Consider the following 230686-nt stretch of genomic DNA (forward strand, 5'->3'; position numbering starts at 1 on the left):
GCTTTTAGGTCTTCTTTAGAGGCTTCTACCATGGCATTCACTTGATCTTGTTCAATACGTGTCATTAAGGGTTTAAACTCATTAAGTTGATGATTAGCTAAAGGCGTTTGATAATCAGCCCATATTAAAGGCTCAATATTTAAATAAGCTTCTGCTTTATTAGCTAATTCAGGTAATACAGGTTTTAAAGTAAGCACTAATAAACGGAATAGATTAATACCTAATGCACAAATCTCCTGTACTTCTTGTTGTTTACCTTCTTGTTTATTTAAAGCCCAAGGTGCTTTGTCAGCAATCCACGCGTTAGCTTGGTCTGCTAACGCCATAATTTCACGCATTGCTTTGTTAAAGTCACGTGCTTCATAAGCTTCTGCAATTGTTGGAATAGTATCTTGGAAGGCTTGCCATAATTGTGGAGCAGGATTGGCTTCTACTAATATGCCATTATTACCACGGGCAATAAAACCAGCACAACGACTCGCAATATTAACTACTTTGCCCACTAAATCTGAGTTTACCTTTTGAATAAAATCTTCAAGGCTTAAATCCAGATCATCCACAGTACGCGTAAGCTTACTTGCGTAGTAATAGCGTAAGTATTCTGGTTGTAAGTGGTCTAAGTAGGTGCGAGCTTTAATAAATGTCCCTCTTGACTTGGACATTTTTGAGCCATTAACGGTTAGGTAGCCATGGACATTAATCGCAGTAGGTTTGCGATAACCTGCACCTTCTAGCATTGCAGGCCAAAATAGGGCGTGGAAGTTAACAATATCTTTACCAATAAAATGGTAAACCTCTGCCTCAGAATCTTTTTTCCAAAAACTATCAAAATCTAGTTGTGGATGTTGTTTGCATAAGTTTAATAAGCTAGCCATATAGCCAATAGGTGCATCTAGCCATACATAGAAAAACTTATTTGGTTCACCAGGAATTTCAAAACCAAAATAAGGAGCATCACGAGAAATATCCCACTCTTGTAAACCAGCATCTAACCATTCAGCTAATTTATTAGCAACAGATTCTTGCAGAGTACCACTGCGTGTCCAAGTTTTAAGCATTTCTGTGAAATCTGGTAATTTAAAGAAGAAATGCATTGATTCTTTAAGTACTGGGATAGCGCCAGAGATAGTGGATCTTGGATTTTTTAATTCCGTTGCATCATAAGTTGCACTGCATTTTTCACAGTTGTCACCGTATTGATCTTCTGCGCCACAACGAGGACATGTGCCTTTAATAAAACGATCGGCTAAGAACATTTTCTTTTCAGGGTCAAAATACTGGGTTACTGGGCGAGCAGCTATATGATTATTTTCTTTTAGCTGTAAATAAATCTTTTCTGATAGTTCTTTATTCTCAGGGCTATGGGTTGAGTAAAAATTATCAAATGCTACAAAGAAATCAGCAAAGTCTTTGCTGTGTTCTGCACGAACGTTATCAATTAATTGTTCTGGAGTAATCCCTTCCTTTTCAGCACGTAACATAATGGCTGACCCATGAGCGTCATCAGCACACACATAAATAGCTTGATGACCACGCATTTTTTGAAAACGAACCCAAATATCAGTTTGAATATATTCAACTAAGTGACCTAAATGTATTGAACCATTGGCATAGGGTAAGGCACTGGTAACAAGTATTTTACGGGTTGTCATGGTGTTTGCCGTTATTTCCATCAAGTTAAAAGGGTTATTGTACTAAATTTATTACACTTTGCCGTGTAAAATAAGTTAAATTAACCATCAATTATAGATAACAGTAGGCTTATTATTCCAGATGAAAAATAATCTTTTTAGTAAATTATGGATTAGAAGCTGTTTATTACTTTGCTGCTTATTGGTGTTGCAAGGTTGTGTTTCTCAAACTATAAAAAGTATTGATTATAAAAATGATATTGTTAATGGTGCTGAGCAAGGAAATGCTGAAAAACAATTTTTATTAGGTTGGCATTATCAATATGGTTGGATTGTACCTAGAGATAATGGTCAGGCAGTTTATTGGTATGAGAGAAGTGCATGGCAAGGTAATGCTAAAGCTGAGTTTCACTTGGCGAATATGTTTGAAAAAGGCATAGGTACTGCTCAAAATAAAGCTCGTGCAATCTATTGGTATCGTAAAGCAGCCGCACAAAATTATATTGAAGCTCAGATTAATTTAGGTTGGCTTTATTTATTGGGTGAAGACATTGATAAAAATAACGAAGAAGCACTTTACTGGTTTAAACGTGCTGCTGATCTAAATGATGGTGGTGCAATGGTTATTTTAGGTAGTTTATACCGTTATGGACAAGGCGTTGCAAAGGATAGTCAGCAGGCTATATATTGGTATGAGTTGGCCACTAAACAGAATAGGGTAGTAGCAATGTTTTTGTTGGGTGATATGTATCAAAAAGGAGATGGAATAAATAAAAATATGTCATTAGCTAAAGCGTGGTTTCAAAAAGCAGCTAGCCAAGGTTATCAGCCAGCTAATGATAGGTTAATGAATTTATTAAATAATTAGCATATTAGTTATATTTTTGCAATAAGACTTAAAACTGAGTATATTTGATACAAATTTTTCTATGATTAATTATAATAGAAAAAACCTTATAATGTTGTTAATGGAATAATATTATGTTTGCCAAATGTTCTAAAGGGAAGTTGCTGTTAAGTGTTTCCCTTATTTTCACAATAAAACCTATCTTTGCTTTAGATCCTGCCTACCAAGCTCCAACGGGTACAAATTTAGTGGTGGATAATAAAACTATAACCACTATTGCTGATACATCTGTTTCAGGAGGAGGGGTTATAGTAGGTGATCCAAGACTTGGTAATAATCTTGGTAATGTAACCTTAACGCTAACAAATAGTATTGTTGATTTAAATCAGAATAGTGTTTCACATGCAGTTAGAACGGGTTCTTATAGTACTGGCGCTATATTAACAACTAGTATTAGTAATTCAACTATTAAATTAGTGTCTACAGGTAGTAATCCTGCAAACACGATAGGTGTCATATCAGAATCGCATAGTAGTGGACAATCCCATCTGCTAAATTTAGAAGATGTAAATATAGATGTTACAGGGACAGGAACTAATTTTTCAACAGGAATATTAGCGTATTCTACAAATGGTGCCGCAACAATTGATATTCAACTTTTCGGGGTCAATAGCATCAAGGCAACGGGTAGTTCTAATTATGTTGCAGCTATTGATGCAGGCTTTAATGGTGGAAGTGATAATATTACCATACAAGAACATGATGCAGGTGGGCAAATTATAGCTGTGTCAAATGGTAATGCAACAAGCTATGCTATAAATGCTAATACAGGAGGTGGTGGTTCTATTATAATTAATACACAATCAGAGATTATTGCTACTTCAACCGCTGGTAGTGCTTATGGTATATCAGCAATTGGAGATGTGGTAGAAGTTGAAAACTTAGGTTCCATTACTGCTGAAGGTGTAAATAGCTATGGTATTTTTTCTACCGCTACAAGTACTGCCACGTTAAATATTAAATCTAATATCATGGCACAAGGTAGTAATACTTCATATGCTATTTATAGCCAAGCAGGGTTAGGTGATAATAACATTAATATTGCAGAAGGTATTTATGTTCATGGGGGAGACAGGGTAGGTGCAGCAGTTTATATGACAAGCGCATTGGGAAATCAGGTACTAAATAATAATGGTATTATTAGCGCAACCAATGATCAAGCTATTTTTGGTAGAAGCACCTCTGGCAGTACTACAATAAATAATAATAATTTGATCACAGGTTATGTTGAGCTGTCAGGTAATACTGTTACTTTCAATAATAATGGCTTGTTTGATTTACAGGATTTTAGTAGTGGAACCAAAGGAAGCAGTGTTAGTAGTTTTGGAACAAATGGTACATTTAATAATGCAGGTGTATTGGCACTGTCAGAGAAGAATAATACAGGCACTACCAGTCATGCCACTTTAACGGGTCTTGTTAATTTTAATCATAACGGAATAATTGATTTAAGAACAGGCCAAAATAATTTGGCAGGTAATACATTAACAATTGGTGATGGTCTAGGAAACGGTAATTTTGTCTCTAATGGTGGTTCTTTATATATAAATACCAATATCGTGGCTACAGCAGGGGTAAGTGATAAGCTTATTCTAGATAATGTGGTAACAGGAGCCAACGGTGCAACTAGAGTGTTTATTACACCTACTGCAGGTAGTTCCTATGGTTTTTTAGCAGGGGATGGTATAGAAGTAGTACAGGTTAATGGTAACTCTTCTAGTAATGCTTTTGCTTTGGGACGTCCTCTGGTCAATGGTATTTATCAGTATGGCCTTTATCAAGGTGGAGCTGCTAATGCTTATAGTTGGTACTTAAGGAATATGCCAAATGCTTTTAATCCTATTGTGGGAGCTTATTTGGCTAATCAAGTGGCTGCAACCGAGATGTTTAACCAACAACTACGCGATCGTTTATTAGCTTCATCGTCAGATGTGGCAGCGGATACTTCACAATTAAATAGCTTGTGGTTACGCACTAAAATGACTCATGGCAGCCGACATAGTATACACGATAGTATTAGTAATAGAGACCGTATGTATATTATGCAATTGGGTGGTGATCTAGGTGTTTGGCGTTTAAATGAGGGCAATTTGCATGTGGGGGTTATGGCTGGTTATGGTGATTATAAAAATACCAGTACATCACGCGCTACACGTATCAAAGCGGATTCCACTGTTAAGGGCTACAATGTGGGCGCTTATGCTAGTTGGTTCCAAAATGACGATTCCGCATTAGGTTTATATGTGGATACTTGGACACAATATGGTTGGTTCCGCAATGAGACTAAAGGAAAAGAGGTTTCAGGCAATAAAAAATACAACAGCAATGTATGGAGTAACTCACTAGAAGTTGGATATGGTGTGGTATTAGGCCAACAACATACAACACAGTGGATTGCAACACCACAAGCACAGTTAACCTACCATTATTATGATACTGATAATTTATATGATAGACACAATGAGTTATGGGTTACAGATAATAAAGGAAGTGGTTTAATGTCGAGGGTGGGCGTGCGTTTGCATGGACGGGATGTTGAGCGTAAGCAAGCCATTGAACCCTTTGTGGAAGTTAATTGGATTAATAATACAACTAAAAATCAGTTAGAATTTAATGGTACAGAGTTACGTGATGGAATGCCTAAAAATCGTTTTGAAGCTAAATTGGGGCTACAAGGTAATATAACTAATCGCTTTAATGTTTCAGCTCAAGTGGGTGGGCAATGGGGGCGTAATAAATTTGATCAGTATCAGGGACAATTAAATGTTAATTACCGATTCTAAAGCGTGATTATTAGTCTATAAATAAAAAAGGTAATCAAATGATTACCTTTTTTTATGGCTAATATAATTAAACGAGTAATTGAGCTTGTTGTAATGTTTGTATTGCTTCTAACCAAGCTGGTTGGGCTTTATAATCCGTACTAGGCGTTACCTTAGTTTTCATCATGGCTAGTTTTTGGCTAGGGGTTATATTTAGTTGTTGAGTTATAACTAAAGCCTCTTCTGCCATTGCTCGATCATTGCAGACTAAAGCCATATCACAACCTGCACCAAAAGCAGCGGTTACACGATTATCAATATTACCCACTGCATGAGCTCCTGCCATGGATAGATCATCGCTAAAAATAATGCCTTTAAACTGTAGTTCTTGGCGTAAGATAGTTTGTATCCAATATTCAGAAAAACCTGCAGGTTTATTATCTACTTGGCTGTAGATGATATGTGCAGGCATGATGCCCACTAATTGTTGCGATAACTTTGTGAAAGGGATTAAATCAGTTTTTCTGATTTCATCTAAAGAACGCTCATCTTCTGGAATAACAAAATGAGAGTCACCTGTTACCCAGCCATGTCCAGGGAAGTGTTTACCCGTGGCTTGCATACCTGCTTTTTGCATACCTGCAATAAAAGCGCTGGCTAATTCTGTTACTTTCTCTGGATTATTAGCAAATGCGCGTTTACCAATGACTTGATTTCTATTGTAGTTAATATCTAATACAGGGGCAAAGCTAATATCAAGGCCTATAGCTAGTACTTCTGTAGCCATCAGCCAACCACAGTAGTTAGCAAGCTCCAGTGCATTAGGATGATCAATAAAGCTGCCCATAGCGGGTAATGCTAGCATATTTTGACGTAGTCGTTGCACGCGCCCACCTTCTTGATCAATCGCTAAAATTAGATCAGGGCGAATAGCATGTATGGAAGCACACAGTTCTCTTACTTGTTTAGGGTCTTCGGTATTGCGTGTAAATAATATTAAGCCACCGATTTCAGGGTGTTTTAAAAATTGACGATCTTCAGCCGTTAACCAAAGACCTTCAATATCAACCATTAATGAGCCTTGCATAGGATGCCTTATTCTGTGTAGGGTTGTTCACTGATCTCTACAGGACAGTGAATAGGAACTAACTCAAAGAGTTTAATTATATCAGTATTACGTAATCTAATGCAGCCGTGAGAGAGTGGGATACCCATAGGTTCAGTATCTGGTGCGCCATGCAAATAGATATAACGGCGGAAGGTGTCAACATTACTTAATCGATTGAAACCTAATTGACAACCACTAAGCCATAGGATACGGGTTAATATCCAATCTCTATGAGGGTGCTGTTGCGCAAGTTCTGGTGACCAAATTTCGCCTGTCCAGCGTCGTCCAAGTAGCACAGCGTTAATCGGTAATTCAGCACCAATTTTGGCTCTAATATAGTGTTTACCAAGTGGTGTACAATTACTATTTTGTAACTGTCCAGTACCTTTTAATGCAGTAGATACTGGCATGGTTAAAGCTAACTTTCCTTGTTTAAAACCATACAGTTTTTGATCAGCAACGGAAATAAAAAGTTGGTCTAACATTAGTTCTCTGTTAGCTTAGAAATATCATATTTTGCATTGACTAATGTTTCATCTTTTAATACAGGTGCAGCCAATAATCCAGCCGTAATATAAGGTGCCATTAACTGAATAACTTGTGATATTTTGATGGAAGTTTTAAATTCTTTTTTCATTAATGTTTTAAAATATTCCATACTAGCGATATTAAGTAAAATAGTCCCTAAACTAAAATGTAGCCGCCAAAACCATTCTACTTCAGAAATATTATCATTATGGGCTGCCTTTCTTAACATAAGCCCAAAACGATAGAATACAATGCCAAAGTCATTGGTCATATATTCATGTAAAAATAGTTGCTTTTGCAATAACGCATTGCTAAATAGCCGCATAAAGGTTACTACGCCTTTAGAGCTATGTGTTTTTATAGATACAATTAACTCCATAAAGATACTTAACAGTTCTTCAGTGGAAGGAGTAGCATTTTGTTTTGACTCATAATAATCTAATTTCTTTTCAAGTTCAGAGCAAAACTGGGTTAAATATCTTGAAAAAATGGCTTTAATAAGACCTTCTTTTGAACCAAAGTGATAATTTACCGCTGCTAAATTAACTTCTGCTTCAGCAGTAATAGAGCGTAATGATGTTTCAGTGAAACCTCTTTCTGCGAATAATTGTTCAGCAGCATTATAAATACGTTCTATGGTTTTATCAGATGCTTTCATTGTGTCTTTCCAATAGATTAAGGCAATTCTATGATTATAGTATGTAATTCTTGTTAAATGTTATCATAATAGTTAAAAAATTATAATAAAGTCATGTAAAGAGCGGTTATTTTACATAATAAGCTATTAAATAAAGTACCTAACTGGGGTCAATTAACTAGTACAAATACCCCTTTCACGTTAAACTACCTTATCTCATATAGTTATAATATTTTATACAATATCTTTATATGTCTATCATTAGTAGGCTAATTTTCACCCACAGCAGAAGATAAAGAGGACCCCCATGAAGGTACTTGTAGCAGTTAAACGAGTGGTTGACTACAACGTAAAAGTCCGTGTTAAAGCAGACAATACCGGAGTTGACCTAGCCAATGTCAAAATGTCAATGAACCCCTTTTGCGAAATTGCCGTAGAAGAAGCAATACGTTTAAAAGAAAAAGGCATAGCCAGCGAAGTAATAGCCGTATCCGTAGGTCCAGCAGCGGCACAAGAACAACTTCGTACCGCCCTAGCGCTAGGTGTTGATCGTGCCATCCTAGTAGAAGCTGAAGACAACCTAAGCTCCCTAAACGTAGCCAAAATACTCAAAGCTATCGTTGACAAAGAACAACCACAACTCATCATCCTCGGCAAACAAGCCATCGATACCGACAACAACCAAACTGGTCAAATGCTAGCTGCCCTTGGTGGTTACTCACAAGGTACCTTTGCCTCCAAACTAGAAATAGTAGGCGACAAAATCAACCTTACCCGTGAAATCGATGGTGGTTTACAAACCGTAGCACTCACCCTACCCGCCGTAGTCACTACCGACCTACGACTAAACGAACCACGCTACGCCTCCTTGCCCAACATCATGAAAGCCAAGAAAAAGCCATTAGAAACTACCAGCCCTGCTGACCTAGGTATCACTGTCAACAACACAGTCACCACCTTAAAAGTAGAAGCACCTGCGGCACGTAAAGCAGGCATCAAAGTAAGCTCAGTAGCAGAACTTGTAGACAAACTAAAGAACGAAGCGAAGGTGATCTAATGACAATCCTTGTTATAGCAGAACACAACAACACAACACTCAACCCAGCCACCCTAAACACCGTAGCAGCAGCCCAAGCTATTGGTGGCGACATCCACCTACTCGTAGCAGGCCAAAATGCCCAACCCGTAGCTGACGCAGCAGCCAAAGTACAAGGTGTAAGCAAAGTCCTGTTAGCAGACAACGCAGCCTATGGTCATATGCTACCTGAAAATGTAGCCAAACTTATTGTAGGCCTAGCCAACAACTACAGCCATATCCTAGCACCAGCCACTACCGATGGTAAAAACTACCTACCACGCGTAGCAGCTCTACTAGACGTAGACCAAATCTCAGAAATCATCGCTGTAGAAAGTCCAGATACCTTCAAGCGTCCTATCTATGCAGGAAACGCCATTGCTACCGTACAAACCACAGCCAACATCAAAGTGATTACTGTACGCTCTACAGGTTTTGATGCGGTATCTGCTGAAGGTGGTAGTGCAGCCATAGAAACCATCAGCGAAGCAACTGATGCAGGCGTATCCAGCTTTATCAACGAAGAACTGGCCAAATCAGACCGTCCAGAACTAACTGCAGCCAAAGTCATCATATCAGGTGGTCGTGGCCTACAAAATGGCGACAACTTCCAACTTCTCTATGCGTTAGCAGACAAACTAAATGCAGCGGTAGGTGCTTCACGTGCGGCAGTAGACGCTGGCTATGTACCTAACGACCTGCAAGTAGGTCAGACAGGTAAAATTGTAGCCCCAGAACTCTACATTGCTGTTGGTATTTCAGGCGCTATTCAACATTTGGCGGGTATGAAAGACTCCAAAGTAATTGTTGCTATCAACAAAGACGAAGAAGCACCTATTTTCCAAGTAGCTGATTATGGCTTGGTGGGGGATTTGTTTGAGTTAGTACCTGAGTTGACTAACGCGTTATAGGCAAATTTAAAGATTAGTGTTATAAATAACCCCATTCATAGTGTGTGAATGGGGTTTTTTGTTTAGATAGTTGATAATATTTTTTATGGAATGTCGTTTGGGTTGCGGGGCTTGTTGTATAGCTCCTTCTATTTCTTCTCCTATTCCAGGAATGCCTGATGGTAAACCTGCAGGTGTTCGCTGTGTACAGCTTAATGAGCAAAATCTTTGTCAATTATTTGGTAGTTCAGAGCGCCCTCTAGTGTGTTCGGCTTTTCAAGCAGAGCCTATTATTTGTGGTGATAATACTGAACAGGCAATGCAAATAATTACCGAGTGGGAATTGATAACTAAAGTATCTTAAACAGGTAAGGTTAATGTCACAGAAACATTTATCAACACGTTTGTATAACTATTTGAGTGGCAATAAACAAGATCAACAACAAAACAGTCATAGCAAAAATCAAGAGATCTTACAGCGTAATTTCTTTAGCCATTTATGGATTTCTTTAGGCAATAAATTAGCTGACTCTTTAATTAGCCCCCGACTTATTTTGCCTTGGCTATTAAGTGCTATGCATGCCCCCTTATGGGTGGTGAGTTTATTAGTACCTATTCGTGAAGCAGGTGCCTTATTACCACAATTAATTGTGGCCAGTGTTTTAAGGGTTAAAAAAATTCGTAAATGGGTATGGTTTAATGCTTGTATAGTATTAACGCTATGTGGTGTGGCATTAATAATATTGGCCATTACAGGAGAGGGTTTCTGGGGGGCTGTATTAGTACTTGTAGTATTAACTATTCTTTCTTTGGCTAGAGGTGTTACCTCAATTACCAGTAAAGATGTAATGGCTAAAACAATTGATAAAGAAAGTCGTGGTCATTTAATGGGGTGGAGTACTAGCATTGCAGGAGGGATTACGCTTGTTGCAGGTGTGATATTAGTGTTACTGACTAATCAACCTGGTAGACCCATAGTGGCAGGATTATTATTACTAGCTACTTTAGGATGGGCTGTAGATATTATTTTTTGTGCTCGTTTAGTTGAACCTGAAAGTGAAATAGAACAAGAACTAAAAGAAAAGAGTAGTTTAGTGAGAGTATGGGAGTTATTAAAAACAGATAAACAGTTTTTACATTTTAATATTAGTCGTTCATTACTTCTTTCTAGTGCACTAGCCTTACCCTATATAGCTATTTTAGGTAGAAATCACAGTGGTGCTAATCTAGGTAGTTTAGGTATTTTAGTGTTAATCTCTGGTATAGCAACGATGCTAGCTAGCCCTTTTTGGGGTAAATATGCTGACCATTCTAGTCGTAATGTTATGCGTGACAGTGGTTTAATAGTAGCTGTTATTTGTTTTATGATTACTTTATTTGGTTATTTACCAGAGTCCCTGAGCAGTACAGTGTGGCCTTATGCGTTCGCTTATGGTTTTGTGGTGATTGGTGAAACAGGCATTGGTATAGGCCGTAAAACCTATATTATAAATATGGGAGATGGAGAAAGTAGGGCACTTTATATTGCGTTATCTAATACTATTACGGGAATTCTAGTATTGATATTAGGCTCAATACTCGCTGCATTAAGCTCATGGACAAGCCTTGATGTGGTATTAATGACCTTAGCAGTAGGCTGTATTATTGGCGCATGGTCTGCCCAAAAATTACAAAATATTTAAAACTTAATAGATTTATCATTAATGATATAAATAAAAATAACTATCTCTCATTTAGCAATAATAGAATACTGTATAAAATGAGTAGATAGTTATTAGAGTAAATATCAATCAGCTAATAATTTCTCAAGTTTTTCTTGGTCTCTGGCAAAAGCACGAATACCTTCTGCGAGCTTTTCTGTAGCCATTGCATCTTCATTCATATTCCAGCGATATTGGCTTTCTGAGAGACTTTGCTGATTTTCCTGAGTTCCTTGTTCTGGCGATAATATACGAGGAAGCTTATTATTATCTTGTGCTAACTTCTCTAACAAGTCTGGACTAATAGTTAAACGATCACAACCTGCTAGTTGTTCAATCTGGCCTATATTACGGAAACTAGCACCCATCACAATGGTGGCGTATTGGTACTGTTTATAGTAGTGATAAATACGACTAACAGATTGTACGCCAGGATCTTCTACTGCTGTAAAGTCACGGTTTTCAGCTTTTTTATACCAGTCATAAATTCTACCAACAAAAGGTGAAATTAAGAAAACACCAGCCTCTGCACATGCAACTGCTTGAGCAAATGAAAATAATAGGGTTAAGTTGGTTTGAATACCTTCTTTTTCAAGTTGTTTGGCTGCTTGAATACCTTCCCATGTGGCGGCAATTTTAATTAACACACGTTCTTTATTAATACCTTGCTGATGGTAAATATCAATAAGTTTTTTGGCTCTATCAATAGTTGCTTGGCTATCAAAAGACAGTCTAGCATCTACTTCGGTGGAAATTTTACCTGGAATAACGTTTAGTATTTCTTTGCCCACTAGTACTGCAAATGTATCGCAAGCAACAGCAAGATCTTGTTTGGCTTTTTGTTTTACTTGATTTAGTTGTTGCTGATACTGTGGTAAAGCAGCTGCTTTTAATAATAATGATGGGTTGGTGGTAGCATCTACAGGTTTTAAACGGGCAATTGCTTCCATATCCCCTGTATCTGCAACAACAGTAGTAATTTGGCGAAGTTGTTCTAATTTATTTGACATAACGTACTCAATATAGAAAATCAGTCCATAGAAATTGCATAACACTACCTGAGTTAATTAAATTACTCAATGATATTGATTAAATAGATTGCAAAATAGTTAATAAAGAATAAAAATGCTACAAGTAATACAGTACAATAACTAAAACTTTTTCTAGGATCTTATATTCACTGGGAAGGCCTATTATGCATTGTCCATTTTGTGGTACTCATGATACAAAAGTGATTGATTCACGTTTAGTGGCTGAGGGAGATCAAGTTAGACGCAGACGTGAATGTATTGAATGTGGTGAACGCTTTACAACGTTTGAAACAGCAGAATTAGTTATGCCGCGGATAATTAAACAAGATGGAACGCGTCAACCTTTTAATGAGGATAAATTACGCGCGGGTATGCTCAGGGCATTAGAAAAACGACCTGTAAGCATGGAGTTATTAGAAGAAGCATTAGCAAGAATTAAACATAAGCTTAGGGCATCAGGTGAGCGTGAAATTAGTTCATTGAAAGTTGGAGAGCTGGTCATGGAGGAATTAAAGGGGCTAGATGAAGTTGCTTATATTCGCTTTGCTTCTGTATACCGTAGCTTCCAAGATATCAAAGCTTTCCGTGATGAGGTAGAGCGTCTTTCACAAAATACTGATAAGCATAATGAATAATCATCAGTTATGGATGAGCAAAGCATTACAGTTAGCTCGTCAAGGTATTTATTCCACTCATCCTAATCCGCGTGTTGGTTGTGTTATTGTTGCTGATAATCAACTGGTTGGGCAAGGTTGGCACCAAAAGACAGGGGGGCCACATGCTGAGGTGTTTGCTTTACGAGAAGCAGCGGAAAAAGCTAAAGGTGCAACAGCTTATGTTACATTAGAGCCTTGTAGTTATTTTGGTAGAACACCACCTTGTGCAGATGCTTTGATAAATGCAGATATTGGCAAAGTTGTAATTGCTATGCAAGACCCGAATCCACAAGTGGCTGGAAAAGGCATTGCAAAATTACATGCAGCAGGTATCGAAGTCATTTGTGGTGTATTAGAGCAAGAAGCAGAAACCTTAAATAAAGGTTTTATTAAACGTATGCGTTTCGGTCTACCCTATGTTACGGTTAAGTTAGCGATGAGTTTAGATGGCCGTACCGCGATGTATAGTGGTGAAAGTCAATGGATTACTGGAGCGGCTGCTCGTAGCGAGGTGCAGCGTTTAAGGGCGCAAAGTAGCGCGATTATTACTGGAGCTGATACAGTAATATTTGATAATGCAAAGCTAACAGTGCGAGCAGAAGAATTAGGGTTAAACAACACATTAACAGATTTAGCTTTAAAGAGAGTTCCCTTAAGAGTGCTTATTGATAGTAAGGGGCGAGTATCTTTTGATAAGGCTTTTTATCAATACCCTTATTCGTTAACAGTATCTAGTTTGCCTAAACCAGAACTATTAAAAGATGAGCAATATTGGATGCAGTTACCTTGCAATCAGCAAGGATATATTGATTTACAAGAGTTATTAAAAAAACTGGCTAAAGATTATGCAGTAAATGAATTATTAGTTGAGGCAGGTGCAACTTTAGCAGGCGCTTTTACTCAAGCAAAACTGGTGGATGAATATCAAATTTTTATGGCCAGTAAGCTACTAGGTTCTTCGGCAAGACCATTGTTAGACTTACCTTTGCAATCAATGTCAGAGGCTATATCGCTTGATATTAAGGATATAATAGCGGTAGGCGATGATTGGCTAATAAAAGCTTACCCACAGCAATAAGCTTTTAGTAATTAGATTTCCAAACCTGACAAGAAATGCGGTCCTATAAAGCGTTTGGGTATATCAAATTCTTCTGGGTATTCAACATTAACTAGATACAATCCGTAAGGTGGGGCAGTGACACCTGCCTTAGTTCTATCTTTGGCTTCTAAGGCTTCTTTTGCCCAACTAATATCGCGTTCACCTGCACCAATGGTCATTAGCAGTCCTGCAAAATTGCGCACCATATGATGTAAAAACGCATCTGCACAAACATCTAAAATAATCAATTTGCCAAATTTTATTACTTTAAAATGATAAATTGTTTTAATAGGTGATTTAGCTTGGCATTGCACTGCGCGAAAGGAGGTGAAGTCATGGGTACCGGTAAAGTAATTGGCTGCTTGCTGCATTTTATCAATATCTAAAGGACGAAAATTCCATGTAACTTCCTCAGACAGATGAGCAGGGCGTATAGGGTCATTATAGATAACATAACGATAACGCCTAGCAAATGCTTTATAGCGAGCATGAAAATGCTCTGGTACTACTTTTGCCCATGTTACGCTAATATCTTTCGGAAGATTAGCAATGGTACCCATAACCCATGCATTCATAGGTCTGCTTACATGTGTATCAAAATGTACTACTTGGCCACTGGCATGTACACAAGCATCTGTACGACCAGCAACAGAAACAGTAATAGGACTGTTAGCAACTGTGCTTAACGCTAGTTCTAAGGTTTCTTGGATACTGGGTATACCCTCTAATTGGCGTTGAAAACCACGATAGCGTGAACCATTATATTCAATACCAAGTGCTATTCTGGAAACGTTTGCGGCAGCCATTTCGGCTGCCGCATTCGAGTTACTACTCTTTTCTGTCATGGTTTATTTAAGTGAAGCTAATAACTGTTCTGCTTGTTGTATTTGTTCAGCAGTCCCTTCTTTTAGCACTTCTTCTAAAATATCTTTAGCACCGCTACTATCACCCATTTCAATATAAGCATTTGCTAATTCTAGTTTAGTAGATACTTCATCTTCTGGTGGAAGCTCAAAGCCAAGGTCTAACTCAGCAAGTGAAGTTTTTGTATCAACAGCAGAATCAACTAAGGAGATAGAAGGTTCTTCATCTTTCACAACTTCATTTTCTTGAATAGCAGGAGATTCTATAGGTGCTGTTGAATCATCGGTTGTTGAAGATTGATTGTCACCGCCAATAGAGGCTAATAATGATCTAGCTTCAGCTTGTTGACTATCATTACCTTCACGCATGATTTCTTCTAATAAATCATGGGCACCTTCAGTATCACCCATATCTATATAAGCGTTAACTAATTCTAATTTAGTAGTAACCTGATCCTTTTCAATAATTTCTTCCATCTCATCAACATTTTCTTCAACTGTTGTTTGAGGTGTATCAGTTATTTCTAAAGGTGGTTCAGAGTCACTGTTAAAACCTAAATCAAATTTAAAATCCTCTTCTTTAGGTTCTTCTTGTGGTGCTTCTTCTTTTTCAAAGTCAAAAATAGGTGAGTCTGAACTAAAGGTTTCCTCATCTAAATGTGCATCAAATATTGGTTTTTCTTGCTCTGTAGAGTCTGGAGTTATCTTTTCTAACTCAAAGTTTTCATCTACTTCGCGTGTTGGATCTGGTTCATAAATAACTTCTTGTTCTACTTCAGGCTCAGCGATATCTTGTGTAATATCAGGTGCTTCTTCTGTAGTAGGGGTAGATAGAGTATCAAAATCAAAACTAATATCTGTTACTTCAGGTTCTTTATTATCTGATAGTTCCTCTGCGGTAGAAACATCAAAAACAGTTTCTACAGGCGGTTCAATATCAGTGACTGGGGACTCTTCCAAAGTAGTTGGAGAAGAGAAGTTAAACTGTGAACCCGCTAGTGTTGGATATTTTTCTTTTAAAGTATCTATCTTATGTTGAGCAAGCGGATCTAATAAGATTAGTTCTTGTTCTTCTGTTTCAAAATTAGCTACATCACCTTGTTCTGCATAAACTTCCATTAATTTTAGACGATATTCAGTATTAGTAGGATCTTCTTGTAATGCATTAACTAATAATTCTTTTGCTTCGTCATAATGGTTGTAAGCTAGATAGATATCAGCTTTATCAACAGTACCCATTCCCTCACCAAGTTGAGAAAGTGGACTATTTAATGGTTGAGTCTCAGTGCTAGAAATAGCAGGTGTATCAACTTGTTCTGAATCGTTTAAGTCATCATCATCTAATGTTACATTACTTAAATCAACTACAGTAGCATCATCATTGGCAGCTTTTTTACGACGTAATAATAAGGCAACTATACAGATAAGTAGTAGACCTCCACCGCCAGCCATTAATAGCAGTTGGTTGCCAAGCAGTGATGAAATAAAAGATGGTTCTGGTGTTGTATCTTGTGTAACTGGCGTAGGAGCTTTAGGTTGCTGAGCAGGCTGTTGTGCTGCAGCTTGCTCGGCAGCTTTTCTAGCAGCAGCTTCTTGGGCGGCTTTTTGTGCGGCGGCTTGCTTAGCAGCAGCTTCTTGAGCAGCTTTTTGTGCTGCAGCTTCCTCAGCGGCTTTTTTAGCAGCGGCTTCCTCCGCAGCCTTTTTAGCTGCATCTTCGTCAACCTTTGTTTCATCAACAACAACTGGTTTAGTAGAAGATTGATCTAACTTTGTTTTAACTTCTTCTATTTGAGAATCTTTTTGTTTGGAAAGTTCCTCTAAACGACTAATCTCTGCTTGAAGTTGCTCTAACTGAGTACTTAGATCATCATTCTCTTGGCGTGCATTATCAAGTGCTTGCTTAGAACTTTCTAATTGGGTTTGTAATTGCTCAGCCTGCTTATTATCTACGGTAACTGGTTGTGTAGGGGTGACATCTGTTTTTGTAGCAGTCACAGCTGTAGGCGATTTAGTTGATTGAAGGAAAGCAGTTGCCTCAGCTACAGAAATTGCATTGATTTCTTTGCTAGTAGGTGCTTTTAATGTATAACCTGCTAATAAATGGTTAGCATTACCATTAATAAATGCTTTAGGGTTTTTCTTATAAATGGCTGTAGCGGTTTTGGCTGCTGAACTATTACCTCTTAACTTGTCAGCAACAGACCAAAGGGTATCACCACGTGCTGTTAAATAAGTGTCACCCTTAATAGTTGGTTGGGAAACTGGTTTTGGTGTAGTTACTGGGCTACTAGTAACAGGTTTTGCAACAGTAGTGTTAGCATTACCTGAGATAGGCAGATCCATTAATATAGTATATTCTCTGGATATTTTATTGCCTTGCCAATTTACATCAAGTAAAAAGTTTAGATAAGGTTCTTTTATTGGTTTAGTAGAGTTAATTTGAATATAGCCTTTACCATTCTCACCAAGAACTGTTTTAAACGTTAGGTTTGAAAGTTCAGAGGTACGATCAAGACCAGATTTAGCAAAATCATCTGGGCTTGCTAAACTAGGTCTAATATCAGCTGCTCTTAAACCAGCCGCATCAGATAGTTCGATTCTGGCATTTAATGGTTGACCATAGGATGATTTCCAAGAAATCTCACCCATATTTAGAGCGTATGCACTTGTTGTAGATAAAGTAATGGTAGTAGCAATAGCAGCAACCAACTTATGAACTTTTACCATAGTATAATCCCTTGAAACCAAACTTTTACGAGTTCTTAAAAAAAATTTTTCTAATAATACTATATAAATAGTGTTAATACGTAGTATTTCCTCTCATTTTAGTTATTTTAATCACTAAAATTCACTATATAGCACCTAGAAAATGGATTTTTGTTAATTAATATTCATCTAAAGTAATAGTATATCAATACATGTAACATAATTTATTCATTTTTGAACATGTAAAGTTAAAACTAATGAAATAAATAATAATCAAACAGTGTTTAATAAATCTCTTATAATAACCCATATTATATTGATTTTCTTGATATGTCTTAAGGTTAAGTTAAACATTTGCCCACTATTACCTGTAAAGTTTACTGGATTGTTTGTTAATAAAATGTTTGAAATTTAGAAGAAAAGTACTTCATGGCTATAAAAAAATTAATGTCAGCCACTCATTTATCAGTAGTGCAATGGTTATTTTTTATTGTAATGGCAGGTCTTTCTGGTTGGTTACTAGAAAAAATTGCTGTTCCTGCTGCATTACTGCTTGGTCCTATGCTATGTGCCATATTAATGGGGGTAAGTGGTACAAAAATTAGAATGCCTAAAGTATATTTTAAGTTTAGTCAGGGAATCATCGGTTGTTTAATTGGTCATGCTATGACCATGGGAATCTTAATAGAAATATTGCAAATATGGCATGTAATGCTAGTAGCTACTATTGTTACGTTAATCCTAAGTATATTAGTAGGTATCTTAAGTGTGCGCTATGGTGGCTTGCCTGGCTCTACAGCTGCTTGGGGCACTTCACCTGGTGGTGCGGCTACCATGGTAGCTATGGCAGAGGAGTATGGTGCTGATGCGCGTGTAGTGGCAACCATGCAATATATTCGAGTTATTTGTGTAGTGCTAATGGCAGCATTAGTTGGGCATATATTTGGTGCTACGGTGGGTGGTTATGAAACTATTCAGCCAGTTGTTATACAATGGGATCAGAGTATAGTAATTAATTTTTTAATTACTATGGTTGTATTAGTAGTAGGTGTCAACTTAGGACGTTATATTCCTGCTGGCTTTTTATTAGTTCCTATGTTGTTGGGGACTGTATTACAATTAGTAGGTATAGTGGATTTATTGATACCCCACTGGATGATTGCCATTGCTTATGGTGTTATGGGTGCATATATAGGCTTAGGATTTGATCGTGATACCTTGCGTTATGTTATGTATGCTATGCCTATTATGATTATAGCGTCGTTATTATTAGTTATTCTTTGTGGTATTTCTGCCTTAGGGGTCAGTTGGTGGTTAGGGGTAGATTATTTATCTGCTTATCTGGCAACGAGTCCAGGTGGATTGGATTCTTTGTCAGTAGTCGCTATAGATGTTCATGCCGATGTTGGGTTAGTGATGGCCATGCAAACATTACGGTTATTTGCTGTTATTTTAACAGGGCCAATGCTTGCTAAATATATAGCTCGTTTTGCATTAGTAAAAACTTAATAAGCAATTTATGATTAGTATTCAACAGTTATTAAAAGGTAGTCGATTACCAAACTCTCCAACAGAGCGTTTAGATGTGGAGTTATTATTAGCGGCTGCTTTAAATAAACCAACCAGTTATTTGCATACATGGCCTGAAAAGTTAGTAGATCAACAAACACTTACTTTATTTAATGATTATTTGCAAAAAAGGCTACAAGGTGAACCTATTGCCTATATTTTAGGTGAACAAGGGTTTTGGTCTTTAGATTTACAAGTAGGTAAACAGACGCTTATTCCTCGGCCAGATACCGAGCTATTGGTAGAAACCTGTTTAAATCATACGCCTAAAGATAAAGTACTGCATATCCTAGACTTAGGCACGGGAACAGGCGCTATTGCCTTAGCTATAGCAAGCGAGCGGCCACTAACTCAGGTTGTGGGTGTAGATTTTATTGAAGCGGCCATCCAGTTAGCAGAAAAAAATCTTGCAAGATTAAAGCTTACTAATGTTGAGTTTATACAAAGTAATTGGTTTAGCCACTTAATAGGTCAACAGTTTAATATTATTGTGAGCAACCCTCCCTATATTGCTAGTGATGACCCTCATTTAGTTGAAGGGGATGTACGATTTGAACCAAAGACAGCATTGATTTCGGGCAAAGATGGTTTAGACGATATACGAAAAATTATTCAACAAGCTCCAGACTATTTATTAGAAAATGGCTGGTTATTTTTTGAACATGGTTATCAGCAAGCTAAAACAGTACAAGAGTTATTGGCAGAGCGTGGCTTTACAAATATCAGTACTTATTATGATTTAGGTGGTAATGAGCGAGTAACTGGAGGGCAGTGGTTATGATGCTGACAGATGAAGAGTTACTACGCTACAGTCGACAAGTTTTATTAGCTGAAGTAGATGTGGCAGGCCAATTAAAATTAAAACAAAGCCGTGTGTTAATCATTGGTATGGGCGGTTTGGGGGCGCCTGTTGCTTTATATCTGGCAGCAGCAGGTGTAGGTCAGCTAATTTTGGCCGATTTTGACCAAGTAGATCTCACTAATTTACAACGCCAAGTAATTTACAGTACAGATCAGCTTAAGCAACAAAAAGTAATTGCTGCTAAACAGCGACTAATGGCATTAAATCCAGCCATTGCTATAGAAACAGTGGTGGAAGCTATTAATGAAGATAATATTAGTGGTTTATTTGAGCAAGCAGATATTGTTTTAGATTGTACAGATAATTTTTTAATACGGGATTTAATTAATCGTACTAGTGTATTAAAGAAAAAAGCAGTTATTAGTGGTGCTGCAATTCGTTTGCAAGGGCAAATAACAGCTTTTGATCCCAACCAGAAAACAAGCCCTTGTTACCATTGTCTCTATGGTGAAGGAGGGGATGAGCAACTTACCTGTAGTGAAGCAGGTGTGTTAGGTCCTATGGTAGGTGTGATTGGTAGCATGCAAGCGTTAGAAACAATAAAGCTATTACTCAGTTTTGGTCGTTCATTAGTAGGACGATTAATTATATTTAATGGTTTAAATAGTGAGTTTCGAGAATTAAAAGTGTTGAAAGATCCTGCTTGTAAAGTATGTGGTGAGCAATATGGCAAATAATCAAGCCATTGGAGTTTTTGATTCTGGGGTAGGTGGTCTATCTGTATTAACGGCTATTCATCAGCATTTACCTAATGAGAGCTTACTCTATTTAGCTGATACCCAATATGTACCTTATGGAGAAAAAGAGGCAGCATTTATTGTAGAGCGTTGTGTAAAAATTACTGATTATTTTATTGCTCAGTCAGTAAAAGCAATGGTTATTGCGTGCAATACTGCAACAGCAGCAGCTGCAACTGTATTACGAGAAAAGTATCCTGATTTACCATTGATTGCTATGGAACCTGCTGTTAAACCGGCTAGCCAAGCAACTCGCTCTGGAAAAGTGGGTGTATTGGCAACCAGTGGTACTTTAAAAAGTGCCAAGTTTGCCGCCTTGTTGGATCGTTTTGCTAGTGATGTAACGGTATTTGCTCAGCCTTGTCCTGGCTTAGTGGAACGTATCGAGTTAGGTGATTTAGCGGGAAATGAAACGCGTCAGCTATTAAACCAATATTTGCAACCGATGCTAGATAATGGTTGTGATACTATTATTTTAGGCTGTACTCATTATCCTTTTTTACGACCTTTGTTACTGGAGCTACTTCCTGCTGATATTCAGCTTATTGATACAGGGGAGGCAGTAACACGTCATTTACAAAAGACACTTACCCAATTAGATAAATTAGCAGATATTTCTAATCAGCCAACGGTTGATTTTAGAACAACAGGTGATCTTGCAGTATTTAATAAAACTTTATCTTGTTTATGGAAAAGCGATGTAACTACATCACAACATTTAGAACTATAACTAGTAAAGTAATAAAAAAGCCACTACTTACAGTGGCTTTTTTATTTGCTTATTATTTAATTAATGATTCAAAAATCTTTTTAGCTGCGCTTGTGGCAACCTCTGTAGGATTATTGCGCAGATGGCTTTCTTGTTCACCAATCACTTTAAACAAACCATCTAATGCTTTATTGGTGACGTAATTTTCGATTTTTAAATCATCGTCTGCTACACCAAAAGCAGCTGCTTTTTGCAATACATTATCGTATTGTGAGGATAATGAAGACTGCGCAGTAATCGTTTTTACTTTAGGTAGAAACTTATTGAATAATTGAGTGCGATTCGTTTTTTCAAGATACGCGGTTGCTGATTGATCACCGCCTGTTACAATAGCCTTTGCATCAGCAAAAGTCATTTGTTGAATACTATTTAAAAGCATTTGTTGTGCTTCTGGAATAGCTGCCTCAGCCGCAGCATTCATACCATCTTCTAATTGGCTAAGTTGATCTCCCAAACCGAACATTTTAAGCATTTTAGCAGTTGAACCTAACTTTCCAGGTAGTTCAATTTTAACATCAGGGTTATTGCTAAAGCCGCCTTGGGTGCCTAGTTCATTAATTGCCGTTTTTGCCGCCTGATTTAACATGCTTTTTAAACCAGTACTTGCTTCGGTTTGGCTAAAAGTAGCTGCATTTGCATTTAATACAATAGAAATAACAAAAAAGATAAAAGCATAGAAGATGTATTTTTTTACGATAGTCATAGCAAAACTCAAAAAGGATAATTACTCATTATTAATATAGATAGATAATAACAATAAAAGTTTTATTATGATCTATAAAAATGCCAGATATAAAAATATATCTGGCATTTTAACAAGTTGTGTTCCGTTTGTAATAGCTAAACTTTAGTCGTCACCACCGCCTAGTTCTGAAAGCAAACTAGGGGAAGGAATAAAGAATAAAGTGCCTGTAATAGGTGTGCTAAAATCGAGTAAACGATCATAATTACCCACTGGCTCACCAATAAACATATTGCGTAACATACGTTCTGTAGTGGTAAAAGTACTTGCATAGCCAATAAAGTAAGTACCATATTCACCTTTAGAAGGATTGGCAAAAGGCATATTGGCACGCATTACCTTTAGTTCATTACCTTCATCATCTGCAATATTGGTAACAGCGTTATGTGCATTAGCAGGTTTTTCTTCGTCTGACAGTTCAATGTCATTAAGTTTTCTACGGCCAATAACTTTTTCCTGTTCTTCAATGGAAATACCGTTCCACTCTTTCATATTATGTAAATATTTCTGAACAAAGGCATAACTACCGCCACTAAAGTATTTGTCTTCATCGCCTATTGTAGAAAAGGTATAGGCATTTTCACCTTCAGGATTTTCAGTACCATCAACAAAACCAATAATAGTACGCCCATCAAAATAACGGAAGCCGTGGGTTTCATCAACAGACACAACTGCACCATCTAATAAAGTACAAATTTCAGAGGCTAGTTCAAAACAAATATCCATACGTCTTGCGCGAATATGAAAATAGATGTCGCCGGGTGTTGAGGGTGCAGTATGCTTATCGCCCTTAATGGCTTGGAAAGGCTTTAACTCTTTAGGATAAGGTTGTTCTGGAAATAATTTACCCCAAGCTTCAGCGCCAAATCCCATAACACAACTACCTTGTCCATCAGGCTCACGCTTTCTCAAGCTTCTTACTAATGCTGCAAGGCTGCCGCATACGTCCTTTACTTGGTCAACAGTGGTTTCAGTATTAACTAAGTTAAACACCATAAAAATGGCGGATTCTCCTGGTGGAAGTATGACATCAGGTGGAGTTATTTTTGAGGTAGACATCGTTATTCTCCAAACAATTAATCAGGCTAAATGCTCGCTAATTTTTAATAAACAATGTTATAACTATTTTAAAAACATTGTATTTATTTAATGACTTAATTAGATGTAACTTTAAAATTGTTAAAGTATACATCTTTTTGCTTGCCAAGGTCATTGTTATGTTATTTTGAGCGTTTTCGTGATTCACTCAACAGCTTTAGTAAGAGTTCCTAGCTCGCTATGCTTAATGTAATATTTTGCTTCCACTGGGTTTATTTTATACACAGCGTTTCTACCAAATAAAAAACCAAAACTTGCATCTTGAATAATATAGATTGTTTCACCCGCTTTAATTGTAAAAGAAACTTCTCCCCAGTTTTCAGCTTTTGAGGCTACTGTATGTTCACCTGGTTCTACATAAAAATAGATATATTGATTGCCACGGTTATAGCCTACTTGGCTGTTTGCTTCTTTACCATCTAAGAATACGTTATATTTGAATAGAGTATAAAGAGAACCAGGTCTGACAACGTAGATCATTCCTTGATCAGCTTTAATTAAATGTGGAAGTTGATAATTTTCTGTATCTTCTAACATTTGCTGTACGGTAACAGGTGTATAACAACCCGTTAACAATAATGATAATAGTAAAATAGGTATTAATCTCATTATATTCTCACTTGTAATTCAATTAATGATCCACTAAATAGATCATGTTAATTTTCTATGGTTAAATTTACTAGTTAATTTAAACAAAAGTATTTGATACACATATTATGCTAAAGAGTGATTGTTTTTTCTGTGTTTAACTGCCACTGTAATAACAAAAGATTTTTATAAAGAGGTGTAATAATGAAATTATTTAAATCAGTAGCTGTAACTTTAGGCGTTTTATGTTGTTTTACAGTTTATGCTTCAGAAACTACTATTTATCAGTGTGAAGATGGTGAGCGCTTTGAAGCAGCTTATCCAGATAAGGATACCGCTATTCTTAATTACGGTGGAGAATTAAAATTACTTAAAGCAGTGGTTTCTGCTGATGGTGCACGTTATGCGGGCGAAGATTGGCAGTGGTGGACAAAAGGCGATCAAGGTAATTTAGCACCTTTGAAAAAAGGTGAAGATTATGCAGAGTCTGTAGGTAAAACGTGTTATATGTTAAAGCCTGCAAAAGTAATGACTAATCAGCAAACAGCTAAATAATTAATTGCATGGATTAGGGAGTAAGAATATATGCTCCCTTTATGATTATAAAATCATAACACTATTTGTTAAGCTATTTGTTATAGAGAACTTACAATTAAATATGTAAAGTTTTTTGGCTAATCATTACAGCCAAACTAAAACATGCGATAATCATTTCTTTTATAAATAACTTTCAATATTTCTCTTTGTAAGGGATGCCTAATGCTTAATTACCTGTGGCTAGGTTTTTTTGTTATTGCGGCTATTGCAGCAGTAATTCGCCTTTTAGGTGGCGATGTTGATGTATTTGCTGATATGGTGGCAAGCCTTTTTGAAATGGCTAAAACCTCTGTTGATATTATGATTGTGCTATTTGGCACATTAACTCTATGGATGGGGTTGTTAAAAATAGCAGAAAAAGCAGGGCTTATTGAAATATTAGCTAAATTACTAGGCCCTTTATTTCAACGTTTAATGCCAGAAGTTCCTAAGGGACATCCAGCTATTGGTTTAATCACCTTAAATTTTACAGCCAATGCATTAGGACTAGATAATGCTGCTACCCCTATTGGGCTTAAGGCAATGAAGTCCTTACAGGAATTAAATCCTGTTAAAACAGTGGCTACTAATGCGCAAATTTTATTTTTGGTATTAAATGCTTCATCGTTAACTTTATTACCAATAACTATTTTTATTTTTAGAGCGAAATACGATGCGCCTGATCCAACCATGGTGTTTTTACCGATCTTATTAGCTACCAGTGCTTCTACCTTAGCAGGTTTATTAAGTGTAGCCTTTATGCAGCGGTTAAGGTTACTTGATCCTATTGTTTTGTTATGGTTTGCAGGAATAGGCTTCTTTATAGGGGTATTTGTTTGTATTTCAGTTGGTTTAACGACTACCAGTTATTATTTAATCAATCAATTAATTCACTTTTTATGGCTAGAGAATACATCATTAGCTACTTTTTCTTCCCTAGTGGGTAATATTACGCTGTTTGGTATTATTCTGTTGTTTTTATCTGTAGGTGCTTATCGTAAAGTACCTGTTTATGATGCTTTTATTGAAGGAGCCAAAGAAGCCTTTGAAGTAGCTAAAAATTTATTACCTTATTTAGTGGCAATGCTTTGTGCTATAGGGGTATTAAGGGCTTCTGGCGCATTGGATTATTTTTTAGAGTTAATTCGTCAATTATTTCATTTTTTTGGTACAGATACACGTTTTGTAGATGCTTTACCTACAGCACTAGTAAAACCCTTTTCTGGCAGTGGTGCTAGGGGTATGATGATAGAGACTATGCAACATTATGGTGTTGATAGTTTTCCCGCGTTAGTGGCGGCTACTATGCAAGGAAGCACGGAAACAACTTTCTATGTATTAGCAGTTTATTTTGGTTCAGTAGGTATTCAGCGCGTACGTCATGCAGTCGGATGCGCTTTATTCTGTGACTTAGTAGGTGTGGTTGCATCTATCTTAATTTGTTATTGGTTTTTTGGTTAAGTTTTCATAATGGTTTAAGGTCGTTATACTAATGCCTTTTTTGCCGTTATGGATTGTTATTGTTGAGAGTTTATGAATAGTATAAATAATCGTATTGCTGAAGAATTATCTTTATTGCCTTCTGGCAAGGTATCTCCTAATCAAGTAGCTGCTGCTGTAGCTTTATTAGATGAGGGAGCAACAGTTCCTTTTATTGCTCGTTATCGTAAGGAAGTAACAGGTAGTTTAGATGATACGCAATTACGGTTATTAGAAGAAAGATTGCGTTACTTAAGAGAGCTAGATGAGCGTCGAGCTACTATTCTAGCTAGTATTGAAGAACAGGGTAAGCTTACCCCAGAATTAAAAGCAGAAATTGAACAAGCAGATACTAAAACTCGTTTAGAAGATTTATATCTACCTTACAAACCAAAACGTCGTACTAAAGGTCAAATTGCAATTGAAGCGGGTTTAGAGCCGCTAGCTGATTTATTATTTAATGAACCAACTAAAGACCCAGAAACAGAAGCAGCCAATTTTATTAATGATGATAAAGGTGTAGCTGATGTTAAAGCTGCCCTAGATGGCGCTAAATATATCTTAATGGAGCGTTTTTCTGAGGATGCTAATCTCTTAGAGAAATTACGTCATTTTATGAAGCAAGAGTCCATTTTAGCTGCGCGTGTTATTGAAGGTAAAGAGCAAGAAGGTGCTAAGTTTAGTGATTATTTTGAACATAACGAACCTATAAAAACGACACCTTCGCATCGTGCCTTAGCTATTTTCCGTGGTCGTAATGAAGGTATTTTATCTGCTTCATTGGTTGTAGGAGATGAAGAAACTAAGAGTCATCCATGTGAAGCAATGATAGCGGATTGGTTTAATATTAAAGAGCAAGGCCGAGCAGCGGATAAATGGTTGTCTGAAGTAGTACGTTGGACATGGAAAGTTAAGCTTTATAACCATGTAGAAACCGATTTATTAGGCGAGTTAAGGGAGAAGGCAGAAGATGAAGCGATAAGTGTATTTGCTCGTAATCTGCATGATTTATTACTTGCCGCACCAGCAGGGCCAAGAGCTACCTTAGGTTTAGACCCTGGTTTAAGAACAGGCGTTAAAGTAGCGGTGGTAGATGCCACGGGTAAATTATTAGAGACAGGTACTATATATCCCCATGCACCTAGAAATGATTGGGATGGCAGTATTAATGCATTAGCAAAACTATGTGCTAAACATAATGTAGATTTAATCGCTATTGGTAATGGTACAGCAAGCCGTGAGACAGATAAGTTGGCAGCAGAGCTTATTAAAAAATACGCTAACTTAAAAATGACTAAGATTATGGTAAGTGAGGCTGGCGCTTCTGTTTATTCTGCTTCTGAATTAGCGGCTAAAGAGTTTCCTGAGTTAGATGTATCATTAAGAGGAGCTGTTTCTATTGCCCGTCGCTTACAAGATCCATTAGCAGAACTGGTAAAAATTGATCCTAAGTCTATTGGTGTTGGTCAGTATCAACATGATGTATCACAACTTAAACTAGCACGTTCTTTGGATGCAGTGGTTGAGGACTGTGTAAACGCAGTGGGCGTAGATGTAAATACAGCTTCTTCTGCTTTATTAGCACGTATTTCTGGTTTAAATACGACTATTGCGCAGAATATTGTGAGCTATCGCGATAGTAATGGTGCTTTTAAAACACGTAACGAGTTAAAAAAGGTGAGCCGTTTAGGTGAAAAAACCTTTGAACAAGCAGCAGGTTTCTTGCGTGTAATGAATGCTGCTAATCCACTTGATTCATCTGCGGTGCATCCAGAGGCTTATCCTGTGGTAGAGCGTATTGCGAAAGAAACCAGTAAAGATATTCGATCTTTAATTGGTGATTCTAGTTTCTTAAAACAATTAGACCCTAGTAAATTTACTGATGAAACCTTTGGTTTGCCTACTGTAACAGATATTTTAAAAGAATTAGATAAACCTGGCCGTGATCCTCGTCCAGAGTTTAAAACAGCTGAATTTCAAGAAGGCGTAGAAACATTAAAAGACCTTAAATTAGGGATGATTTTAGAAGGTGTGGTTACCAATGTAACTAACTTTGGCGCATTTGTGGATATTGGGGTTCATCAAGATGGCTTAGTACATATCAGCGCCTTGTCAGAAAATTTTGTCAAAGACCCTTATCAAGTAGTAAAAGCGGGTGATGTTGTTAAAGTTAAAGTAATGGAAGTGGATATTCCGCGTAATCGTGTAGGCTTATCTATGCGTTTAGGTGATACACCAGGAGAGAAAATAGAAGGTGGTGCTGGCAGTAATAGACAAGCTCATCGAGGAGGTAATAATAAACCCCATCAACCACAAACACCTAAGACAAATACGCCACCAGTAAATAATGCAATGGCTGCTTTATTTGCAAATGCTAAGCAATTGAAGAAAAAATAGACTATTTGAAAAGCTTATTTGGCAATAAGCTTTTCATAGAGATTAAAGGGATTAGTTACATGGAAAAAGGTCTAGCATTATTATTTCTTACGCTATTTGCAATAATTCTAATTGGAGTAATCATCTCATTGAAAATTGTTGTTTTTTCATTGGTGATGTTAAAAAACTCATTAGTACAGAAAAAAACCTTATACAAAAGTGATGATTTAATTGTTATTTGTTATATTTTCTTTGCCTATACGTTGATTTTATTTTTTAAGAATGGCGAGTTTATAAAATCTTTATTAGCAATAGTTTATTTTATTGGAGCATTAATCTTACTTAGCAAGAAAAGTTTTAATACAAATGCAATAATTGTATTCTTACTCACAATAGCTTGACTCACAATAGCTTGTGTTTTTTTTATAAGTAATTTAATCATTCCAGACTATCATATAAAGACGGATACAGCTGAGGGTGAAGTTTTTCAAAGATTACTGTTAGCAGAAGTGATGATGACAATACTGGTAGCTATTTGTACAGTATTTTTATTTAATATTGAAACTAAAATTAGATTTATTATTTATAGTATTGTTTATACTGCAATAGCGTATGTAGTATGTGTATTACTTTTAATCTTTGCATATCACTATTATAAATAATATAAGATGTTGTAATAATATTTAGCTGATTTAACTAGTTATTCAAACCTTGAAAGAGTATTTTAATTAAATAGTTAGCATTTTGCTTTATTAAACGAAGGTTAAGTAATGAAAAAATTATTCTTATTAAGTGGCTTAATGGTTATTTTAGCTAATTTTTCCACTTATACACTAGCAGCGGGAATAGACAAGGAACGTTGTACTTTTAATGATATTCCCCTTTATGGCAAAGTTAAGATTGTGGACAGTGATGCTGATATTACAGTACAACGAGTTGAGACTGCTGCTGATATAGATATAAAATTAAATGATTCGCCTGCCCATTGTGGAGAGTGGCATTTTGTTGAGCAACAAGCAGATTTTACCATTGAGTATGTACCTGATGGGGCGGATATCAAAATTAGAGAAGTGGATATTGACCCTGGTATTAAGCAACTCAATTAAGGTAATTAGCTTTGCTAGTTAATAAAGTAGGCTAATCAGTAATAATAAACGCTTAATAATAAAATGCTAAATGGCTTTTTGAATCCTATAAAAATGATTATAAACTCATGATTGTTCACTAAAAGTCTTATTACAACCGCGCCAAACGTATAATTCGCCTAACTTCACATATTGTTAAACTGCTTCTGTTTAGATTTAAAAGGCTTGAATTAATTTAACTCTCTGTAAGTAATTCTGTTTCACTTTCAATCTAACAGTAATTATTTTCAATTAGTTCAGTAAGTATTTTCTAAAGTTTAATAAATAAGTTAAGGGTGAAAACATGATAGCGTATGAAGCGGAAGCAAAAAGAGTTTCTTGGGGTAGTATCATTGCTGGTTTGGTAACAGTACTTGCAGTATCTATATTGTTTTCTACATTAGGTACTAGTCTTGGATTTGCCGTTTTGTCTCCTAAGTCAGATCAACCATTTGAGGGTGTTGGTATAACAATGCTCATTTGGACAGTGCTAACGGTAGTAGTAAGTTTAGCAGCTGGTGGTTTCGTAGCAGGTAGATTAGCAGGTATTGAAGGCAAAATTCACGGCTTTTTAGTTTGGGCTACTACATTAATAGTTTCAGTTATTCTTACTTCCATGATGCTATCAAGTGCAGTTCAAATGGCTGGCAGCACTATTGGCGCAGTAGGTTCTGCCACTGGTTCAGTAGTTTCAGGTGTTGGTTCTGTTGTAGGCAGCAGTGTAACAACAGCAGCAAAAGGTATTGAAAAGATTTTTGAAAGTATCAATATCGATACCGATGTTTCTGGCCAAGAACTTCAACAAAACATCAAGCAAGCATTACAAAATAGTGGTGTTGATGCGTTACAACCTAATTACTTACAAAACCAACTTAAAAAATCAGCAAAAGATGTACAATCAGCTGTTAAGCAAATAGCGCTTAATCCTGATGATGCTGATAAAGTGATTGATAATTTATCAAAAACTTTAAAAGAAAGAGCTGATACAGTAACAAGTAAAATTGATCGTGAAGATGTGGTTAGAGCAATTAGAAATAATTCTAATCTTTCTGATGATGAAATTAATCAAATTGTTGATAACTATATTGAAGCACGTACCGAACTTCAACAAACTATTGAAGAACGTCTGCAAGATACAGAAGAATTAATTGCTGAAGCTAAAGCAACTTATCAAGATATGAAAGTAAAAGCAATTGAAGCAGCAGATCAAGCAGCTAGTGCAGTTGCTAAAATAGCTTGTTGGTCATTTATTGCTTTACTATTAGGCGCTATCGTTAGTACCTTAACTGGTTGCCTAGGTGTACGTTATTATGCACGTGTTTATAGAAGAGAAGTTGTTTAATAACTTCCTCTTTATTTAGTAAAAAAGCCTGTTTATTAACAGGCTTTTTTATTTTTAAAAATATAATAAGATGTTAGGTGCTTTATAAGCCATTCTTTCAATTAATTAATGGAATAGTTACCCCTAATAACCTACAATTGTAGTCAACTATTTTTGTGTAAATAGCTATTGTCTTATTTTTATAAATACCAGTAATAGAGGCAGCAATGGAAGGATTATTTTGCTATAAAAAAATGCCAGTTTGGACAAATACCACTATACCTAAAGAATTTAAAGAAAAGCATAATACTCAACAAGGAACATGGGCAAAATTAGCTATATTGCGAGGTTCATTAGAGTTTGCAATATTAACGGAACAAGGTGATATGATCGAGCAGTTTAGTTTTTCTGCTGATAATCAACCACCTTTTATAGAACCTCAACAATGGCATAAGATAATTAGTTGTTCAAATGATTTAGAATGCCAATTAGGATTTTATTGTAAAGCAGAAGATTATAGTCATAAAAAATATGATTTAACTAAAACCCATTCTGAAGTTTTAGAAGCTGCAAAAATTGTTAAACCCTGTAAAGCATTAGATTTAGGTTGTGGCGGTGGTAGAAACTCTTTGTTTCTTCATTTATTAGGGTTCGATGTTACTGCTGTTGATCAAAATATTGATCGTTTACAAGAAGTGGTTACTAAAGAAAATCTACAAGGTATTAAGGTAGCGCCTTATAATATTAATGAAGCTACTATTACGGATAATTATGGTTTTATTTTTTCTACTGTAGTGCTTATGTTTTTAGAAAGAGTGCGTATACCTACTATTATTCAGAATATGCAGCAACATACAGATCAAGGTGGTTATAATTTAATTGTTTCTGCAATGTCTACAGAGGATTTTCCCTGTCCTGTTTCGTTTTCTTTTACCTTTAAAGAAAATGAATTAAAAGAATATTATCAAGGTTGGGAAATTATTAAATATAATGAGAATATTGGCGAGTTACATAGAAAAGATGAAAATGGTCAACGAATAAAATTACGTTTTGCTACATTATTGGCTAAGAAAATAAATTAAAGCATAAGTATTAGGATAAGATGATTAGAGCAATTATATTTATTAGTAGCTTGTTATTGAGCACTGTATGCTATGCAGAAGGTTTTATAACAAGATTGTTAAATAAACCTGTGCAAGGTGGTGTTGCAGTAATAGCTTTAGATAAAGAAACGGCTAAGCCTAATGTTTATTATAAAAATAAACCAGTGTTGGTTCTCCATGAAGATAATAAACAATGGATAGCTGTAGTAGGGATTCCTTTAACTACCAAAGCAGGCACTGAAAGTATTACTGTTAAAGGACAACAAGGTAGTTATACAGTAACTTTTACAGTGGCTCATAAAGATTATCGGGAACAACATATTAAGCTAAAAAATAAGCAACAAGTGAACCCTAATGAGCAGAACCAACAACGCATAGCTAAAGAATTAAAATTACAGTTAGCAGCTTATCAGCAGTTTTCTAATCGAATTCCTAGCAATGTGATGTTCGATCTACCTGTTACAGGTAGGTTATCTAGTCCCTTTGGTTTACGGCGTTTCTTTAATGGTGAAGAGCGTAACCCCCATTCTGGTTTAGACTTAGCTGTGTCTCAAGGTACTCCCATTAAAGCACCTGCTGATGGCGAAATTATTTTAATAGGTGATTATTTCTTTAATGGTAAGACAATCTTTATCGATCATGGGCAAGGTTTAATTAGTATGTTTTGCCATTTATCCGCTATAGATGTAAAACTTGGGCAACAGGTTAAAAGAGGTGAGGTAGTAGCTAAAGTAGGTGCTACTGGAAGGGCAACAGGGCCACATTTGCATTGGAATGTGAGTCTAAATGATGCTCGTGTTGATCCTGCTATTTTTATTGGTAAGTTTCAGCCTTAGTATTATTTATCTGTTAGCTCAGAAACTGCCTTATGCAGTGCTTGGATATTGCTATAATAGGCTTTTTCGTATTGGCTCTGAATACTAGGTTGCTGATTTTGTTTTTCATTACCTAACAATGTAGAGTCTTCTGGATTAATCCATATAAAGTTATAAATTTGATTACGAATATATTTAATCACTGTATCGTCATTGTTAAGCATCTCATTTAAAATTATATTATGACGATACAAGTTTTCTGCATAATTAGCGACTTTTGCTAGGTAATCTTGTTTATTTTCAATCCCTAGCAAATGAGAGCTTTTAAATGGTTTCAAGGTATGAAAAGGTAATCGATAAATTGAGCACAGCCTATCAATCAACCGATGTAGAAAAAAATGCTGTTTTAAACAGTTTGGATCTTTTGCAAACTCCCATACTAGTTCGATAGTACAAACACGGTCTATTTCATAATCAAATAAATCACCACTCTGGTCATTTTCAATGAATTGATCAACAGCTTTATCTAAATCAGTACTATAAGCCCATTTTCTGATCACATTTTCATCAAAATGCATATATATTCCTAATAATACGCATTTTCTCTATTGCTATGATCAGTTACATCTCTAACAGCAGTAAGTTCTGGAATACGTTCAAGTAGGGTTTTTTCAACGCCTTCTTTCAGTGTAGTATCAACCATACCACAACCTTGACAGCCACCACCAAATTGTAAAATAGCAATATTACCCTCTACAATATCAATAAGGCTAATATGCCCACCATGGCTGGCAAGACCTGGGTTAATTTCGGTTTGTAAATAGTATTCAACACGTTGATTAAGAGGACTGCTTTCATCAATCATAGGTACTTTAGAATTAGGTGCTTTAATCGTTAATTGTCCACCCATGCGATCTTCAGCAAAATCTACTACTGCATCTTCTAAAAAGGGTTCACTAACTGCATCAATCCAAGCAGTAAATTTAGCTAAACCAAGTACTCTATCAGAAGGGTCTTCTTCACCAGGACGACAATAAGAAATGCATGTTTCTGCTTGTGGCGTACCTGGTTGAGTGATAAATACTCTGATACCCACATCTTTATGGTCTTGTTTAGCAAGTAAGCTGGCTAAATAATCCTGTGCCGCTTCTGTAATATTAATACTAGACATAATGACTCCTAAGTTATTGTGTTTAGTTTACGCTACTATACGGTTTTTATAAAGTCCTAGTGTTTTAGTAGGAATAATTTGTTACTTTATTAATAATAATAGGCCGCATATCATTAAAAAGCAGCCATATAAGATTTTTAATAATTTTGGGGGTAATGCATAAGCTAACCTAACCCCAAGGCCAACGCTAGTTAAACCACCTAATGCAAGGGGTATACCGACAGCCCAATTAACTTGCCCATGTAGTACATACATAAATAATGAGGCCAGTAAGCTAGGCAGTGCTAATGATAAAGCAAGGCTTTGTGCAACTAATTGTGCTAGGCCAAAGACTAAAGTAAGTACGGGGGTTGCGATAGCACCTGCGCCTACTGCAAAAATACCACCTAAAAAGCCACAAGTTCCGCCTAATACAATAAACCAGATAAATCCGTAAGGTGATTCTTTACTTCCTAAAACGGCCTTTTTGCGGAATAAGGCATGTGATATTGAATAGATAGCTAAACAAAACATAAAGATAGCAAATATGTTTTGTAATTTATTGGCTTGTAAAGTAAGTGCTACATAAGCACCTAGAAAAGATAGAAAGAAACTAGGAATACTTAGCGAAAGCGCATAACGTATATTAATTTTATCGCGTTTATGATAGTTGCGCAGCGATAATATGACATTAGGTACTACCATAATTAGCGCAGTACCTTGCGCCATTTGTTGATCGAAACCAAAGAAAATAACTAATATTGGAATAACAAGCAGTCCACCACCGATTCCAAATAAAGCACCCAAAAAACCGACACAAGCCCCTAATAAAAAGTCTAGTAAGAAGGCCATTAGTGTCATTACATTATTCCTAGCAAATTTTAGTATTGTATTATTTCTTAATAACAATCAATTATCTTTAAATTAATCACCCGTTGCAATAGGGCGTTGGGGATCATTAATCCATTCACTCCAAGAGCCTGCGTAAAGAGGAACTAATGGATAGCCAGCAAGGCATAAAGCAAATAAGTTATGGCATGCTGATACACCAGAACCACAATAAGCAAACACTTTAGCAAGAGGTTTATCCTTAATTAATGTTTGAAAACGTTGTTGCAATTTAGGGATAGTTAAAAATAGACCATCATTATCCAAATTTTCCATAAAGTTAGCACAAGTTGCACCAGGTATATGACCAGCAATAGGGTCCATTGGTTCCACTTCACCGCGAAAGCGAGGTAATGCTCGAGCATCTAATAGAGTTAATTGATCATCACCTAACTTTTTCTCTAAGTCATTGGCATTAATTAACAAAGTATCATCAGGTTGGCCTATAAAGTTACCAATATGGACTGGCGATTTATCACTCGTAATAGGTAAACCTGCTGCTTGCCATGCTTTAAAACCGCCATCTAATAGGAACACATTATCTCTTTTCCCTAACCAAACTAATGACCACCACATTTTACTAGCAAACGGGCTAGGGCCATTATCATAAATAACCACTTTACTATCATTATTTAAACCACATTGGGCTAGTTTTTCTATTAGTAGATTGGGATCAGGTAAAGGATGACGACTGGTTTTGCCTTTTATAACGGGGCTAGAAAGGTCTTTATCTAAATCAATAAAAACGGCATTAGGAATATGGCCTGCTTGATAGGACTGCTCACCATAACTTGTATCCTCAAGTGAAAATCGGCAATCAAAAATTATTAGATTTTTATCATTTAAATGTTTAGCTAGTTTTTCACAATTAATCAGTTGAGCAAGAGCCATTGTTTTTCTCCTCTAATTTTCTTTGTCAGTAATATACCTATTCACAATAAATAGATCACTGTAAATTTTAAGTTTACATAATGACGCACCAAAATAACTAGTTTTGATTCTTTATATTGCACCAAGAAGATGCAAAATTTATCAGCAGACATAAAAAATATATTAATAATCAATGTCTTGTATATTGTGTAGGAAATATTATTTATTGGCAAGCTTTCTGCAATAGACCAATTAACAAGTAACTTTTACTTAGTTTTTAATTTTTTAAGTACTAAACAAGTGCATATATAGGATAAACTGTACAGCGGGGTTTCTCTCCTGTACGGTTTATCTAGCCAGAGGAGAGTTTGAATGAAATTAGTAACTGCGATTATTAAGCCATTCAAGTTAGATGATGTAAGAGAATCACTATCTGAGATTGGTGTCCAAGGTATTACTGTTACTGAGGTAAAGGGCTTTGGTCGTCAAAAAGGCCATACTGAACTTTACCGTGGTGCAGAATATGTGGTTGATTTTTTACCGAAGGTAAAAATTGAAATAGGTGTTGCCGATGACCAGCTTGATGCTGTGATTGAAGCAATTAGTAAAGCTGCCAACACAGGCAAAATTGGTGATGGTAAGATTTTTGTAACAGCTTTAGAGCAAGCCATTCGCATCAGAACTGGTGAAACAGATAATGATGCTATCTAAGTAATTGTCAGTGCAGGAGAAACCCCCATGTTATCTTTCCGTAAATTATTCGGAATGGCTTGCCTATTGGCGTTAGCCACTCCCATTGCCATGGCACAAGAAACCACAAAGCTCGATAGTGGCGATACTGCCTGGATGCTTATCTCAACAGCACTTGTTCTTTTTATGACTATTCCTGGCCTTGCTTTATTTTATGGCGGTATGGTTCGCGCTAAAAATATTCTATCAGTGATGATGCAATCATTTGCTGTAACAGCATTGGTGACCATTCTATGGTTTATTTATGGCTATAGTATTGCTTTTAGTACAGCAGGAATGGAGGCAGGTGTCACTAACTTCAATTCATTTGTGGGCAGTTTAGATAATTTATTCTTAAAGCAATTAGGCCATGATAGCTTAAATGGTACTTATCCAGAAAGTGTGTGGATTACCTTTCAATTAACCTTTGCCATATTAACCCCAGTACTTATTGTCGGTGCTTTTGCTGAGCGGATGAAGTTTTCTGCTATGTTAGTGTTTATGGGTTGCTGGTTTACTTTAGTGTATGCGCCTATTGCTCATATGGTATGGGGTGGCGATGGTGGCCTTATGCATGAATGGGGAGTAATTGATTTCGCTGGTGGTACAGTGGTGCATATTAATGCAGGTGTTGCTGGTTTGGTAGCTTGTTTAATGCTTGGTAAGCGTAAAGGTTATCCATCATCAGCTATGGCGCCCCATAATTTACCCTTTACTTTAGTAGGCGCAGCAATGTTATGGGTTGGCTGGTTTGGTTTCAACGCTGGCTCAGCAGGTGCCGCAGACACCTCTGCTGGTATGGCGATGTTAGTTACGCAAATTGCTACTGCCGCAGCAGCGTTAGCATGGATGGCTTGTGAATGGATTATTCATGGCAAACCAAGTGCCTTAGGTATTGCTTCTGGGGTAGTGGCTGGCTTAGTAGCTATTACACCTGCGGCTGGTACAGCAGGTCCTGCGGGTGCATTGGTAATTGGCTTAGCCTCTGGTGTTATTTGTTTCTTCTGTGCTACTACGCTAAAACGTAAATTAGGCTATGATGATTCTCTGGATGCCTTTGGTGTGCATGGTATCGGCGGTATCGTAGGTGCTATATTAACAGGCGTTTTTGCAGCACCTATGCTGGGTGGTTTTGATGCAGGTGTTACTAATATAGCTCACCAAGTCTGGATACAAACACTAAGTGTCATCGTCACCATTACTTATACAGCTATTGTTACCTTTGTTATTTTATTTATTATTGATAAATTAATGGGATTGCGTGTAACAGAGGAAGAAGAGGTAATTGGTTTAGATCTTTCATCGCATAATGAACGTGGTTATAACCTATAATAATTAACGCGTGATATGTGAAAACGCCCAGTGTTTGCTGGGCGTTTCTATTTCAGAAAATTATTTTATATAAAATTGAACTATTTTATTGAAGAAATGACTCAAATTATTTTATATTATTAGAAAATTCACGTGATTAATGGGGTGCTTATGATTGATGATGATTTAGAACAAGAAAGTGACGATGATATTGAAGAACAAGAAGATGAGGCTGTAGACGCTTATAATGGTCCTGATAGTGATGAGGCAGAAGACATTAATGAGCAAGATGAGATACCTACAAGCAATAAAAAGGTAGGTAAACCAGCCGCTGAAGAGGAAGAGTTGCCTAGTATAGAGGCAAAGCAAAAAGAACGTGATGCGTTAGAGCGTGCTATGCAGGAGTTTCTTGCTAAAGGTGGTAAGATACAAACTTTGGATTCTGACAATAAATAGAAAATCACATTGCTTGCTATGGGACTGCATAGCAAGCAATAATAACAGTATTAGGCTGTAAGCAATTGAACACCTTTATCTTGTGTTCCTAAGAATAATAAATCAGCAGGTCTTTTAACAAATAGTCCATTACAAACAACACCTGTAATATCATTAAGTTTCATTTCTAAATCTTTGGCTTTGTTGATAGTTAGGTTGTGTACATCAAGTATCACATTACCATTATCGGTAATAAAGCCTTCGCGGTAAATTGGGTCGCCACCTAATTTAACGATTTCTCTGGCCACGTAACTACGGGCCATGGGGATGACTTCAATAGGAAGAGGGAACGCACCTAGTGTATCAACAAACTTACTTTCATCAGCGATACAGATAAAATTTTTGGCAACAGCAGCGATAATTTTTTCTCGAGTTAATGCTCCGCCACCCCCTTTAATTAATTCGAGATAGCGATTAACTTCATCTGCACCATCAATATAAAACTCTAATTCAGCGACACTGTTTAAATCATAAACTGGGATACCATGTTTTTTTAACCGTTCTGCAGATTGTTCTGAACTGGCAACAGCACCTTCAAAATCCATTTTATGATTAGCTAGTAAATCGATGAAATAGTTAGTTGTAGAACCTGTTCCAATGCCAATAATGCTGTTTCTTTCTAATTTAGGCATCAGGTAGGACATGGCAGTTTGAGCAGCAGCTTGTTTTAATTGATTTTGTTGCATAGTAGTACCCTTCTGTCAGTGAGGTTTTTTAAATATTATAGCAGATAACCTTGATTATATAGGTAGTAGATACCGTAATAACTCATAAATGTTTGATGGTTGTTTGGGTATTTAGCTTAATTTGTTAAATTAATTCGTAATCCACACTAATTTCGGCTTTTAATAATCTGCTTACAGGGCATGTTTTAGCAGCAGTTATTGCCATTTCTGCAAATTGGTCTTTACTTATGTTAGGTATTCGAGCTTTTACAGTTAGATGAGAGTGAGTCATGGTCGATGAATCAAAATCTATGGTCACTTCTGCGCTAGTTTCAATATAGTCTGCAACTAAGTCAGTTTTTTCAAGTAATTCAGTTAGCATTAACGTAAAACAATCAGCATGAGCGGCTGCTATCAATTCGGCAGGATTAGTAGCTTGTTTATGGCCATCATCAAAATGAGATACAAATGAATAAGGCGTATTGTAGATTTGTTTGCTTTGTGTAGTTGTTACACCTTTTCCTTCAGCTCTTGATCCTTCCCATATAGCAATGGCAGACTGTTTCATGCTGTAGTTTCCTAAGTTTTTAGAAGTATCTTTGCTGTATTATTAAACATTTTTAGATTATTAAACAATGATAAATTTGGCTTAAAACGAATATAAAGTGGTTTATCAGGTATACTTATGTATCACTTTGTTAATGGATATAAGATGTTATGTTGCCTTTATCAATTATAGTAGCATTAGCAGATAATCATATCATTGGTATTAATAACCAATTACCTTGGCATTTACCTGCTGATTTAAAGCATTTTAAAGCGGTTACTACAGGAAAACCCATTATTATGGGGCGTAAAACATGGGAGTCTTTAGGGCGACCTTTGCCTAATCGATTAAATATCGTAATAAGTCGACAAACAGATTTTATAGCAGATGGAGCAGAGGTTTATCCAACTTTAGAAAAAGCTATACAACGTGCAAATGAATGGGCTACTACACAACAGGTTTCTGAAATGATGCTGATAGGTGGCGCACAGCTTTATACGATGGCTTTAGCTACGAATGTTGTGGATAAATTATATTTAACCCGTGTTCATCTTAAGCCAGAGGGAGATGCTTGGTTTCCTAACTTTGATGAGAGTAGGTGGCATAAAGTGGAAACACAAAGCTTTGCGGCAGAGGATGATAAACCTGCGTACACTATAGAGGTTTGGCATAAGTAAATTTAAAAAGAAGCTATTTTCTAGTATGGGTAACTAGAAAATAGCGAATAGTATCAGCGTCTTCTAAATAATGGTAAAGGCTGATCTGTTGCACCTTGGTAAGTTTCTGTAAAGTCATTTAAACTTAATAAAGCGTTTTCAATGTCTTTATCCGCTTTTACAGCAAAGGCATTAAAACCACAACGTTGCATAGCAAATAATTGGTCTTTTAATACATCACCAATGGCACGTACTTCCCCTTTATATTGATAGCGATCACGTAAAATACGTGCGCTAGAGTAGTGGCGCCCATCCGTAAATGCAGGAAACTCTAGGGCTATAAGGGGTAGTGTTGCTAAATCATCGGCTAGTACTTCAATTTCCTGTGATGAGTCTAGCCACACAGCAGTTTGGCCATCACGTTTTTGTAGCAATTGTTTATGTTCTTGCCATAAATTAAGAGGCACAATAACATCATCACAGTTAGCAATATCTTCAAGGCTAATATCATTAGCTAACAAATGCCAATTATCATTGACTATTTGAGCATCTTTAATTATTTTTTGCATAAACATGCTCCTTGAAAGGTTCCATACCTAGACGTTGATAAGTATCTATAAAACGTTCATCAGGGTGTCGTTGTGCAAGATAGAGTTGAATAATCTTTTCTATCACATCAGGTATTTCTTCTTGTGCAAAAGAAGGGCCTAATACACTGCCTAAAGCCGTGTTATAACCTGTATTACCACCTAAAGATATTTGATAAAACTCTTGGCCTTTTTTATCGACGCCTAAAATACCAATATGCCCAATATGGTGGTGGGAACAAGCATTCATACATCCAGAGATATTAAGATCTAATTCGCCTATATCAAATAAATAATCGAGGTTATCAAAACGGCGTTGTATAGCTTCTGCCACAGGAATAGACTTAGCATTAGCTAGTGAGCAAAAGTCTCCACCAGGGCAAGAAATAATATTAGTAAGCATACCAATATTTGGTGTAGCAAAACCTAACTCTCGCATTTGTTGCCAAAGCTCAAACAGTTTATTTTGTTCAACATCGGCAAGTACTATATTTTGCTGGTGAGTTGTTCTTGCTTCTCCAAAGCTATATTGGTCTGCAAGATCAGCAGCAGCATCCAGTTGTTTATCGCTAATATCGCCAGGAGGCGTGGCGGTAGCTTTTAATGATAACGTAACGGCAATATAACCTGTTTGTTTATGGGGACGGGTATTTTGCTGTCTCCAACGGGCAAAACCAGGGTGTTGTTGGTCTAATTCTTTGAAATCAATATCTGTTAGTTGCTTATAAGCAGGGGCTACAAAGTGACCGCTAATGCGATTTACTTCTGCTTCAGTTAAAGTCACTGGACCATCTTTAGAGTGCGCCCATTCAGCGGCCACTTTTTCTGCAAATACTTCAGGTGTTAAGGCTTTGACTAAAATTTTAATACGTGCTTTATATTTGTTATCACGACGTCCATAACGATTATAAACGCGCACAATAGCATCAAGATAAGTGAGTAAATGCGGCCAAGGTAAAAATTCATTAATCAATGAACCAATAATTGGAGTACGTCCTAGACCACCACCCACATAAACTTTAAAGCCAAGTTCACCTTCTGAATTACGGATGGCTTCAAGACCAATATCATGCACTTCAATTACTGCTCGATCTTGTTTAGCACCATTTACAGCAATTTTGAATTTACGTGGCAAATGATGGAATTCAGGATGAAAGGTTGACCATTGACGTATGATTTCACACCAAGCGCGTGGGTCGATTACTTCATCTTTAGCAACCCCAGCGAATTGGTCAGTGGTGGTATTACGAATACAGTTACCACTGGTTTGTATAGCATGCATTTGTACGCTAGCAAGTTCAGCGAGAATATCTGGTATATCCTCTAATTCAGGCCAGTTAAATTGAAAATTTTGACGAGTAGAAACATGTGCATAACCTTTATCATAGTTACGCGCAATGCTGGCTAATTTGCGTAATTGTTTAGAAGATAATAAGCCATAAGGCACAGCTATTCGCAACATAGGTGCATAACGTTGAATATAGACACCATTTTGTAAGCGTAGCGGGCGATATTCGTCTTCTGTTAAATCACCTGCTAAATAGCGGTTTGTTTGATCACGAAATTGTTTAACGCGTTCGTCTACAATTTTCTGATCATATTCATCATAAATATACATTTAAATTCCAACAACAGGCTGCATAGCTATCAAGTAGATATTTTTCCTACACAATTGGATAGTGTGTAGGTTTAGTTTAAGGTGTCACAAGATAACAGTTTCTGCTTATGCTTAAAAGTGCTATTTATTCATATATAAATAACATAATGGAATAATTAGTTGTTGTAAAAATATGATTATTTATTGATTTTAAATAAGTTATTGGAAGATTAGCTATTTACTTAAATAGCTAATACCTGCTTCTAATCCTTCTAAGGTTAAAGGGTACATATGGTTATTAACCAATCCTTTAACCATATCAATTGAGCGAGTGTATTGCCAAGCATGTTGAGGGTAAGGGTTAAGCCAGATAACTTTACGATAATGTTCAATAAACCGTTGCATCCAAGCACTACCAGGTTCTTCATTATAGTGTTCAACACTGCCACCAATATAGTTTATTTCATAGGGCCCCATTGCAGCATCGCCCACAAAGATTACTTTATAGTCTGGACCGTATTTATGCAGAATATCCCATGTGGGGATACGATTATTATGACGTCGATGGTTATCTTGCCAAACATTTTCATAAATAAAATTGTGGAAATAGAAATACTCAAGGTATTTAAATTCTAAACGACACGCTGAGAATAACTCTTGGCACATTTCAACATGCATATCCATTGAACCACCAATATCAAATAACAATAGCAGTTTGACAGCATTGTGACGTTCTGGCTTCATGCGGATATTGAGTAGTCCACCATCTTTGGCGGTGGCTTCAATGGTATTATCAATGTCAAGTTCTTCACTAGCACCTGTACGGGCAAATTTGCGTAAGCGACGTAGGGCAAGTTTAATGGTACGGCTACCAATTTCTACTTGGTCATCAAGATTCTGGTATTCTCTTTTTTCCCATACTTTTACCGCACGCCCTTGTCGTTCACCTGCATCACCAATGCGAATGCCTTCAGGGTTATAACCGCCTGATCCAAATGGGCTAGTGCCACCTGTACCAATCCATTTATTACCCCCTTGATGACGTTCTTTTTGTTCTTCTAGGCGTTTTTTTAAGGTTTCAATAAGTTTATCTAAGCCACCTAATGCTTCAATTTGTGCTTTATCAGCCTCGCTTAGGTTTCGTTCTAACTCTTTACGTAGCCATTCATCAGGAATAGCGGCAGTTAATGTTTCAACATCGACTTGGTTTATACCTTTAAAGTAAGCGGCAAAGGCACGATCAAACTTATCAAAATAGCGTTCATCTTTAACTAAAATACTACGTGCTAGATAATAAAACTCCTCCATATCTGCAAAAGTAATATGGTGTTTTAGGGCATTAATTAAGTCTAATAGCTCTCGTAATGAAACAGGAACCTTAGCTACACGTAGTTCATTAAAGAGGTTAAGTAACATAGCTTAATCCCTATGACGGCGGCTCATAAAACTTAAACGTTCAAGCAAGTGGATATCTTGCTCATTTTTCAGTAATGCGCCTGCCATTGGTGGTAAAGATTTTGCAGGATCACGTTCACGTAGGGTTGTAATATCAATTTGTTCAGCCATCAATAGTTTTAACCAGTCAATTAACTCTGATGTAGAAGGTTTTTTCTTAAGGTTTGGAATGGCACGAATATCAAAAAATACTTCTAAAGCTTCGCTTACTAACTCTTGGGTGATATTTGGATAATGGACATCAATGATTTTTTGTAAGGTATTACGATCAGGGAAAGCAATATAGTGGAAGAAACAACGTCTTAAAAAAGCATCAGGTAATTCTTTTTCATTATTAGAAGTGATAATGATAATAGGGCGCTGCTTAGCTTTAATGGTTTTATCTAGTTCATAAACATAGAACTCCATCTTATCCAGTTCTTGTAAGAGATCATTAGGGAATTCAATATCCGCTTTATCAATTTCATCAATAAGCAGAATAACCTTTTCTTCGCTTTCAAAGGCTTCCCATAACTTTCCTTTTTTTATGTAATTAGCTATGTCGTAGACTTTTTCAACACCTAATTGAGAGTCTCTAAGACGGCTCACTGCATCATACTCATAAAGACCTTGGTGAGCTTTGGTAGTGGATTTTATATTCCAACTAATCAGTTGCGCATTAAAAGCTTCAGCTAATTGTTCGGCTAATACAGTTTTACCTGTACCAGGTTCGCCCTTAATTAGTAAAGGCCGTTCGAGGGTAGTAGCCGCATTGACAGCAAGCTGTAAGTCTGCTGTAGCAATGTATTGAGATGATCCAGTAAATTTCATATGATTCCTGATAAGTGCACTGTTAAGTAATAGTAATTAGTTAAAAATAGTTAATAAAATATGCTTATAAGACTATTGGCTAATAAGAAATACTTAGATAAATAGGTTAATTGTTATTATATTATGTTAGGCATAAATTAAAATAAGTAATATGCCGTAATAAATTAATTTATTAATTGCTTAAAAGGTGCTCATCCAGTTATATTCATATTCAAAATAATTATTTACAAAATATTTCTTATAATAATAGGATATATGTTCGTGAAGTTGTATTAAAAATTATGTTATCCATGCAAAGCCTATAGTAGGACATTTTTATTATGAAAAAGCTACTCATATTGACCACAGCTTGTACCACAACATTTTATTTCCCTTTGAATGCTATGGCAGAAGAGCATGGTTTCTTAGAGGACAGTACATTAACAATTACGGCTAAAAATTATTATTATGATAATAACAATCGTGATAATTATGCTGGCCAATCACGTGAATGGGGGCAAGGATTTATCCTTGATTACAAATCGGGTTTTACACAGGGCACAGTAGGTGTAGGTATTGATGCCTTAGCTATGTTTGGTTTTCGTTTAGACAGTGGTGGGCGTGCAGGTAAAGCTAATATTGATCGTACCCCTGGCACTATGTTTCCATTAAAACGCAATGGAAAAGCGGAAAATAGTTTTGGCAGTTTTGGGGTAGCACCTAAAATTCGTATCTCTAAAACAGAAGCAAAATACGGAACATTCATACCTAATATGCCTGTTGCAGTGGGTAATAATGGCCGTTTATTACCACAAACCTTTGATGGCGGTATGATTACCTCCAATGAGTTGAAAGATTTTACCTTTGTGGGTGGTAAGTTAGAACATGTTAAAGGTCGTGCCTCTACTGATAATCAACCAATGTCTGTAGATGGTGCTAGTACGGGTATAGCGAGTAATAAGTTTTATTTTGGTGGTGTAGATTACCGAGTAACCAAAGATTTAAAACTACAATATTACTATGGCAATTTAAAAGAGTTTTATAAACAACACTTCTTAGGGCTAAACTATGGTTTAGCGCTACCTGTTGGTAGTTTAACCACAGATGTACGTTATTTCTACAGTGACTCTGATGGTAAAAATGCGAGTACTTCAGGTAGAGGCCAAGGCTATCGTATCAAAGGTTATAATAATAATGGTGAGGTAGATAACCAAACATGGAGCGTGGCATTAACTTATGCTGTTAAAGGACATGCGCTTACTGGCGGTTATCAAAGTCTTTCTGGGGACAGTAACTTTCCATTCTTAAATCAGGGTACTGCTTGGTCTGGGGCGGGTGGTTCTACAGCCTACTTATGGACTGATAGCCAAATTGGTAAATTCCTAAGTGCAGGGCAACGTACTTGGTTTGGCCAATACAGCTTTAACTTTGCTGATATAGGTGTACCAGGTTTAACTGCTTCTATTAAATACTTAAAAGGTAGCCATGTTTACGATACTCGTGCTGGTGCTAATTATGGTAAAAAGGAAAGGGAGTGGGAGCGTGATTTTAAAGTTGCCTACAAAATCCAATCAGGCCCTTTAAAAGATCTTGAGTTAGCATGGATGAATGCAACTTTCCGCTCTGGTGCATCCAATGATTTAGATGAAAATCGTGTGATTGCGACTTATACCTTTGTGTTTGATAAGTTTTAATAGCGTTTTTAAATTTATAAAAAAGGCCACTTAGTGTGGCCTTTTTAATGATGAATATTTATTGAGGTTTTTCGGGAACCTCTATCCCAAGTGCTGCTTTTTCTTGCCATTCTTCACTGATTTCATTTTTTACAGTAACCCCTAATTCGACAAAATTATTAACCAAGCTTACTAGATTACCTCTACCATCCATCAGTTGCTTTTTAGCCTCTTGATAACTGTCTTGCGCATTTATTAAGCTTTTTTCTATTTTATCCATATTGGTTAAGAAATTACGCAGTTTGTCATAGACCCTACTGGCTGTATTAGCAAGCTCAAGCGTATTACGACTTTGATTCTCTAGTCGCCATAATTGTCTAACAATAGTTAGGCAAGCAAGCAAAGTAGTAGGCGTAGCTACTAATATATTTTGATCAATGGCCTTTTGTAGTAACGTTTCATCACTCTTAAAGGCTGTAATAAAAGCAGGTTCAATAGGGATAAACATAATTACTAATTCAGGTGAATTAATATCGGCTGATTTATAGTAAAAACGTTCTGATAATTCTTTAATACGTTGACTGATAGCTTTAATATGTTCCTTTAGAGCTGATTGTTGCAGCTCGTCTGATGTAGCATTGATTGTTTTAATATAAGCATTAAGTGAAACTTTAGCATCAATGACTAGATGTTTTTGTTGAGGAAGATTAATGATTACATCAGGAACTTGTGCTTCACCTTCTTCAGAATAAATTCGCTTTTGTAAGCTAAAGTCTTTATTGGGCTGTAGTCCTGCTTGTTCCAATATATTTTCTAAAATCAGTTCACCCCAATTCCCCTGCATTTTTTTATCACCTTTTAAGGCAACAGTTAACTCATGGGTTTCTTGGGTAATTTGTAGATTGAGTTCTTTTAAGTGTTTTAACTCTTGGGTTAATTCTGTTTTTTGAATGGTTTCTGCATGATGAATTTCTTCAACCTTATGCCGAAAACCTGCTATTTGCTCACGAAAGGGTGTTAATAATGATTGCAGTGATTGTTGGCTTTGTTCAGTAAAGCTTTTGCCTTTAGCATCAAAAATTTGAGAGGCTAATTGTTCAAATTCCAATTTTAATTGTTGCCGATTTTCATTAAATAATTTTATTTGTTCAACAAAGTGTTCCTCTTTTTGCTTTAGCGTGGTGTTTATTTGAGTATATTGATTAGAAAGTTGACTATGACGTGTCTGCAAATGTTCAAATTTAGTTTGTAGTTCTTGATTGTTAGCTTTTAGCTCTAAATTATGTTCTCTCAACTGAGTATTTTGAGTTTTAAAGTTTTCAGCTTGAATGTGATAATCTTGCTGCTGTTGTTGTAAGGTTTGTAGCTGCGAATTAGCATCAGTAAGCTGTTTATATAATGCCCAAATAATGCTACTAAGGACAAAAAATAATAAACCAGTAGCAATAATAACTAACCATAATAGAGTAAGAGTATCCATCATTTATAAACATTCATTAGAGAAATTACTTATATTGTAATAGAGAATAGCTAAGAAAAGGTTATTTTAAAAATATAGTAGCACAATATGTTGTAGTATGAAGGGGTAGGCTATTGTTTATTATTACTAAAGTCTGCAAAAATAATAAGTATAAAACCAACAATATTTGATAGAGTGTTGTAGCTAATTTAGATGACTGAAGACCTACTGATTAATTGATATATATCTTAAATTTGTAATGATTATTGTAAAAAATCTGTATTTTTTAATAAGCAAGGTTAAATTATAATGCTATAATATCTTGTAAAGCGGTATTTGATTTCGCATCATGAAACTCGTTATATTTAATTAATTTAAGAATATAAGTTATATTAGTAAAATTTATTGATAGAATAAGACATATTAGTAAAGGGTTTAGTAAATTTTAGTCAAAATAACATTGTTTGTTGATAAACGGCCTAATTACTAAACGGTAAATAAGAAAAGCTGTGAGGAGAATATTGTGGAACGTGAATTCATGGAATTTGATGTTGTAATTGTTGGGGCAGGTCCTGCAGGACTTTCTGCTGCATGCCGTTTAAAACAAAAAGCAATAGAAGCAAACCAAGAAATTAGCGTTTGTGTGGTGGAGAAAGGGGTAGAGGTAGGTGCCCACATCTTATCAGGTGCGGTATTTGAACCTCATGCTTTGCAAGAATTATTTCCAGATTGGAAAGAAAAAGGTGCACCTTTAAAGACCCATGTTAAACGTGATGATATTTATTTCTTTACCAGTGATAAAGATTCTAAAAAAATTCCAGATGCATTTGTGCCTAAAACAATGCGCAATCATGGCAACTATATTATTTCTTTAGGTAATCTTTGCCGTTGGTTAGCTGAACAAGCGGAAGCATTAGGCGTGGAAGTATACCCTGGCTTTGCTGCACAAGAATTATTAATAGATGATCAAAATAAAGTATGCGGTATCTTAACAGGTGATATGGGGGTTGATAAAGAAGGTAACCCTAAAGATGGTTTATATACACCTGGTATGGAGTTACGTGGTAAATATACTTTATTTGCAGAAGGCTGCCGTGGTCATCTTGGTAAAGAACTAATTAAGCATTACAAGTTAGATGCTGATTCTGATCCACAACATTATGGTATTGGTATTAAAGAGCTATGGGAAATTGATCCTGCTAAACATGAAGAAGGTTTAGTGGTACATACCACTGGTTGGCCATTAACCAAGGCAAGCCCAGGTGGCTCGTTCTTATACCATATTGAAAATAATCAAGTAGTGGTTGGATTAATTATTGATTTATCGTATGAAAATCCTTACTTATCTCCCTTTGAAGAATTCCAAAGGCATAAATTGCACCCCGTTATTCGCCAATATTTAGAAGGTGGTAAACGTATTTGTTATGGTGCACGTGCTGTTGTAAAAGGTGGCTTAAACTCTCTACCTAAGATGATTTTCCCAGGTGGTGCTTTAATTGGCTGTGATTTAGGGACTTTAAATTTCTCTAAAATTAAAGGCAGCCACACTGCAATGAAATCTGGAATGTTAGCAGCAGAGGCCACTTTTGAGGCTTTAGTAGCTGGTCGTGCAGGAGATGAATTAACTGCTTATCCTGAATTATTTAAAAATAGTTGGGTATATGATGAGTTATATCGCTCACGTAACTTTGGCCCTGCTATGCATAAATTCGGTACATTCTGGGGTGGTGCATTTAGTTTTATCGACCAAAATATTTTTGCTGGTAAGTTACCTTTTACTTTGCATGATACACGTCAGGATTTTAATACCCTTAACAAAGCAAGTGAATCACAAAAAATTGATTATCCTAAGCCAGATGGGGTAATTACCTTTGATCGTTTATCTTCAGTATTTTTATCAAATACTACCCATGAAGAAAATCAACCTTGTCACTTAAAATTGGCAGATGCTGAGATACCCATTAAGAAAAACTTACCTGAATATGCAGAGCCTGCACAGCGTTATTGCCCTGCTGGAGTATATGAAGTGGTTGAAAATGATGATGGTTCTAAGCGTTTCCAAATTAACGCTGCTAACTGTGTGCATTGTAAAACCTGTGATATTAAAGATCCTGCACAGAATATCACGTGGACACCACCTGAGGGTGGCGGTGGTCCAGTTTATCCTAATATGTAATTATTAATTTTCATAGTGTCTCTATGGTGGAGAGGTTTAGGCTTCTCCATTTTTTTTGCCTAAATTATTTTATGATATTGGTGATCTGAAAAATTTATTGTTGTTACCAAAGTAGCTATATAAATATAAAAATGCTAGCTGATATTAGAAAATAAGCTAAAGCAGTGTTAACGTATAAATAAATCTGTAGTTAATATTTAGTTTGTTTCTATTGGCGTTGCTGTTTTTTGTAACCAATGGCGTCTAGAAATAAGGCAAAATATAGCGAAAGCCATAAACACAAAAATAGCTCCAGCATAGCCAACATAAGAAGTGCTGGTTTGTGCTAATACAATACTTCCAACCAATGCCCCACCGCCAATACCAATATTAAAAATACCTGAGAACATAGAAATAGCAACATCCGAAGCATCAGGCGCAATATCCAGTACTTTGGTTTGTAGTGAAAGGGCAATTATAGTCATTACACTGCCCCAAATGATACATAGTATCGCAGTAGTATAATGGCTATAGGTGCTAGCAGTTAATAGTAATAGACTGATAAGTAAAATAGTTATTGAGCCCAAAATTAACCCAATAGGATAGTGGGGTGATTTTTTAGTAAAAATAATACTGCCAAGAATACCTGCCCCCCCAATACATAATAATAAAAATACCACAAAGTTTTTACTAAAACCGCCTACTTCTGTCATAAAGGGAGTAATATAGGTATAAGCAGTAAAATGTCCAGTTACTATAATGGCTGTTAAAACATAAACATTGATAAGAGCAGGGCGTTTCATTAATGAAGGTAGGCTTTTTAATGAGCCAGCATTATTACTAGGTAATTTAGGCAATAGCCAAATTAATATTATCATTACTATAAAAGCAATAATGGCAATACATAGAAAAGTAACACGCCAACCTGTATGTTGACCAATAATAGTTCCAATAGGAACACCTAATACCGTTGCTAATGATGAGCCAGTCACAATAAAACTTAAGGCTTTAGCTCTTTTATGAAAAGGGGCAATACGGGCCGCTAATGGTACTGTAATGGCCCAAAATACAGCATGGGCACAGGCGATACCAATACGGGCAACCATTAATGAAGCAAAGCTCCAAGCAAGCCAAGCGAGTATATGGCTAGTTATAAATAGAATAAATAAAATAATTAATAGTAAGCGTCTTTCAATTCTGGCAGTAAGGATGGTGAGGGGTAGCGACATTAGGGTAACTACCCAAGCATATCCCGTAATCAGTAGCCCAGTGTGTGATACATCCATATTAAAACTTTCGGCAATGCTAGGTAATAAGCCGACGGGTACAAACTCTGTGGTATTAAAAATAAAGGCAGCAAAAGATAAAGCAATCACAGGTAACCATGCTTGCCAGAACTTGGAGTTTGCAGAGGAGGTAGTATTATCAGGCATAAAGAATATAGAGAGTAGTGTATTAATAAATATAAAAAGGGGGTAATTTTAGCATTTTTTTAACACTGTCTTATATAACGATTTAGTTGTAACCTATCAGATATTGTATTATTAAGTATCAAAAGAGGGTTTACTACCTTAAGGTTAAATCATGAATAATAAAGTTTTTTTATTAGTATTGTTAATATCATGTATAGCGATATTAGTTTGGTCTGGTATAAATCCTAAAGAAAGGCTTACTTGGTGGTTGGAAACATTACCTGTATTTATTGCAATTATTTTATGCTGTGCAACCTATAAGAAATTTGAGCTTACCCCTCTTTTATATCTATTAATATGGATTGAATGCGTTATTTTAATGGTGGGTGGTCATTATACCTATGCAGAAGTACCTTTATTTGATTGGATCAAGGAAGTATTTAATCAGTCCCGAAATAATTACGATAAGCTAGGCCATTTAGCTCAAGGTTTTATCCCTGCTATATTAGTTAGGGAATTATTACTTAGAACATCACCATTAAAGTCAGGTAAATGGTTATTTACAATTATAGTTTTTGGAATATTAGGCATTAGTGCTAGCTATGAGTTAATTGAGTGGGCTGCTGCTGAGATTATAGGCGAAGATGCAGACTCATTTTTAGGTAGCCAAGGCGATATTTGGGATACACAGAAAGATATGTTTTGTGCCTTTATTGGCGCTATCTTGGCTTTACTAACATTATCTAAACTACATGATAAGCAGTTAGTGAGATTTATTAACAAGGATTAGTTTAGACTAGCAACTATTTTCGATTTATTAGTTTTGAAATAGCGTCCATATAAAAGCCACGATAAAGCAAAAAACGCCCTTGTTTAGCTTTTTCTTTAGCATCTTTGGGTGGTGAGCCGAATTTACGCTGCCACAGTTCTTCAAGTTGTTCTTGCCAATCGTAACCAGCCTCTTGTAAGGCTTGACTAATATCAGCTTTGTTAAGTCCACGTTCCATTAGTTCTTGCTGGATACGTAATGGTCCATATCCATTGTTGGCGTGGCTTCGAATATAGGATTCTAAGTAGCGGTGTTCAGAGAGGAGTTTATCTTCGGTAAGTTGATCGAGTACTGCATCGATCAGTTCAGGGAGGGCGCCTTTACGTAACAGTTTACGCTTTAATTCAATACGACCATGCTCACGCATCGCTAAGATATCCATAGCTACCTTGCGGATAGCTATGGGCGTATCTAAAACAGCCATTGATTACTCGTCAGCGGCAGTATCATCACTTTCAGTAATAGGTACTGGTTGGCTTAATAATTTTTCACGAATAGTTGTTTCTAGTGTTTTGGTGATCTCTGGATTTTCTTCTAAGAATTTAGAAGCATTGGCTTTACCTTGACCAATTTTCTTTCCATCATAACTATACCAAGCGCCTGCTTTTTCAATAAGTCCAAGTTGAACACCAAGATCAATAATTTCACCTGTACGATAAATGCCTTTACCATAAAGGATTTGGAATTCAGCTTGGCGGAAAGGAGGAGCCACTTTATTTTTAACCACTTTAACCCGTGTTTCACTACCCGTAACTTCATCACCTTCTTTTACTGAACCTGTACGACGAATATCTAAACGTACCGATGCATAGAATTTCAGCGCGTTACCACCTGTAGTTGTTTCAGGGTTACCAAACATAACCCCAATCTTCATACGAATTTGGTTAATAAAGATAACTAAACAGTTAGCGGTTTTAATATTACCCGTAATTTTACGTAGTGCTTGTGACATTAAACGCGCTTGTAAGCCCATATGTGAGTCACCCATTTCACCTTCAATCTCAGCTTTAGGTACAAGGGCGGCTACTGAGTCAACAATAATCACATCAACAGCGTTTGAACGTACAAGCATATCGGTAATTTCTAATGCTTGCTCACCTGTATCTGGCTGAGCAACATAAAGGTCGTCAACATTAACCCCTAATTTACCTGCATATTCTGGGTCTAATGCATGTTCAGCGTCTACGAAAGCACATACACAACCTTGCTTCTGTGCTTCAGCAATGACTGATAAGGTTAAGGTAGTTTTACCCGAAGATTCAGGGCCATAAATCTCAACAATACGGCCTTTAGGTAAACCACCAATACCAAGTGCAATATCTAACCCTAATGAACCAGTAGAAATGGCAGGAATAGCTTGGCGCTCTTGGTCACCCATGCGCATTACAGCACCTTTACCGAATTGCCGTTCAATCTGTGTTAAAGCAGCCGCTAGTGCACGCTTTTTATTCTCTTCCATCATCAATCCTCATTCATATAAGAAAGCTCATTATTAGTGTCTGTTTAACACTAAAATTTGGCGACTATTATTTCATAGTGCTAGGGTATAACTAAAGCACTTTTTAACTTTCAACAGGTGTTTTTTGTTGAGTTAATCGTATCAAACCATGTAGCGCTAACTGTATGGTTTGCTCACGAATATTCTCTCTATTACCTTTAAATTGAGCGCAATGGGTGTAGCATTGATTATTACCATGCCAAGCAAACCATACCATACCAACAGGATGATGTTCAGTACCGCCTGTAGGGCCTGCTATACCGCTAACAGCGACGCCATATTGAGCATTACTTTTAGCGATAGCACCTGCTACCATAGCTGTAACTACTTCTTCACTGACAGCGCCTACGCTATCAAACAGTTGATGGGGTACATTTAACATCAATGTTTTTTGTTTGTTGGAATAGGTGATATAACCTGCTTCAAACCAATTCGAACTACCAGAAATACGCGTAATCGCTTCAGCAATACCACCACCCGTACAAGACTCAGCAGTAGTTACTTGGGCTTGCTGTTTTTTTAGCTGTTTGCCTAGATGTTGGGCTAAGTGTGTAATAGTATCTTTCATATAGTTCCTTATTATTGACGTAGTCCTTTACCTGTTTTAAGTAAATAAAGGCTTAAGCTATAGAGCACCAAAGTAGCCACTAATAAAAAGCCAATAGCAATAAATATATTAATATCTGATACCCCTAAGATGCCATAACGAAAAGCGTTAACCATATGTAAAATAGGATTAATTAAGGATACAGATTGCCAGAACTCAGGCAGTAAATTAATAGAGTAAAAAACGCCACCTAGGTAGGTTAGGGGGGTTAGTACAAAGGTAGGAACGATAGAAATATCATCAAAATTTCTTGCATAAACAGCATTAATAAAGCCCGCTAAAGAAAATACTGTAGCCGTGAGCACTACTACTAATATCGTAATACCCAGATGATTAATATGTAGTTTAGTAAAAAACAACGATAAAATGGATACAATAAAACCAACAGCCAAGCCTCTTAAAATACCCCCTGTAATATAACCCACTAAAATAGTATGGGGTGAAACAGGTGAGACAAGTAGCTCTTCAATAGAACGGTGGAATTTAGCACCAAAGAAGCTAGATACCACATTACTGTAAGAGTTAGTAATTACTGACATCATAATCAGGCCAGGTACTATATATTGGATATAGTCAAATCCACCCATATCACCAATACGACTGCCAATAAGTTTACCAAAGATAATAAAGTATAAAGCCATGGTAATGGCTGGTGGTAATAGTGTTTGTGCCCATATCCGCATAAAACGGTGTATTTCGCGGCTTACGATAGTGCGTAAGGCTATTAAATTGGTTGCAAGTTGGATATTCATGATACTTTTACTTTCTCGTTATTTTCCACTAAGGCTATAAATAATTCTTCTAATCGATTGTTCTTGTTTCTCATGCTAGACACTAGAATGCCTTGCATACTCAATTGATTAAATAATTCATTAATGCCTTGGTTGTGCTTAACTACTACTTCAAGTGTTTGGTTATCAGCTAATCTGCAATCATAACCTTGTAACGTAGGTCGCGTTGTTAAAGGTTTGGCTAGGTCTAAAATAACCGTCTCTTCACTTAGGGTACTGAGTAGTGAACGCATACTGGTATTTTTTACAATTTCACCATGGTTAATAATGGCGATGTTGCGGCATAGTTGTTCAGCTTCTTCAAGATAGTGAGTGGTGAGGATGATAGTCATGCCCCGTTTTTGGTTGAGTTTGGTTAAAAATCCCCACATGGAACGACGTAGCTCAATATCTACCCCTGCAGTAGGCTCATCCAGAATAAGTAGTTTTGGTTCATGAATCAGTGCGCGAACAATCATTAAACGACGCTTCATACCACCAGATAACATACGCACAGTAACATCTTTTTTATCCCATAGCCCCAATTCAGTAAAGTAGAATTCAGCGCGCTCTTTAGCTACTTTAGCAGGAACACCATAATAACCTGCTTGGGTGATAATAACGTCAAAGCATTTTTCAAACTGGTTAAAATTAAATTCTTGTGGTACAACGCCAAGATGGCGTTTTAAATTAAACAGATCAGTGTCATAGTCATGACCAAACACTTTAATGGAACCACTGGTTTTATTAACTAAAGAAGATAAAATACCAATGGTGGTGGATTTTCCAGCACCATTAGGGCCAAGAAGCGCAAAAAAGTCGCCTTGGGCAACATCTAAATCAATCCCTTTAAGGGCTTGAAAGCCATTGTTATAGACTTTGGTTAACTGTCTGATGTTTAGGGCAGAAGTCATAATACACTCGTTTAGGATAAATTATTTCAGATAGCTTAATGTAAGGTTAGGATATAAGGTATAATCTATATTATATATGGACTATAGGCGTGAATATCAAATAGCCTTATAATAACCGATCCAAATTTATTATAAATGTTAATTTTTTTTATTCCTTTAATAAATTAAACCAATAGAGAGTAGTAGAGAGCAATATGGGACAGTTTAATACCATTCGTCCTTACCATGATGATGAAGTACCTGCTGTAATTGAGAGGCTATCAAAGGATAATGAGTTTATTAATACCGTATTAAAGTTCCGTTTCCCCCACTTAAGCAGTTCATTTGGATGGTTATTACGTCCTTTTATTGCTCGCAAATTAAAGAATTATCTCTCAAAAATTCATAGTGTACGCGATTTACAGTTAAAAATAGCTGACTATGTAGAGCATTCTATTTCTTCCAGTATTGAGCGCTTTACCTATTCTGGTGGAGAAAATGTAGATACTCAATGTAAGTATCTATTTATGGCGAATCACCGTGATATCGTAATGGATCCTACGCTGACTAACTATGCCTTACATTTAATTGGTATGGGTACGCCACGTATCGCTATTGGTGATAACTTACTACAAAAGCAATATGTAGCTGATTTGATGCGTTTAAATAAAAGCTTTGTGGTACAGCGTTCGGTAACAGGACGTAAAGAAAAGTTAGCCGCTTATCAGCAGTTATCGGCCTATATTAATCATTCTATCTTACATGACCATGAATCTATTTGGATTGCACAGGCGGAAGGGCGGGCTAAAGATGGTAATGATGAAACAGATTCAGCCTTATTGAAAATGTTGCATATAAGCCGTAAGGAAGAGAATTTTGTTGAGGTAATAGCTAGCTTAAATCTATTACCTATTTCTATTAGTTATGAATATGACCCTTGCGATTTAATGAAAGCACGTGAGCTTTATATTAAGGCGACAGAAGGTAAGTATACCAAAGCTGTTGGTGAAGATGACCGTAGTATTGCATTAGGCATTACGGGTTATAAAGGGGATGTACATGTTCATTTTGGTAAGCGTATAAACAATGGTTTTGAAGATGCTAAGGAGTTAGCAGATTTAATAGATCAACAGATTTTAGGTAATTATCATCTATTTCCTGTACATTATTTGGCTTATGCAATGTGGGATAAGGCAGATCAAACAATAAACATTCCTGCTATTGAGAGCTTGTTCCCAGTAGAAAAGATCGAAAAAGCTAAGCATGAATGGCAAAAACGTTTAGATGCTTGCCCAGAAGAACACAAGCCTTATTTGATTATGCAATATGCTTATCCTGTTTATAATAAGTATCGATTGAATAACGGAAAACTGGCGTAATGCCAGTTTCCATAGTGTTTAGCTATTTTGTAGATTGAATACGCCCTGCATAATCTTTAGCAAATTGTGCTGCAATACGACCAGAACGAGAGCCACGATAGGTAGCCCAGCGAATAGCTTCTTTTTCAATATCTTGATTGCCAGTCATATCGATGTTATAGCGTTTTAACCACTGCGTCACAGCAGTCAGATATTGTTCTTGATTAAAGCCATAGATAGAGATCCATAAGCCAAAGCGTTCAGAAAGTGAGACTTTTTCCTCAATCACTTCCCCAGGATGAATTTCACCATTATTATCAGTACGATAACTTAGGTTATCATCAATACGCTCAGGCATAAGGTGTTTACGATTAGAGGTGGCATATATTAGGGTATTATCAGATTTACCTGCGATTGAACCATCTAATACAGTTTTTAAGCCTTTATAGCCTGTTTCGCCTTCTTCAAAAGAAATATCATCACAAAAAATAATAAAACGCTCTGGACGGCCACGGGTCATAGAGATGATTTGTGGTAGATCCATTAAGTGTTCTTTATCTACTTCAATAAGTCGTAAACCTTGCTGATGGAAAGCATTAAGACAGGCTTTTATCAGTGAACTTTTGCCTGTTCCTCTTGCGCCTGTCAGCAATACATTATTAGCAGGTAAACCTTCTACAAATTGGCGGGTGTTTTGTTCAATTAAACCTTTTTGGCGATCGATATTTTGTAAATCTTCAAAAGCGATAAGGTTAGGTTCTTCTACTGGAATAAGAGTAGGTTGCTCAATACCATTGTAAAAGCGATGTTCCCATAAATAGGCGATTACATCATCACGAATAGTGTAAACAGGAGGTGGTGGAAAGGCATTGGCTAAACTATTGGCAATACGTTCCAGTTGTTCAATTATTTGTTGTAAAGGTAAATCACTCATAAAATTAATCTAACATCAATAAGGGGTAATTAGTAAATATTGGCTAAGTTAATAACTCATTGTTGAAAAAGCTACTATAAAATAGCGGCTAAGTCTTTGTGGTCTTTTTCACCCAATTTCCAATAACCTGTGGTTTGTATATTGCCTAAGTGAAAACCCCGTTCTTTGAGTAATTGAATACGGATATTGCGAATCACTGAGGCTTCAGCTGCAATCCAAGCATGCCCTTGAGTAGTTGGCAAATCATTAGATTTTAAAATAGTTTTTAGATCTTCCTTTTGAGAGTCTTTAAATACCCAATGAATAGTCGCATCAGCTTTTGTTGTTAGCTGTTGTTGCTCTTGCTTATTGGTTGCTTCTATATAAGCATAGACCTTTAAATGCGCAGGAAGTTGCTCAAGAATAACAGAAATAGAGGGAATACCTGTTTCATCAGCTAATAATAATAACCAAGAATCTATTTCTAAATCGCGGAACCCGCCTCTTGGACCTGCTATATAAATTTCATCACCTATTTTAGCTTTTTTTGCCCAAGAGGAAATTAAACCATGATGGTTAATAGCAATATCTAATGTTAATTGTTGTTTAGCTTTATCAAAAGAACGAATGGTATAGGCTCTGCCAGTCATCTTACTATTAGGTAAAAAGACTTTTACCCATTGAGCTGGATACTCTACGGTAAAATTCTCTAAATCTTCGCCTGTTAAAACAACACGACGAAAAGTGGGCGTTAGTTGTTCGGTTCTTACTACTTTAGTTAGTAGGTGGGGAAAATGATGACTAGCTTGCTTGGTAGATTTAGCCACTAACTCTTTAAAAGATTTTAGAACGGCTCTTGGTTTGATATTTACTTTTGCTAATCGCAATTCTTCACCACAAATATCGAGTAGTGTTTGAACATCTGTAGGTAATAAAGGGGTAATCGCTACAGATTTACTTTTTATACTTCTTGCCGCATGGCCTAATGCTGATAACAGTTCTATTTCGTCTTTTGATACAAAAGGAGAGTCTGGCCCAAGCAGGTTAAAATTTGGGTTAGTCGTTAATATCGCTTGAACTAAGCGAGCAAAAGGAAACGCATGAACAGAAAAAATTCCTATTTCTTCTAGTAAAAAACCAGCTTGGGTAGGCCAATTACCTTGCCAATTTATTGCCCGCAATGCTTTAAGCAGTTTTTGCTCGTCATGGCTACATTTATTGATGGAGAAGAAGTTTCTTTGCATAGACTAATTGTTTTACCTCTCAATATTTTGAGTGCACAACATTATCCATTAATGGGAGATTAACTCACTTATTCTGACTATATGATTAAATAGATAATGATAATAAGCATTATAGTACCATTGTTTTTATTTTCTATTAGATCAAATTCTATTTTTTTATTTCACTGTTAGCTAACAAGAAAAATAAAAAAGTTCACAAATTATTCCTTCAAAATAGCGTATTTTTGTTCTCTTTAGACTAAAGAGCTAGGAGCAGTAACGCTTTTTTCACTAAAAATTTCTTATAACAGATCAAAAAAATGGGGTTTATGACCTTAATCAACTAACTAAAACTTACATTTTTTTTTGCTTAATAGACTAAATAATTAGATTTTTCTGCTAATAATTGTCTGTTATTTGATGTATCTCATATTTTGAACCATTTAGGCTGGGTGATATTGCAAATTCAATGCATTGAATAATAAGATTATTTTGATACCAGAATAATAATAAGTAAAAAGGATTTACCTGTGTGTTGAGTGCAAAAACTCAGCTATCTATTACAGTCAGTTTAACTGATTGTTCTAAAAAATTAGTTTTACTCTTGGTGGGTTAAAGATATTTAACTGAGTTTTTGTATTTTTAATTTATTAAGCATATTTATAAGGATTAATAGTTTGAGAGTCATTAATCCGCGCGTTAATTTTTTTTGTAAAGATACACGAGGATAGATTCTTATGAGAATTTTAAATAGTAGGAAATTTGTATTTTCAACATTGGCTATTAATATTATTTTAGTTAATAGCTTTTGTTATGCCGCTAACTACGTGGCTAATGATGGGGCACAACATACCCTTAATGGCCAAACTTATTCTTCAACTGGCCAAAATACTGGTAATTCTGCTCTTGTTGCCAATGGTTCAGAAATTATTGGTTCGGATTTAAATTTATCCTCTACCCATAGCTATGCTGCTGGCGCTTTTGCAGAAAATGGTGGGAAAATATCTATAACAGACAGTGACATCAATATTAATGCGCCAACTACGACATCAGGAGTTAATGGGGCTACTCATTCATATGCTATACATGCTAAAGGGGACAGTGCTAGTGGAGTTTCAACAGTTACTGTAGAAGGAACAAATATTACTATAGACTCTACAGGTACTGGCGCAGCATTTGCTCAAGATGGTGGGCGGGTTGAATTAAAAGATGTCAATATTACCAATAATTCTACAAACTCTTTTGTTCTTTATTCTATAAACTCAGGTGCTAATACTGGCGAAGTGTCTAAAATCATAGCCGATAATGTAATAATTAATACATCAGGGGGGTCTGGAAGAGGTGCATATATTGATGATGGTTCGTACTTGGAAATGAATAATTCACAGATTATTACTACAGGTACATCAAGTTTTGGAATACTAGGAGATGGTGCAACTATCAAACTTACTAATACTTCAATTACTACCTCTGGTAACAATGGTATAGGTATGAGGGTATTTGGTGGTTCAGATATTTATTTAGATAATGTTAATCTACAAACTTCTGGTGCTAGTTCCTATGGAATTTTAATGCAAAGGAGTACTGCGACCATAAACAATTCAACCCTTCGTACTACAGGAGATAATGCATATGTGTTTGAATTAGAAAATGGTTCTAATATCCTAAATATTACAGATAGTACTCTTATAGCAGAGGACAGTGCTGTACGTACTACAGGGGTAGGGAATGTTATCAATCTTTATAACTCAACGCTAACAAGTTCTACTGATGCAGCTCTAGTTACTTTGCAAGCTTCTACGGCTTATCTTAATTTATATAATGGTTCTGTAGTCACTGGTATTATTAGATCGCAGATATTAGATAATGATAAAATTTATATATCAATCAACGAAAATTCAATTTATAACGGTAACACAAGGTATGTTCAAGAAATTAATTTAACTAGTGGTGGCCGTTGGATATTTGATGAAGATAACAGTATAGGTTCAATGGATAATACCAATGGCTTTGTACAATTCAACGCTAGTTCAGCAACTACCCCTATAACATTAACTACTAATAATTTATCAGGTGCAGGTAATTTTATTATGCAAGCTGATGTGGGTAGTTTAACGGGTGATTTATTGGTGGTAAATGACAGCAGTTCAGGTTCTCATACACTTTCTATTGCTAATAATGGTGCTAGCCTTACGGATGGTACAGAGGTACATACAGTAGTTCAAACCCCTGATGGTGCCAGCAATTTCTCATTAACAAATTTAGTTGAGGCAGGAGGTTATCGCTATCAGCTATTTAAAGATGGAAATAATTGGGTACTGCGTAGTATAGGAGATCTCGGTAGGGCGCTTACCACTTCAGCTAGTGCAGGTGTCGGTTTCTTTAATACAGGTTATCTCTCTAACTATATCGAAAACCAAACCCTGTTACAACGCCTAGGTGATCTACGTAATCAACCAGAAAAGACTAATACAGGCTTCTGGATAAGAGGTTATGGTGGCAAATTAAATTCATTTAGTGGACAAGGGGCACGTGGTTTTGATATGGCCTATGCAGGTACCCAAGGTGGTATCGATACAAAAGTGGAGTTAACCAATGCTGACTTAATACTAGGGGGGGTAGTAGGTTTTACCCAAGGTAATCCTAACTACGATGGTGGTTCAGGAACACTAAAAAACTACCATGCGGGTATCTATGCAACTTATTATCATGACAATGGTATCTATGTGGATGGCTTGGCGAAATACAACAATACTCGAAATCACTTCAGTGTTAATGATACAGCCAATATGCGAGTAAAAGGTACTGGTAAAACACAAGGCTATGCAGTTTCCTTAGAAGTAGGCAAACGCTTTATGCTCAACCAAACTAAACAAGGAGTTTATTTAGAACCACAGGCGCAAGTTACCTATGGTTATCAAGATAGTGATAAAATCAGTGCTAGCAATGGTCTGACAGTAAAATTAAAGGACTACAACACTACTCAAGGACGCGTTGGTCTTAACTTAGGTTACCAAACAGGTGGAGAAGTCCCTGTTAATGTTTATTTAAAAGGTAACTTTACCAGAGAAATGGATGGCAGTACTTCCTATAAGCTTAATGCAAATAAACATAATTATAGTTTTAAAGGGAATTGGCGTAGTGGTGGTATAGGGGGCAGTATCAACCTAAACAAAAACCACAATATCTATATGGATGCAGAATATGCTAAAGGTGGTAGATTTAATCAGAAGCAACTTAACTTAGGTTATAGTTATAGAATATAACAAATAAGTAAGTGTTTATTTTAAATAATTATAGAGGATTCTAGATTGTATAGAATCCTCTAATTATTATGTTTAGCCAGTGTTTATAAAAAGAATAAGTTAACTATTTATCTATCTTTTTTTAGATTGAAATCAATGGGAATAGCGATTGCTTTAGAATTACTACCATTCATTACCTCTGCAGGTGGTTTGGGTAGTGGTTGCGCTCTTTCTAAAAGATCTAATACTTCTTGATCTAACGCGGGATAACCAGAACTTTTAGTAATATGTTTAGCTAACACTTTACCTTGTGTATCGATTGTAAAGTTGACGGTAACTGTACCTTCTTGGTGTCTACTTCTAGCTTCACGAGGGTAGCGTTTGTAACGGCCAATGCGACTAAATAATTGAGACTGCCATGTAATTTGTGCTTTTGAAGGGCGTGTGGAGGTGGTGGTAACAGGAGCTGCTACTCGATCAGATACACGGTCGCTAACCGTTGAGGAGTTAGTGGTTACTTCAGCTTTGGGTCTTATATCTTCAGTAATTTCTTTGGGTTTCTCAATAGGTTTTTCGACTGGTTTTTCAACAGGCTTTTTAATTGGTTTCGGTTCTGGTTTCTTTTGAATAACCATTTTCGGCTTAGGAGCTTCTACAGGCTCTGGAACAGGTATTGGATCAGGTTCTTGGATAGGTTCTGGTTCAACTGGTGTTGGATCAGATGCCACTTGTTCAACAGGCGCTGGATTTTCCTGAGGCGTATTATTAGGTGCTTCAGGTAATGGCGCAAGCTCTAACATAACAGCTGCAGGTATAGGTGGTTGTGCTGGTGGTGAAGGATTCCAACCTAACATTAAGGCAGTAGCAAGACCAATATGCAGTGCTACAACGATAATAAAAGCAATTAACCAACGTGAAGTATTTGCTATAGAGTTACTACTCATTATTCCCCATAGCCTCTAAACCTACTAATCCAATTTTTAAATAGCCTGTTTTTCTAAGGTCATTCATCACATTAATAAGATCTTCATAGTTAACTGTTTTATCAGCTTGGAAAAAAATAGTAGTTTCTTTATTACCTTTGGTTTGCTTCTCAAGTTCTCTGGCTAAAAGGTCTGGATTAACAATCAACTCATTACCTAAATACAGTTGTCGATCTGCTTTTAAGGTTAATACAATGGGTTGTTCTGGTCGAGGTTGTGGTATTGCTGTTGACGCTGGTAAATCCACTTTAATATCCACAGTAGCAAGCGGAGCTGCTACCATAAAGATAATTAACAGTACTAGCATGACGTCAATAAAAGGAGTGACATTAATTTCACTCATTTCGGTATTTTCGTCGCTACCTTCTTTTAAATTGATTGCCATGTTTATTAGCCTATCTTTGTTACATTGGAGCGTGTGGTAGCAGTAGAAGCAGTATGGCTTTTACGGTCTAAGTCACGGCTTAACAGTAATAAAGCATGGGCTGAAATATCGCTGACCATTACTTTGTAATGGCTAATAGAGCGTGTAAATACATTGTAAATAATTACCGCAGGAATAGCTGCTACTAACCCCATCGCTGTTGCTAATAAAGCTTCTGCAATACCAGGAGCAACTACAGCGAGATTAGTCGTTTGCGATTTAGCGATACCAATAAAGCTATTCATGATTCCCCATACAGTACCAAATAAACCGATAAAGGGAGATACAGCACCAATAGTAGCGAGGATACTTGTGCCTGCATTCATTTTGCGACCACTAGCTGCGACTAAGCGATCTTGGCGGAAAGCCGCACGTTCTTTAATGCCTTCATGGCTGGTAGAGTCAGCAGATAGTTCGAGTTCTTCTTGCAGATCGTCAATCAATGAAGTGGCAAGGCTATTTTTAGAAAATGTATTGGCTACTTCATTGGCTTGTTTTAAGTTTTTGGTATTTCTTAAGGCAGCCATTTCTTGCCGTAAACGTTTTTTAGCAGTAAGTAATTCAAAAAGCTTAGCGATAAAGATAGTCCATGTGGCAAGTGAGGCCAATAATAGGCCTATCATCACTGCTTTAACAACTATATCTGCATTTTGATACATGCCCCAAGGAGAAAGGTCATGATCTAAAGAAGGTGTTGCTTGTTGCGAGTTTTCTGAAATAACTGTTGGAGTTAATGCTGTTTGAGTATCTTCATTGTCAGCTGTATTAGTGGTTGCTTGTTCTGTTGTTGGAACAGTGGTGCTTTGTTCTACTTGATGTTCATGCTGTGTTGTGGGAGATGCTTGTTGCGCGAAACTCAAAGAAGTAAAACACAGCGTGGTAATTAGAATCAATTGTTTAACAAGTGAAAAGCGACGACTAGATACGTTTAACATATTCATCCAATTTAATTTAGAAAAGAATAATAAGAATTATTCTCATTATCTCAGATAATTATCATTAACAAAAGTTTTTTTAATACTTTTTACAAAAAACAATGCATTTAACTATTAGATATTTTATTTTTTAAAAGGTTCTTAATTTTCTTTAAATACGTTAATCTAAAACGAACATCATAGCTATAAAGCAAGGGAAAATAATTAATGCAGGTCAGTATTATTGAAGGTGATTTATTACAACAGCCTGTTGAGGTGATTGTGAATGCCTGGAATAGAAATATTATCCCATGGTGGCTTTTATTACCGCAGGGTGTATCAGGTGCTATTAAGAAACAGGCAGGTTATGGTCCCTTTTTTGAGTTGGGAAAAATGGGTCCAATAAAGTTAGGTCATGCTGTAATCACTGGATCAGGAAAGTTGCCTTATAAAGCAATTATTCATGTGGCAGGTATTAATATGTTTTGGCGTGCTACTCGTTATTCAATTCAGCAATCAGTTTTTTCTGCAATGCAAATAGTCAATGATCGGCAAATTAACTCAGTAGCATTTCCAATTATTGGTGCAGGCTCAGGTGGTTTTGGTGAGCAAGGTGCTTTAACGCTAATGATTGATGCCTTTGAACAGATAGAATCAAAGGCTTCAGTAAGTATCATTAAATTTGTTAAAGGTAAGTCGTAAACCTTGTTATTTAGTAGGTTTAATACCAGCCTTAGTCATACATTGGTTATAAAGATTATTTAATTCTTGTTGCGAAGGCATGGATGCCGCTTGCAGTTTTTCCAGCTTAGGAACAATACATTGACAATAGGTATTTGCCTGTTTGTCAGTGATTTTGTTAGGTGTGCCTGCCTGTTCTTGTCGCTGTTTTAACATATCTGTGCATAGCTTAACAGCATTGCCATTGGCCAATGCGATATTTGAAAATAAAAAAGTGCTGATTAATAGTAGTAAGTACTTCATAGACCATTACCGTTTTAGTTATTTAATCAATGTGTTTTATATAAAAATAGTGTTAATAAAAACTAACATAATCATTGTACAATGATTGACCCCATATAAAGTTTGATAGTTCAATTATTTTATTTGTTACTTCATCATTTGTTCAGTTCTGTGAAAAGAAAATTACCCTTATTTAAACGACTACAACATAATCCAATTATTTGCATAGTTATTTTATTAATAGCTGTAGGTTTTTATTATTACCAGATTTCTGAGAATAGTTTTACAGCAGAAGTTATTCATGTGATTGATGGTGATACCATAGATGTATTGGTCGTAAATCAGTCCATTCGTATTCGTTTAGCAGGAATTGATGCACCAGAAACAGGTCAAGCTTTTGGCGCAAAAGCTAAGAAAGTATTAGCAGATATGATTAAAAATAAAGTAGTAACTGTTATTCAGGTAGATAAAGATCAATATCAGCGTATGGTTGCTATTATTAAATTAGATGAACTAAATATTAATCAAGAAATGGTTAGGTTAGGGATGGCTTGGGTATATACCAACTATAATCAGGATTATAATTTACCTCTATTAGAGGCTAAGGCTAAAGCAAATAAAACAGGTTTATGGTCTCAATCAAATCCTATTCCACCTTGGGTATATCGCAAGCAATTAGTTAAACTTAAATAAGGCTAAATTTAAAACAGTAATTTATCTTAACAAGGGAACTGATTATATATTTAAAGCAACCAATCGTTTTAAAAATAAAGGATCATGCACGAATAAAGAGTAGATTAACTATTAATACAATAACTTTATCCATAAGCATTTATTACTTATGGATAATAAATTTAGGGAAGTTTTACATCTGCATTTTGGCCACGATTTCTAAGATAATGATCCATCAATACAATAGCCATCATGGCTTCTGCAATAGGGGTGGCACGGATCCCGACACAAGGGTCGTGGCGACCTTTGGTGATAACCTCAATTTCATTACCATGAGTATCCATAGAATGGCCAGGGGTAGTGATGCTAGGTGTAGGCTTTAACGCCAGATTAGCTACGATGGGTTGGCCTGAAGAAATACCACCGAGAATACCACCTGCATTATTGGATAGAAAACCCTCTTTGCTTAGTTCATCTCTATGCTCAGTACCACGTTGTGTAACACTTTTAAAACCTGCACCTATTTCTACGCCTTTGACGGCGTTAATACCCATTAGCGCATAAGCAAGTTCTGCATCTAAGCGATCAAAAATAGGTTCACCTAATGCTACAGGAACACCTTCTGCAACTACTGTAATTTTAGCACCTACGGAGTCTTGGTCACGGCGTAATTGCTCCATATAGCTTTCTAACTCTGGCAATTTATCAAGATCAGCCGCAAAAAAATGATTACCTTCAGCATTAACTGCATCCCAGCTTTTAAAAGGAATTTCAATAGGGCCTAGTTGACTCATATAGCCACGAATGGTAATACCTTTAGTAGCCAGATATTTCTTAGCAATTGCGCCTGCTGCAACACGCATTGCTGTTTCACGAGCAGAGGAACGGCCACCACCACGGTAATCACGAATACCGTATTTATGGTAGTAAGTGTAATCAGCGTGGGCAGGGCGAAATATATCTTTAATAGCAGTATAGTCTTTTGATTTTTGATCAGTATTACGAATTAATAAACCAATAGGGCAGCCTGTGGTAATCCCTTCAAAAACACCTGATAAAATTTCTACTTGGTCAGCTTCTTGGCGTTGGGTAGTAAATTTACTACTACCAGGACGACGACGGTCTAAATCTTTTTGTAAGTCCGCTTCTGCAAGGGGCAATCCAGGAGGGCAACCATCAACAATAGCCATTAATGCAGGGCCATGACTTTCGCCTGCGGTAGTGACTGTAAATAATTTGCCAATGGTATTGCCAGACATAATGGCTTACTCCTGTTTTTAACAAAAGAAAAAAGTAACAGGTAATGGCAACATTACCTGTGTGATATTATTGTAATTTAACACCTTGTAAACCAGCCGCAGTGCCTATTTCCTTAGCAGCACTAGCACCAAGTTTTTTAGCAAAGCGATCAAATGGGCTATCTTGTACAGTAAAGTTTTTAAGGTTCTCTTCACCCACAATCTCACGAGCCACATAACTGGTACTGCCAAAGCCATCGATTAAACCAAGTTCTTTAGCTTGTTCGCCAGACCAAATAAGGCCAGAGAATAACTCAGGGTGTTCTTTATCTTTTAAGCGATCACCACGACCTGCTTTTACTTGGTTGATAAATTGTAGGTGTACTGTGTTCAGGGTATTTTTCCAAAACTCTGTTTCTTCTTTATTCATCGGTTGGAATGGATCTAAGAACGCCTTATGCTCACCAGAAGTATAAGCACGACGCTCAATACCTAATTTATGCATGGCATCAACAAAACCAAAACCAGCGGCAGTTACACCAATGGAGCCAACTAAACTCGCTTTATCTGCATAAATTTCATCGGCAGCACTGGCAATATAGTATGCACCTGAAGCGCCTAAATCGGTAATCACCGCATACACTTTAATTTGTGGATAGAGCGCGCGTAAACGTTTAATCTCATCGTATACATAACCTGCTTGAACAGGAGTGCCACCTGGGCTATTAATACGTATAATGACTGCCTTAGTGTTAGAGTCTTTGAAAGCGGCTCTTAATCCAGTTACTAGATTATCAGCACTAGCATCTGTTTGATCGGCGATCATACCGCGTAAATCAATAACAGCAGTGTGTGATGTTGATGTACTGATATCACCTTTAAAAGCACCCATAGCAATAGCTATTAATATAAAGAGATAAAAGAACGTTAATAGTTTAAAAAATATCCCCCAACGTCTTGAACGGCGTTGTTCAATAAGACTCGCTTGTAGGGTTTTTTCCAATAATTTCCAGCTTTTTTCATCATTAGCGGAAATTTGTGTTTGCAGTTCTTCAGACATGGTAGGATCCTGAATTATAAAATCTTGTGATAAAGCACTATAAGCATGAATTAAAGGGTAAATCATAGCATAATCTGACTTTTTGCTATAGATTTATTATAGTTATACTAGTATAGAAAGGTTGCTACAGGCTAAGGAGAGGAATTTGCCATTTTCAGATATTGAGAAATCTGCATTATTAACAGTGAAAGGCGTAGGTAACACTGTTATTCAACGGTTAGAACAAATGGGGATAGATTCATTATCTATCTTATCTACTGCCAATGCTGAAGATATTACTAAGCAAGCAGCAGCAATGCTAAATGCAACGTGTTGGAAAAATAGCCCACAGGCTAAAGCAGCTATAAACAACGCAATTCAGTTTGCTAAAGCGTATTGCCAAAGTAATAATCTTAAATAACTTAAACTAAGGTTATATGATAGCATTCATGGTCGAGTAGCCATTGTTTACGTTCTATTCCGCCTGCATAACCTGTTAGTTTATTATTTTTACCAATAACACGGTGGCAAGGTACTACAATGGCGATGGGGTTACAGTGGTTGGCCATCCCAACTGCGCGACTTGCTAACGGTTTACCAATTTGTTTCGCTAATTCACCATAGCTAATAGTACTGCCTGCAGGAATAGTGCGCAAAACTTGCCATACCTGTTTTTGAAAATCTGTACCAAAATTCGCCACTGCTAATGAATCAATACCTTTAATATCGCCTTTAAAGTAGTTTTCAATGGTTTGAATCACTGTATTAGGACGTGATGACGGCTGTAAGGTAATTTGTTTAACTTGGTAATAGCGTGCGAGTTGTTGGAGCGTTTCCTCTTTAAACTCACCCCAACCAATAAATTGCAGGATATTTTGCTTATCCAACCAGATAATAAGTTTACCCACAGGGGTATCAAGTAAATATTCATCAAATACTAATTGATTAATAGTTTCAGACATTTTCAATTTCTCTTACAGTATCTAAAATAATAGTCTTTTGGGTTGGCTAAATTCTGAAAGTCATTAGTGGACATGTTAAACTTAATTCCTCCCTTATAGATACTGTGTATATAAGTTCTTTTTTAGCAATAAGGCAAATATTTTTTAATGGTAACTGATTTAAAACAAACTGTTATTCGTGTTGAAGCTATGTCTGCTGATTGGCAACAGCAGGCAATAGCATTGGCTTCAGAGCTTTCTTTAGCAGCGGAAGGAGAGGCAGATTTTGCCCTTCAATTAGGTGAGTACGGGTTGCAGTTACAGTGTTTAACTGAAAAAAATATAAGTGCGTTAAAAGTTGATTTTGTAGAAGGCGCTGTAGCCCATCGTCGTAAATTTGGCGGTGGAAAAGGGCAAATGATTGCTAAAGCAGTTGGCATACAGGGTAATATTACGCCTAGTGTGTTAGATGCTACAGCAGGTTTAGGGAAAGATGCTTTTGTTTTAGCTAGTTTAGGTTGTGAAATAACTTTAATTGAGCGACAACCTATTATTGCAGCATTATTAGAAGATGGCTTGCGACGAGCTTTACAGGACAGTGAAATTTGTTCTATTGCACAACAAATGACATTAATAAAAGGTAATGCAATTGATCTAATGAAAAATTGGCAAAGGCCTATTCCACAAGTGGTATATGTCGATCCTATGTTTCCTCACCGTGATAAATCAGCATTAGTTAAAAAAGAAATGCGTTTATTCCGTCCATTAGTGGGGGATGACTTGGATGCAGCACAATTATTAGCAACTGCATTAGCATTAGCTAGTCATCGGGTAGTGGTTAAACGTCCACGTAAAGCCCCTATTATAGAAGGTATTAGCCCAAGTTATCAGTTACAAGGAAAAAGCAGTCGTTATGATATTTATACAAAACGCTCTTTAAAAGTGGATAGTTAGAAATTCTTAAATAAAAGGGCAGTTAAACTGCCCTTTATAATTAGTTGGTACTTTCTTTGATTTCTTTTGGTATTTCTTCAAGTGCATCTTTATAACGTTTTTCTAGGTCTTCGTTTGCACGTGTTTGTCCAGGTGGTAGCGGATCATTGTTACTACCTACCCAACGAGCGATTGTACGGGTAAACCAGTCACGATCTTGTAGTTCTTTTACTACAGGTTTGAAGCTGCCACTGGCAATAGTAGGGTGTCTGGGATAATTTAATTTTAATGTTTCTAAGCTTGCGTTAGCAAGATCATTCATTCCCATTCTTTGGTAAGCTTCAACCATAATAGCTAAACCATCGCCTGTTGATGGTGTGCCATTAAAGTTTTCAACAATATAGGCGCCACGTCTAGCTGCACCAATATAAGCTTGTCTATCTAAATTATAATAAGCTACATGTACTTCATAAGCTGCTAATAGGTTGCGTAAATATACCATTCTGGCTTTAGCATCAGGCGCATAACGACTGTTAGGGAAGTATCTGGTGAGTTGTGCAAATTCATTATAAGAGTCCCTAGCTGCACCAGGGTCACGAGTGGTCATATCTAATGGTAAGAAACGGGCTAAAAAGCTTTGATCTTGTTCGAAAGAGGCTAGCCCTTTCATATAATAAGCGTAGTCAACATTAGGATGATCTGGATGTAAACGAATAAAGCGGTTTGCTGAGTCGCGTGTTGCTTCTGCATCAGATATTCTATAATAGCCATAAATAAGCTCAAGCTGAGCTTGTTCCGCATAACGACCAAATGGATAACGAGATTCTAGTGCTTTTAGTTTAGCAATAGCTGCACTAAAATTTTTATCACTAAGATCTTTTTGCGCTTGTTGGTATAATTGTATCTCAGTAAGACTTTCATCTACTTTGTTAGAGCTTGAACAAGCACTAATTAGGATAAATAGTGAAATAACTAGTAAATGTTTCACACGCATGGTGATAGTGTTCTCTTAAAAATACTGTTGCTATTAATATAGTCTTGCTATGATGACTATTATAACGGTTAGGATAAATTTTTCCTATTTAACCATAAGCTGAGCTTTAAACCAAAGACTATAATTATTTTTTTTATGAATTCAACCAAAATAGAACTAACTGCACAAGTCCCTGCTGAATTAGGTGGGCAACGCCTTGACCAAATAGCTGCGCAATTATTTAGTGATTATTCTCGTTCTCGATTAGCTACTTGGATTAAGGAAGGTAAGTTAACCGTGAATGGTGCAGTATTGAAACCAAAAGATACAGTTTTTAGTGGTGCGCTATTATCATTAAATGCTGAGCAGGAAGCTCAGGGAGACTGGGTAGCACAAAATATTAAGCTAAACGTCGTATATGAAGATGAAGCTTTATTGGTTATAAATAAGCCCGCTGGTTTAGTTGTTCATCCAGCCGCAGGTCATTATGAGGGTACATTATTAAATGCTTTACTTTATCATGCGCCTGAATTACAAAATGTACCTCGAGCAGGTATTGTTCACCGTTTAGATAAAGATACTACAGGTTTAATGGTTGTAGCCAAGACAATAGAAGCACAGACAAAGCTCGTAGACCAGTTACAAGCACGTAGTGTTAGCCGTATTTATGAAGCAATTGTAGCTGGGGTCGTGACTTCTGGTGGAACAGTGGATGCACCGATTAATAGACATGGGGTGCAACGTCAAAAAATGGCAGTAGTGGCTGATGGTAAGAAAGCAGTTACCCATTATCGTGTGTTAGAGCGTTTCAGGGCTTATACCCATATTCGAGTTCAGTTAGAAACGGGACGTACTCATCAAATTAGAGTACATATGGCACATATTAATTTTCCTTTGTTAGGTGATCCTGTTTATGGTGGACGCTTCCGCATTCCCCCCGCTTCTAATCCAACATTAATACAAAGTTTAAAAGAATTTCCTCGACAAGCTTTGCATGCCCGTTTCTTAGAGTTAGATCATCCTACTACGGGTAAACGTATCCGTTGGGAATCTGAATTACCTGAGGATATGGTATGGATGTTAAGTTTATTGCGGCAAGATAGCCAATCATTTGAGGAGAAGTAATGCCAGCAATTGATGAATTATGGATTAAACCTGATTGGCCAGTACCTGCACATGTTAAAAGTTGTGTAACAACACGTGTAGGAGGTGTGAGTACAGGTAATTATAGTTCATTAAATTTGGGGTTACATGTCGGTGATGAACCTGCTTCTGTTGTTGAAAATAGAAGAAGGGTACAACAAACTTTAGGTTATAAAAAAGCCGCTTGGTTAGAGCAGACCCATAGTATTTTAGCTGTTAAGGCCGATGCCTCAAAGGTCCTAAATGCTGATGCAAGTTGGACTGATGAAAAAGATATGGCCTGTGTAGTAATGACAGCGGATTGTTTGCCAGTGTTGTTTTGTGATAAAAAAGGCGATTATGTGGCCGCTGCACATGCAGGTTGGCGAGGTTTATTAAATGGTATATTGGAAGCAACCATAGATTCATTACCCGTTGCTGCTGACCAATTATTAGTTTGGTTAGGCCCTGCTATTGGCCCTAATAACTTTGAAGTAGGTTCAGAAGTGAGAGAGGCTTTTATAGCTTGTAGTACTTTAGCTGAGCAGGCATTTGTAGTTAGTGGTAATCAAGATCGTTATTTAGCTGATATATATCAGCTAGCACGTTTACGTTTAGAAGCTAAAGGCGTTACTGCTGTTTTTGGAGGTGATTTTTGTACGGTAAGTGGTGAGCAGTTTTATTCTTATCGACGCCAAAATATAACAGGACGAATGGCTTCATTGGTTTGGTTAGTATCAGATAAGTAAATAGAGAGAGTTATGCGTAAAAGAAGTTATTCTAGAAAATCTTTACCTCCAAGAGAGTCTGCAACAGAGGCGTTAGCTCAAATTGTTGAGGGCTTTAAGCGTTTTAGAAAAGAAGCATTCCCAGAGCAGCGAGAATTATTTAAAAAGCTTGCTGGTGCTCAGTCGCCACGCGCAATGTTTATCACTTGTGCGGACTCTAGGGTGGTTCCTGAATTAATTACTCAAAGTTCCCCTGGTGATTTATTTATTACCCGTAATGTGGGAAATGTAGTGCCACCCTATGGTCAAAATAATGGTGGTGTTTCTACAGCGATTGAATACGCAGTAATGGCTTTAAATGTACAGCATATTATTGTCTGTGGGCATTCTGATTGTGGGGCTATGCGCGCAGTTATTAACGAAGGTGTATTAGAATCAATGCCTACAGTTCGTGCTTGGTTACGTTATGCAGAAACTGCGCGTACTGTGGTGCGAGAAAATTGCGGTTGTTTAAATGAAGATACTTTAGATGTATTAACTGAAGAAAATGTGGTTTTGCAATTGGAGCATTTACGTACTCATCCTTCTGTGGCTTCTCGTTTGGCTGGTGGAAACCTGTTTATTCATGGTTGGGTTTATGATATTGAAACAGGTGAGATTAAAGCTTTTGATGATAGCTTAGGGGAGTTTTTACCATTAGATGGCGATATTATCCCTATGGCAACGCCGCGTTCAAGATTTATTGATAGGGATTAAAATAAGAAAGCTCTTCAAATGAAGAGCTTTTTTTCGTGGTATATGAGTAATGTGCTATTACTTATACTTCGAAAATAGTTCGGTATAATGTACCTATTGAAAGCATAAGTAAAGGGAAAGTCCAAATTAAACCAATACCAAATGGAATAGCTGAAATCCCTACAATAATCCCTAAAACAATCATTAATCCAAAAACTTTAAACCAACGTTGTGTAATAATTTTACGAGATGCTTCCATTGCTTGCCATGCTGAAACACCAGGGTTATCAACAATAATCCAACTTGTAAGGCAATATGCAACAGCCAAATAGATACCAGGAATAAGCAATAATAACATTCCTATTGATGTTAGTAATGTCGTTAATAAGCATGCAAGAATTATAACGCTAAAAATAGGAAGAATAGAGAAGAAATCTTCTTTAAGATTTATTTGTTGACCTCTCAGACGTTTTAATGCTAACACAATAAACCCTGCTGAAAGAGCATTAATAGCAATATTAACAAAGAAGTTTAGCGGCCCTCCTATTTTAGGAGGTAAAAAGCCTAAAATTAAACCAATAACAAAACTGATAGCAAATATAATTAGAAATGCTAAAAAGAAAGTTAATTTTACGCCATTAACTTGTTGCCAAGCTTTAGAAATAATATCCCCAATACTAAAATCATAGCCACTGGCTAATGCTTGTTCAATAGTGCGTTTTGTACCTAATTCAACGGATTCAGTATTGATACTGTTAGTAGAAGGTGGTTGATAAGGATTTTGCCCTTGGTCCTGCATGATGTTACTCCATGATAATAATACAAATAATTAGTATTGCTAATTGTATCTAGATATTACAATAAGTAAAGACAACAAAGTCATATATTAAGGTTCAGTTAATATATCTAATCAATATAATTAAAATTTAAAGGTTATAAGTTGACTTTTTAATAAAATTAATTAGTTATAATCCGCATATGTAACAAAGGATATGGATTTCCTTGTCCATCTAAAGGTGAACGACCAACAACTTCAAAACCTTGTTTTTGATAAAATGCTATGGCTTGTGGATTTTGTTCATTAACCTCAAGCTGTTTAACTTGAAAATGCTCAATTGCATGTTTTAATAGGGCTTTACCCAATCCTAGTCCTCTATAAGAGGGATCTATAAATAGCATTTCTAATTTATTATCATGTATTCCAGCAAAACCTGTGATTTTTTGGTTATCAGTACGACTACAGAATAGTGTCACCATTGGCAGATAATCATTTAAAACCTGTGGTTTCAGTTCTTGTATTGCTTGTTCTGTTAGAAAGTGGTGAGTAGCTCGTACTGAAGCTTCCCATATTTCTAAAAGAGTAATAAGTTCATTGGGTTGAACAGAAGTAATTAACATAATTATTTCGCAATTTTAATCAGTTTAGCGTAGTAAAAACCATCATGACCATCAATTTGTGGGAATAGTTGACGGCCACAGGGTTGTTTAAACCCTATATTTCCTATATCCAGTTCTCTGGCATTTGAATGATCAGCAAGGAATTTTTGGATGTTCTCAGTATTTTCTTCAGGTATAACTGAGCAAGTAGCGTATACCAGTATTCCGCCAACAGCTAGTGTTGGCCAAATAGCCGTTAATAATTCTCGCTGTAATGTTGCTAAGGGCGTTATATCCTGCTCTTTACGGGTTAGTTTAATATCAGGGTGACGACGTATAACTCCTGTGGCAGAGCATGGCGCGTCTAGTAAAATACGATCAAAGGGTTTGCTATCCCACCAATTTGCTGTATCACGACCATCAGCTACTTTTAGGGTTGCTTGCAAATTTAGACGTTGTAGGTTCTCAGTAACGCGTTCTAAACGACTACTTTCAGCATCAATAGCCACTACTTCTATTAGTTGAGGTTGTAATTCTAAAATATGGCAAGTTTTACCACCAGGGGCACAACAGGCGTCTAATACACGCTGTTGAGGTTTTAATTCAAGTAGATGGGCTGCCAATTGGGCAGCTTCATCTTGTACGCTAAGCCAGCCTTCTACAAAATAAGGTAGTTGGTTGACAGGGCAGGGTGTAAGCAGTTGTATTCCCTCTGTACTATATGAGCAGGGAGTAGCTTGAAGATTGGCTTCGTTTAATAGGTTTAAGTAGTTTTCTCTTGTGGTATGTCTTGTATTCACCCTAAGTGTCATTGGGGGGTGGATATTGTTAGCTTCACAGATAGCTTGCCAATTATCAGGCCAATCTTGCTTAAGACGTTTTTGTAGCCAGCGTGGGTGGGCTGTAAACTCTACTGGATCCTTAGCTAAGCTAGTAAAAATATCGGCGCTTTCTCTTTGGCAATTCCTGAGGACTGCGTTGACTAAACCTTTTGCCCATAGCTTTTTTAGTGTTGTAACACAGCTAACGGTTTCATTAATAGCAGCATGAGCAGGTGTTCGCATATAAAGAAGTTGGTAGAGGCCAATATAAAGTAGGGCTTCTATATCTTTATCTGAGTTTTTAAGAGGTTTTTCCAGTAGTTTATTAAGTAATAATTCTAAGCGGGGTTGCCAGCGTGCTGTACCTAGCGTTAACTCTTGAACAAGTGCTTTATTTGTTTCCTCTACTAAGGCTAACTGTATAGGTAGGGTGCTTGCAAGAGAGGCTTTATTCTGTAGTACAGGTGTTAATGCTTTACAGGCAGCCAGTCGAGGGTTCATTTTCCCAATTCCTGAGTATTATCAAACAGGTCTTTGTGACCATTGTAGACATCCCAAAAAGGCAGTGGTTTACTATTAGCTAGTTGTAGCTTAGTTAGGCATAATGCTTGTAGACCACAGGCTACAATTAATCCTTGTTTAGAGATTTCAAGTATTTTGCCTGCTGTACCTTGTAAATCAACTACTTTTGCTTCTAATATTTTTACAGATTGCCCTTGAATTAAAGTATGACAGATAGGCCAAGGATTAAATGCTCTTACTGTATTTGCCAGTTCAACCGCTGATTTTGTCCAATCAATTTGTGCTTCTTCTTTGTTAAGTTTATGAGCATAAGTGGCTAGGGTATCATCTTGTTGCTCACCTTTCAGTGTATGATTAGCTAAACCATCAATAGCTTCAATAATAGCGCTAGAACCTAATTTAGCTAGTTGATCGTGTAAACTACCGCCTGTATCTTGTTGAGTGATAGGGGTGGTTGCTTTAAGTAACATAGGTCCAGTATCTAAACCTGCTTCCATTTGCATCACTGTTACACCACTTTCTTTATCGCCTGCTTGGATAGCCCTTTGAATAGGTGCAGCTCCTCGCCAACGAGGTAATAAAGAAGCATGGCTATTAATACAACCTAACTTGGGTATATCAAGCACTGCTTGCGGCAAAATAAGCCCATAGGCTACTACTACCATTAAATCAGGTTGTAATTCAGCCAGTTGCTGCTGTGCCTCAATGGTTTTTAAGGTGGCAGGTTGGAAGACAGCAATGCCATGTTGTTCTGCTAATATTTTTACAGGGCTAGCCATTAATTTTTTGCCACGTCCAGCAGGACGATCTGGCTGAGTATAAACAGCAACTAATTGATATTTATTTTGCTTAATAATATTGTCTAAATGAATTGCAGCAAATTCTGGAGTGCCAGCAAAAATAATTTTAAGAGGGGTAGTCATTACTCAGAACGCCCTCTTTTTTCAAGTTTGTGCTGTTTTTCTAGCTTGTTAGCAATACGATTGCGCTTTAATGATGAAATATAATCTACAAAAAGTTTGCCATCAAGATGATCACATTCATGCTGAATACAAACAGCTAATAAATCTTCACAGATCATTTCAAAGGGTTTTCCATCACGATCTAAGGCATTTACTTTAACTCGTTCAGGTCTTTCAACTTCTTCATAAAATCCTGGTACAGAAAGGCAACCTTCTTTGTAAGTATGTGGATCTTCTGACAAAATTTCAATTTTTGGGTTAATAAATACTAAAGGATGTGTACGATCCTCAGTAATATCGATTACAATAAGACGTTTATGGAAGTTTACTTGTGTTGCAGCTAAACCTATACCTGGTGCTTCGTACATGGTTTCAAACATGTCATCAATAAATTTTTGAAGGTTAGCATCAACCGTATCAATAGGCTCTGCAACAGTACGTAAACGTGGATCAGGAAATTCAAGTATGGTTAAAATTGACATAGTACAATAGATTTCATTATAGAAAGTTTAAGAAATAGCTTTATAATACCAGAACAGTTTACACTATAGACTAAATGTTTTCTGTTGTAATTTTACAAATTTAGTGATGATAAAGGAATGCATGGCATGAGGAAATTATTACTCGCCCTTGGTTTACTAGCTTCTAGTGTGTTAGTACAGGCTCAACAAGTTGAACTGAAAGAGAACCATCCTACAACTTACACGGTTGTAAAAGGGGATACTTTGTGGGATATTTCAGGTCGTTTCTTAGCAAAGCCATGGCTTTGGAAAGAAATTTGGCATGTTAATCCTTCTATTAAAAATCCTAATTTGATTTATCCAGGTGATACATTAACGTTAACTTATGTAAATGGTAAACCTAGATTAACAGTAAATCGTGGCGCATCAAGAGGTACAGTGAAGTTATCTCCTACAGTGCGGGTAGAGGCAGGGATGGATGCCATTCCTACTATTCCACTACAATCAATTAACTCGTTTTTATTGAAAAATCGAGTAATGCCCAGCGCAAAAGCATTTGAAACTATGCCTTATGTGGTAGGTGGAGAAAATGGTAGTGTAGTGAGTGGAGCGGGTAGTAAAGTCTATGTAAGAGGTAAATTACCTGCTGGTGAAACAGGCTTTGGTATTTATCGTCAAGCAAAAGAGTTTAAAGACCCTAAAACGAATGAATTATTAGGTGTTAATGCAGACGAAGTAGCTACAGCTACCTTAATTGCTCAGCAAGGTGAAGTAGCGACATTACGCTTAATCAGAACCACACAAGAAGTGCGTAATGGTGATCGTATATTTGCAACAGAAGCACGTAATATTGACGCTAATTTCCAACCAAGCCCACCAAAAACATTGATCAGTGGTGAAATTGTTGATGTTCCTCGCGGCGTAACACAAGTTGGTCAAACAGATATTGTTATTATAAACAAAGGTAGTAGGGACGGTATTGAAATTGGTAATGTATTATCTGTATATCGTTTAGGCGAAACAGTGAAAGACCAAGTTGCTGGTGGAGACGTTAAGTTACCAGATGAAGAAGCGGGTTTATTAATGGTATTCCGTGTTTATGATAAGTTAAGTTATGGTATTGTATTGTCAGCTAATCTTCCATTAAGTGTTGGGGATAAGCTAAGAAATCCGCAATAATTTATCAGGCTTAAAAAAAGAGAGATTTAATCTCTCTTTTTTGTTTTTGTATTATTAATTTTGGAGAGAAAGATGAAATTACTATCTTATATATTCTGTGTAGCGGTTTTATTGCCTCTTTCCGCTCAAGCTCAGTCATCATTAGATATAGGTAAAGATGGCGCAATTGAGATACAAACACCAGATGGATCAGTCACTAGTGGTACAGATGGTTCTAATACCCCCTCTAATAAACAAGGAAAATTATCAACAAAAGGTGATGGTTCAATACCTGTGATTGGTAAAAAAGGTAGTTCTAATATAGATAATGCAGGTAATAAAGCGCTAGATATTAGCTATATTAATGCTTCTTTAGTGGGCAAAGATTTCTCAGGTAAGAAGTTAGCAGGTATTAATTTTACTAATGCCGACTTATCAAGCGCAAATCTAAGAAATACTGATTTAAGTGATGCTCAGTTAACTAATGTTAATTTTAAAAATGCTGATTTAACAAAAGCGAATTTAATGGGCGCAGAGATAACCAATGCTGATTTTACTAATGCAAAATTGGCAGGGGCTACTTGGATCAATGGTAAAGTTTGTGGAGAAAATTCTGTAGGTACTTGTGATTAAGCTGCTTTAACTTTGGATAGATAACTAGTTTTTTCAATTAGTTATCTATTTATCATAAAAAACCAATAAGTAGTAGGATAACATGTATGGAAGTTAGTTTATCCTTTGAAGAATTAGAAGCTCGTCTTATATTACACAGTTTGCCTAAAATAGGCAGTAAACGTTTTTTACAACTGATTGATTATTTCGGTTCAGTTACAGAGGCATTAGCCTCTCAAAGTGCTTGGGTAAGAGCCAATTTACCAAGTAGTTGTCAGTCTATCAATATTAATTTAGGTAAAGAAAGTATTTATAAATCTTTAGACTGGCTAGAGCAGGATAATCACTATGTATTATTTTGGGATTCCGCGGAATATCCTGCCTTATTAAAAGAAATTGCTGATTTTCCTCCTGTACTTTTTATAAAGGGTAATCCTAATATTTTAGAGACTCCACAGTTGGCCATAGTGGGAAGTCGCCATGCAAGTAAACCTGGTTTAGATACCACATTTCAGTTTGCTAAAAGCTTAGCTAGTGGCGGTTTTACTATTACTAGTGGCTTAGCATTAGGGATAGATGGCGCTGCTCATGCAGGCGCTTTGGCAGCGCAAGGTTTAACGATAGGTGTATTGGGCTGTGGACTGCATCATATGTATCCAGCGAGTCATAAAAAATTAGCAAATGATATGGTAATAAATGGAGGGGCATTGATTTCAGAGTTTCCATTAAATGCAGCCCCTCAAGCAGCCAATTTTCCAAGACGTAATCGAATTATTAGTGGTTTGTCGTTAGGTACATTAGTGGTGGAAGCTACATTATCAAGTGGTTCGTTAATTACTGCAAAATTAGCGGCTGAACAGGGACGAGAGGTTTTTGCTATACCTGGTTCAATTCATTATCCTGCTGTAAAAGGTTGTCATCAACTTATTAGAGAGGGAGCAACCCTTGTTGAAACAGTAGATCATATATTAGAAGCATTACAGGGATGGAAAAATATTGCTGTTGCAGAGCCTGAAGAGATAGTAGAAGAAACAACGGTTGTTGATAACCCTTTATTAACCAGTTTACGAGCTGCTCCCCAAACCAGTGAAGCATTAGCAGCAAGTTTGAATTTACCTTTTGAAGATGTGTTGATTGAGCTTACTGATTTAGAGCTTACAGGTAAAGTGGTTTGTGAAGCTGGTATTTGGTATAGCTATTAAGTTTATCTTAGAAAAATAACAATATATTATTTATAGGGCGCAAGAAACTAACCTATAGCTAGTTTCTTATAATAGTATTATTCAGCTAATGCTTTAGCAAGTTTTTGGTGAATACCACCAAAACCACCATTACTCATAATAACAATATGTGCTCCTGATTTTGCTTGTTGCTTAACAGTATCAATAATAGCTTCTAATGAATCACAAACAGTGGTTGGTATAGCTGATTGTTTAACACTGGCAGCTAAATCCCAACCTAAATTAGAGGGTGCATACCAAATAGCTTGATCTGCTTGTGCAACACTTTCTGCTAATCCTGTACGGTGCGCCCCTAGTTTCATGGAGTTGGAGCGTGGTTCAATAATAGCAATAAGCTGTGCATGACCAATATGTTTACGTAAACCATCTAGTGTTGTAGCAATAGCGGTTGGATGGTGTGCGAAATCATCATAGAGCGTAATGCCATTAATTTCTGCTATTTTTTCCATACGGCGTTTAGCATTTTTAAATTGTGCTAAAGCCTGTATAGCTTGTTTGGGTTCAACACCTACATGATTGGCGGCAGCAATACAAGCTAACGCATTATTAACATTGTGTTGACCTGTCATTGACCAAGATACAGTGCCACATAATTGTTTATCGAAATAAACTTCAAAATTTGCACCATCGTCTGTTAATAGTTTTGCTTGCCAGTTACCTTTTTCAGTTGTTTGAATGGGTGTCCAACAGCCCATGTCTATTACTCTTTGTAAAGCTTGTTCAGTGGTAGGGTAAATAATCAGCCCTTCACTAGGAATTGTTCTTACAAGGTGGTGAAATTGTTTTTCAATAGCAGCTAAATCAGCAAAAATATCAGCATGATCATATTCTAAATTATTTAAAATGGCTGTTCTTGGGTGGTAATGAACAAATTTTGAGCGTTTATCAAAAAAAGCACAATCGTACTCATCTGCCTCAATAACAAAATACTTAGAATCACCCAATCGAGCAGAAACTGCAAAATTTTGGGGGACGCCGCCAATTAAAAAACCAGGTTTTAACCCTGCTGCTTCCAATACCCAAGCTAGCATACTACTGGTACTAGTTTTACCATGTGTACCTGCTACAGCGAGTACATGACGAGTTTGTAAGACATGTTCAGCTAGCCATTGTGGACCAGAAGTATAAGTTAGATTTTGATTAAGCATATATTCGATGGCAGGATTTCCACGCTTCATCGTATTTCCAACTATTACTAAGTCAGGAGCAGGCTGTAGGTGCTCAGGCAAATAGCCTTGTAATAATTCAATACCTTGTGACTCTAATTGTGTACTCATAGGAGGATAAACATTGGCATCACTGCCTGTTACTTTATAACCAAGTTCTTTGGCTAAGACTGCTAGAGAACCCATAAAAGTGCCACAAATACCAAGAATATGAATATGCATAATAAAATTTAATAGCTCTATTTTTAAAAAAATAATTATTAAGCAAAAAAAGATAAATAGCTAGTCCCCTCATAATTTGTTACTGAGTGTTTTACAGTAGACATTAGCAGATTATCTAAAAGTATTGGTTATTCAGCATTTTATTTATTGTTATAAATAAATAAATTCTTATAAATCAAAAGGTAGTATTTGTTTTATAAGTTTATGTAATTTATATATCACATTTTGTCCTCTGTGAATTAAGTGAGTCTATTTACACCTTAAGTCGTAAAGAAGTTATTTATTGTGCATGTTAATTTGTCATTATCAGTTTAGAAATTGGAACAATATTTGTGGGTCGGATATTTCCAGTTAAATGTGCTGATAAGATTGCTAAATCAATATTACATAGATATAGGTAGCTAATATGAGTATTCGTGAATTAATTGATCCAAAAAACTCTACATTAATTTTTATTGATCATCAGCCTCAAATGGCTTTTGGAGTGGCTAACATTGATCGTCAACAGCTTAAAAATAATGTAGTGGCTCTGGCTAAAGCAGGCAGAATTTTTAATGTACCTACTATCTATACTTCCGTTGAGACAGAGAGCTTCAGTGGTTATATTTGGCCAGAATTATTAGCTGTTCATCCAAATGTAAAACCTATTGAGCGTACCTCAATGAACTCTTGGGAAGACAAAAAATTTGTTGAAGCAGTAAAAGCAACTGGTCGCCAAAAATTAATTATTTCTGCATTGTGGACTGAGGTTTGTTTAACATTCCCAGCATTGATGGCATTAGACGCTGGTTATGAAGTGTATGTGGTAACTGATACTTCTGGTGGTACTAGTGTAGATGCCCATGAGCGTTCTATTGACAGAATGGTACAGGCAGGAGCGGTGCCTGTAACGTGGCAACAAGTATTGCTTGAATACCAACGTGATTGGGCTCGTAAAGAAACTTATGATGAGGTTATGAGTTTAGTGCGTGAACATAGTGGTGCTTATGGTATGGGTGTCGATTATGCATACACTTTGGTTCATAAAGCACCACAACGTATTGTTGAGTCATAAGGTTTTTTTATAAGTGTTTTATTTAACTATAACTTTTTCCTTTCATTATGCTATTGAATAGGATAACTATCTGTCATCTTTATAAACATTCAGGATGACAGTTTAGGAGGCTATATGATTTATCTCCGTGAAGCTGAAGCAAGGGGTTACGCTAATCACGGTTGGCTTGAAAGCTATCATACATTCTCTTTTGCTGACTATTATGATCCTAATTTTATGGGATTTGCTACGATAAGGGTTATTAATGAGGACCGTGTGCAGCCAGATAAGGGGTTTGGTAAGCATCCTCATAAAAATATGGAAATTCTTTCTTATGTTCTACAAGGAGCAATTGAGCATCAAGATAGTATGGGACACAAAGAACAAGTTAAAGCAGGTGAGTTCCAAATTATGAGCGCTGGAACAGGTTTGCATCATTCAGAATATAACCCTTCCGCTGATGAATTATTACATTTTTATCAAATTTGGATAATTCCTGATAAAGAAAGATTACAACCACGCTATGAAACTCGTAATTTTGCTTCAAAAGTAGGTAAACAACTAATTTTATCACCTGATGCACGTGATGATTCGTTAAAAGTTTTCCAAGATATGCAATTGTGGCGCTGGAAGTTAGAACAAGATGAACGGCATGAATATATTATTCCTGAAAAGCACGATAAAGTTTGGATACAAGTAATTTCTGGTGAAATTATAGTTAATAGTACCCACGCCCATACAAGTGATGGAATTGCCATTGCTGATGAGCAAAAGGTAACTATTGAAGCGGTTAAGCCTAGTGAGATATTAGTATTCGAATTGTCATAAATAAATAATGCAGCTTAATAATTAACTGATCATTGATAAATGTTTTTTATTAAGTTGTTATTTTGGAGAATTTGTAATGGCTACAGAAAGTAATCCAGAGATCATCCTTCATAATGGTCAATTTACCACATTAGATCCTACTAAACCTGTAGCTAAAGCAGTAGCTATTAAAGAGGGTCGGTTTCTAGCTGTTGGCCTAGATGAGGAAATCATTCCATTAGCCAGTTCTAATACTCAGCTTATTGATCTACAAGGGCGCTCTGTACTGCCTGGCTTAATTGATAATCATCTACATATTATCCGTGGTGGCTTGAATTTTAATATGGAGTTGCGTTGGGATGGTGTTCCTAGCCTCGCAGATGCAATGGCAATGTTAAAACAACAAGTGGCTATTACGCCACCTCCGCAATGGGTAAGGGTCGTAGGTGGTTTTACAGAACATCAATTTGCTGAAAAACGCTTACCTACTATTGAAGAGTTGAATGCAGTTGCGCCTGATACGCCAGTATTTATTTTACATCTTTATGATCGAGCATTGTTAAATGCAGCAGCATTGCGTGTTGTAGGTTATACCAAAAATACACCTAATCCTCCTGGGGGAGAGATAGTGCGTGATGCTAAAGGTAATCCAACAGGCTTATTATTAGCTAAACCTAATGCGGGTATTCTTTATGCAACATTGGCTAAAGGCCCTAAATTACCAATGGATTATCAAATAAACTCCACTAGGCACTTTATGCGTGAGTTAAACCGTTTAGGAGTTACTGGCGCGATTGATGCAGGTGGTGGTTTCCAAAACTATCCAGATGATTATGCAGTGATTGAGAGATTAGCAAAAGAAGATCTATTAACGGTTCGCATTGCTTATAATCTGTTTACGCAAAAGCCCCAAGAGGAAAAAGAAGATTTCCTTAATTGGACCCAAACTGCAAAATACAAACAAGGTGATGATTATTTCCGCCTAAATGGTGGCGGTGAAATGCTTGTGTTTTCTGCAGCTGATTTTGAAGATTTCCGTCAACCTCGACCAGATATGCCAGCAGAAATGGAAGGTGAATTAGAAGATGTAGTTCGAGTGCTAGCGCAAAACCGTTGGCCTTGGCGCATGCATGCTACCTACGATGAAACCATTGAGCGTGCCTTGAATGTTTTTGAGAAAGTAAATGAAGAGACACCCTTTAAAGGCTTAAATTGGTTCTTTGATCATGCTGAAACAATCTCTGATAAATCAATTGATCGTATTGCTGCTTTAGGTGGTGGTATTGCAGTACAGCATCGTATGGCCTATCAAGGTGAATACTTTGTCGAACGCTATGGGCAGAAAGCAGCAGAGGCTACTCCGCCCATTACAAAAATAATGGATAAAGGGGTAGCTATTTCAGCAGGCACTGATGCTACTCGAGTTGCCTCTTACAATCCATGGGTATCTTTAGCATGGATGGTAACAGGTAAAACTGTGGGTGGTTTACGTATTTATCCACAGGCTAATTGTTTAGATCGTGAAACTGCATTACGGATGTGGACTGAAAATGTTACGTGGTTCTCTAATGAGGAAGGTAATAAGGGTCGTATTGAAAAAGGCCAGTTGGCTGATTTAATTGTGCCTGATAGAGATTATTTTAAATGCAGTGAAGATGAGATCAGCCATATTGTATCTGATTTAACCATAGTAGGCGGTAAAGTAGTTTATGCAGCAGGTGATTTTGCTTCCTTAGATACACCACCGCCTCCAGCTATGCCAGATTGGTCACCCGTTAATACCTATAAAGGTTATGCAGCATGGGGTTATCAACAACAAGCACAACGTTATCAATTACAGAATATGGCTTGTGGTTGTAGTAATAACTGTGGTGTACACGGTCATAGCCATATTAAATCATGGGGTACTAATTCGCCTACCGATGATTTAAAAAGCTTCTGGGGAGTCTTTGGTTGCTCCTGTTGGATGGTTTAAATGATCTAAACCAATAACACTTATAGAGGGCAATTGTATGATGATGCAATTGCCTTTTTTATTATTTATGCAAAATCAAAAAAGGAATTTACTATGTTGGATAAAATACCCACAGAGCCAGAAATACAACTGTTATTAGGCAGCGTTTGTTATCAAACATGGCTCAATATAATTGACTTTATTAATCAGCATTACCTGATGGGTACTCTATGGAATAAGGGAGGTAAAGCTGCAAAGTATGAATTAAAGTTTCGTCGTAGTAGTAAAACATTATGTGCTTTATATCCACGAGAAAATAATTTTGGTTTTATGGTTATTTTTGGTAAAGCCGAACGGGAAAAATTTGAACAAATCCGTAGTGAGTTTAGCTTGAGTATTCAGCAACAATATGATGAGGCTACTACTTACCATGATGGTAAATGGCTAATGATAGAAATTACTGATATGAGCTACTTTGAGGATATTCAAAAATTATTAATGATTAAGAGAAAGCCTAACAACAAAAAGTAAAGTATAGCGCATGTTTTTATTATGACTTTTAACTTGGTTATTTGGTTGGTTTATCGTACAATATGCGTTTAGTGTATCAACTAAAAAACCAGCGTATATTTTAAAGAATTCATAACGGGATGACGGTTTGCACGGGCATCCCGTTTCTTTACACGCGCCTAAATTCTATATTGGAGGTTCCTTTGTCTACGCCAGCCATACTAGCTCTTGCCGATGGCAGTGTTTTTTACGGTGAGTCTATAGGTGCTGATGGGCAAACCATTGGCGAGGTTGTTTTTAATACAGCCATGACAGGTTATCAGGAGATTTTAACTGACCCTTCATATGCTCAACAAATTGTTACTTTGACCTATCCGCATATTGGTAATACAGGCACAACGGCTGAGGATGCTGAGGCTGGTCAAGTTTGGGCTGCTGGGTTAGTAATTCGTGATTTACCTTTATTGGCAAGTAATTGGCGTAATAAGCAAAGTTTACCTGATTATTTAAAAGAAAATAATGTAGTCGCTATTGCGGAAATAGATACCCGTCGTTTAACACGGATTTTGCGTGAGAAGGGTTCACAGAATGGTTGTATTTTAACAGGTGCAGATGCAACACCAGAAAGAGCTTTAGATTTGGCGCGTAGTTTCCCTGGTATGCAGGGAATGGATTTGGCCAAAGTAGTAAGCGTCAAAGAAGCTTATGAGTGGCGTACCAGTGTATGGAACTTAGAAACAGATAGTTGTCCAGAAATTCCTGCTAGTGATTTGCCTTACCATGTTGTAGCGTACGATTATGGCGTTAAATTTAATATTTTAAGAATGCTCACTGCACGTGGTTGTCGTATTACGGTAGTACCTGCTCAAACCACTGCACAAGAAGTATTGGCATTAAATCCTGATGGAATATTTTTAGCCAACGGCCCTGGTGATCCTGCTGCTTGTGATTATGCTATTAAAGCAATTCGTGAGTTATTGGAAGAACATAATATTCCTATTTTTGGTATTTGTTTAGGTCATCAACTACTGGCTTTAGCCTCTGGGGCTAAAACAGTAAAAATGCCTCATGGTCATCATGGTGCTAATCATCCTGTACAAGATTTAAAAACGGGTGTAGTAATGATAACCAGTCAGAACCATGGTTTTGCTGTAGATGAAGGTACATTACCCAAAAATATTAGGGCTACCCATAAATCATTATTTGATGGCACGTTACAAGGTATTGAGCGCATAGATAAGCAAGCGTTTAGTTTCCAAGGCCATCCAGAAGCTAGTCCAGGACCACATGATGTAGCTCCTTTGTTTGATCGTTTCGTAGCGAATATGGCGGTTAATCGTTAAGGCATAACAATGTTTGAAAGTTTAGGTGTTATTAATTATTGGACATTTTTAGTGGCAACTATAGGTGTTATTTTATTGCCTGGCCCTAATTCTTTGTTCGTATTGGCAACTGCTGCACAAAGTGGTGTATCTAAGGGATATCAGGCTGCTTGTGCGGTATTCTTAGGTGATGCCATATTAATGACAGCCTCAGCATTAGGAATGGCTTCATTACTTAAAACATGGCCTGTGTTATTTTTAATCATTAAGGGATTAGGTGCGCTTTATCTATGCTATCTAGGCTTTATGATGTTAAAAGGTGCTTGGCATAAATTTCATAAGTCTGCTAATGCAGAGATTGAAGATGATGTGACGGTTAAGACCAGTGTTACAAGCCCTTTTAAGAAAGCATTATTATTAAGCTTATCTAATCCGAAAGCTATTTTATTTTGTATCGCCTTTTTTATACAGTTTGTAGACCCTAATTATGCCCATACAGGTTTATCATTTTTAATCTTAGGCTTAACTTTACAAGCCTGTAGTTTTATTTATTTATCATTTTTAATTTTTGCTGGTGTATCTTTAGCGATGTGGTTTCATAAGAGAAAACGTTTAGCCGCTACTGCTACTGCCAGTGTTGGGTTTTTATTTGTTGGCTTTGGCGTTAGACTTGCCACTGCCTAAGTTAGATTAATTGAGAAGCACGAGAGAACCATGCCAAAACGTACAGATATAAAGAGTATCCTTATCCTTGGTGCAGGCCCTATTGTTATCGGTCAGGCTTGCGAGTTTGATTACTCTGGCGCACAAGCATGTAAGGCTCTAAAAGAAGAGGGGTATCGAGTTATCTTAGTGAACTCTAACCCTGCTACGATTATGACTGACCCAGCGATGGCTGATGCTACTTATATTGAGCCCATTAAATGGCAAACTGTCGCTAAAATTATTGAAAAAGAACAACCTGATGCCTTATTACCGACTATGGGTGGCCAGACAGCACTTAATTGTGCCCTAGATTTAGAACGTCATGGCGTGCTAACTAAGTTTGGTGTAGAAATGATTGGGGCTAATGCGGATACCATTGATAAGGCAGAAGATCGTTCACGTTTTGACCAAGCGATGAAAGCGATTGGTTTAGAATGCCCACGTTCTGGTATTGCTCATACTCTTGATGAAGCCTATGGTGTATTAGAACAAGTTGGTTTTCCTTGTATTATTCGTCCATCGTTTACTATGGGTGGTACAGGTGGTGGTATTGCCTATAACCGCGAAGAATTTGAAGAAATTTGTACAAGAGGTTTGGATTTATCGCCAACCAATGAATTATTGATTGATGAGTCATTAATTGGTTGGAAAGAATATGAAATGGAAGTGGTGCGGGATAAAAAAGATAACTGCATCATTGTTTGTTCTATTGAGAACTTTGACCCTATGGGTGTCCATACAGGTGACTCGATTACCGTTGCCCCTGCACAAACCTTAACTGATAAAGAATACCAAATTATGCGTAATGCTTCATTAGCAGTATTGCGTGAAATTGGTGTTGAAACAGGTGGCTCTAACGTACAGTTTGGTATTTGTCCAAATACAGGCCGTATGGTGGTTATTGAGATGAATCCACGGGTATCGCGTTCTTCTGCTTTGGCTTCTAAGGCAACAGGCTTCCCAATTGCGAAAGTAGCGGCGAAGTTAGCAGTGGGTTATACCTTAGATGAATTACAAAATGATATTACAGGTGGCAGAACGCCTGCTTCCTTTGAGCCTGCTATTGATTATGTGGTAACTAAAGTACCTCGTTTTGCTTTTGAAAAATTTCCAAAAGCAGATGCACGCTTAACTACACAAATGAAATCGGTAGGGGAAGTGATGGCTATTGGCCGTACTTTCCAAGAATCTGTGCAGAAGGCATTACGCGGTTTAGAGGTGGGTGCTAATGGTTTTGACCCTAAAGTAGATTTATCTGCCCCAGAAGTTGAAAGTATCTTAAATCGTGAATTAACAGTACCTGGTGCTGACCGTATTTGGTATATAGCGGATGCTATGCGTGCAGGTTATTCGATTGAAAGAATTTTTGATTTAACCAAGATTGATCTTTGGTTTTTAGTACAAATCGAAGAAATTATTAAATTAGAAGAACAGGTTAAAACTCTTGGCTTGGCAACACTTGATAAGCCAATGATGCGTAAATTAAAACGCAAAGGTTTTTCAGATGCTCGTTTAGCTAAGTTATTAGGAGTTAGTGAGAAAGCATTGCGTGCTCATCGTCATAAGTTACAAGTATTACCTGTTTATAAGCGTGTAGATACTTGTGCTGCTGAGTTTGCAACTGATACAGCTTATATGTACTCTACTTATGAAGAAGAGTGTGAGGCTAATCCGTCTAGCCGTGACAAGATAATGGTATTAGGTGGTGGTCCTAACCGTATTGGGCAAGGCATTGAGTTTGACTACTGTTGTGTCCATGCAGCATTAGCTATGCGTGAAGATGGTTACGAAACTATTATGGTTAACTGTAACCCTGAGACGGTGTCTACTGACTATGATACTTCTGATCGTTTATATTTTGAGCCTGTTACCCTTGAAGATGTATTAGAAATTGTACGTGTAGAAAAGCCTAAAGGGGTGATTGTGCAATATGGTGGTCAAACACCATTAAAAATTTGCCGAGCTTTGGAGGAAGCAGGTGTGCCTATTATTGGTACAAGCCCTGATTCGATTGACCGTGCTGAAGACCGTGAGCGTTTCCAACAGATGGTAGAGCGTTTAAATCTTTTACAACCGCCAAATACAACTGCACGTAGTGAGCAAGAAGCGATTGATGGTGCCGAAAAAATAGGCTATCCATTGGTAGTCCGCCCATCCTATGTACTAGGTGGGCGTGCAATGGAAATTGTTTATGATACAGATGAATTAAAACGCTATATGCGCGAGGCTGTACAAGTCTCTAATGACAGCCCTGTATTATTAGATCATTTCTTAAATTGTGCGATTGAAATTGATGTGGATGCTATTTGTGATGGTGAAGATGTAGTGATTGGTGCCATTATGCAGCATATTGAGCAAGCAGGTGTCCATTCTGGTGACTCTGCCTGTTCCTTACCACCTTATTCACTGTCTAAAGAAGTACAAGATGAAATTCGTAAGCAAGTAAAAGCAATGGCTTTAGAGTTAGGGGTGATTGGTTTAATGAATGTCCAATTAGCCTTACAAGCTGATAAGATTTATGTATTAGAAGTAAATCCTCGTGCTTCTCGTACCGTACCTTTTGTATCTAAGTGTATTGGTACATCGCTGGCTAAAATAGCGGCGAGAGTGATGGCAGGTAAGAAATTAAAAGAAATAGGTTTTACTGAGGAAATTATTCCTAAGTATTTTAGTGTTAAAGAAGCCGTATTCCCATTTGCTAAGTTTCCTGGTGTGGATCCTATTTTAGGACCAGAAATGAAATCTACAGGTGAAGTAATGGGGGTCGGTGATAGTTTTGCTGAGGCTTTTGCAAAAGCCCAAGCAGGCGCGAGTGAAATACTACCCAGTGAGGGAGGCCGAGCATTTTTGAGTGTTCGTGAAGAAGACAAACTCATTGTAACCAGTGTTGCGCGCGACTTAGTCGAATTAGGCTTTGAAATCGTGTCAACATCTGGTACTGCTAAAGTAATAGAGAGCGCAGGATTACCTGTTAAACGTATTAATAAGGTAACTGAGGGGCGTCCACATATTGTAGATATGATTAAAAATGGTGAAATTGATTTAATCATTAATACAACAGAAGGTCGTCAATCCATTGCAGACTCTTACTCAATTAGACGTAATGCATTACAACATAAAGTTTGTATTACTACTACTATTGCAGGCGGACAAGCGGTTTGTGAAGCACTAAAATTTGGTGTTGAGAAGAATGTGCGTCGCTTGCAAGACCTACATGCAGGAATAGTTTAACACATGACCAAGTTTCCAATGACTGTGCAAGGTGCAAAAGCCCTTGAAGAAGAATTAAAGTATTTAAAGACTGAACGTCGTCCAGAGCTTAGTAAAGCCATTGGTGAAGCCCGTGAGTTGGGGGATTTAAAAGAGAATGCTGAATACCATGCTGCACGAGAGCAGCAGGGTATGGTAGAAGCTCGTATTAGGGATATTGAAGCGAAATTATCCAATGCTCATATCATTGATATTTCACTTATTCCTCATTCAGGTAAAGTAATTTTTGGTTCCACAGTAGAGATTATCAATATGGATACCAATGAATCTACGGTATACCAAATTGTGGGTGATGATGAGGCAGATATTAAAGAGGGTAAAATATCAGTAAGCTCACCTATTGCTAGAGCCATTATCGGTAAAGAAGAAGGTGAAGTAGTATTAATTCGTATTCCCAGTGGTGAAGTGGAGTATGAAATAATTGAAGTGAAGCATGTCTAATAAGAGATTAAATAGTGTCGAGCGATTTGCTTGGGCATTTTTACAATCTCTGTGGGTGGGAGGAATATGGATAACCTTACTGGTTATTTTCCCTACCATCAACCAATCCGTATTGGCTCCTATTCTTGCTTATAATGTCATAGCAGAATTGGAGCCAAGAATTGTATTGATAATTTTAGTTTGTGTAGTTTTACAACTTTATTTGTTTATTAAAACCTCAGGTTTTAATTCCTTATTCAAGAGCTCAATCGGGCTTACTATATTAGCAGTGTTATTGTCTGCTATTGTGTTTCTAGGTGTTAATAATATAGGGTTATTAGGCTATAAGTTGCGGGGTTTTTTATATTTCGCTATCGCATTACTTGGCCTTTTTTTAATGTTTCATCTACCACCTTGGTTACAGAAACAAAGAGAATTATAATTATCATTTTCTGTTATTAATTAAACATTTATCTTTGCTCTTGTACAATAGTGATCAGGTTTTTGATATATTGCCAATGAGATTCTATAGTTTGCTGTTGCTTAAATATATTATTACTTATAATAAGTCCTTCTAAAATGGTAGTAATATGTGCAGCTAAGTTAACAGCTTGATCAATTTTACCTTCAATTAATATATCTTCAATTAGTTTTTGTAAGTATTGTTTATGTTTTTGTACAAGCTGTTGAATAGAGGGGTGTTCTGGAAACTCTTCATTAGCTTTGATGAATAAACAACCATAAAAATTCTTTTGTTGAAACCATTGCTGATGCCAATCGAATAGCGCCTTTAATTTTTCAATATAACTATTTTTATCATTAATAGTTTGTTGCCATTGTTGACGAAAATCTTTATCTCTACTCATTAGAACATTTTCTATTAAGATTTCTTTGCTAGGAAAGTATTTATACATAGTCATTTTGGAAACTTTTGCTTCATCTCTAATCCTATCAACGCCAATACTATGATAACCATATTTTGAAAACAGGGATAAGGCAGTATTAATAATAGTTTGTTGTTTATTCATAGTTTCTTTTCTTATGGAAGGTTTATTTCAATAGTAAATATCAATTGTAAATGAATTATAAAAATAATACTATACAGATCTGTATAGTGTACAGATCTGTATATTCATGATAAAGGTATTTAATATGATAAAAAGTATTGTAAGTAAGGTAAGAGGAGGTGGAAATCTTCCTGACAAATCTAATTATTATCAAATGATAGTTGGCTTTATAGGAGGTTTATTAGGAATAGGGTGTATTGGTATTTTAGGTACATGGCAAGATGCTCCATTATTGATGGCTCCTTTTGGGGCTAGTTGTGTACTATTATTTGCAGCACCAGATAGCCCATTAGCTCAACCAAGAAATGTAATAGGTGGCCATTTACTATCTAGCTTAGTTGGAATCGTTTTTTTAAAATATATAGGCGTGAGCCCTATTGAGTTAGGTGTTGCTGTTGGTGTGGCGATTGTGCTAATGCAATTGACTCGTACATTACATGCTCCTGCGGGCGCAGACCCTATTTTAATCATTATGATGGGAAATGTTGGTTGGAGTTTTCTTATTATTCCTGTATTAATGGGTAGTATTGTATTGGTATTAATAGCTGTATTAGTCAATAATGTAGGCAAAAGAAAATGGCCAAAATATTGGTAGAAAATAATTAATTAATAACTTTGCATAGTGTTAAAGGTCATTAAAAAACAATTTTGGGTTCTACAAATAATAGATATGATGCACTTTTACTATTTAAACAGATAAAGGAAAAAATAATGTTAAAAAATAAAGTAGCGTTAGTAACAGGTTCAACCAGTGGAATTGGTAAAGCTATTGCGGAGGACTTAGCAGCACAAGGTGCTAATATTGTGTTAAATGGTTTTGGTAAGGAGGAAGATATAAATAAACTGGTACAACAGATTCAACAAGACTATGGCGTAAAAGTAGCCTATATGGGTGCTGACTTAACAAAGCCAGATGAAATTCAAATAATGATTGAGCAAACCTATAAGTTATTTGGTAGCTTAGATATTTTAGTAAATAATGCGGGCGTTCAGCATGTAGCGCCTATTGATGAATTCCCTGCGGAAAAGTGGGATACTATTATTGCGCTTAACTTAACCGCTAGTTTTCATACGATCAAACATGCATTACCCATTATGAAGAAAAATAAATGGGGACGGATTATAAATATTGCTTCTGCCCATGCTTTAATTGCTTCACCCTTTAAATCGGCTTATGTAGCAGCCAAACATGGTCTTGCAGGACTGACTAAGACAGTTGCTTTAGAAGCTGCTGAATATGGTGTTTCGGTCAATGCTATTTGTCCAGGTTATGTATTAACACCATTAGTTGAGTCACAAATTCCAGATCAAATGAAAACCCATAATATGACTAAGGAACAGGTAATTAAAGAGGTTTTATTGGGTGAGCAACCTAATAAGCAGTTTGTTAAAGTTGAAGAGGTAGCAGGTATTGCTAGTTTTTTATGCAGTAATACAGCTAACTCTATTACAGGTTCAATGATTTCTGTGGATGGTGGTTGGACAGCCCATTAAACTTAATAGTTACTGTTCTACTTCCTATTAAGTAGAACAGTGTATTATCCAGTAACTTATTAATGATTTGACTGTTGTTATTGGGTATTTAATGCTACTCTAAAATGCTAGGATTAATTAGTAAGGAATGATACATGATTGATACTTTTGAAAAGAATCCAGTATTGGAAGAATATATCAAAAGTAGTATGCAAGCAGTAGAAGTAGCAACTCAGTTCCATATTGATACTTGGAGTATTGAACGTTGTAACTATTGGAATATTGATCAACAACAAGAAAAAATCTATTTTTATTTCAATAGTGATACAGTAGGTATAGAAATTAGTGCGCCTGTACAAGTAGTAGGAATTTATACATTAGATAATAGTACTTTTACTTGGGCATGGGATAATCCGCAGGTAGAACCTAATCTTCAACAAGCAGCAAAAGCAGTACAAAATTTTGCAAAACAGCACGCTTATACAGAGTTATTAAAACAATCCCTTATTTGTTCTGATATAAGAGCTTGGCAATACACTTCTATAGCCATGCGTTTATTTAATTACACAGGCGCGTATAGTGCTAAATATTCAGATGATAGCTTGATGTTTATGATATTTAATAATATTACTGTAAGGCAATTCGAGCTAACAGATATATAAATGTATAGAAATAAATTGATTAAAAAACTCGATTAACTCTTTTAAAAAAAAGGGTACACTATCTATCTAATACTTTTGGCTACTAAGGATGCATTAGGCATGAAAATAAGCGGTTCTTGTTCACGATATCTCACTACAGGTATTCTTTGTTTAGGTTTGGTCACTGTAGGAACTTCACAAATTTCCTATGTAATGGCACAAGCAGTATCTGAAACTCAAGTAGTGGATAATAAAGAGCAAGCAAAAGCACTTTATGATCAAGCTATTCAATATATGAATGATTCTAAAAGTGCTAAAGCCAATCAACAAAAGATAGCTGATTTACTGACCCAATCGGCTAATCTTGGGTATGCACCAGCACAAGTAGATTTAGGTAAAGTCTATTATTTTGGCTTATCTGGTAAAAAGAATGATGCAGTAGCTCTAGATTGGTTTAGAAAAGCTGCTGAACAAGGTGATGCCAAAGGCCAATATCATTTAGGACAAATGTATACAGAAGGTAAAGCAGGTCTTAAGGAAAGTGAGAAAGAGGCTTCTGTATGGTATGAAAAATCTGCAAAACAAGGTTATGCACCTGCTCAATACTACTTAGCTATACTGTATATGGCTGGTGTTGATGGTATTGAAAAGAACCCAGAAAAAGCTATCGAGTTATTAAAGAAAGCAGCAGAGCAGGGTGATCAAGAAGCTATTAATATATTAAATAAGTTACAACCTGCACAGCCAACAGTTCAATCTGAAACACAGTAAAGCCATTAATTAATAAAAAAGCCAAGCTATTGCTTGGCTTTTTCTTTTTGATAATTAGTTTACCCAAACACGAGCATTTTGGAATATTCTGATCCAGCCTGCATCTTCTTTAGATTTATCAGGATACCAAGAGTTTTGAACTGTTCTAAAGACACGCTCTGGATGAGGCATCATAATAGTTACTCGACCATCTGTATTACATAACCCTGTAATACCTAGTGGTGAACTATTAGGATTGGCTGGGTATTGCTCTGTAGCTTTACCATAATTATCAATATAACGTAATGCTACTAACCCAGACTGATCAGCTTTAGATAGTGCTTGTTGATTGGCAAACTCTGCATAACCCTCACCATGAGCAATAGCAATAGGCATTTTAGTACCTGCCATTCCTTGCAAGAAGATAGAAGGAGAGTCTTGTACCTCTACCATCGCTACACGGGCTTCAAACTGTTCTGATTTATTGCGTACAAAGTGTGGCCATAATTCAGTGCCAGGGATTAATTCATGTAGATTAGAAAGCATTTGGCAACCATTACATACACCTAATGTAAAGGTATCATAACGATTAAAGAAAGTTGTAAATGCTTCTCTAGCCTGACTATTAAATAAAATTGATTTAGCCCAACCTTCACCAGCTCCTAATACATCACCATAAGAGAAACCACCACATGCTACAATACCTTTAAAATCATTAAGGTTTACACGACCTGCTAGGATATCACTCATATGTACATCAACAGCAGCAAAGCCAGCACGATCAAAAGCTGCTGCCATTTCTACCTGACCATTAACCCCTTGTTCACGTAAAATAGCTATTTGGGGACGAGTACCTTTATTAATATAAGGGGCAGCAATATTTTGTTGTAGATCATAAGTAAGGTTTACTTGTAAACCAGGATTATTATCATCTGCAATGATTGCAAATTCTTGGTCAGCACATTCTACATTATTTCTTAAACGCTGAATTTGATAACTGGTTGCTGACCATTGCTGTTGTAAATTAGCACGGCTTTCATTAAACAGTGAGTTACCTTCCAAGCTAAAATGAATATTTTGTTGTTTAGTTGGTTGTCCAATTACTGATACAGCATCTTCTAAACCTGCACCACTAAAGTGAGCAAGTATCTCCTCTGTATCTTCTTGGCGAACTTGGATAACAGCACCTAGTTCTTCATTGAAAAGTGCTGCTAATACATCATCTGTACTTTCAACGAGTGGATCTAATTGAATATTTAAACCACAGTGACCAGCAAAGGCCATTTCTAAGACAGTAGCTAATAATCCACCGTCCGAACGATCATGATAAGCCAATAATTTATTGTCAGCATTTAAACCTTGAATAATGGCAAAGAAGGCTTTTAAGTCTTCTGCATCATCTAAGTCAGGTACTTCTTGACCTAGTTGGCTATATACTTGGGTAAGAATAGAAGCACCTAGGCGGTTTTGACCACGACTTAAGTCGATTAAGATAAGATCTGTATCGCCTTGATCTAAACGCAGTTCAGGGGTTAATGTTTGACGAATATCTTGAACAGGTGCGAAGGCAGAAATTACTAAGGAAAGTGGCGAAGTTACGCTTTTTTCTTGTCCATTATCCGACCAGCGAGTTTTCATCGACATGGAGTCTTTACCCACTGGAATAGTAATACCTAATTCAGGGCATAATTCCATGCCCACAGCTTTTACCGTGTCATAAAGACGAGCATCTTCACCTGCATGACCTGCCGCTGCCATCCAGTTAGCAGATAGTTTAATATCTGCTAGTTTTTCAATACGTGCAGCAGCAATATTAGTAATACTTTCAGCCACAGCCATACGACCAGAGGCAGGCGCATCTAATAAGGCTAAAGGCGTTCTTTCCCCCATTGCCATTGCTTCACCAGTATATACATCGAAGCTAGTAGCTGTAACCGCACAATCTGCTACAGGTACTTGCCAAGGGCCAATAAATTGGTCACGGGCTACTAAACCTGTAATAGTACGGTCGCCAATAGCAATAAGGAAGCTTTTACTGGCTACAGTAGGGTGGTGTAATACTCGGCTAATAGCTTCCTTTAATTCAATACCCTGCGTTGTAAAGTTATCACCTGCTATCTTCTCACGTTGGGCTGTGCGATGCATACGTGGTGGTTTGCCAAGCAATACTTGTAATGGCATATCTACGGGGTTATTATTAAAGTGGTTGTCGTGTACTGTAAGTTGGTGATCTTCAATCGCTTCACCTACTACTGCAAAGGGGCAACGTTCCCTTTCACAAATTTCTTTGAAACGTTCGAAATCAACAGCATCCACTGACATTACATAGCGTTCTTGTGATTCATTACACCAAATTTCTAAAGGTGTCATATTAGGTTCGGCATTAGGCACATTGCGTAATTCAAATTTACCGCCACGACCGCCATCGTTGATTAATTCAGGTAAGGCATTAGAAAGACCACCTGCCCCTACATCATGGATAAATTTAATAGGATTGTTTTCACCTAATTGCCAGCAACGGTCTATTACTTCTTGGCAACGACGTTCCATTTCTGGGTTATCACGTTGTACTGAAGCAAAATCTAAATCGGCTGAACTTGCACCCGTAGCCATAGAGGAAGCAGCGCCACCACCTAAGCCAATAAGCATAGCTGGGCCACCGAGTACAATAAGTTTTGCACCAATACTGATTTCAGCTTTTTGTACGTGTTCTGCACGGATATTACCTAAGCCACCTGCTAGCATAATAGGTTTATGATAACCACGTACTTCCTCACCATTAGGGGTGTTTACAGTTTGTTCAAAAGTACGAAAATAGCCATTTAGTGCAGGGCGACCAAATTCATTATTAAAAGCTGCGCCACCCAAGGGGCCTTCGATCATAATATCTAAAGCGCTCACAATACGCTCTGGTTTACCGTATGGTTTTTCCCAAGGTTGAATAAAGTTAGGAATATTTAGATTAGAAACTGTAAAGCCTGTTAAACCTGCTTTAGGTTTTGCGCCACGACCTGTAGCGCCTTCATCACGAATTTCACCGCCTGAACCTGTGGAAGCACCAGGGAAGGGGGCAATCGCAGTAGGGTGGTTATGGGTTTCGACCTTCATTAAAATATGTACAGGCTCTTGCTTGACTGCATATATTTTTGATTCTGGATTAGGGAAAAAACGGCCAGCAGTAAAGCCTTCAATCACTGATGCATTGTCTTTATAAGCGGATAATACACCTTCATGTCCCATATCATAGGTATTTTTAATCATGCCAAACAGGCTTTTCTGTTGGGCTTCACCATCAATATCCCAACTAGCATTGAAGATTTTATGGCGACAATGTTCTGAGTTTGCTTGAGCAAACATCATTAGCTCAACATCATTAGGATTACGTTTTAACTCTGTAAAGGCATTTAACAAGTAATCGATTTCATCTTCTGCTAGAGCTAAGCCTAATTGTTGGTTAGCTTCTACTAGTGCAACTCGACCTTTATCTAGTATATCTACTGAGGTAAGAGGGCGAGGCTCTGCATGGTTAAATAGTTTATCTGCATCATTGATGTTAGTTAGTACTTGTTGAGTCATTCGATCATGCAGAATACGGTTAATTGTTTGTTGTTCAGCTGCTGATAACTTACCTTCAATATAGTAAGCAATACCACGTTCTATACGGATAATATTATCTAAACCACAATTATGAGCAATATCAGTCGCTTTACTTGACCAAGGTGAAATAGTACCAAAACGGGGTATTACAAGATAAAGTTGCCCCTTTGGTTCTTCAACTTTTGCAGCAGGACCATATTTTAATAGGCGTTCTAGAACTTGTTTATGGTCTGCTGATAATTCTGTTGTGGTATCAGCAAAATGCATAAATTCAGCATAAACTGCTGTTACATGAGGGGCAGCAGCTTGTAATTGGTTTACTAATTTTCCATGACGGAATGAAGAAAGAGCAGGTGTACCACGCAGAATCAGCATTGTCAGATAATCTCAATAAAAGGGATAAGACGAAAGATGTATATTTTACCTTAAATTAAGGTTTTTGACAGCATAAGAGTTTACTTACTAACCATTCCTTTTTCTATTTCAATACCGCTAATACGTCTTAGAGCAGAAGCTACAATAAATTGAATATCTAAGGCCAAATTTACTATTTCTAATCTGCTCATATTGCTATCATCGTAACGAGTTTCTATATAGTCAGGTAAACGGTTTATTATTGCTAATAATTTTTTATCATCACTATGTGGTTTCTTCTTAATCATTGCTTTAGCTAGTTTTTTGTGAGAATGACCATATTTATGTTTTAATTCATCTTTAGATAGTCCTAAATATGATAATGTACCTTTCATTGCCAATTCAGCGGCCATGCAAATAGGCTGTAAAATGGAGTTTGTTCTATAGGTATTTACTAATGAATCAGCGATAACTTCTAGATTAGATGTAGCTTGCTCCCAAAAGGTATGAGCTTCATTTTGTTTGTCGCTCAGAGCATTTACACCATAAGCAAAGTCATAAATATTTATAAATGATTGTTTACTATTTTCAGCAGTTTCTTTATTAAATCGACACCATATCCACCATGTATGTTCATCAGTAAAGCCTATGCCTTTATAAATTGATATGTTCACTTGCCCAAAAACTATAGGGAGTATGAATTTTCTAACTTGATCCATTGATGCAATAATACCAACACCATATCCAGACCAATTTGTTGATACTTCAGGAATTAGTTTTTTATAAGCTTCTTTTATAAGTTTAGCTTCATCAGTCTCTGGTGTAATAGCTCTTACCCCCAAAATGTCTTGTACTGCACAATATGGCCTTCTATAAAAAGGTATATCTTCTTTCGCATATTTTTTATCCAAATTCCAGACTGTTTCTGCTTTAATTTCATATTTTTTCATAGTTAGTAGTTTTATTCACATAATGATATGATTATTTATGTATTATATAAGTTTAAAATTGATAATAATTAACTCATAAATATAATTTATTTTCATTGAAGAATAGCATATTAACTGTTATATTCAGCGAACCTATAAAAGGTGTGTGTGATTTTTATTAGCTTAAAAGAAGTTTTATAAGGAATAACTAAAATATGGCATTAAAATAGTGCCATTTAATCCGCCCATTGAATTATTAATGGGAACTATTTTAAGCATTACAAAGTTTATTTATAATTATATAGCTTGTTGCAGAATTATTTGTTTACAGAGAAACAAATATACAGATATTGAGACCTTATTTTATTTCATTGTGGTTATAAAATGTCTGCAAAGTAGAGCATTAGCTAATAATTGTTTAGTAATATGTGAAAAATTATATGTTGGTTCAGACTACCAATCAGTAAAAAAATTGATCTGATAAAAGTTCTGGAAATATGGCTAAAACCATTATGAAAAATAATGATGGTTTTAATAAAGTAATAACCCGCGGGCGAAAATACTGAACGCGGCACCCGATTTATCATGGAACATGTTGGGTGGAGATGCACTATAAAGTAAGAGTGTAGTTTATAGAAATAGATGCCATAGCATCCGCCTTACTAAATAGATTCCTCCTCCTGCTACTATATGTTTTTGTAACGACAAAAACAGGAGACGCGGTCGCGGATTAACTATAATTTGTTAGTCACGCTAGACACGAAGGTGGTATACCACTTTAGCGCGCCCCAAACAATGGCCTTGAGCGTTGTGTGCCCAAGTGTTTCTGTTCGCATGGAAACAGATGGTACAATATGAAAAGAATGCTGATTAACGCAACTCAGCCTGAAGAGTTACGTGTAGCGCTTGTGGACGGTCAACGTCTATTTGATTTAGATATCGAGTCTGGTGCTCGTGAACAAAAGAAAGCTAATATTTATAAAGGCCGTATAGCGGCTATTCAACCAAGTCTAGAAGCGGCTTTTGTTGATTTTGGTTCTGGTCGTCAAGGTTTTTTACCCCTTAAAGAAATTTCTCGCGAATATTTCATAAATACGCCTGATAATAATGGTGGTCGCCCCAGTATCAAAGATTTACTGCAGGAAGGGCAAGAAGTTATTGTACAAGTTGAAAAAGAAGAGCGTGGCAATAAAGGTGCTGCGTTAACTACTTTTATTAGCTTGGCTGGTCGTTATCTTGTATTAATGCCAAATAACCCAAGCGCTGGTGGTATTTCACGTCGTATTGAAGGCGATGAAAGATCAGAGCTTAAAGAAATCCTCAATGCTTTACAAACACCACCTGATATGGGACTGATTGTTCGTACAGCAGGTTTAGGTCGTAGTATTGAAGAGTTACAGTGGGATTTAGATTATTTATTACAATTATGGGCTGCGATTAAAGAAGCAGCTGATAGTAGTCCCGCACCATTTTTAATTTATCAAGAAAGTAACGTTATTATTCGTACTATTCGTGATTATTTACGTCAAGATATTGGTGAAGTATTAATTGATACAGTGGATGCTTATGAAGAAGCATTAAACTTTATTAGTCAGGTAATTCCTCAATACAAAAATAAAGTGAAGCTTTATCAAGATCCCGTTCCTTTATTTAACCGTTATCAAATTGAAAGCCAAATTGAAACAGCTTTTCAGCGTGAAGTGCGCTTACCTTCTGGTGGTTCTATTGTTATTGACCCAACAGAAGCATTGGTTTCTATTGATATTAACTCTGCACGTGCAACGCGCGGTAGTGATATTGAAGAAACAGCTTTACAAACCAACTTAGAAGCAGCTGATGAAATTGCTCGTCAATTTAGATTAAGGGATATTGGTGGATTGATTGTCATCGATTTTATCGATATGACACCTTCAAAGAACCGTCGTGCGGTTGAAGAACGTATGACAGAAGCTCTAAAAGCAGACCGTGCACGTGTTCAAGTAGGTTCTATTTCTAAGTTTGGTCTTTTAGAAATGTCACGCCAAAGGTTACGTCCATCATTACGTGAAACAAGTGGCGTAACCTGTCCACGCTGTAATGGTCAAGGTACTATTCGTGATATTGAATCTATTGCATTAGCTATTTTACGTTTGATTGAAGAAGAAACTTTAAAAGAGTCTACTGCTGAAGTAAGAGCACAAGTACCTATTCCTGTTGCAGCATTTTTATTAAACGAAAAACGTAATGCGATTACTAAGATTGAGTTACGTAGCCAAGTTAGAATCGTGATTGTTCCTAATGATCATTTAGAAACCCCTAACTTTGAGGTTCAACGATTAAGAACAGATAGCCCTGATGCACAATTTAATGAATTAAGTTATGAAATTCATCATGCCGAGGCTGAAGATGACCATAATCATGCGAGCTCTTCTAAAGCATTAATTCGCCAAGAAGCAATGGTAAAAACAATTGCGCCAAAACAACCAGCGCCAGAGGCTGAGAAAAAGGTTGGTGGTTTAAGAAGTTTAGTAAAATCATTGGTCAGTTTATTTTCAGTTAAAGAAGAACCTGTTGAAGAAATAACTCAAAAGGCTGAAAAGACTACTAATAGTGATCGTAATGGTCGTCGTCAGCAAAATGACAACCGTAACCAACAGCGTCGTAATAACCGTCGTGACACGCAGCAGAATAACTCTAGAGAAGATAGAAATACTTCTACTAAAGATAAAGATAAAGATGAAGAGCGTAAACCTAAACAGGAACGTCCTAACCGTCGTAATCAAAATAATGATCGAGTTAAAGAGACTATTGAGCCTGAGACTATAGATAAGTCAGAAGAAATAGTAGTAAAAAATGATGAGAATACTGTAGAGAATGACGAACGTCCTCGTCGTAGAGCGAGAGGCCAACGCCGTCGTAATCCGAGAAATGATCGTCAACGTGAACAACGTAATGAAGCAGTAGAAACGGAAAGTCCACAAGTTGAGATAGAGAAACAATCTACTAATACACAAGATAATACAGCTAATATTGTTGAAAAAGCTCAGCAGTCAATTGAGTTTAAGCAGCAACAAGAGAAGCTAGAATTACCTGTATCAAGAGAAATTGCTGTTGTTACTGAAACTACTAAGGAAGTTCAGAAGTTTGAGCAACCATCTAGTATAGTTAAAGATGAAGTGGTAGAACGAGTACAATCTGCTAAAGATCCTGTAATTAATAATGAAGTAGAAGCTGTTAAACCACAATCGCCTATTGAGCAGGCTGCTCCATTAGCCAGTGTTGATTCTCTTAAGCCAGCTGCAACAATTGAGTTAGAAAAGGTAGTGGAGCAGGTTGCACCTGCACGTACTGTAGGACGAGCTCCAAATGATCCTCGTGAAATTAAGCGCCGTCAGCAAGAGCTTGAGAAAGTAAATGGTAGTAATGTTGTAAAGGAAGAGTTTTCTGACTTTTCTAGTATAGAATCTATCGCTAAAGATTCTAAGGAAGTAATAGATCCTGAGCGCCAAGGTTAAGTTCTTCAGAAGTGAAATAAAGGGATGATATTTCATCCCTTTTCTATAGCTGAATACCTGAAACAATAAAGTCTATATATTGGATTATCAATGAAAATAGCTTTTGATCACCAGATTTTTTCAATGCAGCGTTATGGCGGTATATCAAGGTATATTGCTAATCTAGCAAAAAATATTCATCTGTTTGGTCATGATGTGAAAGTTTTTGCTAACTTTCATTATAATGTTTTTGGAGCTGATCTTTCTAATGATATTCAGGAGGGAAGGTATATAGTCAAATTTCCTAAAAAAACAACTCGTTTTTTTATGGCATATAATCGTTTTATTACAAGAAAAAAAATCAAAATTTGGCAGCCGAAAATTATTCACGAAACTTACTACTCTAAGAAAAGTTCAAATCCTACTAATTGTCCTACAGTGGTTACTGTACATGATATGATTCATGAGCTATTTAAAGATTCTTTTCATAGCCGAGATAATACTAGTATATTAAAAAAATATGCTGTTGATAGATCCCAGCATATTATTTGTGTGTCTAATAATACTAAACAAGACTTAATAAACATATTGGGTATACCTGAATCTAAAATTTCTGTAGTTCATCTGGGTATGGAGCAAGTAAAAAGAAATGTCACTATGATAAGTAATCACCAAAAGCCTTATTTATTGTATGTAGGACACAGAGGTGGATATAAAAATTTTAATGGCTTATTAAAAGCGTTTGCTTGCTCAGAGCGTTTAAAAAAAGATTTTACTATTGTTGCATTTGGAAGTAATAGTTTCTCAACGAGTGAAAAAAATTTAATGGCTTCTTTAGGGTTAAATGAGAATCAGGTGAAGCATATTATAGGGGATGATGATTTATTGGCGGCATTATATCAGGGAGCTACAGCTTTTGTTTATCCATCTTTATATGAGGGCTTTGGCATTCCTCCATTGGAGGCAATGATTAATGATTGTCCAGTGATAAGTAGTAATATTAGTTCAATGCCAGAAGTAATTGGCGATGCAGCTAGTTTTTTTGATCCTCATAGTACTGAACAAATGAGTTCTGCTATAGAAAATGTGGTTTATAATGATAGCTATAGACGGGAGTTAGTTCAAAGAGGACAGCAACGAGTTAGTCTGTTTACATGGGAACAGTGCGCTAGAGAAACTATGCAGGTTTATCAGTCAATTGTTTAAGGTAAAATATATAATTAAGTTTTTAGTTAATAGGTATGAGAAAGCCTTGTTGTATAAAAAATTAAAGTTAAAATATACAATTTGATTATTAAGGAAGATCATTCATTTGGTTAATACTAAAAAAATCAAGAAAGCTACTATTTGGTCTTCTATAGAAACTTTATTATCAACAGTTTTAAGTATATTTTCAATTTTATTTCTTGCTAGGGTTCTTGCCCCAAATGATTATGGACAAATAGCAACAGCGCAATTTATTGTAGGATTATTGCAAATTATTTTGAGTCTTGGTTTAAATGAGGCAATTATTCAGCGTAAACTATTAGTTAAAAAGGATATTCAGACTATTTGGACTGGAAGCATTTTTTTATCAATTTTATGTTGTTTAATGTGTATTATAATTGGCGTTTATTTTTCTTTTATAAATAATAAAATTTTATCTTATATCCTATATTTCGAAGCTGTTAATTCTTTCTTATTTATGCTTTCAATAGTCCCAACTGCTTTACTTATAAGGGATTTAGAAATGAAAGTTTTCGCGCATAGAGCCATTATTTCGCGTATAGTTTTTTTTATAGTAGCAATTCCTTTAGCTTTTTCAAATTTTGGGCTTTGGAGTATAGTTTACGCAAATTTGGTGCAAACTTGCATAGCTACCTTATTAATTTTGTATGCCTCTAAGCATCTAATACCTAGAAAATTTTTTTTTAACAAAAAAAGATTTATAGCGATTACAAAATTTGGTTTCTTTGTAATGGTTGAGAATGTTCTATGGAGTGTTGTTTCTAAAGTGTTTGGGCTATTAATTGCAGTTTTTCATGGAAGTGCGGCACTTGGTTTCTATAATATGGGTACAAAGTTAACAGATATTATTTTGAATATTTTAAATACAAGTATTATTAGGATAGCATTACCCATTTTCTCATCCATCCAACATGATAAAAGTAAATTGTTATATGCTTTTCAAGCATCAACGTATTACTTTAATCTGATTTCTTTGCCTGCTTTTTTTGGCATGGCATTAACAAGTAATTATTGGGTACCTGTTATTCTAGGTGAAAAATGGATAGCAATAACACCTATTGTTCAGATTATTGCAGTAATGTATGGTATTATGTATAGTAGGATCTTTGTGGGGGTGGCTATTAAAGCTTTAGGAAGATCAAAAGATTTTCTATTTCTTTCTCTTACTTCAGCAATTATTACTGTATGTGCTGTTTTTTTTACAAGGAATTCAGAGCTTTATATAACATTATTAGCTTTAGCTATTCCACGTATCCTTATTACATATCCTCTAGGGATGTATCTTATAAAAAAAATCTGTGGCTTTAGTTTTTTAAGCCAGATAAAACCTATTATTTTTCCGTTCATTGTAAATATGTTCTGTCTCTTATACACCTCCCAACCCACCCACCTCTCCTGACCTCTCCTCGTCTTCCTGCGTCTCCTGGCCATTCCAACTCTTCACCATTCTGATATATCTTCATTAATAATATTATGCAATATCAAATTTCTTTTAATAGTTGATTTTTTTTGCATATATCATATAGGCATGTGATAGCATTTAAATATTTTTATAAACCCTATTAAAAGATAAGAAATAGATATTTTAAGAAAGTATTTATTTTAGTTATTTATAACTTAATAATTATCATAAGTAATTATAGAGTTTAAATAAGAGTAGTAAATATGGACTAATTTTTAATTTTCTTTATTTTCATATTTCCTGCTGAAGAATCCTGTTTGAATTTACCATTTATTTTTGTAAGATACTCATCAACTGCTTTCTTACATCCGCTCCAGTCAAAGTAATCATCGATAATGATACTTCCACCAATAGATAGTTTAGGAAATATTCGTTCAAGACATGTTTTTACAGGGTCATACCAGTCTACATCTATGTGTGCGAACGCAATCGGTTGGTCTAGTTGCATTGTGTCTTGTAATAACCCTTTAATTAAATGAATGTTATTTTGAGTACATTCACAATTATATTTAGATAAATTATTTCTAACTAAATCCTGTAGATTATCAATATATCCATAATATTTGTCTCCATCTATTCCTGTTGATTTTCCTGATTTAATAATTTCATACCTTTCATGGATTTCTTCAGGATCTTTTTCACTTGGTGGTGGGATGGTGTCAAAAACATCATATAAATAAAGTGGTGTTTCTTTTTTCTTTAATGAAGCAATCAATATAGCGCTTCCTCCTAATGCACAACCTGCTTCTAAAAATATACCTTCTACTTTTTCCTTTTCGATTTCTTCACAAGTATTAGCTATAGCAATTAATTTATTTTTAGATAAATAAGTTAATTTTCCATTTATTATTTCTTCAATAATCTTAATGTTACGCTTTTTATTACTATTGAATAGCCAACTTCCTAATTTCATATTAAATAACCTTTAGTTTATTGAGTTTAATTATAATGTTTTTTGTCATTAACGAATAGTTAGCAAATTTAAGTTTATTTATAATAGTTCAAGTGGAAAAGTAAGTTAATATAGATAAAGTATTTTTATAATAGATTATCTGTGAAAATTTGTATAAATAATTATTTGTTAATTTTTATATAGTTAGTTTTTAAATTATTGAACATCTGGCAATAATCCAACAGTTTATTTTTTAACTAATGTTATAAATTATATAGTAAAAATGATTGTAGATTATTCGTTTTTCAGTAATGATACTGTTCAAACTAACGTGTTTAGGCTAATTTCTAATATGATCAATGAGAAGATGATAGGTTTAAAGAATAGTTTGCGTATAATACTCGATTTTATTGAAGATAAAGCTGATGTAGTATATATAGATTATCCATTACATCATAATGTTGGGGATCTTTTAATATTTGTGGGAACTATAGAGTTTTTTAAAAAATACAAAGTTAAAGTCAGAAAAAACTTAAATGCTCATAACTTAGATATTTTGAAATTAAACAAACTTATAACGTCTAAAACTACTATCCTATGTCATGGTGGTGGAAATTTTGGAGATATATATGGATTGCATCATAATCTCAGAGAAAAAATCATAGAATCATTTCCAAATAACAGAATTATAATTTTGCCTCAAACAGCTTTCTTTGCAGAACAGGTTAATTTAGAAAAATCAAGGCAAATCTTCTTAAAACATAATAATGTTGTGTTATTAGCGCGAGATGACCCAACTTACGAATTATTTAAAAGTTTCTCACCGCATACATACTTAATTCCAGATATGGCACATCAACTGTATGAAACATTACCTATTGATAAGAAAGCAGGCATTGGTACATTTTATTTTTTTAGAAAAGATATAGAGCTGAATCCTCTTCAGGAAGAGCTTAGAAATAAAATTAAAACAGCTAATATTTATGATTGGGAAGATCTATTAACAAAAAAAGATCATAAATTATTAATTATTATGTATAAGTTTATGCGAGCAAATAAAAGGCTGAAGCTAGATTTTATAGATGATGCGGTATTTAATATATGGCATAAACATTCCAAAAAATTAGCTTATAAATATGCAAAATTATTTTCGAGTTACGATGAAGTCATTACATCAAGATTACATGCACATATTTTATCTTGTTTAGTTGGTACATCTTCTACAGTAATTGATAATAACTATGGTAAAAATAAAGCATATTATGATAGATGGACGAATGACATGGATTTTACACATTTTCTAGATGAGTGAGATGTGGTTATATGTTACCTATTTATGTTGTTTCTCTGAAACATGATGTAGAAAAGCGAAAAATTATTGAAAATAAATTGAATAGTTTACAAGTTACTTTTGAATTTGTTGATGCTGTTTATGGCAAAGATTTGCCTAAAGAATTTATTTCACAATTAAATTTAGCAGGTGAAGCTCTTGAAAGAGGTTATAAGCCCGCACCTGGTGAAGTTGGATGTACTTTTAGTCACTTGAAAGTATATCAATTGATGTTAGAAAGGAAACAAAATTGGGCTTGTATTTTAGAGGATGATGTCATTCTAGATCATCGGATGCAGGATTTTTATATTAATTTTGATAATTGTCGGTTTGAATCTGTTAATGATAATTTGTATTTAATGGGTGGGCAAAATGGTATATCAGCTAATATACTAGTGGCTAAAAGTATTTTTAGCTTTTTTTATATAGGCAAGCAAAAATTCTCTAAAATTATTAATAGTGAGCAGTATGTTTGTCGAACTTGTTGTTATTTTATAAGTGCCAAATTAGCTAAAAAACTCATTGATTTATCTAGTGCTGTGTTTTTATTGGCAGATGATTGGGAATATTTGGTAAAAAATACAATTATTGCTAATATCTACTTAGCTAATTTTGTAGATCATCCTAAAGATTTATCGTCAAGTGTACTTGAAAGAGAGAGAAAAGCGGCACAAAAAGAAGCGCAAATGACTATTAAAAGAAAGAGTTTTCCCATTAAAGTAGTGAGATTTTTGGCTTATAAAACTATCTTTTATTTGAAGGCTATAATAGCTCAAGTCAACAGATTCAAACGATAATTACCTAAAAGAAATTATTAGCCAGTTTTAATTTATATCGACTCAAGGGTAAGAGGTATTGTATAATATTTACCACCTAAGGTTTCCCTTTGGGGTCGATTAGGATTCGACGCTGGTGATGAAACTTGAGGGGCATGTCGAGCTGGTAGCAAACCTCGTAAATTAGTTGCTACAAATTTATAGTTGCCAACGACGACAACTACGCTCTAGCTGCTTAATCAGCTAGCAGATGCTAGGGGATGCCTGTAAACCCAAACCATCTGTCAGATAGAACAGGATCGTCACAAAGTTTGCTATAGGCGGCGTGACTAAAATTTATATAGCTAGCCCAGCGCACCCTGCCTATCGGGCGGCAATGGGTCAATTCAGTAGATAAGGCTAAGCATGTAGAACCGATAGCGGAGTGCTGGCGGACGGGGGTTCAAATCCCCCCGGCTCCACCAAATAAAAAACCTTAATAGATTTCTATTAAGGTTTTTTTGTTTCTTGTATATGACATCCTTTCTAATCTAACTATGAGTTGATAATTAATAATATTAAAGTTTGAGAGTAATATTATTAAATAATGAATATTACTTTGATCAGTTTGAATAATTAATTCTATTGAATAACAGAATTTAAGAAATCTAATCATATTTTATTATATCTGATGGTTGATAAAATCTTCTGCTGTGCGTCTTTTATATGTTATTTTTATCGACTAATGATTTAAAAAATAAAAAGAATTAACTTGACTTATGCACACTTACTGGAAACTCAGTGCATTTTTATTGATAAAAATTTTGAGTAAGTTTGTTTTGTATAAGTTATTGATTTTAATAAATTTATTTTTTAATTGAAAAGTGAGCAATTTGTAGCAAAAGCAGTGTTCAGTAGGGATAGCCATATATTTTCAAATAATATTAACAGAGTTATCCACAGTTTTTGTGGATAGTTATTTTTAAGAAAAAGATTTAATTTAATTCGAAAGTTATCTATTGGGCTTTGATAGTATTAAATATAATTTTTAATAGGTTTTAACCCCTTTAGGGGTGTATAAAATAAATTGAATTTATAAAATGAAGTATTAGTTGTTTTAGGGTTTTTGATTTCATTAGGCTAACTTATTGGTAATAATTGCCATTATATTTATCACAACTGAATAAATTAATGGAAAATAAAAAGTTATTATTCTAGTTCTTCTATCCAAGCACTTTGGATAGCTTCTAATACTTTTTCACCACAGCGATTAGGATCATCATTAAATTCGGGTAAATCCATTACTTTTTGACGTAATTCAACAAAGTTTATAGTGAGTGGATTTACAGAAGGATAGGTGTCAGTGAGTTGTATAGCTATTTCTTGTACATCTGTCCATTTAAGAATCATTTTTAGGCTACCTTGTTAGTGGTTTTCTGAAACTTGATTAATGGTATAGCGAGGAATTTCTACAATCAAATCTTCATCGCCTACCACAGCTTGGCAAGAGAGACGAGAATCAGGTTCGAGTCCCCATGCTTTATCAAGCATATCGTCTTCTAATTCATCAGAAGGTTCTAAACTATCAAAACCATCACGTACAATGACATGGCAGGTAGTACAAGCACAGGACATTTCGCAGGCATGTTCAATTTCTATACCATTACGTAGAGCAGCCTCAATAATGGTTTCCCCAGTTTCTGCTTCAATTACTGCACCTTCTGGGCAATGTTCTTCATTAGGTAAAAAAGTAAGGGTAGGCATAAAATTATCCTATGGTTATTCACTGTCTATTTCATTAAGGCTACGACCAGTTAATGCTTGTTTAACAGTAGCATTCATTCGTTTTGCTGCAAAAGAGTCAGTAGCTGTTGAGAGTTTTTGAGTATATTTATCAATTGTTAGTAGATCATTAGTATCAACGACTTTCTTTAACTCTGCTACATGTTTAGTTATTTCTTGATATTCTGTAGGGTTAAGAAGTTCTTTACCATCAGCTAGTAATGCAGCTTCAGTAATTTCTACTAATTGGTTTGCTTCTACTTGGGCTTCGCGTAGGCTACGTTGTTTTTTATCGTTCTCCGCGTACTCAAAGGAGTCTTGCAGCATACGTGCGATTTCACCATCTGTTAAACCATAGGATGGTTTAACTTGGATTGCTGCATGGGCACCACTGGTAAGTTCTTGTGCTGATACGGCTAATAAGCCATCAGCATCTACTTGAAAAGTAACACGTATTTTAGCGGCACCAGCAACCATTGGGGGGAAACCACGAAGTTCAAAACGTGCTAAAGAGCGGCAGTCAGCAACTAGTTCTCGTTCACCTTGAAGTACGTGAATCATCATTGCCGTTTGACCATCTTTATAGGTGGTAAAGTCTTGTGCTCTAGCAACGGGGATAGTGGTGTTTCTAGGTATAACTTTTTCCATTAGTCCTCCCATTGTTTCAAGTCCCAATGAGAGGGGGATAACATCGAGAAGTAACAGTTGGTCATCATCATTACGATTACCAACAAGCGCATCTGCTTGTACAGCAGCACCTAATGCAACAACTTGGTCAGGATCAATATCTGTGAGAGGTTGTGTACCAAATAGTTCACCTACTTGTTCTCGAACAAGAGGAACTCTGGTGGAGCCACCCACCATAACGACATTACTAATGTCATCAAGGCTAATATCTGCATCACGTACAGCACGTCGACAGGCTTTGAGGGTTCGTTCAACTAATGGTGCAATTAAATTATTAAATTGTTCGCGAGTAAAACTACTTTGCCAGTTTTTATAGCTAACAGTGGTTTGCTGGTTTTCAGTTAGTGATTCTTTTGCTGTGCAAGCAATCTTTAACAATACTTTTTGTTCAGCAGGGGATAGATCATTGGAAAGGTTGGCTTCGGTAATAATCCAATCAGCAATGAGGTGATCGAAATCATCACCACCTAGCGAGCTGTCACCACCTGTTGATAAAACTTCAAATACACCTTTGGCAAGGCGTAAAATAGAAATATCAAATGTGCCACCACCTAGGTCATAGATAGCGATAATGCCTTCAGCTTGCTTATCTAAACCATAGGCAACAGCCGCTGCAGTAGGTTCATTTAGTAGACGCAGAACTGTAAGTCCAGCTAAACGAGCAGCATCTTTAGTTGCTTGTCGCTGTCCATCATCAAAATAGGCAGGTACTGTAATAACTGCACCTACTAGTGAACCTCCTAAACTTTGTTCAGCACGATGTTTTAGTGCTTTTAAAATTTCAGCAGAAATTTCTACAGGGCTTTTGGAGCCTTGTACCGTTTCAATAAACGGCATATTAGATTCACCTTGTGTAAAACGATAGGGGAGTTGATCTCCTAATTGTTTTACATCGTTGATGCCTCGCCCCATAAGACGTTTAACTGAAGCAATGGTGTTTAGAGGGTCTTTGGTTGCTGCGGCTTGAGCTGTTTTACCTACTTCTATTTGATTTGGTAGGTAATGAACTACAGAAGGTAAAATAACATTATTTTCTAGATCTTTTAATGCTGTAGGAATACCACTTAATACACTGGCAACTAATGAGTTGGTAGTACCTAAATCGATACCAACAGCTAATTTTTTCTGATGCGGCTTAGGGCTTTGACCTGGTTCTGCTATTTGCAATAAGGACATGTATACTTCTTAATGGTTTAGGTTAATCGTCTAAGTGTTCTTCTAGCTGTTTTACAGACAAGGCTAATTTGTCCATAAACTGCATGCGTCTAACAAGCTGTTCAGCATGTAAATAATATTGGTGATCTTGCCAATATTTATTAAACTCTGCTTCTAAGTCCGCTTGTGTTTGTTTAATACGTGTTTTGAAGTTATTTAATTGCTTAAAATCAGCTTGTTCTCTCAGTTCATCTAGCTCTTCATGCCATTGCATTTGCTGCATAAGGAATTCAGGGTCTTGTACGGTTGTTTCTAACGGTATATTACTACCTTTTAAACTGAGTAAATAACGAGCACGTTGTGAAGGCGTTTTTAGAATTTGATAGGCTTCATTTAGATTAGCAGAATGTTCTAATGCTAAACGTTTTTCTCTCTCACTAGCTGCCACAAAACGATCAGGATGTGCTGACGCAGCCTTTTTACGATAGCGCTCAGCAAGATCATTTAGATTGATATCAAAATGTGGCTTTAAATCTAATAGTGCGAAGTAGCAGGGTTTATCACCACTACATTCTTCAGACGTTGAAGCTTTCTCCACATCCGCATTCGCCGCGCACGTTAGGGTTGTTGAATTTAAATCCTTCATTTAGGCCTTCTCGAACGAAATCAAGTTCTGTTCCGTCAATGTAAATTAAACTTTTAGGGTCGACAACCACTTTAACACCAAAATTATCAAAAACAATATCATTTTGGTCGGTTTCATCAACAAACTCAAGTACATAAGCCATACCTGAACAGCCTGTTGTACGCACCCCTAAACGAATACCAATACCTTTACCGCGATTAGCTAAAGCGTTTTCTATATGCTTAGCGGCTGCAGGGGTCATAGTGATTGCCATAAAATCTCCTTACCAAATAAGATGGATTAAACCATACCTTTTTTGGTTTTATAATCAGTTATAGCTGCTTTAATAGCATCTTCTGCTAGAACTGAGCAGTGAATTTTTACTGGCGGTAATGCCAATTCTTCAGCTAACTGAGTGTTTTTAATGCTACCTGCTTCGTCTAGGGTTTTGCCTTTCATCCATTCAGTTGCTAATGAACTAGAGGCGATAGCACTACCACAACCATAGGTTTTGAATTTAGCATCTTCAATAATCCCTTGGTCATTGACTTTGATTTGCAAACGCATTACGTCACCACAGGCAGGGGCGCCTACCATGCCAGTCCCTACATTAGGATCTTCAGCATCCATTTTACCTACATTACGTGGGTTTTCATAATGGTCGATTACTTTATCGCTATAGGCCATTGTTTTATTCCTCAAATCGGTTAATACGGTAATAAGTCTTTATAATTAGTGAGCTTGCCATTCTATTTTGGAGATATCTACGCCATCTTTGTACATATCCCAAAGTGGTGATAGTTCTCGGAGTTTAGTAACTGCTTCACATACTTTTTGAGCGGCTAAGTCAACTTCTTGTTCAGTAGTAAAACGGCCAAAACCAAATCGAATAGAGCTATGGGCAAGCTCATCATTACGACCTAATGCACGAAGTACATAGGAAGGCTCTAGTGAGGCTGATGTACAAGCTGAGCCTGATGATACGGCCAAGTCTTTTAAAGACATCATAAGTGATTCACCTTCAACGTAGTTAAAACTTAGATTAAGAAGGTTTGGAACACTATTTTCTAAAGAACCATTTACATAAACTTCTTCTAATTGATTTACTTGGCTGTAGAACCTATCACGTAGTTGTTTAGCGTGTTCATTATCTTTTTGCATTTCTAACTTAGCAAGGTGTAGTGCTTCTCCCATACCGACGATTTGGTGTGTTGGGAGGGTACCTGAGCGCATACCACGTTCGTGTCCACCACCATGAATTTGCGCTTCAATTCTTACTCTTGGTTTACGTTGTACATAGAGTGCGCCGATGCCTTTTGGGCCATAGATTTTATGGGCGCAGATTGACATTAAATCAACTTTTAGATTTTCTAAATCAATGGCTAGTTTGCCTACTGATTGAGCGGCGTCTACATGAAATAACACGCCTTTGGAGCGAGTTAGTTCACCAATGGCAGCAATATCATTGATGGTACCAATTTCGTTATTCACATGCATGATTGATACAAGGATGGTGTCTTCTCGTAATGCTTCTTTTACCATGTCTACAGTAATTTCACCTTGCTCTGTAGGGGTTAAGTAAGTAACTTCAAAGCCTTCACGTTCTAATTGACGCATAGTATCTAGTACAGCTTTGTGTTCAATCTTTGAAGTAATAAGATGTTTACCTTTACTTGCATAAAAATGGGCAGCACCCTTAATAGCTAAGTTATCTGCTTCAGTTGCACCTGAAGTCCAAACAATCTCGCGGGGATCTGCGCCTATTACATCTGCTACTTGACGACGTGCATTTTCAACGGCTTCTTCTGCTTTCCAACCAAAAATATGAGAACGAGAAGCAGGATTACCAAAATTCCCTTCCATTGTTAAGCAGTCGATCATTTTTTTTGCAACACGTGGATCAACAGGGGTAGTGGCAGAATAATCTAAATAAATTGGCGAGCTCATCAGTTTTTCCTCACGGAAGAAATCATCTTATTCTAAAAAAGATGTTTCTATTTTATTACTATTAAGTGTATAGGCTGTTTGTTGTCGTTCATTTTGTCTACGTGCAACGTCGCGAATTTCACGTTTATTTACAAGATCAGCTAATGTAATACCACTTAAAAAATCATGTATTTGTTGGCTTAGACCTTGCCATAAATGATGGGTTAGGCAAATATCTCCAGAGTTACAACCAGCATGGCCTTGGCAGCGTGTAGCATCTACTGTTTCATTAACTGCATCAATGACTTCTGCAATATCAATACTATTCATATTGCGGGCTAACTGATATCCACCACCAGGGCCTCTTACACTAGTTACAAGTTCATAGCGGCGTAGTTTAGCAAATAATTGTTCAAGATAGGATAACGATATATCTTGTCTTTCAGAAATATCTGCTAGTGAGACTGGATTATGTTCAGCATTGATAGCAAGGTCGAGCATTGCAGTAACTGCATAACGGCCTTTAGTTGTTAAGCGCATTAATTTGCCTCAATATCAATAAATATAAAGCTATTATGCTATTTCCTACTATTTTAGTCAACTATTATGTAATGAAGAGAATATTACTAAATTTGATAAGTATATTAAGAAGTGGGTAATTATTTTAGTGTGTTTTGTGATAAATAGCTATTTTTACTTAAAATTTAGTTGAATTAGCTAGGTTAGATTATTAATTCAATTGCTATACTGTATTATAATCAGAATATTTTTTGGATAATGAAAAGGTTATGGTTACAGTGAGGCAGTATATAAAGTATTTTTTATCACTAAAACTGTTATTGTTAATAAGTATAGTGAATGTCGGATTTGCTCAAGATAGTGAACAACAGACATCAATAATAACAAATGATGTTGCTCCTGAACAGGAGTATCTAACACCAAGTCAGATTTTTGTCGCTTCTTTAAAGGAGGGAATGATAGTCGGTTATTTTAACCAGTATTGGGTAGCTGTCGATAAAATTGATATAAATGGCTATTACAGAAAGATAGTAAAAATAGAGGATAATAATAGTTTTGTGGTTCAAGATTTCTTTACAGATACTAATAAAAAGCAATCTGACCCTGTATTAATCCATAATATTTATGAGTTGAAGCAAGTAGGCTTTCTAAGAAGTATTGAGGGGCCTTATGTTACTTGGTATAAAAATGGACAAAAACAATATCAATCTTTTTATAATGAAAAAGGTGTATTAGATGGTGTCATACAGGCTTGGTATGACAGTGGTATATTAAAATTAAAAGGCCAATATGATAACGGTAAAAAGGCTGGTCAGTGGACAGAGTGGCATGCCAATGGTCGAGTAAAATCACAAGTTGATTATATAAATAATGTGTTAAGTGGGTCTTATAAGAAATGGTATGAGAATGGTCAACAGCACACATTAGGAAGTTATAAAAATGGTTTGTTAAATGGCTTGTGGATAGCATGGGGTAGTAAAGGGGAAAAAGTTTCTGAAGGAGAATATTCTGCTAATCATCGTATTGGATTATGGACTTATTATGCAGAAGGAAAAAAGTGGGCTGAAGGTAATTATATTAACGATTTACAGGATGGTATTTGGACTTATTGGAAAGAAGATGGTAGTAAAGATAAAGAAATTGTCTATCAAAAAGGGGTTAAGATAAAGGAAAGTCATTTTAACAAAAAAAGTGATAGCAATGGTTAAAAATAAAGATAAGGATATTATGAAAACAAAGCTTTATTGGGTATTAAGTAGATAGCACTTAATAAGCAACAAGTGATTGATTAACAAGTGGCTAATCAAGTAGTTAATCCTTGAGAGCGATAAGTCTACAAAGTAATAATTGACTATAAATATTAATTAGTGATTGGTTAGATGCTACTAAATATAAGTATGGTCATAATGAGCGAGATAGTGTAAAGCCCGTTGTTTATATAGCATTCTAATAAAATTAAAAAGGAGTAATTGACGATTACTCCTTTTATATATTTTATTTATTCCAAGGCATTTGACCTAGAATCTTCATTAGTGGACAACAGCCCACAAAACCTGCTGCAATCAGAACAATACCAATAACTGGAATTAAATAGAGTAGGAAACCAAGAAATCCTGTTAAGAATGGAATTAGGAAAATTAACAGTAAAACAATACCCAGAGTAATTTGCATTTGCCTCACTAATGACATTTTAGAGGCATTTGTATTAGTAGCTAATAGGGTAGGTAATCCTGCTTCTTTCCAAGCAATAAGGCCACCTTCCATATTATATACTCTATCACCTAAATCTTTTGCCAAATCACTGGCTTGTTGAGATTTTATGCCCCTCATACATTGAAAGATAATTTTCTTAGGTTGTGTTGCTAATGCTTGTAGTTGTGGTTGATTAAGTTGTTCGACAGGTACTGAACTTGCATAAACAATATGTTCCGCCTGAAACATATCGTTATCGCGCACGTCAACTAAAATGGCATCACCTGCTTTTAACATTTCTTCTGCCTGTTTTGGGGAAATATTAGTAGTCATAGTGTTACTCCTTACAAAATGTTTGATAAAGTACATCCATAATCTTAGTTACGGCTTCATTGCATATAGAATAATACAGCACTCTATGATCGCGTCTAAAAGTAACTATTTTTTCTTGCTTTAGTTTTGCTAAGTGCTGCGAAATAGAGGTTTGAGGTATTCCTGTAGTCTCTACTAAGCTTGTTACATTTTTTTCGCCTTCTGCTAATAAACAAAGAATTAATAACCGATGAGGGTTAGCAATTCCTTTTAAAAAATTAGCAGCAGTATTAGCTTTGTCTTGTATAGTATTCATATCACACTTTTCTAACTTGACGTTTTTATAATATCATAAAAATATAATATGAAAATATTTTTTATTTACTGATCATAATACTGACGAATTTTAGTAAATAGCTGTCCTGCTAACCAACCACCTAAGCTAGCTATTGGAAAAACCAATAAGATAAGTATTTTTAATTTCCAATAAGCAAAAGGAATCAGGAATACTAAAGATGCCCAAGGCAGAAAAATTTGACAGATTTTATCTGCTCGGACTAAAGGGTTAGCAATCGCTAAGGTAATAAAGCCGCTCATAATAGGAATAATTAAGCAGGTTATGACATTTAGCCAACTAAAATAAAGTAATACAGTAAATATAATGAGTGCACTTGCTGTACCTACAAGTATTGGAGGCCAAAAATAGATTCTTTTTTTTATAGTATGGATTTGTGGGTATTGGTCAGACATTTAATTAGATTCCTTTTATATTAATGCTGTCTTTTTGCCACTGTATAACACCCGCCTTATAATAGATTTGTTTTTCTATATTTCCATCCAGATCCCAATATTGCCAAAGCCCTTCAGGTCTGCCTAGTTTATAGTTGCCTTCAATTTCTATATTACCGTTAGTACCGTCATAACTTTTAAATAAACCTTCTGCATTGCCATTACTGACTGTAATCTCTAGTGCTTTATGACCATTGATAGACCATAAAGTGAGAGGGCCATCAAAAATAAGGTTTTGTAAATTGTAGTAGTTCAATGGTTGGAAATAATTAAGATTTTTCGTTTCTTTGATAACAAAAATATCAGATTGTTTACTATCAATTTGTTTATAGAAATTTTGAACCTTATAGTATCCTTCTGCTGTAATTTCTATAATTTTTCGATATAGAAAATCATTATTAGCAACAGTATCGCCTACTTTTATTGCATGAGTTTGAGTATTAGAGGTAAGTCGCTCTGAAGGTGTAGTGGTTGCTAAAAGAGGTAAACTAGTAGTAATCAATACTAGGCAGTAGTAAATAAATTTATACATTGCGGGTTTAGTCATTAACTAACTTTATTCAATAAGATTTATTTAGTATAAGTGATGAAAAATATAAATCCTAGTTAAACCAAATTTTTTATCGAACTCTTTGGTAGTAAAGCACTCTATACCATGATATAAAGTTGTTTAAATATAGACAAATGGATAAAGCTGTTGCATTATTGTATGCTTTACTGATTTTTATTAACTAATTTGTTTTTTATCATTCTGCTGTGCAAATTTTACAAAGGTAGTAACTGATGACTAAAGCCTCTGATCTTGTTGTGCAATGCCTTGAAAGTGAAGGCGTTAAATATATTTTTGGTATTCCTGGTGAGGAAAATCTAGATTTATTAGATTCCTTATCTCGCTCAGAGCAAATTCAACTTATTTTAACGCGTCATGAGCAATCAGCAGGGTTTATGGCGGCGACCTATGGTCGTTTAACAGGTAAAGTGGGGGTCTGTTTATCAACTTTAGGTCCAGGTGCAACCAATTTAGTTACGGCGGGTGCGTATGCTTATTTAGGTGGTATGCCTTTGTTGATGATTACTGGACAGAAACCTATTAGACGTTCTAAACAAGGTCGTTTCCAGATTTTGGATGTGGTGGGCATGATGTCACCATTGACTAAATTTACCCATCAATTAGCTTCCGCTGATAATATTCCATCACGGATACGTGAGGCTGTTCGCTTAGCTGAAGAAGAAAAACCTGGTGCTGTTCACTTAGAATTACCAGAAGATGTAGCAGCAGATGAAACGGATAATACTCCTATTCCTGCCAGTTTGACGCGTCGTCCATTAGCGGAAGAAAAAGCTATTCGTGCTGCTGTTTCTAAAATGGAAACTGCTAAAAGTCCAGTGTTAGTAATCGGTGCTGGCGCTAATCGTAAAATGACAGCGCGTGTTTTATACCAATTAATTGAAAAGACAGGTATTCCTTTTGTAACAACGCAAATGGGTAAAGGTGTGGTAGATGAAAGTCATCCTCGCTTCCTAGGTAATGCGGCATTGTCTTCAGGTGACTTTGTTCATAGAGCGTTAGAGTCTGCTGACCTTATTATTAATGTTGGACATGATGTTATTGAAAAACCACCTTTCTTTATGGTACGTGGTGGCACAGAGGTTATCCATATTAACTTCCGTTCCGCGGAAGTAGATCCTGTTTACTTCCCACAAATTGAAGTGGTAGGTGATATTGCTAATGCTATTTGGCAAATTAAACAAGAAATAATTGTCCAACCTACATGGGATTTCTCTCGTTTATTGGCTATTCGTGAGGCGAATGAAGCGCATTTAAAAGTAGGCGCTGATGATGATCGTTTCCCCATTTATCCACAGCGTTTAGTTGCTGATTTACGCAAAATTATGCCAGCAGATGGTATTGTGACGTTAGATAATGGCGTTTATAAACTCTGGTTTGCCCGTAATTATAAAGCCCATATGCCCAATACAGTATTACTAGATAATGCTTTAGCTACTATGGGGGCAGGGTTACCTTCTGCTATGGCAGCACGTCTTGTTCATCCAGATAAACCTATTGTTTCCGTATGTGGTGATGGTGGTTTTATGATGAATAGTCAAGAGTTAGAAACAGCTGTACGGTTAGGTTTACATATTGTGGTGATTATTTTACGTGATGATGCTTATGGTATGATCCGTTGGAAGCAATCCAATATGGCGTTTAATGATTTTGGTTTAACCTATGGTAATCCAGATTTTGTAAAATATGCAGAAAGTTATGGCGCTATGGGACATAGAGTAAATAGTGCAGCAGAGTTTGCCCCTTTAGTGCAAAAATGCTTACATGAACCTGGTGTGCATTTAATTGATTGTCCTGTGGATTATTCAGAGAATGATCATATATTAAATCATGAGATTAAAGAGTTAAGTGCTAAGATTTAATGGTTTAGTTGTGTTTAAAACCGCCTTATAAAGGCGGTTTTTTGTTAATTATGTGCTTAGTCTTATATAATAGAAATTTAAATTAGCTAACAAATTTATAGCGTGGAATTAAACATGGGAAAAAGAAAAGGTATTATTTTAGCAGGTGGCTCTGGAACAAGACTACATCCGATTACTTTAGGTGTTTCTAAGCAACTGTTACCCATTTATGATAAACCAATGATTTACTATCCAATGGCTACCTTAATGTTAGCTGATATTCAGGATATTTTAATCATCTCTACGCCTACAGATTTACCAGGTTTTGAAAGAATTTTTGGTGATGGCAGTGAGTGGGGGTTAAATATTCAATATGCAGCACAACCTTCTCCAGATGGCTTAGCACAAGCCTTTATTATTGGTGAGTCGTTTTTAGGTAATGATCCTAGTTGTTTAATTCTAGGTGATAATATCTTTCATGGTGCTAATTTTTCTGTTGGTTTAAAACAAGCTAATCAAAAGCAAACAGGGGCCACTGTATTTGGTTATCATGTATCTGATCCAGAGCGTTTTGGTGTAGTAGAGTTTGACAAAGATGGTAAGGTATTAAGTATTGAAGAGAAGCCTAAAAAGCCAAAGTCTCATTATGCAGTAACAGGGCTTTATTTTTATGATAATCAAGTCATAGATATTGCTAAAAATATTAAACCCTCAGTAAGAGGGGAATTAGAGATAACCGATGTTAATTGTGTATATCTTGAACAGCAGTCCTTAGATGTACAGTTGTTAGGGCGTGGTTTTGCTTGGTTAGACAGCGGTACACACGATTCATTATTAGAAGCCAGTCAATATGTATATACTTTAGAAAAACGCCAAGATGCTAAAATTGCGTGTTTAGAAGAAATAGCTTATCAAAAAGATTGGATAACGACTGAGCAACTTGAGAAAAGAGCTGAACAGTTGTGTAAAACGAGTTATGGTGATTATCTAAAGAAAATTTTAATGGATTAATAATAAAAAGGGAGTAGTTTATATTCCCTTTTTTATTGGCTATTCTTTAGCTAAACCATAACCGTAGTAGTCCTCGAAAAGTCTTTTTATTCCAGTATTTCCAAGGTATTTGCTTAAGTATCCGTTTAGCCAATTGTTTATCTCTTGAAGCACTTTTTAAGAACATTGAATTACACATTTTCATTAGTACATCTTGGTAATGTGGGCTGTCTTTAAAACGTGCATAGGTTTTACAACTGTAATCAAACATAAAGGGTAAGTTTTTGTAGGTATTTGTTGGATGCTTACGATAGAGAGAAAGCACTTGCGGAAGCACATCCATAAAATAGCCCGCTTTAGTAATCGCAAGCATAATATATAAGTCTTCCAATCTAATTTCTGGATCAAAGCCACCTATTTTGATTAGTGCTTCTTTACGTAGCATTAGTGTTGCAGCCATGGCACCTGGTTTTCTATCGAGAAAAACATCATCAAAATCTAGGCGACGAAAAGGAATGTGGCGATGTTTTTGTTCTTTTTCTGGAAAAAGATTTCCATCACTATCAATAATATCCATATTGGAAGCACAAATGCCTACTTCTGGTTTATCCCAAATGTAGTTAACTTGGGTAGCGATACGATCAGCTAGCATAATATCGTCTGAGCCAAAAGGTACAATTAGCTCACCTTTCGCTCTAGCAATTGCTTCATTTAAAGTTTTTGATAGTCCTTTGTTTTCTTGAATGAGTAAATCAAAACCATGTTGTTTTTGAAGTTTTGTTAATAACTCAACACTATTGTCTGATGAGCCATCATCAATAACCAGTAGCTCGATATTAGGGTAGGTTTGATTAATGACACTATTAATAGTTTCTTCAATATAGTGCGCGTGATTATAGGAGGAGATAATAACGGTAACAATAGGGGTGTTTTGAGTGTCCATTAATAAACCGATTAATAAATAAAAAATTAAATTAATTATAACGTATCTATCAGTAGTGAGGTATGGTAGTAGCTATATTTACTTTGCTTGATTCTTTAGTCGAGTAAGAATACGATCGAGACTATTGGCAAATTGTTGTTTGTCTTTGTCACTGTAACTTGCTTGTTGGGAATTAATTTGACCTTGATCTCTTAGTTCTGTAAATAAATTACGCATTGCTAGTTTGTTGGACATGTTATTAGGGGTAAATTCTTTGCCTTTTGGGTCAAGTACAGCGACTTGCTTTTTTATTAATCTATCTGCCAAAGGGATATCGCTACATATCACGAGATCGTTGGGTTGAGAGTTGTCTACTAAATAGTCATCAGCAGCATCCATGCCTGTTGGTACAATAACAAGACTTACCCAATTAAAAATGGGTTTATTTTGTGCTTGTCCTGCTACTAAAGTGACTTGCAAGTTACGTTTATGAGCAAATTTATAAACTAATTCTTTGGCAACTTTGGGGCAAGCATCTGCATCAATCCAAATCTGCATGTAATAATTACTCTTGATTAATAAATAAAATTAATTATAACATTACCGCTATAGGTTATACTTGTGTTTAATAGCGATTAATTATTAAATTTAAAATGCTCCACAGCCAATAGATATTTTGCAATGAATAAGATAATAACATTGTTTATAGTAGTCTTTTTTTCAGTTTCTATTGTTCAAGCAGAACAAAAAGAAGGAGCAAGTTCTATTTTTCCATGGCAAGAAGGACAAATTGTTGCAGAAACTGATAGTAGCCATGATACTGCATTATTTAATTACAGGGTTTATCGTCTTTTTTTAAAAAAAGTAGCTGATGGATTTCTTGTGCAAGAGTTATATAAAGACTCTAATAATAAAGCGACAGATCCATTTGTGATTGAAAAGATGGAGGATGTAACACGCATTCCTTATGTTTATTACACTATGCCTGAGTCTGAGTTAAGCATTACAGGTACTTATACGATGTGGTATGAGAATGGTATTAAAATGCAAGATGGAAATTATATCAGTGGTAAAAAAGATGGTCTGTGGACACGTTGGTTTGATACAGGACAAAAAAATGCCGAAGGCATGTATAAGTTAGGCAAGTTAGAGGGTTTGTGGCGTATGTGGAATATAGATGGTTCTAATATGAATGAAACCTTCTATAAAAATGGACGTTTAGAGGCTGTTTTATCTGATATAAAAGAAGATCAAAAAAGTAAATTAAGTAGTTTGAATGGCAATAAGATGGATAGGAATATTTGGTTAGTTTGGGATGAAAATGGCCATTTGAAGTCGCAAGTTATGTTGGTGAATGGTAAAAAGGAGGGGACTTGGGTTTCTTGGGATGATAGGGGAAAAAGAGAAATGCTGGGTTACTATAAAAATGATAAAAGAGAAGGTGTATGGAAAACATTTTGGTTAGATGATGCCGAAACTAAGCGTTCGGAAGGAAACTATAAGAATGGTAAAAAAGAAGGGATATGGATTTTTTGGGATAAATATGGCAATAAAATAAAAGAAGAACATTATAATCAAGGCAAGTTAACAAATAGAATTAACTTACAGTAATACAAAAAGGCTTATTGATTGATTTAAATAAGCCCTTTTCCACGTGTTAGAATAGTTCCATTGGTGCTACATCATCGCTAGACATAGGAAGTCCAGAAGAATTATCCCCTTTAATAGCATCTTCTTTCTTAAATATTTCTGTATAAGTATGTTGTGAGTAATCAGAAGCTAGACGGCCAGTATCAGCATCAATTTTAAGTTGTACAATACCAGCAGGTTTAGGCATTGTCTTATTAGGTTTATCTTTTAATGCTACTTGCATAAAGTCAATCCAAATTGGAAGCGCCAAGGTACCACCATACTCACGACGACCTAAGGTATCAGGTTTATCGAAACCCACCCAAACGACTGTAGTATAATCACCATTGTAACCCGTAAACCAAGTATCTTTAGTGTCATTAGTGGTTCCTGTTTTGCCCGCTAAATCAATACGTTTTAACACTAAAGCTCTAGTACCTGTACCTCGTCTAATTACATCTTGTAAGATACTATTCATAATATAAGCTGTGCGTTTATCAATAACCGACTCTGCTATATTAGGTATAGTCTTTAACTGATCATCTTTCTCCATAGGTATAAGTTCAGCTTTATACTCACTTACTTCAGCTATGGTTTGGTTTGTTTCTGGAATAGCTGGAGGTGCAGCTGTAAAAATAATGTTATTGTTACGGTCTTTGATTTCATCAATAACATAAGGGTAGAGTTTGTAGCCGCCACTAGCAAATACAGTCCATGCGCGTGCAATTTGCATGGGTGATACATCAGCAGAGCCTAAAGCGAGCGAAAGAGAAGGAGGCAAACTTTCTTTAGCAAAACCAAATTTCTCAATATAGTCTAATGTATTATCTATACCTACACTTTGTAATAAACGAATCGTCACTAAGTTTCTAGAGCGGTATAAACCTTCTCTTAAACTAATAGGCCCTAAAAATTTATTACCATCATTTTTTGGTTTCCATTTCTTCTTGTCAGAGCCATCTTCTACAACAATAGGTGCATCATTAATCTTACTTGCAGCAGTGAATCCTGCATCTAATGCAGCACTATAAATAAAAGGTTTAAAACTAGAGCCAGGTTGACGCTTAGCTTGGGTTACACGATTATAGTTACTTTGATCAAATGAAAAGCCACCCACTAACGCTTCAACAGCACCTGTTTGTGAATTTAAAGAAACTAAAGCAGATTCAGCTTTGGGTATTTGACTAAAATATAAAGTTCCTTGTTGGTCTCTTTGTACACGGATTAAATCCCCAACATTGACGATATCTTTAGGAGCCTTAGGCGGGGGACCCATACTATTGTTGGATAGATAAGGTCTTGCCCACTTCATTGTCTCCCACGCAACAGTCTCTTGTTGGTTTTGTTGAGTAAATACAATAATATTTTGATCATCAATAGCTGTTACTATCGCAGGTTCTAAGTATCCAATAGATTTTTGCTCTTTGATTGTATTTAACCAGTTTTCTGGTGGTAATGCCGATTGTTCTGCACCACGGTAGCCATGGCGTTTATCATATTCTAATAAACCTTTACGTAAAGCTTGATTGGCAGCTTCTTGTAAAGGTGAAGAGATAGTAGCAGTTACTTGATAACCATCTGTATAGGCTGCATCACCATATTTTTCAACCATTTCTAGACGTATTATTTCAGCTATATAAGGTGCGGCCAGTTCAGGAATAGCATCATGACGCTTTGCTGTTTCTGGTTCAGCTTTAGCTTTTTCATAGTCTGTTTTACTAATCATGCCTAAATGATGCATTCTTGCAAGAATCCAGTTTCTTCTTTCTAGACTACGTTTTGGATTAATTATAGGATTATTAGCAGATGGTGCTTTGGGAAGACCCGCTATGGTAGCCATTTGCGCTAATGATAACTCTTTAACAGATTTTCCATAATAAACTTGAGAGGCGGCTTCAATTCCATAAGAGCGGTAGCCTAAAAATATTTTATTAAGGTATAACTCTAAAATTTCTTCTTTAGTCAATTCTTGTTCTAATTTTAAAGCCAATAGAATTTCTCTGGCTTTACGTATATAGGTCTGTTCGCTTGATAAAAAATAGTTTCTTGCAACCTGCATAGTAATGGTGCTACCACCTGATTGTTTATGACCAGTGGTCGCTAGTTCCAGTATGGCGCGTAATAAACTTTTAAGATCAATACCATAGTGATTTTTAAAGTTATCATCTTCTGCTGCTAATAAAGCGTTGATAAAATTAGGCGGAATATCTTTGTAAGCAATAGGTGAGCGTCGCATTTCACCAAATTCAGCAATTAATTTATTATCTGCACTGTAAACGCGTAATGGTATTTGTAACTCTATGTGACGTATCGACTCAATAGATGGTAAATTGTGGCTTAAATAAAGAGCTGCGCCACTGATTACGAGTGGAACTGTACAAATTAATGTTATAAAAGACCACCAAATAAATTTATATAAACGAATCAAAATTAAGAAATTCCTAGCAAATAATAATAATATTTTGTTAAAATTATTGAGTTAGAACAACACTTGCGACATATTATAGCTTTTTTATGTAAAGATAACTATGAATTGAGTAGTAAAATTTGATATTTATATATAGTATATAGTATGTACAGAGTAATTTTCCGTAAGTTGCGGATGTAGATAGGGAAAAACATCGTGCTATTTAAAAAGAAAGTAAAAAAGTTATTGGGGATTGATATAGGTGCTAGCTCAGTTAGAGTGGTGGACTTAGATCAGTCAGGAGCTTCTTATATATTAAATGGGTATGCTGTCGAAGAACTGCCATTAGGCGTTGTTTCTGATAGAAATATCCATGATATTGAAGCAGTTGGTAAAGTCTTAGAGAAAGCAGTTAAAGCTGCTAAGGTTAAGGCAACGTCTGCGGTAGTAGCCGTGGGCGGCTCATCTGTGATTACTCGTGTTGTTGAGGTTACAAAAGGAATGAGTGATGCTGATGTAGAGGTACAACTGCAGTTAGAAGCTGATCAATATATCCCTTATCCTTTAGATGAAGTAGCTATTGATTTTGCTCGTTTAGGAACATCATCACCTAATGATGATTCTAAAGAAGAGGTTTTATTAGCTGCTTGTCGTAAAGAAAGTATTGAAACAAGAGAAGCAGTATTGGCCTTCACAGGATTATCTGCAGGTGTTGTTGATCTTGAGTCTTATGCTATGGAACGAGCGGCAGCACTTATCCCTATGGTGAAAAAAGCTGGATCTGTTTCACCCGTTGCTGTTGTTGATATTGGGTCATCAATGCTCAGCTTTAATATTATCCATAATGGTCATATTATTTATAATCGTGAGCAAATGTTTGGTGGTCGGCAGCTTACTGAAGAAATTCAAAGGCATTACGGGCTAACTTTCCTTGATGCCGAGCGGGCGAAGAAAAGAGGAGAGTTGCCAGAAGATTATGAGCAAGCAGTATTGCAAGGGTTTATGGATCAAATATCTGATCAAATAGCGCGTTCGTTACAGTTTTTCTTTGCTACAGGACAATATAATACTATTGACGGTATAGTTCTAGCAGGTGGTGGTGCAAGAATTCAGCAATTACCAAGTTATATTCAAGATAAATTAAACATCCCAACAGAGATGGCTAATCCTTTTGCAGAAATGAAAACATCATCAAAAATTAATGCATCTGTATTAGCACAGGATGCACCATCCTTGATGATTGCTTGTGGCTTAGCAATGAGGAGTTTTGACTAATGGTACGTATTAATTTATTACCATGGCGTGAGCAGCTACGGGAAGAGCGCAAACGTCAGTTTTTTATAGCTGTGGCTATTGCAATAGTGGTGGGTGTTATTTTGGTTTACATTGCAAATAAGTATTTTGAATTGCAGGTTGAAAATCAAAATTTACGTAACCGTTATTTACAAGAGCAAATTACAGTGATGAATAATAATCTTAAAATAATTGAGGATTTAAAGTCTAAAAAATCTGAATTATTATCACGGATGAAGATTATTCAAGATTTACAATCAAATCGTCAAATTTTAGCAAGATTATTAGATCAATTTGTTCGTACATTACCAGAGGGTGTTTTTTATACTTCAGTATCCAAAAAGAATAAACAAATAACTATTCAAGGTATGACAGTTTCTAATAATCGTGTTTCGCAATTAATGCGTAATTTTGAAAACTCACCATGGTTGGCTAATCCTAATTTGACAGTAATTAGTCAAATTAATCAAAAAGATCCAAACGACAAAACAGCAAGTTTTACTTTGTTAGTTGATCAAAGTGAACCAAAGGATGGGGGAGTTTCACAATGAGTTTTAATTTAAAAAGTTTAGATTTAAATAACTTAGATCTAAAAAGTCCTGGAACATGGCCTCTACCTATAATGGTTCTTGCCTGTTTTTTAGTACTAATCATAGTCTGTATTTTAGGCTATCAATTTGTATTAAGTGATATACGTGCTTCTTTGGATAAAGCAAGGAACGAAGAGCCAAAATTAAAAGCAGATTTTGAAACAAAAGCTGCTCAGTCAGCTAGTTTAAATGCTTATAAGGCTCAAATGGATGCTATTGAGGAATCATTTAGTGGTTTACTTAAGCAACTACCTGCTGAAACTGAAGTTCCAGGTTTGATTGAGGATGTCACTAAAGCTGGCTTAACTAGTGGTTTAGAGTTTAAACAGATTAGATTGCAAAAAGAGGTAAGACAGCCTTTTTATGTGGAGTTGCCTGTACAAATTACTGTAACAGGTAATTATCATGCATTTGCTAATTTTGCTACAAAGGTTGCTGCATTGCCTAGAATTGTTACATTAAATGATTTCACAATAAAACCAGATGCAGTGGGGGATTCTTCTAAATTAACAATTGATGTTTTAGCAAAAACATACCGTTACCGTGAGGATGTGAAATGATAATATTTAAGCGCATTCTATTTCTTGGTGTTTTAACAAGCGTATTGGTAGGTTGTGGAAACTCAGGTGTTGTTGATTTAGAAGAATATGTTGACCGTGTTAAAGCTAGACCTGCGAGGGCAATTGAGCCATTGCCTGAACCAAAGCCTTATTTACCTTTTTCATATACAGCTACTTTTATGAGAGATCCTTTTCAAAGTCAAGATGCTATTATTCAACCAGATCCAATCCGTGAAGATCTTAGTAAGTGTCTTATGCCTGATTTAACAAGACCGAAACAGTATTTAGAAGGTTTTGATATAGGATCATTTATTATGGTAGGTACAATTGAAAATGACAAAGAGCATTATGCCTTATTGCGTGGTGCTGGAGGTATTCATCGCATAAGAGTAGGAGATTACATTGGTGTAAATCATGGTCAAGTAGTCTCTATTAATGATTTTGGACTTGAAGTTCTTGAGAAAATTTCTGATGGTAACGAAGGTTGCCGAGAAAAAACTTATATCTTAGAGCTTAAAAATTAATCTTAAGGATGTTACAGATGAAAAAGAATACCCCAATTGAACAACGGAAAAAAGTAATGAATGTTTCTTTAATGCGTTTGAGTATAGCTTTATTAAGTATGGCTATTCCATCAATGTTATATGCTGCTAATTTAAAAGATATGGATGTTGTGTCTTTACCTGGTGAACGGGTAGAACTTAAATTAGTGTTTGATGAACCAGTGACGGCTCCAAAGGGTTATACAATTGATCAGCCGGCACGTATTGCGCTTGATTTGCCAGGTGTTTCGAGCCTACTAGGTGAAAAAAGGAGAACTGTTGGAATCGGCAATGTTAGAAATCTAACAGTTGTTGAAGCTAAAAATGTAACACGATTGGTAGTAGGTTTAAATACATTAGTGCCTTACACAACTCGTGCAGAGGGTAATAATATTTTTATTGTATTGGGCGATAGTGTTTCAACTTCACCAATAGTTCCAACAAATACAGTATCTACATTGCCTACTAAATCGACAAATACTGTTACACCAGTTACTACAAAATCTGTTGCATCTATTGGAAATGCTATTGAGAATATTGATTTCAGACGTGGTGATAATGGTGAAGGTAATATTGTTGTTAAGCTTTCAAACAGTACAATTAGTCCTGATGTACAAGAAAGGGGAGGTAAAATAGTTCTTAATTTCCCTAAAACACAATTACCTGAGTCATTGCGTGTACGTTTAGATGTTAAGGATTTCGCTACACCAGTACAATTTATTAACTCAACAGCTAAATCAGATGGTTCTAGTATTACTATTGAACCTAAAGGTAACTATGACTATTTAGTTTTCCAAGCTAATGATGAATTGACGGTTAGTGTCAAGCATGTATCTGTTGAAGAAAAACAGCGTCGTTTAGAGGATCAGGGTATTTTCAAAGGTGATACGCTATCTTTAAATTTCCAAGATATTGAAGTAAGAAGTGTATTACAAATTTTAGCAGACTTTACTAAATTAAATTTAGTGGCTACTGATTCTGTTAGAGGTAATATTACTTTACGTTTACAAAATGTACCATGGGATCAGGCTTTAGATATTATCATGCGTACAAGAGGTCTTGCTAAGCGTCAAGAAGGAAATATTCTTATTATTGCACCTGCTGATGAGTTAGCTGAATCTGCCCGTAGAATGTTTGATGCTGAACAAACACTTAAAGCAACACAACCTTTACGTCGTGAGATTATCCCAGTTAATTATGCTGATGCAACAAGTATTATTGCATTATTCCAAGCTACTATGTCACAGACTAATAGTATTCAAGCTGGTCAAAATGCATCTGGTATGGGTAATTATAGTGCGAATATGACCACCAATGATCGAGGCTCTTTAACTGTTGATAAGCGTACTAACACTATTATTGCTTATCAAACAGAAGAGCGCTTAGAAGAGTTAAGGCGTATTATTGCTCAGTTAGATCGTCCTGTGCGTCAAGTACAAATTGAAGCCCGTATTGTTGAGGCCAATGTTGATTTTGCAAAAAATTTAGGTGTTCGATGGGGAGCAGATTTTGGCTCAAAATCAGGTAATTGGCAAAGTTATGGTGGTGCTGATGGTCGTAAAAATTCGACAGGTTCTAGTACAGAGTTTGGTAATCTTGGTACAATGTTTACTAATGATGGTGATGGTTATATTCGTACACTTGCAGCGCCAGTAGTTGATTTAGGTGCAGCAGATGCTACTTCTGGTTTTGGTATTGGCTTTTTGAGTTCTAATGTGATGATTGACTTAAAGCTGAATGCTATGCAGAGATCAGGACAAGGTGAAGTAATTTCTCAACCTAAAGTAACTACTTCAGATAAAGAGACAGCACGCATTATGAAAGGTCAGGAAGTGCCTTATCAAGAGGCATCTTCAAGTGGTGCTACTTCTACTTCATTTAAAGAGGCATTGCTTTCTTTAGAAGTTACACCACAAATTACTCCAGATAATCAAATTATGATGGCAGTTGTTGTAACTAAAGACTCTGTTAACGAGTCACAGAGATACCAAGGTGTTCCACCTATTAATAAAAATGAAGTTAATGCTAAAGTATTGGTCTCTGATGGTGAAACTATTGTATTAGGTGGTGTATTCCAAAATGACCAAAGTAAAATCACTGAAAAAGTTCCTTTCTTAGGTGATTTACCTGTGATGGGACGTTTATTCCGTCGAGATAGCGTATCAAATACTAAACAAGAGTTATTAATTTTTATAACTCCTCGTATTATTGATAATAAGGCATTTGCTTCGAGATAATACGTTGTCAGAATGTCTAACTTTAGTAGGCCCAATGGGAGCTGGTAAAAGCACCATTGGGCGCCTACTTTCTAGAGAGCTTAATTTACCTTTTATTGATTCAGATCGTGAGATAGAAGCACGCTCAGGTGCTAGTATTTCATGGATTTTCGATGTAGAAGGTGAAAAGGGATTTAGAGATAGAGAACAAAATATTATTACAGAAATTTGTAATGAAGATAATGAAGGTTTTGTTTTAGCTACAGGCGGTGGTGCAATTCTTCGTGAACAAACACGACAAGTACTAGCGGAGAAAACAACCGTTATTTATTTACACGCATCAGTTGAACAACAAATATCGCGAACAGCAAAAGATAAACAGAGACCACTACTACAAGTGGCAGATCCTAAAAAAGTTTTACAAGAACTTATGACTATAAGGGATCCACTATATCGTCAAGTAGCTCATATTATTATAACAACTGATGAGCGTCATCCACGTTTTTTAATCCAACATATTTTAGAAACCTTAGGTTTGTAGTAAAGTTCTACACAATTACTTCTATTATTTATCTGGAATTTAATATGCATAGGTTACAAGTAGAGTTAGGTGATCGTAGCTATCCTATTTTTATTGGTGAAAACTTATTTCAAAAAACATTATTGGAACCTTATATTAAGGGTAGCCAAGTGGTAGTGGTTACTAATGAAACAGTAGCACCTCTATATCTAGGCAACTTATTATCTCGACTAGTAGATTATCAATATGAAACTGTAGTATTACCAGATGGCGAAAAATATAAAAATTGGCAGACGTTGCAACTAATTTTTGATGGTCTGCTTAAAGCTGAGTGTACCCGTAAAGTTACTTTAATTGCTTTGGGTGGTGGTGTTATTGGTGATATGACAGGTTTTGCAGCTGCTTGTTATCAACGCGGAGTTAATTTTATTCAAGTACCTACCACATTATTATCTCAAGTTGACTCTTCAGTAGGTGGAAAAACTGGTATTAATCATGATTTAGGCAAGAATATGATAGGAGCATTTTATCAGCCTAAGTCAGTTATTATTGATATAAATACCCTGCATACATTATCTGCAAGAGAACTGTCCGCAGGTTTGGCAGAAGTTATTAAATATGGTTTGATAGCAGATAAAGATTTTTTTGACTGGTTAGAATTAAATATTGAACAACTAAAAAATTTGGAAACCGAAAGCTTAATCAAAGCGATTGAATGGTCTTGTAAGATTAAAGCGCGCGTAGTCGCTATGGATGAGACAGAGTCAGGTATTCGAGCTACTCTAAATTTAGGTCATACTTTTGGTCATGCTATTGAGACTCATCAGGGATATGGTAATTGGTTGCATGGCGAGGCGGTTGCAGCAGGTACGGTAATGGCTTTAGAAATGTCGATGCAACTAGGTTGGTTATCAATACAAGATCGTGATAGAGGAATTAAATTATTAGCTAAAGCGGGTTTACCTGTTGTTCCACCTGCTAATATGAAAGTGAATGATTTTCTAAAATACATGCGAATAGATAAAAAAACCTTAGATGGACAAATACGTCTTGTTTTATTACAAAAAATAGGTGAGGCAGTAGTAACAAGTGAATTTGCTAGTGATATACTGAATGCTATACTATCTACGAATTATCAACAATTGCTTGACTCTATATTGACGGACTAAATCAATGAATACGTTACGGGCAGATGAACCTTTTTTAAGTTATTATCAGTTAGATCATGATCCTTTTGCTGCTAGGGTTCCTAACTTTAAATTTTTCCCTGCTCAGCGTAAAACTATTTTAGGGCAGTTGCATCATTTAGCACGCCATAGCCAGTTGATGTTATTGATAACAGGCCCAAAAGGTAGCGGCAAAACATTGCTCAGACAAGCATTGATAGCAAGTGTTAATAAAGATACTATAAAAATTATTAATGTGTCAGCAGCAGATTGTGAAAAAGTTTCAGATGTTTTAGCTTTGTTAGCAGAAGAGTTACAAGCAACAGATAATACAGTAGCAGCTGTTATAGAGCAAATAAGTAAGTTATCAGAGCAAAGTATCAGCCTATATTTTATGATAGATGATGCAGACCAATTATCAGAAAATGTCATCCAACTATTATTGAATTTAGCGAATGAACATTTAGTAAGCTTACATTTATTTTTATTCGCCAGACCAAATTTATTAGACCAATTAGAACATTCTTCATTGGTTAAAGAGGTTACCTTTAATTTACCATTAACGCCTTACACATTGGAAGAAACTAAAGAGTATCTTTTATTACGTTTAGAGGGTGCAGGCCAAGAGTTAAGTATATTTACTGATGAGCAATTATTGGAGATTTATACAAAATCAGGAGGCTGGCCTGGTGTTATTAATCAGGTGGCGAGAGATGTATTGATTGAAAATATGCAACATCATGATGGACCTGATTTATTCAATAATATTGATGAAGGCGAGGATGATGTTGCCTTTTATGCAGCAGATACAACAAGAGAAGTAAAAACAACAAAACCTAAGTTAATATTACCAAAAAAACATTTAGCAATAGTAGGAGTAATTGCAATTGCTCTAGTGGCTATTTTATTATTTTCAAAATCACCCTCTACCGAGCAAGAACCTACTATTGTCGCCAGCCATTATGCAGATTTACCTAGTGAAACGGGTTCTGGACAAGTAACACAAGATATTCCATTATCAACAGAGGTTGCGCCATCTAACGATCAATCGTCAAATAATGATACACCAGTTGTTGACAATGCCATGTTATCTCCTCCTACAGTAACTGAGCCTACAACCACTGTAGCCAGTCCAAGTCAAACTACTTCTAGTCCAGTTGTTAATAAGCCACAACAACAAACCAAACCACAGCAAACAGCAACGACTGTTGCGCAGGGTAATGAATGGTATCGTGGCAAAACAGCAACCAACTATACAATTCAAGTTAGTGTGGCTAGTAATGAAAAGGCAGCACAAGATTTTATTCGTAAACAATCAGGTAGTTACCAATATTTTAAACGCTTAAGAGCAGATAAAATTGATTATGTAATTACTCAAGGTGAATTTACGAGTCGTTCTGCTGCGCAAGAGGCAATTAAAAAGTTACCTGCAGCTATTCAAGAAAGTAAACCTTGGGTACGTACCTTTGCAAGTATTAAACAAGAATTAGCTAATTAATTATGAGTTATCATCTAGCTGAAGAATCACCTCTAGGCAAAGCGAATCAATATATTGATCAATATCAGCCAGATTTGCTATTTCCAATAGCACGTAGAGTTAAATGGCAAGAATTAGGTTTAACAGCTGATACTTTGCCTTATTGGGGTGTTGATATTTGGAATAGTTACGAACTATCATGGTTAACGCCTTCGGGTAAACCAAAAGTTATGATAGCTGAGTTTATTATACCTGCCAACTCACCTGCTATTATCGAGTCCAAATCCTTTAAGCTGTATTTGAACAGTTTTAATCAAACTGAATTTGTATCAGAGAATGCTGTAAAGCAGGTATTAATTAGAGATCTTTCAGCAGCAGCAGGAACCGCTGTTGCTGTTAATTTATATACACTAGAAGCGTTTACTAAATTTGGCCTTAGTAATCTACAAGGCAATTGTATAGATGATCTTGATATCAAGATCGGTCAATATAACCACCCTACAGCAACTTTATTAAAAACCCATGATAAAGAAGTAGAGGAAAGTCTATATACTCATTTATTAAAGTCGAATTGTCCTGTGACAGGGCAACCTGATTGGGCATCTTTATCAATAACTTATAAAGCTGCTAAACAATTAGATCATAGTAGTTTGTTACAGTATATTATTAGTTTTCGACAACATGCTGATTTTCACGAACAATGTATAGAGCGTATTTTCTTAGACTTGAATAATTTATTGAACCCAGAACAACTGATAGTAATAGGACGTTATGTAAGGCGTGGAGGCTTAGATATTAATCCTTGCCGTAGTCTGAAGCAGATTGACTATGTTAATAGTCGATTAGTAAGGCAGTAATAAAACTGCCTTATTATTAAATTGGAATAGTTAAATACCAATATTTTGTAATGTAATCATAATATTTCTTAAGGCTGCTGATAGAGTAGGGTATTCTGCTTCAAATTCTCCTACAGCTAATCCCAACTCTTCTACTAAATTAATATCAGGCTGTTGACCAAGTTTTTCAAGTTCAAGTTGATGGTTAATTTCTTCAGCTAAACGTTCTATTTCTTCTTTGTCAGCACTATTATTTGTTTTAGCATGGTTTAATTTATACTGTAAATCAATTAAATTTTCATGAACAGTTTTAGACATAAAATATTTACCTAAGGTATAGTGAGTAAAGGTTACAGTTAGTTTACATGATTATAATAATTTAAAGTAATAAAAAATCTTATCAAATTGCTGTGAAATAGTATTTAATAAAAATTAAACGGTGTTTTTACTTGACGCATGTGTTATTTTTCTATATCATTGCCCCACTTTGACGCGGGGTGGAGCAGCTTGGTAGCTCGTCGGGCTCATAACCCGAAGGTCGTTGGTTCAAATCCAGCCCCCGCAACCAGTTTTTAAGAAGCCCCAATTATGGGGTTTTTTGTTATTACAGTGTTGAAATTAATTATAAGAATGGGCTATACGCCCATTTTTTATTGGAGGCGAAAGTGTCTACTAGATTAGAACAATTACAGACGCTGCTAGCTCCAGTCATTGAGTCTTTAGGTTATCAGTGTTGGGGAGTTGAATTTATTTCACAAGGTAAGCACTCCTTGCTTAGAGTGTTTATTGATCATGCTAACGGAATTGGTGTGGAAGATTGTGAAAAAGTCAGTAAGCAGGTCAGTGCAATATTAGATGTAGAGGATCCTATTCCTTATGAGTATACCTTGGAGGTTTCTTCACCTGGAATGGATCGACCATTGTTTACCTTAGAGCAATATGCGCAATATATAGGTGAACAGCTAAAAGTTAAGTTACGCAGTGCTTTTGAAGGTAGACGTAATTTTAATGGAAGTTTACAAGGTATTGAGGACCAACAAATAGTATTACGTGTTGATAATCAAGAGTATCTATTACCAATAGAACTAATAGAAAAGGCTAATATTGAGCCAAATTTTGATTAGCAATAGTTAACAGTTATTAAGGATGGGATGAGGCAGAGAAATGAGTAAAGAAGTATTATTGGTTGTTGAGTCAGTATCAAATGAAAAAGGTGTGCCACCAAGTGTTATTTTTGAGGCATTAGAAATCGCATTAGCTACTGTGACTAAAAAGTCTTATGAGGATGATATTGAGGTGCGTGTGGAAATTGATCCACGTACTGGTAATTATGAGACTTATCGTCAATGGCATATTGTTGATGAAATAGATCAGGTTAATCCTGCTGCTGAATTAACAGTAGAAGAAGCAAAAGAAAAAGGTTTTGATACAGAAATTGATGATGTTATTGAAGAAAAAATTGATTCTGTAGAATTTGGCCGCATTGCTGCACAAACGGCAAAACAAGTTATAGTGCAAAAGGTAAGAGAAGCTGAACGTGCGCAGATGGTTGATGCTTATCGTGAACACTTAGGTTCAATAATCTCTGGCACTGTTAAAAAAGTAACCAGAGAAAGTATTATTTTAGATTTAGGGAATAATGCAGAAGCTATTTTACCTCGTGACCAAGTAATACCTCGTGAAATTTTCAGAGTTGGCATGAGAGTTCGTGCGTTATTAAAAGAGATTCGCACTGAGCATCGTGGACCACAGCTTATTTTATCCCGTACAGCACCTGAAATGATTGTAGAGTTATTCCGTATTGAAGTACCTGAAATTTCAGAAGGCTTAATCGAAGTAATGGGTGCTTCTCGTGATCCAGGTTCGCGCGCTAAATTAGCGGTACGTTCTAAAGATAAACGTATTGATCCACAAGGTGCGTGTATTGGTATGCGTGGTTCACGTGTACAGGCTGTATCTGGTGAGTTAGGGGGTGAGCGTGTTGATATCGTGTTATGGAATGAAAATCCAGCACAATATGTAATTAATGCAATGGCTCCTGCTGAGGTAGTAACCATTATTGTTGATGAAGATACTCATACAATGGATATTGCGGTTGCTGAAGAAAATCTAGCACAAGCAATTGGTCGTGGCGGTCAAAATGTACGTTTAGCAAGCCAACTAACCAGTTGGACTTTAAATGTAATGACTGAAGAAGAGATTCAGGACAAACAACAAGCAGAAACAGGGGATATTCTGCAAGCGTTTATTGACGAGTTAGATGTTGATGAAGAGCTAGCTCAATTATTAGTGGAGGAAGGATTCACTACCTTAGAAGAAGTTGCTTATGTACCCATGGAAGAGATGCTAAGTATCGATGGTTTTGATGAAGAAATTGTAAGTGAATTAAGAAATCGTGCTAAAGATCGCTTATTAACTAGAGCTATTGCTACTGAGGAAAAATTAGCCTCTGCAAAGCCAGCAGAAGATCTTTTAGCATTAGAAGGTATGGATGAGGAATTGGCTAGACAGCTAGCTATAAATGGCATTATTACTCGTGAAGACTTGGCTGAACAAAGTGTTGACGACTTAGTCGAAATTACAGGGATGAATGAAGAGCGTGCAGGAGAGTTAATCATGATTGCTCGTGCTCATTGGTTTGAGTAGCGCAGTGAATGGTTAATAGGCTTGAGGAGAGAGAAATGACACAGGTTACAGTAAAAGAATTGGCAGCAAGTGTTAAAGCTCCTGTAGATCGTTTGCTACAACAAATGAAAGAAGCAGGATTACCACATACAAGTGCTGATCAGAAAGTATCAGATAAAGAAAAGCAACAACTATTAACTTATTTAAGTGGTGATAAAGCAAAAACTGATGCACCTAAAAAAATAACGTTAAAACGTAAAACCACTGAGCAGATTAAAGCAGGTTCTAAAACGGTTAAGGTAGAACATCGTAAGAAGAAAACCTTTGTTAAACGTGATGTATCTGAACAACCTGTAGAGGAACCTGTAGTAGCTGAGAAGGCTGCACAAAAACAGCCAAAAGCAGCTGTTGCCAAGGAAACTAAACAGGTTGTAGAAAATTCGGTAGAACCAAAAGCTAAGGAAACTAAAGCTAAAGAAGCTTCTAAAAACTCAAAAGAAGAAGCTAAACAAGCTAAGCAGCCTGCTACAACCAAAGAAACTGTTTCGCCTAAGGCTAAAGAAGAAAAACCTGTGGTTCAGCCAGCAGAGAAAGTGAAAGAGCCTGTTGTTGAAGCAACTAAGAAAAAAGAAGTGCCAGAAAAGGTTAAAGTAGATCCAGTTAGAATACCTAGCTCTAACACTGTTACAGTTGAAGTGCGTCGTAAAACAGATACTAATGAGGCAGATAAAGCAGCACCTGTTCCTGTTGAAAATAAACCTCAACCTACAGCAACAGCGCAAGAAGCAGAATCTGCTAAGACTAAAAATAAGGTTAAAAAAGAGAAAGTAGTATTACGCGAAGAACCTCGTCGAGCTTCTAGAGGCCGTGATGAGGAAGAAGAACGTCGTGATCGTAAAGCAGCGGCTGCAAAACCTGCTAAAATAAGTGCACCACGTAATCTTCATGCCATTAGTGATGAGGATGAAGAAGGTGGATATGCTCGCCGTGGTGGTAGCCGTGGTAAAAATAAACAAAAGAAACGTGCTGCAGAGAATCAGCATGGTTTCCAAGCACCAACAGGACCTATAGTGCGCGAAGTATGTATTGGTGAAACTATCACTGTAGCAGAATTAGCTCAACAAATGGCTGTAAAAGGCGCAGAAGTTGTTAAACTCATGTTTAAGATGGGTTCGCCTGTCACCATTAATCAAGTGTTAGACCGTGATACTGCACAATTAGTTGGTGAGGAAATGGGGCATACTGTTAAGTTAATTAACAATAATGCTTTAGAAGATCAATTAGCAGAGTCATTAAAATTTGAAGGTGAAGCTATTCATCGTGCTCCTGTTGTGACGGTAATGGGACACGTTGACCATGGTAAAACCTCGTTACTTGACTATATCCGTCGTACTAAAGTGGCTACGGGTGAAGCAGGTGGCATTACGCAGCATATTGGTGCCTACCATGTAGAAACAGATCGTGGCATGATTACTTTCTTGGATACCCCAGGCCATGCTGCATTTACTGCAATGCGTGCTCGTGGTGCACAAGCAACTGATATTGTTATTCTTGTGGTTGCAGCTGATGATGGCGTGATGCCTCAAACTGAAGAAGCGATTCAGCATGCTAAAGCAGCAGGTGTGCCTATTGTTGTAGCGATTAACAAAATTGATAAACCAGAAGCTGATTTAGATCGTATTAAAAATGAATTAGCGGGTCGTGATGTTATCCCAGAAGATTGGGGTGGTGATACTCAATTTATTCCTGTATCAGCTAAGCAAGGTACTAATATTGATACTTTATTAGAATCAGTATTATTACAAGCTGAACTATTGGAATTAACAGCTGTACCAAGTGCGCCTGCACAGGGTATTGTTATTGAGTCACGTCTTGATAAGGGTCGTGGCCCTGTTGCTACTATTTTAGTACAAAATGGTACCTTACACCAAGGCGATATGATCCTCGTAGGTGTTAACTATGGTCGTGTACGTGCTATGTTAGACGAAAATGGTAAACCTATTAAAGAAGCAGGTCCTTCCATTCCCGTAGAAGTATTAGGACTGGATGGAACACCAGATGCAGGTGATGAAGTGAATGTAGTACCTGATGAGAAGAAAGCACGTGAAGTGGCTTTATTCCGTCAAGGTAAATTCCGTGAAGTTAAATTAGCTCGTCAGCATTCAGCGAAGTTAGAGAATATCTTTGACAATATGGGACAAGATGAGAAGAAGAGCCTTAATATTGTGTTGAAAGCGGATGTACGCGGTTCTTTAGAAGCATTACAGTCATCTTTAACTGATTTAGGCAATGATGAAGTACAAGTACGTGTAGTTGGTACTGGGGTAGGTGGTATTACAGAAAGTGATGCTAACTTAGCCTTAGCCTCTAATGCGGTAATTTTTGGCTTTAATGTTCGTGCTGATGCGGGCGCACGTAAAATTGTTGAGTCAGAAGGCTTAGACTTACGTTACTACAATGTTATTTATGACATTATTGAAGATGTTAAGAAAGCATTATCAGGTATGTTGGGCAGTGATGTTCGTGAAAATATTCTTGGTATTGCTGAGGTACGTGATGTATTCCGCTCGCCTAAATTTGGTGCAATTGCTGGTTGTATGGTTACTGAAGGTTTGGTACATCGTAATCGTCCAATCCGTGTATTACGTGATGACGTGGTTATTTTTGAAGGTGAGTTAGAGTCATTACGTCGCTTTAAAGATGATGTGGCTGAAGTACGTGCTGGTATGGAGTGTGGTATCGGCGTTAAGAGCTATAATGATGTTAAAGTGGGTGATAAAATTGAAGTATTTGAAAAAGTTCAAGTTGCTCGTTCACTTTAATAAATAGCATTACCAACTAAGTTCTCCATAGTGATTTCATTATGGGGAACTTATTTATTTAGATTGCTTGAATTATTTTTATAGTAAATAGTTCGTAAAGCTAGGATTAAGTTAAAAATTATGGCAAAAGAATATAGCCGAACTCAGCGTGTAGGTGATCAAATGCAGCGTGAATTAGCCTTGTTAATTCAACGTGAAATTAAAGATCCACGTTTAGGAATTGTTACTATTACGGCTGTTAATGTGGCACGTGATTTAGGGCATGCAAAAGTATATATCACCGTGATGGGTAAAAATGCAGAAGATGATATTGCATTAAGTTTAGAGATATTAAGTAATGCCAGTGGTTATTTACGTAGCTTGTTAGGTAAAGCAATGAAATTACGTACTATTCCTCAATTACATTTCGTTTATGACGAAAGTATTGTTCGAGGCAGTACTATGTCAGCATTAATAGATAAAGCACTTGCTGAGGATCGTAAACATCGTCAAGGAGATGATGAGGAGTGAGTCAAGTAAAGCGTAAGCGTAGATCTGTAGATGGTGTATTAATCTTAAATAAACCTTTAACGTTTAGTTCCAATGCGGCTTTGCAGAAGGTACGTTGGTTATTTAATGCCAATAAGGCAGGTCACACAGGTAGTTTAGATCCATTGGCAACAGGTGTGTTACCTATTTGTTTTGGTGAAGCCACTAAGTTTTCTCAATACTTATTGAATGCTGATAAGCGCTATGAAGTAGTTATGCAGCTTGGGATTACTACGGCGACAGGGGATGCTGAAGGGCAAATATTGGAACAAAAGCCAGTAAACTGTACAGAGCAAGATTTATTAGCTGTATTACCGCGTTTTAGAGGGGAAATTACCCAGATTCCCCCTATGTATTCTGCTATTAAAAAAGATGGGCAACCTCTTTATAAATTAGCTAGGGCAGGGGAGATAATTGATAGAGAGCCTCGTCAAATTACTATTGATGAGTTAGAGCTATTATCTTTTGAAGGTGATAAAGCTCGCTTAGTGGTTTCTTGCAGTAAAGGTACCTATATTCGCACGCTCGTAGAAGATATTGGTCAGGCATTAGGCTGTGGTGCACATGTAGCCGTACTTTGCCGTACTGAGGCAGGCCCTTTTCATCTAGAACAAGCTATTGATTTAACAACATTGATTGAATTGCAAGATAAATCAGGCAGTGAAGCCCTTGATCAATTTTTGTTACCAGTTGATGCAGGGCTATTGCACTGGCCTAGCTTAGAGTTAACAGAACATACTAGCTATTACTGGTTACATGGACAGCCAGTTCGTGTGCCAGAAGCCCCTTTAAATACTTATATACGCGTACGTGATCATCAAGGTCGCTTTATTGGTATTGGTGAAGTGGCTAATGATGGTCGTCTAGCGCCAAAACGTTTGATACAAAATAGCTAATAGCTGTTATAATAACGGGCTGAATTAAAGTTTTTTGCGAATAAGGTATTAGTGGATTAATACCTTTAGAGGATGGCTGTTAGCAGACACGGTTAATCCTCTTATCAATAACACAGGGTATTTCCCTGGTCTGCTTTCAAAAGGTAATAAAATATGGCACTTACAGTAGAAGAAAAAGCTCAAATCGTTAAGCAATATGCGCGTGGCGCGAGTGATACTGGCTCTCCAGAAGTTCAAATTGCTTTATTAACAGCAAATATTAACAAGTTGAGCGATCACTTTAAAGCTAATGCAAAGGATCATCACTCACGTCGTGGTCTTATTCGCATGGTTAACCAACGTCGTAAACTTCAAGAATACTTAAAATCTAAGGATACTGAACGTTACGCAGCGTTAATTGCTAGTTTGGGACTTCGCCGCTAAGGTGCAAGAAAGCTGGAAACCAGATTATGCTGCTTCCAGCTTTCTGTTTTAAGAGTAGATTTTTTATTTGATAAGTTAGGGTCCAACTCCCAGTTTATCAACAAATTTCATATTATGTAAGTTAAATAAAGAAGGAATATACCGTGCTAAATCCGGTTAAAAAACAATTTCAATTTGGTCAATCAACGGTAACTTTAGAAACAGGTCGTATTGCACGTCAGGCAAATGGTGCAGTGTTAGTTACTATTGATAATGATTTAAGTGTATTAGTAACTGTAGTTGCTGCTAAAAATGCAACAGAAGGGCAAGATTTCTTCCCATTATCTGTTCATTATCAAGAAAAAACTTATGCCGCTGGACGTATACCTGGCGGTTTTTTGAAGCGTGAAAGCCGCCCTTCAGAAAAAGAAACATTAACTTCTCGTTTAATTGATCGTCCTATTCGTCCATTATTTCCAGAAGGTTTTGTTAACGAAGTACAAGTAATTTGTACAGTGCTTTCTACTAATAAAAAGTCTGATCCAGATATCGCTGCTATGATAGGTACTTCAGCTGCTTTAGCCATTTCAGGAATTCCTTTTGAAGGCCCTATAGGTGCAGCACGTGTAGGTTTTCATATTGATTCTGGTTATTTATTAAATCCTACTTATGAACAATTACAAGCTTCACATTTAGACATGGTAGTTGCTGGTACAGAAACTGCTGTATTAATGGTTGAATCTGAAGCTAAGGAATTAACAGAAGATCAAATGCTTGGTGGCGTGTTATTTGCTCATCAAGAATTGCAAGCAGTAATTAAGGCGATTAAGGAGTTTGCAGCTGCGGTGAATAAGCCAGTAATTGAATGGCAAGCACCTGTAGAAAATACTGCTTTAATTAATGCGCTGAAAGCAGAGTTAGGTGAAGCTATTTCTAAAGCTTATACCATTACTGCAAAACAAGAACGTTATGCTGCACTAGATACTTTACGTGAGCAAGCGGTTGCTAAATTTGCTGGTAGTGAAGAAGGCCAGCCTTCTGAGCAAGAAGTTAAAAATATTTTTGGTCTATTAGAATACCGAATTGTTCGTGAGAATATTGTTGATGGTCAGCCACGTATCGATGGCCGTGATACACGTACAGTACGTCCATTAAATATCCAAACAGGCGTGTTAAGTAAAACTCATGGTTCTGCTTTATTTACCCGTGGTGAAACACAAGCTTTGGTGGTAACAACATTAGGTACTGCGCGCGATTCACAACTACTAGATTCTTTAGAAGGTGAGCAACGTGATGCATTTATGTTGCATTATAACTTCCCTCCTTACTCTGTAGGCGAGTGTGGTCGTATGGGTGGTGTAGGGCGTCGTGAAATCGGTCATGGCCGTTTAGCACGTCGTGGTGTACAAGCAGTATTACCTAATGAAGCTGATTTCCCTTATACAATACGTGTAGTTTCTGAGATTACTGAGTCTAATGGTTCTAGTTCTATGGCTTCGGTTTGTGGTGCCTCTTTATCATTAATGGATGCTGGTGTTCCATTACGCGCCCCTGTTGCTGGTATTGCTATGGGCTTAGTAAAAGAAGGTGATAAATTTGCAGTATTAACTGATATTTTAGGTGATGAAGACCATTTAGGTGATATGGACTTTAAAGTAGCGGGTACTGCTCAAGGTGTTACAGCGCTACAAATGGATATCAAGATTAATGGTATCACTGAAGAAATTATGGAAATTGCCTTAAACCAAGCGTTAGAAGCTCGTTTACATATTCTTAAGCAAATGAATGAAGTAATTAGTGAGTCCCGTGAGTTGTCTTCTAATGCGCCTACTATGCTTACCTTCAAGATTGATCCTGATAAGATTCGTGATGTGATTGGTAAAGGTGGTGCAGTTATACGTGGTATTTGTGAAGAAACAAAGGCTTCTATTGATATTGATGATAACGGTGTAATCAAAATCTTTGGTGAAACAAAAGAAGCAGCTGAAATGGCTCAACAACGTGTATTAGGTATTACTGCAGAGGCTGAGGTAGGTAAGATCTATGATGGTAAAGTAGAACGTATTGTTGATTTTGGTGCTTTTGTCAATATTTTACCTGGTAAAGATGGTCTAGTACATATTTCACAAATTAGTGACCAACGTATTGAGAAAGTGACAGATGTATTAAAAGAAGGCCAAATAGTTAAAGTTATGGTTATTGATGTCGACAATCGTGGACGTATCAAGTTATCTATTAAGGATGCAATTGCTGCTGAAAATTCAGCTCCTACTGTATCTGATATTCCAGTACAAGAATAATTGCTTATAAGTTATTAAAAAACCCTGCTTTAGCAGGGTTTTTTAATGCACTAATGTAACTTTTTAGACATTATTTCTGCTAATTCTTCTTCTGAAATAAACTCATCACTGATTAATTCTTGCCCTGCAATGCTATGTTCTTCTGCTGCCCATGCACCTAAATCTATGAGCTTACAACGTTTAGAACAAAAAGGACGATAGGGATTATTGCTACTATAAGTAAGTGATTTCTGGCATGTTGGACAGTTAACAATGGGATGTTTTTTCATAAACTTAATTCTTACAGAGTGTTAGATAAAATTGATGTAATTGCTCTACTTGTTGTTCTAAATGAGATATATCTTGATCATTAACTATTATATCATCAGCATAATGAAGACGTTCATTTCTACTAAGTTGAGTTTGCATAATAGCTTTAATTTGTTGTTCGGAGTTATTATCTCGCTGCATGCTACGACTAATTTGTATTGATTCACTGGTATCAATAACCAAAACTCGATTAACGAGTTCATATTGTTTCGATTCTATAAGGAGAGGTGAAACTAAAATATTATAAGGTGAGCTAGAGTTTTCTAAAAATTGGCAAATCTCTTGGCGAATAATAGGGTGTAATAGATTTTCAAGCCATTTACGCTGTTGTGGATTTTGAAAAATTTGTTGGCGCAATAGTGCACGATTTAAATTACCATCCGCTAATAAAATCTCTGAACCAAAATGTTGTTCTATTTTTGTTAGGGCAGGTTTTCCTTTGCTCACTACCCAACGGGCAGCTTGATCAGCGTCGATAGCCTCAATTCCTTTATCAACAAATAATTGAGTTACAGCAGTTTTACCACTGCCTATACCACCTGTAATACCCAGTGTCCAACTTTTCACTGTTGTTGATCTCTTGTTAATAAATAATAAAAGATATAGTAAAGGACACTAATATAAATTAATATCCCTAATAAATAAGAGAGAAGGTTAATTAAGACCTGAAAATTTTAAATAGGCAGCCACAATATCCTGCCCCCAAATTAAGGCAATCCAACCTGCTATAGCTAAATAGGGGCCATAGGGCATCTTATTCTTACCTGCGAATAATAATACACCAATGATACCTATTACTGCACCAGCTGCAGCGGATAGTAGTATAACTACAGGTAAAATTTGATAGCCACCCCAAGCACCAAAGAGCGCAAGTAGTTTAAAGTCACCATGACCCATGCCATCATAGCCACGTAGTAGCTTAAAGAGGGCATTTACAGACCATAGGGACATATAGCCAATGACAGCACCTAAAATAGCACTGTTTATACTGATATCAGGAAATACACCATAGGTGTTAGCAAGAATACCTATCCATAATAAGGGTAATACTAACGAATCAGGTAATAGTTGATGATCGATATCGATCATGCTCATTGCTATTAGCCCCCATGTTAAAAAGATTAGTAATAAGGCTTCCACAGAGAAACCAAAATACCAAGCAATCCAACCAGACAGAATACCTGAACATAATTCAATAAGCGGATAGCGTTTGCTAATAGATGCTTTACAACCTCTACAACGACCTCTTAATATTAGGTAACTGATGATAGGTATATTTTCTATAGCAGTTATTTTATGACCACAATAAGGGCAAGTGGAGCAGGGCAAAAAAAGATTAAACTTGGTGTGTGGCTCAGTAGGTTGAGGTAGCTGAAGAATTTCACGGGCTTCCTGTTGCCAAGCATTGATCATCATCTTAGGCAGACGATAAATAACCACATTAAGAAAACTCCCTACTAATAAACCTATTAGTAGGGAGGCAAAAATAAATAATAAAGGAAATTCGGTAAAAACAGTCATTAATATTATACAACTTGACCCATTTGGAAAATTGGTAAGTACATAGCAATAATTAATGTACCAATAATAACCCCTAACACAGCCATAATCATTGGTTCCATCAGTGCAGATAAACTATCAACAATATTATCTACAGCTTCCTCATAAAAATTGGCTGCTTTACCAAGCATACTATCTAATGAACCTGACTCTTCACCAATGGCAGTTAACTGTATAGCTAATGGAGGGAATACATTACTACCACGCATAGCAAAATTAAGTTGTCTACCAGTAGAAACTTCTTGTTTAATTTTAAGTACTGCTTTTTTATAGACAATATTACCTGTAGCGCCTGCTACTGAATCTAAGGCTTCTACAAGAGGTACACCAGCAGCAAAAGTAGTAGATAATGTACGAGTGAAACGGGCAACAGCAGAATTATAGATAATAGATCCCACTATAGGGATACGTAATAGACCTCTATCAATAAGGTCACGGAAAGCAGGAGAGCGTTTATAGCCTTCTTTGATTACGAAACCAATAACGAATATTGCGATAAGTACTTTCCAACCATCAGACTGTAAGTATTCTGATAAGTCAACAACTTGTTGAGTTAACCAAGGTAAATCAGCTCCAAAACTTTGGAAAATAGCAGCAAACTGAGGCACTACTTTGACTAACAGGATGGCAGATACAACAACAGCTACAATTAGAATAGCTGCTGGATATATCATAGCTTTTTTAACTTTTTTCTTTAATGATTCACTTTTTTCTTTATAGCTAGCAACTCGATCTAATAAGGTTTCTAATGTACCAGATTTTTCACCTGCTTCAATAAGACTACAAAAAAGCTCATCAAAATATAAAGGACGTTTTCTTAAAGATGAAGTAAAACTATTACCTGATGCTACCTCTTGTTTAATATTATCTAGTAGGTCACGTATTTTAGGTTTTTCAGCGCCCTCAGCAATAATCTCAAGTGCTTGTATCATAGGAACACCAGCTTTCATCATGGTGGCCATTTGGCGAGTAAAAATAGCAATATCAATAGGCTTGATTTTACCGCCTATATTAAGCTCTAATTTTCGATTAATCTGTTTAGCAGTAATACCCTGTTTACGGAGAATGGCTTTGATAACGGTAGGGTCTGTTGCATTTAATTCCCCTTTAAGTTTGTTACCAGATTTATCTACACCTTTCCATAAATAAGTACGTGTTTTTGCTACTTGCGCCATGAGCACCTCTTTTTACAAGTATTTTGACTTTTTAAAAGTCAAATCCTTTATAATCAATCCATTATTACAACTATAAATTACTGTATTAATTCTACCATAACTTACAAGCTATAGAAGTTGAATATTTATTCGATAGTCAAAATATGATGAATATCAAAAATTTAATTGTTACCTATCAGATTATTAATCCGATGTAACACGATTTACCTCTTCTAAACTAGTTAAACCATCCATTACTTTTTTGAGGCCAGAAGCTCTTAAATCAGGAAAACCTTCTTTTCTTGCCTCATCAGCAATTTCAATAGCATTACCTTCAGACATAATAATACGTTGTAACGCAGGGGTTATTTTTACTACTTCATAAATACCCACACGACCTTTGTAACCATTGTTACAACGATCACAACCTAAAGGGCCATAAACAGTGAAGTTGCCGATTTTATCTTGAGGAAATCCTGCTTTTATTAAAGCTTCATGAGGAATTTCCATTTCCTGTTTACAATGTGGGCATAAACGCCTAGCCAATCGTTGCGCAATAATTAAGTTAACAGAGGTTGCAATATTAAATGAAGCGACACCCATATTCATCAAACGAGTTAATGTTTCAGGAGCACTATTGGTATGCAGTGTAGACATTACCATATGACCTGTTTGTGCTGCTTTAATCGCAATTTCAGCAGTTTCAAGGTCACGGATCTCACCCACCATGATAACATCAGGATCCTGACGTAAGAATGCCCGTAATGCTGCGGCGAAATCCATTCCCTGTTTGGGATTAACGTTTACTTGATTTATCCCTTCTAAGTTAATTTCAACAGGATCTTCTGCTGTGGAGATATTAATATCGGGAGTATTAAGGATATTTAAGCCCGTATAGAGAGATACAGTTTTACCAGAACCTGTTGGTCCTGTAACTAAAATCATACCTTGAGGGTGACTTAAGGCTTCTAAATAGAGTGCTTTTTGGTCAGGTTCATAACCAAGTGAATCAATACCCATTTGGGCGCTAGAGGAATCTAGTATACGTAATACTATTTTTTCACCCCAGAGTGTAGGGCAAGTATTAACCCGGAAGTCAATAGATTTTCTTTCTGATACTTTTAATTTAATCCGTCCATCTTGAGGCTTTCTACGTTCAGAAATATCCATATCAGACATTACTTTTAAACGTGCTGCAATACGAGGTGCTAATTCAATAGGAGGGCGAGATTTTATTTGTAGGATACCGTCACTGCGGAAACGTACTCTATAACTTTTTTCATAAGGTTCAAAATGTAAGTCAGATGCACCGCTACGTATAGCATTCAATAGCATTTGATTAACAAAATTAACCACAGCTTCGTCTTCTTTTTCATCATCCCCTACGCCAGGTTTTTGCAAAGGCCCAGCAGAGACTTGTTCTGCTTCAGTATCAAAGAAACGATCAAGTAAAGAGTTTAATTTATCTTCTTCAACAAGAATCGCATCAACAGGTAAACCAGTATTAAATTGGATATCTCTCAAGCCTTGCTGATTAGATGGGTCAGAAATACCTAAGAAGAGACTGTTGCCACGTTTCCATAAGGGGATTGCGCGATGTTGCCGAGCCAGTTTTTCAGTAACTACAGATTTTAATGCATCATCTATTTGTAGACTGCCTAAATCAAAAAGAGGCAATCCAAGTTGTTCTGAGATAAGTATAGCAATGCTTTTCGCGCTAGCCATTTTATTCTGTACTAAATAAGTAACAAGCGGTAATTGTTCTACCTTAGATTGTTGCATGGCTTGGCGCACATCATTTTCTGATAAGATATCATTATCTACAAACAGCCTTGGAAGTCCAGTTAAAGGAGGATTTTGTGCGCTCATAATAGTTAATATGATCCTTAGAACAATATAGAGACTATAGATTATAAAATTAATAAATATGTATAGTAATACTATATTTGATTATTTATTAGGGAAGTATACTAATTGTATCGTTACTAATAAAGCATTTTGATAGATTTTATGTTGTAGATCATATCTTTTAGATCAATTTTGATCTGCAAATTTAACTTTGATTTCTAATATAGCAGGCATATTATCTATAAATAATGATAATAGATCAGGATCAAAATGCTTTTCCTTCTGTTCTAACATATATTCTATTGCCTGTTCTACAGACCAAGCTGCCTTATAAGGTCTGTTATTAGTAAGCGCATCAAATACATCAGCAATTGCAACAATTCTCGCTTCTATAGGAATTTGTTGTTGTTTTAAACCATGAGGATATCCTGAACCATCCCATTTCTCATGATGATATTGAGCAACCGTTCTAGCTATCCTAAAAAGTTCAGCAGGATCATCACCAATAATTTCTACCCCAATAGCTACATGAGTACGCATAATATCCCATTCTTCTGGCGTTAAAGCAGCTTGTTTCATCAAGATAGAATCAGGAATACCTATTTTTCCTATATCATGCATAGGCACAGCATTCATTAATAAGTCCGCTTGCTCTTCTGAAAAACCTGCTGCTTTTGCTAACACTTTTGCATAACGACTCATTCGAGATACATGCTGTCCTGTATCATCATCTTTATATTCAGCCGCTCGACCAAGACATTCCACTATTTGTAATTGTGTTCTACGTAATTCAGCAATATCTACTAAGGTAAGATGTGTTTTAATTCTAGCTTTTACAGTAATAGGTTTTATAGGTTTGCTAATATAATCTACACCACCTACCTCAAAACCTTTGGATTCATCGATTGCATCATTAAGAGAGGTAACAAAAATAACAGGAATATGCTTAGTTTTTTGATTGTTTTTTAACTGACGACAGGTTTCAAAACCATCCAATAAAGGCATAAGGACATCTAATAAAATTAGATCAGGTTGGTTTTGCTCAGCAAGCTCTAAGGATGTTTTACCATCTTTCGCAAAGAATAGTTCATAATCATCTTTTAATGTTTGTCGTAATAGTTGTAGGTTAGATGGTTCATCATCAACTAATAAAATTTTAGCAGGCATAAGATTACTTAATTAAGTTTTTTAATAAAAAACTAGCATTTGTAAGTTCAAATTTATCAAGTAACTCCTTAAGTTGGGATAAAACTTGATATTGGTGATGTGCAGTCAATATATCAAATACGCTTTGTATTTGGCTATCATCCATTTTGCCTAGTGTTAAGTTTGTACTTATTTCTGATATTAATGTTTTATCATCTATAGATGTGATATTCACAGGTGATTTTGTAGGTTGTTCAGTCGTTGGTAACAAAGGAATAACTTCTCTTAAAGTTTCTTCTGTAATTTCTAAAAAGCTTTTTAATAAAGTATTGAGCTGATGTATATCCAATGGATTTTTATGTTGTTCAATTTTTAATATACATTTATAAAGTTTTGACAAACAAAGGTTTCCTGAAGCACCTTTAGCTTTATGCATAATATTGAAAAATAAATCAGTGTTTTGTGTAGTCAGTTCAAAAGTGCTTAATTCTTGTTGGATAGCTATTAAAAAATTATAAATTATTTTAATTAAGTGATCTTTATCGTTCCAAAGGCTTATGGCTCTAGTCCAATCAATTAGTAATAAAGAAGTTTCTATTGAAATATGATGATCATTAGTAAAATATTCATTTAAGGAACCATTAAAATATACAGTAGCAATAGCGTTTTTTATATCATGTGCATCAAATGGTTTTTTTACAAAACCATTCATTCCTACTGCACGAGCATTTTGTCGCTCACGTGCTAATACATTGGCTGTGAATGCTAGAATAGGAGTTGGTTTTAAATTCTGCGTGTGTTCATATTCACGTATTATTCTAGTTGTTTCAATACCATCCAGATCAGGCATTTGTATATCCATAAATACTAAGTCAAAATGGTTTGTTTTAAAGGCCTCTATGGCATCAAAACCATTAGTTTTAGATATTACCGTATGGCCTTCTTTTTTTAGAATTATTTCTAGAAGCTCTAGATTATAAGAAATATCGTCAACAGCCAATATAGTTAATGAAGGCAATTCTTGTTGAATTTCTTTATCCTTTGGAGCTGTATAAATTCCTTCTTGTAAGGGTAGGATTATATGAAAAGTTGTTCCAACATTAAGTTTGCTTTCTACAGTAATTTCACCTTGCATAAGTTCTGTTAACTGTTTGGCAATAGTCGTTCCTAAGCCAGTACCACCAAAGTGGCGAGACATTGATGCATCTTCTTGAGTGAAAGGCATAAATATTTTTTCTAAATTACTTGGACTAATACCAATACCTGTGTCCTTAATCGCTATATGAACTTTATTTTGATCCATAAAAGCATTAATACTGACTTCTCCTTGTTTGGTAAATTTAATTGCATTAGCGACAATATTAGTAATGATTTGACGTATTCTTAAAGGATCACCTTTGAAAAAGGTTTTCAAAGTGGGAGAGTAATTTAAGGTAAGTTTTAGATTTTTTGTTTGAGCAGATAGTCGAAAAAGGGTTACACAATCTTCTAATAGGGCTTTTAAAGAAAAGTCAATATTTTCTAGCTCCATTGCTGAACGATCTAGCTTCATTACATCGAGTACATTATTGATTAAGGAAAATAGAGAATTCGCAGCGCTCGTTACCGACTCCATATAATGTTTTTGAATAGAATTTAGAGGCGTTTCAGCTAATAAATGAGTAAAACCAAATACTGCATTCAGAGGTGTTCTTATTTCATGACTTATATTAGCTAAAAACTCCAAAGTATTTGCTGCGTTTTTTTCAGCCATATCTCTAGAATTACGTATTTGATCTTCAATTAAATGACGATCAGTAATATCAAAAATAACTCCATCTATCCATTGTTGATCTCCATTAGATACGTATACGCAACTTTCCCAAACCCAAATGTCCCGACCATCGAGGTGTGTTATTTGATATTCTATAGTATAGGGTTTTTTAGTCTCTATGACTTTTAATAAAGTTTCATCTAGTAGAGGCATAAACTCAGGTTTAATAACTTCAAGATAAGATCTTTTACCAGATGTTATATCTTCCATCTTTAAACCTGTGAGTTTTGTAATACCCTCACTAATAAATACTGCTTTTCTTTCTAAATTGGCAGTGATTCGAAATGCAATACCAGGGATATTAGTAACCAGCGAGCGAAATTGCTGTTCACTTTCACGTAAAGCATTTTCCATGATTTTACGTTGGGTCATGTCTATAACAATGCTCACGTAAATTGAGTGATCAGATAGTTTTGCTTCGCCTAATGTCAATCGAATAGGAAAGCTTGTTCCATCTTTTTTTACAGCGATTAGTTCTCGTCCAGAACCAATTATTTTAGCGGTTTTTGTTTTCTGATAATGTTGTAAATATTGATCATGGTTTTGTTGATCATGATTATTCATTAGAATATTAACATTGCGACCTATAACTTCCTCTGCGCTCCAGCCAAAAATACGCTCTGCAGATTTGTTAAAGCTCTGTATTAATCCATTTTCATTAATTGTAATAATTCCATCAACAGCTGTATTTACAATAGCTTCTAATCTTGATTGGTCTTCTCGGGCTCTTTTAAGAATATTACGATAATAAAGAAGCACTGTGATAAAGAGAATAATAGAAACAATAGAAAATAAAGTATAAAAGATAGAGTGATACACTAATGGTTTTCCTCAATACAGATGTAAAAAGGCTTCTATTAAGAAGCCTTTTCAGTTTTACTTGGTTTCCTTGAGTTTTTCAATTATCTTTTCGTGCCATATCTGAGGGCCAGTGTTATGAACAGATACCCCAGAACTATCTACTGCAACAGTAACTGGCATATCTTCTACATCAAACTCATAGATCGCTTCCATTCCTAATTCAGGGAAAGCAAGTACATTAGCTTTTTTAATAGCTTGTGCTACTAAATAAGCTGCACCGCCTACGGCCATTAAATATACAGCTTTGTTATCTTTAATTGCATCAATAGCAGCTGGACCACGCTCTGATTTACCAATCATACCTAATAAACCAGTTTGCTCAAGAATTTGACGAGTAAACTTATCCATCCGTGTTGCTGTGGTAGGGCCAGCAGGACCAACTACTTCATCACGTACAGGATCAACAGGGCCAACGTAGTAGATAAAACGACCTTTTAAATCAACAGGTAATTGCTCACCATTATTTAACATATCCACCATACGTTTATGGGCAGCATCACGGCCAGTTAACATCTTACCACTTAATAAAATAGTTTCGCCTGATTTCCACTGTAAAACATCTTCAGGTTTTAATGTATCTAAATTGACGCGTCTTGCTGCGCCTGAGTCTCCCCAAGCTACTTCTGGATAGGCAGATAGAGATGGCGCTTTTAATTCAGCTGCACCAGTACCATCTAATACAAAGTGAGCGTGTCGTGTAGCGGCGCAGTTAGGTATCATGCATACAGGTAAAGAAGCCGCATGGGTAGGGTAGTCCATGATTTTTACATCAAGTACTGTTGTCAAACCGCCTAAACCTTGAGCACCAATACCTAGCTCATTGACTTTTTCGAATAACTCTAATCGTAATTGTTCAACACGATTTTGAGCGCCTCGCGCTTTTAATTCATGGATATCAATATGATCCATTAATACTTGTTTAGCCATTACTGCTGCTTTCTCAGCTGTACCACCAATACCAATGCCTAACATGCCAGGCGGACACCAGCCAGCCCCCATAGTAGGTACAGTTTTTAACACCCAGTCTACAATAGAGTCTGAAGGGTTTAACATGGCCATTTTACTTTTATTTTCTGAACCACCGCCTTTCGCGGCTACATCCACTTCAACCTTATCACCAGCCACTATGGAGTAATGAATAACTGCTGGGGTATTATCTTTGGTGTTTTTACGAGCACCTGCTGGGTCAGCTAGAATAGAGGCACGCAAAACATTATCTGGGCAAGTATAAGCACGACGTACGCCTTCATTGATCATCTCATCAACGCTCATGGTAGCACCATCCCATTGCACATCCATACCAACTTTAACAAATACAGTGACAATACCTGTATCTTGACAGATTGGTCGGTGGCCAGTAGCACACATTCTTGAGTTTACTAAGATTTGAGCAATAGCATCTTTAGCCGCGGGAGATTCTTCACGGTCATAAGCTTCTTTCATTGCTTCAATAAAATCAAGCGGATGATAATAAGAAATATATTGTAGCGCATCGGCTACACTTTGAATAAGATCATCTTGTTTAATCACAGTCATGGTTGTTTCTCTATTATTATGAGGTGGAAACTATAAAAAACGTAAAGAAAATTATACCTTATCTTTAGTCTTAAGAGGGGAAGAAATCTAATAACTAGTCTATTAAATAAATTAATTAGCTAATAAAGTTATTGAGAGCGGTGTAAGTAGCAATTAATAACAAATAAAACTCTGGTTGGAACAAAAGGAATAGCTATATGAACATCATTAAAATTATATCTCCTAAAACTTACAGGAGAGAAAAATGGCAGGATATAAAGCAAGTATCGATTTTGAAAAACTTATTTTTGTTGGTTATAGTTCTAATGGTTATGATTTAGATGGTATAAAATATCGTATCTCACAAGTAGTGGATAATGCAGGTCGTGCAAACAAAGATCATAAACAAATGGGTAAACCACTCTATGAGGTAGCATTTGAGCTGTTAAACTTACAAGTATTGGGGGGTAATGAATTTAGGGATTTATTGAACAGCTTGCCAGATCTTACCCAAAGTGATGGAGACCATGTTTATGAAGGTATCAGCTATACCATAAAAATTGATATATATAAGTTTAGAGATTTTAACCAATCATATCGTGAAATTGCTGATATTGTTTTACGCAAAGGTGGTAAGATTGAGGTTTATGCCTATAAACGTACTACAAGTAGCGAAGCTGGTGATTTCTTAGATGTAGATTTTCCAGTTGATTATTCATCAATGTCATAAATTATTTAGTATTAAGGTTTAGGGAATATTTTTCCTAAACCTTAATAGATAAGCCATCTGATAATGATTGACGATAAGCGCGCCAAGCAGGAATAAGTCCCATTAGTATGGCGGCTAGTAAAATACAAGCCAATAATCCCCATTCATAGGCACTAGGTAAATTAAAACTAATATACAAACCATAGTTTGTCTGTATCCAATGTTGACTGGCTAAAATACCAACATATAACAGAGCTAACCCCAGAACTATACCAATAAAAGCCAGAATAAAAGATTCCGTTATAAGCAAACTAGCAATATGCCAAGGTTTAGCGCCTACTGATCGTAAAATAGCCATTTCTCGACGACGTTCATTAAGGCTAGTTAAAATAGCGGTTAACATACCAATTAATCCCGTTAGTACTACAAAAAGCGATACAATTAATAACGCCTGTTCAGCCGTGCTCATTAAACCCCATAACTCTTGTAAAGCAACACCAGGTAAAATAGCTATTAATGGTTCAGCTTTATAGTTACTAATTTGCCGTTGTAAAGCGAAAGTGGCTACCTTATTTTTTACCCCTAGCAAAAAAGCGGTAATTTGTTTAGGCTGTAAATCTAATTCTTGAACTTGCTCAGCTGAAACTTTTTGATTGCTAAGAGCTGGCATACCATTATGCCAATTAATATGAATCGCTTCTATGCCTTGTAGACTTATATGTACTGTTCTATCAACTGGCGTTCCTGTTTGTTTAAGAATACCTACTATTCTAAAGGGCTTATCATTATGTTTTACTAAACTAATCGTACTCACCCCATGAGCCAATACAATATTCTCATCCAGCTTGTAATTTAATGTTTTAGCTACTTCAGCGCCTAATACCACATCAAATATACCTTCAAAAGCTCTGCCTTCAACAAATTGAAGTGATTGTTTATTACCAAATTGATAGTGTTTAAAGTAGTTTAAGTCAGTGCCTAACACACGATATCCTCGGTGAGAGTCACCCAGTGAAAGGGGAATTGTCCATGCTACACGAGGATCATGGCTAATAGCTTGATAGCTAGACCAATGAATATTATTAGTTGCATTACCAATTCTAAATACAGAATATAGCAACAAGTTTACTGAACCTGAGCGAGCCCCCACAATTAAATCGGTACCTGCTATAGTACTAGCAAAACTCATTTTAGCCTCTGTTCTTATACGTTCTACCGCTAATAATAAACAAACAGATAAAGCAATTGCCATAATAGTAAGAAGTGCTGTAAACAATCGATTACGCAAGCTAGCAAAAGCAAGGCGGAATAAATACATATTAAACAGTATCCTTACTTTGACTGGTTTGGTTAATATCATAGAGAGAAAGACAACGGTCAAATAAGGGTGTTAACGTTTGATCGTGACTTACAAATAACAAACTACTACCTGTTTTATTACATTCACTAAACAACAGCTTAATAAAGCTTTCTCTAGTCTCAGTGTCTAGGGCAGAGGTGGGTTCATCAGCAATAATTAATTCAGGTGATCCAATTAAAGCCCTTGCAGCGGCTACCCTTTGTTGTTGTCCTATTGATAACTGATCGGCACGTTGTAAGAAAAGTGTTTTATCCAAACCTAAATCAGTTAATAAAGACTTAGCCGCTTGTTGAATACTACCAAATCTTTCATTGGCATATTGAGTTCTACGTTTAGAAAAATAACAGGGGAGTAGTACATTCTCTTCAACAGATAAAAAAGGTAATAGATTAAACTGCTGAAAAATATAACCAATATGCTCAACACGGAATTGATCTCTAGCTCCAGAAGAAAGCAGGGATAAGTCTTGACCTAATAATTGAATGACTCCTTTATTCGGTTTCAAAACACCACTTAATAAACCTAATAAAGTAGTTTTGCCACTGCCAGAAGGTCCTTTTAAAAACATTTTTTCATTATAACCTAATGTAAAATCAGCAATATCTAATAAATTAGCCTGTTTTGGCCAAGCAAATTGTAAATTTTTAAGTTCAATTACATTAGCCATTATTTAAGTTTAAACACAGGTTTTGCAGGGGTTAATTCAATTCCTTTTTGTCCATTATCACCAATATATTGAATGGTTATCTTATTTGTATTGGGAAAATGTTTAAAGAAATAACTTAAATCTAATTGGTTTAGTGCTGAAATATTATTGCAAGTAAAACTATAATTTGCATCTATATCTAAATGTGCATGCTGTTGGTCAATATTATTGGTGGTTTGAATATTAAAAATAGGGCTAGTAATTTCTTTATCCATAAGGCTACATTTTGCAGCAGCAGGAATAGCAAAAAGTGTCGATGGGTTATTAAGTAGTAGCTGTACTTGGGAAGCTAATATTTTCTCATGTTCTGTTGTAGGAATATGTTCAAATCCTACTAAATTAATAGCAGCAGTATCTAATCCTATTTCTAATCTATTATCACTAATAGCTATATTTAACTGTACTCGACCATGTTCATGGGCAGTTAAAATACCTTCATATTTTTCATCAGAAGATTTAGTAGCCATAGCAGTTGATATTACTAAGGAATAGCAAACACAACCTAATAATAAAATATAGCGCATATTATTGCCTAGAATAGATAAGAATTGTTATGTTATATTATAACTATATATACACATAAATATAAAATAATATTATAAGAAAAAGCTATTAATAAATAATTTATTATTCCAAATAAAAGGAACAATATACAAATTTCTTATTGATCTTAAATAAATTAAATAATAAAGTTCGCATCCTGAACGCTCATGCTGGCAACGATCCATCCGGCTCAAGTACTGACGACGAGAGATAGCAGTTTTAATACTATATATTTCGGCGACATGCCTTGGGAAGTAGGCGATCCAAAGTGGGGATACTGATTAGGCGTTCATTCAGTAAAAAATGCTTAATAATAAATTTGGAGTAACCCACAATGACCATGACTACTATTAAAGTAGAAGACTACTATGCGCCAGAGACTTTTAAACGCATTAAAGAATGTGCTGAACAACATGACACCCCGTTTGTTGTGATTGATACCAAGACTATTGCAACTGCTTATGATCAGCTAGTGAATAACTTTCCTTTTGCTAAAATCTACTATGCAGTAAAAGCTAACCCAGCCGTAGAAATTACTCGTTTACTCAATGATAAAGGCTCACATTTTGATATTGCCTCTATCTATGAACTAGATAAAGTACTAGCACAAGGTGTATCACCTGAAAAAGTAAGCTATGGCAATACCATTAAAAAGAGCAAAGATATTCGTTATTTCTATGAAAAAGGGGTGCGTTTATTTGCTACCGATTCAGAATCAGATCTACGTAATATTGCCAAAGCAGCACCAGGTTCAAAAATTTATGTACGTATTCTTACGGAAGGTTCTAGCTCTGCCGACTGGCCACTTTCCCGTAAATTTGGTTGCCAAAGTGATATGGCAATGGACTTACTAATTTTAGCTAAACAACTAGGATTAATACCTTATGGCATATCTTTCCACGTTGGTTCGCAACAACGTGAAATTGACGTATGGGATGGCGCTATTGCTAAAGTAAAAGTAATCTTTGAGCGCCTTAAGCAAGAAGATGGCATTGAATTAAAAATGATTAATATGGGTGGTGGCTTTCCTGCCAACTACTTACAAAAAACCAATGAACTAGAAATCTATGCCAAAGAAATCTTACGTTTTTTACAAGAAGATTTTGGTGAAGAATTACCAGAAATTATCCTAGAACCAGGGCGTTCGCTAGTAGCCAATGCAGGGGTATTAGTCAGTGAAGTAGTAATGGTTTCACGCAAATCAAGAACCGCTGTAGAACGTTGGGTATTTACCGATGTAGGTAAATTCTCAGGCCTAATCGAAACCATGGATGAAGCCATTAAATACCCAGTCTATACCGAAAAGAAAGGCGAGCTAGAGGAAGTAATTATCGCAGGCCCCACCTGTGATAGCGCCGATATTATGTACGAAAACTACAAATACGGCCTACCTTTAAATCTTTCAGCAGGTGACAGACTCTACTGGCTATCAACAGGTGCTTATACCACTAGCTATAGCGCCATCGAGTTTAATGGTTTTCCACCGCTTAAGAGTTATTTTGTTTAGTAGTTTATTCTTAATAAGACCTTAGTAAGTAAGGTCTTATTGAATAGATTTTTAGTAAATAAACTCTTCCCATTCTATCAATTTTGAACTATTAGTGCGACCATGAAGTTCTTTTTTTACATCAGTTATCTTTTTGTTCTTTTTATATTTTCCTAAAATTATTTCTTCTGTAAGGGCAGGTTTAGTAATACCTGTTATAATGTTCTCGAAAAAACTTCCCTCATCATCAACAACACCAAAAGAATCGAATACAAATTCAGTGGTATAATTATTTATATCTATAAGCGATACAACAACACTAATCATAGTACTATTTAAGACATCTTTTTCTTGAGTAAATGGAAACCAAATTCTTATAAAGCGAAAGTTGTCATTTTCCAAATAAGTTTCATTTTTGATATTTTGATTAGGTATAGTTGTGGGTAAAGTAGATATTTCTCTTCCATTGTAGATTTCAATTTCTTCTCTAAGTAAAGGATCTTTATTATTGTCAAGTGACACAAAATCAAAGTATAAACTTGCTTTAATAGTATTGCTTTGTAGTGCAAGGGGAGGTAAGTAAATTCCCAGCCAAAAACCCTTATATAAAAATTGATTATCTGAAGATTTACGAATTTTTCTCATTAATACAGTTGGACGGCATACTATTTTATATAATGTTTGTAATTCCTTCATTTTATTTCCATATTTATTAGGGAGATCTTTATTCTTTTTTAATTCTTCTTTTTTATTAATATTATTATGATCATTTCCCCATACACAATATTTTAGCCAGAGCTGTAAATCTGAACGATGATATATAGTAGATATATATATAGCTGTAATACTAATAATAGCAGCAGTTATTCCTATGATAGCTCCAGTAGGACCTAAAGGAAGTGTTACTCTAAGTATAGTTAGTATTTCTAAAATACCTAAAACTACTTCGAATGATGCTGCTGTTGCAGCAACAGCAAGCCATACTTGCTCTGTTGTATCTGTAGCATTTTGAGCATCTTCTATAGAGGATATGGCATTAAAAACTGAGCCTATGCCACCAGAAATAGGGCCTAGTTTTGATATGAAATTTCTTTTATTAATATTTTGAGTTATGCCTGCTAATTTCCCAGATAGATTAAATAATGATACATTTTTTAGTTCAAAAAATGCTATATAGCAATAAGCAGAAGAGCTCACAGTATTTATAATATCTGTCGTTACTTTAAAATCTTTAATTTCCTTGTTATTGAGATCGTTTATTAGATTCCAGATATTTAATGCAAAACCAATAGCACATAGTGCACCATTTGCCATTATTCCAATATCATTAATTGTATGGGAAGTACTCGATGATGTTGAGATAATATCTTTAGATCGCTGCTCTACATATATTGAAATATTTATTTCTCCCTTTATATAGATTAACCTGTCTGGCTTTCTATCTATTTTGATCTTTGATATTTGCTTTTCTAAATCTTCTATGGTTTTTTTCCATGAAGTTACTTGCAAAGTTGAATAACGGCGGCTTTTTATGTTTTGTTCAAGGGATTTGATAGTATTTTTTAAGTTTGTTTTTTTAGCCCAACTTATCATATCTTTTTTATAATTGGGGTTTTCTTTAATGTACCCTGAATTTTTTTCTATAGAAACCATAATAAAGATATAGCTTAACTGTTGTGTTTGGTTTATAAATTTAGAAGTACTAGTTACTGAAATAGCAGTAGCTATGCTTATAAAAGCATCTTTAATTTTTTGATTCTTATACATTTTTAGAAATGCTAATTTAGCGAAATCAGACATGTCTTTGTAAGATTTACTTTTAAGAAAATCTGAAATTAAAAGTGATATTTTTTGGATGTTTAATCCAGTCTCTAAAAAATTAGTTACTGCTTTCTTCACTTCTTGGTTATAACCAAATAAAGTTAATCCTATAAATTGTGGATTACTATGCTCTTTATTGAGATATTTTTGTCCATTTTCAGTTCTTATTAAGTATTTATAAGTATTTAAAGAAATATCTGAGAGTAACTCTAGTTGCTTATCATCTGTCACATCCAAGCCAAGATTGATAATATAGTCAAACTCTTTCCCTAGACTTGTTTCTTTTAATTGTATATTTAAATTATTAGCTTCTTTTTTTCGTAGTTTAATATATTTTCTTCTTGTTTTCCCTGATCTGCGAGTTCCCGTGATAACAACACTTGTACCATTTGCTAAAATATTAAGCCAATTTATTAAATCGTTTTCTCTGTTATATCTTGGTTTTTGTATTTTTTCCCCCATATCTATTAAAAATTGTAATACTTTATTAAAATCAAGGTCTCGTCGATTTTTGTCTGCTGATTCTTCCCATTCTTTTTCTATAGTATTCCATTCTGTTTTATAAAATATATGATTATAAATAGTAGGCCATTCTTCCTTTATTTTTGAAGTATCTGTTTTTTTGTCTAAAATATTAACAATATGTTGAATATATGAGTAATACTCATAAAAAGGAACGTCTTTAGGAATATAAGGTATAAAAGAAGAGCAAACAATATTTACGCATTGTTTTGCTATAGTTATTCTATAGTCATTATTTTCTAAATAGTCACACTCATTGTCTGAGTATGAGGATAAATTTATTATGAGATCTTCAATTATTGCCAGAGGATCTTCAATGGCTACAAGATAACTAGATGTTGTAGATGGTATTTTTGAAAGTATGTCGTCTTCAGAGATTACTTCTTTATAAATTGTACTTCCATATGGAACAGTTGGGGTATTGGTATCTTTAAAATCAAAGGAGCTTAATTTGGTATTACTCTCATTTTGTTTAAGAGTTGGTTTGTCTGTTCCAATTATATCCGCAACATACTGGTTAATCTTATCTAATGGTTGAATATAAGTAAGTTTGTGATTATATGGTATAGGAACACTTGATTCATCGAATATAAATTCGAAATACTTATTAATGTCAGTCATTATGTCATTTGATGAATAGTTTGCTGTTAAGCTAGTTTGGGAGAAATACTCTTTGAAGTTTATAATTGTTTTAAATGAACTACCATATACTTTATTTAATAATAAATAGTTACGGATTTTATACGTCCATTTTACAGGCGAATAAGATATATGCAATATGCTTGAACTACTATACAGTAAATAAGGATATTGCCCATTTGGCTGATCATTTTGATCACCTTTCCAACGTTTGATGAATTTAAATTCATATCCTTTAATTTCATATTCATCAAATAATTGGCAAGTTTCATCCCATACATAGAGGTAACCATCTCTTAGTTGACGAAGAGTATAGCTCCGACTGGTTATTGTATAACTTATATCATTTTCTTCTATTACCGATTTTTTAAACCTATCATCTACATTATAATTTTGATCATACCTTAGTTTATTTGGGCCATGAGGTTCATTATCATTTGGATTTGCTTGGTCTATTGCATACCGTACTGGAAAAATTGCAATTTTTTCTGTATTAGGACAAGTTCCTATGTCATTATAAGCAGTTTGAGAAAATGTGGTTTTCAAAGAATGACTCTGATTATTGGCGTTCATTATTATATTCCTTTTCCTGTATTCTTATATTAAAGCTATATGATCATAAAAATGCTGGATAGTAACTTCTGTAGGTAACCCTTTTTCTTTAGGATTTTGTATAAACCATTCCTTATAAGGATTATCTTCATTACGAGTAGCGAAGTCATAACCGTAATCAGCAGATAATTCAAACCACATAGCAAAGCTACGCTCACTAATTAAGTTAAAAGCCTCTGCTTCTTCATAGCAGTAATCCATCCAATAACTAATTTGATCTTCTGTTTTATTTTCAAAAGCGTGAGCTTTATGTTTTTTTAGCCAATCATATAAGCGGTTTTTAAAACGAAAATCATTGGCTCTGCTAAGTGCTTCCGTTTGTGGAGGGAGCAAATAATTAATGGGTGTTGTTAGCTTTATAGAATTTTCTGCTTTGGTAAATGTTTGCCATTGTGGTGTTTTATTGCTCTGCCAATGGGGAATTGGTTTTACCACTTGCCATTGTGTAATTGGTCCCATAATTTCAGCATGAACCTGTTCTCCATAACTATTAAGCCAGTGCCAAGTAATTAAGGGATCAGCAAAACGAAATAGTGCATGACTACCTGCCTCATCATCTACTACAATAAACTTTTGTAAATGTTCAGCAATAGTATTTATATCTTGTTTGCTTTCTATAATAGAAGCAGTAATTGCCCAGTCATATTGATCTATTTCGCTACGTAAGTTTGACTGATCAAGATTACCTACTAAGATAGGGCCTATATCATAATTATCATAATAAGATGTGCCTATATACAGTGGCATTATTTTTAGCCCTTGGTAATTTGCATAGAGTTCTTTAATAGCTGTTTCCCTTAAAGCTCCATCAATTAAGAAATATTGATTCATTATCATAAATAATATCCTTATTAGGGATTCATATTGTCAGGCATCATAAGTACTAGTGGTTCACAATTATTATCTGTACAACCAAAATATAGAACGGTATTGGTGTTTTGCCATTTTCCTGTAGCACCTGCATCAATAGTAAATTGCCAAGTTTGATCTTCTAACTGTAATTCTCCAGTGATACTACAGGGAAGCTGATAAAAAAGATTATAAGGTGATTCCTTGTAGTGTTTGCTAAGCATAAAAAATTCTCTTACTTGCTCAGCAGTTAAGTTCCATTCTTGGCATGCCTGATACATAGCTTCATCAGAAGGTTGAGGGTGCTTTTTATAAGTAATAGTTACAGGATTTACTTGAGTAACTTCTATCTCATACTTGGAATACTCTGCCTGACAATTGGTTATTATTACTAGCCCCATTATAGAGACCAGCACCTTCACCTTCTGTTTTATAAGAAATTTTGTCATGTTCATAGATATCTTCATCCGTTAAATTAGTATATTGTTGCTGTAATATTTGAACGATCTTGGCAATTGATGTAAGTTGTGGAGATGTTGCTGCGTCCCATGTTTTTGTTGCTGAATGGTACATAGCAACGACTTCTATGCCTACTGAGTCCTCATTATAAGGATAGCGTATAGGATATTGTTTAGTTATTTCGTAGTCATGTAATAGCTTAACTCGATCAGAATATTTCAATAATTTTTTTGTTACAGGATTTGTAGCAAAAAGCTTACTTTCTATAATTTTCTTTTCTTCAGCTGTATAAGTTTTATTTTCATAGGCTTTTGATTTTATCTTACCAACATGATAAGTATGCTTATTTAAACTAGCTAATTGGTAAATAGTTCCATCTTTATCAACTATAAAATGTGCGCCTATACCAGAAGACTTTGCAGAATTGAGTGGACTAGATAGGTTAGATGATTCTGTTCTGTGCAAAACAATCGCATTTGGACCTGTTAAATTTCCTTTTTCAAGTTGAGTTATAGTATTTTTTACAAAATTTGCATTTTGTATATAACCATTGTTATCAATATAAATATCTTCTGTTGTAGCATTTGTTGTGTTGCTGTTTTCATCTGGATTGTAACTAGCAAGTATCATACTAGGAGTAGCGTTATTAGCCATACTTTGAGCCGCCATTTGTTCACAAATTTCACAACGGGGTTTTAGTTGTAACAGGGCATGGCGTTGTGCAAAAGGTGCTAGTGTAGGAGCTACACCTTTTTCAATATTAAGTGGTAATAATGGATTAGCAGCGGTACCTGTCATAGGTGAACCACCCGTAACAGGAGGTACAGAGGTAAAGATACCAGCAGGATTTAATACTATATGTTGGCCACCTGCTTTTAACGTTAGCGATAAGCCTCCATCAATTACTAAGTTCATGCCTGCTTTGATATGTATCTCTTGGCCTGCTTCTATAGTTGAAATAGTGCCAATAGTTGTATGTTGGCTTTGTGCAACAGTCAGGTGGTCATTAGTTAGAATTTGTGTTTTACGGTCTAGCTGTGTGAGGTGGTGTTCTTCAGCTTCATTTTTGGTATAGCGGTTTTTAACAATAGTTTCACTGTGTTCATTATTAACTTGTAGATGACTATTGTTATTAACCTGTAAGGTATGGTTATTTTTAGTGAGTTGTTCGAAGTCTTTTTGCGCTTGGATAAAGATTTGTTCACTACCTGCTTTATCTTCTATTCTAAGCTCATTAGAACCAACACCACCTTTAGAGGAGCTGGTTTTAAAAACACTTTTGGTTTTATGGGCTGGTAATTCATAAGGAACTTTGTTAACACCGTTATGTAAGCAGCCTGTAATAATAGGTTGATCAGGATCACCTTCTAAATAATCGATCATTACTTCCATACCTACACGGGGTATGGTTACTGCTCCATAACCATCATGTGCCCAGCTAGAAGTAACGCGAATCCAGCAGCTTGAATGTTCATCGTAATTACCTTGACGATCCCAATGAAACTGTACTTTAACCCGACCATATTCATCACAATAAATTTCTTCACCTGCAGGGCCTGTTACAACAGCGGTTTGGTTACCAAGTACTTTAGGTTTAGGATGAAAACGTGCAGGGCGCCATATTACTTCTCTAGGAGTAGCTACAAATGTATTACGATAACCTTGATTAAAGTTAGTAGATGTAAATTGTAGTTGATTGCTATCTAATTCAGGTGAGTTAATAATGGCTTCAATTTTAGAGGGCACAGCACTAGCTGCTGAACTTTCTCCACCAAAAGCTTCTAATACTTGAGGTTGCTTGCCTTGGTGGCGAATAGTATTAAGTAGCCAAGGATCTTCTGCATCGGTACTAGGATGTTTATCAATAGTTAGGTAATAACCACTATGTAGGCACGTAACATCACTTTGTCCTTCAGCAATTAGATGATTAGTTCTTAAGCGTTCAATTTCGATATTGGCTAATTGTTCGCCTCGTTTATTAACTACAAAGTGACCAGGGTAATCATAATGCTCTAATGCAGGTTCAATCGCTTCATTAGCTTTTTTACTTTGCTTGCCTTCTGCACTACCAGCAGGAATTTTAGCACGCTTAAAGTTGTAATCACGCCATGAGGCATTTTTGGTATGACTGGCTAAACTTACATCAAATTGTTTAATAACTTGTTTATCTGCCACAAAACCTGTATTAGAAACATAGCTAATGGCATCAGCTAGAGAAGGGAAGATAGGTTGAGAATCACCAAATACCATTAAGTGCTTGCTAGAAGTATGTTCAAAATGAAAATGAATTCCTTCCTCTTCGCAGAGACGATGGATAAAGTGAGCGGTTGATTCATCATATTGCACACAATATTCACGCTCAGGATAAGGCGTAGGGCCTAGCCTAAATTCATGATGACTACCTTCTAATATGCCAAATTCAGCTAAAACTTGACTAATAATCTGCGGTACGGTTTTATTTTGGAAGATACGTTGATCAACATTTCTTTCTAACTGTTTAAAACGTGGTACTAATATAATTTGAAAGGTGGCATAGTGGTTACTAATGGAGCCACGTTTAACGGAATCAATAATACCATGTACGCCATTTTGACCATTTGGGTTGAATGCTAAAAAGGCAGGCTTATTGAGTAGTTGAGTAATATCATAGCGAATATGGTCATTAACTAAATTTATTTCAAACGCATAAGAATAGTTTAATGATTCAATACCCTCAAAGCTTAATACTTGTAAGCGAGTATTCTCAAGCCCTTCAATAGTGATAGAGAAATGTGTTGTATTAGCAGGGTCAAACATAATCCATAGTCCTTGTAATAACCACTTATTGTTATTAGATTTTTACTTTTTTTAGGCAATAAAATATCCTTTTCATTATTTATAATAACAATGAAATTTAAGTAAAAATTTATTCAAAGTTTTAGTACAAAGAAATCTTAAAAAACATCTTGAATATTTTTTAAAAAATCTTAGAAGAGAAAAACAATTGACAAAAACCTAATTGCTGACGCATCCCTTTATAAGCATCTCAATTTTTATTAAGATTACTGTTTATCAGCAATTAGTATGCCAATCAAATTAAAACGTAGATTTTTCAAGTAGTTATTATCAATAAACACAAGAAAATGTGATAAACCTCAAAGTCTGTACTAAAAATAAGGCGTTTTAAAAATGACAATTAAATCGTTTGTATGACAAAAAACGTCACTAAATAACATATTTTTCAATTCTTACATGTAATTTATACTTTCATTATTTGTAATACACTATATTGTTACATTTTGGTCCCTTTACTGTAGCATTTATACTATCCTAATTATTGTTAAGGTCTTATTTACAAGCGGTTTTATCAATATGAATAGTAAGAAATGGAGGTTCATTTGTTTGTCTATAAAATAGAAATTGATAAGTGATATCTTCGTTAAGCATTACTTGGGTATCTTCAAGCTTGCAAAACTCAGCAATATTTCTATTATATTCTTGTTCGATCATTTGTTTAGTAATGCTTGTTTTGGTGATTTGAATATGATTTTTAAATATGCGTTGTTTAAGGTCATAGTCAATATCAAATACTTGGTAGCCTTCTGCTATATCATAGGGCAGAGTATTATTTTTATCTGCAATTAGTTGTAAAAAACTATCATCCCATTGATCAGCCATGCTATATAGAGGGAACAATATAATAACGAGTAACGTAATTAGTTTATTTTTCATAGGAAATCTTCTAAATAGTTATTTCTGACAAATAAAAGTATGGAGTTTTTCGGTAAAAATATCACATGTTGGCCATTGAGTATGAGTTAGCTTGTTAATACGAGTCATGCCAACTTCCTGAAATAGTTGTTGGTATTCTAGATCACTATAGGCCTTCATGGAGCTAGCATATTCTATGGTTTGGTTATTTATAGCATCAATTATATAGTAGCGAGTAGTAGCTGTTGTTTGTTGTTCGTTCCAGAAATGTTCTTCTAAACAAATATGGGGAGAATCTAAAAATAATCCTGTCTTATACGATTGCCAAGTAGCTGCTTGTTGGCCATAAGTTAATATAGCATTAAAAGTATGTGCTTCAATTAGTAGATAACCCTTTGGCGTAAGGTATTGAGTAATATTGTTAAGTAAAAGTTTTATATCAGATTCTTTAAAGACATTAAACTCACCAAATGTCATCATAATAAGATCATATTGTTCTGTAGGCTGATAGTGGCGAATATCAGCTAATATATAATTTATCTTAAGATTATCTTGTATAGCTTGTTGCTTGCCATGTTCAATTGAAGCAGGTGAGAAATCAACCCCAGTACATTGGTAACCCATTTCAGCTAAACGGTGAGTATAAAAACCTGGACCGCAACCGAGATCAAGTATTTTAGATTGCTTATTTGGTAATTGTTGACTAATCCAAGCAATATGTTGGTCTATGATTTCGAAGCGACGACTCGCCCAATCATGTTCTTGTGAAAGATGATTGGCTAGCATCCGTTGACTAAATGCTGGTTCATTCCACGGTATTTTTTCGCCTGATTGCCAAGGAGTAGGAGGAATTTCTCTATTAATAATAGTCGTTATATTCATGAGTATATTGCGCTTAGGGTCGTTGATAGAGGAATAAGGTTACTGATATTGTACTAAAGTTGTATAATAAACGCTGTTTATAGGTAATGGTAAGTTATTAGTAAGCATAATTAGTTTTTGTATTTTTGTCTAAGTATTCTGATTCTTTATTAGTAGCTAAAAAAGGTAAAATAAAATTATGTCAGACTTTCAAACAGCCTTTGTGCGTGGTTTACGCTATGAGGCTAAAAATATTATTAGTATCGAGTTAGCACCTACACAAGGTACACAGTTTCAATCATTTCAAGCTGGATCTCATATTGATTTACATTTACCTAATGGTTTGGTTAGAAGCTATTCATTATTGAACTCACCAGATGACGAAGATTGTTATGTATTAGGTGTTTTATTAGATGGTAATAGTAAAGGTGGTTCTGCTTATATTCATAAGGAACTTAGAATAGGGCAAGAGCTACAGATTTCTAAACCGCGTAATAATTTTAACTTAGATGAGGCTGCTAATCACAGTGTATTAGTGGCTGGTGGTATTGGTATTACACCTATTTATTGTATGTTGGTGCGTTTATTAACATTAGGTAATTCAGTAGAGTTAATTTACTGTGCACGTAGTCGACAAGAAGCCGCTTATCTAAATGAGTTAGAAAAATTAAATGTAAAAATTACATGGCATTTTGATGACGAAAAAGCTGGCATACCAAACCTTGAACAGTATTTAGCAGGGCATGATAAAGAAGTACATTTCTACTGTTGCGGCCCTGTGGCGATGTTAGAAGCTTTTGAAGCAGCCTGCCAAAAATTAGGTTATGATAATAGTCATGTAGAGTATTTTGCGGCGAAAGAAATAATAGAGCCAGAGCAGGGCCATGCTTATGTCGTAGAGTTAGCTAAGTCTGGGATGATTTTAGATGTGCCAGCAGATGGTTCACTTTTAGAAGTTTTAGAAACGGCTGGCGTGTTATTAAATACTGCATGTCGTCAGGGTATTTGCGGTGCCTGTGAAACTAAAGTGTTAGAAGGTGTGCCTGAGCATCGTGATAATGTACTAAGCCCCCGTCAGAAGGCAGCTAATGATGTAATGATGGTCTGTGTTTCTGGTTGTAAGGGTGATAAGTTAATACTCGATTTATAAGTACTACTTCAAATAAAAAAGCGACCTTAGAGTCGCTTTTTTATGGGTTTACATAAACTATTATTCTGCTGTTTCTTCTGCTTCATCATTGGTGGAAGGAACTTCAGTTATATTTAAGTTACTGGCATCAATTACCACATTATTAGGATCGATATTGTCACCATAGAAAGGTTTAACGGTTTTATCGTAAGCTTTGTGGAAGAACTCTTCATTTTGCAACTTACCAATTTCTTCATTGATCCAGTTTAATAACTCTACATTATCTTTTTTAACTGCTGGTGCAATCACATCATCTTCACCTACCTTATGTAAGGCAACTTCAAAATCAGGATTATTTTTAGTCCATGCATAGAGTAATGTATTATCGTGAGCTAGACCGACACCACGACCATCCTTAAGTGCAGCAAAAGCTTCTGAGTTATGGTCATATTTTTGCAATTTAATATTAGGGTAATGTTTAGCAAAATAAGTTTCTGCGGTAGTGCCTTTATTCACAATCAGCACTTTACCTTCTAATTGCTCAACATCTGTAATAGCGCCAGTTTTAGGAGAAACAACACCTATCGCTGTTTTCATATAAGGTTTAGCAAAATCTACTTGCTTAGCACGCTCAGGTGTAACCGTAAAATTAGCTAGGGTAACATCTACTTTATTAGAGGTAAGTACATTAATGCGGTTTTGTGCTTCAGTAAGCACAAATTTCACTTTATTTTCGTCACCTAATAAATCTTTGGCAAGGCGTTTAGCTAGCTCAATATCATAACCTTGGCTATTACCTTGTTTATCAACATAACCAAAAGGTGGTTTATCGCTAAATACTGCTACACGTAACTCGCCACGATCTTTAATAGCTTGTAAACTTGAGGCAGAAGGAGGTTGTACTTTATCAGTTTCAACAGTAGGTTTATCATTATCACCACAAGCAGTCAAAGCAAAACAAAAAATACTGCTGAGGAGTAAGCCTGTTGTTTTTTTAGTTAATAGTTTCATTAGTGCTCCTTAAAAATCAAATACAGTCAAAAATTGTTTAGCACGTTCTGTTTGAGGATCTATAAAGAAGGCTTCAGGTTCTGCCATTTCTACAATTTTACCTTGATCCATAAAAACAATTCTATTAGCCACACGTCTAGCAAAGCCTAGCTCATGAGTAACTAGAATCATGGTCATCCCTTGTTTGGCTAAATCTTGAATAACTTCTAATACCTCTCTAACCATTTCTGGATCAAGAGAGGCAGTTACTTCATCAAAAAGCATAATTTCAGGGTTCATGCAAAGCGCACGAACGATAGCAATACGTTGTTTTTGGCCTCCAGATAATTGTCTAGGATACGCTGTTTTACGATCAATTAAACCTACCCGAGTCAGTAAATCATCAGCTTGTTGAATTGCTTCTGCTTTGGCACGTTTTTGTACTTTTAATGGTCCTAATAAAATATTATCAATCACATTCATATTAGGAAATAAATCATAGCTTTGAAAAACCATGCCTACTTTTTGCCTTACTTGAATCCATGAGGTAGTAGGGGTGTTCAGTTCAATATCATCTAATTTAATAGAACCTTGTTGAATGTTCTCTAAGCCATTTAAACAACGTAATAGAGTGGACTTACCACAGCCTGAAGGGCCTAGTATGGCTACTACTTCACCTTTCTGTACAGAGAGGTCAATACCTTTAAGCACTTCACGTTCACCAAAACGTTTATGGAGATCGGTTATTGCTAATAGTGTTTCAATGTTGTCAATCATATAATAAGTCTGACCTTATCAACCTTTTCTTTTGGTTAAACGTTGTGAAAGTTTAGATAATGGATAGCAGATAGCAAAGAATACTAATAAGATAAACCCATAAATCCAAAAGGGTGCCATATCGTTACCTATCATTGTGGCATATTCGATAATCTCTTTGCCCACTTTAGTAATGTCTTGCACGCTGATTAAAACCAGTAAAGAGGTAGTCATAATAATTCTAGCTGCTAAATTAATAGCTGGCGGTACGGCAAGTTTTAAAGCTTGGGGCAATAGTACATAGCAGAATAATTGAGTTTTATTTAAACCAATTGCTAAAGCCGATTCTGTTTGATGTTTAGGTAAAGAAATAATAGCACTACGAATAATATCACTCATCTCAGCTGCACCCCAAAAGGTGAAAGCAAGTATACCAACTAAACGACCGTCAATATTTAAATTAAATATACTAGGTAAGGTATAGTAAAGAATATAAAGTAATACTAGTGTAGGTAAAACTCTTACGACTTCTAAATAAACTCGGAAGATAATACGCACTACCAGTTTGTTAGAAGTACGAATAATTCCAAACAGTGTACCTAATAAAGTGCTAAGTATAATAGCGGCAAAAGAAACTTCTAAAGTGAAATAAAGCCCTTCTAAAAGGCGTTTAATAGTAATCCAATCAAAGAGGATATTAATTCCCAAATTCTGCATGGCGCATCCTCTTTTCAATATAAGACAGTAACAAAATAAAAGGTAATATTACAATTAGATAAGCAACCACTAGTAGCAGTAAGTTTTCATTACTATGGCCGTCATTACTGATAAAATTAATAGCGATGGTGGTAATATCAGTGCCTGCGATCGCAGTAAATACAGAGGTTTCTTTAAATAAAAAAATACAGTTAGCACCTAATGCAGGTACACAATAGGAAATAGCTTGCGGTAATACGATATAACGAATCATTTGTAAGCGATTTAAGCCAATTGCTTGCCCTGACTCAAATTGTGATTTAGCCACAGCCTCAATACCACTACGAAAGGCTTCTGCCATATAGGCGCCGCCTAACAGTGATAAACCAATAAGTGCGGTTACCTCAAAACTTAGTGTAATCTTAAAGGCTCTTGGTAAACCAAAATAGATAAAAAATAAATGGAGCAGTAGTGGTGTGTTTCTGAAAAAAGCTACATAGCCTTTAGCAATAGCAGAGACAACGGTTATTCTATAAAAAATAACAATGCTACACACAGCACCTATAATAATCGCAGCCAAAATCCCTACTGCTGATATCTTAACTGTGAGCCACAGAGCATGTTCAAAGGTAGGTAAAACTTGATGAATATATGACCAGTTAAACACACTATCCTCTTGGATTAATTTAAATTCACAAACATAAATTAAAGCGTTGTTAGCTTAAACAGTCAAACAACTTTTACGAATATTGATATAACTTTATGGAGTAATTGAATAATTCAATACAGTTATTTTCATTGCTCTTCTGCAAACGGTGCAATAATTTATTGTATCATTTCCCACGTTAATCCAAATTTTTGTAGATATTTACGTAAACGATCTGAGTCATTGATGGTGGCTCTTTGCTGGCGTGACTGATAAAATAGTTTACGACCCGCCTCTGACATATTACGGCTTTTTCTACATATTTCTATAACACTTGGTAGTTGTAATTGATCGAATAAATCTAGTGTATCCCAAGTTTCTTGGCCTAGTAGTTGGATACAAAACTGTTGTTGTATTTGAGATTGTTGTTCAACAGGCGTAGTTTTTTTCCACATCCATTCAAGACGTTGAATCTCAGCCTCTACTATATCACTAGTAATTCTTCCACTAGAGGCAAGGGTAGCCATGCGTGTTACAGCAGCTGTTAAATCTCTAAAATTGCCACACCATAATGCTTGAGGGGATTGAGCGAACTCTAAAAATTTTGCTTTGGCTTCTCGATTAAAGTGTACTGCTTCGCCTTGCTCATAAGCGACAAGTTCAAGTAAATAATCAATATTGGGTTCAATATCTTCATTACGCTCACATAAACTTGGTAACTCATAAGTCCAGAGGTTAATTCGTGCAAATAAATCTTCTCTAAAATTACCTGCAATTACCTCATCTCTTAAGTCACGGTTGGTGCCTGCAATTAATTGAAAGTCACTACTGACTTCACTATCACTTCCTAAGGGGAGAAAATGCTTTTCTTCAATTGCTTTAAGTAACATGGCTTGTTCATCTGCACCTAGCTCACCAATCTCATCTAAAAAAAGCACACCATTGTTAGCCGCTCGTAATAGCCCCATACGATCAGCAACTGCACCTGTAAATGATCCTTTTTTATGACCAAACAATGTAGAGGTTGCTCCATCTCCACGGAGAGTAGCGCAGTTAACTTCAACAAAAGCACCTTTAATTTGATGGCGTGCTTTTTTCAGTTCATAAATACGTTTAGCTAAAAATGATTTACCTGCACCTGTTGGACCTACTAATAGTACAGGAGCTTTAGAGCGAATAGCGATATGTTCAATTTCTGCAATGACTTTATTAAATTTTGCATTACGAGTGGCAATACCATGCTTTAAGAAATTTAAACTGTCATGTGTATCGACATCAAAACGCTGTGCTAATTTATCGTAACGTGACAAGTCAAGATCAATTAATTCTATTTTGCCTGTGGGATCTTTGCTCGCTAAACCATTAGGTGAGCTCTGTAGTAATATTCCTGGTATGTAGCGAGCTTCTACTAATAAAAACATGCATATTTGAGCTACATGGGTGCCAGTGGTGATATGTATCCAGTAATCTTCTTGTTCTGGATTAAATGTGTATTGTTTCGCCCAATCAAATACACTGGCATAGACTTCTTCAAAATCCCAAGGATTTGTTAATTCCATTGGAATAAGATTAACTTGTGTTGTGGGAGATAGAGATTGTATATCTAAGCTAATGCGTTTAGCCATATCAGTAAAGCGTTCTGCATAGAATAACTCAAGCCGATCAATACTAGTTTTTTCATTTTGTACTAAAGAAACTGTAGGACGCCATCTGTTCCAACGCTTCATACCAAAACCTGCATCTAGTTTTGTACCTAAAAATCCTATAACTACTTTTTTCTTTTCCATCTGATTACCAACTAAGCATAATTTTTATCTGAAATTATACATATTTATAATTTTTTATATATGGAATTTTGTTTTATTAACAAGCTGTAGAGAAAAATGTAATTAATTTAGTTAAATAATTATTTAAAAATCAAATAGATAATGATTATGTAGATTTTTTATAAAAAGTTGGCATAAGACTTGTAATTAACTAATAGCAAATACAGAGAAAACTCTAACAAGTTGAATGAAGGAACAGAGAAATGGTCAACTTAGATATATTTAAAACATTACCAGGGAAGAATATTCCTAATACCAATACAATTAATGAGGCAGGTGGAGGCGCATATGGGTTTACTCCTAAGCATAAATTAGCACAGCTTGCTGCCACAGGTTGTATTAACCAAACCTTTTATGCAAGTGCTGAAACAAAATTAGCAGATATTTTACAACTAACACAGGATTTAGATGCAACGTTTATTGCTAAAACAGCGATTTATGCTCGTGAAGATGGTTATATGAAAGATATGCCAGCATTGCTAGCGGCTGTATTGGCACAAAAAGATGTGGCAGTGTTAAATCAATGTTTTGGTCGCATTATTAATAACGGAAAAATGCTACGTAACTTTGTACAAATTATACGTAGTGGTATTGCTGGACGTAAATCTTTAGGTAATCGTCCTAAGAAGTTAGTACAAAACTGGTTGCTTAATACGTCTGAAAAACAATTGTTGAATGCCTCTATAGGTAATAACCCAACATTGGCTGATGTGGTTAAAATGGTTCACCCTAAACCACAGGAAGAATGGCGGGCTGCATGGTTTGCATGGCTAATTGGTCGTGATTATGATAAGGCACAATTACCACCTATTACTCAGACATTTGAAAACTTTAAGCAAGCGTTACGTGATGGTGTGAAAGGTAAAGATTTACCTGAATTACCAGATGTACCTTTTCAAATGTTAACAGCATTGGATTTAAATGCTGAGCAGTGGGCTGCTATTGCGCGTAAAGGTTCATGGCAGATGGTACGACAAAACTTGAATACATTTGCTCGTCATGGAGTATTTGATCGTGTGAAAATGGTAGATGTAATTGCAGCTAAGTTGGTTGATGCACGAAGTATTGCTAAGGCTAGTGTGATGCCTTATCAGTTAATGGCAGCTTACTCAAATACCACGATCACAGATGTTCCTATGAAGGTTAGAAATGCTTTACAGGATGCAATGGAAATAGCGGTAAAAAATGTGCCTAAAATAGTGGGGAATGTAGTAGTTTGTCCTGATGTTTCATTTTCAATGCATTCACCTGTAACAGGTTATCGTCGTGGCGCAACTACATCTGTACGTTGTATTGATGTGGCTGCTTTAGTGGGTGCAGCAGTATTGCGAAAAAACCCTAAGGCAAAGATAATGCCTTTTGCAGAAACGGTAAGAAAGATTGAGTTAAATCCACGTGATTCTATCATGATCAATGCTGAAAAATTGGCTAGAATGCCAGGTGGTGGAACAAATGTAAGTGCACCCTTGCACGAACTTAACACTACTAAGGCAAAAGTTGATTTGGTGATATTGGTTTCTGATAATGAGTCATGGTTTAACAGTAACCGTTATGGTGCTACTGCTACTATGCAAGAATGGGCAAAACTTAAAGCAAGATGTCCAAATGCTAAGTTGGTTTGTATTGATATGCAACCTTATGGTAGCACACAAGCAAAAGAGGGGAGTGATGTGATGAATATTGGCGGATTCTCTGATGCTGTATTCGATACTATTGCTACCTTCGCTAAAGGTAATACGAGTGCAAATTATTGGGTTAACAAGATAGAAGCTATCTCAATAACTGCTAGTGCCTAACAATGATGATCTTTAATAAGTAGTGGCTTAGAAGAAATAGTGATAATTCTATTAAGCTATAAAAAACTACAGGAGTGTGTGGGTATAAGTAGTAAAGATTTTAAGTAACAGATAAATGCCAGTGGAATTACATTGCTTAAAACGCCTGAGGTTGTGGGTTCGAGTCCCATCACGGTAACACGTGTAGCTCAATTGGATAGAGCACAGTATAATGTTTCACAATTTTAGTTATCTGTTACTTAATTATTAATTGAATCTTTAAGTTTGGGCACTGTAGCTATAAATGCTGATAAGATTACAACGTTAAACCACGTCTATAAAATATCTTATCAATCCTTGTTATATTTGCAGTGCACATGTTTTTTAAATGATCTCATAATAGAGAGATTAAACCTAAAGATTTAAATAGTTTAGCAACATATGATAAATGCAGATGTGATTACACCTCCAAAATGCTCCATCACATCATTACTAGTTATTATATGTTGTTTTAATTTAAGTGTTATGTAAATGCCAATCAAAATAGATTAAGACATGCTGATCTTTGGATTCTGTAGGTTTGGGTCCTGCCAGTATTTATACTGTAACGGAATTTATAGGCGCATTATGTAGCAAATTTTCATACCTTATTATTGCAAAGCACTTATTCTAATTTGTTCAGTAAAACACCCTTCATCATTTTATTATTTTCTAGATTAATAGAAATAAACCTTGTAGCATAATATATAGACTACGGGGAGTTGCTATGAGATTTCAATTATCAAAGATTATTACTAAAACAGGTGACCAAGGCACTACTCGTATAGGTGATGGTTCTCGTGTTAGTAAAAGCTCTTCACGAATTATGGCTATAGGTGGTATTGATGAATTAAATACCTCCATTGGTGTGTTACGAGTTTATATAGAAGATAAAGAAATTTTTGATAAGCTAGTAACAATCCAACATCAATTATTAGTAGCAGGTTCGCAGTTAGCTAATTCTAATCGTTGTGCATTAGCAACGCGACATATTGAGTTTCTAGAAAGTTGGGCTGCTAAATTAATTGAGCAATTAGATCCAGTACAAGATTTTGTATTACCTGGTGGCTCGGAAGTAGCTGCTCATTGTCATATGGCGAGGGTGACTTGTCGTCGTACAGAGCGTTATGTTATTGCTGCTGATTTGCAAGATGAATATATTCCACTAACTATTCAATATTTAAATCGTCTATCCGATGTGTTGTTTGTATTAGCAAGAGTGTTAAATAAACAGCAAGGTGTATCAGAAATTGTTTTAAATAGGCAGATTTAATATTTTAAGGCTGTTTAGTAGTAGAGCAGAGATTGATAGATTTGGTTAGGGGTGCTAAGACTAGGCTAGTAATTACAGTAAATACACCCACTGCGGTAACACTTTGACCTGCTATTCTTATAGTTAGAGCGATAGGGGTAGGTAGGCTAACAGGAGTAAATTCAGCTGCAATTAGGCTGGTTACAACAAGGAATAATGAAAATACTGCAGAGCAGTGAGCTGGATTTGTTTTAGCAGTAAAGCTTTGGGACATTATAAGTAACGCTATTGTAGGAAAGTCATTAAAAATTGAATTTGGTAAAGTCATTAGTTGAAAACGGTCTAATGGCAATACAAGAATTTTTTATAGCAACCTAATAGAGAGAGTATGTTCGTTGCAGAATATGCAAATTTAGCTAATTTTTGCTTAATTCTGCCTTTGATAAGAAATTTTGGTTAATTTGAAAGGATTTTAGGGAGTAGATAAGTAAAGCCTAGTTCGATTGTTTGAACTAGGCTTGCTACAGTTATTACTGTCAATTGAGTTAGAAATTATAAACTAAATTTAAACTACCGTGATGGACGCGGCTGCGTTTTCCTTTTTCTAAATTATAATTGGCGGCTAGCTGCAAGTTTTTATTGAGATTATAAGCACTACTTACGCCCATACCTAGGGCATTTTTAGTCAGTTTATCGCCACGGCTACGATATTTTGTGGCATTAGCATCAGCTACAAAATTTACTTTCGTTTTAGCACGGTTATTGCCATAAAGACCAGCATGGTAAACCTTGCCAGATATGGTCAGGTCTTTTTGATCTGTCCACGTTAGGTCGCTACCTGTTCTGGTAAGATGTAGGTTTTCTTTATGAGATTTGGCCTTTAGTGAGTATGTGGCTAGTTTTTCTTTATAGCCCTGCACATTAAGATGTAAATATTCATAAGAGGTAAATGGTGCTAATGCCCAAGAATCATTTAGTTTAAAGTTTCTTGCTAGGCTAGTGGCTACATTTAAATTAGTAGATTGGTATTTACTTTTATAACTAAGACCCGCAGCTTTACGTTTTTGATCGTACCAAGTGTGGCCACCACCAGCCATGACGCCTAGTTCGATTTTACCAGGCAGTAAGGTACCTGCGTAGCCTGCAATATTTATATTTTGTGCATCTATATTGGCATCTCTTGAACGATAGTTAGGAGAATTTGCAAAAATACCGACACCAGCAAAATAGTTGTTGTCAAAGCAGTTATCAAGCCCCATGGCAAAACCAGGAGCATTGATAGTAAAGTCACTACCATTATTTTGACTGCTATGGGCATAGGTTGGTTTTAACCAAAAATTACTTGTTTTATCATTGCCTTGAGAACAACTCGTATTACAGTTAGTGTTATCTGTACAATCATCTAAGCACTTGAAACTCCAATGAAGTTGCTCGAACAGACTGCGCCCCATTGCATTTAACGAAGCTATAGCTGTGGGGGCTGTAGTGGCAGATGAACCACCTAACTCTTGGTTATAGGTTTTAGAGGTGATACGAGCAATTAAGTCTTCTGAGGTAGGGTCATTTTCTCGCCAGTAAAGATCATAAGTATAATCATACACGCCTGAAGTAAAACTACCGCTAGGATTAAGAATAGTACTATCATTGTTGAGGCTGTTTTGAGCACGGAGACTAAGCAGAGGATTTTCAGAACCCTGGACTAGTTCGAAATAACTAAAACTACCTCCTTGTTGGACGCCTACATTTGAGCCAGTATTGAATGCTATATCTAAACCACTAATTAGGTGGGCTGTATCAGTTAATGATAATAAGATATTGCTACCTGAAGCAGCGTTAAAGGCTGCTGTTGTATCGTGGCTTAGATCAATATGCACGGGTGCGTTGTTGATAGCGGTAAGGTATAGGGTGCCTTGATTAATATTCCAAGTGGTAGCACTAGCCATTTCACTATGCCCCCCTAGAATCCAAGTACCATTCCCTATTTTATCAATAGTTAGGTCGACATTACCTACTCGAGTACCTGCTTTACCTAGCATATTATCTTGTTGTGATGCCATAGGGTCTAGCATAAAAAGGTAGGCTCCATCTTCCACATCTGCTGTAAAGGTAGTAGTGACAGCCACTGGGGTGGTGTTGCCAAAATAAATACTGTTAGCTTTTACCCCTGTATTGCCGGGGTTATGGGTGTTGCCTGCAAAGGTTATATTATTGCCTGTTGTGGCAAGTAATGTTAAGTCAGTACCACCGTTATAAATCGCACCCCCTAAACCACTAGTCATATCTCCGTCATTATCTGTTGTTGCTTGGTTGTTTAAGAAAGTGGTACCAGAGATGACTGAAGGTGTTGATAAGCCACCCATAATAAATATGGCGCCTCCAAGCCCAGAGACATCTGCTTTGCCATTAGTGGAGGCAGTACCGCCTTTGGCGATATTGTTGTTAAATAGAATATTGCTTGCATTCGTCATGTCTATACCAGAGCTTACATATATAGCGCCGCCATGGCCTGAATACACTACATTGATACCATTTCCGCCAATTGCTTGATTGTCTGAGAAAGTAATATTGCTAGCATTGGTTAGGTTTAAATTTGATGCGTAAATAGCACCGCCTTGTGCTGCAAACATAATAGAACCTGTTGAGGGTACTGTAGATGTTGAGTCACCAGATATAGCTTTATTGCCAGTAAAAAGCATATTATTTGCTGAGGATAAGTTTAATGTACTATAGGTATAAATAGCACCTCCAAGACCGGAGTTAGAACCGTTTTCCCCACCTGCTGCAGTGTTGTTGATAAAACTAATATTATTGGCATTGTTGATGGTTAGATTTCCACCTGCTCTAACAGCGCCACCTATGCCGTGTCCTGTATCGGCCACCGTGCCTTGCACAGAGCTATTCATAATTTGAATATTTTCAATGTTTAAATTGACATTATTGGCGCTAAAGGAGATTAGCCCGCCAAATACTGGAGTGGGAGTATTAGTTGATTGCGTTAGCATTATCATTGAGCCGTCTGCTGACATAATGGTGATATCAGTAAGAGAAAGAGTTTCACCAATAAATGAATTATCGTGTTGATAGAGTGAGATGATATCGCCATCTGTTAACACCCCTAAATCATTTAACTCTCTCAGTGACGGATAATTTTTCCCTTCACCCACCTCATGAGTCGCTGCTTGCGCTTGGCTAGCAAGTAGGCTAAAGATTAAAGGTAGAAATAGTAGTTTGGTTATTTCTAAGGTGAGTTTTTTATGCTTAGGCATAAGTATTTTCTCCTAGGTAATAAAAGTTTAAATAAAACTTGTACAACTAGAGGAAACTACAAGGACGTTGTATTTAGAAAAACTGTGAAGGCTGTAATCTAAATAGACCTTTACCTCACATACTCAAGTTAGTAATCATATTTTTTAGTTAACAAATGAAACTTGTATCTTTAGGAGGCAGCATATATGTTACATTCAAGTAAGCACTGATAGGCTACTTAACTCAACTTATACAACCCAAATTAGTTTTTTTATATATAAAAAAACTATTAATAAACTACTATTATTTGAGTTTATGACAAAATTATTGAGTAATCAGATCATCAAATAACTTAATTTAGTTTGCCCTTAAACTCGTTATATAAAATTAATATTCTGATTGAATTGTATATTATTCAAAATGATATTTTTATAAGTCTTTAGTAGTTAAATAATGATGAGGTTAATAACTAATCTATTTATTTGTGAAAAAAGAAAAATAATTTTATTTGATTAAATTATTATTTAAGGTTATAGCTTTTGCTAGCTTTCACTTGATATTGTTTCTTGTTAATTTGAGAACTATTAATCATATTTCATTGGTGCATATGACAGCTGCTGTTTTCAATTTGGAAGTCTTATTTTTGTAAAATACAGTTGTTCATAATATTGTTAATTAGAAGCTAACATGATATTGATTAGATATTCTAATCCTAGGCGTTTTTACAAAAGCAAAAACAGCTATATCATAGAATAAAGTTTAAATTTTTAGCTAAAGCTTTTATCATTTCCTAGCCTAATCAAAATAAAGCGTTTACTATAATAAAAAACTGATGAATATATCCCTATGACTATCCAATATTTAAATCGTCTATCTGATGTATTGTTTGTACTAGCAAGGATGCAGATAAACAACAAGGTGTGTCAGAAATTGTTTTAAATAGACAGGTTTAATATTGTAAGGCGATTCAGTATGACAAAGTTATATCCATTAACCCTTAAGCTAATAAATAAAAAAGTATTGGTAGTGGGTGCAGGGAAAGTAGCTTTGCGTAAGCTACAAGGTTTAGTGGGAACAGGCGCAGAAATTACCGTAGTATCACCAGAGGTATTACCAGAAATTGAAGTATTACCTGATATCACAATAATTCAACGTCATTTTCAGCCGTCAGATACTAAAAATGCTCATATTATTTATGCTGCAACAGATAACCAGCAAGTAAATGATGAAGTAGGGCGATATATTGAGCATTGGCAATGGTTTGATAATACTGCATTGCCTGAAGCATCTAATTTTTTTACACCTGCGGTTATTCGAGAAAAGGGTTTAATCGTGTCTATTTCTACAGAAGCACGAGATCCTACTCGTGCCAAGTTAATTAAGCAAAAGATCACAGACTTTTTACTTAAATCAATGAAAGAGTAGTTATTTCTAATAGTGATGTTGTTTCCTAATTCTTTTCACTAGTATATCTATTAATTAATGCGTTTTGGATTAGTAATAGCAAATTGTTATTACGGAAGCAGGTGTGATTCCTGCGCAGCCCCCGCTGCTGTAATGTGGACGATTCTCTAAAACACCACTGAACGATATGTTTGGGAAGGTAGAGAAAAGGATGAAGCAAAGCCAGAAGACCATCTAGACGCAGAGTAACACCTTCGGTGGGAAGGTCTGTTCTGCTTATTTTGTCTATTTAGCCTATATACAAACTATAGCAAAACTTAAATCCCTACCTAACAGAAGGTGGGGATTTTTGTTTTCGGGCGGATGGACAAAAGATAACGTGAAAAAAATTATGTTTGGGGCAACCCACAGTGGCGCAGGTAAAACCACTGTAACATTAGGTTTAATGCATGCTTTGACGCGACGCGGCTTAAAGGTGCAACCTTATAAAGTTGGCCCTGACTATATTGATACAGGTTGGCATAAACTAGCAACAGGCCACGCCTCTATAAATCTTGATGCCTTTATGGTGTCTGAAAATAATCTTAAATATCTTTTTCAAACCCATGCTAAAACCGCTGATATCAATATTATTGAAGGGGTAATGGGGCTCTATGATGGCTATGGTGTTGACCCCAATTATTGTAGCAGTGCAGGTTTAGCTAAAACATTAAATTGCCCGATTATTTTAGTGGTGGATGGCAAAGCAGTGTCAACCTCAATTGCTGCCACCGTTATGGGCTTTCAAAAATTTCAGCCCAATGTACCTATTGTTGGGGTATTGGTTAATCGGGTAAATACCGATAGCCACTATCAACTGCTTAAACAAGCCATAGAAACTTATTGCCAAATTCCTGTATTAGGTCGTTTGCCTAATATGCCTGAGCTAGTTTTGCATGAACGTCATTTAGGCTTAGTACCCACCGAAGAAATGCAAGATATGCAAAGTTATTGGCAGCAATTAGCCGATGCCATAGAACAGCATATTGAAGTAGATCGTATTGTTGAATTAAGTGCAAGCGAAGAGCTTGCTGTAACTATTCCAAAATTACCCAATGCTGCTAACTATCATGGATTAAAAATGGCCGTTGCACAGGATGAGGCATTTCATTTTTATTACCAAGATAATTTAGATTTACTTAGCCAACTAGGTGTAGAGCTAATACCTTTTAGCCCATTAGCAGATAGCCAATTACCAGACTGTGATTTGGTCTATTTAGGGGGTGGCTTCCCCGAAGTTTTTGCAGAGCAACTAGCAGCCAACCAAACTATGCTCCAGTCTATTTTACAAGCCCATAAGCAAGCTAAACCAATCTATGCAGAATGTGGTGGCTTAATGTATTTAGGTGAGTTTTTACAGGTCGATGGTGAACATTATGACATGGTGGGAGTATTAGCAGGTTATAGCCAAATGACCAAGGGTTTAAAACGCTTTGGTTATTGTGAAGGTAGGGCATTAACAAATACCTTGTTAGCGGATACAGGCGAAATATTAAAAGGCCATGAGTTCCACCATTCAGAGTTTTATACCAATTTACCTTGTGCTTTTGCCATGTATAAAACCCGTGATGGGGAAATTGTTAAAGAATGGCAAGGTGGTTATCAAGTAGGTAATACCCTAGCGAGTTACTTGCATATTCATTTTTATCAAAATCCATTTATATTGTGTCATTGGTTGGATAGGGCGCTAGTATGAGTTATTTATTGCCTGTTCTTCCTATTATTATTGGCTTTATCGTGGATTTACTATTAGGCGATCCACAAGGCTGGCCTCATCCTGTGCGCTGGATAGGTAATAGTATTACTTTTGTACAACAAAAGATTCGCAATCAATGCTCTAGTGATGCCTCCCTAAAATGGGGTGGCCTATGGTTATGGTTGATTATAGTGGGAGGCACTTTCTTAGTCACTTGGGGCTTACTCTATTTGATTGGTCTATGGTCATGGTGGCTAAGCTTCATCGTTCAGTGTGTATTGGCCTATACCATCTTAGCCACTAAGTGTTTAAAAGATGCGGCGATGAGTGTTTACCAAACATTGGATACAGGTACGGTAGAGCAGGCACGAGTGCAGTTATCTTATATTGTAGGTAGGGATACTACCGAATTAGATAAACCACAAATGACCCGTGCGGTAGTTGAGACAGTAGCAGAGAATAGTGTCGATGGCGTTATTGCTCCCTTGTTCTATTTGTTTATTGGTGGTGTGCCATTAGCCATGGCTTATAAAGCAGTAAATACCTTAGATTCAATGGTGGGTTATCAAACCCCTAAATATAAGGCGATTGGCTATTTTTCTGCCAAGTTAGATGATGTGTTTAATTATATCCCTGCACGTATTAGCTGGCTGTTATTTACCCTTGCTGCCTATTTACTCAAACTCAATGCTAAAGCTGCTTTAGTTATCGGCTGGCGTGATCGCGCCAAGCATAAAAGCCCTAACTGTGCATGGTCTGAGGCGACTGTGGCTGGGGCGCTTGGTGTCCGTTTAGGCGGGCCAAATAACTATTTTGGTGAGTTAGTAGAGAAGCCTTGGCTAGGGGATGAGGTTCGGCCTATTGAGCAAAATGATATTACTGCCACCATTAAATTAATGTATATAGCCGCAGTATTAGCTTTATTAGTGTTTATGGCTGTTTATTGCTTTATTAAGTTTTTAGGCTAAGGAAAAGAAATGACCTATATAACCCAACCACAAAATATTGAAGATAAAAGCTTTGAGATTATTCAGGAAATTATTGATGAAATTAGACCTGATTATCAGTTTGTGGATGAACTGCAAGAAAAGATTATCAAACGCTGTGTACATACCAGTGCTGATTTTGATTGGTTAGATATTCTTAAATTTTCGGAGGGTGTTAATCAAATTTTATTAACCGCTTTGCAAAATGGTGCCACTATTTATACAGACACTAATATGGTGCTATCAGGTATGAATAAAACTCGTTTAGATAAGTTAGGTTGCCAATATCGTTGTTATGTAGCAGACCCAATTACCCGTGAAATTGCCCATGCTAAAGGTATTACTCGTTCCATGGCGGCAGTTGAGCAAGCGGCTACTGAAGAGGGCGAGAAAATCTTTGTGTTTGGTAATGCGCCTACAGCCTTGTTCCGTTTATTAGAATTATATGAAGAAGGTAAATTAAAACCAGCGGCTGTGGTTGGTGTACCTGTAGGGTTTGTGGGAGCGGCTGAATCAAAAGATGCTTTAATGCAAAGTGATTTACCTTATATTGCGGCAGCAGGGCGTAAAGGTGGTTCTAATATTGCGGCAGCCATTATCAATGCTTTGCTATATAGCATGTGAGTATTAACTAATGGAACACTTTGTTTGGATTGACAATAAGCAGTACCGTAAAGGCTATACCACTGGCTCCTGCGCCACAGCAGCAGCTAAAGTGGCGGCGTTGATGGTATTACAGCAAATGTTTATTCCACAGGTTTCAATTACCACGCCATCAGGTGTGGTATTAGATTTAGATGTATTAGAACCTAGTATCGAAGGTAATACCGCTATTGCTGCTATTCAAAAAGATGGCGGGGATGATATAGATGTTACTCACGGTATGTTGATTTTTGCCCAAGTCACCCTTAATGATTCAGGCAAAATTATCATTGATGGGGGGGAAGGAGTAGGCAGGGTAACCCGTAAAGGGGTGCGCCATGAAATAGGTTCTGCGGCTATTAACGATACCCCTCGCAGAACCATTGAGCAAGCAGTGCGAGAAGTAATCGGCGCGCAAAAAGGCGCAGAAGTGATTATTTTTGCACCCGAAGGCGCAGAGCGAGCACAACAAACCTTTAATCCACGTTTAGGGATTATGGATGGTATTTCCATTTTGGGTACAACAGGTATTGTTACTCCCATGTCCGATGAAAGTTGGAAAAAATCTATTACCCTTGAAATTGAAATGAAGCATGCTCATGGAATACAGAAAATTATTTTTGTACCTGGTAATCATGGTGAAAAGTTTGCCGAAGAAATGGGCATGAATAGTAACTATGTGGTAGTGATGAGTAACTTTGTGCGCTATGTATTAAAAGATGCAGAGCGATTAGGTTTTAAACGGGTTTTATTATTAGGTCATCTTGGTAAATTAATTAAAGTAGCTGCAGGTATTTTCCATACCCACAACCATGTGGCAGACGGACGGATTGAAACACTTATTGCGGTATTGGCACTCATGGGTGTACCGCAAGATTTTTTATTAAAAATCGATGACTGTAAAACTACTGAAGCTGCTATGGAGCTTATTGAGCAAGAAGGCTATCAAGCGGTTTACCAACAAATAGCCTTGCGTATTAAAGAGCGTGTTGAGCAACTATCAAAATTTACTAAAAACCCCATGCAAGCCGATGCTATTTTATGTTCGATGGATGGCAGAATTTTAGGCAGTAGTGCTCCTTTAACTGAATTAATAGAGGAGTTTCGTACATGATTAATGTAGTGGGTTTAGGGCCCGGTTCAGCTGATTATTTAGTGCCTTTAGCAAAACGTTTAATCGATGATTGTGATTGGATTGTTGGTTCAGAAAGGCAACTAGCGGCAGTACCCCATCAACAGGCTAAAGAACATTTACTGGATAAAAAATTATCAGACCTAATTGTATGGCTAAAACAACACCAACATGAAAAAGTAGTGGTGTTAGCCTCTGGTGACCCTATGCTCTATGGCTTGGGTAAATATATTAATCAGCAAATGAGTAGTAGTGAAGTGCAGGTGGTATCAGGTATTAGTTCTATGCAATACCTTTTCTCACGCATTGCACTGGATATGAATGATGTTTATCTAACCAGCAGTCATGGCAAAACCCCTGACTTTGACTTTATGTTACAGCATAAAAAAGTAGCCTTAGTGACTGATGACAAAATCGGCCCTTACCAAATTGCCCAACAAATTAATAAGCGTGGTTTACAACGTACTCTAGTGATTGGCGAAAACCTTTCTTATCCCAATGAGCAAATTACGATTGTGCCAGCCACCGAAGTGTTAGACCAACCTTATCAAATGAATGTAGTGGTGATTATTGATGAAAGATGAATTATTTATTCGGGGTGATGTACCCATGACTAAAGAAGAGGTGCGGGTATTAACCATCGACTGGTTAAATTTAGAAAACGCGCGCACTTTAGTTGATGTGGGGGCAGGTACGGGCAGTATCTGTATTGAAGCTAGCTTACGTTACCCTAATTTAAAAACCATTGCCATTGAGAAAAATCCTGAGGCCATTAGTTTAATCAAACAAAACTGTGACAAGTTTGCGGTTACTAATTTACAGATTATTGAAGGCAATGCTCCCGAAGTATTACCTACGCAGCCAATTGATGCTGTATTTGTAGGCGGTAGCGGTGGCGCTTTAGATGAAATTATTAACTGGGCATTTACTAATTTAAACCCACAAGGGCGTTTAGTACTGAACTTTATTTTATTAAATAACTTAATGGAAGCTTTAGATATTCTACAGCAAGTTGGCTTTGAAAATATTGAAGCAAGCCAACTACAAGTATCACGTTTAACCAAGTTGGGTAAGGGCAAATATTTTAAACCCAATAACCCAACCTATATTATTTCCTGTACAAAAGGGGCAGTAAGCGAATGACACAAGCAACTATCGACCATAGTAAAGTTTATTTTATTGGTGCAGGCCCTGGCGATTGTGAGTTAATCACTTTAAAAGGTTACCGTATTTTATCCCAAGCGGATGTGGTGATTTATGCAGGCTCACTGATTAACCACGATTTATTAAAGTATTGTAAAGAGGGTGCAGCTTGTCACGACAGTGCAAAACTGAACTTAGAAGAAATTATCAGCTTAATGCAACAGGGCATAGCACAAGGTAAATTAGTAGTACGCTTACAAACAGGCGATCTATCGCTCTATGGTTCTATCCGTGAACAAAGTGAAGAGTTAGCTAAGTTAAATATTGGTTTTATTTCTGTACCAGGGGTGAGTTCTTTCTTAGGTGCAGCTTCCCAATTAGGTGTGGAATATACCGTACCTGAGGTGGCACAAAGCTTAATTATTACCCGTATGGAAGGGCGTACCCCAATGCCTTTTAAGGAGTCATTAGAAGCTTTTGCACAACACCAAACCTCAATGGCTATCTTCTTATCAGTACAAAATATCGGCAGTGTGGTTGATAACCTACATGACAATGGCAAAGGTTATCCAATGGATACGCCTGTGGCAGTGATCTATAAAGCAACGTGGCCAGATGAGCAAAAAGTTGAGGGCACTTTAGCGGATATCGCGCAGAAGGTAAAAGAAGCGGGGATTAATAAAACGGCACTTATTTTAGTGGGTCGTTTTCTTGGTGAAGAGTACCACTACTCAAAACTCTATGACGCAGATTTTAGCCATGAATTTAGAAAAGCCTGAATTAGCAGTACTCACCGTTACACCGGGGGCTAAAGCGCAAGCTTTACGCTTGGCTAAGTTAATCCCATGTGATTGCTATACCAGCGATAAGCTAGTTAGCGAAGGCTTTATAGGCTTTAACGGTAGTATGGCGGATTGTGTAACAAGGTTATTTGCTAGTTATCAGTCATTACTATTTATTTGTGCCACAGGTATTACCGTGCGGATGATTGCGCCATTGGTGACTGATAAGTTAGCAGACCCTGCTGTATTGGTGATGGATGAGCAAGCACAGCATGTAATTAGCTTGCTATCTGGCCATGTCGGTGGTGGTAATAAGCTCACTATGCAGATTGCCCAACTATTAGGTGCAACGCCTGTAATTACTACCGCTACTGATGTCAACCAAGTGGCAGCATTAGATACTTTAATTCAAGAAGTGGGCGGAGAGGTAGCTGCTTATCGGCAACAAGTTAAAGATATTAATCAAATGTTGGTGAGTGGTCAGCAAGTTGGTTTATATCTTGAGCAAGTAACTGTTAAGGATGTACGTGGCTTTGTAGCGGTGGAAGACCTTAACCAGTTACCTAGCGAATTAGCTGCATTAGTGATTGTATCTAATCGTACTGATTTACAGGTCAATTGTGATTACCCAGTCATCCAAATTATCCCCAAAAATATTGTGGTAGGGATGGGCTGTCGGCGTGATACAGATGCTGAATTAATCTACCAAACACTTTGCCAACACTTAGCAAAATATCAGCTTGATATGAAAGCCATTAAACAAATTGGCAGTGTCATTATTAAACAAGATGAACAAGGGCTGCTTGCGCTAGCTAAGCGGTTAGCAGTGCCCTTTACTGTATTTACGATTGAAGAGTTACAGCAGCATGAGCATCGCTTTGCTGCTTCTGAATTTGTCCGCAAAACCCTAGGCATAGGCAGTGTGTCTCAGCCCTCTGCGTGGATTATGAGTGACGGCAATTTATTAGGTGAAACGTTAAAACAGGATGGTATTACCATCACATTAGGAGTAAGTATATGTTGTATTTAGTAGGTTTAGGCCCTGGTGATGAAGGTTCAATGACTCAAGATGCAGTAGCCGCTATTAAAAACTCGGATGTCATAATCGGTTATAAAACCTATACCAATCTAATCAAGCCTTTAATTGAAGGTAAAGAGCTCGTTAGAACAGGCATGTGTAAAGAGATAGAGCGCTGTGAAGTGGCTATTGAAGCCGCTAAAACAGGCAAAAATGTAGCGCTGGTAAGCAGTGGTGATACTGGTGTTTATGGTATGGCAGGGCCAATCTTTGAAATTATTGCCCGTGATAAGTTAGATATTGATGTACAAGTAATTCCCGGTGTTACCTCCAGTGTAGCGTGTGCTGCTATCCTAGGTTGCCCATTAATGCATGACTTCTGCCATATCAGTTTAAGTGATTTATTAACCCCTTGGGAGTTAATTGAAAAACGGGTGCGTATGGCAGCAGAAGCGGATTTTGTGATCTGTTTTTATAATCCACGTTCTAAAGGCCGCCCAGACCATTTAGCGAAAGCCTTTGAATTAATGGCACCTTTTAAAAGCCCAGATACGCCAGTGGGCATTGTTAAAGCCGCAGGTCGTAGCAAAGAAGATTTATGGCTAACCACTTTTAAAGATATTGACTATACCGTGGTAGGTATGACCTCAATGGTGATTGTGGGTAATAAATCAACCTATCGCTATAAAGACTATATGATCACACCACGAGGATATATGGTGTGAGCCAAGCTTTTAAGGGAAAAATCCATGTGTTCGGTGGCACATCTGACGCAGTCCTATTGTGCCAGATGTTAGAAAGGCTCAGCTTAAGCTATGGGCTTTCAGTCGCTACCGAAGCAGGCAGTGAAACTGCGCTGACCTTAAGGGGCAAAGTACACATGGGTAGGTTAGATAGTGAGCAAATGGCTGACTTATTTACTAATGAACAAGTTGATTTAGTAATTGATGCTACCCATCCATTTGCTGCGGAAGTTTCCAAAAATATTATGGAAGCAACTAGCAAAGTTAATTTGCCATTAATCCGTTATGAGCGACAAACTCAAATTGATCTATTGGAACACCGATTACTGATTAAAGTGGCAACGGTTGAAGAAGCTTGTATGGCCGCTAAACAAGCAGGTAATAAAGTTTTTTTAACCACGGGTAGTAAAGAGTTAGCTAAATATAAACAATTATTGCCCGAAAAAACATTAATTGCTCGGGTATTACCTACGGTGGGGGTTATTCAATCCTGTGCTGATTTAGGTTTAGGGATCGGTGAAATTGTGGCGATGAAAGGGCCATTTACTCGCGAAATGAATGCGGCAATGTACCAGTTCTATCAACCTGATGTAGTGATTACTAAAGAGTCTGGAGCAGAAGGTGGTTATACCGAAAAAGTATTACCCTGCTTGGCGCTTGGTATTGTGTGTATTGTGATTAGTCGTCCTAAACAAATCTATCAACGGTTTGTTTCAACGATTGAGGAGTTAGAGTGCCAATTAAAGGCATTTAGTTAATAGAAGGTAAATAAAATGGCAGGTAAAGTGTGGTTAGTAGGAGCAGGACCGGGTGATATTTCCTTAATTACTGTAAAAGGTATGGAATGTATCAAACATGCTGATGTGCTGGTGTATGATCGATTAGTTAATCCTGAGTTATTAACCTTTGCGCCTGAGCATTGTGAACAAATTAATGTGGGTAAAGAAAGCGATCATCATCCCATTCCACAGCAAGAGATTAATCAGATCTTAGCAGACCATGCGAAAGCAGGTAAAAAAGTAGTTCGTCTAAAAAGCGGTGACCCTTATGTATTTGGGCGCGGTGGTGAGGAAGCGCAACTATTAGTTGAGCAACGAGTGCCTTTTGAAGTAGTGCCTGGGGTAACTTCTGCTATTGGTGGTTTAACCTATGCAGGTATTCCTGTTACCCATCGTGACTATGCTTCCTCGTTCCATGTGGTAACAGGCCACTTACGGGCAGATAAAGAAAAAGACCCCATCAACTGGCAAGCATTAGCACAGTTACAAGGCACTATTGTGATCTTAATGGGTGTGTCCAATTTAGCGAATATAACAGAAGAACTAATGCAATATGGCAAAAGTGCTGATACCCCAGTGGGCATTATTATGTGGGCTAGCCGTGCTAACCAACGAATAGTAACAGGTACCTTAAGCACTATTGTACAAGTAGCTAAAGAGCAAAAAGTTAAGCCACCTGCATTAATTGTAATTGGTGAGGTAGTAGGCTTACATAACTTACTCGATTTTTCTCAATTTATTAGCGACCCTGCTGAATAAGGTGATAGCTGTGAAAAAAGCATTATTAGTGGTTAGTTTTGGGACTAGTTACCCTGAAACACGAATCAAAAATATTGAAGCCTGTGAGCAGGCGATGCGTGATATATGTCCAGACCGTGACTTTTTCCGTTCTTGGACATCACATATTATTCGTAGAAAAATTGCAGAGCGCGATCAAATGTATGTGGATAGTCCACAACAAGCCTTAGAACGGTTAATTGAGCAAGGTTATACTGATGTGGTTATTCAATCACTACATATTATTAACGGTGAAGAGTACGAGAAAATTACCAGTGAAGTAATGGTATATAAAGATCAGTTTCAGCGTATGGAAATTGGTAAACCTCTACTAACTACTTTTGAAGACTTTGAAACAGTTATTGACGCATTAAGAGCCCAAGCACCTAACTTGCAACCCGATGAGCGAGTACTGTTTATGGGACATGGTACTACTCATCATACCTTTGCTGCTTACGCTTGTATCGATCATCTATTTATGGATAAAAAACTACCTTTTATGATGGGCGCAGTAGAAAGCTATCCTGAAATAGAAACTATTTTAGAACGCTTACAACGAGATAAGGTGCGTAAGGTACATTTAATGCCGTTTATGATAGTGGCTGGCGATCATGCTATTAATGATATGGCATCTGATGAAGTAGATTCTTGGAATAGCCAAATTAAAGCGTTAGGTATTGAAACAGAGTGCTACCTGCAAGGCTTAGGTGAAAACCAACAAATCCGAGCATTATTTGCCCAACATTTATTAGATGCAGTAAGTGAGAAACAATAAAATGACTGGAAAATTATACGCAATAGGAACAGGCCCTGGTGCATCTGATTTAATTACTGTAAGGGCGGCTAGATTATTAGCTCATATGGATATCGTCTATGCCCCTGCTGCCCGTAAAGGTGGCGATAGCTTGGCGCTTTCTATTGTGCGCGAATATATTGGCAGCCAAACCGAAATTAAAGAACGCCATTTCCCCATGAGCAATAACACAGAGGAAAAACAACAAGCATGGCAAGCGGTAACTGATGAAATTGTTAGCGATATAACCGCAGGCAAAAAAGTTGCTTTTGTATCCTTAGGCGATGTCATGCTCTACAGCACATGGGTAAGTATTTTAGAACGCTTACCTGATGGTTTAGATATAGAAATTATCCCTGGTATTACCTCATTTGCTCTAATTGCCGCCAAAACAAAACGCCCGTTAGCAATGGAAACCCAATCCTTAGTAGTGATGTCTTGTACTGTAGGTAAAGAAATACTAGCCCAAGCACTACAACAACATTCAAGCCTAGTACTAATGAAAGCCGCCTCTTGCCTACCTGATGTAAAAGCATTAATTGAAGAATTAGGGTTATTAGATTATGCGGTATTAGTATCTGATGCTTCCCTAACTTCTGAAAAGCAATACCGTAATTTAAAAGATATTCCAGCCGATGAAAAACTACCTTACTTTACTACTATTTTGGTGAATAAGCAGTGGAGTAAAAGCTAAATATGTTATTTAATGTCTATCTATATATTATTTTTGGATAGGTAAATAATGGAAAAGTATTGGATTGTTGCTCTTGGGGAGACTTATCATATAGCGACTAGTGAAGGTTTTCTATGGTCACCAAAACTAACTAAAGCTGGTAGAAGAAACGTTGGTTATGAGAATATGAATGTTGCTCAAGTTGGCGATATTGTTTTTACTTGCGTAGATCAACATATCAAAGATATTGGCATTGTAATACAATCATCTTATTCTCGAGTTGCCCCAGAGTATTCAACATTTAATAACTGGGCTAATATGGATGGCCATGCTTTAAGAATAGATTGGTTTCATCCCAAACAAGATATTTTTCTAAAAAATTATATAGATTTAATAAATAAAATTAACTCATCACCTTCACCTTTTGTTAAACAAAAAAATAAAAGTGAACTAAGTACAATTGGGTTAAAACAACAATATTTGATAGAGATCTCTAAGGAATATGCAAATTTTTTCTTTGAAAAATTGTCCATTGAAAATAAAGTTAATGATATTAAATTAGAGTTAGATAAATTATTAGTGCAAGAAATAGTTGAAAAAGATACTTCTGCCATACCAGTTAATACAACTAAAAAAGCACTAGTTGATATTAGGACAGCACAGTTAAAATTTACTGAAAACCTATTAAAAATTGAGAAAGTTTGTCGAGTAACAAATACATTGTATGATTTCGATAAAATAAAAGATAGATACTTAATAGCTAGTCATATTAAACGCTGGGTAGATTGTACCAGAGAGGAAAGAGTTGATGGTAATAATGGTTTACTTTTAGCTCCTCATATTGATTACTTATTTGATAGATATTTAATAAGTTTTCAGAAAGATGGAACTATGTTGATTTCTGAGATAGTCAAAAAAGATGCCATTTTTGAAAAATGGAATATTATAGAAAAAAATGTTGGTTGTTTTAGTGATAAACAAGATTTTTATTTAAAAGATCATAGAGATAAGTTTTTTAAAAAGCAAAAAGAAAGTTAAAACTAAAGGTCTTTAATTTATACTAGTAGATATATGTTTATATTTGATCGCTTTAATGCAGAGCTAAAGTAAATATAAGTACTTAGATAGATTACGTGTATAGACTTTATCAGATCAGTGATAAGAGTTATTTTGAAATGATTATTAATTATCTTTAAAGTTAATTTAACTAAGCCATTACCTAAATCAATCTTTACTCAAATTCACATTTACCTGCTAGAAAAAAGGGCATAGACTTTTGCCTAAATTGTAGTCAAATATAGCATTTATGCTAAGGAAGCAGGTGTAATTCCTGCGCAGCCCCCGCTGCTGTAAGGTGGACGATTCTGTTATAACCACTGAGGAAACTCGGGAAGGAACAGAAGAGGATGAAGCTAAGCCAGAAGACCTATTTGATTACAGAAGAATACCCCCTTCGGTGGGAAGGGTTATATCTATGAAATAATTTATTTTATCTATATAACCTTACTTGCATGAAGCGAGGGATATTTGTTACCTAACAAATTAAGGTTATAACGATGAATATCAGATTCAAGCGTTTATCAGTAATTGGCGGGGTGGCCTTACTGATATTATTTCCGCAACAAGCTTTTGCAATGCATATTATGGAAGGGTTTTTACCCCCACTTTGGGCTGGTACTTGGTGGGCAATTTATATTCCTTTTCTAATTCTGGGCATCTATCAATTAAAGAAAATATCTATGGGTAGTACTGATAAAAAAGTATTACTAGCACTTTGTGCTGCTTTTGTGTTTGTACTGTCTTCTTTAAAAATGCCATCTGTCACAGGTAGCTGCTCACACCCTACGGGCGTTGGCTTAGGGGTGGTGATGTTTGGCCCTTGGGTAATGGCTGTGTTAGCAGGTATTGTGTTGTTATTCCAAGCTTTGTTTTTAGCTCATGGCGGGTTAACTACGTTAGGCGCTAACGGTATGTCAATGGCGGTATTTGGGCCTGTGGTTGGTTATTACATTTGGCGAATCTCCTGTAAGTTTAAAATTCGTAAAGATGTAGGGGTATTTTTATGTGCCTTTACAGCCGATATTGTCACTTACTTTGTCACTTCTATTCAGTTAGCAGGCGCTTTCCCTGACCCACAGTTAGGTTTTTTGGCTGCTGCTACTAAATTTATGAGTATTTTCTGCTTAACGCAAATCCCTATTGCTATTGCTGAGGGGTTATTAACAGTTATTATTTATAATGTTATTACTGAGCGTAAAATTGCACCAGTTGGGGGCTTTACACAATGAAAAAGAATCTATTGTTATTAACCATTGTGGTAATTATGTGTTTAGTCCCTTTCTTTTTGCCTGCTAATAAAGGGGCAGAGTTTAGCGGTGCAGATGGTCAAGCAGAGGAGGCTATTACTCAAAGCCATCCTGATTATGAACCATGGTTTGAGTCTTTCTTTGAGCCTGCTAGTGGCGAAGTAGAAAGTTTACTATTTACCTTACAAGGCTCTATTGGCACAGGGATAATTTGCTATATTTTAGGCTTTTATCGTGGTAGAAGGCCAAAGACTGATGTTAGAAATTGATCATTATGCCTATCAAAGCCGCTGGCGTGAAATAAATCCGCTAACTAAAGGGTTAGCTTATATTGTTTTATTGCTAGTGGCTTTGTGTTCAATATGGTTTGTACAATTAATTATTTTAGTTGTACTAGCACCTATCACTTGTTATGTTACACGGATTAGTTTTAGTAAATACTGTAAATGGATGATGGTTCCTTTTGCTTTTCTAATGGTAAGTGTAGCAGGTATTTTATTATCTTTTGACTGGAGTAATAGTAAGCTGTTAGCCAGCTTTCATATTGGTTCACTTTATATTGGGGTAAGTGCCGAGTCCTTATGGGTAGCACAAAATGCTTTTTTCCGAAGCTTATCTTGTTTAGCTATTACTTATTTATTTGTATTAACTACTCCCTTTGACCAGTTAATTCAAATTGGTAAAAAAATCCATATGCCGAAAGCATTGTTGGAAATTATTTTACTCACCTATCGCTTTATATTTATCTTTTTAGATGAAGTGGCAGCCATCAAGCGTGCCCAAACATTACGTTTTGGTTATATCTCACCTAGAACCAGTTATCGCTCTTTGGGTATGTTGATAACCATGTTACTAAGCCGAGTTTTAACCCGTTATAGCCAAATGACTATAGCCCTAGAAACTAAGTTATTTAGGGGTGATTTTCACCTTTAAGGTTGGAATAGAAGTATATGTTATCAACAAACAATGTTAGTTTTAAATATGAGCAAGGTGACTGGGCGTTAGAGGATATTAGCTTAAATTTATCATCAGGTAAGGTAACAGGGCTGATTGGTGCCAATGGTTCAGGCAAATCTACTTTATTTATGATCTTGCTGGGTATTTTAAAGCCTAATGCAGGTGAAGTGTGTTGGAATGGCAAACCCATCAGTTATAAAAAGCAAGATTTATATCAATTACGGCAAAATGTATCAATTGTTTTTCAAGATCCAGATCAGCAGATTTTTTATACCGATATACGCAGTGATATTGCGTTTAGTTTACGCAATTTAGGGGTGGCTGAAGATGAAATTACTAGGCGCGTTAATAATGCTTTAGCATTAGTAGATGCGCAACATTTTGCAGATCAACCTATTCAATATTTAAGCTTTGGACAGAAGAAGCGGGTGGCTATTGCAGGTGCTTTGGTATTAGATGCGCCTTGTATTTTATTGGATGAGCCTACCGCAGGTTTAGACCCAATGGGGCGACAACATATTATTGAGATTTTGCAAAGGGTAGTAGCAGAAGGCAAACAAGTAGTTATTTCTAGCCATGATATTGATTTGATTTACCAAGTATGCGATGAGGTTTATGTACTAGATCGAGGCCACTTATTAACCCATGGTGCTACGCAAGAGGTATTTTTGCAGAGTGATTTAATCAAGCAAGCAGGGCTAGTACAGCCATGGTTGATACGTTTACATACTGAAAAAGGTTTGCCATTGTATCGTACTGAGCAGGATTTTTTTGAGCAAAGTAATTTAACAGAAGTGGTTAAATAAGAGAGTTAAAAATGATTAATGGGCATGGTGATGATGGTTATCAGTATCCAATAATTACAGCTAATTTTAGCTCTAATGTTTATCACCAATCGGATTTATCAGGTTTAGAACAATACCTAGCACAGCATATTGAGGCTATTTATAGTTATCCCGAGCCTGATGCAGTTTCTATTAGAAAGTTATTAGCAGAGCAGGCTAATATTACCGATAGTTGTATTTCTGTTACTAATGGAGCAACAGAGGCAATTTACCTTATTGCGCAAGCGTTTGTTGGTAGTAAAACGACTATTGCATCGCCTGTATTTAGTGAATATGCGGATGCTTGTGAGATACACCAACACCAACTACAACATGTTTTTAATATAAGCGATATTCCTGCTGAAACAGAATTATGTTGGTTATGTAGCCCTAATAATCCAACGGGTGAAGTTTATTCGGAACAGCAATTACTTACCTTATTTAAGCAATATCCAACAACGTATTTTGTAATTGATCAATCCTATGCAGCCTTTGCAGAAAATGCATTATTAGCCATTGATAAAGTGATTCAATACCCTAATGTAATAGTGTTGCATTCTATGACTAAGAAGTTTGCTATCCCAGGTTTACGACTGGGTTATTTAGTAGCTAATAGTGATTTAATAGCACGTATTAATTATTTTCGAATGCCTTGGTCCGTCAATAGTTTAGCCATAGTGGCAGGCAAATATTTATTACAACATGCTAATGAATTACAGGTTTATTTATTAACCTTATTGCAACAAACCAAGCAATTACAGCAAGCCTTAGCAGCCTTTAAGCAACTACAGGTTTTACCTACGCAAACCCATTACTTTTTAGTGAAATTATTAAATGGTAAAAGTGCTGCTGAATTAAAAAATTATTTAGCCAATAAACATCATTTATTAATTCGTGACGCGGCTAATTTTGTGGGATTAGATCAATATTATTTTAGAGTAGCTAGTCAGAGTGTAGCGCAAAATAATCAGTTAGTGGCCGCCATTGGTGAATGGCTAACAGAGCAACAGTGATGAAAAAAATAACCTTAGTAACAGGTGGTCAACGGTCAGGCAAAAGTAGTTTTGCTGAAAAGTTAGCATTATCGTTAAGCGCTAATCCTATCTATATCGCCACTTCTCGCGTTTGGGATGAAGAATATAGGCAACGTATTCAAAGGCACCAATTAGCACGTGGTAATGAATGGGTAAATATTGAAGAAGAAAAAAAATTATCACAGCATAATGTTATTAATAAAGTGGTGCTAGTTGATTGCGTTACCTTATGGGCTACCAATTATTTTTTTGATTTAGACAGTAATATTGAACAAGCATTAACTGAGCTTAAGCAAGAGTTTGATTTGTTTACGCAACAAGATGCGCAGTTTATTTTTGTGACTAATGAAATTGGTTTAGGTGGTACGCCAGAAAATACCTTACAAAGAAAGTTTACCGATTTATTAGGTTGGTTAAATCAATATATTGCAGAGCAGGCCGACGAAGTTTATTTCAGTGTTTCGGGCATACCGATGAAAATTAAGGGGTAGTTATGAGAAGTTTTGTAATTAATAAACCAGATGAAGTGATTTGCTCCTTGCTACAAGATAAGATTGATAATCTTGCTAAACCAAAGGGTTCGTTAGGACTATTAGAAAAAATAGCTAAGCAAGTAGGCACTATTCAACAAAGCCTATCGCCCCAATTAACTAATCCTCATCATATTTTATTTGCAGCGGATCATGGTATTGCTGAGTCTGGTGTAAGCCCTTCACCTAAATCTATCACTTGGCAACAAGCCCTTAATTTTGTGGAAGGTGGTGGTGGCATTAATATTTTTGTACGGCAAAATGGTTTTAAACTGCTAGTGGTCGATGCAGGTGTTGATTACGATTTTGAGGCAGATACGGGCATTATTGATCGTAAAATTAGTAAAGGTACAGCTAATTTTCTTTATGAAGCAGCTATGACAGAACAGCAAATGGAACAGGCGATTAACACAGGGGTGGAACTCGTAGAGCAATGCCAGCAAGCAGGCTGTAATATTATATCTTTTGGAGAATTAGGCATTGCTAATACCTCGCCATCTTCTATTTGGATGAGCTATCTAACAGGTATTGATTTAAAACAATGTGTGGGTGCAGGCTCAGGTTGGGCTTCTGAGGGTACTTTGCGTAAATATCAAGTATTGCAACAAGCGGTAGATAACTATCAGGGTGATAGTTCAGCACTGGATATTATGCGTTATTTTGGTGGTTATGAAATGGTGATGACGGTAGGTGCCATGTTACGAGCTGCCGAATTAGCGATGATTATTTTGGTGGATGGTTTTATTATGACCAACTGCATTTTAATGGCAGCTAAGTTTTATCCTAATATTATTAATTATGCAATTTTTGGTCATCAAGGTGAGGAAACAGGTCATAAACTATTGTTAGATTATATGGGTGTGCAATCATTATTGCAGTTGCAATTTAGACTAGGAGAGGGGACGGGTGCAGTCTGCGCCTTTCCACTAGTTGATTCTGCAGTGCGAATGATGAATGAAATGAAATCTTTTGCCAAGGCGGAAGTTACTCCGATTACCAAATGCTAGCCTTTACTGCGATTATTATATTTTTTACTCGATTGCCTTTTTTTAGGAATCGAATGATTCCTGATGAATACTTTAAAAATATTATCTACTATTGGTCAATGGCGGGTTGGTTAACTGCCTCTGTAATGATGCTGGTACTGTATTTAAGTAGCTTGTTATTTCCTATATCAGTGGCTGTTATGCTAGCCATAGCCAGTAGATTATTACTAACAGGCGCATTACACGAAGATGGTTTAGCTGATTTCTTTGATGGCTTTGGTGGTGGTATTTCCAAAGAGCGTATATTAGCTATTATGAAAGATAGCCATATAGGCTGTTATGGTGTATTGGGTTTAATTATCTATTTTTTATTACTTTTTTCTTTACTAAGTGCTTTGCCCGTGTATTTGGCTTGTGTTGCTATTTTAGTGGCTGATCCATTTTGTAAAGGGTTGTCGTCTTTTATTACGGTGCGTTTAAGCTATGCTCGTACGGCAGAAACCAGTAAAGTAAAAGTTGTGTATGATGATATTAAAGCCAAGTATTTTTTATATTCCATTAGCTTTGCTTTAGTACCTTTATTAATTATCTTTGGCATTATCTCACCTATTTATTACCTAGCAATACTGTTACCCGTTGCTGTATTTTTTCTATTAACTGCTTTTATGAGCAGTAAAATACAAGGCTATACAGGTGATTGCGTAGGGGCTTTATTTTTAATGACAGAATTGTCTTTCTATTTATCATTTGTTGCTTTAGTAAGGTTAGTATGAAGCTTTATTTTATTCGCCATACAGCGGTTGATGTTGCGCAAGGTGTTTGTTATGGCTGGAGCGATGTGGGTTTAAAAGAGAGCTTTAAAGACGAAGCCAACACAGTGTTTGAGCAAATTGAAGCAATTAAGTTTGATCAGGTTTACACTAGCCCCTTAAGCCGTTGTACCAAGCTTGCTAATTATTGTGGTTATGCTAATGCAATTGTCGATGGTCGTTTAAAAGAGCTAAATTTTGGTGATTGGGAAATGCAAAAATGGGATGATATTCAAGACCCTAATTTACAAAATTTTTATAATGATTGGCTTAATATTGCCGCTACCAATGGCGAATCATTTGCTGATTTATATAAACGTTTTGTTGAGTTTATTAATACCTTGCCAACCAATATTGAAAAGGCAGCAATCTTTACCCATGGTGGTATTATTAACTGCGGCCGTGTTTACGCAGGTGTGACAACCGTAGCAAATATGTTTAACCATACACCCAGTTATGGTTCTGTTACTGTACTAGATATTTTTCCTAACCTTGATCTAAATAAAGGCTAAATTATGCAAAAGCTTGCACCTCTTATGTTTGTTGGCACAGGTAGTGATGTTGGGAAAAGTATTATTACTGCTGGATTCTGTCGTATTTTTAAACAGGATGGTTATACCCCAGCGCCTTTCAAAGCACAGAATATGGCGAACAATTCCTATGCTACGGAAGAGGGTTTAGAAATAGGCAGGGCGCAAGCAGTGCAAGCAGAGGCGGCTGGGGTGGCTTGCCATACCGATATGAACCCATTACTGCTAAAACCTTCATCAGACCATACTTGCCAAGTGGTATTAAATGGTAAGCCAATAGGCAACCAAAATGCTTATCAGTATTTTCGAACAGAAGGTAGAGAAGAGTTAAGAGCAGAAGTAAATGCCGCCTTTGATCGTTTAGCAAGCCGTTATAACCCTGTAGTAATGGAAGGGGCTGGTAGTATTTCGGAGATCAATTTAAGGGAAGTTGACCTAGTCAATATGCCAATGGCTATTTACGCTAAAGCCAATGTTATTTTAGTGGCTGATATTGATCGTGGTGGTGTCTTTGCTAGTGTTTATGGCTCCATTATGCTACTTACCGAAGAAGAACGAAAATACGTAAAAGGGATTTTAATTAATAAGTTTCGGGGTGATATTCGCTTGTTTGAATCAGGTATTAAAATCCTCGAAGATTTATGCGGTATTCCTGTGCTTGGTGTGGTGCCTTACTATAAAGATATTCATATTGAAGAAGAAGATTCAGTAGCCCTACACACTAAGCAAATCCAAGCATCACATGGTAAGGTTAATGTGGTAGTAGTGCTATTAAGGCATATGTCTAACTTTACTGATTTTAATCGGTTAGAACGAGACCCTAGAGTTCACTTATATTACAGCAGTAATGTGGATGAAATCGCCAAAGCAGATATTATTTTATTACCGGGTAGTAAAAGTACTTTAGATGATTTATATGAATTACGTCGTAATGGTGTTGCACAAAGCATTCTTAAAGCTCATCGTAGCGGTGCTACGGTAGTAGGTATTTGTGGTGGCTTCCAAATGATGGGACAAGAGATTTGTGACCCTGATCATGTGGAAGGTTCTATCGAACGATTACCAGGGCTTGGGCTATTACCAGTAACCACTAAAATGCTAGGTGAAAAAGTCACACGCCAAGTTAAATTTAACTTTCAACAATCCGTAAGCCTTTGTGAAGGTTATGAAATCCATATGGGTATTACTACACCAGTGGATGATAACCCCGTATCACCCTTAAATCAGCTAACAGATAATACAACCGATGGTTATCTATTAAATAATAAATGTTTTGGTACTTATATCCACGGTATTTTAGATAATGCAGAGGTTATTGATTATCTACTCCAACCCTATGCCGATAAACTAAAAGAACAACCTTTTGACTATACCGCCTTTAAAGAACAACAATACGACAAACTAGCCGAACACATTCGCCAACATGTAAATGTTGAGTTGGTTTATCAACTAATGCAGAAATAATTTTTATGTTTTTTAAAATCGGTTTTGGATACTGTTAAAAAATATGAAAGAATTATTCTATATACCTTCCAGCTATTGCCTTATAAATCTGGTTTTCATATTGAATAAGCTGGTAACGATTAGCGAGTAAAGATATTTTGGTATTGGTTTCTGTATTTAATGCATCTAACCAATCTTTAAGTTCACCAGCACCTTGTTGATATCGAATATCATAGTATTGTGTTATTTCTACATCATAATTATATTTATCTTGTAAATTAGCAAGTGATGCCTGTGCATTTGTGTAGTTGTAATAATAGGTACTGATTTCATTTAAGGCTGTGGTAATCGCTTTTTCTAGGTCGAGCCTTATACTTTCATAATCCTCTTTAGAAATTTTTACACGCCAACGTATTCTATTCCATTCTAAGAAAGGCAGATTAATGGCAATATTGCCAGAAGCAAAAGGTAAATCAAAAGTAGTACGAGCTTTATCTGATGAGCTACTAACCGCAGCACCTAATGTAATCGTTGGATACCAACTTTTTTCAGTGGCTTTTAAATCGAGTGAAGCCTTTTGTAAACGGTATTCAGCAGCACGTAAGTCTGGCCTGTTTGCTATTACCGACAATGGAACATTTAAATCTACTTTAGGTAGTTGTAATGTTAATAAATCTGGATAATTAATTAATAATGGATCTGTTGGTTTTAAATTCAGTAAATCACGTAGTGTTTGTTCGGTGTTCTTTAATTGGTTTTGTAAATCAATAAGGTTATTTCTAGCATTCAAAATAGCTTGTTTAGCCTGTGCAGGATCTAATGATGACACTCTACCATATTGGTATTTATAGGAAACCAGTTGGCTAATTTGCTGATAGTTTTCTATATTTTGCTCAGTGATAGTGATTGCTTGTTGTAAATACATAAGGTGGTAATAAGCGTCTACTACATTATTAATTAAAGCTAAACGAGTAGTTTCTCGATCTTGAATAGTAGCGGCATATTCCCATTGTTGAGCAGAAACGGTATTAGCAATTCTTTGCCATAGATCTACTTCATAGCTAATATTAATGTTTCCAGAGAAAAGGCGTGTTGATGCATCACCTGTTTTAATATTTTTTTGGATAGAGCCATCCGTTCCTGCGGAAAACGTAGGAACTAAATCTTCTCCAATTAGATTTGCTTGATACAAGGCTCTATTAATATCAACAGCTCGCTTTGCTAAATCAATATTGTTTTTCATGGCTAATTCAATAATCTGATTAAGCTGCTGATCATTATAAACTTGCCACCAATGTTCATCGATTTTATAGCGTTTAAGAATATCTTCTGTTAACTGCACACGCTCTTTTAATTGCTCATCAGGATTTTTGGTTGATGTGCAACCTGTAATGAATAATATAAAGGTTAATGTAAACAGCGTAACGGAGTATTTATTCATTGTCGTTTTCTTTATTCCCTTGAAAGAGCAACAATCGGATTAAGTTTGGAAGCATTACGAGCAGGCATAAATCCAAAAATAATGCCAATAGCTGTTGAGCAACATAATGCTAATACAATAGACTCAACTGAAAAAACGAGTGGAAAATCACTAAATAATAGACTAAAAATAACAGCTATTAAATAAGAAAGTCCAATACCTAGCATTCCTCCAATTAGACAAATTAATACCGCTTCAATTAAAAACTGTTCTAAAATACTATGTTCTCTTGCACCAATTGCCATGCGTATACCAATCTCTTTAGTTCTTTCAGTGACTGACACTAACATAATATTCATTACGCCTATACCTCCTACAATCAAAGAAATTAAAGCGATACACGATATTAATAGGGTCATGGTATTAGTGGTACTTTCTATGGTTTGCTTAATCGCATCCATATTAGCAGTGTAAAAATCTGTTTTCTCATGTTTGATGGTTAGAAATTTAGTAATACCACTATCAGCAATTTGGGTATTTATATTCTCTTTAACCTTAACAATAATAGAAGAAATATTACTGCTGCCAGCTATTTTAGTCATGGTAGTTGTGTAAGGAAGCCATAGTTCTAAATTATTATTGCCACCCATAAAGCCACTGCTGGGCACAGTAACACCTATTACTTCAAAAGGTTGTTTATTAAATAAGATAACTTGCCCTAGGGCAGATGATGAAGGAAATAGTCTTTGTTGGGTATTATGATCAATAACAATAACTGAATTATTATTAACCACATCTTCTAAACTAAAAAATCTACCTTCAGCAATTTGTTGGCCTTTAATATAAAAATATTGTTCATTAACACCTGTAACCTGACTATTTACCGAAATATTGTTATAAACCAAAGTGCCTGATGAGGTAATAGTAGGACTTGCACCATCGATATAACTTAATTTTGCCAATTCTTTAGCATCATCATCGGTTAAAGTAGTCACCCTTCCTGAATACATATCACCTGCACCCCTACCCGCATAAATAGTGATGGTATCTGTACCAAGTGAATTAATATCAGATAGAATTTTTTGTTGTGAACCTCTACCTAAGGCAACAACAGTAACTACTGAAGCTATACCAATAATAATACCTAGCATCGTTAGTATAGAGCGAAGTTTATGTGCCACAATTGCTTGAATAGACATTTTAAAAGACTCAAGTAACTGGTCTTTATAAAAAACAAAAGGGTTGTATTTTAGAGGTTTCTTTTTTTCTTCAATGGCAGTGTTAGGCTGATTTTGCTTGCGCGTATCTGCAATAATCTCACCATCTTTTATTTCAATTATACGATGAGCATAACTTGCAATCTGTTGGTCATGGGTAACTAATATAATGGTATGTTTTTGCTGGTGCAGTTCTTTTAAAATATCCATAACCATTTCACCACTGTGTGAGTCTAAAGCTCCAGTAGGTTCATCGGCTAAGATGATTTCACCACCATTCATTAATGCGCGCGCAATACTTACCCTTTGTTGTTGCCCACCTGATAATTCATTCGGTTTATTTTTTAGTTTATCAGGTAAATTTAAATCATTTAATAATTTTGTTGCTTTATTAGTGCGCGCTGTATGATCTACACCTAAATAAATAGCAGGTAATGCAACATTATCTAATGCAGTTAAGTTAGCTAATAGGTTATAACGTTGAAAGATAAAACCAAACTTTTCTCCACGAACCTTAGCTAACTCATTGGAGGACATACTACTTGTTTCAATATTATCTATTTTGTAGGAGCCAGAGGAGGGCGTATCTAGACAACCTAATGTATTCATCAAGGTTGTTTTGCCTGAGCCTGATTGCCCAACAATAGCTATAAACTCTCCAGCCTCAATAGAAAGATTGATATCTTTCAGAACGTGAGTTCTATTATTACCCTCACCAAAGTATTTATTGAGATTAGTAACTTCAATCATAGCCATTTATATAATCTCAATTACATGTGTTGCATACTAGACATGGCTTTGTTATACATCTCTGATGAAGTCATTTGCATGGTAATGACTTGTTCACCTTCCTGTAAGCCTGCTATTACTTGTGCATTTATATTATCAGTTAGCCCTATCTTTACTTTTTTAGTATTTACTGTGATCCCATCAGCTTCTAGTACATCAACATAAGTGTTATCACCTTGTCCTTTTAACGCTACTTTGGGTACTAGTAAAACATTTTCTGCACTTGCAATGGTAATCGTATTTTGTGTTGTCATGCCTATGCGTAATTTATTTTCTTCGTTAGGTACAATTACATTTGCGTAGTAATAAACAGCTGTATTTGCTTCTGTTGAACCATTATAGTCACCTTTGGTAAGGGATATTAACCCAGGATCTATACGATCTAATTTGCCTCGATAAACATTATTAGGTTCTGAAAGAATAGTGTAACTAACCTCCATATTAGGTTGTATTTTTGTTATATCTCCTTCAGAGATTTGCATTTTTATTTCCATTTTGGATAAATCAGCAATTTTTACAATAGTAGGAGTTGTTTGGTTGGAGTTAACTGTTTGGCCTTCCTCTATAGGGGTTGAAACAATAGTTCCATCTAACGGTGCTGTAATTTTTGTATAGCCTAAGTTTGTTTCCGCATTATTAACTTCTATTTGCGCTTGTACAACTTGCGATTTCATATCCGCTACACTTGCTCTTGCTGCTGCTAAAGCATCTTCTGCTGCTTCTAAATTTTCATCAGAGGTAGCATTATGTTTTTTTAAATTCTTTTCTCGATTATATTTTTTTTGAGCAACTCTTAACGCTATTTCCTTGGATACTAGCTGTGCTTTATAGGTTTCTAGTCTAGCTTTGTTAATATTTAATTCATTAAGTTGAGGAATGGAATCAATATCTGCAATTTTATCGCCTTTTTTTATTTTTTGCCCTAACTTGACATATAGCTTAGTGATTTGTCCTGATACCTGTGCACCCACTGTTACCAATTGAACTGGACCAACTTCACCAGAGGTATTAACTGTTCTTTTAATAGTACCTATACGAACACGTTCTGTAATGTAACTAACTTCATCAGCAGTTGAAAAAAAAGTGGTGTAACACCAATAGATTAAGCCCAACAGAATTAGGAGAGAAACAACTATTTTTATTCCCTTCTTCATTTCAGTTCCTTCTAAATTGTTACATTGAGTTATATCTTGGCATTGTTACATCAATTATAATCCAATAATTATGCCACTCTATCTACTAAAGATAAAGATATGGACTCACTAGTTACAGCCATGTTATTAAATAAAGATTAAATTCGTTTGTGAATTAATTAATAATAGGTATTTTGATTAATATCGTAGAGCTATCCTTAATTGCTAATACTTCTAATCCTTAAACAATACAGCAAAGATAGCTCTCACCAATGGTTTTTTGATACTACTTAATTATCAATTCATTGGAGCTGGGCAACCGCCAAACTTAGAAGTATATGTAGTAGTCATTTGAGCTTGATAAATGCCATTTACATATTCACTTCTTTTCCAGTGGCAAGCTTTTATGTATTGTAAAAAACCTGTTTTAACAAGTGAAGTGCTTGTTAAAATCCAAGGTTGATCTGCTAGTTCTGCTTGAGCTGGAACTGCCATAATAGCAAATAAAGCTACTGTGCCTGCCATGATAATTTTTTTCATCTTCATTTCTCCATAATTTCGATGATTGAAAGAACACATTTTTGTAAAAGAAAAGTTACAAAAATGTGACTAACAGAGTAACCTAGTAAGGTTTTAATGATAACTAGACTAATGTCTTATACTATATCTTGTTTTAATAATATATAAACGAGATTCTATTAGTAAGCAGAGATATGCTAGTCTTTAGATCAAAAACAAGTAGTACCAGTACTTTTGCAAGAAAGAAATAAACTTTAAAAATAAAAATTTTTTGGTTTTGTAAGCAAATTTACACTATTGTTTAGGTCAAAAAATGTGGAAAAATTCTTTGTTAATTTAGATAATTTTGAACATTATTTAACCAAAATAAATTTTTTGTAGTACTAAAAATGATCAATTAGAGCCAAGTATGGATACAAAAAATGTACCCAATACTTATAGTTTAATTAAGGAGCTACACAAAAATTGCCTCCAAATCCTTTATGTGTGTTTTTATATTGAGTATCAACTAGCGTTCTAATTCCATTATCATCAATATAATACACATACCTTACAAATAGGCATGTTTGAAAATCTATCATAGTCCAATTAGATGTATAATAACTTCCTGCATTAACTGTTGTAGAAGTTAACAAAGCAAGGCTTGTGGTGAGCGCAAAAAATATTGAAAAAATTATTTTTTTCATATTAATTTTCCTTTTTATAATACTGCGAATTATTTTTGTACTTTTGCAATATTGCTTTTCGAGAGTAATAAGAATATTTTTCTAAGAATATAAGACTTTAGTCTTATTCCTTGATTAGAAAATTTTAATAGTTTGATTTATAAATTATTTGTGTTTGGATATGATTCTAAATAAAACCAATCCGAATCTCTAATAATACGGTTTTATTGAGGAAATGATAGTTATTAAGTCAAAAGTATTATTGATATATTTAATAACATTTAAAGTCTATTCTGTAAAAGAAGATATTACTTTATTTCTTAGTTATTAATGATTCCTACTTCAGTAAATTATTATTTTTACATTTAAAATAAGAAATTTATATTTTTATATATGAAATCTAAGTATTTTAAGTTAAAAATAAAATAATTAAATACAATACTAATGAATTAATGGGTTTGTCTTAATACTAATATTAATAAAATTAATATATTAGACTTTGGTAGGTGTTGTCTAATTAATAGTTATTAGATTAGATTAACCATTTAAACACCATAAATTTCGTTTTAAATCATACCGATTTCTGACTTTGTTTTAATGTAATAGCATTTTTTACTTATATTTAGTCAGAATTATATAAATATTATTACGGCTTACAGTAATTGTTAGTTAGTTTGAAGTTGATATTTATTTGACAGGGAATTAGCTTAATAAGAGATTACTGAGTTATGTTAGAAATATCAGTTGTATTTGTTTTAGATAGTGTAAAAATAAAATTAACACCTTACCAATTATTTTTTTATTATCAGTGGTTACTGAATGTTTTATACAATAATTACTATCAAACGAGCAGTGAAAGTAGTTTTTATAATCAGCTAACTATCGATAAAGCCCATTGTTCTACTAGCGTATTATCTACAGATCAGTATAAGTATTTAGTTCTAATAGTTGTGTTATTAGAAACACATCCTATTGTCATATTAGTTGAATGGACTGCTAATAGATATCCAACTGATTATGATAAGTCTTATATGGAAACTCTATCATTATTAAAAAAAGAAGGGTTTACAGTTCACTATTACCAATAATTACAAATATTACAACGATCCAGATTATTTATATCCTATGGAAAAAAGATAGCTACTTACATTAATTGTTGAGTAGTAAATGAGGAAAATATCATGAATAGCAAGAAGCCATTACTTTTTTTATTTCCTTTTGCAGGCGGTAATGCATTTTCTTATCGAAAAATGTTAGAACCTTTGCAAACTGTTTATGAGGTAGTAACACCTGAGTTACCAGGAAGGGAAAATCTATCAAATACACCATTTATCGATGATATAAATAAGTTAGTAGATTATCTTTTTATCAATGTGATTGAACCTATAGCATTAGATAGAGAGTATATATTTTATGGGCATAGTATGGGGGCGTTGTTAGCCTATCTGCTGGCAAATAAGATTAAACAAGCAGGTTTACCACATCCTAGCCATCTTATTATTTCAGGACGAAATGCGCCTTGTTTTAAAAGAAGTAAGTTTATTCATCATTTACCTTCTTCAGAGTTCTGGGACTCTTTAAAAACAATGGGTGGAATTCCCGAAGAATTTTTAGAGTATCAAGAGTTAAAAGATTATTTTGAACCTATTCTTAAAAATGATTTTAAATTGGTAGAAAATTATAACTACACAATTGCACAATATAGTTTAGATATTCCTATGACTGTTATCTATGGTGATCAAGAGGATGTAAGCAAAGAATCTATTTATGCATGGCAACAAGAGAATAAACAGCCTATTAATTTTATTGAAATGGAAGGTAATCACTTTTTTATTTTTGATAATATGCCAGTAATTACTGATTATTTAACTTCAATTGTTAAATAAGGTTGAAGTGGTAAATTAAATATCTTTTATTTTATAAGTTACAATCCGTTGAATAAACGTAATTAAAGGTTTTATGTAATAGGTCGTTATTGATTAGCATTTTTAACAAATTGCCAGTAACGACCTTTTTGTTCAAGCAGTGTTTGATGATTACCTTGTTCGATAATTTTGCCACCATCCATTACCACAATTCTATCCATTTCATTTAAATTGGTTAGGCGGTGGGTTACCATAATTAAGGTTTTATTTTTGGCATGTTGTTTTAAGATATGCAATATTTGCTGTTCTGTGTCTGCATCTAAACCATTGGTTGGTTCGTCTAATAAAATAAGTGGAGCTTGGTGTAGTAATGCTCTAGCTATACCTATACGAGTTTGCTCACCACCTGAAAGTTGCCTACCACCTTCACCTAACCATTGGTTAAGGCCAACGCCTTCCAGTAGGTTATTAAGTCCAACTTGATTTAAAACCTCTGTAAGTTGTTGATTGGTAGCGTTTGCATTAGCCATTAAAAGGTTGTGTCGTAATGTGGCACTAAAAATATAGACACGTTGGGTTACTACTGAGATCATTTGTCTTATGGTTTGTTCGTCGTAATCAGGTAATGCTATTTGATTAAGGATAATTTGCCCTTGTTGGGGATCCCATGCACGGGTTAATAGCTGTAACAAGGTAGATTTACCACAACCTGTTTTGCCCAGTAACGCAACATGCTGACCGGTTTGTAGTTGTAGACTGATATTGCTTAATACCTGTTGTGGCTGTTCAGGATAGCTAAAAGAGATATTGTCTAGTTGTAGATTAGCTTGGGGTAAATAGTCTGCTTTCGCTTGGATAAAGGTAACATCAGGCTGTTGTGATAATAATTCATTGACTCGTTTAGCCGATGAGGTAACTTGGCTCAAGTGTAAAAAAGCAGTTGCAACAGGTGCAATAGCTTCAAAAGAGGCTAGCGAAGCAAAAGCAAATAGGGCGATAAGTGGATTTAAGGTATGGTTAACTCCAACACCACTCGCTGCTAACCACAGTATAAGCACAGTAGTTAGACCTGATGTTAAAATAATAAATGATTGCGATAGACCAGTTAATGACGCTTGTTTTTTCTGGGTGTTTAACCACTTAGTTTCAGTGTTGTTTAATTGTGTACGAAAACGTGCTAGTGCATTAAAGATAGCGAGTTCAGCTTGCCCCTGTAACCAAGCAGTAAGTTCTGTTCGGTATTGGCCTTTTAATTGGGTTAGACTAATACCAATAGGGTTGCCTGCATAATAAAAGATAATAGGGGTAATTAATACTAATACAGTAAGTATCACACCTAAAGTTAAAGCTAGATAAATATCAATAAATAATAAACCAACTGTCACCATAAAAATCACCATAATAGCACTGACTATGGGTGAAATAAGATGTAAATAAAGATGGTCTAGGGTATCGATATCAGCCACTAGGCGATTTAATAATTCAGCTTGTTTAAAGCGAGAGATAGCTGTTGGTGTTAGTGGTAGTAAATTTCTAAAAGTAAAAACACGTAGTTTGGCCAAAATTCTAAAGGTGGTATCATGGCTAACTAAGCGCTCGCCATAACGGAAAACAGTACGCATAACCGCAGAACCACGTACTCCTGCTGAGGGTAATAGGTAGTTAAAGGTAACCCCCATAATGCCTGCTAAGGCGGTTGAAGCTAAAAACCAGCCCGATATACTTAACAAGCAAATACTAGCAAGTAAAGTGAGAATAGCTAGCAAAATACCAAGTGCTATTTTTCGCCAATATTGACGATAAAGTTTTAAGAAAGGATACAGATCACGCATTGTTTAAATCTCCTCTCTTTGGCTAGCTAATAATTGAGCAAAAGCACCATCAACTTGACTAAGTTCATGGTAATTGCCAGTTTGTATAATTAAACCCTTATCCATTACCCAGATAGTGTCATAGTTAGCCGTATCTTTTAATTGATGGGTAATCATAATCGTTGCTTGATAGTGTGCGGCTTCTGTTAATGATTGCATCACCAACATTTCACTAGTTACATCTAAGCTGGCTGTTGGTTCATCTAATAACAATAGCCGACAAGGCATTAACAAGGCTCTAGCAACCGCAATGCGTTGCGTTTGTCCTATGGATAATCGAGTAGCATATTCACCCACTGAGGTTTCAATGCCATTAGGTAGGCGCTCAAGAAACTCATCAACATACGCTTTTTTTATGGCAGTAGTTAATTGCTGTTCAGAGGCATTTGGGTTAGCCAGCAAGATATTTTGTTTAATGGTTGTTTCTGGTAAGTAGGGGTTTTGTCCCACCCAGCTTAATTGTTGTCGCCAATGCTCAATATCAAGTTGATTAAGCTCTATACCATTAATAGTTAAAGAGCCACGATAGGGTAGAAACCCTAGTAACAGATTAAATAAAGAACTTTTACCAGCACCACTATGCCCAACAATAGCAATTTTTTGCTTACTATTGATAGTAAAAGATAAAGGACCTGCTAATTGCTGACCCTGTGGTGATAGAATAAATAATTCATTAGCAATAATAGTAATCTCATCTGTACTATTAATTATTTTATCGCCTAGTAAGGGATTATTATTTTCGTGTGCTAAAAATGTCACTAATGATTCAGCTGCCCCTATTGCCTGTGCTTTGGCGTGGTAGAAAGTACCTAAATCTCTTAGTGGCTGAAAGAATTCGGGGGCTAATATTAAGGCAAAAAAACCGGCAAATAAGGTGATGCCTAAACCATAGTGGCCAAAATTAAGCTCGCCTAAATAGGAGAAACCAAAATAAACAGCCACTATAGCAATTGATACTGAGGCAAAAAATTCTAGCACCGCGGAAGAAAGAAAGGCTTGTTTTAGTACACTCATGGTTCGTTGTCTAAAATCTTCTGACGACTCTTCGATCTGTTTGATTTCATTATTGCCTTGAAAGAATAAACGTAATGTATTAAGACCCTTTAAACGATCAAGAAATGTACCACTTAATCTAGCCAATACCGCAAAATTACGTTGATTAGCTTCTGCTGCGCCCATGCCTACTAATGCCATAAATAAAGGAATTAAGGGCGCCGTAAATGTGAGAATAAGACCTGCAGCCCAATTGGTAGGATAAACAGCAATTAGTATAAAAATAGGAATAATAGCAGCTAATGCTACCTGTGGTAGATAACGGGAGTAAAAATCCTGCATTTCCTCGATTTGCTCAAGGATCATGGTAGCCCAACTACCTGCAGGTTTATTTTGAATCCAAACTGGGCCTAATGCTTCTAACTTATCAAGTACTGTCTTACGAATAGTTTTACGAACTGCTGCACCACACAAAAAACCTACTTTCTCTCTTGACCAGGCTAGTATTGTTCGTATCACGGTGGTGGCAATAAGCCCCAAAAAGTAAAGGGAAAGTGATTCTTTATTTACTTGGTCTACAATAAGGTTATGGAGAATAGTGGCTAATAACCAAGCCTGAATAATAATAACAAGGCCATTAATTGTACCAAGCATTATCAATATTCGTAGCCATTTCTTGGCAGTGCTATTTTGCTGTTTTAACCAACCAATAAGCTGTTTCTGCTTTGTTTTATTCATAAATAATAGGTCTGGTACTTCTAATCAGTAGCTTTAAAAAAGAGCGAAGTCTTATTATATCAGTAGTACAGCAAAAGTGAGTTTAATATTCTTACTGGTACACTTTTTTGGTATATTGAGATGGTTATATAACTTTTGAGAAAAACCTTTGCAAGCCATTATGTCAAGAATGTTGTCGACATAATGAAACTACAAAAAACGCTTGGTCATTCTAGTATAAAATGATGTTACAGCTATGTCGGTTATCGCCAGATTATTTAATAAATATTGTAAACTTAGTTTTATTAGTCTCTATATAAAAAATAGAGAAGGTGAGCAATATTTTTACGTGAGTAATAAAAAAGGCTTGTATTTTTATAATACAAGCCTTTAAATATGGAGGCCGGGGTCGAACTCGAATTATAATCTAATATAATTGTTTAAGAGACAGATATAATAATCGACTATTATAAAACTATGGACAACTATACTAAATAGGGGTATAAAAAGGGGTATAATTTAAAAGTGTTTCTTACAGGTCTCAGAAATGGCACGATTAATAACTCCTTTAACTGAAGTAAAATGTAGTAGTGCAAAGCCAAAAGCAAAAGACTATAAATTATTTGATGGTGGTGGTCTTTATCTTCTAGTTAAAGCTAGTGGTACAAAAAGCTGGCGGATGAAATTCAATAAACCTGAAGATCGTAAAGAAAGTGTTCTTACTTTTGGTGATTATCCTAAGTTATCTATCAAAGAAGCTAGAGAAGCAAGAGAAAATGCAAAAGATTTACTAGCTAAAGACATTAACCCAAAAGTAGAAAAAGACAACGCCAAGTTAAAAACCACTGTAGCCAATGAAGACATTATCTTATTTGAAACAGTAGCGAGAGAGTGGATAAAACAAACAGCAAAGGCAAAAAAATGGGATGATAGTCATATAGATAAAATGACTGGAATGGTAGAAAACTATATTTTACCTTCATTAGGTAATAAAAATGTAAAATCTATAGAATTTAGAGATGCATTAATCCCAGTACAAACTGCTCTAAATAAAGAATACTTTGAAACAGCGACAAGGGTTAGGCAAACAGTTATAAAAATAATGAGACTAGCTGTTATCAAAGGACTTATTAGAACTAATCCAGCATTAGACCTAGTGGGACTCACTATTGAACATGAAAGTAATCATTTCCCAGCGCTACCTATAGAAAGGTTAGGTGAACTATCAAACAAAATATACAACTATCCTCATCATATAGTAACTCGTTATGCCCTTATTCTTACTCAACATATCTATATCCGGTCAAGTGAACTTAGATTTGCTCGTTGGAGTGAAATTGATTTTAAAAATAAATTATGGAAAATCCCTAATGAGCGAGAAACAGTAGAAGGTGTTAAAAACTCAAAAAGAGGAGCTAAAGTTGGTGAATATTTAGTACCGCTATCTGACCAAGTAATAACTCTACTACAAGAGCTTTATGATATTACTGGACAATATGAATGGATATTTACCATTAATGGCAAAAAACCTCTATCAGAAAACACTATCAACCAAGCTTTAAGAAACTTAGGTTACAGTACCAAAAATGATATCTGTGGACATGGAATGCGAGCAATGGCTTGTAGTGCACTAAATGAAAGTGGTATTTTTAGTGAAGATGCTATCGAAAAACAAATGTCACACCAAGAGCGCAAAAAAGTAAGACGTGCCTATATCCACAAAGCAAAACATATTCAACAACGGATTAAAATCATGCAGTGGTGGAGCGATTATATAGAATACTCCATACAGTATGAATACATCCCACCTTATGAATTTAAAAGAAATTAGAGGTAAACAGTAATATCATTACTTATTAAAATATCAACTACTACTGGTATTTAATAGTAAAATTTTTATGAATAATTATAAGAAGAATATAATAAAAATTTAATTATTACTGGAAGTTGTATTCATTATATGAAATTGAGTTAGTATTTACCACTATGATGAAATAAACAATGAGATCAATTAGATTGGAATTAAAGACATAGTAGCCTAAACGGCTACTATGGGGTACGTTCTTTTAGAACTTATTGTAGTAACGGCTCTCACCCCAGATGGCTACAATGATTTATATTGTAAAAATTAATTAAATAAAAAACAAGCTATAAAATTTATAATACTTTTGTCTAGTCTATTTAGGGTGTTGTAAATACAAGTTTAGAGTTATTCTATAATACTATAGTCTAATGCTTAAATTGATTAGGGAAGAATATGAATAACAACTTTATTATAGGTTTGGATATTGGTATTGCATCAGTAGGTTGGGCTGTACTACGACCTAACCAAGCGACTGAGCAAGGAAGAATTATTGATTTAGGGGTACGTTGTTTTGATAAAGCAGAACAACCTAAAACGGGTGAACCTTTAAATTTAGCGCGAAGATTACAACGTAATACACGAACCCGTTTAGCTCATAGGGTACAGCGCCTAAAAAAGCTAAGAAGATATTTGAAATTACAGGGTTTAATAAGCTCTGCTGATGAAAATGCTTTAATTACTCCAGCCAATAGCCCAGATCCTTGGCAACTAAGAGTAAAAGCTTTAGATCAGTTGCTTACTGGAGAGGAGTTAGCTCGTGCTATTTATCATCTAGTGAAACATCGTGGTTACTATGTGGGTCGCAAAGCAGAGGAGTTAGCTGATGAGAAAAGTGACCAAGGCCGCATGAGCAAAGCAGTAAAGGAAACCAAGGGATTATTTGAAAGCAAAAACTATCGTACTGTAGCTGAAATGGTGCTTAAGGAAGAGACTTTTAAGGAAGCTAAAAGAAATAAAGCAGGCGATTATAAACATACTTTTTATCGTAGTTTATTAAGGGATGAACTAAACCTGTTATTAAATAAACAAAGAGAATTGGGTAGCTCTTTTATAACAGATGAGTTTATTGCAGAGGTGGATAATATTTTTTGGTATCAACGCCCTGCATTAAGTGGTGAAGCTATTTTAAAAATGCTTGGCTTTTGTACCCATGAGAAAAAAGAATACAGAGCAGCTAAAGCTTGCTATTCGGCAGAACGTTATATTTGGTTATCCAGTTTAAATAATCTAAGAATAAGGGATCAGGGCGAAATTAGGCCACTTACTGAACAGGAAAGGGCGGTGCTTGTAGACTTACCGTTTTATCAACAAAAAATTACTTATAAAACGTTACGCAAAGAGCTAAAAAAACATTGTGACTTTGCACCAACTAGTTATTTTACAGGAATAGGCGGTAGAACTGAGGATGAGTTGGATAAAGCAGAAAACAAAACCTTTTTTCATAGTAAGGCTTACCATGAGTTAAAGAAAGCCTTTACTGATGGTCGTTGGTTAGAGGTTAGTAAGGATATGGCGTTATTAGATGAAATAGCCACTATTTTAAGTTTATATAAAACCGATGATGAAATTAATCAAAAATTAGCAATGTTGTCCCTTTCTGAGGATGAGATAAAAAAGTTATTGTTAATTAATTTTAGCCAGTTTATTAATCTTTCTTTAGTAGCTTTACAAAAATTATTACCGCATTTAGAAGCAGGTAAAAATTATTATGAAGCTTGTGAGTTATGTGGCTATCATTCAAAAAAAGATCAACAAAAAGTAAAGTATTTACCCTCGTTATATGACTTTCAATTTGATCCAAAAAGTAAGCAGCATAAGCGTATCCCTGTTATTAAAAATCCTGTGGTAATGCGTGCCTTAAACCAATCCCGTAAAGTGGTTAATGAGTTGATTAGAAAATATGGCTCACCTAGTGAGGTACATATTGAGCTAGCGAGAGATTTATCAAAACCTTTTGAAGAACGAACACGTATTCAGAAAGAACAAGATAAGTTTCGCTTAGAAAAAGAAAAAATTGTTGAGTATTTTAATGATTTATTTGTTGGTCGTAATCCACGGGGGGCAGAATTATTAAAGTTTAGGCTGTACCGTGAACAGTCTGGTAAAGATGCCTATACATTGGAAACAATTGATTTAGATAGACTTTGCGAAGATGGTTATATGCAAATAGATCATATTTTGCCTTATTCTCGCTCTTATGATGATAGCTTAAGTAATAAAGTTTTGGTATTAAATAAAACCAATCAAGATAAGACCAATCAAACTCCTTATGAGTATTTGAGAGGTGAACAGGATACTCAACAATGGCGAGATTTTGAGATATGGGTTAGTAATAATAAAAATTATAGTAGACCTAAAAAAGAACGCCTACTTAAGAAAAACTTTGATGAAAAAACAGAAAAAGAATGGGCAAGTCGTAATCTAAACGATACTCGCTATATAGCACGTTTTTTTAGTCAATTTGTAAAAGATAACTTATTATTTGCTAATGATAAAGGGCGTGTAGTAGTGCCTAGCGGCAATATTACCAGTACCTTAAGAAAAGCATGGGGTTTAATCAAGCGCAGGGAACAAAGCGATTTGCATCATGCTTTAGACGCCTGTGTAGTGGCAGCCGCTAACCATAAATTAATCATGGATATTAATGTGCTTAATAAAAAGGATTACTTAAAAGAAAGGGATAACTTTGAAAGAGTCGATAAAAATACAGGTGAAATTAAACAGTTATTTCCTGAGCCTTGGCCAACCTTTAGAAAAGAAGTAGAAGCACGAATAAATGCTAATCCAAAACAGTCTATATTAGATTATAAGTTGCCTAATTATAGCCCAGAGGATATTGATAAGCTAAAACCTATATTTGTATCACGTATGCCAAAAAGACGTAATAGCGGGGCATTACACCAAGAAACTATACGTTCTGCTAAGTATTTAGATAAGCAATTAAGTACCATTCGTAAACCTTTGACCAGTTTAAAGTTAACTGATTTAGATAAAATAGTCGGTTGTTTTATGGATGATGGGGAAACCCCTGATCCTCGTAATACGCCCCTTATTAATGCGCTGCAAAAACGTTTAGAACAATATAATAATGATGGTAAAAAAGCCTTTGCTGAACCTTTTTATAAACCTAGTAAAAAAGGGGAGCTTACGCAATTAGTTAAAAATGTAAAACTATTTGATGTTCAAAAAGGTGGAGTGAAGGTACGCGACGGTGTTGCTAATCAAGACTCCATGTGGCGAGTGGACGTATTTGAAAAAGAGGGTAAGTATTATTTAGTACCACTTTATCAAATAGATCGTAGCCCCAATCAGCCATTACCTAATAGGGCAGCAACGGCAGGTAAGTCAAGAGATCAATGGGTGGAGATAGATGAAAACTATCAATTTAAATTCTCTTTAATGATAAATGATGGGGTATATCTGAAAACTAAAAAAGAAACTTATTTAGGCTATTTTGCAGGGTTAGATATAGCTACAGCAGCTATTAATATTCGTAGCCATGATAATAATGAAAAAGTAGGTAAAAAAGGTTCTGAAGGTGTTTGGCGTAGTATAGGCTTAAAACTGGGTATTGAAAAATTTGAAAAGTTACAAGTAGATGTATTAGGTAACTACTATCCTGTTAAACAGGAAAAACGTTATGGTATGGCGTAGTATTATGATCTCACAACCAGCGCGGCTGCGTTGTGAGCATTTTTCATTAGCTATAGAACAAGAGCAAACGGTGCATATTCCATTTGAAGATATCGCTATTATTATATTGGATCATCGAGAAATACTATTAACCCATCCGTTATTAGCCAAATGCGCCGAACAGGGTATTAGTCTATTTAGTACAGGCGATGATCACTTACCTAATGGAGTATTTATACCTTATTTACAACATAGTCGTGTAACACGTTTACTTAGATTACAGCAAAATCTAAAAAGACCTTTAATTAAACAAGCATGGGCGGCTATTGTTCAGCAAAAAATACTTAACCAAGCTAAATGTTTGGCTATTGTTAAACCTGAGCAAGAGATCATTATAAATCTACTAAGAAATATGGCTAATAAAATACGGTCAGGTGATCCTAAAAACTTAGAAGCACAAGCTGCTGCACGTTATTTTGGCGTTCTTTTTCAAGCGGATTTTAAACGTAAAAATAATAATGTAATAAATGCAGCACTTAATTATGGTTATGCTATTTTAAGAGGTGCGATTGCTAGAGGTATAGTGGCACACGGATTATTTCCTGCTTTTGGGCTATTTCATAATAACGAGCAAAATGCCTTTAATTTAGCAGATGATTTAATTGAACCATTCCGCCCCCAAGTGGATTTATGGGTCGCTAAAAATATTATAGATCAAACTGAACTTTCAACCTTCGATAAAGCAGCTTTAGTTAAATTACTACATGTAGATATAAAAATGCCCACAGGCATAATGACAACCTTATCTGCTATTGAATATTGTATTGAAAGTCTAGTGCGCTACTTAGAGACATCAGGTGAGCAGTTGTTAGCATTGCCAAGTTTGGTAGGAGATCAATTACACCAAAATGAGTAAGGAGACTAGGCGTTATATGCGAATGATAGTGTTGTTTGATTTACCTATGGTAAGCAGTGCAGAAAAACGTGCATACAGTAGGTTCCATCGTTTTTTGCTTAATGATGGCTATGATATGTTACAGTTTTCAGTCTATGGGCGTATTATCAATGGTCGTGATGCAGAGCAAAAACATTTACAGCGATTACAGGTAAACTTACCGCCTGAAGGTTCAATAAGATTATTAACCGTTACAGAAAAACAATTTGCAGCTATGCAACTGCTTTTAGGTAAACCTAAAATTCAGGAAAAAAATGTCAATGCAGAGCAATTTTTACTCTTTTAATTCATTTTTTTATCAGTTGAGTTCCGCTTTACTCTCTGGGTTACAGAGAGTAAAGCGATGGGTATTATAACCATCTGGGGTGAGAGAGGGAACTACAACAGATATTATGCGATTAACTAATAGTTTAATATTATAACCATCTGGGGTGAGAGAGGGAACTACAACTCTTAATTGAAACGCTATCTGTTCATCATGATTATAACCATCTGGGGTGAGAGAGGGAACTACAACTATATCAGTCATTAATAAAGCATAGCGAGTATTATAACCATCTGGGGTGAGAGAGGGAACTACAACGATCAGGTCATTGTAACGGTTAATGTACTTATTATAACCATCTGGGGTGAGAGAGGGAACTACAACTAAGCATATCCATTTATATAGGCGTTTTGGATTATAACCATCTGGGGTGAGAGAGGGAACTACAACATTTTCTGTAGATGGAGCGTAGCGATTTATATTATAACCATCTGGGGTGAGAGAGGGAACTACAACCTATAAGCCACGTATTGAGGGATTGCCGCAATTATAACCATCTGGGGTGAGAGAGGGAACTACAACGCTCATAGTGAGTACCTCGATTAAGTTGTTATTATAACCATCTGGGGTGAGAGAGGGAACTACAACACAATGGACTCAACAAGTATATTAACGCAAATTATAACCATCTGGGGTGAGAGAGGGAACTACAACCATTAAAGATAAACTTACACTTGATTTATTATTATAACCATCTGGGGTGAGAGAGGGAACTACAACTGGAAAGAATGTCAATATTGAAGAGGTTAAATTATAACCATCTGGGGTGAGAGAGGGAACTACAACTCTAAAAAGGCTCTTACCTGCGGTGGTATCATTATAACCATCTGGGGTGAGAGAGGGAACTACAACAGTACCACCGCCGATTACTCACCCACTCGCATTATAACCATCTGGGGTGAGAGAGGGAACTACAACCGCTTTGCCTCGGTTTATATCGCGGTATTTATTATAACCATCTGGGGTGAGAGAGGGAACTACAACGTAAACCAATACCATACCGATGCCGTGTATATTATAACCATCTGGGGTGAGAGAGGGAACTACAACTTAAGAGTATAGAAGCAATTACCAATCTAGATTATAACCATCTGGGGTGAGAGAGGGAACTACAACTGGAACAGCAGTTAATGCTGCTATCACTATATTATAACCATCTGGGGTGAGAGAGGGAACTACAACAGCAGAAAATGAAGTTGCCGGTATTGATGAATTATAACCATCTGGGGTGAGAGAGGGAACTACAACTATACAAGCACAGGGGACAGTTGTAAGTGAATTATAACCATCTGGGGTGAGAGAGGGAACTACAACATATGGTGCGCAGTAGATAAAGAGAAGGAGATTATAACCATCTGGGGTGAGAGAGGGAACTACAACGTATATGACCGCGTTGAGAATCCTAATGAAATTATAACCATCTGGGGTGAGAGAGGGAACTACAACTACTTATAATTTAATGGTTGAAGGCTCTAAATTATAACCATCTGGGGTGAGAGAGGGAACTACAACCACGTATTCGTTGGAAGGCTCATAACCTTCATTATAACCATCTGGGGTGAGAGAGGGAACTACAACTGGAGATATTAAACATGCTTTTAAGAGTTTATTATAACCATCTGGGGTGAGAGAGGGAACTACAACGGTATAGAACAATCGCCCATCGGTCAATCTATTATAACCATCTGGGGTGAGAGAGGGAACTACAACGTCTCTTTGAATATTCTCTGTTCGTAAGTTATTATAACCATCTGGGGTGAGAGAGGGAACTACAACTTCGGAATGCAGATACTTGTCAATAGAAATATTATAACCATCTGGGGTGAGAGAGGGAACTACAACCAGTCGATCCAGTTTGTTCGTCACACCATTATTATAACCATCTGGGGTGAGAGAGGGAACTACAACTTTAACAGGTATGTTTGAAAGACCTGATAAATTATAACCATCTGGGGTGAGAGAGGGAACTACAACACCTTTTCAAGAATTGAGATGGAATATATAATTATAACCATCTGGGGTGAGAGAGGGAACTACAACAAAAAAATAACCGTATACGTCACCGTAAGAATTATAACCATCTGGGGTGAGAGAGGGAACTACAACTTCCATAACTTAAGTAGTAGCATGGTGGTAATTATAACCATCTGGGGTGAGAGAGGGAACTACAACATCCATAAAGGTGAACCACAAGCAGAATTAATTATAACCATCTGGGGTGAGAGAGGGAACTACAACTGCCTGTGCCTTCGGTCAGTAACCAGACACATTATAACCATCTGGGGTGAGAGAGGGAACTACAACTGAAACGGTAGTGTAATACGGTGGTAATCAATTATAACCATCTGGGGTGCAGTTCAATAATGTGTGATCCTTTAAATTTAGCATTATGAGTCATTTAAAAATAAAAGTTATTGCTTAAGCAAAAATACTTAGTTATTACTTTTTTATACTGTATAGCTTCATTCAATAAATATGGAGCAACTTATATGCAATTAGAAAGTAAAAGACTTATTCGATTAGCCGAAGTAATGAATCTATGTGGTTTATCAAGAGCCAGTGTCTACAATTACATCAAAGAGGGTATTTTTCCACCGCCAGCTAAGTTTGGTAAATCTTCCCTATGGGAATTTAACGAAATTCAACAATGGATTAATCAACGGATTGATGAGCGTAATAGTAAAATCCAATAGTAGTTGTTAATCGATCATGGGTAGAGTAGCCAATAAACTAAAAAATAGATTTAAAACTAAAGGAAGGTTTGCACAACTTCCTTATAGTCTTTTTGTGAGTAGCCATTACTATAGTTTAGAAATATCCTCTAGGGCTATTCTACATGGCCTATTAATGCAATATAACGGTAAAAATAATGGCAATTTATCAGCTTCTCATTCTATGGCTAAACAATGGGGCATAAAATCTAAAACCACCTTAGCCAAAGGATTAAATGAACTGATCGATAAACGTTTTATTGTGAAAACAAGGCAAGGACTTTTTTTAAATAGTGATATGAGTTGCAATCTATTTGCTATTACATGGGAAGCCATAGACCATATAGATGGATTAGAACTCACCATAGCGCAAACGATAATACCTTATTACACCATCAAACAAATTATAACAGTTGATCTAACCAGTGATTAAGTTAATCAACAATCATTTTAATGGTTATAGTAAGAGGTTGAGTGAGTTGTTATCATCAGATAGTGCTTAATTGGCTTTAATTCATTATATAAAGCCATTTAAACCTATTTTTAATATCACCAGCAGTACTGCAATAAAACGGTTGTAATCGCTTATTTAAGGCATTATTGAGCAAATAGCAATTTATAAGTTCTCGTTATGCGCGCGTGGGGGTGGTCAGTAAGTGGTCACCTTTTCTACTGAATTGCCTGTATACGTGTGCATAGAGGTGTTCACCTAATGGTCACTTTATTATTTGTTTTCCCCACGTAAGGGTGTGCAACATCTGTGCAAAATGTGTAATTATTATAAAGAATGAGTTTCTCGCGCGTGAGGGTGGTTCTTTTGGTTCTAAAAGTGGTTCTCTAAAATAGCGAAAGCCCTATATACTATGCCATATCCAAACAAGTATACAAGGCTTTCTGTTCCATAATTATATCATCTAAGCTGAATAGGAAAGATAAACTTAGATAAGTGAATTATAGATCACATTAAAAATAAAAAAGTGATCTATATTAATGTTCATTTTAATAGTAACCAGTAATAACCATACCTGAATATATTAGTCTCTATTACTAGCCCTTAACATAGTAACGCTTTAATAAATCATGGTGATCTATTAACTTGTGTTGTAATAGATACTCAGTGATTACTTTTAAAAGCTATCACTAATTAATTTTTTAAACTATTCTTATGCTGTTTTATAGTTAAATATTGCAAAAATAAATCCACCTACTTAATTTGCAAAAAAAACGATTTGTGTTGTCTATACTGTAATAGACTATATTTATCCTTTTTCACACACAAATAATAAATGAATAAAAATGCCACTACGTGGCAAATATATATAAAGGAGTCCATTTAATGGACTGATATTTTGTTTAATGCGTCCAAAAAATGAACCTATAAATCCTTTACAGCTTTAAAAACTGTACAAAATATAATCAATATTTTTACTATCAGTCCATTTACTGTACCTAATCGGTTCAAAAAATGGACTGTCATTTTATTCTTTAGGTCGAATTAATACTTAATAAAAATACTCTAATTGGATAAAGCACACATAACGATTCATAACTTATTCAAGATACAAAAAGAATTTGAGACAGTTTCTAATTCTATTAGGATATCCCTAGCCATGGGGTATAGTGAAATAGCATAAAATACTACTAGTATTAAAAATTTTTTAGGGTTCATTAAGCAAGCAAAATCATTATTTTTGTATGTATTAAAAATATACAATAACAATGGTCGTTTAATCATTGAGCTACTGTTATCCGTCAAGTCGCTCTAGGTCAAGTAAAGGTAAGGGATTAAATAGTAATAAATAAGGAACTAAACAATATTCCTATAATGAAGATGTGGGAAAACTTCCACCTTGGTAACAAATGAAAAGAGAAACAGTAGTAGTTTACAACTAATGTTTAAAAAATTATCTAAATAATAAAACGCATGCTTGCGAAATAATAAGTATGTCATCAATCAATAGTAAATAATATTAGCATTCTAAAGACTTGTTTTTTGTGTTGGTGTGATGTTTAATTATCTCGCTCTAACTAAATCGTTAGGGTATGGGCTTGGTCGCTCATTTAGTAAGAACGCCGTCATAGATACAACTTAGCATGTCATCTAATGCTTTTTTGTGTGCAGTTCTATGGCGGACTATGTTCGGGACATCTTCGGATGTGCCGATTTGTTCTTACGTCGGTCGACCAACCCGTTCATAGTCCGCCCCCATATTCAAGCTGTTATAGGGTAAGTTAAATTACACAGGAAGTACCTATTATGTTTAATGCAGCAAACTCAACCCATTTCTATTTTGATGTACAAGGTATAACCAATAAAAACCTTCAAGTATTAGCTTTTGATGGTATAGAAGGCTTAAATAGTGAATATATTTTTGAAGTTACTTTAGTCAGTAACCATTTGCGTTATGACATTACAAAATTACTTAGTCAATCTGCTTACCTATCCTTTACCCCTGATAAATCTCAAGGTGTACATGGTAATATCCTATTTGTTAAGCGTGGTGCAGTAGGTAAAGACTATTCGTTATTTAAAGTAATTTTAGCCCCTAAATTTAGCCATTTACATAAACGCTTTAATCAAAGAGCCTTTATCAATAAATCAGTTATAGAAATAATTACAACAATACTCAATGAACATGGGCAACAACAAACCATAGATTTTGACTTCAAATTAAAAGAACAATACCCAAAAAGAGAATTTTGCTGCCAGTACGAAGAAACAGATGCTAGTTTTCTCTATCGTCTCTGTGAAGAAGAAGGCTTAAGCATTCATTACCAACATAACCAAGATAATCATTTAATGGTAATTAGTGATAATAATAACTTCTTCCCAACTCATCAAAACAGCTTTAGTTATGCCAGTGATACAGGTTTTGTAGCAGATCAACCTGTATTTAAACGATTTGATGTAAATCTTAGCAGTGCAACTACTTCTGCTAGTTATCGTAATTTTAATTTTGAGACTACCAAAATACCAGAAGGCAATGCACAAGGTAGTCAAAGTAAAAAGGCTAATGAAGCCCAAGAACCAAATTTAGAATACTATGATTACCCACAACGCCACCTTAATAAAGCCAGAGGTGACTACTACTCTAAAATAGAAATAGAACGTTTACGGGCAAACCATATCCTAGCCGAAGCCTATACTGATATACCTGATCTAAAAAGTGGTTACTGTTTTACCCTAGAAAATTACCCCTCTTTAGATACATTAAATACCGATGACAAATGGCTAATAGTACAAATCTACCATCAAGGTAGGCAACCACAAGTTTTAGAGGCAGTAGGCAGTGAAACCAGTGCTATTATGCAAGAACCTAACTACCTCTTTAAATATTACCAATATCCTATAAGTGAAGCCCTACAATTTCCCTTTGATCAATTTGCCCAAGGCTATAGAAACGTCTTAGTTAGTATTCCCCATCCAGTACCTCATAGACCACAACGACTTCATCCAAAGCCAAAGACACTAGGCAATCAAACCGCTATTGTTACAGGTGCATCAGGAGAAGAAATCTACTGTGATGAATACGGACGAGTGAAGATTCAATTTCACTGGGATCGTGAAGGAAATTATGATGAATACTCAAGCCATTGGGTAAGAGTAGCCAGTAACTGGGCACATGATGGCTATGGTACTGTGGTTATCCCTAGAGTTGGTATGGAAGTGATGATCGACTTCTTAGAGGGTAATATTGATGATCCCATTGTGGTAGGCGCTTTACATAATGGTGTTAATAAAGTGCCTTATGATCTACCAGCTAACAAAACCAGATCAGTATTCAAAACCTCCTCCTCAAAAGGAGGAGTAGGTTCTAACGAATTTAGAATAGAAGACAAAGCA

The 230686-nt window shown here is 35.9% G+C and carries 211 protein-coding genes, 1 tRNA gene, 1 other RNA gene, 2 pseudogenes, 1 CRISPR repeat array and 2 riboswitches (2 of these 218 running past the window's edge); of the genes and pseudogenes, 121 read left to right on the top strand and 94 right to left on the bottom strand.

Annotated features, from left to right (window positions below):
* A protein-coding gene (metG, locus tag JHT90_RS03350; RefSeq protein WP_201094070.1) for a methionine--tRNA ligase crosses the window boundary here: on the bottom strand, nucleotides 1–1652 show its 5' portion. It extends 379 nt beyond the left edge of the window; the window shows 1652 of its 2031 coding nt (coding positions 1–1652); it begins with the start codon at nucleotides 1650–1652; the stop codon falls past the left edge of the window.
* 121 nt (nucleotides 1653–1773) lie between these two features.
* Between metG and JHT90_RS03355 the strand changes: the two genes are divergently transcribed.
* The gene (locus JHT90_RS03355) at nucleotides 1774–2499 is read left to right on the top strand and encodes a tetratricopeptide repeat protein (RefSeq protein WP_201094071.1); all 726 of its coding nucleotides are present in this window, start codon (nucleotides 1774–1776) and stop codon (nucleotides 2497–2499) included.
* Between the two features lie 113 nt (nucleotides 2500–2612).
* Nucleotides 2613–5321, top strand: a complete 2709-nt coding sequence (locus JHT90_RS03360) for an autotransporter family protein (RefSeq protein WP_201094073.1) — start codon at nucleotides 2613–2615, stop codon at nucleotides 5319–5321.
* 67 nt (nucleotides 5322–5388) lie between these two features.
* Here the strand turns inward: JHT90_RS03360 and nagZ are convergent, their stop codons facing one another.
* From nagZ to JHT90_RS03375, 3 genes are read right to left on the bottom strand one after another with little or no spacing between them, the layout of a single operon-like run.
* Complete coding sequence (nagZ, locus tag JHT90_RS03365; RefSeq protein WP_379971798.1) at nucleotides 5389–6387, bottom strand: beta-N-acetylhexosaminidase; 999 nt, start codon at nucleotides 6385–6387, stop codon at nucleotides 5389–5391.
* Nucleotides 6388–6395: 8 nt separating this feature from the next.
* Nucleotides 6396–6893, bottom strand: a complete 498-nt coding sequence (locus JHT90_RS03370) for a L,D-transpeptidase (RefSeq protein WP_201094075.1) — start codon at nucleotides 6891–6893, stop codon at nucleotides 6396–6398.
* The gene (locus JHT90_RS03375; RefSeq protein ID WP_201094077.1) at nucleotides 6893–7594 is read right to left on the bottom strand and encodes a TetR/AcrR family transcriptional regulator; all 702 of its coding nucleotides are present in this window, start codon (nucleotides 7592–7594) and stop codon (nucleotides 6893–6895) included. The genes JHT90_RS03370 and JHT90_RS03375 overlap by 1 nt, the downstream gene beginning before the upstream one ends.
* A gap of 286 nt (nucleotides 7595–7880) precedes the next feature.
* Here JHT90_RS03375 and JHT90_RS03380 point away from each other — a divergent pair, with 286 nt between their 5' ends.
* The 4 genes from JHT90_RS03380 (at nucleotide 7881) to JHT90_RS03395 (ending at nucleotide 11220) form a co-directional block, all read left to right on the top strand.
* Complete coding sequence (locus JHT90_RS03380; RefSeq protein ID WP_201094080.1) at nucleotides 7881–8630, top strand: electron transfer flavoprotein subunit beta/FixA family protein; 750 nt, start codon at nucleotides 7881–7883, stop codon at nucleotides 8628–8630.
* Nucleotides 8630–9559: an electron transfer flavoprotein subunit alpha/FixB family protein gene (locus JHT90_RS03385; protein WP_201094087.1), complete on the top strand. Its 930-nt coding sequence runs from the start codon at nucleotides 8630–8632 to the stop codon at nucleotides 9557–9559. The genes JHT90_RS03380 and JHT90_RS03385 overlap by 1 nt, the downstream gene beginning before the upstream one ends.
* Before the next feature lie 85 nt (nucleotides 9560–9644).
* Nucleotides 9645–9902, top strand: a complete 258-nt coding sequence (locus JHT90_RS03390; RefSeq protein WP_201094089.1) for a YkgJ family cysteine cluster protein — start codon at nucleotides 9645–9647, stop codon at nucleotides 9900–9902.
* Between the two features lie 13 nt (nucleotides 9903–9915).
* Nucleotides 9916–11220, top strand: a complete 1305-nt coding sequence (locus JHT90_RS03395; protein WP_201094091.1) for an MFS transporter — start codon at nucleotides 9916–9918, stop codon at nucleotides 11218–11220.
* A 104-nt stretch (nucleotides 11221–11324) separates the two neighbouring features.
* Here JHT90_RS03395 and tal read toward each other — a convergent pair whose 3' ends face one another.
* On the bottom strand, nucleotides 11325–12248 hold the full coding sequence (gene tal / locus JHT90_RS03400; protein WP_201094093.1) for a transaldolase: 924 nt from the start codon (nucleotides 12246–12248) through the stop codon (nucleotides 11325–11327).
* A 185-nt stretch (nucleotides 12249–12433) separates the two neighbouring features.
* Here tal and nrdR point away from each other — a divergent pair, with 185 nt between their 5' ends.
* Both nrdR and ribD read left to right on the top strand, forming a co-directional pair.
* Nucleotides 12434–12904, top strand: coding sequence for a transcriptional regulator NrdR (nrdR, locus tag JHT90_RS03405; protein WP_201094101.1), 471 nt, complete (start codon nucleotides 12434–12436; stop codon nucleotides 12902–12904).
* Complete coding sequence (ribD, locus tag JHT90_RS03410; protein ID WP_201094103.1) at nucleotides 12897–14003, top strand: bifunctional diaminohydroxyphosphoribosylaminopyrimidine deaminase/5-amino-6-(5-phosphoribosylamino)uracil reductase RibD; 1107 nt, start codon at nucleotides 12897–12899, stop codon at nucleotides 14001–14003. Before nrdR ends, ribD begins: the two co-directional genes overlap by 8 nt.
* 11 nt (nucleotides 14004–14014) lie before the next feature.
* Here the strand turns inward: ribD and truA are convergent, their stop codons facing one another.
* Together truA and JHT90_RS03420 are read right to left on the bottom strand one after the other, a co-directional pair.
* Nucleotides 14015–14869, bottom strand: a complete 855-nt coding sequence (gene truA, locus JHT90_RS03415) for a tRNA pseudouridine(38-40) synthase TruA (protein WP_201094105.1) — start codon at nucleotides 14867–14869, stop codon at nucleotides 14015–14017.
* A 3-nt stretch (nucleotides 14870–14872) separates the two neighbouring features.
* Nucleotides 14873–17614 carry a FimV/HubP family polar landmark protein gene (locus JHT90_RS03420; RefSeq protein WP_201094107.1) on the bottom strand — a complete coding sequence of 914 codons (2742 nt, stop codon included), beginning with the start codon at nucleotides 17612–17614 and terminating at the stop codon, nucleotides 14873–14875.
* 408 nt (nucleotides 17615–18022) lie between these two features.
* Between JHT90_RS03420 and JHT90_RS03425 the strand changes: the two genes are divergently transcribed.
* The 4 genes from JHT90_RS03425 to murI are packed head-to-tail and all read left to right on the top strand — an operon-like array spanning nucleotide 18023 to nucleotide 21491.
* Nucleotides 18023–19102 (top strand): AbrB family transcriptional regulator, encoded by a 1080-nt coding sequence (locus tag JHT90_RS03425; protein ID WP_201094116.1) that lies wholly within the window; start codon nucleotides 18023–18025, stop codon nucleotides 19100–19102.
* Between the two features lie 10 nt (nucleotides 19103–19112).
* On the top strand, nucleotides 19113–19943 hold the full coding sequence (prmC, locus tag JHT90_RS03430; RefSeq protein WP_201094124.1) for a peptide chain release factor N(5)-glutamine methyltransferase: 831 nt from the start codon (nucleotides 19113–19115) through the stop codon (nucleotides 19941–19943).
* Entirely contained in the window at nucleotides 19943–20701 is a 759-nt protein-coding gene (locus tag JHT90_RS03435; RefSeq protein ID WP_201095746.1) for a HesA/MoeB/ThiF family protein, read from the top strand. The genes prmC and JHT90_RS03435 overlap by 1 nt, the downstream gene beginning before the upstream one ends.
* Nucleotides 20691–21491: a glutamate racemase gene (gene murI / locus JHT90_RS03440; RefSeq protein WP_201094126.1), complete on the top strand. Its 801-nt coding sequence runs from the start codon at nucleotides 20691–20693 to the stop codon at nucleotides 21489–21491. The genes JHT90_RS03435 and murI overlap by 11 nt, the downstream gene beginning before the upstream one ends.
* 52 nt (nucleotides 21492–21543) lie before the next feature.
* Here the strand turns inward: murI and JHT90_RS03445 are convergent, their stop codons facing one another.
* The 3 genes from JHT90_RS03445 to JHT90_RS03455 all read right to left on the bottom strand — a co-directional run bounded on the left by JHT90_RS03445 (nucleotide 21544) and on the right by JHT90_RS03455 (nucleotide 23979).
* On the bottom strand, nucleotides 21544–22233 hold the full coding sequence (locus tag JHT90_RS03445) for a DUF4197 domain-containing protein (RefSeq protein ID WP_201094128.1): 690 nt from the start codon (nucleotides 22231–22233) through the stop codon (nucleotides 21544–21546).
* Nucleotides 22234–22377: 144 nt separating this feature from the next.
* A complete protein-coding gene (locus JHT90_RS03450; protein ID WP_201094131.1) occupies nucleotides 22378–23331 on the bottom strand; it encodes a Dyp-type peroxidase in 954 nt (317 codons plus the stop codon).
* Nucleotides 23332–23514: 183 nt separating this feature from the next.
* Nucleotides 23515–23979: a DUF2846 domain-containing protein gene (locus JHT90_RS03455; protein ID WP_236254024.1), complete on the bottom strand. Its 465-nt coding sequence runs from the start codon at nucleotides 23977–23979 to the stop codon at nucleotides 23515–23517.
* A gap of 183 nt (nucleotides 23980–24162) precedes the next feature.
* On the opposite strand from JHT90_RS03455, the gene JHT90_RS03460 reads away from it, so the two are divergent.
* From JHT90_RS03460 to JHT90_RS03495, 8 genes are all read left to right on the top strand, one after another.
* The gene (locus JHT90_RS03460) at nucleotides 24163–24513 is read left to right on the top strand and encodes an MliC family protein (protein WP_201094132.1); all 351 of its coding nucleotides are present in this window, start codon (nucleotides 24163–24165) and stop codon (nucleotides 24511–24513) included.
* Nucleotides 24514–24717: 204 nt separating this feature from the next.
* Entirely contained in the window at nucleotides 24718–25995 is a 1278-nt protein-coding gene (locus tag JHT90_RS03465) for a nucleoside recognition domain-containing protein (protein ID WP_201094141.1), read from the top strand.
* Between the two features lie 72 nt (nucleotides 25996–26067).
* The gene (locus tag JHT90_RS03470; RefSeq protein ID WP_201094143.1) at nucleotides 26068–28410 is read left to right on the top strand and encodes a Tex family protein; all 2343 of its coding nucleotides are present in this window, start codon (nucleotides 26068–26070) and stop codon (nucleotides 28408–28410) included.
* 59 nt (nucleotides 28411–28469) lie between these two features.
* Nucleotides 28470–28790 carry a hypothetical protein gene (locus tag JHT90_RS03475; protein WP_201094145.1) on the top strand — a complete coding sequence of 107 codons (321 nt, stop codon included), beginning with the start codon at nucleotides 28470–28472 and terminating at the stop codon, nucleotides 28788–28790.
* 369 nt (nucleotides 28791–29159) lie between these two features.
* On the top strand, nucleotides 29160–29495 hold the full coding sequence (locus JHT90_RS03480; RefSeq protein WP_201094147.1) for a hypothetical protein: 336 nt from the start codon (nucleotides 29160–29162) through the stop codon (nucleotides 29493–29495).
* A gap of 322 nt (nucleotides 29496–29817) precedes the next feature.
* A complete protein-coding gene (locus JHT90_RS03485) occupies nucleotides 29818–30855 on the top strand; it encodes a TIGR04086 family membrane protein (protein WP_201094149.1) in 1038 nt (345 codons plus the stop codon).
* A 206-nt stretch (nucleotides 30856–31061) separates the two neighbouring features.
* On the top strand, nucleotides 31062–31916 hold the full coding sequence (gene tehB, locus JHT90_RS03490) for an SAM-dependent methyltransferase TehB (protein ID WP_201094151.1): 855 nt from the start codon (nucleotides 31062–31064) through the stop codon (nucleotides 31914–31916).
* 20 nt (nucleotides 31917–31936) lie between these two features.
* Complete coding sequence (locus JHT90_RS03495; protein ID WP_201094153.1) at nucleotides 31937–32773, top strand: M23 family metallopeptidase; 837 nt, start codon at nucleotides 31937–31939, stop codon at nucleotides 32771–32773.
* A 2-nt stretch (nucleotides 32774–32775) separates the two neighbouring features.
* On the opposite strand, the gene JHT90_RS03500 is transcribed toward JHT90_RS03495, so the two are convergent.
* The 4 genes from JHT90_RS03500 to JHT90_RS03515 all read right to left on the bottom strand — a co-directional run bounded on the left by JHT90_RS03500 (nucleotide 32776) and on the right by JHT90_RS03515 (nucleotide 35681).
* Nucleotides 32776–33330 carry a hypothetical protein gene (locus JHT90_RS03500; RefSeq protein ID WP_201094155.1) on the bottom strand — a complete coding sequence of 185 codons (555 nt, stop codon included), beginning with the start codon at nucleotides 33328–33330 and terminating at the stop codon, nucleotides 32776–32778.
* Nucleotides 33331–33338: 8 nt separating this feature from the next.
* Complete coding sequence (nfuA, locus tag JHT90_RS03505; RefSeq protein ID WP_201094168.1) at nucleotides 33339–33923, bottom strand: Fe-S biogenesis protein NfuA; 585 nt, start codon at nucleotides 33921–33923, stop codon at nucleotides 33339–33341.
* A gap of 81 nt (nucleotides 33924–34004) precedes the next feature.
* Nucleotides 34005–34763, bottom strand: a complete 759-nt coding sequence (locus JHT90_RS03510; RefSeq protein ID WP_201094169.1) for a sulfite exporter TauE/SafE family protein — start codon at nucleotides 34761–34763, stop codon at nucleotides 34005–34007.
* 63 nt (nucleotides 34764–34826) lie between these two features.
* Entirely contained in the window at nucleotides 34827–35681 is an 855-nt protein-coding gene (locus JHT90_RS03515) for a sulfurtransferase (RefSeq protein ID WP_201094171.1), read from the bottom strand.
* Nucleotides 35682–36032: 351 nt separating this feature from the next.
* On the opposite strand from JHT90_RS03515, the gene glnK reads away from it, so the two are divergent.
* From glnK to JHT90_RS03530, 3 genes are all read left to right on the top strand, one after another.
* Entirely contained in the window at nucleotides 36033–36371 is a 339-nt protein-coding gene (gene glnK / locus JHT90_RS03520; RefSeq protein WP_201094173.1) for a P-II family nitrogen regulator, read from the top strand.
* Nucleotides 36372–36425: 54 nt separating this feature from the next.
* Nucleotides 36426–37721 (top strand): ammonium transporter, encoded by a 1296-nt coding sequence (locus JHT90_RS03525; RefSeq protein ID WP_379971862.1) that lies wholly within the window; start codon nucleotides 36426–36428, stop codon nucleotides 37719–37721.
* 150 nt (nucleotides 37722–37871) lie between these two features.
* Complete coding sequence (locus JHT90_RS03530; protein WP_201094175.1) at nucleotides 37872–38156, top strand: hypothetical protein; 285 nt, start codon at nucleotides 37872–37874, stop codon at nucleotides 38154–38156.
* Nucleotides 38157–38206: 50 nt separating this feature from the next.
* Here JHT90_RS03530 and rpiA read toward each other — a convergent pair whose 3' ends face one another.
* Entirely contained in the window at nucleotides 38207–38881 is a 675-nt protein-coding gene (gene rpiA, locus JHT90_RS03535; RefSeq protein WP_201094177.1) for a ribose-5-phosphate isomerase RpiA, read from the bottom strand.
* Between the two features lie 124 nt (nucleotides 38882–39005).
* Nucleotides 39006–39428, bottom strand: a complete 423-nt coding sequence (locus JHT90_RS03540) for an OsmC family peroxiredoxin (RefSeq protein ID WP_201094179.1) — start codon at nucleotides 39426–39428, stop codon at nucleotides 39006–39008.
* A gap of 149 nt (nucleotides 39429–39577) precedes the next feature.
* On the opposite strand from JHT90_RS03540, the gene JHT90_RS03545 reads away from it, so the two are divergent.
* A complete protein-coding gene (locus JHT90_RS03545) occupies nucleotides 39578–40084 on the top strand; it encodes a dihydrofolate reductase (RefSeq protein WP_201094181.1) in 507 nt (168 codons plus the stop codon).
* A 53-nt stretch (nucleotides 40085–40137) separates the two neighbouring features.
* On the opposite strand, the gene JHT90_RS03550 is transcribed toward JHT90_RS03545, so the two are convergent.
* The 4 genes from JHT90_RS03550 to JHT90_RS03565 form a co-directional block, all read right to left on the bottom strand.
* Nucleotides 40138–40632, bottom strand: a complete 495-nt coding sequence (locus JHT90_RS03550; protein ID WP_201094183.1) for a DUF934 domain-containing protein — start codon at nucleotides 40630–40632, stop codon at nucleotides 40138–40140.
* Nucleotides 40616–42268: a nitrite/sulfite reductase gene (locus JHT90_RS03555; protein WP_201094186.1), complete on the bottom strand. Its 1653-nt coding sequence runs from the start codon at nucleotides 42266–42268 to the stop codon at nucleotides 40616–40618. The genes JHT90_RS03550 and JHT90_RS03555 overlap by 17 nt, the downstream gene beginning before the upstream one ends.
* A gap of 213 nt (nucleotides 42269–42481) precedes the next feature.
* Entirely contained in the window at nucleotides 42482–43663 is a 1182-nt protein-coding gene (locus JHT90_RS03560; RefSeq protein ID WP_201094187.1) for a vWA domain-containing protein, read from the bottom strand.
* Nucleotides 43664–43666: 3 nt separating this feature from the next.
* Entirely contained in the window at nucleotides 43667–44512 is an 846-nt protein-coding gene (locus JHT90_RS03565) for an AAA family ATPase (RefSeq protein ID WP_201094189.1), read from the bottom strand.
* Nucleotides 44513–44832: 320 nt separating this feature from the next.
* On the opposite strand from JHT90_RS03565, the gene JHT90_RS03570 reads away from it, so the two are divergent.
* On the top strand, nucleotides 44833–46185 hold the full coding sequence (locus JHT90_RS03570; protein ID WP_201094192.1) for an OprD family porin: 1353 nt from the start codon (nucleotides 44833–44835) through the stop codon (nucleotides 46183–46185).
* A gap of 58 nt (nucleotides 46186–46243) precedes the next feature.
* On the opposite strand, the gene JHT90_RS03575 is transcribed toward JHT90_RS03570, so the two are convergent.
* Entirely contained in the window at nucleotides 46244–47647 is a 1404-nt protein-coding gene (locus tag JHT90_RS03575) for a DNA recombination protein RmuC (RefSeq protein WP_201094194.1), read from the bottom strand.
* Nucleotides 47648–48146: 499 nt separating this feature from the next.
* Here JHT90_RS03575 and JHT90_RS03580 point away from each other — a divergent pair, with 499 nt between their 5' ends.
* Nucleotides 48147–49799, top strand: coding sequence for an electron transfer flavoprotein-ubiquinone oxidoreductase (locus tag JHT90_RS03580; RefSeq protein WP_201094196.1), 1653 nt, complete (start codon nucleotides 48147–48149; stop codon nucleotides 49797–49799).
* A gap of 197 nt (nucleotides 49800–49996) precedes the next feature.
* On the opposite strand, the gene JHT90_RS03585 is transcribed toward JHT90_RS03580, so the two are convergent.
* Nucleotides 49997–51211 carry a sugar transporter gene (locus JHT90_RS03585; RefSeq protein WP_201094204.1) on the bottom strand — a complete coding sequence of 405 codons (1215 nt, stop codon included), beginning with the start codon at nucleotides 51209–51211 and terminating at the stop codon, nucleotides 49997–49999.
* Between the two features lie 151 nt (nucleotides 51212–51362).
* On the opposite strand from JHT90_RS03585, the gene JHT90_RS03590 reads away from it, so the two are divergent.
* The gene (locus tag JHT90_RS03590; RefSeq protein WP_201094206.1) at nucleotides 51363–51980 is read left to right on the top strand and encodes a DUF2238 domain-containing protein; all 618 of its coding nucleotides are present in this window, start codon (nucleotides 51363–51365) and stop codon (nucleotides 51978–51980) included.
* Nucleotides 51981–51993: 13 nt separating this feature from the next.
* Here JHT90_RS03590 and recX read toward each other — a convergent pair whose 3' ends face one another.
* From recX to JHT90_RS03615, 5 genes are all read right to left on the bottom strand, one after another.
* On the bottom strand, nucleotides 51994–52443 hold the full coding sequence (gene recX, locus JHT90_RS03595; RefSeq protein ID WP_201094208.1) for a recombination regulator RecX: 450 nt from the start codon (nucleotides 52441–52443) through the stop codon (nucleotides 51994–51996).
* A 3-nt stretch (nucleotides 52444–52446) separates the two neighbouring features.
* Entirely contained in the window at nucleotides 52447–53478 is a 1032-nt protein-coding gene (gene recA / locus JHT90_RS03600; protein ID WP_201095750.1) for a recombinase RecA, read from the bottom strand.
* 103 nt (nucleotides 53479–53581) lie between these two features.
* The gene (locus JHT90_RS03605) at nucleotides 53582–54085 is read right to left on the bottom strand and encodes a CinA family protein (RefSeq protein WP_201094210.1); all 504 of its coding nucleotides are present in this window, start codon (nucleotides 54083–54085) and stop codon (nucleotides 53582–53584) included.
* Nucleotides 54086–54096: 11 nt separating this feature from the next.
* Nucleotides 54097–54876, bottom strand: a complete 780-nt coding sequence (locus tag JHT90_RS03610) for an ABC transporter permease (RefSeq protein ID WP_201094212.1) — start codon at nucleotides 54874–54876, stop codon at nucleotides 54097–54099.
* Nucleotides 54873–55808, bottom strand: a complete 936-nt coding sequence (locus JHT90_RS03615) for an ABC transporter ATP-binding protein (protein ID WP_201094214.1) — start codon at nucleotides 55806–55808, stop codon at nucleotides 54873–54875. Before JHT90_RS03615 ends, JHT90_RS03610 begins: the two co-directional genes overlap by 4 nt.
* A gap of 194 nt (nucleotides 55809–56002) precedes the next feature.
* Between JHT90_RS03615 and JHT90_RS03620 the strand changes: the two genes are divergently transcribed.
* Nucleotides 56003–57166, top strand: coding sequence for a 1-acyl-sn-glycerol-3-phosphate acyltransferase (locus JHT90_RS03620; protein ID WP_201094225.1), 1164 nt, complete (start codon nucleotides 56003–56005; stop codon nucleotides 57164–57166).
* A gap of 22 nt (nucleotides 57167–57188) precedes the next feature.
* Here JHT90_RS03620 and JHT90_RS03625 read toward each other — a convergent pair whose 3' ends face one another.
* Nucleotides 57189–58079, bottom strand: a complete 891-nt coding sequence (locus JHT90_RS03625) for an ATP-binding protein (RefSeq protein WP_201094226.1) — start codon at nucleotides 58077–58079, stop codon at nucleotides 57189–57191.
* Nucleotides 58080–58153: 74 nt separating this feature from the next.
* Complete coding sequence (locus tag JHT90_RS03630) at nucleotides 58154–59302, bottom strand: siderophore-interacting protein (protein ID WP_201094228.1); 1149 nt, start codon at nucleotides 59300–59302, stop codon at nucleotides 58154–58156.
* Nucleotides 59303–60018: 716 nt separating this feature from the next.
* Here JHT90_RS03630 and JHT90_RS03635 point away from each other — a divergent pair.
* A complete protein-coding gene (locus JHT90_RS03635; protein WP_201094230.1) occupies nucleotides 60019–62547 on the top strand; it encodes an autotransporter outer membrane beta-barrel domain-containing protein in 2529 nt (842 codons plus the stop codon).
* A gap of 107 nt (nucleotides 62548–62654) precedes the next feature.
* Here JHT90_RS03635 and JHT90_RS03640 read toward each other — a convergent pair whose 3' ends face one another.
* The 3 genes from JHT90_RS03640 to exbB are packed head-to-tail and all read right to left on the bottom strand — an operon-like array spanning nucleotide 62655 to nucleotide 64868.
* The gene (locus JHT90_RS03640; RefSeq protein ID WP_236254027.1) at nucleotides 62655–63470 is read right to left on the bottom strand and encodes a TonB family protein; all 816 of its coding nucleotides are present in this window, start codon (nucleotides 63468–63470) and stop codon (nucleotides 62655–62657) included.
* Entirely contained in the window at nucleotides 63463–63894 is a 432-nt protein-coding gene (exbD, locus tag JHT90_RS03645; RefSeq protein ID WP_201094237.1) for a TonB system transport protein ExbD, read from the bottom strand. Before exbD ends, JHT90_RS03640 begins: the two co-directional genes overlap by 8 nt.
* A gap of 5 nt (nucleotides 63895–63899) precedes the next feature.
* Nucleotides 63900–64868: a tonB-system energizer ExbB gene (gene exbB / locus JHT90_RS03650; RefSeq protein ID WP_236254029.1), complete on the bottom strand. Its 969-nt coding sequence runs from the start codon at nucleotides 64866–64868 to the stop codon at nucleotides 63900–63902.
* 207 nt (nucleotides 64869–65075) lie between these two features.
* Between exbB and JHT90_RS03655 the strand changes: the two genes are divergently transcribed.
* On the top strand, nucleotides 65076–65549 hold the full coding sequence (locus JHT90_RS03655; protein WP_201094250.1) for a macro domain-containing protein: 474 nt from the start codon (nucleotides 65076–65078) through the stop codon (nucleotides 65547–65549).
* Between the two features lie 6 nt (nucleotides 65550–65555).
* Here the strand turns inward: JHT90_RS03655 and JHT90_RS03660 are convergent, their stop codons facing one another.
* Nucleotides 65556–65831: a hypothetical protein gene (locus tag JHT90_RS03660; protein WP_201094252.1), complete on the bottom strand. Its 276-nt coding sequence runs from the start codon at nucleotides 65829–65831 to the stop codon at nucleotides 65556–65558.
* Nucleotides 65832–65981: 150 nt separating this feature from the next.
* Between JHT90_RS03660 and JHT90_RS03665 the strand changes: the two genes are divergently transcribed.
* The gene (locus JHT90_RS03665) at nucleotides 65982–66503 is read left to right on the top strand and encodes a thermonuclease family protein (protein WP_201094254.1); all 522 of its coding nucleotides are present in this window, start codon (nucleotides 65982–65984) and stop codon (nucleotides 66501–66503) included.
* A gap of 161 nt (nucleotides 66504–66664) precedes the next feature.
* On the opposite strand, the gene aroC is transcribed toward JHT90_RS03665, so the two are convergent.
* Together aroC and JHT90_RS03675 are read right to left on the bottom strand one after the other, a co-directional pair.
* The gene (gene aroC / locus JHT90_RS03670) at nucleotides 66665–67741 is read right to left on the bottom strand and encodes a chorismate synthase (RefSeq protein WP_201094263.1); all 1077 of its coding nucleotides are present in this window, start codon (nucleotides 67739–67741) and stop codon (nucleotides 66665–66667) included.
* A gap of 67 nt (nucleotides 67742–67808) precedes the next feature.
* Nucleotides 67809–68780, bottom strand: coding sequence for a S49 family peptidase (locus tag JHT90_RS03675; RefSeq protein WP_201094265.1), 972 nt, complete (start codon nucleotides 68778–68780; stop codon nucleotides 67809–67811).
* 145 nt (nucleotides 68781–68925) lie between these two features.
* On the opposite strand from JHT90_RS03675, the gene JHT90_RS03680 reads away from it, so the two are divergent.
* The gene (locus JHT90_RS03680) at nucleotides 68926–69180 is read left to right on the top strand and encodes a helix-hairpin-helix domain-containing protein (RefSeq protein WP_201094267.1); all 255 of its coding nucleotides are present in this window, start codon (nucleotides 68926–68928) and stop codon (nucleotides 69178–69180) included.
* Nucleotide 69181: 1 nt separating this feature from the next.
* On the opposite strand, the gene JHT90_RS15375 is transcribed toward JHT90_RS03680, so the two are convergent.
* A complete protein-coding gene (locus tag JHT90_RS15375) occupies nucleotides 69182–69721 on the bottom strand; it encodes a methylated-DNA--[protein]-cysteine S-methyltransferase (protein ID WP_201094268.1) in 540 nt (179 codons plus the stop codon).
* Between the two features lie 147 nt (nucleotides 69722–69868).
* Here JHT90_RS15375 and JHT90_RS03690 point away from each other — a divergent pair, with 147 nt between their 5' ends.
* Nucleotides 69869–70654: a class I SAM-dependent methyltransferase gene (locus JHT90_RS03690; protein WP_201094270.1), complete on the top strand. Its 786-nt coding sequence runs from the start codon at nucleotides 69869–69871 to the stop codon at nucleotides 70652–70654.
* A 40-nt stretch (nucleotides 70655–70694) separates the two neighbouring features.
* Here JHT90_RS03690 and JHT90_RS03695 read toward each other — a convergent pair whose 3' ends face one another.
* A complete protein-coding gene (locus tag JHT90_RS03695; RefSeq protein WP_201094272.1) occupies nucleotides 70695–71627 on the bottom strand; it encodes an outer membrane protein assembly factor BamD in 933 nt (310 codons plus the stop codon).
* A gap of 135 nt (nucleotides 71628–71762) precedes the next feature.
* Between JHT90_RS03695 and rluD the strand changes: the two genes are divergently transcribed.
* From rluD to JHT90_RS03710, 3 genes are read left to right on the top strand one after another with little or no spacing between them, the layout of a single operon-like run.
* A complete protein-coding gene (gene rluD / locus JHT90_RS03700) occupies nucleotides 71763–72731 on the top strand; it encodes a 23S rRNA pseudouridine(1911/1915/1917) synthase RluD (RefSeq protein ID WP_201094274.1) in 969 nt (322 codons plus the stop codon).
* On the top strand, nucleotides 72731–73477 hold the full coding sequence (gene pgeF, locus JHT90_RS03705) for a peptidoglycan editing factor PgeF (RefSeq protein WP_201094282.1): 747 nt from the start codon (nucleotides 72731–72733) through the stop codon (nucleotides 73475–73477). Before rluD ends, pgeF begins: the two co-directional genes overlap by 1 nt.
* Nucleotides 73478–73489: 12 nt before the next feature.
* The gene (locus JHT90_RS03710) at nucleotides 73490–74212 is read left to right on the top strand and encodes a carbonic anhydrase (protein WP_201094283.1); all 723 of its coding nucleotides are present in this window, start codon (nucleotides 73490–73492) and stop codon (nucleotides 74210–74212) included.
* Nucleotides 74213–74273: 61 nt separating this feature from the next.
* Here the strand turns inward: JHT90_RS03710 and JHT90_RS03715 are convergent, their stop codons facing one another.
* From JHT90_RS03715 to def, 5 genes are all read right to left on the bottom strand, one after another.
* Nucleotides 74274–74990, bottom strand: coding sequence for a DUF975 family protein (locus JHT90_RS03715; RefSeq protein WP_201094284.1), 717 nt, complete (start codon nucleotides 74988–74990; stop codon nucleotides 74274–74276).
* A 158-nt stretch (nucleotides 74991–75148) separates the two neighbouring features.
* Nucleotides 75149–75589 carry an acetyltransferase gene (locus JHT90_RS03720; RefSeq protein WP_201094285.1) on the bottom strand — a complete coding sequence of 147 codons (441 nt, stop codon included), beginning with the start codon at nucleotides 75587–75589 and terminating at the stop codon, nucleotides 75149–75151.
* A 2-nt stretch (nucleotides 75590–75591) separates the two neighbouring features.
* Nucleotides 75592–76890, bottom strand: a complete 1299-nt coding sequence (rsmB, locus tag JHT90_RS03725) for a 16S rRNA (cytosine(967)-C(5))-methyltransferase RsmB (RefSeq protein WP_201094286.1) — start codon at nucleotides 76888–76890, stop codon at nucleotides 75592–75594.
* Nucleotides 76887–77834: a methionyl-tRNA formyltransferase gene (gene fmt / locus JHT90_RS03730; RefSeq protein ID WP_201094288.1), complete on the bottom strand. Its 948-nt coding sequence runs from the start codon at nucleotides 77832–77834 to the stop codon at nucleotides 76887–76889. The genes rsmB and fmt overlap by 4 nt, the downstream gene beginning before the upstream one ends.
* On the bottom strand, nucleotides 77834–78355 hold the full coding sequence (gene def, locus JHT90_RS03735) for a peptide deformylase (RefSeq protein WP_201094290.1): 522 nt from the start codon (nucleotides 78353–78355) through the stop codon (nucleotides 77834–77836). Before def ends, fmt begins: the two co-directional genes overlap by 1 nt.
* Nucleotides 78356–78481: 126 nt before the next feature.
* On the opposite strand from def, the gene JHT90_RS03740 reads away from it, so the two are divergent.
* From JHT90_RS03740 to dprA, 3 genes are all read left to right on the top strand, one after another.
* Nucleotides 78482–79513, top strand: coding sequence for a LysM peptidoglycan-binding domain-containing protein (locus JHT90_RS03740; RefSeq protein WP_201094292.1), 1032 nt, complete (start codon nucleotides 78482–78484; stop codon nucleotides 79511–79513).
* A 72-nt stretch (nucleotides 79514–79585) separates the two neighbouring features.
* Entirely contained in the window at nucleotides 79586–80125 is a 540-nt protein-coding gene (locus tag JHT90_RS03745) for a pentapeptide repeat-containing protein (RefSeq protein ID WP_201094294.1), read from the top strand.
* 86 nt (nucleotides 80126–80211) lie between these two features.
* Nucleotides 80212–81306: a DNA-processing protein DprA gene (dprA, locus tag JHT90_RS03750; protein WP_201094308.1), complete on the top strand. Its 1095-nt coding sequence runs from the start codon at nucleotides 80212–80214 to the stop codon at nucleotides 81304–81306.
* A gap of 77 nt (nucleotides 81307–81383) precedes the next feature.
* Here dprA and mpl read toward each other — a convergent pair whose 3' ends face one another.
* Nucleotides 81384–82733, bottom strand: coding sequence for a UDP-N-acetylmuramate:L-alanyl-gamma-D-glutamyl-meso-diaminopimelate ligase (mpl, locus tag JHT90_RS03755; RefSeq protein ID WP_201094310.1), 1350 nt, complete (start codon nucleotides 82731–82733; stop codon nucleotides 81384–81386).
* Between the two features lie 406 nt (nucleotides 82734–83139).
* On the opposite strand from mpl, the gene JHT90_RS03760 reads away from it, so the two are divergent.
* The 9 genes from JHT90_RS03760 (at nucleotide 83140) to JHT90_RS03800 (ending at nucleotide 93196) form a co-directional block, all read left to right on the top strand.
* The gene (locus JHT90_RS03760) at nucleotides 83140–83787 is read left to right on the top strand and encodes a hydrolase (RefSeq protein WP_201094312.1); all 648 of its coding nucleotides are present in this window, start codon (nucleotides 83140–83142) and stop codon (nucleotides 83785–83787) included.
* A gap of 114 nt (nucleotides 83788–83901) precedes the next feature.
* Nucleotides 83902–84594: a pirin family protein gene (locus tag JHT90_RS03765; protein ID WP_201094314.1), complete on the top strand. Its 693-nt coding sequence runs from the start codon at nucleotides 83902–83904 to the stop codon at nucleotides 84592–84594.
* Between the two features lie 76 nt (nucleotides 84595–84670).
* A complete protein-coding gene (locus JHT90_RS03770; protein ID WP_201094316.1) occupies nucleotides 84671–86548 on the top strand; it encodes an amidohydrolase in 1878 nt (625 codons plus the stop codon).
* Between the two features lie 93 nt (nucleotides 86549–86641).
* Complete coding sequence (locus JHT90_RS03775; protein WP_201094318.1) at nucleotides 86642–87058, top strand: DUF3788 domain-containing protein; 417 nt, start codon at nucleotides 86642–86644, stop codon at nucleotides 87056–87058.
* Between the two features lie 182 nt (nucleotides 87059–87240).
* Entirely contained in the window at nucleotides 87241–88380 is a 1140-nt protein-coding gene (gene carA / locus JHT90_RS03780; RefSeq protein WP_201094327.1) for a glutamine-hydrolyzing carbamoyl-phosphate synthase small subunit, read from the top strand.
* Nucleotides 88381–88389: 9 nt separating this feature from the next.
* Nucleotides 88390–89043 carry a leucine efflux protein LeuE gene (leuE, locus tag JHT90_RS03785; protein WP_201094328.1) on the top strand — a complete coding sequence of 218 codons (654 nt, stop codon included), beginning with the start codon at nucleotides 88390–88392 and terminating at the stop codon, nucleotides 89041–89043.
* 30 nt (nucleotides 89044–89073) lie between these two features.
* Entirely contained in the window at nucleotides 89074–92295 is a 3222-nt protein-coding gene (gene carB, locus JHT90_RS03790) for a carbamoyl-phosphate synthase large subunit (RefSeq protein WP_201094331.1), read from the top strand.
* A 3-nt stretch (nucleotides 92296–92298) separates the two neighbouring features.
* Nucleotides 92299–92775 (top strand): transcription elongation factor GreA, encoded by a 477-nt coding sequence (greA, locus tag JHT90_RS03795; RefSeq protein ID WP_201094333.1) that lies wholly within the window; start codon nucleotides 92299–92301, stop codon nucleotides 92773–92775.
* Nucleotides 92768–93196, top strand: a complete 429-nt coding sequence (locus JHT90_RS03800) for a hypothetical protein (protein ID WP_201094335.1) — start codon at nucleotides 92768–92770, stop codon at nucleotides 93194–93196. Before greA ends, JHT90_RS03800 begins: the two co-directional genes overlap by 8 nt.
* Nucleotides 93197–93224: 28 nt before the next feature.
* Here the strand turns inward: JHT90_RS03800 and JHT90_RS03805 are convergent, their stop codons facing one another.
* Complete coding sequence (locus JHT90_RS03805; protein ID WP_201094337.1) at nucleotides 93225–93782, bottom strand: TetR/AcrR family transcriptional regulator; 558 nt, start codon at nucleotides 93780–93782, stop codon at nucleotides 93225–93227.
* Between the two features lie 124 nt (nucleotides 93783–93906).
* Here JHT90_RS03805 and JHT90_RS03810 point away from each other — a divergent pair, with 124 nt between their 5' ends.
* The 4 genes from JHT90_RS03810 to JHT90_RS03825 all read left to right on the top strand — a co-directional run bounded on the left by JHT90_RS03810 (nucleotide 93907) and on the right by JHT90_RS03825 (nucleotide 96706).
* On the top strand, nucleotides 93907–94416 hold the full coding sequence (locus JHT90_RS03810) for an HPP family protein (RefSeq protein WP_201094338.1): 510 nt from the start codon (nucleotides 93907–93909) through the stop codon (nucleotides 94414–94416).
* 113 nt (nucleotides 94417–94529) lie between these two features.
* A complete protein-coding gene (locus tag JHT90_RS03815; RefSeq protein WP_201095752.1) occupies nucleotides 94530–95315 on the top strand; it encodes a 3-hydroxybutyrate dehydrogenase in 786 nt (261 codons plus the stop codon).
* Between the two features lie 134 nt (nucleotides 95316–95449).
* Nucleotides 95450–95956 carry a DUF6882 domain-containing protein gene (locus JHT90_RS03820; RefSeq protein ID WP_201094340.1) on the top strand — a complete coding sequence of 169 codons (507 nt, stop codon included), beginning with the start codon at nucleotides 95450–95452 and terminating at the stop codon, nucleotides 95954–95956.
* Between the two features lie 99 nt (nucleotides 95957–96055).
* Nucleotides 96056–96706, top strand: a complete 651-nt coding sequence (locus JHT90_RS03825) for a tetratricopeptide repeat protein (RefSeq protein ID WP_201094342.1) — start codon at nucleotides 96056–96058, stop codon at nucleotides 96704–96706.
* A gap of 54 nt (nucleotides 96707–96760) precedes the next feature.
* On the opposite strand, the gene purL is transcribed toward JHT90_RS03825, so the two are convergent.
* On the bottom strand, nucleotides 96761–100657 hold the full coding sequence (gene purL, locus JHT90_RS03830) for a phosphoribosylformylglycinamidine synthase (protein ID WP_201094344.1): 3897 nt from the start codon (nucleotides 100655–100657) through the stop codon (nucleotides 96761–96763).
* Between the two features lie 80 nt (nucleotides 100658–100737).
* Nucleotides 100738–101586: a HEPN domain-containing protein gene (locus JHT90_RS03835; protein WP_201094346.1), complete on the bottom strand. Its 849-nt coding sequence runs from the start codon at nucleotides 101584–101586 to the stop codon at nucleotides 100738–100740.
* A gap of 833 nt (nucleotides 101587–102419) precedes the next feature.
* On the opposite strand from JHT90_RS03835, the gene rne reads away from it, so the two are divergent.
* The 3 genes from rne to JHT90_RS03850 all read left to right on the top strand — a co-directional run bounded on the left by rne (nucleotide 102420) and on the right by JHT90_RS03850 (nucleotide 107664).
* Nucleotides 102420–105059: a ribonuclease E gene (rne, locus tag JHT90_RS03840; RefSeq protein ID WP_201094348.1), complete on the top strand. Its 2640-nt coding sequence runs from the start codon at nucleotides 102420–102422 to the stop codon at nucleotides 105057–105059.
* A 90-nt stretch (nucleotides 105060–105149) separates the two neighbouring features.
* Nucleotides 105150–106244 carry a glycosyltransferase family 4 protein gene (locus JHT90_RS03845; RefSeq protein WP_201094350.1) on the top strand — a complete coding sequence of 365 codons (1095 nt, stop codon included), beginning with the start codon at nucleotides 105150–105152 and terminating at the stop codon, nucleotides 106242–106244.
* A gap of 106 nt (nucleotides 106245–106350) precedes the next feature.
* The gene (locus JHT90_RS03850) at nucleotides 106351–107664 is read left to right on the top strand and encodes an oligosaccharide flippase family protein (RefSeq protein WP_201094352.1); all 1314 of its coding nucleotides are present in this window, start codon (nucleotides 106351–106353) and stop codon (nucleotides 107662–107664) included.
* Between the two features lie 271 nt (nucleotides 107665–107935).
* Here the strand turns inward: JHT90_RS03850 and JHT90_RS03855 are convergent, their stop codons facing one another.
* Entirely contained in the window at nucleotides 107936–108640 is a 705-nt protein-coding gene (locus JHT90_RS03855) for a TylF/MycF/NovP-related O-methyltransferase (protein WP_201094354.1), read from the bottom strand.
* A gap of 331 nt (nucleotides 108641–108971) precedes the next feature.
* On the opposite strand from JHT90_RS03855, the gene JHT90_RS03860 reads away from it, so the two are divergent.
* From JHT90_RS03860 to ssrA, 3 genes are all read left to right on the top strand, one after another.
* Nucleotides 108972–109931, top strand: coding sequence for a polysaccharide pyruvyl transferase family protein (locus JHT90_RS03860; RefSeq protein ID WP_201094363.1), 960 nt, complete (start codon nucleotides 108972–108974; stop codon nucleotides 109929–109931).
* 11 nt (nucleotides 109932–109942) lie between these two features.
* On the top strand, nucleotides 109943–110746 hold the full coding sequence (locus JHT90_RS03865; RefSeq protein WP_201094365.1) for a glycosyltransferase family 25 protein: 804 nt from the start codon (nucleotides 109943–109945) through the stop codon (nucleotides 110744–110746).
* A gap of 91 nt (nucleotides 110747–110837) precedes the next feature.
* Nucleotides 110838–111189: a transfer-messenger RNA gene (gene ssrA, locus JHT90_RS03870) on the top strand.
* 724 nt (nucleotides 111190–111913) lie between these two features.
* Here ssrA and iscX read toward each other — a convergent pair.
* From iscX to iscR, 8 genes are read right to left on the bottom strand one after another with little or no spacing between them, the layout of a single operon-like run.
* Nucleotides 111914–112114 carry a Fe-S cluster assembly protein IscX gene (gene iscX, locus JHT90_RS03875; protein ID WP_201094375.1) on the bottom strand — a complete coding sequence of 67 codons (201 nt, stop codon included), beginning with the start codon at nucleotides 112112–112114 and terminating at the stop codon, nucleotides 111914–111916.
* Nucleotides 112115–112129: 15 nt separating this feature from the next.
* A complete protein-coding gene (gene fdx, locus JHT90_RS03880; protein ID WP_201094378.1) occupies nucleotides 112130–112468 on the bottom strand; it encodes an ISC system 2Fe-2S type ferredoxin in 339 nt (112 codons plus the stop codon).
* 15 nt (nucleotides 112469–112483) lie between these two features.
* Nucleotides 112484–114349: a Fe-S protein assembly chaperone HscA gene (gene hscA / locus JHT90_RS03885; protein ID WP_201094380.1), complete on the bottom strand. Its 1866-nt coding sequence runs from the start codon at nucleotides 114347–114349 to the stop codon at nucleotides 112484–112486.
* A 22-nt stretch (nucleotides 114350–114371) separates the two neighbouring features.
* Nucleotides 114372–114974 (bottom strand): co-chaperone HscB, encoded by a 603-nt coding sequence (gene hscB / locus JHT90_RS03890; protein WP_201094383.1) that lies wholly within the window; start codon nucleotides 114972–114974, stop codon nucleotides 114372–114374.
* A complete protein-coding gene (gene iscA / locus JHT90_RS03895) occupies nucleotides 114904–115227 on the bottom strand; it encodes an iron-sulfur cluster assembly protein IscA (RefSeq protein ID WP_201094385.1) in 324 nt (107 codons plus the stop codon). The genes hscB and iscA overlap by 71 nt, the downstream gene beginning before the upstream one ends.
* A gap of 26 nt (nucleotides 115228–115253) precedes the next feature.
* Complete coding sequence (gene iscU, locus JHT90_RS03900; RefSeq protein WP_201094387.1) at nucleotides 115254–115640, bottom strand: Fe-S cluster assembly scaffold IscU; 387 nt, start codon at nucleotides 115638–115640, stop codon at nucleotides 115254–115256.
* Between the two features lie 45 nt (nucleotides 115641–115685).
* Nucleotides 115686–116900 (bottom strand): IscS subfamily cysteine desulfurase, encoded by a 1215-nt coding sequence (locus tag JHT90_RS03905; RefSeq protein ID WP_201094389.1) that lies wholly within the window; start codon nucleotides 116898–116900, stop codon nucleotides 115686–115688.
* A gap of 27 nt (nucleotides 116901–116927) precedes the next feature.
* On the bottom strand, nucleotides 116928–117419 hold the full coding sequence (gene iscR / locus JHT90_RS03910) for a Fe-S cluster assembly transcriptional regulator IscR (protein ID WP_201094391.1): 492 nt from the start codon (nucleotides 117417–117419) through the stop codon (nucleotides 116928–116930).
* 314 nt (nucleotides 117420–117733) lie between these two features.
* On the opposite strand from iscR, the gene JHT90_RS03915 reads away from it, so the two are divergent.
* Complete coding sequence (locus JHT90_RS03915) at nucleotides 117734–118606, top strand: toxin-antitoxin system YwqK family antitoxin (protein WP_236254031.1); 873 nt, start codon at nucleotides 117734–117736, stop codon at nucleotides 118604–118606.
* Nucleotides 118607–118892: 286 nt separating this feature from the next.
* On the opposite strand, the gene JHT90_RS03920 is transcribed toward JHT90_RS03915, so the two are convergent.
* The 4 genes from JHT90_RS03920 to JHT90_RS03935 all read right to left on the bottom strand — a co-directional run bounded on the left by JHT90_RS03920 (nucleotide 118893) and on the right by JHT90_RS03935 (nucleotide 120738).
* Nucleotides 118893–119423, bottom strand: a complete 531-nt coding sequence (locus JHT90_RS03920; RefSeq protein ID WP_201094395.1) for a rhodanese-like domain-containing protein — start codon at nucleotides 119421–119423, stop codon at nucleotides 118893–118895.
* Nucleotides 119424–119427: 4 nt separating this feature from the next.
* Nucleotides 119428–119718: an ArsR/SmtB family transcription factor gene (locus JHT90_RS03925; protein ID WP_201094396.1), complete on the bottom strand. Its 291-nt coding sequence runs from the start codon at nucleotides 119716–119718 to the stop codon at nucleotides 119428–119430.
* A 65-nt stretch (nucleotides 119719–119783) separates the two neighbouring features.
* A complete protein-coding gene (locus tag JHT90_RS03930; protein ID WP_201094398.1) occupies nucleotides 119784–120152 on the bottom strand; it encodes a hypothetical protein in 369 nt (122 codons plus the stop codon).
* A gap of 4 nt (nucleotides 120153–120156) precedes the next feature.
* Nucleotides 120157–120738, bottom strand: coding sequence for a toxin-antitoxin system YwqK family antitoxin (locus JHT90_RS03935; RefSeq protein ID WP_201094400.1), 582 nt, complete (start codon nucleotides 120736–120738; stop codon nucleotides 120157–120159).
* A gap of 236 nt (nucleotides 120739–120974) precedes the next feature.
* Here JHT90_RS03935 and JHT90_RS03940 point away from each other — a divergent pair, with 236 nt between their 5' ends.
* On the top strand, nucleotides 120975–122621 hold the full coding sequence (locus tag JHT90_RS03940) for an acetolactate synthase large subunit (protein ID WP_201094402.1): 1647 nt from the start codon (nucleotides 120975–120977) through the stop codon (nucleotides 122619–122621).
* 114 nt (nucleotides 122622–122735) lie between these two features.
* Nucleotides 122736–123611: a glucose-1-phosphate thymidylyltransferase RfbA gene (rfbA, locus tag JHT90_RS03945; RefSeq protein WP_201094404.1), complete on the top strand. Its 876-nt coding sequence runs from the start codon at nucleotides 122736–122738 to the stop codon at nucleotides 123609–123611.
* 46 nt (nucleotides 123612–123657) lie between these two features.
* Here rfbA and JHT90_RS03950 read toward each other — a convergent pair whose 3' ends face one another.
* Complete coding sequence (locus JHT90_RS03950) at nucleotides 123658–124533, bottom strand: glycosyltransferase (protein WP_201094405.1); 876 nt, start codon at nucleotides 124531–124533, stop codon at nucleotides 123658–123660.
* Between the two features lie 78 nt (nucleotides 124534–124611).
* Nucleotides 124612–125070 (bottom strand): YaiI/YqxD family protein, encoded by a 459-nt coding sequence (locus tag JHT90_RS03955; RefSeq protein WP_201094407.1) that lies wholly within the window; start codon nucleotides 125068–125070, stop codon nucleotides 124612–124614.
* Between the two features lie 141 nt (nucleotides 125071–125211).
* Between JHT90_RS03955 and JHT90_RS03960 the strand changes: the two genes are divergently transcribed.
* Complete coding sequence (locus tag JHT90_RS03960; protein ID WP_201094409.1) at nucleotides 125212–126123, top strand: toxin-antitoxin system YwqK family antitoxin; 912 nt, start codon at nucleotides 125212–125214, stop codon at nucleotides 126121–126123.
* A gap of 46 nt (nucleotides 126124–126169) precedes the next feature.
* Here JHT90_RS03960 and JHT90_RS03965 read toward each other — a convergent pair whose 3' ends face one another.
* Nucleotides 126170–128566 (bottom strand): penicillin-binding protein 1A, encoded by a 2397-nt coding sequence (locus JHT90_RS03965; protein ID WP_201095754.1) that lies wholly within the window; start codon nucleotides 128564–128566, stop codon nucleotides 126170–126172.
* Nucleotides 128567–128764: 198 nt separating this feature from the next.
* Between JHT90_RS03965 and pilM the strand changes: the two genes are divergently transcribed.
* Genes pilM through queF form a run of 9 tightly spaced genes read left to right on the top strand, consistent with a single transcriptional unit; the run spans nucleotide 128765 to nucleotide 137769 of the window.
* Nucleotides 128765–129823: a type IV pilus assembly protein PilM gene (gene pilM, locus JHT90_RS03970; protein ID WP_379971852.1), complete on the top strand. Its 1059-nt coding sequence runs from the start codon at nucleotides 128765–128767 to the stop codon at nucleotides 129821–129823.
* Entirely contained in the window at nucleotides 129823–130392 is a 570-nt protein-coding gene (locus JHT90_RS03975) for a PilN domain-containing protein (protein WP_201094411.1), read from the top strand. Before pilM ends, JHT90_RS03975 begins: the two co-directional genes overlap by 1 nt.
* A complete protein-coding gene (locus tag JHT90_RS03980) occupies nucleotides 130389–130991 on the top strand; it encodes a type IV pilus inner membrane component PilO (protein ID WP_201094413.1) in 603 nt (200 codons plus the stop codon). Before JHT90_RS03975 ends, JHT90_RS03980 begins: the two co-directional genes overlap by 4 nt.
* Nucleotides 130988–131515: a pilus assembly protein PilP gene (locus JHT90_RS03985; protein ID WP_236254034.1), complete on the top strand. Its 528-nt coding sequence runs from the start codon at nucleotides 130988–130990 to the stop codon at nucleotides 131513–131515. Before JHT90_RS03980 ends, JHT90_RS03985 begins: the two co-directional genes overlap by 4 nt.
* Before the next feature lie 56 nt (nucleotides 131516–131571).
* Nucleotides 131572–133770, top strand: a complete 2199-nt coding sequence (gene pilQ / locus JHT90_RS03990) for a type IV pilus secretin PilQ (RefSeq protein WP_201095757.1) — start codon at nucleotides 131572–131574, stop codon at nucleotides 133768–133770.
* Between the two features lie 34 nt (nucleotides 133771–133804).
* Nucleotides 133805–134290, top strand: a complete 486-nt coding sequence (gene aroK, locus JHT90_RS03995; protein ID WP_201094421.1) for a shikimate kinase AroK — start codon at nucleotides 133805–133807, stop codon at nucleotides 134288–134290.
* A gap of 44 nt (nucleotides 134291–134334) precedes the next feature.
* Nucleotides 134335–135438, top strand: a complete 1104-nt coding sequence (gene aroB / locus JHT90_RS04000; RefSeq protein WP_201094424.1) for a 3-dehydroquinate synthase — start codon at nucleotides 134335–134337, stop codon at nucleotides 135436–135438.
* A 4-nt stretch (nucleotides 135439–135442) separates the two neighbouring features.
* Nucleotides 135443–136933, top strand: a complete 1491-nt coding sequence (locus JHT90_RS04005; RefSeq protein WP_201094430.1) for an ATPase, T2SS/T4P/T4SS family — start codon at nucleotides 135443–135445, stop codon at nucleotides 136931–136933.
* 2 nt (nucleotides 136934–136935) lie between these two features.
* Nucleotides 136936–137769 carry an NADPH-dependent 7-cyano-7-deazaguanine reductase QueF gene (queF, locus tag JHT90_RS04010; protein WP_201094438.1) on the top strand — a complete coding sequence of 278 codons (834 nt, stop codon included), beginning with the start codon at nucleotides 136936–136938 and terminating at the stop codon, nucleotides 137767–137769.
* A 30-nt stretch (nucleotides 137770–137799) separates the two neighbouring features.
* Here queF and JHT90_RS04015 read toward each other — a convergent pair whose 3' ends face one another.
* Entirely contained in the window at nucleotides 137800–138066 is a 267-nt protein-coding gene (locus JHT90_RS04015) for a DUF4404 family protein (protein WP_201094439.1), read from the bottom strand.
* Nucleotides 138067–138239: 173 nt separating this feature from the next.
* Here JHT90_RS04015 and JHT90_RS04020 point away from each other — a divergent pair.
* The 9 genes and pseudogenes from JHT90_RS04020 (at nucleotide 138240) to pnp (ending at nucleotide 147321) form a co-directional block, all read left to right on the top strand.
* Nucleotides 138240–138316 (top strand) — tRNA-Met (locus JHT90_RS04020).
* 97 nt (nucleotides 138317–138413) lie between these two features.
* Nucleotides 138414–138872, top strand: a complete 459-nt coding sequence (rimP, locus tag JHT90_RS04025) for a ribosome maturation factor RimP (protein ID WP_201094441.1) — start codon at nucleotides 138414–138416, stop codon at nucleotides 138870–138872.
* A 40-nt stretch (nucleotides 138873–138912) separates the two neighbouring features.
* A complete protein-coding gene (gene nusA / locus JHT90_RS04030) occupies nucleotides 138913–140394 on the top strand; it encodes a transcription termination factor NusA (RefSeq protein WP_201094443.1) in 1482 nt (493 codons plus the stop codon).
* Between the two features lie 35 nt (nucleotides 140395–140429).
* Nucleotides 140430–140660: pseudogene (locus tag JHT90_RS15390) on the top strand (translation initiation factor IF-2 N-terminal domain-containing protein); the annotation flags it as partial.
* Between the two features lie 549 nt (nucleotides 140661–141209).
* Nucleotides 141210–143195 (top strand): annotated as a pseudogene (infB, locus tag JHT90_RS04035) (translation initiation factor IF-2); the annotation flags it as partial.
* A gap of 120 nt (nucleotides 143196–143315) precedes the next feature.
* Nucleotides 143316–143705, top strand: coding sequence for a 30S ribosome-binding factor RbfA (rbfA, locus tag JHT90_RS04040; protein WP_201094447.1), 390 nt, complete (start codon nucleotides 143316–143318; stop codon nucleotides 143703–143705).
* Nucleotides 143702–144619: a tRNA pseudouridine(55) synthase TruB gene (truB, locus tag JHT90_RS04045; RefSeq protein ID WP_201094449.1), complete on the top strand. Its 918-nt coding sequence runs from the start codon at nucleotides 143702–143704 to the stop codon at nucleotides 144617–144619. The genes rbfA and truB overlap by 4 nt, the downstream gene beginning before the upstream one ends.
* 153 nt (nucleotides 144620–144772) lie before the next feature.
* Nucleotides 144773–145042 (top strand): 30S ribosomal protein S15, encoded by a 270-nt coding sequence (gene rpsO, locus JHT90_RS04050; RefSeq protein ID WP_201094453.1) that lies wholly within the window; start codon nucleotides 144773–144775, stop codon nucleotides 145040–145042.
* Between the two features lie 143 nt (nucleotides 145043–145185).
* On the top strand, nucleotides 145186–147321 hold the full coding sequence (pnp, locus tag JHT90_RS04055; RefSeq protein ID WP_201094455.1) for a polyribonucleotide nucleotidyltransferase: 2136 nt from the start codon (nucleotides 145186–145188) through the stop codon (nucleotides 147319–147321).
* A 50-nt stretch (nucleotides 147322–147371) separates the two neighbouring features.
* On the opposite strand, the gene yacG is transcribed toward pnp, so the two are convergent.
* The 8 genes from yacG to JHT90_RS04095 all read right to left on the bottom strand — a co-directional run bounded on the left by yacG (nucleotide 147372) and on the right by JHT90_RS04095 (nucleotide 157548).
* On the bottom strand, nucleotides 147372–147590 hold the full coding sequence (gene yacG, locus JHT90_RS04060) for a DNA gyrase inhibitor YacG (protein ID WP_201094467.1): 219 nt from the start codon (nucleotides 147588–147590) through the stop codon (nucleotides 147372–147374).
* A gap of 4 nt (nucleotides 147591–147594) precedes the next feature.
* Complete coding sequence (gene coaE, locus JHT90_RS04065; RefSeq protein ID WP_201094471.1) at nucleotides 147595–148197, bottom strand: dephospho-CoA kinase; 603 nt, start codon at nucleotides 148195–148197, stop codon at nucleotides 147595–147597.
* An 87-nt stretch (nucleotides 148198–148284) separates the two neighbouring features.
* Nucleotides 148285–149160 carry a prepilin peptidase gene (locus JHT90_RS04070; protein ID WP_379971860.1) on the bottom strand — a complete coding sequence of 292 codons (876 nt, stop codon included), beginning with the start codon at nucleotides 149158–149160 and terminating at the stop codon, nucleotides 148285–148287.
* The gene (locus JHT90_RS04075) at nucleotides 149157–150365 is read right to left on the bottom strand and encodes a type II secretion system F family protein (RefSeq protein WP_201094475.1); all 1209 of its coding nucleotides are present in this window, start codon (nucleotides 150363–150365) and stop codon (nucleotides 149157–149159) included. Before JHT90_RS04075 ends, JHT90_RS04070 begins: the two co-directional genes overlap by 4 nt.
* Nucleotides 150366–150548: 183 nt before the next feature.
* Entirely contained in the window at nucleotides 150549–152213 is a 1665-nt protein-coding gene (gene pilB / locus JHT90_RS04080) for a type IV-A pilus assembly ATPase PilB (protein WP_201094476.1), read from the bottom strand.
* A 165-nt stretch (nucleotides 152214–152378) separates the two neighbouring features.
* Complete coding sequence (locus JHT90_RS04085; RefSeq protein WP_201094479.1) at nucleotides 152379–153359, bottom strand: HD domain-containing phosphohydrolase; 981 nt, start codon at nucleotides 153357–153359, stop codon at nucleotides 152379–152381.
* Between the two features lie 4 nt (nucleotides 153360–153363).
* Nucleotides 153364–155970: a PAS domain S-box protein gene (locus JHT90_RS04090; protein WP_201094481.1), complete on the bottom strand. Its 2607-nt coding sequence runs from the start codon at nucleotides 155968–155970 to the stop codon at nucleotides 153364–153366.
* 57 nt (nucleotides 155971–156027) lie between these two features.
* On the bottom strand, nucleotides 156028–157548 hold the full coding sequence (locus JHT90_RS04095; RefSeq protein WP_201094488.1) for a fumarate hydratase: 1521 nt from the start codon (nucleotides 157546–157548) through the stop codon (nucleotides 156028–156030).
* Between the two features lie 244 nt (nucleotides 157549–157792).
* On the opposite strand from JHT90_RS04095, the gene JHT90_RS04100 reads away from it, so the two are divergent.
* Entirely contained in the window at nucleotides 157793–158257 is a 465-nt protein-coding gene (locus JHT90_RS04100) for a hypothetical protein (protein ID WP_201094490.1), read from the top strand.
* A 34-nt stretch (nucleotides 158258–158291) separates the two neighbouring features.
* Here JHT90_RS04100 and JHT90_RS04105 read toward each other — a convergent pair whose 3' ends face one another.
* From JHT90_RS04105 to JHT90_RS04115, 3 genes are read right to left on the bottom strand one after another with little or no spacing between them, the layout of a single operon-like run.
* Nucleotides 158292–159554 carry an ABC transporter permease gene (locus JHT90_RS04105; RefSeq protein ID WP_201094492.1) on the bottom strand — a complete coding sequence of 421 codons (1263 nt, stop codon included), beginning with the start codon at nucleotides 159552–159554 and terminating at the stop codon, nucleotides 158292–158294.
* Between the two features lies 1 nt (nucleotide 159555).
* Entirely contained in the window at nucleotides 159556–160263 is a 708-nt protein-coding gene (locus JHT90_RS04110; RefSeq protein ID WP_379971851.1) for an ABC transporter ATP-binding protein, read from the bottom strand.
* On the bottom strand, nucleotides 160263–160826 hold the full coding sequence (locus tag JHT90_RS04115) for a DUF2796 domain-containing protein (RefSeq protein WP_201094494.1): 564 nt from the start codon (nucleotides 160824–160826) through the stop codon (nucleotides 160263–160265). The genes JHT90_RS04110 and JHT90_RS04115 overlap by 1 nt, the downstream gene beginning before the upstream one ends.
* Before the next feature lie 359 nt (nucleotides 160827–161185).
* Here JHT90_RS04115 and JHT90_RS04120 point away from each other — a divergent pair, with 359 nt between their 5' ends.
* Nucleotides 161186–162352, top strand: coding sequence for a type III PLP-dependent enzyme (locus JHT90_RS04120; protein ID WP_201095759.1), 1167 nt, complete (start codon nucleotides 161186–161188; stop codon nucleotides 162350–162352).
* 51 nt (nucleotides 162353–162403) lie between these two features.
* Here the strand turns inward: JHT90_RS04120 and JHT90_RS04125 are convergent, their stop codons facing one another.
* The 6 genes from JHT90_RS04125 to JHT90_RS04150 form a co-directional block, all read right to left on the bottom strand.
* Nucleotides 162404–165886, bottom strand: coding sequence for a toxin VasX (locus JHT90_RS04125; protein WP_201094495.1), 3483 nt, complete (start codon nucleotides 165884–165886; stop codon nucleotides 162404–162406).
* A gap of 24 nt (nucleotides 165887–165910) precedes the next feature.
* Nucleotides 165911–166762, bottom strand: coding sequence for a DUF4123 domain-containing protein (locus JHT90_RS04130; RefSeq protein ID WP_201094497.1), 852 nt, complete (start codon nucleotides 166760–166762; stop codon nucleotides 165911–165913).
* Nucleotides 166763–166776: 14 nt separating this feature from the next.
* Nucleotides 166777–167175 (bottom strand): hypothetical protein, encoded by a 399-nt coding sequence (locus JHT90_RS04135; protein WP_201094499.1) that lies wholly within the window; start codon nucleotides 167173–167175, stop codon nucleotides 166777–166779.
* Entirely contained in the window at nucleotides 167126–170029 is a 2904-nt protein-coding gene (gene tssI / locus JHT90_RS04140; RefSeq protein WP_201094504.1) for a type VI secretion system tip protein TssI/VgrG, read from the bottom strand. The genes JHT90_RS04135 and tssI (JHT90_RS04140) overlap by 50 nt, the downstream gene beginning before the upstream one ends.
* Before the next feature lie 531 nt (nucleotides 170030–170560).
* Nucleotides 170561–170944, bottom strand: a complete 384-nt coding sequence (locus JHT90_RS04145) for a hypothetical protein (RefSeq protein WP_201094505.1) — start codon at nucleotides 170942–170944, stop codon at nucleotides 170561–170563.
* A gap of 18 nt (nucleotides 170945–170962) precedes the next feature.
* Nucleotides 170963–171805 (bottom strand): class I SAM-dependent methyltransferase, encoded by an 843-nt coding sequence (locus JHT90_RS04150; RefSeq protein WP_201094512.1) that lies wholly within the window; start codon nucleotides 171803–171805, stop codon nucleotides 170963–170965.
* Between the two features lie 178 nt (nucleotides 171806–171983).
* On the opposite strand from JHT90_RS04150, the gene JHT90_RS04155 reads away from it, so the two are divergent.
* Entirely contained in the window at nucleotides 171984–172934 is a 951-nt protein-coding gene (locus JHT90_RS04155; RefSeq protein ID WP_201094514.1) for a PDR/VanB family oxidoreductase, read from the top strand.
* 60 nt (nucleotides 172935–172994) lie between these two features.
* Here the strand turns inward: JHT90_RS04155 and JHT90_RS04160 are convergent, their stop codons facing one another.
* The 5 genes from JHT90_RS04160 to rtcR form a co-directional block, all read right to left on the bottom strand.
* Nucleotides 172995–173924 (bottom strand): cysteine ABC transporter substrate-binding protein, encoded by a 930-nt coding sequence (locus JHT90_RS04160; protein WP_201094516.1) that lies wholly within the window; start codon nucleotides 173922–173924, stop codon nucleotides 172995–172997.
* A 9-nt stretch (nucleotides 173925–173933) separates the two neighbouring features.
* Nucleotides 173934–174680, bottom strand: coding sequence for an amino acid ABC transporter ATP-binding protein (locus JHT90_RS04165; RefSeq protein ID WP_201094517.1), 747 nt, complete (start codon nucleotides 174678–174680; stop codon nucleotides 173934–173936).
* A gap of 18 nt (nucleotides 174681–174698) precedes the next feature.
* Nucleotides 174699–175376, bottom strand: coding sequence for an amino acid ABC transporter permease (locus JHT90_RS04170; RefSeq protein WP_201094518.1), 678 nt, complete (start codon nucleotides 175374–175376; stop codon nucleotides 174699–174701).
* A complete protein-coding gene (locus JHT90_RS04175) occupies nucleotides 175357–176022 on the bottom strand; it encodes an amino acid ABC transporter permease (RefSeq protein WP_201094519.1) in 666 nt (221 codons plus the stop codon). Before JHT90_RS04175 ends, JHT90_RS04170 begins: the two co-directional genes overlap by 20 nt.
* A 158-nt stretch (nucleotides 176023–176180) precedes the next feature.
* Entirely contained in the window at nucleotides 176181–177788 is a 1608-nt protein-coding gene (gene rtcR / locus JHT90_RS04180; RefSeq protein ID WP_201094521.1) for an RNA repair transcriptional activator RtcR, read from the bottom strand.
* Between the two features lie 242 nt (nucleotides 177789–178030).
* On the opposite strand from rtcR, the gene JHT90_RS04185 reads away from it, so the two are divergent.
* Complete coding sequence (locus JHT90_RS04185) at nucleotides 178031–179623, top strand: vWA domain-containing protein (RefSeq protein WP_201094523.1); 1593 nt, start codon at nucleotides 178031–178033, stop codon at nucleotides 179621–179623.
* A 745-nt stretch (nucleotides 179624–180368) separates the two neighbouring features.
* Complete coding sequence (locus JHT90_RS04190; protein WP_201094526.1) at nucleotides 180369–180914, top strand: cob(I)yrinic acid a,c-diamide adenosyltransferase; 546 nt, start codon at nucleotides 180369–180371, stop codon at nucleotides 180912–180914.
* A gap of 4 nt (nucleotides 180915–180918) precedes the next feature.
* Here the strand turns inward: JHT90_RS04190 and JHT90_RS04195 are convergent, their stop codons facing one another.
* Both JHT90_RS04195 and JHT90_RS04200 read right to left on the bottom strand, forming a co-directional pair.
* Nucleotides 180919–181167 carry a hypothetical protein gene (locus tag JHT90_RS04195; protein ID WP_201094527.1) on the bottom strand — a complete coding sequence of 83 codons (249 nt, stop codon included), beginning with the start codon at nucleotides 181165–181167 and terminating at the stop codon, nucleotides 180919–180921.
* A 271-nt stretch (nucleotides 181168–181438) separates the two neighbouring features.
* Nucleotides 181439–184159: an autotransporter outer membrane beta-barrel domain-containing protein gene (locus tag JHT90_RS04200; RefSeq protein WP_201094529.1), complete on the bottom strand. Its 2721-nt coding sequence runs from the start codon at nucleotides 184157–184159 to the stop codon at nucleotides 181439–181441.
* Between the two features lie 826 nt (nucleotides 184160–184985).
* Here JHT90_RS04200 and JHT90_RS15395 point away from each other — a divergent pair.
* The 26 genes from JHT90_RS15395 (at nucleotide 184986) to JHT90_RS04330 (ending at nucleotide 206186) form a co-directional block, all read left to right on the top strand.
* Nucleotides 184986–185078, top strand: a complete 93-nt coding sequence (locus JHT90_RS15395) for an ATP:cob(I)alamin adenosyltransferase (RefSeq protein WP_201094530.1) — start codon at nucleotides 184986–184988, stop codon at nucleotides 185076–185078.
* 33 nt (nucleotides 185079–185111) lie between these two features.
* Nucleotides 185112–185564 (top strand): precorrin-2 dehydrogenase/sirohydrochlorin ferrochelatase family protein, encoded by a 453-nt coding sequence (locus JHT90_RS04210; RefSeq protein ID WP_201094531.1) that lies wholly within the window; start codon nucleotides 185112–185114, stop codon nucleotides 185562–185564.
* A gap of 47 nt (nucleotides 185565–185611) precedes the next feature.
* Nucleotides 185612–185796: riboswitch (cobalamin riboswitch) on the top strand.
* A 126-nt stretch (nucleotides 185797–185922) separates the two neighbouring features.
* Nucleotides 185923–187278, top strand: a complete 1356-nt coding sequence (locus tag JHT90_RS04215; RefSeq protein ID WP_201094532.1) for a cobyrinate a,c-diamide synthase — start codon at nucleotides 185923–185925, stop codon at nucleotides 187276–187278.
* Nucleotides 187275–188246 (top strand): adenosylcobinamide-phosphate synthase CbiB, encoded by a 972-nt coding sequence (gene cbiB, locus JHT90_RS04220; RefSeq protein WP_201094533.1) that lies wholly within the window; start codon nucleotides 187275–187277, stop codon nucleotides 188244–188246. Before JHT90_RS04215 ends, cbiB begins: the two co-directional genes overlap by 4 nt.
* 9 nt (nucleotides 188247–188255) lie before the next feature.
* Nucleotides 188256–188888 carry a cobalt-precorrin-8 methylmutase gene (locus JHT90_RS04225; RefSeq protein WP_201094535.1) on the top strand — a complete coding sequence of 211 codons (633 nt, stop codon included), beginning with the start codon at nucleotides 188256–188258 and terminating at the stop codon, nucleotides 188886–188888.
* Nucleotides 188889–188898: 10 nt separating this feature from the next.
* Nucleotides 188899–190020, top strand: a complete 1122-nt coding sequence (cbiD, locus tag JHT90_RS04230) for a cobalt-precorrin-5B (C(1))-methyltransferase CbiD (RefSeq protein ID WP_201094536.1) — start codon at nucleotides 188899–188901, stop codon at nucleotides 190018–190020.
* Nucleotides 190017–190622: a cobalt-precorrin-7 (C(5))-methyltransferase gene (locus JHT90_RS04235; protein ID WP_201094537.1), complete on the top strand. Its 606-nt coding sequence runs from the start codon at nucleotides 190017–190019 to the stop codon at nucleotides 190620–190622. Before cbiD ends, JHT90_RS04235 begins: the two co-directional genes overlap by 4 nt.
* The gene (locus JHT90_RS04240) at nucleotides 190612–191181 is read left to right on the top strand and encodes a decarboxylating cobalt-precorrin-6B (C(15))-methyltransferase (RefSeq protein ID WP_201094538.1); all 570 of its coding nucleotides are present in this window, start codon (nucleotides 190612–190614) and stop codon (nucleotides 191179–191181) included. Before JHT90_RS04235 ends, JHT90_RS04240 begins: the two co-directional genes overlap by 11 nt.
* Entirely contained in the window at nucleotides 191178–191960 is a 783-nt protein-coding gene (locus JHT90_RS04245; RefSeq protein WP_201094539.1) for a cobalt-precorrin-4 methyltransferase, read from the top strand. The genes JHT90_RS04240 and JHT90_RS04245 overlap by 4 nt, the downstream gene beginning before the upstream one ends.
* Entirely contained in the window at nucleotides 191941–192993 is a 1053-nt protein-coding gene (gene cbiG / locus JHT90_RS04250) for a cobalt-precorrin 5A hydrolase (protein ID WP_236254039.1), read from the top strand. The genes JHT90_RS04245 and cbiG overlap by 20 nt, the downstream gene beginning before the upstream one ends.
* The gene (cobJ, locus tag JHT90_RS04255; protein ID WP_201094543.1) at nucleotides 192981–193706 is read left to right on the top strand and encodes a precorrin-3B C(17)-methyltransferase; all 726 of its coding nucleotides are present in this window, start codon (nucleotides 192981–192983) and stop codon (nucleotides 193704–193706) included. Before cbiG ends, cobJ begins: the two co-directional genes overlap by 13 nt.
* Entirely contained in the window at nucleotides 193703–194482 is a 780-nt protein-coding gene (gene cobK, locus JHT90_RS04260) for a precorrin-6A reductase (protein WP_201094544.1), read from the top strand. Before cobJ ends, cobK begins: the two co-directional genes overlap by 4 nt.
* 15 nt (nucleotides 194483–194497) lie before the next feature.
* A complete protein-coding gene (cobA, locus tag JHT90_RS04265) occupies nucleotides 194498–195262 on the top strand; it encodes a uroporphyrinogen-III C-methyltransferase (protein WP_201094545.1) in 765 nt (254 codons plus the stop codon).
* Between the two features lie 10 nt (nucleotides 195263–195272).
* A complete protein-coding gene (gene cbiK / locus JHT90_RS04270) occupies nucleotides 195273–196055 on the top strand; it encodes a sirohydrochlorin cobaltochelatase (RefSeq protein WP_201094546.1) in 783 nt (260 codons plus the stop codon).
* Nucleotide 196056: 1 nt separating this feature from the next.
* Nucleotides 196057–196767 carry a cobalt-factor II C(20)-methyltransferase gene (locus JHT90_RS04275; RefSeq protein WP_201094548.1) on the top strand — a complete coding sequence of 237 codons (711 nt, stop codon included), beginning with the start codon at nucleotides 196057–196059 and terminating at the stop codon, nucleotides 196765–196767.
* A 48-nt stretch (nucleotides 196768–196815) separates the two neighbouring features.
* Nucleotides 196816–197784: an HNH endonuclease signature motif containing protein gene (locus JHT90_RS04280; RefSeq protein ID WP_201094549.1), complete on the top strand. Its 969-nt coding sequence runs from the start codon at nucleotides 196816–196818 to the stop codon at nucleotides 197782–197784.
* A gap of 238 nt (nucleotides 197785–198022) precedes the next feature.
* A riboswitch (cobalamin riboswitch) is annotated at nucleotides 198023–198194 on the top strand.
* A 108-nt stretch (nucleotides 198195–198302) separates the two neighbouring features.
* Entirely contained in the window at nucleotides 198303–199034 is a 732-nt protein-coding gene (locus tag JHT90_RS04285; RefSeq protein WP_236254041.1) for an energy-coupling factor ABC transporter permease, read from the top strand.
* A complete protein-coding gene (locus JHT90_RS04290) occupies nucleotides 199031–199321 on the top strand; it encodes an energy-coupling factor ABC transporter substrate-binding protein (RefSeq protein ID WP_201094550.1) in 291 nt (96 codons plus the stop codon). The genes JHT90_RS04285 and JHT90_RS04290 overlap by 4 nt, the downstream gene beginning before the upstream one ends.
* Nucleotides 199308–199985: a cobalt ECF transporter T component CbiQ gene (cbiQ, locus tag JHT90_RS04295; protein WP_201094551.1), complete on the top strand. Its 678-nt coding sequence runs from the start codon at nucleotides 199308–199310 to the stop codon at nucleotides 199983–199985. Before JHT90_RS04290 ends, cbiQ begins: the two co-directional genes overlap by 14 nt.
* Before the next feature lie 17 nt (nucleotides 199986–200002).
* On the top strand, nucleotides 200003–200815 hold the full coding sequence (locus JHT90_RS04300; RefSeq protein WP_201094557.1) for an ATP-binding cassette domain-containing protein: 813 nt from the start codon (nucleotides 200003–200005) through the stop codon (nucleotides 200813–200815).
* A gap of 11 nt (nucleotides 200816–200826) precedes the next feature.
* Nucleotides 200827–201846, top strand: coding sequence for an aminotransferase class I/II-fold pyridoxal phosphate-dependent enzyme (locus JHT90_RS04305; protein WP_201094566.1), 1020 nt, complete (start codon nucleotides 200827–200829; stop codon nucleotides 201844–201846).
* Entirely contained in the window at nucleotides 201846–202358 is a 513-nt protein-coding gene (cobU, locus tag JHT90_RS04310) for a bifunctional adenosylcobinamide kinase/adenosylcobinamide-phosphate guanylyltransferase (RefSeq protein WP_201094570.1), read from the top strand. The genes JHT90_RS04305 and cobU overlap by 1 nt, the downstream gene beginning before the upstream one ends.
* Before the next feature lie 2 nt (nucleotides 202359–202360).
* Entirely contained in the window at nucleotides 202361–203404 is a 1044-nt protein-coding gene (cobT, locus tag JHT90_RS04315; protein ID WP_201094571.1) for a nicotinate-nucleotide--dimethylbenzimidazole phosphoribosyltransferase, read from the top strand.
* A 53-nt stretch (nucleotides 203405–203457) separates the two neighbouring features.
* The gene (locus JHT90_RS04320) at nucleotides 203458–204156 is read left to right on the top strand and encodes an adenosylcobinamide-GDP ribazoletransferase (RefSeq protein ID WP_236254042.1); all 699 of its coding nucleotides are present in this window, start codon (nucleotides 203458–203460) and stop codon (nucleotides 204154–204156) included.
* Nucleotides 204153–204704 carry an alpha-ribazole phosphatase gene (gene cobC, locus JHT90_RS04325; protein WP_201094574.1) on the top strand — a complete coding sequence of 184 codons (552 nt, stop codon included), beginning with the start codon at nucleotides 204153–204155 and terminating at the stop codon, nucleotides 204702–204704. Before JHT90_RS04320 ends, cobC begins: the two co-directional genes overlap by 4 nt.
* 3 nt (nucleotides 204705–204707) lie before the next feature.
* Nucleotides 204708–206186 (top strand): cobyric acid synthase, encoded by a 1479-nt coding sequence (locus JHT90_RS04330; RefSeq protein WP_201094577.1) that lies wholly within the window; start codon nucleotides 204708–204710, stop codon nucleotides 206184–206186.
* A gap of 52 nt (nucleotides 206187–206238) precedes the next feature.
* Here the strand turns inward: JHT90_RS04330 and tdeA are convergent, their stop codons facing one another.
* From tdeA to JHT90_RS04355, 5 genes are all read right to left on the bottom strand, one after another.
* Nucleotides 206239–207606: a toxin/drug exporter TdeA gene (tdeA, locus tag JHT90_RS04335; RefSeq protein WP_201094579.1), complete on the bottom strand. Its 1368-nt coding sequence runs from the start codon at nucleotides 207604–207606 to the stop codon at nucleotides 206239–206241.
* A gap of 11 nt (nucleotides 207607–207617) precedes the next feature.
* Nucleotides 207618–209558 (bottom strand): MacB family efflux pump subunit, encoded by a 1941-nt coding sequence (locus JHT90_RS04340; RefSeq protein WP_201094581.1) that lies wholly within the window; start codon nucleotides 209556–209558, stop codon nucleotides 207618–207620.
* A 14-nt stretch (nucleotides 209559–209572) separates the two neighbouring features.
* Nucleotides 209573–210745, bottom strand: a complete 1173-nt coding sequence (locus tag JHT90_RS04345) for an efflux RND transporter periplasmic adaptor subunit (protein ID WP_201094583.1) — start codon at nucleotides 210743–210745, stop codon at nucleotides 209573–209575.
* Nucleotides 210746–211021: 276 nt separating this feature from the next.
* Nucleotides 211022–211264 (bottom strand): hypothetical protein, encoded by a 243-nt coding sequence (locus JHT90_RS04350; RefSeq protein WP_201094584.1) that lies wholly within the window; start codon nucleotides 211262–211264, stop codon nucleotides 211022–211024.
* Between the two features lie 425 nt (nucleotides 211265–211689).
* Nucleotides 211690–211929, bottom strand: coding sequence for a hypothetical protein (locus JHT90_RS04355; RefSeq protein ID WP_201094585.1), 240 nt, complete (start codon nucleotides 211927–211929; stop codon nucleotides 211690–211692).
* Nucleotides 211930–212636: 707 nt separating this feature from the next.
* Between JHT90_RS04355 and JHT90_RS04360 the strand changes: the two genes are divergently transcribed.
* Nucleotides 212637–212996 (top strand): hypothetical protein, encoded by a 360-nt coding sequence (locus JHT90_RS04360; RefSeq protein WP_201094586.1) that lies wholly within the window; start codon nucleotides 212637–212639, stop codon nucleotides 212994–212996.
* A gap of 93 nt (nucleotides 212997–213089) precedes the next feature.
* Complete coding sequence (locus JHT90_RS04365) at nucleotides 213090–213794, top strand: thioesterase II family protein (RefSeq protein WP_201094587.1); 705 nt, start codon at nucleotides 213090–213092, stop codon at nucleotides 213792–213794.
* 86 nt (nucleotides 213795–213880) lie between these two features.
* On the opposite strand, the gene cydC is transcribed toward JHT90_RS04365, so the two are convergent.
* Nucleotides 213881–215605 carry a heme ABC transporter ATP-binding protein/permease CydC gene (cydC, locus tag JHT90_RS04370; RefSeq protein WP_201094589.1) on the bottom strand — a complete coding sequence of 575 codons (1725 nt, stop codon included), beginning with the start codon at nucleotides 215603–215605 and terminating at the stop codon, nucleotides 213881–213883.
* A gap of 3 nt (nucleotides 215606–215608) precedes the next feature.
* Nucleotides 215609–217375 carry a heme ABC transporter permease/ATP-binding protein CydD gene (gene cydD / locus JHT90_RS04375; protein WP_201094590.1) on the bottom strand — a complete coding sequence of 589 codons (1767 nt, stop codon included), beginning with the start codon at nucleotides 217373–217375 and terminating at the stop codon, nucleotides 215609–215611.
* A gap of 135 nt (nucleotides 217376–217510) precedes the next feature.
* Between cydD and JHT90_RS15400 the strand changes: the two genes are divergently transcribed.
* The 8 genes from JHT90_RS15400 to tssI (JHT90_RS04415) all read left to right on the top strand — a co-directional run.
* Complete coding sequence (locus JHT90_RS15400; protein ID WP_201094592.1) at nucleotides 217511–217600, top strand: tyrosine-type recombinase/integrase; 90 nt, start codon at nucleotides 217511–217513, stop codon at nucleotides 217598–217600.
* Between the two features lie 301 nt (nucleotides 217601–217901).
* The gene (locus JHT90_RS04385) at nucleotides 217902–219185 is read left to right on the top strand and encodes a tyrosine-type recombinase/integrase (protein WP_201094593.1); all 1284 of its coding nucleotides are present in this window, start codon (nucleotides 217902–217904) and stop codon (nucleotides 219183–219185) included.
* Nucleotides 219186–219611: 426 nt separating this feature from the next.
* The gene (cas9, locus tag JHT90_RS04390) at nucleotides 219612–222872 is read left to right on the top strand and encodes a type II CRISPR RNA-guided endonuclease Cas9 (protein ID WP_201094594.1); all 3261 of its coding nucleotides are present in this window, start codon (nucleotides 219612–219614) and stop codon (nucleotides 222870–222872) included.
* Nucleotides 222873–222876: 4 nt separating this feature from the next.
* Entirely contained in the window at nucleotides 222877–223767 is an 891-nt protein-coding gene (cas1, locus tag JHT90_RS04395; protein ID WP_201094598.1) for a type II CRISPR-associated endonuclease Cas1, read from the top strand.
* A 16-nt stretch (nucleotides 223768–223783) separates the two neighbouring features.
* Nucleotides 223784–224092, top strand: coding sequence for a CRISPR-associated endonuclease Cas2 (gene cas2, locus JHT90_RS04400; protein ID WP_201094601.1), 309 nt, complete (start codon nucleotides 223784–223786; stop codon nucleotides 224090–224092).
* A gap of 63 nt (nucleotides 224093–224155) precedes the next feature.
* A CRISPR array of direct repeats spans nucleotides 224156–226435; the repeat unit is 36 nt; unit sequence ATTATAACCATCTGGGGTGAGAGAGGGAACTACAAC.
* Between the two features lie 185 nt (nucleotides 226436–226620).
* Nucleotides 226621–226824 (top strand): helix-turn-helix transcriptional regulator, encoded by a 204-nt coding sequence (locus JHT90_RS04405; RefSeq protein WP_201094603.1) that lies wholly within the window; start codon nucleotides 226621–226623, stop codon nucleotides 226822–226824.
* A 16-nt stretch (nucleotides 226825–226840) separates the two neighbouring features.
* Nucleotides 226841–227275, top strand: coding sequence for a hypothetical protein (locus JHT90_RS04410; RefSeq protein ID WP_201094604.1), 435 nt, complete (start codon nucleotides 226841–226843; stop codon nucleotides 227273–227275).
* 1824 nt (nucleotides 227276–229099) lie between these two features.
* Nucleotides 229100–230686, top strand: the 5' portion of a protein-coding gene (gene tssI / locus JHT90_RS04415) for a type VI secretion system tip protein TssI/VgrG (RefSeq protein WP_201094607.1). It continues 567 nt past the right edge of the window; 1587 of the gene's 2154 nt are visible here — the first part of the coding sequence; the start codon lies at nucleotides 229100–229102; its stop codon lies beyond the right edge, outside the window.

Origin of the sequence: Entomomonas asaccharolytica, assembly GCF_016653615.1 — a bacterium.
In the GTDB taxonomy this organism is placed as follows: Bacteria; Pseudomonadota; Gammaproteobacteria; order Pseudomonadales; family Pseudomonadaceae; genus Entomomonas; species Entomomonas asaccharolytica.

What these genes read in the sequence shown, in the direction of transcription:
- JHT90_RS03355 (WP_201094071.1), top strand. Translation starts at nt 1,774, where the DNA reads ATGAAAAATAATCTTTTTAGTAAATTATGGATTAGAAGCTGTTTATTA.
- JHT90_RS03360 (WP_201094073.1), top strand. Translation starts at nt 2,613, where the DNA reads ATGTTTGCCAAATGTTCTAAAGGGAAGTTGCTGTTAAGTGTTTCCCTT.
- nagZ (WP_379971798.1), bottom strand. Translation starts at nt 6,387, where the DNA reads ATGCAAGGCTCATTAATGGTTGATATTGAAGGTCTTTGGTTAACGGCT.
- JHT90_RS03370 (WP_201094075.1), bottom strand. Translation starts at nt 6,893, where the DNA reads ATGTTAGACCAACTTTTTATTTCCGTTGCTGATCAAAAACTGTATGGT.
- JHT90_RS03375 (WP_201094077.1), bottom strand. Translation starts at nt 7,594, where the DNA reads ATGAAAGCATCTGATAAAACCATAGAACGTATTTATAATGCTGCTGAA.
- JHT90_RS03380 (WP_201094080.1), top strand. Translation starts at nt 7,881, where the DNA reads ATGAAGGTACTTGTAGCAGTTAAACGAGTGGTTGACTACAACGTAAAA.
- JHT90_RS03385 (WP_201094087.1), top strand. Translation starts at nt 8,630, where the DNA reads ATGACAATCCTTGTTATAGCAGAACACAACAACACAACACTCAACCCA.
- JHT90_RS03390 (WP_201094089.1), top strand. Translation starts at nt 9,645, where the DNA reads ATGGAATGTCGTTTGGGTTGCGGGGCTTGTTGTATAGCTCCTTCTATT.
- JHT90_RS03395 (WP_201094091.1), top strand. Translation starts at nt 9,916, where the DNA reads ATGTCACAGAAACATTTATCAACACGTTTGTATAACTATTTGAGTGGC.
- tal (WP_201094093.1), bottom strand. Translation starts at nt 12,248, where the DNA reads ATGTCAAATAAATTAGAACAACTTCGCCAAATTACTACTGTTGTTGCA.
- nrdR (WP_201094101.1), top strand. Translation starts at nt 12,434, where the DNA reads ATGCATTGTCCATTTTGTGGTACTCATGATACAAAAGTGATTGATTCA.
- ribD (WP_201094103.1), top strand. Translation starts at nt 12,897, where the DNA reads ATGAATAATCATCAGTTATGGATGAGCAAAGCATTACAGTTAGCTCGT.
- truA (WP_201094105.1), bottom strand. Translation starts at nt 14,869, where the DNA reads ATGACAGAAAAGAGTAGTAACTCGAATGCGGCAGCCGAAATGGCTGCC.
- JHT90_RS03420 (WP_201094107.1), bottom strand. Translation starts at nt 17,614, where the DNA reads ATGGTAAAAGTTCATAAGTTGGTTGCTGCTATTGCTACTACCATTACT.
- JHT90_RS03425 (WP_201094116.1), top strand. Translation starts at nt 18,023, where the DNA reads ATGGCTATAAAAAAATTAATGTCAGCCACTCATTTATCAGTAGTGCAA.
- prmC (WP_201094124.1), top strand. Translation starts at nt 19,113, where the DNA reads ATGATTAGTATTCAACAGTTATTAAAAGGTAGTCGATTACCAAACTCT.
- JHT90_RS03435 (WP_201095746.1), top strand. Translation starts at nt 19,943, where the DNA reads ATGCTGACAGATGAAGAGTTACTACGCTACAGTCGACAAGTTTTATTA.
- murI (WP_201094126.1), top strand. Translation starts at nt 20,691, where the DNA reads ATGGCAAATAATCAAGCCATTGGAGTTTTTGATTCTGGGGTAGGTGGT.
- JHT90_RS03445 (WP_201094128.1), bottom strand. Translation starts at nt 22,233, where the DNA reads ATGACTATCGTAAAAAAATACATCTTCTATGCTTTTATCTTTTTTGTT.
- JHT90_RS03450 (WP_201094131.1), bottom strand. Translation starts at nt 23,331, where the DNA reads ATGTCTACCTCAAAAATAACTCCACCTGATGTCATACTTCCACCAGGA.
- JHT90_RS03455 (WP_236254024.1), bottom strand. Translation starts at nt 23,979, where the DNA reads ATGAGATTAATACCTATTTTACTATTATCATTATTGTTAACGGGTTGT.
- JHT90_RS03460 (WP_201094132.1), top strand. Translation starts at nt 24,163, where the DNA reads ATGAAATTATTTAAATCAGTAGCTGTAACTTTAGGCGTTTTATGTTGT.
- JHT90_RS03465 (WP_201094141.1), top strand. Translation starts at nt 24,718, where the DNA reads ATGCTTAATTACCTGTGGCTAGGTTTTTTTGTTATTGCGGCTATTGCA.
- JHT90_RS03470 (WP_201094143.1), top strand. Translation starts at nt 26,068, where the DNA reads ATGAATAGTATAAATAATCGTATTGCTGAAGAATTATCTTTATTGCCT.
- JHT90_RS03475 (WP_201094145.1), top strand. Translation starts at nt 28,470, where the DNA reads ATGGAAAAAGGTCTAGCATTATTATTTCTTACGCTATTTGCAATAATT.
- JHT90_RS03480 (WP_201094147.1), top strand. Translation starts at nt 29,160, where the DNA reads ATGAAAAAATTATTCTTATTAAGTGGCTTAATGGTTATTTTAGCTAAT.
- JHT90_RS03485 (WP_201094149.1), top strand. Translation starts at nt 29,818, where the DNA reads ATGATAGCGTATGAAGCGGAAGCAAAAAGAGTTTCTTGGGGTAGTATC.
- tehB (WP_201094151.1), top strand. Translation starts at nt 31,062, where the DNA reads ATGGAAGGATTATTTTGCTATAAAAAAATGCCAGTTTGGACAAATACC.
- JHT90_RS03495 (WP_201094153.1), top strand. Translation starts at nt 31,937, where the DNA reads ATGATTAGAGCAATTATATTTATTAGTAGCTTGTTATTGAGCACTGTA.
- JHT90_RS03500 (WP_201094155.1), bottom strand. Translation starts at nt 33,330, where the DNA reads ATGCATTTTGATGAAAATGTGATCAGAAAATGGGCTTATAGTACTGAT.
- nfuA (WP_201094168.1), bottom strand. Translation starts at nt 33,923, where the DNA reads ATGTCTAGTATTAATATTACAGAAGCGGCACAGGATTATTTAGCCAGC.
- JHT90_RS03510 (WP_201094169.1), bottom strand. Translation starts at nt 34,763, where the DNA reads ATGACACTAATGGCCTTCTTACTAGACTTTTTATTAGGGGCTTGTGTC.
- JHT90_RS03515 (WP_201094171.1), bottom strand. Translation starts at nt 35,681, where the DNA reads ATGGCTCTTGCTCAACTGATTAATTGTGAAAAACTAGCTAAACATTTA.
- glnK (WP_201094173.1), top strand. Translation starts at nt 36,033, where the DNA reads ATGAAATTAGTAACTGCGATTATTAAGCCATTCAAGTTAGATGATGTA.
- JHT90_RS03525 (WP_379971862.1), top strand. Translation starts at nt 36,426, where the DNA reads ATGGCTTGCCTATTGGCGTTAGCCACTCCCATTGCCATGGCACAAGAA.
- JHT90_RS03530 (WP_201094175.1), top strand. Translation starts at nt 37,872, where the DNA reads ATGATTGATGATGATTTAGAACAAGAAAGTGACGATGATATTGAAGAA.
- rpiA (WP_201094177.1), bottom strand. Translation starts at nt 38,881, where the DNA reads ATGCAACAAAATCAATTAAAACAAGCTGCTGCTCAAACTGCCATGTCC.
- JHT90_RS03540 (WP_201094179.1), bottom strand. Translation starts at nt 39,428, where the DNA reads ATGAAACAGTCTGCCATTGCTATATGGGAAGGATCAAGAGCTGAAGGA.
- JHT90_RS03545 (WP_201094181.1), top strand. Translation starts at nt 39,578, where the DNA reads ATGTTGCCTTTATCAATTATAGTAGCATTAGCAGATAATCATATCATT.
- JHT90_RS03550 (WP_201094183.1), bottom strand. Translation starts at nt 40,632, where the DNA reads ATGCAAAAAATAATTAAAGATGCTCAAATAGTCAATGATAATTGGCAT.
- JHT90_RS03555 (WP_201094186.1), bottom strand. Translation starts at nt 42,268, where the DNA reads ATGTATATTTATGATGAATATGATCAGAAAATTGTAGACGAACGCGTT.
- JHT90_RS03560 (WP_201094187.1), bottom strand. Translation starts at nt 43,663, where the DNA reads ATGTTACTTAACCTCTTTAATGAACTACGTGTAGCTAAGGTTCCTGTT.
- JHT90_RS03565 (WP_201094189.1), bottom strand. Translation starts at nt 44,512, where the DNA reads ATGAAATTTACTGGATCATCTCAATACATTGCTACAGCAGACTTACAG.
- JHT90_RS03570 (WP_201094192.1), top strand. Translation starts at nt 44,833, where the DNA reads ATGAAAAAGCTACTCATATTGACCACAGCTTGTACCACAACATTTTAT.
- JHT90_RS03575 (WP_201094194.1), bottom strand. Translation starts at nt 47,647, where the DNA reads ATGATGGATACTCTTACTCTATTATGGTTAGTTATTATTGCTACTGGT.
- JHT90_RS03585 (WP_201094204.1), bottom strand. Translation starts at nt 51,211, where the DNA reads ATGCCTGATAATACTACCTCCTCTGCAAACTCCAAGTTCTGGCAAGCA.
- JHT90_RS03590 (WP_201094206.1), top strand. Translation starts at nt 51,363, where the DNA reads ATGAATAATAAAGTTTTTTTATTAGTATTGTTAATATCATGTATAGCG.
- recX (WP_201094208.1), bottom strand. Translation starts at nt 52,443, where the DNA reads ATGGCTGTTTTAGATACGCCCATAGCTATCCGCAAGGTAGCTATGGAT.
- recA (WP_201095750.1), bottom strand. Translation starts at nt 53,478, where the DNA reads ATGGAAGAGAATAAAAAGCGTGCACTAGCGGCTGCTTTAACACAGATT.
- JHT90_RS03605 (WP_201094210.1), bottom strand. Translation starts at nt 54,085, where the DNA reads ATGAAAGATACTATTACACACTTAGCCCAACATCTAGGCAAACAGCTA.
- JHT90_RS03610 (WP_201094212.1), bottom strand. Translation starts at nt 54,876, where the DNA reads ATGAATATCCAACTTGCAACCAATTTAATAGCCTTACGCACTATCGTA.
- JHT90_RS03615 (WP_201094214.1), bottom strand. Translation starts at nt 55,808, where the DNA reads ATGACTTCTGCCCTAAACATCAGACAGTTAACCAAAGTCTATAACAAT.
- JHT90_RS03620 (WP_201094225.1), top strand. Translation starts at nt 56,003, where the DNA reads ATGGGACAGTTTAATACCATTCGTCCTTACCATGATGATGAAGTACCT.
- JHT90_RS03625 (WP_201094226.1), bottom strand. Translation starts at nt 58,079, where the DNA reads ATGAGTGATTTACCTTTACAACAAATAATTGAACAACTGGAACGTATT.
- JHT90_RS03630 (WP_201094228.1), bottom strand. Translation starts at nt 59,302, where the DNA reads ATGCAAAGAAACTTCTTCTCCATCAATAAATGTAGCCATGACGAGCAA.
- JHT90_RS03635 (WP_201094230.1), top strand. Translation starts at nt 60,019, where the DNA reads ATGAGAATTTTAAATAGTAGGAAATTTGTATTTTCAACATTGGCTATT.
- JHT90_RS03640 (WP_236254027.1), bottom strand. Translation starts at nt 63,470, where the DNA reads ATGAGTAGTAACTCTATAGCAAATACTTCACGTTGGTTAATTGCTTTT.
- exbD (WP_201094237.1), bottom strand. Translation starts at nt 63,894, where the DNA reads ATGGCAATCAATTTAAAAGAAGGTAGCGACGAAAATACCGAAATGAGT.
- exbB (WP_236254029.1), bottom strand. Translation starts at nt 64,868, where the DNA reads ATGTTAAACGTATCTAGTCGTCGCTTTTCACTTGTTAAACAATTGATT.
- JHT90_RS03655 (WP_201094250.1), top strand. Translation starts at nt 65,076, where the DNA reads ATGCAGGTCAGTATTATTGAAGGTGATTTATTACAACAGCCTGTTGAG.
- JHT90_RS03660 (WP_201094252.1), bottom strand. Translation starts at nt 65,831, where the DNA reads ATGAAGTACTTACTACTATTAATCAGCACTTTTTTATTTTCAAATATC.
- aroC (WP_201094263.1), bottom strand. Translation starts at nt 67,741, where the DNA reads ATGTCTGGCAATACCATTGGCAAATTATTTACAGTCACTACCGCAGGC.
- JHT90_RS03675 (WP_201094265.1), bottom strand. Translation starts at nt 68,780, where the DNA reads ATGTCTGAAGAACTGCAAACACAAATTTCCGCTAATGATGAAAAAAGC.
- JHT90_RS15375 (WP_201094268.1), bottom strand. Translation starts at nt 69,721, where the DNA reads ATGTCTGAAACTATTAATCAATTAGTATTTGATGAATATTTACTTGAT.
- JHT90_RS03690 (WP_201094270.1), top strand. Translation starts at nt 69,869, where the DNA reads ATGGTAACTGATTTAAAACAAACTGTTATTCGTGTTGAAGCTATGTCT.
- JHT90_RS03695 (WP_201094272.1), bottom strand. Translation starts at nt 71,627, where the DNA reads ATGCGTGTGAAACATTTACTAGTTATTTCACTATTTATCCTAATTAGT.
- rluD (WP_201094274.1), top strand. Translation starts at nt 71,763, where the DNA reads ATGAATTCAACCAAAATAGAACTAACTGCACAAGTCCCTGCTGAATTA.
- pgeF (WP_201094282.1), top strand. Translation starts at nt 72,731, where the DNA reads ATGCCAGCAATTGATGAATTATGGATTAAACCTGATTGGCCAGTACCT.
- JHT90_RS03710 (WP_201094283.1), top strand. Translation starts at nt 73,490, where the DNA reads ATGCGTAAAAGAAGTTATTCTAGAAAATCTTTACCTCCAAGAGAGTCT.
- JHT90_RS03715 (WP_201094284.1), bottom strand. Translation starts at nt 74,990, where the DNA reads ATGCAGGACCAAGGGCAAAATCCTTATCAACCACCTTCTACTAACAGT.
- JHT90_RS03720 (WP_201094285.1), bottom strand. Translation starts at nt 75,589, where the DNA reads ATGTTAATTACTTCTGTTCAACCCAATGAACTTATTACTCTTTTAGAA.
- rsmB (WP_201094286.1), bottom strand. Translation starts at nt 76,890, where the DNA reads ATGAACCCTCGACTGGCTGCCTGTAAAGCATTAACACCTGTACTACAG.
- fmt (WP_201094288.1), bottom strand. Translation starts at nt 77,834, where the DNA reads ATGACTACCCCTCTTAAAATTATTTTTGCTGGCACTCCAGAATTTGCT.
- def (WP_201094290.1), bottom strand. Translation starts at nt 78,355, where the DNA reads ATGTCAATTTTAACCATACTTGAATTTCCTGATCCACGTTTACGTACT.
- JHT90_RS03740 (WP_201094292.1), top strand. Translation starts at nt 78,482, where the DNA reads ATGAGGAAATTATTACTCGCCCTTGGTTTACTAGCTTCTAGTGTGTTA.
- JHT90_RS03745 (WP_201094294.1), top strand. Translation starts at nt 79,586, where the DNA reads ATGAAATTACTATCTTATATATTCTGTGTAGCGGTTTTATTGCCTCTT.
- dprA (WP_201094308.1), top strand. Translation starts at nt 80,212, where the DNA reads ATGGAAGTTAGTTTATCCTTTGAAGAATTAGAAGCTCGTCTTATATTA.
- mpl (WP_201094310.1), bottom strand. Translation starts at nt 82,733, where the DNA reads ATGCATATTCATATTCTTGGTATTTGTGGCACTTTTATGGGTTCTCTA.
- JHT90_RS03760 (WP_201094312.1), top strand. Translation starts at nt 83,140, where the DNA reads ATGAGTATTCGTGAATTAATTGATCCAAAAAACTCTACATTAATTTTT.
- JHT90_RS03765 (WP_201094314.1), top strand. Translation starts at nt 83,902, where the DNA reads ATGATTTATCTCCGTGAAGCTGAAGCAAGGGGTTACGCTAATCACGGT.
- JHT90_RS03770 (WP_201094316.1), top strand. Translation starts at nt 84,671, where the DNA reads ATGGCTACAGAAAGTAATCCAGAGATCATCCTTCATAATGGTCAATTT.
- JHT90_RS03775 (WP_201094318.1), top strand. Translation starts at nt 86,642, where the DNA reads ATGTTGGATAAAATACCCACAGAGCCAGAAATACAACTGTTATTAGGC.
- leuE (WP_201094328.1), top strand. Translation starts at nt 88,390, where the DNA reads ATGTTTGAAAGTTTAGGTGTTATTAATTATTGGACATTTTTAGTGGCA.
- carB (WP_201094331.1), top strand. Translation starts at nt 89,074, where the DNA reads ATGCCAAAACGTACAGATATAAAGAGTATCCTTATCCTTGGTGCAGGC.
- greA (WP_201094333.1), top strand. Translation starts at nt 92,299, where the DNA reads ATGACCAAGTTTCCAATGACTGTGCAAGGTGCAAAAGCCCTTGAAGAA.
- JHT90_RS03800 (WP_201094335.1), top strand. Translation starts at nt 92,768, where the DNA reads ATGTCTAATAAGAGATTAAATAGTGTCGAGCGATTTGCTTGGGCATTT.
- JHT90_RS03805 (WP_201094337.1), bottom strand. Translation starts at nt 93,782, where the DNA reads ATGAATAAACAACAAACTATTATTAATACTGCCTTATCCCTGTTTTCA.
- JHT90_RS03810 (WP_201094338.1), top strand. Translation starts at nt 93,907, where the DNA reads ATGATAAAAAGTATTGTAAGTAAGGTAAGAGGAGGTGGAAATCTTCCT.
- JHT90_RS03820 (WP_201094340.1), top strand. Translation starts at nt 95,450, where the DNA reads ATGATTGATACTTTTGAAAAGAATCCAGTATTGGAAGAATATATCAAA.
- JHT90_RS03825 (WP_201094342.1), top strand. Translation starts at nt 96,056, where the DNA reads ATGAAAATAAGCGGTTCTTGTTCACGATATCTCACTACAGGTATTCTT.
- purL (WP_201094344.1), bottom strand. Translation starts at nt 100,657, where the DNA reads ATGCTGATTCTGCGTGGTACACCTGCTCTTTCTTCATTCCGTCATGGA.
- JHT90_RS03835 (WP_201094346.1), bottom strand. Translation starts at nt 101,586, where the DNA reads ATGAAAAAATATGAAATTAAAGCAGAAACAGTCTGGAATTTGGATAAA.
- rne (WP_201094348.1), top strand. Translation starts at nt 102,420, where the DNA reads ATGAAAAGAATGCTGATTAACGCAACTCAGCCTGAAGAGTTACGTGTA.
- JHT90_RS03845 (WP_201094350.1), top strand. Translation starts at nt 105,150, where the DNA reads ATGAAAATAGCTTTTGATCACCAGATTTTTTCAATGCAGCGTTATGGC.
- JHT90_RS03855 (WP_201094354.1), bottom strand. Translation starts at nt 108,640, where the DNA reads ATGAAATTAGGAAGTTGGCTATTCAATAGTAATAAAAAGCGTAACATT.
- JHT90_RS03860 (WP_201094363.1), top strand. Translation starts at nt 108,972, where the DNA reads ATGATCAATGAGAAGATGATAGGTTTAAAGAATAGTTTGCGTATAATA.
- JHT90_RS03865 (WP_201094365.1), top strand. Translation starts at nt 109,943, where the DNA reads ATGTTACCTATTTATGTTGTTTCTCTGAAACATGATGTAGAAAAGCGA.
- iscX (WP_201094375.1), bottom strand. Translation starts at nt 112,114, where the DNA reads ATGATTCTTAAATGGACAGATGTACAAGAAATAGCTATACAACTCACT.
- fdx (WP_201094378.1), bottom strand. Translation starts at nt 112,468, where the DNA reads ATGCCTACCCTTACTTTTTTACCTAATGAAGAACATTGCCCAGAAGGT.
- hscA (WP_201094380.1), bottom strand. Translation starts at nt 114,349, where the DNA reads ATGTCCTTATTGCAAATAGCAGAACCAGGTCAAAGCCCTAAGCCGCAT.
- hscB (WP_201094383.1), bottom strand. Translation starts at nt 114,974, where the DNA reads ATGAAGGATTTAAATTCAACAACCCTAACGTGCGCGGCGAATGCGGAT.
- iscA (WP_201094385.1), bottom strand. Translation starts at nt 115,227, where the DNA reads ATGGCAATCACTATGACCCCTGCAGCCGCTAAGCATATAGAAAACGCT.
- iscU (WP_201094387.1), bottom strand. Translation starts at nt 115,640, where the DNA reads ATGGCCTATAGCGATAAAGTAATCGACCATTATGAAAACCCACGTAAT.
- JHT90_RS03905 (WP_201094389.1), bottom strand. Translation starts at nt 116,900, where the DNA reads ATGAGCTCGCCAATTTATTTAGATTATTCTGCCACTACCCCTGTTGAT.
- iscR (WP_201094391.1), bottom strand. Translation starts at nt 117,419, where the DNA reads ATGCGCTTAACAACTAAAGGCCGTTATGCAGTTACTGCAATGCTCGAC.
- JHT90_RS03920 (WP_201094395.1), bottom strand. Translation starts at nt 119,423, where the DNA reads ATGACTACTAATATTTCCCCAAAACAGGCAGAAGAAATGTTAAAAGCA.
- JHT90_RS03925 (WP_201094396.1), bottom strand. Translation starts at nt 119,718, where the DNA reads ATGAATACTATACAAGACAAAGCTAATACTGCTGCTAATTTTTTAAAA.
- JHT90_RS03930 (WP_201094398.1), bottom strand. Translation starts at nt 120,152, where the DNA reads ATGTCTGACCAATACCCACAAATCCATACTATAAAAAAAAGAATCTAT.
- JHT90_RS03935 (WP_201094400.1), bottom strand. Translation starts at nt 120,738, where the DNA reads ATGACTAAACCCGCAATGTATAAATTTATTTACTACTGCCTAGTATTG.
- JHT90_RS03940 (WP_201094402.1), top strand. Translation starts at nt 120,975, where the DNA reads ATGACTAAAGCCTCTGATCTTGTTGTGCAATGCCTTGAAAGTGAAGGC.
- rfbA (WP_201094404.1), top strand. Translation starts at nt 122,736, where the DNA reads ATGGGAAAAAGAAAAGGTATTATTTTAGCAGGTGGCTCTGGAACAAGA.
- JHT90_RS03950 (WP_201094405.1), bottom strand. Translation starts at nt 124,533, where the DNA reads ATGGACACTCAAAACACCCCTATTGTTACCGTTATTATCTCCTCCTAT.
- JHT90_RS03955 (WP_201094407.1), bottom strand. Translation starts at nt 125,070, where the DNA reads ATGCAGATTTGGATTGATGCAGATGCTTGCCCCAAAGTTGCCAAAGAA.
- JHT90_RS03975 (WP_201094411.1), top strand. Translation starts at nt 129,823, where the DNA reads ATGGTACGTATTAATTTATTACCATGGCGTGAGCAGCTACGGGAAGAG.
- JHT90_RS03980 (WP_201094413.1), top strand. Translation starts at nt 130,389, where the DNA reads ATGAGTTTTAATTTAAAAAGTTTAGATTTAAATAACTTAGATCTAAAA.
- JHT90_RS03985 (WP_236254034.1), top strand. Translation starts at nt 130,988, where the DNA reads ATGATAATATTTAAGCGCATTCTATTTCTTGGTGTTTTAACAAGCGTA.
- pilQ (WP_201095757.1), top strand. Translation starts at nt 131,572, where the DNA reads ATGAATGTTTCTTTAATGCGTTTGAGTATAGCTTTATTAAGTATGGCT.
- aroK (WP_201094421.1), top strand. Translation starts at nt 133,805, where the DNA reads ATGGGAGCTGGTAAAAGCACCATTGGGCGCCTACTTTCTAGAGAGCTT.
- aroB (WP_201094424.1), top strand. Translation starts at nt 134,335, where the DNA reads ATGCATAGGTTACAAGTAGAGTTAGGTGATCGTAGCTATCCTATTTTT.
- JHT90_RS04005 (WP_201094430.1), top strand. Translation starts at nt 135,443, where the DNA reads ATGAATACGTTACGGGCAGATGAACCTTTTTTAAGTTATTATCAGTTA.
- queF (WP_201094438.1), top strand. Translation starts at nt 136,936, where the DNA reads ATGAGTTATCATCTAGCTGAAGAATCACCTCTAGGCAAAGCGAATCAA.
- JHT90_RS04015 (WP_201094439.1), bottom strand. Translation starts at nt 138,066, where the DNA reads ATGTCTAAAACTGTTCATGAAAATTTAATTGATTTACAGTATAAATTA.
- nusA (WP_201094443.1), top strand. Translation starts at nt 138,913, where the DNA reads ATGAGTAAAGAAGTATTATTGGTTGTTGAGTCAGTATCAAATGAAAAA.
- rbfA (WP_201094447.1), top strand. Translation starts at nt 143,316, where the DNA reads ATGGCAAAAGAATATAGCCGAACTCAGCGTGTAGGTGATCAAATGCAG.
- rpsO (WP_201094453.1), top strand. Translation starts at nt 144,773, where the DNA reads ATGGCACTTACAGTAGAAGAAAAAGCTCAAATCGTTAAGCAATATGCG.
- yacG (WP_201094467.1), bottom strand. Translation starts at nt 147,590, where the DNA reads ATGAAAAAACATCCCATTGTTAACTGTCCAACATGCCAGAAATCACTT.
- JHT90_RS04075 (WP_201094475.1), bottom strand. Translation starts at nt 150,365, where the DNA reads ATGGCGCAAGTAGCAAAAACACGTACTTATTTATGGAAAGGTGTAGAT.
- pilB (WP_201094476.1), bottom strand. Translation starts at nt 152,213, where the DNA reads ATGAGCGCACAAAATCCTCCTTTAACTGGACTTCCAAGGCTGTTTGTA.
- JHT90_RS04085 (WP_201094479.1), bottom strand. Translation starts at nt 153,359, where the DNA reads ATGCCTGCTAAAATTTTATTAGTTGATGATGAACCATCTAACCTACAA.
- JHT90_RS04095 (WP_201094488.1), bottom strand. Translation starts at nt 157,548, where the DNA reads ATGACTGTGATTAAACAAGATGATCTTATTCAAAGTGTAGCCGATGCG.
- JHT90_RS04100 (WP_201094490.1), top strand. Translation starts at nt 157,793, where the DNA reads ATGGCAGGATATAAAGCAAGTATCGATTTTGAAAAACTTATTTTTGTT.
- JHT90_RS04105 (WP_201094492.1), bottom strand. Translation starts at nt 159,554, where the DNA reads ATGTATTTATTCCGCCTTGCTTTTGCTAGCTTGCGTAATCGATTGTTT.
- JHT90_RS04110 (WP_379971851.1), bottom strand. Translation starts at nt 160,263, where the DNA reads ATGGCTAATGTAATTGAACTTAAAAATTTACAATTTGCTTGGCCAAAA.
- JHT90_RS04115 (WP_201094494.1), bottom strand. Translation starts at nt 160,826, where the DNA reads ATGCGCTATATTTTATTATTAGGTTGTGTTTGCTATTCCTTAGTAATA.
- JHT90_RS04120 (WP_201095759.1), top strand. Translation starts at nt 161,186, where the DNA reads ATGACTACTATTAAAGTAGAAGACTACTATGCGCCAGAGACTTTTAAA.
- JHT90_RS04125 (WP_201094495.1), bottom strand. Translation starts at nt 165,886, where the DNA reads ATGAACGCCAATAATCAGAGTCATTCTTTGAAAACCACATTTTCTCAA.
- JHT90_RS04130 (WP_201094497.1), bottom strand. Translation starts at nt 166,762, where the DNA reads ATGATAATGAATCAATATTTCTTAATTGATGGAGCTTTAAGGGAAACA.
- JHT90_RS04135 (WP_201094499.1), bottom strand. Translation starts at nt 167,175, where the DNA reads ATGGGGCTAGTAATAATAACCAATTGTCAGGCAGAGTATTCCAAGTAT.
- tssI (WP_201094504.1), bottom strand. Translation starts at nt 170,029, where the DNA reads ATGTTTGACCCTGCTAATACAACACATTTCTCTATCACTATTGAAGGG.
- JHT90_RS04145 (WP_201094505.1), bottom strand. Translation starts at nt 170,944, where the DNA reads ATGAAAAATAAACTAATTACGTTACTCGTTATTATATTGTTCCCTCTA.
- JHT90_RS04150 (WP_201094512.1), bottom strand. Translation starts at nt 171,805, where the DNA reads ATGAATATAACGACTATTATTAATAGAGAAATTCCTCCTACTCCTTGG.
- JHT90_RS04155 (WP_201094514.1), top strand. Translation starts at nt 171,984, where the DNA reads ATGTCAGACTTTCAAACAGCCTTTGTGCGTGGTTTACGCTATGAGGCT.
- JHT90_RS04160 (WP_201094516.1), bottom strand. Translation starts at nt 173,924, where the DNA reads ATGAAACTATTAACTAAAAAAACAACAGGCTTACTCCTCAGCAGTATT.
- JHT90_RS04165 (WP_201094517.1), bottom strand. Translation starts at nt 174,680, where the DNA reads ATGATTGACAACATTGAAACACTATTAGCAATAACCGATCTCCATAAA.
- JHT90_RS04170 (WP_201094518.1), bottom strand. Translation starts at nt 175,376, where the DNA reads ATGCAGAATTTGGGAATTAATATCCTCTTTGATTGGATTACTATTAAA.
- rtcR (WP_201094521.1), bottom strand. Translation starts at nt 177,788, where the DNA reads ATGGAAAAGAAAAAAGTAGTTATAGGATTTTTAGGTACAAAACTAGAT.
- JHT90_RS04185 (WP_201094523.1), top strand. Translation starts at nt 178,031, where the DNA reads ATGGTCAACTTAGATATATTTAAAACATTACCAGGGAAGAATATTCCT.
- JHT90_RS04190 (WP_201094526.1), top strand. Translation starts at nt 180,369, where the DNA reads ATGAGATTTCAATTATCAAAGATTATTACTAAAACAGGTGACCAAGGC.
- JHT90_RS04195 (WP_201094527.1), bottom strand. Translation starts at nt 181,167, where the DNA reads ATGTCCCAAAGCTTTACTGCTAAAACAAATCCAGCTCACTGCTCTGCA.
- JHT90_RS04200 (WP_201094529.1), bottom strand. Translation starts at nt 184,159, where the DNA reads ATGCCTAAGCATAAAAAACTCACCTTAGAAATAACCAAACTACTATTT.
- JHT90_RS15395 (WP_201094530.1), top strand. Translation starts at nt 184,986, where the DNA reads ATGACTATCCAATATTTAAATCGTCTATCTGATGTATTGTTTGTACTA.
- JHT90_RS04210 (WP_201094531.1), top strand. Translation starts at nt 185,112, where the DNA reads ATGACAAAGTTATATCCATTAACCCTTAAGCTAATAAATAAAAAAGTA.
- cbiB (WP_201094533.1), top strand. Translation starts at nt 187,275, where the DNA reads ATGAGTTATTTATTGCCTGTTCTTCCTATTATTATTGGCTTTATCGTG.
- JHT90_RS04225 (WP_201094535.1), top strand. Translation starts at nt 188,256, where the DNA reads ATGACCTATATAACCCAACCACAAAATATTGAAGATAAAAGCTTTGAG.
- cbiD (WP_201094536.1), top strand. Translation starts at nt 188,899, where the DNA reads ATGGAACACTTTGTTTGGATTGACAATAAGCAGTACCGTAAAGGCTAT.
- JHT90_RS04235 (WP_201094537.1), top strand. Translation starts at nt 190,017, where the DNA reads ATGATTAATGTAGTGGGTTTAGGGCCCGGTTCAGCTGATTATTTAGTG.
- JHT90_RS04240 (WP_201094538.1), top strand. Translation starts at nt 190,612, where the DNA reads ATGAAAGATGAATTATTTATTCGGGGTGATGTACCCATGACTAAAGAA.
- JHT90_RS04245 (WP_201094539.1), top strand. Translation starts at nt 191,178, where the DNA reads ATGACACAAGCAACTATCGACCATAGTAAAGTTTATTTTATTGGTGCA.
- cbiG (WP_236254039.1), top strand. Translation starts at nt 191,941, where the DNA reads ATGAATTTAGAAAAGCCTGAATTAGCAGTACTCACCGTTACACCGGGG.
- cobJ (WP_201094543.1), top strand. Translation starts at nt 192,981, where the DNA reads ATGTTGTATTTAGTAGGTTTAGGCCCTGGTGATGAAGGTTCAATGACT.
- cobA (WP_201094545.1), top strand. Translation starts at nt 194,498, where the DNA reads ATGGCAGGTAAAGTGTGGTTAGTAGGAGCAGGACCGGGTGATATTTCC.
- JHT90_RS04275 (WP_201094548.1), top strand. Translation starts at nt 196,057, where the DNA reads ATGACTGGAAAATTATACGCAATAGGAACAGGCCCTGGTGCATCTGAT.
- JHT90_RS04280 (WP_201094549.1), top strand. Translation starts at nt 196,816, where the DNA reads ATGGAAAAGTATTGGATTGTTGCTCTTGGGGAGACTTATCATATAGCG.
- JHT90_RS04285 (WP_236254041.1), top strand. Translation starts at nt 198,303, where the DNA reads ATGAATATCAGATTCAAGCGTTTATCAGTAATTGGCGGGGTGGCCTTA.
- JHT90_RS04290 (WP_201094550.1), top strand. Translation starts at nt 199,031, where the DNA reads ATGAAAAAGAATCTATTGTTATTAACCATTGTGGTAATTATGTGTTTA.
- cbiQ (WP_201094551.1), top strand. Translation starts at nt 199,308, where the DNA reads ATGTTAGAAATTGATCATTATGCCTATCAAAGCCGCTGGCGTGAAATA.
- JHT90_RS04300 (WP_201094557.1), top strand. Translation starts at nt 200,003, where the DNA reads ATGTTATCAACAAACAATGTTAGTTTTAAATATGAGCAAGGTGACTGG.
- JHT90_RS04305 (WP_201094566.1), top strand. Translation starts at nt 200,827, where the DNA reads ATGATTAATGGGCATGGTGATGATGGTTATCAGTATCCAATAATTACA.
- cobU (WP_201094570.1), top strand. Translation starts at nt 201,846, where the DNA reads ATGAAAAAAATAACCTTAGTAACAGGTGGTCAACGGTCAGGCAAAAGT.
- cobT (WP_201094571.1), top strand. Translation starts at nt 202,361, where the DNA reads ATGAGAAGTTTTGTAATTAATAAACCAGATGAAGTGATTTGCTCCTTG.
- JHT90_RS04320 (WP_236254042.1), top strand. Translation starts at nt 203,458, where the DNA reads ATGATTCCTGATGAATACTTTAAAAATATTATCTACTATTGGTCAATG.
- cobC (WP_201094574.1), top strand. Translation starts at nt 204,153, where the DNA reads ATGAAGCTTTATTTTATTCGCCATACAGCGGTTGATGTTGCGCAAGGT.
- JHT90_RS04330 (WP_201094577.1), top strand. Translation starts at nt 204,708, where the DNA reads ATGCAAAAGCTTGCACCTCTTATGTTTGTTGGCACAGGTAGTGATGTT.
- tdeA (WP_201094579.1), bottom strand. Translation starts at nt 207,606, where the DNA reads ATGAATAAATACTCCGTTACGCTGTTTACATTAACCTTTATATTATTC.
- JHT90_RS04340 (WP_201094581.1), bottom strand. Translation starts at nt 209,558, where the DNA reads ATGGCTATGATTGAAGTTACTAATCTCAATAAATACTTTGGTGAGGGT.
- JHT90_RS04345 (WP_201094583.1), bottom strand. Translation starts at nt 210,745, where the DNA reads ATGAAGAAGGGAATAAAAATAGTTGTTTCTCTCCTAATTCTGTTGGGC.
- JHT90_RS04350 (WP_201094584.1), bottom strand. Translation starts at nt 211,264, where the DNA reads ATGAAAAAAATTATCATGGCAGGCACAGTAGCTTTATTTGCTATTATG.
- JHT90_RS04355 (WP_201094585.1), bottom strand. Translation starts at nt 211,929, where the DNA reads ATGAAAAAAATAATTTTTTCAATATTTTTTGCGCTCACCACAAGCCTT.
- JHT90_RS04360 (WP_201094586.1), top strand. Translation starts at nt 212,637, where the DNA reads ATGTTAGAAATATCAGTTGTATTTGTTTTAGATAGTGTAAAAATAAAA.
- JHT90_RS04365 (WP_201094587.1), top strand. Translation starts at nt 213,090, where the DNA reads ATGAATAGCAAGAAGCCATTACTTTTTTTATTTCCTTTTGCAGGCGGT.
- cydC (WP_201094589.1), bottom strand. Translation starts at nt 215,605, where the DNA reads ATGCGTGATCTGTATCCTTTCTTAAAACTTTATCGTCAATATTGGCGA.
- cydD (WP_201094590.1), bottom strand. Translation starts at nt 217,375, where the DNA reads ATGAATAAAACAAAGCAGAAACAGCTTATTGGTTGGTTAAAACAGCAA.
- JHT90_RS04385 (WP_201094593.1), top strand. Translation starts at nt 217,902, where the DNA reads ATGGCACGATTAATAACTCCTTTAACTGAAGTAAAATGTAGTAGTGCA.
- cas9 (WP_201094594.1), top strand. Translation starts at nt 219,612, where the DNA reads ATGAATAACAACTTTATTATAGGTTTGGATATTGGTATTGCATCAGTA.
- cas1 (WP_201094598.1), top strand. Translation starts at nt 222,877, where the DNA reads ATGATCTCACAACCAGCGCGGCTGCGTTGTGAGCATTTTTCATTAGCT.
- cas2 (WP_201094601.1), top strand. Translation starts at nt 223,784, where the DNA reads ATGCGAATGATAGTGTTGTTTGATTTACCTATGGTAAGCAGTGCAGAA.
- JHT90_RS04405 (WP_201094603.1), top strand. Translation starts at nt 226,621, where the DNA reads ATGCAATTAGAAAGTAAAAGACTTATTCGATTAGCCGAAGTAATGAAT.
- JHT90_RS04410 (WP_201094604.1), top strand. Translation starts at nt 226,841, where the DNA reads ATGGGTAGAGTAGCCAATAAACTAAAAAATAGATTTAAAACTAAAGGA.